The sequence below is a fragment of the Solimonas fluminis genome (assembly GCF_002930645.1).
Taxonomy (GTDB): domain Bacteria; phylum Pseudomonadota; class Gammaproteobacteria; order Nevskiales; family Nevskiaceae; genus Solimonas_A; species Solimonas_A fluminis.
The window spans coordinates 1-230,686 of the sequence record NZ_PSNW01000009.1 but is presented as its reverse complement, the minus strand read 5'-3'; the positions used below and the strand labels follow the sequence as shown (position 1 = coordinate 230,686).

General features: G+C 68.7%; 194 protein-coding genes, 2 tRNA genes, 1 other RNA gene and 2 pseudogenes (1 of these 199 cut by a window edge). 128 read left to right on the top strand and 71 right to left on the bottom strand.

Annotation, left to right across the window (positions count from 1 at the left end):
- A protein-coding gene (gene thiL, locus C3942_RS16430; RefSeq protein WP_104231444.1) for a thiamine-phosphate kinase crosses the window boundary here: on the top strand, positions 1-361 show its end. 575 nt of this gene lie to the left of the window's left edge; 361 of the gene's 936 nt are visible here — the last part of the coding sequence; its start codon lies beyond the left edge, outside the window; the stop codon is at positions 359-361.
- Between the two features lie 97 nt (positions 362-458).
- On the opposite strand, the gene C3942_RS16425 is transcribed toward thiL, so the two are convergent.
- From C3942_RS16425 to C3942_RS16410, 4 genes are all read right to left on the bottom strand, one after another.
- The gene (locus C3942_RS16425; protein ID WP_104231443.1) at positions 459-923 is read right to left on the bottom strand and encodes a C40 family peptidase; all 465 of its coding nucleotides are present in this window, start codon (positions 921-923) and stop codon (positions 459-461) included.
- Complete coding sequence (locus C3942_RS16420) at positions 923-1,531, bottom strand: glutathione S-transferase family protein (protein WP_104231442.1); 609 nt, start codon at positions 1,529-1,531, stop codon at positions 923-925. The genes C3942_RS16425 and C3942_RS16420 overlap by 1 nt, the downstream gene beginning before the upstream one ends.
- A gap of 97 nt (positions 1,532-1,628) precedes the next feature.
- On the bottom strand, positions 1,629-2,582 hold the full coding sequence (gene trxB, locus C3942_RS16415) for a thioredoxin-disulfide reductase (protein ID WP_104231441.1): 954 nt from the start codon (positions 2,580-2,582) through the stop codon (positions 1,629-1,631).
- Positions 2,583-2,665: 83 nt separating this feature from the next.
- Positions 2,666-3,262 carry a peroxiredoxin gene (locus C3942_RS16410; RefSeq protein WP_104231440.1) on the bottom strand — a complete coding sequence of 199 codons (597 nt, stop codon included), beginning with the start codon at positions 3,260-3,262 and terminating at the stop codon, positions 2,666-2,668.
- Positions 3,263-3,513: 251 nt separating this feature from the next.
- Between C3942_RS16410 and phoB the strand changes: the two genes are divergently transcribed.
- The 9 genes from phoB (at position 3,514) to phoU (ending at position 14,903) form a co-directional block, all read left to right on the top strand.
- Complete coding sequence (phoB, locus tag C3942_RS16405; protein ID WP_207766118.1) at positions 3,514-4,206, top strand: phosphate regulon transcriptional regulator PhoB; 693 nt, start codon at positions 3,514-3,516, stop codon at positions 4,204-4,206.
- Positions 4,207-5,610, top strand: coding sequence for a phosphate regulon sensor histidine kinase PhoR (gene phoR, locus C3942_RS16400; RefSeq protein ID WP_243393638.1), 1,404 nt, complete (start codon positions 4,207-4,209; stop codon positions 5,608-5,610).
- A 38-nt stretch (positions 5,611-5,648) separates the two neighbouring features.
- Positions 5,649-6,611, top strand: coding sequence for a PstS family phosphate ABC transporter substrate-binding protein (locus C3942_RS16395; protein ID WP_104231438.1), 963 nt, complete (start codon positions 5,649-5,651; stop codon positions 6,609-6,611).
- A gap of 136 nt (positions 6,612-6,747) precedes the next feature.
- Positions 6,748-7,707: a PstS family phosphate ABC transporter substrate-binding protein gene (locus C3942_RS16390; RefSeq protein ID WP_104231437.1), complete on the top strand. Its 960-nt coding sequence runs from the start codon at positions 6,748-6,750 to the stop codon at positions 7,705-7,707.
- 80 nt (positions 7,708-7,787) lie between these two features.
- Positions 7,788-8,966 carry an OprO/OprP family phosphate-selective porin gene (locus C3942_RS16385; RefSeq protein WP_104231436.1) on the top strand — a complete coding sequence of 393 codons (1,179 nt, stop codon included), beginning with the start codon at positions 7,788-7,790 and terminating at the stop codon, positions 8,964-8,966.
- A gap of 166 nt (positions 8,967-9,132) precedes the next feature.
- Positions 9,133-11,400 carry an ABC transporter permease subunit gene (locus C3942_RS16380; RefSeq protein WP_104231435.1) on the top strand — a complete coding sequence of 756 codons (2,268 nt, stop codon included), beginning with the start codon at positions 9,133-9,135 and terminating at the stop codon, positions 11,398-11,400.
- Between the two features lie 16 nt (positions 11,401-11,416).
- Positions 11,417-13,141, top strand: coding sequence for a phosphate ABC transporter permease PstA (gene pstA / locus C3942_RS16375; protein WP_104231434.1), 1,725 nt, complete (start codon positions 11,417-11,419; stop codon positions 13,139-13,141).
- 88 nt (positions 13,142-13,229) lie between these two features.
- Positions 13,230-14,030, top strand: coding sequence for a phosphate ABC transporter ATP-binding protein PstB (gene pstB, locus C3942_RS16370; protein WP_207766122.1), 801 nt, complete (start codon positions 13,230-13,232; stop codon positions 14,028-14,030).
- 153 nt (positions 14,031-14,183) lie between these two features.
- Positions 14,184-14,903, top strand: a complete 720-nt coding sequence (phoU, locus tag C3942_RS16365) for a phosphate signaling complex protein PhoU (RefSeq protein WP_104231433.1) — start codon at positions 14,184-14,186, stop codon at positions 14,901-14,903.
- 63 nt (positions 14,904-14,966) lie between these two features.
- On the opposite strand, the gene C3942_RS16360 is transcribed toward phoU, so the two are convergent.
- From C3942_RS16360 to C3942_RS16350, 3 genes are all read right to left on the bottom strand, one after another.
- The gene (locus C3942_RS16360) at positions 14,967-16,076 is read right to left on the bottom strand and encodes a 3-deoxy-7-phosphoheptulonate synthase (protein ID WP_104231432.1); all 1,110 of its coding nucleotides are present in this window, start codon (positions 16,074-16,076) and stop codon (positions 14,967-14,969) included.
- A 196-nt stretch (positions 16,077-16,272) separates the two neighbouring features.
- Complete coding sequence (locus C3942_RS16355; protein ID WP_104231431.1) at positions 16,273-17,265, bottom strand: inorganic phosphate transporter; 993 nt, start codon at positions 17,263-17,265, stop codon at positions 16,273-16,275.
- A 276-nt stretch (positions 17,266-17,541) separates the two neighbouring features.
- Positions 17,542-18,168: a DUF47 domain-containing protein gene (locus tag C3942_RS16350; RefSeq protein ID WP_104231430.1), complete on the bottom strand. Its 627-nt coding sequence runs from the start codon at positions 18,166-18,168 to the stop codon at positions 17,542-17,544.
- Positions 18,169-18,375: 207 nt separating this feature from the next.
- On the opposite strand from C3942_RS16350, the gene mrcB reads away from it, so the two are divergent.
- From mrcB to C3942_RS16315, 7 genes are all read left to right on the top strand, one after another.
- Positions 18,376-20,667, top strand: coding sequence for a penicillin-binding protein 1B (mrcB, locus tag C3942_RS16345; RefSeq protein ID WP_104231429.1), 2,292 nt, complete (start codon positions 18,376-18,378; stop codon positions 20,665-20,667).
- A 44-nt stretch (positions 20,668-20,711) separates the two neighbouring features.
- Complete coding sequence (locus C3942_RS16340) at positions 20,712-21,329, top strand: tetratricopeptide repeat protein (protein ID WP_104231428.1); 618 nt, start codon at positions 20,712-20,714, stop codon at positions 21,327-21,329.
- A 14-nt stretch (positions 21,330-21,343) separates the two neighbouring features.
- On the top strand, positions 21,344-23,251 hold the full coding sequence (yoaA, locus tag C3942_RS16335; RefSeq protein WP_104231427.1) for a DNA repair helicase YoaA: 1,908 nt from the start codon (positions 21,344-21,346) through the stop codon (positions 23,249-23,251).
- Between the two features lie 76 nt (positions 23,252-23,327).
- Positions 23,328-24,032 carry a tRNA (adenosine(37)-N6)-threonylcarbamoyltransferase complex dimerization subunit type 1 TsaB gene (gene tsaB / locus C3942_RS16330; RefSeq protein ID WP_104231426.1) on the top strand — a complete coding sequence of 235 codons (705 nt, stop codon included), beginning with the start codon at positions 23,328-23,330 and terminating at the stop codon, positions 24,030-24,032.
- Between the two features lie 74 nt (positions 24,033-24,106).
- Positions 24,107-24,203: signal recognition particle sRNA small type (gene ffs, locus C3942_RS16325), an RNA gene on the top strand.
- Between the two features lie 152 nt (positions 24,204-24,355).
- Entirely contained in the window at positions 24,356-25,981 is a 1,626-nt protein-coding gene (gene dnaX / locus C3942_RS16320; RefSeq protein ID WP_104231425.1) for a DNA polymerase III subunit gamma/tau, read from the top strand.
- A 19-nt stretch (positions 25,982-26,000) separates the two neighbouring features.
- Positions 26,001-26,324, top strand: coding sequence for a YbaB/EbfC family nucleoid-associated protein (locus C3942_RS16315; protein ID WP_104231424.1), 324 nt, complete (start codon positions 26,001-26,003; stop codon positions 26,322-26,324).
- Between the two features lie 4 nt (positions 26,325-26,328).
- Here the strand turns inward: C3942_RS16315 and C3942_RS16310 are convergent, their stop codons facing one another.
- From C3942_RS16310 to xseB, 8 genes are all read right to left on the bottom strand, one after another.
- Complete coding sequence (locus C3942_RS16310; RefSeq protein ID WP_243393637.1) at positions 26,329-26,892, bottom strand: DNA-deoxyinosine glycosylase; 564 nt, start codon at positions 26,890-26,892, stop codon at positions 26,329-26,331.
- Positions 26,893-27,103: 211 nt separating this feature from the next.
- Positions 27,104-27,397 carry an encapsulin-associated ferritin-like protein gene (locus C3942_RS16305; protein ID WP_104231423.1) on the bottom strand — a complete coding sequence of 98 codons (294 nt, stop codon included), beginning with the start codon at positions 27,395-27,397 and terminating at the stop codon, positions 27,104-27,106.
- Positions 27,398-27,583: 186 nt separating this feature from the next.
- Positions 27,584-29,470, bottom strand: a complete 1,887-nt coding sequence (gene dxs / locus C3942_RS16300; RefSeq protein ID WP_104231422.1) for a 1-deoxy-D-xylulose-5-phosphate synthase — start codon at positions 29,468-29,470, stop codon at positions 27,584-27,586.
- A gap of 154 nt (positions 29,471-29,624) precedes the next feature.
- A complete protein-coding gene (locus tag C3942_RS16295; RefSeq protein WP_104231421.1) occupies positions 29,625-32,408 on the bottom strand; it encodes an ATP-binding protein in 2,784 nt (927 codons plus the stop codon).
- Positions 32,408-33,064, bottom strand: a complete 657-nt coding sequence (locus C3942_RS16290) for a hypothetical protein (RefSeq protein ID WP_104231420.1) — start codon at positions 33,062-33,064, stop codon at positions 32,408-32,410. Before C3942_RS16290 ends, C3942_RS16295 begins: the two co-directional genes overlap by 1 nt.
- A 15-nt stretch (positions 33,065-33,079) precedes the next feature.
- Positions 33,080-34,357 (bottom strand): hypothetical protein, encoded by a 1,278-nt coding sequence (locus C3942_RS16285; protein ID WP_104231419.1) that lies wholly within the window; start codon positions 34,355-34,357, stop codon positions 33,080-33,082.
- Positions 34,354-35,250, bottom strand: coding sequence for a polyprenyl synthetase family protein (locus C3942_RS16280; RefSeq protein WP_104231418.1), 897 nt, complete (start codon positions 35,248-35,250; stop codon positions 34,354-34,356). Before C3942_RS16280 ends, C3942_RS16285 begins: the two co-directional genes overlap by 4 nt.
- On the bottom strand, positions 35,247-35,495 hold the full coding sequence (gene xseB, locus C3942_RS16275) for an exodeoxyribonuclease VII small subunit (protein ID WP_104231417.1): 249 nt from the start codon (positions 35,493-35,495) through the stop codon (positions 35,247-35,249). The genes C3942_RS16280 and xseB overlap by 4 nt, the downstream gene beginning before the upstream one ends.
- Before the next feature lie 98 nt (positions 35,496-35,593).
- On the opposite strand from xseB, the gene parE reads away from it, so the two are divergent.
- The 4 genes from parE (at position 35,594) to C3942_RS16255 (ending at position 42,052) form a co-directional block, all read left to right on the top strand.
- A complete protein-coding gene (gene parE, locus C3942_RS16270) occupies positions 35,594-37,489 on the top strand; it encodes a DNA topoisomerase IV subunit B (protein ID WP_104231416.1) in 1,896 nt (631 codons plus the stop codon).
- Positions 37,490-37,498: 9 nt separating this feature from the next.
- Positions 37,499-39,718: a DNA topoisomerase IV subunit A gene (gene parC, locus C3942_RS16265; RefSeq protein ID WP_104231415.1), complete on the top strand. Its 2,220-nt coding sequence runs from the start codon at positions 37,499-37,501 to the stop codon at positions 39,716-39,718.
- Positions 39,719-39,831: 113 nt separating this feature from the next.
- Positions 39,832-40,704 (top strand): protease HtpX, encoded by an 873-nt coding sequence (gene htpX, locus C3942_RS16260; RefSeq protein ID WP_104231414.1) that lies wholly within the window; start codon positions 39,832-39,834, stop codon positions 40,702-40,704.
- 100 nt (positions 40,705-40,804) lie between these two features.
- Positions 40,805-42,052, top strand: coding sequence for an MgtC/SapB family protein (locus tag C3942_RS16255; RefSeq protein WP_104231413.1), 1,248 nt, complete (start codon positions 40,805-40,807; stop codon positions 42,050-42,052).
- Here C3942_RS16255 and C3942_RS16250 read toward each other — a convergent pair.
- A complete protein-coding gene (locus C3942_RS16250) occupies positions 42,045-44,138 on the bottom strand; it encodes an EAL domain-containing response regulator (RefSeq protein ID WP_133164328.1) in 2,094 nt (697 codons plus the stop codon). The two genes, C3942_RS16255 and C3942_RS16250, sit on opposite strands and share 8 nt — an antisense overlap.
- Positions 44,132-45,145: an EF-P beta-lysylation protein EpmB gene (gene epmB, locus C3942_RS16245; RefSeq protein WP_104231411.1), complete on the bottom strand. Its 1,014-nt coding sequence runs from the start codon at positions 45,143-45,145 to the stop codon at positions 44,132-44,134. The genes C3942_RS16250 and epmB overlap by 7 nt, the downstream gene beginning before the upstream one ends.
- A gap of 76 nt (positions 45,146-45,221) precedes the next feature.
- On the opposite strand from epmB, the gene efp reads away from it, so the two are divergent.
- Complete coding sequence (gene efp, locus C3942_RS16240; RefSeq protein ID WP_104231410.1) at positions 45,222-45,791, top strand: elongation factor P; 570 nt, start codon at positions 45,222-45,224, stop codon at positions 45,789-45,791.
- A 54-nt stretch (positions 45,792-45,845) separates the two neighbouring features.
- Entirely contained in the window at positions 45,846-46,805 is a 960-nt protein-coding gene (gene epmA, locus C3942_RS16235; protein WP_104231409.1) for an EF-P lysine aminoacylase EpmA, read from the top strand.
- An 89-nt stretch (positions 46,806-46,894) separates the two neighbouring features.
- Here the strand turns inward: epmA and C3942_RS16230 are convergent, their stop codons facing one another.
- Entirely contained in the window at positions 46,895-47,263 is a 369-nt protein-coding gene (locus tag C3942_RS16230; RefSeq protein ID WP_104231408.1) for a rhodanese-like domain-containing protein, read from the bottom strand.
- A gap of 91 nt (positions 47,264-47,354) precedes the next feature.
- Here C3942_RS16230 and C3942_RS16225 point away from each other — a divergent pair, with 91 nt between their 5' ends.
- From C3942_RS16225 to C3942_RS16195, 7 genes are read left to right on the top strand one after another with little or no spacing between them, the layout of a single operon-like run.
- A complete protein-coding gene (locus C3942_RS16225; RefSeq protein WP_104231407.1) occupies positions 47,355-48,152 on the top strand; it encodes an alpha/beta fold hydrolase in 798 nt (265 codons plus the stop codon).
- Positions 48,153-48,184: 32 nt separating this feature from the next.
- A complete protein-coding gene (locus tag C3942_RS16220) occupies positions 48,185-48,940 on the top strand; it encodes a DUF3450 domain-containing protein (protein ID WP_104231406.1) in 756 nt (251 codons plus the stop codon).
- Positions 48,937-50,289: a MotA/TolQ/ExbB proton channel family protein gene (locus tag C3942_RS16215; RefSeq protein ID WP_243393635.1), complete on the top strand. Its 1,353-nt coding sequence runs from the start codon at positions 48,937-48,939 to the stop codon at positions 50,287-50,289. The genes C3942_RS16220 and C3942_RS16215 overlap by 4 nt, the downstream gene beginning before the upstream one ends.
- Positions 50,282-50,818: a MotA/TolQ/ExbB proton channel family protein gene (locus C3942_RS16210; RefSeq protein ID WP_243393634.1), complete on the top strand. Its 537-nt coding sequence runs from the start codon at positions 50,282-50,284 to the stop codon at positions 50,816-50,818. The genes C3942_RS16215 and C3942_RS16210 overlap by 8 nt, the downstream gene beginning before the upstream one ends.
- A gap of 9 nt (positions 50,819-50,827) precedes the next feature.
- Positions 50,828-51,238 (top strand): ExbD/TolR family protein, encoded by a 411-nt coding sequence (locus tag C3942_RS16205; protein ID WP_104231405.1) that lies wholly within the window; start codon positions 50,828-50,830, stop codon positions 51,236-51,238.
- Between the two features lie 6 nt (positions 51,239-51,244).
- Positions 51,245-51,958: an energy transducer TonB gene (locus tag C3942_RS16200; RefSeq protein ID WP_104231404.1), complete on the top strand. Its 714-nt coding sequence runs from the start codon at positions 51,245-51,247 to the stop codon at positions 51,956-51,958.
- Positions 51,955-54,495 carry a DUF1329 domain-containing protein gene (locus tag C3942_RS16195; protein WP_104231403.1) on the top strand — a complete coding sequence of 847 codons (2,541 nt, stop codon included), beginning with the start codon at positions 51,955-51,957 and terminating at the stop codon, positions 54,493-54,495. Before C3942_RS16200 ends, C3942_RS16195 begins: the two co-directional genes overlap by 4 nt.
- A gap of 60 nt (positions 54,496-54,555) precedes the next feature.
- On the opposite strand, the gene C3942_RS16190 is transcribed toward C3942_RS16195, so the two are convergent.
- The gene (locus C3942_RS16190) at positions 54,556-54,990 is read right to left on the bottom strand and encodes a DUF6918 family protein (protein ID WP_133164327.1); all 435 of its coding nucleotides are present in this window, start codon (positions 54,988-54,990) and stop codon (positions 54,556-54,558) included.
- A 22-nt stretch (positions 54,991-55,012) separates the two neighbouring features.
- On the opposite strand from C3942_RS16190, the gene C3942_RS16185 reads away from it, so the two are divergent.
- From C3942_RS16185 to C3942_RS16160, 6 genes are all read left to right on the top strand, one after another.
- Positions 55,013-56,398: an ABC1 kinase family protein gene (locus tag C3942_RS16185; RefSeq protein ID WP_104231401.1), complete on the top strand. Its 1,386-nt coding sequence runs from the start codon at positions 55,013-55,015 to the stop codon at positions 56,396-56,398.
- Positions 56,399-56,486: 88 nt separating this feature from the next.
- On the top strand, positions 56,487-57,839 hold the full coding sequence (locus C3942_RS16180) for a DUF1329 domain-containing protein (RefSeq protein ID WP_104231400.1): 1,353 nt from the start codon (positions 56,487-56,489) through the stop codon (positions 57,837-57,839).
- 194 nt (positions 57,840-58,033) lie between these two features.
- The gene (locus C3942_RS16175; RefSeq protein WP_104231399.1) at positions 58,034-59,386 is read left to right on the top strand and encodes a DUF1329 domain-containing protein; all 1,353 of its coding nucleotides are present in this window, start codon (positions 58,034-58,036) and stop codon (positions 59,384-59,386) included.
- A 112-nt stretch (positions 59,387-59,498) separates the two neighbouring features.
- Complete coding sequence (locus tag C3942_RS16170) at positions 59,499-59,987, top strand: DUF2505 domain-containing protein (RefSeq protein WP_165797487.1); 489 nt, start codon at positions 59,499-59,501, stop codon at positions 59,985-59,987.
- A gap of 1 nt (position 59,988) precedes the next feature.
- A complete protein-coding gene (locus C3942_RS16165) occupies positions 59,989-60,225 on the top strand; it encodes a DUF2970 domain-containing protein (RefSeq protein ID WP_104231397.1) in 237 nt (78 codons plus the stop codon).
- Positions 60,226-60,338: 113 nt separating this feature from the next.
- Positions 60,339-61,196: an SURF1 family cytochrome oxidase biogenesis protein gene (locus C3942_RS16160; RefSeq protein WP_104231396.1), complete on the top strand. Its 858-nt coding sequence runs from the start codon at positions 60,339-60,341 to the stop codon at positions 61,194-61,196.
- A gap of 53 nt (positions 61,197-61,249) precedes the next feature.
- Here the strand turns inward: C3942_RS16160 and mutS are convergent, their stop codons facing one another.
- Together mutS and C3942_RS16150 are read right to left on the bottom strand one after the other, a co-directional pair.
- Complete coding sequence (gene mutS / locus C3942_RS16155; protein WP_104231395.1) at positions 61,250-63,829, bottom strand: DNA mismatch repair protein MutS; 2,580 nt, start codon at positions 63,827-63,829, stop codon at positions 61,250-61,252.
- The gene (locus C3942_RS16150) at positions 63,826-65,586 is read right to left on the bottom strand and encodes a permease (RefSeq protein WP_104231394.1); all 1,761 of its coding nucleotides are present in this window, start codon (positions 65,584-65,586) and stop codon (positions 63,826-63,828) included. The genes mutS and C3942_RS16150 overlap by 4 nt, the downstream gene beginning before the upstream one ends.
- An 84-nt stretch (positions 65,587-65,670) precedes the next feature.
- Between C3942_RS16150 and C3942_RS16145 the strand changes: the two genes are divergently transcribed.
- The 5 genes from C3942_RS16145 to lon all read left to right on the top strand — a co-directional run bounded on the left by C3942_RS16145 (position 65,671) and on the right by lon (position 76,712).
- Positions 65,671-66,174, top strand: coding sequence for a hypothetical protein (locus C3942_RS16145; protein ID WP_104231393.1), 504 nt, complete (start codon positions 65,671-65,673; stop codon positions 66,172-66,174).
- Positions 66,146-71,737 (top strand): alpha-2-macroglobulin family protein, encoded by a 5,592-nt coding sequence (locus C3942_RS16140; RefSeq protein WP_104231392.1) that lies wholly within the window; start codon positions 66,146-66,148, stop codon positions 71,735-71,737. Before C3942_RS16145 ends, C3942_RS16140 begins: the two co-directional genes overlap by 29 nt.
- Positions 71,734-72,084, top strand: a complete 351-nt coding sequence (locus C3942_RS16135; RefSeq protein ID WP_104231391.1) for a ribonuclease E inhibitor RraB — start codon at positions 71,734-71,736, stop codon at positions 72,082-72,084. The genes C3942_RS16140 and C3942_RS16135 overlap by 4 nt, the downstream gene beginning before the upstream one ends.
- Positions 72,084-74,159 (top strand): transglycosylase domain-containing protein, encoded by a 2,076-nt coding sequence (locus C3942_RS22390; protein WP_165797486.1) that lies wholly within the window; start codon positions 72,084-72,086, stop codon positions 74,157-74,159. Before C3942_RS16135 ends, C3942_RS22390 begins: the two co-directional genes overlap by 1 nt.
- Positions 74,160-74,366: 207 nt before the next feature.
- On the top strand, positions 74,367-76,712 hold the full coding sequence (gene lon / locus C3942_RS16115; protein ID WP_366516631.1) for an endopeptidase La: 2,346 nt from the start codon (positions 74,367-74,369) through the stop codon (positions 76,710-76,712).
- 82 nt (positions 76,713-76,794) lie between these two features.
- Here lon and C3942_RS22095 read toward each other — a convergent pair whose 3' ends face one another.
- Positions 76,795-77,061 carry a hypothetical protein gene (locus C3942_RS22095; RefSeq protein ID WP_133164326.1) on the bottom strand — a complete coding sequence of 89 codons (267 nt, stop codon included), beginning with the start codon at positions 77,059-77,061 and terminating at the stop codon, positions 76,795-76,797.
- Positions 77,062-77,532: 471 nt separating this feature from the next.
- On the opposite strand from C3942_RS22095, the gene C3942_RS16110 reads away from it, so the two are divergent.
- Genes C3942_RS16110 through C3942_RS16045 form a run of 14 tightly spaced genes read left to right on the top strand, consistent with a single transcriptional unit; the run spans position 77,533 to position 101,388 of the window.
- On the top strand, positions 77,533-78,414 hold the full coding sequence (locus C3942_RS16110; RefSeq protein WP_104231389.1) for an ABC transporter ATP-binding protein: 882 nt from the start codon (positions 77,533-77,535) through the stop codon (positions 78,412-78,414).
- Positions 78,411-79,421 carry an ABC transporter permease gene (locus tag C3942_RS16105; RefSeq protein ID WP_104231388.1) on the top strand — a complete coding sequence of 337 codons (1,011 nt, stop codon included), beginning with the start codon at positions 78,411-78,413 and terminating at the stop codon, positions 79,419-79,421. The genes C3942_RS16110 and C3942_RS16105 overlap by 4 nt, the downstream gene beginning before the upstream one ends.
- Before the next feature lie 30 nt (positions 79,422-79,451).
- Positions 79,452-86,564: a type I polyketide synthase gene (locus tag C3942_RS16100; protein ID WP_104231387.1), complete on the top strand. Its 7,113-nt coding sequence runs from the start codon at positions 79,452-79,454 to the stop codon at positions 86,562-86,564.
- Complete coding sequence (locus C3942_RS16095; RefSeq protein ID WP_104231386.1) at positions 86,561-90,925, top strand: type I polyketide synthase; 4,365 nt, start codon at positions 86,561-86,563, stop codon at positions 90,923-90,925. The genes C3942_RS16100 and C3942_RS16095 overlap by 4 nt, the downstream gene beginning before the upstream one ends.
- 30 nt (positions 90,926-90,955) lie before the next feature.
- Complete coding sequence (locus tag C3942_RS16090) at positions 90,956-91,246, top strand: acyl carrier protein (protein WP_104231385.1); 291 nt, start codon at positions 90,956-90,958, stop codon at positions 91,244-91,246.
- A gap of 8 nt (positions 91,247-91,254) precedes the next feature.
- Positions 91,255-92,436 carry a glycosyltransferase gene (locus tag C3942_RS16085; RefSeq protein WP_104231384.1) on the top strand — a complete coding sequence of 394 codons (1,182 nt, stop codon included), beginning with the start codon at positions 91,255-91,257 and terminating at the stop codon, positions 92,434-92,436.
- Positions 92,437-92,438: 2 nt separating this feature from the next.
- Positions 92,439-93,227, top strand: a complete 789-nt coding sequence (locus C3942_RS16080) for an alpha/beta fold hydrolase (RefSeq protein WP_104231383.1) — start codon at positions 92,439-92,441, stop codon at positions 93,225-93,227.
- A 28-nt stretch (positions 93,228-93,255) separates the two neighbouring features.
- Positions 93,256-94,473: a non-ribosomal peptide synthetase family protein gene (locus C3942_RS16075; protein WP_104231382.1), complete on the top strand. Its 1,218-nt coding sequence runs from the start codon at positions 93,256-93,258 to the stop codon at positions 94,471-94,473.
- A complete protein-coding gene (locus tag C3942_RS16070) occupies positions 94,470-95,684 on the top strand; it encodes an efflux RND transporter periplasmic adaptor subunit (protein ID WP_104231381.1) in 1,215 nt (404 codons plus the stop codon). The genes C3942_RS16075 and C3942_RS16070 overlap by 4 nt, the downstream gene beginning before the upstream one ends.
- 3 nt (positions 95,685-95,687) lie before the next feature.
- Positions 95,688-96,380 (top strand): ABC transporter ATP-binding protein, encoded by a 693-nt coding sequence (locus C3942_RS16065; protein ID WP_104231380.1) that lies wholly within the window; start codon positions 95,688-95,690, stop codon positions 96,378-96,380.
- A gap of 5 nt (positions 96,381-96,385) precedes the next feature.
- Complete coding sequence (locus tag C3942_RS16060) at positions 96,386-97,549, top strand: ABC transporter permease (RefSeq protein WP_104231455.1); 1,164 nt, start codon at positions 96,386-96,388, stop codon at positions 97,547-97,549.
- Positions 97,546-98,718, top strand: a complete 1,173-nt coding sequence (locus C3942_RS16055; protein ID WP_243393633.1) for an ABC transporter permease — start codon at positions 97,546-97,548, stop codon at positions 98,716-98,718. Before C3942_RS16060 ends, C3942_RS16055 begins: the two co-directional genes overlap by 4 nt.
- Positions 98,699-99,943 (top strand): hypothetical protein, encoded by a 1,245-nt coding sequence (locus C3942_RS16050; protein ID WP_104231379.1) that lies wholly within the window; start codon positions 98,699-98,701, stop codon positions 99,941-99,943. Before C3942_RS16055 ends, C3942_RS16050 begins: the two co-directional genes overlap by 20 nt.
- 26 nt (positions 99,944-99,969) lie before the next feature.
- Complete coding sequence (locus tag C3942_RS16045; protein ID WP_104231378.1) at positions 99,970-101,388, top strand: TolC family protein; 1,419 nt, start codon at positions 99,970-99,972, stop codon at positions 101,386-101,388.
- Between the two features lie 54 nt (positions 101,389-101,442).
- On the opposite strand, the gene C3942_RS22385 is transcribed toward C3942_RS16045, so the two are convergent.
- Both C3942_RS22385 and gloB read right to left on the bottom strand, forming a co-directional pair.
- Positions 101,443-101,592: a hypothetical protein gene (locus tag C3942_RS22385; protein WP_165797485.1), complete on the bottom strand. Its 150-nt coding sequence runs from the start codon at positions 101,590-101,592 to the stop codon at positions 101,443-101,445.
- A 479-nt stretch (positions 101,593-102,071) separates the two neighbouring features.
- Positions 102,072-102,863 carry a hydroxyacylglutathione hydrolase gene (gene gloB / locus C3942_RS16040; RefSeq protein WP_104231377.1) on the bottom strand — a complete coding sequence of 264 codons (792 nt, stop codon included), beginning with the start codon at positions 102,861-102,863 and terminating at the stop codon, positions 102,072-102,074.
- Between the two features lie 40 nt (positions 102,864-102,903).
- On the opposite strand from gloB, the gene C3942_RS16035 reads away from it, so the two are divergent.
- From C3942_RS16035 to dnaQ, 3 genes are read left to right on the top strand one after another with little or no spacing between them, the layout of a single operon-like run.
- The gene (locus tag C3942_RS16035; protein WP_104231376.1) at positions 102,904-103,674 is read left to right on the top strand and encodes a class I SAM-dependent methyltransferase; all 771 of its coding nucleotides are present in this window, start codon (positions 102,904-102,906) and stop codon (positions 103,672-103,674) included.
- The gene (rnhA, locus tag C3942_RS16030) at positions 103,671-104,129 is read left to right on the top strand and encodes a ribonuclease HI (protein WP_104231375.1); all 459 of its coding nucleotides are present in this window, start codon (positions 103,671-103,673) and stop codon (positions 104,127-104,129) included. The genes C3942_RS16035 and rnhA overlap by 4 nt, the downstream gene beginning before the upstream one ends.
- Complete coding sequence (gene dnaQ, locus C3942_RS16025) at positions 104,126-104,851, top strand: DNA polymerase III subunit epsilon (RefSeq protein WP_243393632.1); 726 nt, start codon at positions 104,126-104,128, stop codon at positions 104,849-104,851. The genes rnhA and dnaQ overlap by 4 nt, the downstream gene beginning before the upstream one ends.
- Before the next feature lie 4 nt (positions 104,852-104,855).
- Here dnaQ and C3942_RS16020 read toward each other — a convergent pair whose 3' ends face one another.
- Positions 104,856-106,136: a hypothetical protein gene (locus C3942_RS16020; RefSeq protein WP_104231374.1), complete on the bottom strand. Its 1,281-nt coding sequence runs from the start codon at positions 106,134-106,136 to the stop codon at positions 104,856-104,858.
- A gap of 102 nt (positions 106,137-106,238) precedes the next feature.
- On the opposite strand from C3942_RS16020, the gene C3942_RS16015 reads away from it, so the two are divergent.
- A complete protein-coding gene (locus tag C3942_RS16015) occupies positions 106,239-107,495 on the top strand; it encodes a DUF445 domain-containing protein (protein ID WP_104231373.1) in 1,257 nt (418 codons plus the stop codon).
- 28 nt (positions 107,496-107,523) lie between these two features.
- On the opposite strand, the gene C3942_RS16010 is transcribed toward C3942_RS16015, so the two are convergent.
- The 3 genes from C3942_RS16010 to C3942_RS22380 form a co-directional block, all read right to left on the bottom strand.
- Positions 107,524-108,363, bottom strand: coding sequence for an Abi-alpha family protein (locus C3942_RS16010; RefSeq protein WP_104231372.1), 840 nt, complete (start codon positions 108,361-108,363; stop codon positions 107,524-107,526).
- Between the two features lie 136 nt (positions 108,364-108,499).
- Positions 108,500-109,429, bottom strand: a complete 930-nt coding sequence (locus C3942_RS16005) for an ArsR family transcriptional regulator (RefSeq protein WP_104231371.1) — start codon at positions 109,427-109,429, stop codon at positions 108,500-108,502.
- An 81-nt stretch (positions 109,430-109,510) separates the two neighbouring features.
- Positions 109,511-110,230, bottom strand: coding sequence for a histone (locus C3942_RS22380; RefSeq protein ID WP_104231370.1), 720 nt, complete (start codon positions 110,228-110,230; stop codon positions 109,511-109,513).
- Positions 110,231-110,792: 562 nt separating this feature from the next.
- On the opposite strand from C3942_RS22380, the gene fadB reads away from it, so the two are divergent.
- Both fadB and fadA read left to right on the top strand, forming a co-directional pair.
- Positions 110,793-112,943, top strand: a complete 2,151-nt coding sequence (fadB, locus tag C3942_RS15995; RefSeq protein ID WP_104231369.1) for a fatty acid oxidation complex subunit alpha FadB — start codon at positions 110,793-110,795, stop codon at positions 112,941-112,943.
- 34 nt (positions 112,944-112,977) lie between these two features.
- A complete protein-coding gene (gene fadA, locus C3942_RS15990) occupies positions 112,978-114,138 on the top strand; it encodes an acetyl-CoA C-acyltransferase FadA (RefSeq protein WP_104231368.1) in 1,161 nt (386 codons plus the stop codon).
- A 67-nt stretch (positions 114,139-114,205) separates the two neighbouring features.
- On the opposite strand, the gene C3942_RS15985 is transcribed toward fadA, so the two are convergent.
- Positions 114,206-115,237 (bottom strand): isocitrate/isopropylmalate family dehydrogenase, encoded by a 1,032-nt coding sequence (locus C3942_RS15985; RefSeq protein ID WP_104231367.1) that lies wholly within the window; start codon positions 115,235-115,237, stop codon positions 114,206-114,208.
- Positions 115,238-115,373: 136 nt separating this feature from the next.
- Here C3942_RS15985 and C3942_RS15980 point away from each other — a divergent pair, with 136 nt between their 5' ends.
- Entirely contained in the window at positions 115,374-116,684 is a 1,311-nt protein-coding gene (locus C3942_RS15980) for a PQQ-dependent sugar dehydrogenase (protein WP_104231366.1), read from the top strand.
- 11 nt (positions 116,685-116,695) lie between these two features.
- The gene (locus C3942_RS15975) at positions 116,696-117,121 is read left to right on the top strand and encodes an MAPEG family protein (protein ID WP_207766115.1); all 426 of its coding nucleotides are present in this window, start codon (positions 116,696-116,698) and stop codon (positions 117,119-117,121) included.
- A gap of 62 nt (positions 117,122-117,183) precedes the next feature.
- Here the strand turns inward: C3942_RS15975 and C3942_RS15970 are convergent, their stop codons facing one another.
- The 3 genes from C3942_RS15970 to C3942_RS15960 form a co-directional block, all read right to left on the bottom strand.
- Positions 117,184-117,843, bottom strand: coding sequence for a TetR/AcrR family transcriptional regulator (locus C3942_RS15970; protein WP_104231364.1), 660 nt, complete (start codon positions 117,841-117,843; stop codon positions 117,184-117,186).
- Between the two features lie 92 nt (positions 117,844-117,935).
- Positions 117,936-118,709 (bottom strand): enoyl-CoA hydratase, encoded by a 774-nt coding sequence (locus C3942_RS15965; protein ID WP_104231363.1) that lies wholly within the window; start codon positions 118,707-118,709, stop codon positions 117,936-117,938.
- Positions 118,710-118,936: 227 nt separating this feature from the next.
- The gene (locus tag C3942_RS15960; protein WP_104231362.1) at positions 118,937-119,278 is read right to left on the bottom strand and encodes a histidine triad nucleotide-binding protein; all 342 of its coding nucleotides are present in this window, start codon (positions 119,276-119,278) and stop codon (positions 118,937-118,939) included.
- 77 nt (positions 119,279-119,355) lie between these two features.
- On the opposite strand from C3942_RS15960, the gene msbA reads away from it, so the two are divergent.
- The 4 genes from msbA (at position 119,356) to kdsB (ending at position 123,262) form a co-directional block, all read left to right on the top strand.
- On the top strand, positions 119,356-121,152 hold the full coding sequence (msbA, locus tag C3942_RS15955) for a lipid A export permease/ATP-binding protein MsbA (RefSeq protein ID WP_243393631.1): 1,797 nt from the start codon (positions 119,356-119,358) through the stop codon (positions 121,150-121,152).
- The gene (gene lpxK / locus C3942_RS15950; RefSeq protein WP_104231361.1) at positions 121,149-122,138 is read left to right on the top strand and encodes a tetraacyldisaccharide 4'-kinase; all 990 of its coding nucleotides are present in this window, start codon (positions 121,149-121,151) and stop codon (positions 122,136-122,138) included. The genes msbA and lpxK overlap by 4 nt, the downstream gene beginning before the upstream one ends.
- Positions 122,139-122,318: 180 nt before the next feature.
- The gene (locus C3942_RS15945; protein ID WP_104231360.1) at positions 122,319-122,501 is read left to right on the top strand and encodes a Trm112 family protein; all 183 of its coding nucleotides are present in this window, start codon (positions 122,319-122,321) and stop codon (positions 122,499-122,501) included.
- Positions 122,498-123,262: a 3-deoxy-manno-octulosonate cytidylyltransferase gene (gene kdsB, locus C3942_RS15940; protein WP_104231359.1), complete on the top strand. Its 765-nt coding sequence runs from the start codon at positions 122,498-122,500 to the stop codon at positions 123,260-123,262. Before C3942_RS15945 ends, kdsB begins: the two co-directional genes overlap by 4 nt.
- A 58-nt stretch (positions 123,263-123,320) precedes the next feature.
- On the opposite strand, the gene C3942_RS15935 is transcribed toward kdsB, so the two are convergent.
- Both C3942_RS15935 and C3942_RS15930 read right to left on the bottom strand, forming a co-directional pair.
- Positions 123,321-124,655 (bottom strand): UDP-glucose dehydrogenase family protein, encoded by a 1,335-nt coding sequence (locus C3942_RS15935; RefSeq protein ID WP_104231358.1) that lies wholly within the window; start codon positions 124,653-124,655, stop codon positions 123,321-123,323.
- A 12-nt stretch (positions 124,656-124,667) separates the two neighbouring features.
- Positions 124,668-127,550, bottom strand: coding sequence for an Rne/Rng family ribonuclease (locus C3942_RS15930; RefSeq protein WP_104231357.1), 2,883 nt, complete (start codon positions 127,548-127,550; stop codon positions 124,668-124,670).
- 210 nt (positions 127,551-127,760) lie between these two features.
- Here C3942_RS15930 and C3942_RS15925 point away from each other — a divergent pair, with 210 nt between their 5' ends.
- Together C3942_RS15925 and C3942_RS15920 are read left to right on the top strand one after the other, a co-directional pair.
- Positions 127,761-128,741: an RluA family pseudouridine synthase gene (locus C3942_RS15925; protein WP_104231356.1), complete on the top strand. Its 981-nt coding sequence runs from the start codon at positions 127,761-127,763 to the stop codon at positions 128,739-128,741.
- Between the two features lie 9 nt (positions 128,742-128,750).
- Positions 128,751-129,407 carry an HAD family hydrolase gene (locus C3942_RS15920; RefSeq protein WP_104231355.1) on the top strand — a complete coding sequence of 219 codons (657 nt, stop codon included), beginning with the start codon at positions 128,751-128,753 and terminating at the stop codon, positions 129,405-129,407.
- 124 nt (positions 129,408-129,531) lie between these two features.
- On the opposite strand, the gene C3942_RS15915 is transcribed toward C3942_RS15920, so the two are convergent.
- Complete coding sequence (locus C3942_RS15915) at positions 129,532-130,122, bottom strand: Maf family protein (protein WP_104231354.1); 591 nt, start codon at positions 130,120-130,122, stop codon at positions 129,532-129,534.
- Between the two features lie 96 nt (positions 130,123-130,218).
- Between C3942_RS15915 and C3942_RS15910 the strand changes: the two genes are divergently transcribed.
- Genes C3942_RS15910 through plsX form a run of 3 tightly spaced genes read left to right on the top strand, consistent with a single transcriptional unit; the run spans position 130,219 to position 132,045 of the window.
- On the top strand, positions 130,219-130,728 hold the full coding sequence (locus C3942_RS15910; RefSeq protein WP_104231353.1) for a YceD family protein: 510 nt from the start codon (positions 130,219-130,221) through the stop codon (positions 130,726-130,728).
- Between the two features lie 38 nt (positions 130,729-130,766).
- Positions 130,767-130,973: a 50S ribosomal protein L32 gene (gene rpmF, locus C3942_RS15905; protein ID WP_104231352.1), complete on the top strand. Its 207-nt coding sequence runs from the start codon at positions 130,767-130,769 to the stop codon at positions 130,971-130,973.
- A 22-nt stretch (positions 130,974-130,995) separates the two neighbouring features.
- Positions 130,996-132,045, top strand: a complete 1,050-nt coding sequence (gene plsX, locus C3942_RS15900) for a phosphate acyltransferase PlsX (RefSeq protein WP_104231351.1) — start codon at positions 130,996-130,998, stop codon at positions 132,043-132,045.
- A gap of 31 nt (positions 132,046-132,076) precedes the next feature.
- Here the strand turns inward: plsX and C3942_RS15895 are convergent, their stop codons facing one another.
- The 5 genes from C3942_RS15895 to gspC all read right to left on the bottom strand — a co-directional run bounded on the left by C3942_RS15895 (position 132,077) and on the right by gspC (position 138,605).
- Positions 132,077-132,838, bottom strand: a complete 762-nt coding sequence (locus C3942_RS15895; protein ID WP_104231350.1) for a sulfite exporter TauE/SafE family protein — start codon at positions 132,836-132,838, stop codon at positions 132,077-132,079.
- A gap of 79 nt (positions 132,839-132,917) precedes the next feature.
- Positions 132,918-134,132: a type II secretion system inner membrane protein GspF gene (gene gspF / locus C3942_RS15890; RefSeq protein WP_104231349.1), complete on the bottom strand. Its 1,215-nt coding sequence runs from the start codon at positions 134,130-134,132 to the stop codon at positions 132,918-132,920.
- 18 nt (positions 134,133-134,150) lie between these two features.
- On the bottom strand, positions 134,151-135,635 hold the full coding sequence (gene gspE / locus C3942_RS15885) for a type II secretion system ATPase GspE (RefSeq protein ID WP_104231348.1): 1,485 nt from the start codon (positions 135,633-135,635) through the stop codon (positions 134,151-134,153).
- A gap of 13 nt (positions 135,636-135,648) precedes the next feature.
- Positions 135,649-137,715, bottom strand: coding sequence for a type II secretion system secretin GspD (gspD, locus tag C3942_RS15880; RefSeq protein WP_104231347.1), 2,067 nt, complete (start codon positions 137,713-137,715; stop codon positions 135,649-135,651).
- A gap of 8 nt (positions 137,716-137,723) precedes the next feature.
- Positions 137,724-138,605 carry a type II secretion system protein GspC gene (gspC, locus tag C3942_RS15875; protein WP_104231346.1) on the bottom strand — a complete coding sequence of 294 codons (882 nt, stop codon included), beginning with the start codon at positions 138,603-138,605 and terminating at the stop codon, positions 137,724-137,726.
- 99 nt (positions 138,606-138,704) lie between these two features.
- Here gspC and C3942_RS15870 point away from each other — a divergent pair, with 99 nt between their 5' ends.
- The 3 genes from C3942_RS15870 (at position 138,705) to clpA (ending at position 143,812) form a co-directional block, all read left to right on the top strand.
- On the top strand, positions 138,705-140,930 hold the full coding sequence (locus tag C3942_RS15870; protein WP_104231345.1) for a CHASE2 domain-containing protein: 2,226 nt from the start codon (positions 138,705-138,707) through the stop codon (positions 140,928-140,930).
- 249 nt (positions 140,931-141,179) lie between these two features.
- Positions 141,180-141,500: an ATP-dependent Clp protease adapter ClpS gene (gene clpS, locus C3942_RS15865; protein WP_104231344.1), complete on the top strand. Its 321-nt coding sequence runs from the start codon at positions 141,180-141,182 to the stop codon at positions 141,498-141,500.
- 35 nt (positions 141,501-141,535) lie between these two features.
- Positions 141,536-143,812, top strand: a complete 2,277-nt coding sequence (clpA, locus tag C3942_RS15860; RefSeq protein WP_104231343.1) for an ATP-dependent Clp protease ATP-binding subunit ClpA — start codon at positions 141,536-141,538, stop codon at positions 143,810-143,812.
- Positions 143,813-144,114: 302 nt separating this feature from the next.
- Here the strand turns inward: clpA and infA are convergent, their stop codons facing one another.
- From infA to C3942_RS15835, 5 genes are all read right to left on the bottom strand, one after another.
- The gene (infA, locus tag C3942_RS15855) at positions 144,115-144,333 is read right to left on the bottom strand and encodes a translation initiation factor IF-1 (RefSeq protein WP_104231342.1); all 219 of its coding nucleotides are present in this window, start codon (positions 144,331-144,333) and stop codon (positions 144,115-144,117) included.
- A 92-nt stretch (positions 144,334-144,425) separates the two neighbouring features.
- Positions 144,426-145,142 (bottom strand): arginyltransferase, encoded by a 717-nt coding sequence (locus tag C3942_RS15850; RefSeq protein ID WP_104231341.1) that lies wholly within the window; start codon positions 145,140-145,142, stop codon positions 144,426-144,428.
- A 178-nt stretch (positions 145,143-145,320) separates the two neighbouring features.
- Positions 145,321-146,076, bottom strand: coding sequence for a leucyl/phenylalanyl-tRNA--protein transferase (gene aat, locus C3942_RS15845; RefSeq protein ID WP_104231340.1), 756 nt, complete (start codon positions 146,074-146,076; stop codon positions 145,321-145,323).
- A 2-nt stretch (positions 146,077-146,078) separates the two neighbouring features.
- The gene (locus tag C3942_RS15840) at positions 146,079-147,206 is read right to left on the bottom strand and encodes a GNAT family N-acetyltransferase (RefSeq protein ID WP_104231339.1); all 1,128 of its coding nucleotides are present in this window, start codon (positions 147,204-147,206) and stop codon (positions 146,079-146,081) included.
- A gap of 12 nt (positions 147,207-147,218) precedes the next feature.
- The gene (locus C3942_RS15835; RefSeq protein WP_104231338.1) at positions 147,219-147,551 is read right to left on the bottom strand and encodes a hypothetical protein; all 333 of its coding nucleotides are present in this window, start codon (positions 147,549-147,551) and stop codon (positions 147,219-147,221) included.
- A gap of 151 nt (positions 147,552-147,702) precedes the next feature.
- Here C3942_RS15835 and C3942_RS15830 point away from each other — a divergent pair, with 151 nt between their 5' ends.
- From C3942_RS15830 to serS, 5 genes are all read left to right on the top strand, one after another.
- The gene (locus C3942_RS15830) at positions 147,703-150,126 is read left to right on the top strand and encodes a DNA translocase FtsK (RefSeq protein WP_104231337.1); all 2,424 of its coding nucleotides are present in this window, start codon (positions 147,703-147,705) and stop codon (positions 150,124-150,126) included.
- Positions 150,127-150,679: 553 nt separating this feature from the next.
- Positions 150,680-151,303 (top strand): outer membrane lipoprotein periplasmic chaperone LolA, encoded by a 624-nt coding sequence (lolA, locus tag C3942_RS15825; protein ID WP_104231451.1) that lies wholly within the window; start codon positions 150,680-150,682, stop codon positions 151,301-151,303.
- A 74-nt stretch (positions 151,304-151,377) separates the two neighbouring features.
- Complete coding sequence (locus C3942_RS15820) at positions 151,378-152,718, top strand: replication-associated recombination protein A (protein WP_104231336.1); 1,341 nt, start codon at positions 151,378-151,380, stop codon at positions 152,716-152,718.
- Positions 152,715-153,092: a fluoride efflux transporter CrcB gene (crcB, locus tag C3942_RS15815; RefSeq protein WP_104231335.1), complete on the top strand. Its 378-nt coding sequence runs from the start codon at positions 152,715-152,717 to the stop codon at positions 153,090-153,092. Before C3942_RS15820 ends, crcB begins: the two co-directional genes overlap by 4 nt.
- Before the next feature lie 70 nt (positions 153,093-153,162).
- Positions 153,163-154,434: a serine--tRNA ligase gene (serS, locus tag C3942_RS15810; RefSeq protein WP_104231334.1), complete on the top strand. Its 1,272-nt coding sequence runs from the start codon at positions 153,163-153,165 to the stop codon at positions 154,432-154,434.
- Between the two features lie 179 nt (positions 154,435-154,613).
- On the opposite strand, the gene C3942_RS15805 is transcribed toward serS, so the two are convergent.
- The 5 genes from C3942_RS15805 to cysB form a co-directional block, all read right to left on the bottom strand.
- The gene (locus C3942_RS15805) at positions 154,614-154,829 is read right to left on the bottom strand and encodes a hypothetical protein (RefSeq protein WP_104231333.1); all 216 of its coding nucleotides are present in this window, start codon (positions 154,827-154,829) and stop codon (positions 154,614-154,616) included.
- Positions 154,830-154,855: 26 nt separating this feature from the next.
- A complete protein-coding gene (locus tag C3942_RS15800; protein ID WP_243393630.1) occupies positions 154,856-155,614 on the bottom strand; it encodes a hypothetical protein in 759 nt (252 codons plus the stop codon).
- A 243-nt stretch (positions 155,615-155,857) separates the two neighbouring features.
- On the bottom strand, positions 155,858-156,358 hold the full coding sequence (locus C3942_RS15795) for a DUF934 domain-containing protein (RefSeq protein WP_104231332.1): 501 nt from the start codon (positions 156,356-156,358) through the stop codon (positions 155,858-155,860).
- Positions 156,355-158,025: a nitrite/sulfite reductase gene (locus C3942_RS15790; protein WP_104231331.1), complete on the bottom strand. Its 1,671-nt coding sequence runs from the start codon at positions 158,023-158,025 to the stop codon at positions 156,355-156,357. The genes C3942_RS15795 and C3942_RS15790 overlap by 4 nt, the downstream gene beginning before the upstream one ends.
- Positions 158,026-158,111: 86 nt before the next feature.
- Positions 158,112-159,098 (bottom strand): HTH-type transcriptional regulator CysB, encoded by a 987-nt coding sequence (gene cysB, locus C3942_RS15785; RefSeq protein WP_104231330.1) that lies wholly within the window; start codon positions 159,096-159,098, stop codon positions 158,112-158,114.
- Between the two features lie 101 nt (positions 159,099-159,199).
- Here cysB and C3942_RS15780 point away from each other — a divergent pair, with 101 nt between their 5' ends.
- Both C3942_RS15780 and cysG read left to right on the top strand, forming a co-directional pair.
- Positions 159,200-159,997 carry a sulfite exporter TauE/SafE family protein gene (locus C3942_RS15780; RefSeq protein WP_104231329.1) on the top strand — a complete coding sequence of 266 codons (798 nt, stop codon included), beginning with the start codon at positions 159,200-159,202 and terminating at the stop codon, positions 159,995-159,997.
- A 9-nt stretch (positions 159,998-160,006) separates the two neighbouring features.
- On the top strand, positions 160,007-161,383 hold the full coding sequence (gene cysG, locus C3942_RS15775) for a siroheme synthase CysG (RefSeq protein WP_104231328.1): 1,377 nt from the start codon (positions 160,007-160,009) through the stop codon (positions 161,381-161,383).
- Here cysG and C3942_RS15770 read toward each other — a convergent pair.
- A complete protein-coding gene (locus C3942_RS15770; protein ID WP_104231327.1) occupies positions 161,367-162,404 on the bottom strand; it encodes an AraC family transcriptional regulator in 1,038 nt (345 codons plus the stop codon). The two genes, cysG and C3942_RS15770, sit on opposite strands and share 17 nt — an antisense overlap.
- Positions 162,405-162,582: 178 nt before the next feature.
- Between C3942_RS15770 and C3942_RS21915 the strand changes: the two genes are divergently transcribed.
- The 7 genes from C3942_RS21915 to C3942_RS15740 all read left to right on the top strand — a co-directional run bounded on the left by C3942_RS21915 (position 162,583) and on the right by C3942_RS15740 (position 169,681).
- Positions 162,583-163,047: a DUF4282 domain-containing protein gene (locus C3942_RS21915; RefSeq protein ID WP_165797483.1), complete on the top strand. Its 465-nt coding sequence runs from the start codon at positions 162,583-162,585 to the stop codon at positions 163,045-163,047.
- Entirely contained in the window at positions 163,044-165,230 is a 2,187-nt protein-coding gene (locus C3942_RS15765) for a DUF1302 domain-containing protein (RefSeq protein WP_165797482.1), read from the top strand. The genes C3942_RS21915 and C3942_RS15765 overlap by 4 nt, the downstream gene beginning before the upstream one ends.
- Before the next feature lie 10 nt (positions 165,231-165,240).
- A complete protein-coding gene (locus tag C3942_RS15760; RefSeq protein WP_104231325.1) occupies positions 165,241-165,981 on the top strand; it encodes a hypothetical protein in 741 nt (246 codons plus the stop codon).
- Entirely contained in the window at positions 165,978-166,718 is a 741-nt protein-coding gene (locus C3942_RS22375) for a hypothetical protein (RefSeq protein WP_165797481.1), read from the top strand. Before C3942_RS15760 ends, C3942_RS22375 begins: the two co-directional genes overlap by 4 nt.
- Positions 166,715-167,446, top strand: coding sequence for an Abi-alpha family protein (locus C3942_RS22370; RefSeq protein WP_165797480.1), 732 nt, complete (start codon positions 166,715-166,717; stop codon positions 167,444-167,446). Before C3942_RS22375 ends, C3942_RS22370 begins: the two co-directional genes overlap by 4 nt.
- A gap of 47 nt (positions 167,447-167,493) precedes the next feature.
- Positions 167,494-168,747, top strand: coding sequence for a DUF445 domain-containing protein (locus C3942_RS15745; protein WP_104231322.1), 1,254 nt, complete (start codon positions 167,494-167,496; stop codon positions 168,745-168,747).
- 145 nt (positions 168,748-168,892) lie between these two features.
- Positions 168,893-169,681, top strand: a complete 789-nt coding sequence (locus C3942_RS15740; protein ID WP_104231321.1) for an outer membrane lipoprotein-sorting protein — start codon at positions 168,893-168,895, stop codon at positions 169,679-169,681.
- 73 nt (positions 169,682-169,754) lie between these two features.
- Here C3942_RS15740 and C3942_RS15735 read toward each other — a convergent pair whose 3' ends face one another.
- Together C3942_RS15735 and C3942_RS22365 are read right to left on the bottom strand one after the other, a co-directional pair.
- Positions 169,755-170,165: a nuclear transport factor 2 family protein gene (locus C3942_RS15735; RefSeq protein ID WP_165797479.1), complete on the bottom strand. Its 411-nt coding sequence runs from the start codon at positions 170,163-170,165 to the stop codon at positions 169,755-169,757.
- The gene (locus C3942_RS22365) at positions 170,162-170,578 is read right to left on the bottom strand and encodes a hypothetical protein (protein WP_165797478.1); all 417 of its coding nucleotides are present in this window, start codon (positions 170,576-170,578) and stop codon (positions 170,162-170,164) included. The genes C3942_RS15735 and C3942_RS22365 overlap by 4 nt, the downstream gene beginning before the upstream one ends.
- A gap of 128 nt (positions 170,579-170,706) precedes the next feature.
- On the opposite strand from C3942_RS22365, the gene C3942_RS15730 reads away from it, so the two are divergent.
- Both C3942_RS15730 and C3942_RS15725 read left to right on the top strand, forming a co-directional pair.
- Positions 170,707-171,078 (top strand): DUF4345 family protein, encoded by a 372-nt coding sequence (locus tag C3942_RS15730; protein WP_165797477.1) that lies wholly within the window; start codon positions 170,707-170,709, stop codon positions 171,076-171,078.
- Positions 171,079-171,088: 10 nt separating this feature from the next.
- Positions 171,089-171,295 carry a hypothetical protein gene (locus C3942_RS15725; RefSeq protein ID WP_104231318.1) on the top strand — a complete coding sequence of 69 codons (207 nt, stop codon included), beginning with the start codon at positions 171,089-171,091 and terminating at the stop codon, positions 171,293-171,295.
- Here the strand turns inward: C3942_RS15725 and C3942_RS15720 are convergent.
- Positions 171,292-171,615 carry a hypothetical protein gene (locus C3942_RS15720; RefSeq protein WP_104231317.1) on the bottom strand — a complete coding sequence of 108 codons (324 nt, stop codon included), beginning with the start codon at positions 171,613-171,615 and terminating at the stop codon, positions 171,292-171,294. The genes C3942_RS15725 and C3942_RS15720 overlap by 4 nt on opposite strands.
- A 10-nt stretch (positions 171,616-171,625) precedes the next feature.
- Positions 171,626-172,276, bottom strand: a complete 651-nt coding sequence (crp, locus tag C3942_RS15715) for a cAMP-activated global transcriptional regulator CRP (RefSeq protein ID WP_104231316.1) — start codon at positions 172,274-172,276, stop codon at positions 171,626-171,628.
- 259 nt (positions 172,277-172,535) lie between these two features.
- Between crp and C3942_RS15710 the strand changes: the two genes are divergently transcribed.
- A complete protein-coding gene (locus tag C3942_RS15710; RefSeq protein ID WP_165797476.1) occupies positions 172,536-174,293 on the top strand; it encodes an ATP-binding response regulator in 1,758 nt (585 codons plus the stop codon).
- Positions 174,290-180,040 (top strand): alkaline phosphatase D family protein, encoded by a 5,751-nt coding sequence (locus C3942_RS15705; protein ID WP_104231314.1) that lies wholly within the window; start codon positions 174,290-174,292, stop codon positions 180,038-180,040. Before C3942_RS15710 ends, C3942_RS15705 begins: the two co-directional genes overlap by 4 nt.
- Here C3942_RS15705 and C3942_RS15700 read toward each other — a convergent pair.
- Positions 180,029-180,664, bottom strand: a complete 636-nt coding sequence (locus C3942_RS15700; protein WP_104231313.1) for a response regulator — start codon at positions 180,662-180,664, stop codon at positions 180,029-180,031. The genes C3942_RS15705 and C3942_RS15700 overlap by 12 nt on opposite strands.
- Positions 180,665-180,749: 85 nt before the next feature.
- Positions 180,750-182,381, bottom strand: coding sequence for an alpha-D-glucose phosphate-specific phosphoglucomutase (locus C3942_RS15695; protein WP_104231312.1), 1,632 nt, complete (start codon positions 182,379-182,381; stop codon positions 180,750-180,752).
- Positions 182,382-182,437: 56 nt separating this feature from the next.
- On the opposite strand from C3942_RS15695, the gene C3942_RS15690 reads away from it, so the two are divergent.
- The gene (locus C3942_RS15690) at positions 182,438-182,932 is read left to right on the top strand and encodes a DUF1249 domain-containing protein (protein ID WP_104231311.1); all 495 of its coding nucleotides are present in this window, start codon (positions 182,438-182,440) and stop codon (positions 182,930-182,932) included.
- A gap of 4 nt (positions 182,933-182,936) precedes the next feature.
- Here C3942_RS15690 and C3942_RS15685 read toward each other — a convergent pair whose 3' ends face one another.
- Positions 182,937-183,584 (bottom strand): arylesterase, encoded by a 648-nt coding sequence (locus C3942_RS15685; RefSeq protein WP_207766114.1) that lies wholly within the window; start codon positions 183,582-183,584, stop codon positions 182,937-182,939.
- On the opposite strand from C3942_RS15685, the gene C3942_RS15680 reads away from it, so the two are divergent.
- The gene (locus C3942_RS15680; RefSeq protein WP_104231309.1) at positions 183,583-184,110 is read left to right on the top strand and encodes a gamma carbonic anhydrase family protein; all 528 of its coding nucleotides are present in this window, start codon (positions 183,583-183,585) and stop codon (positions 184,108-184,110) included. The two genes, C3942_RS15685 and C3942_RS15680, sit on opposite strands and share 2 nt — an antisense overlap.
- Here C3942_RS15680 and C3942_RS15675 read toward each other — a convergent pair.
- The 7 genes from C3942_RS15675 to C3942_RS15645 all read right to left on the bottom strand — a co-directional run bounded on the left by C3942_RS15675 (position 184,107) and on the right by C3942_RS15645 (position 187,265).
- A complete protein-coding gene (locus tag C3942_RS15675) occupies positions 184,107-184,613 on the bottom strand; it encodes a SixA phosphatase family protein (protein ID WP_104231308.1) in 507 nt (168 codons plus the stop codon). The genes C3942_RS15680 and C3942_RS15675 overlap by 4 nt on opposite strands.
- The gene (locus C3942_RS15670) at positions 184,613-184,975 is read right to left on the bottom strand and encodes a VOC family protein (protein WP_104231307.1); all 363 of its coding nucleotides are present in this window, start codon (positions 184,973-184,975) and stop codon (positions 184,613-184,615) included. Before C3942_RS15670 ends, C3942_RS15675 begins: the two co-directional genes overlap by 1 nt.
- Positions 184,972-185,691 carry a class I SAM-dependent methyltransferase gene (locus C3942_RS15665; protein WP_104231306.1) on the bottom strand — a complete coding sequence of 240 codons (720 nt, stop codon included), beginning with the start codon at positions 185,689-185,691 and terminating at the stop codon, positions 184,972-184,974. The genes C3942_RS15670 and C3942_RS15665 overlap by 4 nt, the downstream gene beginning before the upstream one ends.
- Positions 185,675-185,989: an SCP2 sterol-binding domain-containing protein gene (locus C3942_RS15660; protein WP_104231305.1), complete on the bottom strand. Its 315-nt coding sequence runs from the start codon at positions 185,987-185,989 to the stop codon at positions 185,675-185,677. Before C3942_RS15660 ends, C3942_RS15665 begins: the two co-directional genes overlap by 17 nt.
- A gap of 96 nt (positions 185,990-186,085) precedes the next feature.
- Positions 186,086-186,346 (bottom strand): hypothetical protein, encoded by a 261-nt coding sequence (locus C3942_RS15655; protein WP_104231304.1) that lies wholly within the window; start codon positions 186,344-186,346, stop codon positions 186,086-186,088.
- On the bottom strand, positions 186,343-186,813 hold the full coding sequence (locus C3942_RS15650; protein WP_104231303.1) for a PaaI family thioesterase: 471 nt from the start codon (positions 186,811-186,813) through the stop codon (positions 186,343-186,345). Before C3942_RS15650 ends, C3942_RS15655 begins: the two co-directional genes overlap by 4 nt.
- Positions 186,810-187,265, bottom strand: a complete 456-nt coding sequence (locus tag C3942_RS15645; RefSeq protein WP_104231302.1) for a PaaI family thioesterase — start codon at positions 187,263-187,265, stop codon at positions 186,810-186,812. Before C3942_RS15645 ends, C3942_RS15650 begins: the two co-directional genes overlap by 4 nt.
- Positions 187,266-187,373: 108 nt before the next feature.
- Here C3942_RS15645 and C3942_RS15640 point away from each other — a divergent pair, with 108 nt between their 5' ends.
- From C3942_RS15640 to pnp, 23 genes are all read left to right on the top strand, one after another.
- Positions 187,374-188,009: a CoA pyrophosphatase gene (locus tag C3942_RS15640; protein WP_165797475.1), complete on the top strand. Its 636-nt coding sequence runs from the start codon at positions 187,374-187,376 to the stop codon at positions 188,007-188,009.
- Positions 188,006-188,383 (top strand): MazG nucleotide pyrophosphohydrolase domain-containing protein, encoded by a 378-nt coding sequence (locus C3942_RS15635; RefSeq protein ID WP_104231300.1) that lies wholly within the window; start codon positions 188,006-188,008, stop codon positions 188,381-188,383. Before C3942_RS15640 ends, C3942_RS15635 begins: the two co-directional genes overlap by 4 nt.
- 35 nt (positions 188,384-188,418) lie before the next feature.
- Complete coding sequence (gene dapB, locus C3942_RS15630; protein WP_104231299.1) at positions 188,419-189,231, top strand: 4-hydroxy-tetrahydrodipicolinate reductase; 813 nt, start codon at positions 188,419-188,421, stop codon at positions 189,229-189,231.
- Positions 189,232-189,349: 118 nt separating this feature from the next.
- Complete coding sequence (locus C3942_RS15625; protein ID WP_104231298.1) at positions 189,350-189,775, top strand: globin family protein; 426 nt, start codon at positions 189,350-189,352, stop codon at positions 189,773-189,775.
- 38 nt (positions 189,776-189,813) lie between these two features.
- Positions 189,814-190,908, top strand: a complete 1,095-nt coding sequence (locus tag C3942_RS15620) for a PA0069 family radical SAM protein (protein ID WP_104231297.1) — start codon at positions 189,814-189,816, stop codon at positions 190,906-190,908.
- A 164-nt stretch (positions 190,909-191,072) separates the two neighbouring features.
- Positions 191,073-192,203, top strand: a complete 1,131-nt coding sequence (gene carA / locus C3942_RS15615; RefSeq protein WP_104231296.1) for a glutamine-hydrolyzing carbamoyl-phosphate synthase small subunit — start codon at positions 191,073-191,075, stop codon at positions 192,201-192,203.
- A 17-nt stretch (positions 192,204-192,220) separates the two neighbouring features.
- Positions 192,221-195,436 carry a carbamoyl-phosphate synthase large subunit gene (gene carB, locus C3942_RS15610; protein WP_104231295.1) on the top strand — a complete coding sequence of 1,072 codons (3,216 nt, stop codon included), beginning with the start codon at positions 192,221-192,223 and terminating at the stop codon, positions 195,434-195,436.
- A 134-nt stretch (positions 195,437-195,570) separates the two neighbouring features.
- Positions 195,571-196,047, top strand: coding sequence for a transcription elongation factor GreA (greA, locus tag C3942_RS15605; protein WP_104231294.1), 477 nt, complete (start codon positions 195,571-195,573; stop codon positions 196,045-196,047).
- 41 nt (positions 196,048-196,088) lie between these two features.
- Positions 196,089-196,715 carry a 23S rRNA (uridine(2552)-2'-O)-methyltransferase RlmE gene (rlmE, locus tag C3942_RS15600; protein ID WP_104231293.1) on the top strand — a complete coding sequence of 209 codons (627 nt, stop codon included), beginning with the start codon at positions 196,089-196,091 and terminating at the stop codon, positions 196,713-196,715.
- A 51-nt stretch (positions 196,716-196,766) separates the two neighbouring features.
- Positions 196,767-198,689, top strand: a complete 1,923-nt coding sequence (gene ftsH / locus C3942_RS15595; protein WP_104231292.1) for an ATP-dependent zinc metalloprotease FtsH — start codon at positions 196,767-196,769, stop codon at positions 198,687-198,689.
- A gap of 45 nt (positions 198,690-198,734) precedes the next feature.
- The gene (folP, locus tag C3942_RS15590) at positions 198,735-199,604 is read left to right on the top strand and encodes a dihydropteroate synthase (RefSeq protein ID WP_207766113.1); all 870 of its coding nucleotides are present in this window, start codon (positions 198,735-198,737) and stop codon (positions 199,602-199,604) included.
- Complete coding sequence (gene glmM, locus C3942_RS15585) at positions 199,601-200,956, top strand: phosphoglucosamine mutase (protein WP_104231290.1); 1,356 nt, start codon at positions 199,601-199,603, stop codon at positions 200,954-200,956. The genes folP and glmM overlap by 4 nt, the downstream gene beginning before the upstream one ends.
- 84 nt (positions 200,957-201,040) lie before the next feature.
- Complete coding sequence (tpiA, locus tag C3942_RS15580) at positions 201,041-201,808, top strand: triose-phosphate isomerase (protein ID WP_104231289.1); 768 nt, start codon at positions 201,041-201,043, stop codon at positions 201,806-201,808.
- A gap of 19 nt (positions 201,809-201,827) precedes the next feature.
- Positions 201,828-202,184 carry a preprotein translocase subunit SecG gene (gene secG, locus C3942_RS22900; protein ID WP_104231288.1) on the top strand — a complete coding sequence of 119 codons (357 nt, stop codon included), beginning with the start codon at positions 201,828-201,830 and terminating at the stop codon, positions 202,182-202,184.
- Positions 202,185-202,284: 100 nt separating this feature from the next.
- Positions 202,285-202,369: transfer RNA gene (locus tag C3942_RS15570), tRNA-Leu, on the top strand.
- Between the two features lie 122 nt (positions 202,370-202,491).
- Positions 202,492-202,568: transfer RNA gene (locus C3942_RS15565), tRNA-Met, on the top strand.
- Between the two features lie 63 nt (positions 202,569-202,631).
- The gene (gene rimP, locus C3942_RS15560) at positions 202,632-203,096 is read left to right on the top strand and encodes a ribosome maturation factor RimP (protein WP_104231287.1); all 465 of its coding nucleotides are present in this window, start codon (positions 202,632-202,634) and stop codon (positions 203,094-203,096) included.
- Between the two features lie 6 nt (positions 203,097-203,102).
- Positions 203,103-204,593 (top strand): transcription termination factor NusA, encoded by a 1,491-nt coding sequence (gene nusA, locus C3942_RS15555; RefSeq protein ID WP_104231286.1) that lies wholly within the window; start codon positions 203,103-203,105, stop codon positions 204,591-204,593.
- Positions 204,594-204,622: 29 nt separating this feature from the next.
- A complete protein-coding gene (infB, locus tag C3942_RS15550) occupies positions 204,623-207,346 on the top strand; it encodes a translation initiation factor IF-2 (RefSeq protein WP_104231285.1) in 2,724 nt (907 codons plus the stop codon).
- Positions 207,347-207,366: 20 nt separating this feature from the next.
- Entirely contained in the window at positions 207,367-207,771 is a 405-nt protein-coding gene (gene rbfA / locus C3942_RS15545) for a 30S ribosome-binding factor RbfA (RefSeq protein ID WP_104231284.1), read from the top strand.
- A gap of 16 nt (positions 207,772-207,787) precedes the next feature.
- Positions 207,788-208,711, top strand: coding sequence for a tRNA pseudouridine(55) synthase TruB (gene truB, locus C3942_RS15540; protein WP_104231283.1), 924 nt, complete (start codon positions 207,788-207,790; stop codon positions 208,709-208,711).
- 122 nt (positions 208,712-208,833) lie between these two features.
- Complete coding sequence (rpsO, locus tag C3942_RS15535) at positions 208,834-209,103, top strand: 30S ribosomal protein S15 (protein ID WP_104231282.1); 270 nt, start codon at positions 208,834-208,836, stop codon at positions 209,101-209,103.
- A gap of 117 nt (positions 209,104-209,220) precedes the next feature.
- Positions 209,221-211,329, top strand: a complete 2,109-nt coding sequence (pnp, locus tag C3942_RS15530; protein ID WP_104231281.1) for a polyribonucleotide nucleotidyltransferase — start codon at positions 209,221-209,223, stop codon at positions 211,327-211,329.
- A 453-nt stretch (positions 211,330-211,782) separates the two neighbouring features.
- Here pnp and phaR read toward each other — a convergent pair whose 3' ends face one another.
- Both phaR and gluQRS read right to left on the bottom strand, forming a co-directional pair.
- Positions 211,783-212,304, bottom strand: coding sequence for a polyhydroxyalkanoate synthesis repressor PhaR (phaR, locus tag C3942_RS15525; RefSeq protein WP_104231280.1), 522 nt, complete (start codon positions 212,302-212,304; stop codon positions 211,783-211,785).
- Positions 212,305-212,360: 56 nt separating this feature from the next.
- Complete coding sequence (gene gluQRS / locus C3942_RS15520) at positions 212,361-213,308, bottom strand: tRNA glutamyl-Q(34) synthetase GluQRS (protein ID WP_104231279.1); 948 nt, start codon at positions 213,306-213,308, stop codon at positions 212,361-212,363.
- Positions 213,309-213,489: 181 nt separating this feature from the next.
- Between gluQRS and C3942_RS15515 the strand changes: the two genes are divergently transcribed.
- The 5 genes from C3942_RS15515 (at position 213,490) to C3942_RS15495 (ending at position 219,541) form a co-directional block, all read left to right on the top strand.
- Complete coding sequence (locus C3942_RS15515) at positions 213,490-214,317, top strand: HAD-IA family hydrolase (RefSeq protein WP_104231278.1); 828 nt, start codon at positions 213,490-213,492, stop codon at positions 214,315-214,317.
- A gap of 221 nt (positions 214,318-214,538) precedes the next feature.
- Positions 214,539-216,131, top strand: a complete 1,593-nt coding sequence (locus C3942_RS15510) for an FAD-binding oxidoreductase (RefSeq protein ID WP_104231277.1) — start codon at positions 214,539-214,541, stop codon at positions 216,129-216,131.
- Positions 216,128-216,484: a putative quinol monooxygenase gene (locus C3942_RS15505; protein ID WP_104231276.1), complete on the top strand. Its 357-nt coding sequence runs from the start codon at positions 216,128-216,130 to the stop codon at positions 216,482-216,484. The genes C3942_RS15510 and C3942_RS15505 overlap by 4 nt, the downstream gene beginning before the upstream one ends.
- Complete coding sequence (locus C3942_RS15500; RefSeq protein WP_104231275.1) at positions 216,468-217,985, top strand: glycerol-3-phosphate dehydrogenase/oxidase; 1,518 nt, start codon at positions 216,468-216,470, stop codon at positions 217,983-217,985. Before C3942_RS15505 ends, C3942_RS15500 begins: the two co-directional genes overlap by 17 nt.
- Positions 217,982-219,541 carry an FGGY-family carbohydrate kinase gene (locus C3942_RS15495; RefSeq protein ID WP_104231274.1) on the top strand — a complete coding sequence of 520 codons (1,560 nt, stop codon included), beginning with the start codon at positions 217,982-217,984 and terminating at the stop codon, positions 219,539-219,541. The genes C3942_RS15500 and C3942_RS15495 overlap by 4 nt, the downstream gene beginning before the upstream one ends.
- Positions 219,542-219,567: 26 nt before the next feature.
- Here C3942_RS15495 and C3942_RS15490 read toward each other — a convergent pair whose 3' ends face one another.
- From C3942_RS15490 to queF, 4 genes and pseudogenes are all read right to left on the bottom strand, one after another.
- Positions 219,568-219,819, bottom strand: coding sequence for a GlsB/YeaQ/YmgE family stress response membrane protein (locus C3942_RS15490; protein ID WP_104231273.1), 252 nt, complete (start codon positions 219,817-219,819; stop codon positions 219,568-219,570).
- 73 nt (positions 219,820-219,892) lie between these two features.
- Complete coding sequence (locus tag C3942_RS22715) at positions 219,893-220,138, bottom strand: hypothetical protein (protein ID WP_243393628.1); 246 nt, start codon at positions 220,136-220,138, stop codon at positions 219,893-219,895.
- 18 nt (positions 220,139-220,156) lie between these two features.
- A pseudogene (locus C3942_RS22990) lies at positions 220,157-220,306 on the bottom strand (DUF4124 domain-containing protein); the annotation flags it as partial.
- A 2-nt stretch (positions 220,307-220,308) separates the two neighbouring features.
- A complete protein-coding gene (gene queF / locus C3942_RS15480) occupies positions 220,309-220,731 on the bottom strand; it encodes a preQ(1) synthase (RefSeq protein WP_104231271.1) in 423 nt (140 codons plus the stop codon).
- Between the two features lie 153 nt (positions 220,732-220,884).
- Here queF and smc point away from each other — a divergent pair, with 153 nt between their 5' ends.
- The 5 genes and pseudogenes from smc to C3942_RS15455 form a co-directional block, all read left to right on the top strand.
- Positions 220,885-224,406 carry a chromosome segregation protein SMC gene (gene smc / locus C3942_RS15475; protein ID WP_104231270.1) on the top strand — a complete coding sequence of 1,174 codons (3,522 nt, stop codon included), beginning with the start codon at positions 220,885-220,887 and terminating at the stop codon, positions 224,404-224,406.
- Positions 224,403-225,125: a cell division protein ZipA gene (locus C3942_RS15470; protein WP_104231269.1), complete on the top strand. Its 723-nt coding sequence runs from the start codon at positions 224,403-224,405 to the stop codon at positions 225,123-225,125. Before smc ends, C3942_RS15470 begins: the two co-directional genes overlap by 4 nt.
- Positions 225,126-225,132: 7 nt before the next feature.
- Positions 225,133-227,421, top strand: coding sequence for an NAD-dependent DNA ligase LigA (gene ligA, locus C3942_RS15465; RefSeq protein WP_104231268.1), 2,289 nt, complete (start codon positions 225,133-225,135; stop codon positions 227,419-227,421).
- Positions 227,421-228,566 carry a mechanosensitive ion channel family protein gene (locus tag C3942_RS15460; protein WP_104231267.1) on the top strand — a complete coding sequence of 382 codons (1,146 nt, stop codon included), beginning with the start codon at positions 227,421-227,423 and terminating at the stop codon, positions 228,564-228,566. Before ligA ends, C3942_RS15460 begins: the two co-directional genes overlap by 1 nt.
- A gap of 256 nt (positions 228,567-228,822) precedes the next feature.
- Positions 228,823-230,686: pseudogene (locus tag C3942_RS15455) on the top strand (hypothetical protein); the annotation flags it as partial.

The following is a 230,686-nucleotide window of genomic DNA, read 5'->3' as shown; positions in this document are numbered from 1 at the left end:
CCTGGCGCTGCGCGGCCTGGCGACTGCGGCCCTGGACCTCTCCGACGGACTGGCGGGTGACCTGGGCCATATCCTGGCCGCCAGCGGGGTAGGGGCGGAGATCGACCTGCGCGCCTTGCCGGCGTCCTCCCATTTCAATGGCCTGGCGCCCGCGGCGGACCGGACGGAACTGATGCTGCGGGGCGGAGACGACTACGAACTCTGCGTCTGCCTGCCGCCGGAGGCGCTGGAGGAGGCGCAGCAGCGCCTGGACGTGCCGCTGACGCAGATCGGGCGCATCACGGCGCAACCGGGGCTGCGCAGCGTCGACGTCTCCGGCAGCACGCAACCGCAGGATGCCTGCGGCTATCGGCACTTCTGAGATCGCCGACTTGTGGGGAGCGGCCAAGGCCGCCCCCACGGGCTAGGGCCTGTTAACACCGCGGCCGTCGCTGCGACGGCCGTGGTGTTAACAGGCCCTAGTTCAGCACGTCCCGGGCCTCGACGAACTTCTGCATCCAGTACTTCTGCGCCACGGGAGCCACGATGATCTGGCGCCCGCTGGCCGGGGCGTGCACGGCCTGCCCATCGCCCAGGTAGACCGCGACATGGTCGATCCTTCCGCCGGTGAAGCTGTAGAACAGCAGGTCGCCCGGTTCGGCATCGTCCAGGTCGATCTCCTTGCCGATCTCGCTCTGCTCGCGCGAGCTGCGCGGCAGCTTCACGCCGGACTGGGCAAAGACATACTGCACCAGTCCGCTGCAGTCGAAGCCGTCGGGATTGTTGCCGCCGTAGCGGTAGGGGCGGCCGATCTGGCCGAGTGCGTCGACCACGATCGTCTGCCGCAGGCGCTCGACCTCCTCGCGGGAGCGGCCGCTGCCGCCGCCGAAGGACAGGCAGCCGGACAGCAGCAGTGCCAGGCCGAGGGCGAGCAGGGTACGCATCAGGCCGGCGGTTGCGTCTTGACCATCGACGGGCGGCGCGCGAACTCGCTGAACCAGCGGTCCAGCGCCTCGAACTCCTTGCGCCATTCCAGGTAGGGCATGCGGAAGTCCAGGTAGGCCAGTCCGACGCCGGTGGTGATTTCCACCACGCTGGGCTTCTCGTCCTGCAGCAGCGCATGGGCCTCGAGGTTGAGCAGTTCCAGGCTGCGCCGGATGGCTGCGGCCTGGCGGTCGAGGAAACTGTGGTAGACGATGCTTTCCGGGCGCCGCTTCTCCTGCACGGTGGCGGCGGCGGCGTCGATCACGCCCTGGGCGATCTTCTGGCGCCGTCGCGCGGTCCAGCGCTTGGTGCCGCGCGGCAGCGGGGCCAGGCCGTGGTACTTGGCGTCCAGGTACTCGATGATCAGGTCGGAGTCGGGCAGGGCCTCGCCCTTGTCGGTGATCAGCGTGGGAATGCGCGACAGCGGGTTGGCGGCCAGCAGTTCCGGCGGCGGGCTGTAAGGATCGGTTTCGACTTCCTCGACCTGGTCCGACAGGCGCAGCTCCTCGATGGCGACGCGCACCTTGCGCGAGTAGGGCGAGGTCCTGGAGCAGTACAGCTTCATCATCGTTGTTTTCCTGTGCTGCGTGTCCGGCGCTTCGGAATGCAAAACGGCCGCAGGGATTGTATCCCTGCGGCCGCGCCCGCGTGTCCCGTGTCCGGGGTCAGCCGTTCAGCTTGTCCAGGTAGCGCTCCGCGTCCAGCGCTGCCTGGCAGCCGGTGCCGGCGGAGGTGACGGCCTGGCGGTAGACGTGATCCATCACGTCGCCCGCGGCGAACACGCCCGGCACGCTGGTGGCGGTGGCATTGCCCTGGCTGCCGGACTGCACCTTGATGTAGCCGTCGCTCATCTCCAGCTGGCCCTCGAAGATCGAGGTGTTCGGCTGGTGGCCGATGGCGATGAACACGCCCTTGGCCGCGATTTCCCGCGTGCTGCCGTCCTTGACGTTGCGGATGCGTGCGCCGGTGACGCCGCTGGCATCGCCCAGCACCTCGTCCAGCGTCGAGTCCCAGACGATGGTGACCTTGCCCTCGTCACGCCGCTTGAACAGCTTGTCGTGCAGGATCTTCTCGCCCTTGAACTTGTCGCGGCGGTGCACGATGGTGACGTGGTTGGCGATGTTCGCCAGGTACAGGGCCTCCTCGACCGCGGTGTTGCCGCCGCCGATCACGATCACGTCCTGGCCCTTGTAGAAGAAGCCGTCGCAGGTGGCGCAGGCGGACACGCCCTTGCCGCGGAACGCGGTTTCGCTGTCCAGGCCCAGGTACTTGGCGCTGGCGCCGGTGGCGATGATCAGCGCGTCGCAGCTGTACTCGCCCTGGTCGCCGGTCAGGCGGAAAGGCTTGCTCTTGAAGTCCACGGCGTGGATGTGGTCGTAGACCATCTTGGTGTCGAAGCGCTCGGCATGCTGCTGCAGTCGCGCCATCAGGTCCGGGCCCATCAGGCCGTGGACGTCGCCGGGCCAGTTGTCGACCTCGGTGGTGGTCATCAGCTGGCCGCCCACTTCGAGCCCGGTGATCATCGTCGGCTTCAGGTTGGCGCGCGCGGCGTAGACCGCGGCGGTGTAGCCGGCGGGCCCGGAGCCGAGGATGATCAGGGGGAGGTGCTGGACAGTCATGGTGGTTCTCTAAAAGGATGTAGGCAAGACGACTGGGGCCGGTTGCCCGGCCCCAGGTGACAACGCAGAGGGCCGATTGTCCCTCAGAGTTCCTTGGCGTGCTGGGCCAGGTAGGACGCCACGCCAGCGGCGGTGGGCTTCATGCCCGCGTCGCCTTTCTTCCAGCCGGCGGGACAGACTTCGCCGTACTGCTCGGTGAACTGCAGGGCATCGACCAGGCGCAGGATTTCGTCCACCTCGCGGCCCAGCGGCAGGTTGTTGACCTGCTGGTGCTGCACCACGCCGTCCTTGTCGATCAGGAAGGTGGCGCGGAATGCCACGCCGTCCTGGTGCTCGACGCCGTAGGCGCGGACGATCTCGTGGCGCACGTCGGCCACCATCGGGAAGCCGACCGGCCCGATGCCGCCCTTGTTGACCGGGGTGTCGCGCCAGGCGAAATGCGTGAACTGGCTGTCGATCGACACGCCGACCAGCTGCACGCCGCGCTCTTCGAAGGCCTTGCGGCGATTCTCGTGGGCGATGATCTCGGAGGGACAGACAAAGGTGAAGTCCAGCGGCCAGAAGAACAGGACCACGTACTTGCCCCGGTAGTCGGACAGCTTGATCTCGGCGATGCTGCCGTCGCCCAGGACGGCCTGGGCCTTGAAGTCGGGGGCGGGGCGGTTGACGAGTACGCTCATGGTGGAATCCTCGGCTTGGGGACCTTGGGCCCGGGACTCCGGGTCGAGCGGCGATGCTAAGCATCGGGGCCCCATAGGTCAAAACATTCGTTCCAATGCCGGCGATAGCCAATCGGTATGGCTTTGCGGTCACCGGCACTTCATGTCATTTTCATGAAATATGGCGAAATCGGTGAATATCAAGGGGTTTGTTAACCTGTCTGTAACATGTTGCCAATAGATTACGGGTGACGTGTAATCGAGTCATGGCAATGCAAGGCAAGCTCATCCTGGTAGTAGAAGACGAGGCCGCCATCCGCGAAATGATCCGTTTCGCGCTGAGCCGGGCCGAATTCCGCGTGGCGGAGGCCGGCAGTGCCCAGGAGGCACGCCTGCGCATCGCCGACGAACGCCCCGACCTGATCCTGATGGACTGGATGATGCCGGGTGTGACCGGCGTCGAGCTGACCCGGGAGCTCAAGGCCCAGCCCACCTCCAAGGACATCCCGGTGATCATGGTCACCGCCCGGGCCGAGGAAGAGGACAAGATCCGCGGCCTCAACGTGGGCTGCGACGACTACGTCTCCAAGCCCTTTTCCTTCCCCGAGCTGATCGCGCGCATCCAGGCGGTGCTGCGCCGTTCCACGCCGGGCGGCGAGGAGGAGCGCCTGGCGGTCAATGGCCTGGAGGTCGATGCCGCCAGCCAGCGCGTCACCGCCAAGGGCCAGCCGGTGCGCCTGGGGCCCACCGAGTACAGGCTGCTGCACTTCTTCGTCAGCCACCCGGAGCGCGTCTACACCCGCGAGCAGGTCCTGGACCGTGTCTGGGGGCAGAACGTCTACGTCGAGGAGCGCACGGTCGACGTGCATATCCGCCGGCTGCGCAAGGCACTGGAGCCCTTCGGCTTCGCCGACATGATCCAGACGGTGCGCGGTACCGGCTACCGCTTCTCCGAGAAGTTTTAAGTGTCTGTCCGGCCGGAGGCGCCGAAACCGGCCGCCAGGCCGACCGCCAACCCCACGCTGCGGCAGGCGCGCCTGGCCGAGACCTGGCGCCATGAGCTGCTGAAGCTGGGGGTCCTGGCGCTGGTCGGTGCCGCGCTGGGCTGGCTGTTCGACCACGCGTTGATCGCGGTGCTGTTCGTGCTCGCGGGCTTCCTGGCCTCGCATCTGCGGCACCTGGCGATCCTGCGCGGCTGGCTGATGTCGCCCAAGACCGTGGAGCTGCCGGACAGCGGCGGCATCTGGGGCGAAATCTACGACCTGCTGCTGGACCTGCAGCGCAAGAACCGCAAGAAGAAGCGCCGCCTGACCGCGATGCTGGCGGAGTTCCAGGCTTCCACCGCCGCACTGCCGGACGGTGCGGTGGTGCTGGGCAGCCGGGGCGAGATCGCCTGGTTCAACCAGGCGGCGCAGACGCTGCTGGGCCTGCGCTCGCCGCAGGACGTGGGCCTGCGCATCCCCAACCTGATCCGCCACCCGGCCTTCACCGACTACTTCGGCAGCGGCGAGTTCTCCGGCGAGGTGGAGGCCCCGTCGCCGGTCAACCGTGCCAAGACCCTGTCGCTGCGCATCATTCCCTACGGCAACAACCAGCGCCTGCTGATCGTGCGCGACGTCTCGGAACTGAGGCGCCTGGAGACGGCGCGGCGCGATTTCGTCGCCAATGCCTCGCACGAGCTGCGCACGCCGCTGACCGTGCTGCGCGGCTACCTGGAGATGATGGAGCCGGAGGCCCAGGGCAAGAATGGCCTGGCAGCCTGGCGCGGCCCCCTGCTGGAGATGCGCAACCAGGCGGTGCGCATGGAGGCCCTGGTCAACGACATGCTCAAGCTGGCGCGCCTGGAAGCCGACAGCTCCCACATGAAGGACGATCATCTCGACGTGCCGACCCTGCTGCAGCGCACCCTGGACGAGGTGCGGGCGCTGTCGCGGGGCAATCATCGCTTCGAGGCCCAGATCCAGGCCGATATCGGGCTGGTGGGCGGCGAGGCCGAGCTGCAGAGCATCCTCACCAACCTGCTGTCCAATGCCGTGCGCTATACGCCGGCCGGCGGCGTGATCCGCGTGCGCTGGGAGGCGGCACCCGAAGGCGCACGCTTTTCGGTGGCCGATACCGGCATCGGCATCAGCGAGAAGGACCTTCCGCGCCTGACCGAGCGCTTCTACCGCGTGGACGTGGGCCGTTCCCGGGCCAGCGGCGGCACCGGCCTGGGCCTGTCGATCGTCAAGCATGCCCTGGAGCGCTACGACGCCAGGCTGGAGATCGAGAGCGAGCTGGGCGTGGGAAGCAGCTTCATCTGCCATTTCCCGGTGCACCGGGTAGAGCGGCTGCCGGCCCGGCTGGAGCAGGGGGTCAGCGCCGCCTAGCGGCAGCGGGGCCGGGCGCATGACTTATCATGCGTCCCATGAACCACCTGTCCCGCATCGGCCTGGCCCTGTCCGCCGTCCTGCTGTCGTTCTCCGCGGCCGCGAACCTCGATCCGGCTCTGCCGCCCTACCAGCCCGCCAAGGGACTGTCCGGCAACTTCAGCAGCATCGGCTCCGACACGCTCAACAACCTGATGACGCTCTGGGCCGAGGAGTTCAAGCGCCACCATCCCAGCGTCAACATCCAGGTGCAGGGCGCCGGTTCGTCCACCGCCCCGCCGGCGCTCACCGAGGGCACCGCCAACTTCGGACCGATGTCGCGGGCCATGAAGAGCCAGGAGATCCAGGCCTTCGAGCAGAAGCACGGTTATCCCCCCACGGCGGTGGGCGTGGCGATCGACGCTCTGGCGCTGTTCGTCAACCAGGACAACCCCCTGCAGAGCCTGGACATGACCCAGGTCGATGCCATCTTCTCCCCCAACCTGCGCTGCGGGGCCCGCCACGCCGCCCTGCGCTGGGGAGACCTGGGGCTGGGGGGCGACTGGGGTGCCCGGACCGTGCAGCTCTATGGCCGCAACTCGGTGTCCGGCACCTATGGCTATTTCAAGGAGAAGGCGCTTTGCAAGGGCGACTTCAAGGATCGCGTCAACGAGCAGCCGGGCTCGGCCTCGGTGGTGCAGTCCGTCTCCACCAGCCCCACGGCCCTGGGCTACTCCGGCATCGGCTACCGCACCGCCGGGGTGCGCATGCTGAAGCTGGCGAAGAAGCCGGGCGGGCCGGCCTACGAGCCCGGCGCCGAGAACGCCCTGTCCGGGCGCTACCCGCTGTCCCGGACGCTCTATGTCTATGTCAACAAGCCGCCCAACCGCCCGCTGCCGGCCCTGGAGGCGGAGTTCATGCGCCTGGTGCTGTCACGAGAGGGACAACAGGTGGTGCTTAAGGACGGCTACGTGCCCCTGCCGGCCGCCCTGGCCGCCCGGGAACTGGCCAAACTGCGCTGAACTGGCCTTCAAACCCTCGCATCCGGCCTGTAATGGGGGTGTTGTAACAATACTGTCATCTTTCGTTCATAAGCCTTTCATCGGTGACGCCCACACTCGCGGCGTTTTTGAAGCATCCCTTCAACCGAGGAAAGAGATGAAACTGAAAGCCATTGCCGCCGCCCTGGGTCTTGCCGCGGGTCTTGCGACGACCGCCGCCTCCGCGGTGGATGCCGGCCTGCCGGACTACAAGTCCACGTCGGGCGTCACGGGCAACTTCTCCAGCGTGGGTTCCGACACGCTGAACAACCTGATGACCCTCTGGGCCGAGGACTTCAAGCGCCTCTACCCGAGCGTCAACATCCAGATCCAGGGTGCCGGCTCCTCCACGGCGCCGCCGGCGCTGACCGAGGGCACCGCCAACTTCGGCCCCATGTCGCGCACCATGAAGGACCAGGAAATCCAGGCCTTCGAGCAGAAGTACGGCTACAAGCCCACCGCCATCGGCGTGGCCATCGACGCGCTGGCCGTGTTCGTCAACAAGGACAACCCGATCAAGGGCCTGTCGATCTCGCAGGTCGACGGCATCTTCTCCGCCACCCGCAAGTGCGGCGGCAAGGACGTCAAGCGCTGGGGCGACCTCGGCCTGACCGGCGACTGGACCTCCAAGCCGGTGCAGCTCTATGGCCGCAACTCGGTGTCGGGCACCTACGGCTACTTCAAGGAGCACGCCCTGTGCAAGGGTGACTTCAAGAACAACGTCAACGAGCAGCCGGGTTCCGCCTCGGTGGTGCAGTCGGTGGCCACCGGCCTGAATGCCATCGGCTACTCGGGCATTGGCTACAAGACCTCCGGCGTGCGCGCGGTTCCGCTGTCGACCAAGGACGGCGGCGAGCTCGAGGAAGCCACCGAGGAGAACGCCGTCTCCGGCAAGTACCCGCTGGCCCGCGTGCTCTACGTGTACGTCAACAAGGCGCCGAACAAGCCGCTGTCTCCGCTGGAGCTGGAGTTCATCAAGATGGTCCTCTCCAAGAAGGGCCAGCAGGTCGTCGAGAAGGACGGCTACATCCCCCTGCCTGCGAAGCTGGCCGAGAAGGAACTGGCCAAGCTGAAGTAAGTGCCTGAACCCGGGGTCTGCGGGGCGCGACCCCGGGTTCCATTCAAGTTACCAAGCGACAAACTCAACGGGAGAATTACGTGAGCAACCTGAAGTATGCGGCCCTTGCCGCTTTCATTGGCGCTGTCGCCACGCCGGCGATGGCCGACAAGGCCGAGACCAAGGGTGGCCTGGTCGTCAAGACCGACGATGGCCGCTTCGAGATGAAGATCGGTGGCCGCATCCAGTTCGACGGCTACCTGGCCACGGATGACGATGACCTGGGCTCGCCCGGCCTCATCAGCACCACCGGTTTCCGCCGCGCCCGTCTGACGATGGAAGGCAAGGCCTACGGCTGGAGCTACAAGTTCGAAAACGACTTCACCGGCGCTGCTGCTGGCGGCGGCTTCCGCGAAATGTGGATCGGCACCAAGGTGTTCGACCAGAATCTGCGCATCGGCCAGGCCAAGCCCTACCGTGGCATGGAAGAGCTGACCAGCTCCAACGAAATCGACTTCATGGAGCGTCCGTTCGCCACCGCTTCCGGCGTGTTCACCGGCAACCAGTTCGCCCAGGGCCTGTTCCTGGACGGCGGCGGTGCCAACTGGACCTACGGCATCTCGGCCTACAGCCTGCGCAACGAAGACGCGGCGGCCACCGAAGGCGTCGGCGGCGCTGCCCGCGTGACCTTCGCTCCGATCCTGAGCGACGAGACCGTGCTGCACCTGGGCCTCAGCGCCAGCAGCGACCACCCGAGCGACAACGGCACCGGTGCCGTGACCCGTACCGCCAGCGGCCGCCAGTTCGGTCGCATCGCGGGCGCTACGGCCATCGCCACCACCCCGGAAGAGCGTACGGCGTTCGGCCTGGAACTCGCCGGCAAGGCCGGCCCGATCTACGGTCAGGCCGAGTACGTGATGGCCGACTACAAGAACGAGGCCACCGAGGACGAGGACGTCGACACCTGGTACGTGCAGGCCAGCTACATGCTGACCGGCGAGTCCAAGCCCTACGACGCCAAGAAGGCCGTCTTCAAGTCGCCGAAGCCGAACGGCGCGATGGGCGCCTGGGAACTCAAGGCCCGCTATGACGTGATGGAAGGCTCCGAAGGCACCGGTCCGGCTGCGGAAGAGATTTCCTACTGGATCGTCGGCGCCAACTGGTTCGTCAACCCGAACGTCCGCTTCATGTTCGAGTACCTCCAGGGCAACGTCTCGCCGTTCGCCGGCGCCGATGTCGAGGCCAGCGTGTTCCAGGTCCGTACCCAGTTCGGCTTCTAAGCCGGGCAGGGGTTCGCTTCAAGGTCCCGGCGCGGGGTTCCCCGCGCCGGGCACTTTCCCAGAGGGCTGCTAGAATCCGGCAGCTTTCTGGAAAAGTGACGATCTCACCGTTTTTCGACCGCGGGCCCGCCGGGCCGGCCGGTCACCACCAGGCCTCGCCGATCACATGAGCGAAACCCGCGTCTCTCCGGTTGCAGCGACCCTCGAGCACTCCATCGTCGGCGGCAAGGCGGCGGGCATGCAGGGCCGGTACCTCAAGGACAACCTGGCCAAGTGGGTGGTCTGGATCGGCGGCCTCGGCGTCATCGTGGCGCTGATGCTGATCTTCATCTACCTGCTGTCCGAGGTGGCCCCCCTGTTCCGCGGTGCCGAACTCAAGCAGCGCCAGGAATTCGCGCTGCCGGGCGGCCAGGGCAAGACCCTGTATTTCGCGGCGGAAGAGCAGGGCGAGGTCGGCATGCGCCTGATGGACTCCGGCGCGGTGGCCTTCTTCGATCTCTACGATGGCAAGGAGCGCGGCCAGGTGCAGCTGCCGGTAGGCGGCCAGGGCATCGTCTCGGCGCGCGAGCTGTCGGCCGAGGCCGGTTCGATCGGTGCCCAGCTGGCCGACGGCTCCGTGCTGGTGTTCCGCCACAAGTACCTGGTCAGCTACCCCAACGACAAGCGCGTCATCACGCCGGACGTCGAGTATCCCTTCGGCGAGACGCCGCTGGCCTTCATGAGCGAAGGCGGCCATAGCCTGGCGCTGCGCGAGGAACGCGGCACCCTGCTGATGGCGGCGGCCGATGCGGCCGGCTCCGTGCATCTGCGGGCCTACGAGAAGCAGGAGTCGCTGATGGGCGACGTCAGCTTCGACGTCGGCTCCGAGAGCGTCTTCGCTCCCGCGGTCGCGCCCGACCTGCTGCTGATCGAGCCGCTGCTGAGCTGGATGTACGTGATCGACCGCGAGGCCGGCAAGATCGCCTTCTACAAGCTCGACGGCGCCAATGCGCCGAAGCTGGTGCACATCTACGAGGCCGGTGCCGCCATCGAGGATGCGCGCTACCTGGCCGGCGGCATCTCCATCGTCGTGGCCCAGGCCAATGGCGTCGTGTCGCAGTGGTTCCCGGCCCGTGACAAGGACGGCAACACCTACCTGGCCCGGGTGCGCGAGTTCGACCTGCCGGGCAGCAAGCCGGTGACCGCCATCGGTCCCGAGATGCGCCGCCGCGGCTTCGCCGTGGGCGACAGCGAGGGCCATGTCGCCCTGTTCTATGCCACCGCCGAGCGCATGATCGAGGAGCGCAAGGTCCTCGACGGGCCGGTGCAATTCCTCAGCTTCAACCCGCGCGCCCAGTACCTGGCCGTGCTCGGCGCCGACGGCAAGCTGGCCGGCTTCGACGTGCACAACGAGCACCCCGAGGTTTCGCTCAAGGCGCTGTGGGGCAAGATCTGGTACGAGAGCTACGACGAGCCCAAGTGGCTGTGGCAGTCGTCCTCGGCCTCGTCCGACTTCGAGCCCAAGTTCAGCATGACGCCGCTGTCGATCGGCACGGTCAAGGGCGCGTTCTACGCCATGATCTTCGCCATCCCGCTGGCGGTGCTGGGAGCGATCTTCACCGCCAACTTCATGTCGCCCGAGATGCGCCAGGTGGTGAAGCCCTCGGTCGAGGTGCTGGCGGCACTGCCTTCGGTGATCCTGGGCTTCCTCGCCGGCCTGTGGCTGGCACCCTTCGTGGAAACCAACCTGCCGGGCGTTTTCCTGACGCTGCTGCTGCTGCCGCTGTCGATCCCGCTGTTCGGCTACGTCTGGACGCGCATGCCGCGCTCCATCCGCCTGCGCACGCCGGCGGGCTGGGAAGCCGCGATGCTGATCCCGGTGATCGCCTTCGTGGTGTGGTTCTGCTTCGCCATCGCCAAGCCCCTGGAGGCCGTGGCCTTCGGCGGCAACATGCAGGGCTGGATGGACCATACCCTGGGCATCGGCTACGACCAGCGCAACGCGCTGGTGGTGGGCATCGCCATGGGCATCGCCGTGATCCCGGTGATCTTCTCCATCGCCGAGGACGCCATCTTCTCGGTGCCCAAGCAGCTGTCGCTGGGCTCGCTGGCCCTGGGTGCCACGCCGTGGCAGACCCTGGTGGGGGTGGTGCTGCCCACTGCCTCGCCGGGCATCTTCTCGGCCATCATGATCGGCCTGGGCCGCGCCGTGGGCGAGACCATGATCGTGCTGATGGCCACCGGCAATACCCCGGTCACCGACTTCAGCCTGTTCCAGGGCATGCGTACCTTCGCGGCCAACATCGCCGTGGAAATGCCGGAGTCCGAGGTCGGCAGCACGCACTTCCGGCTGCTGTTCTTCGCAGGCCTGGTGCTGTTCCTGTTCACCTTCGTGCTGAACACGCTGGCAGAAGTCGTGCGTCAGCGCCTGCGCAAGCGTTACAGCAACCTCTGATCTGAGCTGACAGAACATGGAAAAGCCAGCCGAACTGCAGGCCGCCAACTACGACCTGGTCGCACGGGACACCAAGAGCGTCGGCGCCTACGTCAAGTCGGGCGCCCCCTACGTGTGGGTCACGGCCGCGGCGATCTCGGTCGCCTTCATCATCACCGTGGCGCTGCTGCTGCTGACCGCTGCGCGCGGCCTGCCGCACTTCTGGCCGGCCGACCTGGTGCAGGCCACCTACAAGGAGCCGGGCAAGGAGCAGCAACACCTGCTGGCCGAGATCCGCAGCTCCGAGGAAGTGACCACGGCGCGCCTGCTCAATGCCGGCCTGCCGGTGGACGAGAAGCAGCCGCTCTACGACCGCCTGCTGCTGAAGATCGCCAACCGCGACCTGGGCGGCGTGGACTTCCGCTACGTGCTGTCCGACTGGCTGGTGGAGCGCTCGCAGCCGAAGGACGCCACCGTGCTGGAGCGCATGGAATGGGGCAACTTCCACGGCTTCGTGGTGGCCCTCAAGGAGGGCGACAAGGTCGTCGCCAGCGGCGAGGAAGCCTGGAAGGGCTACCAGGAGCGCCAGGATCGCGTGAACGACCTGCGCGGGAAGGTCCGCGACATCGAGAAGGGCAAGATCGGCGCGGTCAACTATGACCTGGAGCGCCTGCGCCTGCAGCAGCGCCGCCTGGAACTGGACGGAAAGACGCCGGAGCGCAACGCCGCCGATTTCGCCGCCATCGAGGCCAAGCGCAAGTCCGAGAACGAGAAGTACGAGGTCCTGCGCACGGAACTGGACCAGCTCAACGCCGAGATGGGCCGTGACGCGCTGGTGATGAAGACCGTGGACGGGCAGGAGGTGACGCTGCCGCTGTCCAAGCTGATCCAGGGCTACCGTCCCAACGACATGGGCCTGTTCCCGAAGATCGGCTTCTTCCTCGGCGCCATCTGGCATTTCGTCTCGGAGGAGCCGCGCGAGGCCAACACCGAGGGCGGCATCTTCCCGGCCATCTTCGGCACCGTGATGATGGTGATGATCATGTCGGTGATCGTCACGCCCTTCGGCATCCTGGCCGCCCTGTACCTGCGCGAGTACGCCAAGCAGGGGCCGCTGACCCAGGCGATCCGCATCGCCGTGAACAACCTGGCGGGCGTGCCGTCCATCGTGTTCGGCATGTTCGGCCTGGGCTTCTTCGTCTACTTCGTCGGCGCCAACATCGACAAGGCGCTGTACCAGGAAGGCCTGCCTTCGCCGACCTTCGGCACCCCGGGCATCCTCTGGGCCTCGCTGACCCTGGCGCTGCTGACCCTGCCGGTGGTGATCGTGGCCACGGAGGAAGGCCTGGCCCGCATCCCGCGCTCCATTCGCGAGGCCTCCCTGGCGCTGGGCGCCACCAAGGCCGAAACCCTGTGGAAGGTGGTGCTGCCGATGGCCTCGCCGGCGATGATGACCGGCCTGATCCTGGCCATCGCCCGCGCGGCGGGCGAGGTGGCCCCCCTGATGCTGGTGGGCGTGGTCAAGCTGGCTCCCAGCCTGCCGCTGGACGGCAACGTGCCCTTTGTGCATTTCGAGCGCAAGTTCATGCACCTGGGCTTCCACATCTACGACGTGGGCTTCCAGTCCCCCAACGTCGAGGCGGCGCGGCCGCTGGTCTACGCCACGGCCTTCCTGCTGGTCCTGGTGATCCTGCTGCTGAACCTTTCGGCCATCCGCATCCGCAACAAGTTGCGCGAACGCTACAAGGCGCTGGAACATTGAGCCCAGGCCCCTGACGCGCGAAACCCCAATGGAAAACAAAGCCATGACCGGTGTTCAAGAAAAGACCTCGCTGACCCACGGCCTCGACATGGACGCCATCGCCCGCGAGCACGCGCCGATGCGCCTCGAGGACGAGACGATTGCGCTCGAGGTGGACAACCTCAACCTCTACTACGGCGAGAAGCGGGCGCTCCACGGCGTCAGCATGAAGATCCCGAAGAAGAAGGTGACCGCCTTCATCGGGCCGTCGGGCTGCGGCAAGTCGACGCTGCTGCGCTGCTTCAACCGCATGAACGACCTGATCGACGGCTGCCGCATCGAAGGCCAGATCCGCCTCGACGGCAAGAACATCTTCGACCGCGACGTGGACATCGCCATGCTGCGCCGCCGCGTCGGCATGGTGTTCCAGAAGCCGAACCCGTTCCCCAAGAGCATCTACGAGAACGTGGCCTACGGCCTGCGCCTGGCCGGCATCAACAAGAAGCGCACGCTGGACGAGACCGTGGAATGGGCGCTCAAGGGCGCCGCACTGTGGGAGGAGGTGAAGAACCGCCTCGACGATTCCGCCCTGGGCCTCTCCGGCGGCCAGCAGCAGCGCCTGGTGATCGCACGCGCCATCGCCATCCAGCCGGACGTGATCCTGCTCGACGAGCCTTGCTCGGCGCTGGACCCGATCTCCACCCTGAAGGTGGAGGAACTGATCACCGAGCTGAAGAACAACTACACGATCGTGATCGTGACGCACAACATGCAGCAGGCCGCCCGCGTGTCGGACTACACGGCCTTCATGTACGTGGGCGACCTGATCGAGTACGGCAACACCGACCAGCTCTTCACCAAGCCGGCGAAGAAGCAGACCGAGGACTACATCACGGGGCGGTATGGCTGAGGACGCGCTTTGCGAAGTCCGGTGGACTTCGCCGCGCGGTCGAAGGCCCGGCCATGGAGGGCCGGGCGGGGGACAGATCTCCCTGAGAGGTCTCGCCATGGACGGCAACAACAGACACATCGCTTTAATCTTTGAAGCGCAGAGGGTAATAACATGAACACCCCCGGTTACAAGACCCACATCTCGAGCCAGTTCAATGCCGAGCTGGAAGACGTCCGCCAGCGCGTCCTCGCCATGGGCGGCCTGGTCGAGCAGCAGATCATCGACGCGACCCGCGCGCTGATGGATGCCGACCATGCCCTGGGCCAGGAAGTGATGCGCGCCGATGCCAAGGTCAACCAGCTCGAGGTCTACATCGACGAGGAGTGCTCGCGCATCCTCGCCCGGCGCCAGCCCACGGCCAGCGACCTGCGCCTGGTCTACGCGGTGATCAAGACCATCACCGACCTGGAGCGCATCGGCGACGAGTCCAACAAGATCGCCCGCATGGCCTCGGACCTGTCGCACCAGGAGCGCTTCTCCGACGGCATGGTCGAGGTGCAGCACCTGTCGCGCCATGTCTCGCAGATGGTGCACGACGCCCTGGATGCCTTTGCCCGCATGGATGCCGAGACGGCCTTGGCCGTGGCCCGCGAGGACCAGCAGATCGATCGCGAGTACGAGGCCCTGCTGCGCCAGTGCATCACCTTCATGATGGAGGACCCCCGCACCATCCGCCGCGTGATGGACATCATCTGGAGCGTGCGCGCGCTGGAACGCATCGGCGACCACGCCAAGAACATCGCCGAGTATGTGATCTACTTCGTCAAGGGCAAGGACGTGCGCCACCTGCCGCTCGAGGACGTGGAGCGCCAGGTCAAGGAAAGCAGCTGATCCGCCGCGGCTTGGCCGCGGGAAGGAAGAGGGCGCCGGAATCCGGCGCCCTTTTTGTTGGGCTCAGCCGCGGCGGCGCCGCACGGCCTCCGACAGCGTCTCCAGCACGCCGGCCGAGTCGTCCCAGCCGATGCAGGCGTCGGTGATGCTCTTGCCGTATTCCAGCCCGGCCACCGGGTCCTTGCCCGGCGTGAATTTCTGGGCGCCGGCCTGCAGGTGGCTTTCCACCATCACCGCGAAGATGCGCCGCGAACCGCCGGCCAGCTGGCCGGCGATGTCGCGCGCCACGTCGATCTGCCGCTGGTGCTGCTTGGCGCTGTTGGCGTGGCTGCAGTCCACCATCAGCGTGCCCGGCAGGCCGGAGGCCTCCAGGGACTTGCAGGCGGCTTCCACGCTGGCGGCGTCGTAGTTGGGCGCGCTGCCGCCGCGCAGGATCAGGTGGCAGTCGCGGTTGCCCTGGGTGCGCACGATGGCGACATGGCCGTTCTTGTGCACCGACAGGAAATGGTGGCCGCGCGAGGCCGCCTGGATCGCGTCGGTGGCGATGCGGATGTTGCCGTCGGTGCCGTTCTTGAAGCCGATGGGGGCCGAAAGGCCGGAGGCCAGTTCGCGGTGCACCTGGCTTTCCGTGGTGCGCGCGCCGATGGCACCCCAGGAGATCAGGTCGCCGATGTACTGCGGCGAGATCACGTCCAGGAATTCGCTGCCGGCGGGCAGGCCCAGGCGGTTGATGTCGATCAGCAGCTGGCGCGCGATGCGCAGCCCCTCGTCGATGCGGCAGCTCTCGTCGAGGTAGGGGTCGTTGATCAGGCCCTTCCAGCCGACCGTGGTGCGCGGTTTCTCGAAGTACACGCGCATCACGATCTCCAGGGTGCCGGCGTACTTCTCGCGCTCGGCACGCAGGCGCCGCGCGTACTCCAGCGCCGAGGCGGGATCGTGGATGGAGCAGGGCCCCATGACCACCAGCAGGCGGTCGTCGCGGCCGGCCATGATGTCCTGGATGCGGCTGCGGGTGTCCTTGACCAGCGTCTCCACCGCGGTGCCGCGGATGGGAAAGAACCGGATCAGGTGTTCGGGCGGGGGCAACACGTTGATGTCCTTGATGCGTTCGTCGTCGGTGCCGCTGGTCTTTTCCACGCTGGGCTGCCAGTCGCTGGGATCGGTGGGGTTCATGTGGGGCTCTCTGTCGGGGTCGGGGCCATAAAACAAAAAACCGCCGGGGCTTTCGCGCCGGCGGTTGTCTGGGAAGCGTTGTCGGTTCTGTTACGCGCGCGCCCTTCGTCCGCCGGAAGCCGGAGACCAGAAGTAGCCAAAGTAATAGGCGCGCGAGATCGACATGGCCCCGACTATAGCACGCTCGCCGCCGGTCCTAGAAATAGTGGTGGCCGATGCCCCAGGCCACCGCCGAGATGAAGGCGGAAGCGGGGATGGTCAGCACCCAGGCCCAGACGATGCTGCCGGCCACGCCCCAGCGCACGGCCGAGACCTTGCGCGAGGAGCCGACGCCGACGATGGCGCCGGTGATCGTGTGGGTCGTGGACACCGGGATGCCCAGGGCCGTGGCGAAGAACAGCGTCATGGCGCCGCCGGTTTCGGCGCAGAAGCCGCCCACCGGCTTGAGCTTGGTGATCTTCTGGCCCATGGTCTTGACGATGCGCCAGCCGCCGAACATGGTCCCCAGGGCGATGGTGATGTAGCAGGAGAACACCACCCAGGTCGGGACCGGATCGGCCGCGCTGGTCATGCCGGCGGCGATCAGCAGCATCCAGATGATGCCGGCGGTCTTCTGCGCGTCGTTGCCGCCGTGGCCCAGGCTGTAGAGCGCGGCCGAGAACAGCTGCAGGCGCCGGAAGCGCCGGTCCACCCGCCGCGGGTTGCTGCGGAAGCACAGCCAGGATACCGCCAGCATCAGCAGCGAGCCCAGCAGGAAGCCCAGCAGCGGCGCCACCACGATGAAGGCCACGATCTTGAACAGGCCGGCCTTGATCAGCGCGCCGGTCCCCACCTTGGCCACGCCGGCGCCGACCAGGCCGCCGACCAGGGCGTGCGAGGACGAGGAGGGCAGGCCGTACCACCAGGTGATCAGGTTCCAGGCGATGGCGCCGGTGAGGGCGCCGAAGATGACGTAGTGGTCGATGATCGAGGGATCGATCGTGCCCTTGCCGATGGTGGCGGCGACCTTCAGCGGGAAGATGAAGTAGGCGATGAAGTTGAAGCTGGCGGCCCACAGCACGGCCCACTGCGGCTTGAGCACGCCGGTGGAGACGACCGTGGCGATGGAGTTGGCCGCGTCATGGAAGCCGTTCATGAAGTCGAACAGCAGGGCCATGATGACCAGCAGGATGACGATTTCGAGGGTCATCGTAGAGCCTGTCCGTGAGTAAAACACGCACGCGACGGCGTGCCGTTTTCGTGTCCCGCTAACCCTATCGACCCGCGTGTACTTGACGTACATAAGGGGCGATAGGGGCCGCGGGGCGCGAAAACGGCCCCGTCCCTCCGGGTTGCGCCGGAAATCGCGCCATGCGGCGCCGGCCGCCGCTTATTGGGTCCACCCAACCGCGCGTCGCCCGGCTGGGCCTGGCGCGATTTCTGGCAGCAACGCGTGTGTGTTTTACTCACGGATAGGCTCTTGCCCTCAGTTGTTTTCCAGCACGATGCCTTCGATGATGTTGGCGACGTCCTGGCAGCGGTCCGTCACCGATTCCAGCAACTGGTAGATTTCCTTCATCTTGAACAGTTGGCGGGTGTCGGCTTCCTCGCGGAACAGCTTGGCCATGGCCGAGCGCATGACGTGGTCGGCATCGCTTTCCAGGCGGTCGATGACCTTGCACTGGTCCAGCATGGTCTGGGCGTTCTTCATGTCCGGCAGCAGCTTGACCGTCTCGCGCACACGCTCGGTGCTTTCCAGGCAGATCGCGGCGAGATGGCCGGCCTCCTCGGTGACATGGTCGATGTCGTACAGGAACATGCACTGGGAGACGTCTTCCATCAGGTCGAGGATGTCGTCCATCCGCGTGATCAGCTGGTGGATCTCGTCGCGGTCCAGCGGGGTGATGAAGGTCTGGTGCAGCAGGTGCATGGTTTCATGCGTGATCTTGTCCGCCGCGTGCTCGATGGTCTCGATGTTGCGCTTGCGGATGCTCAGCTCGCCGACGTTGGCCATCAGCGCCTTGAGTTCCGTGGCGCCGAGGACCAACTGTTCGGCATGTTCGACGAAGAACTCGAAGAAGCGCCCTTCTTTGGGCATCAGGCGTCCGAACATTTGCTGCTCCTGTGTTTCCAGAATAAGGGGCCGGCCTTCCCAGCCCCCGCGAAGGGCGCGAAGGATAGGGGAGGCGGCCTCCCATTGTCACATTTTTGTCATCTTGGCGGCTCGATTCAGCCTTCGTTCAGGCCCCTTGGCCGACTTCTTGCCTTTTAATATCAAGTTCTTGGCCTGATCAGGGCGGATCAGTACACTGCGCCGCCTATGGCCCCCCGCAAGCTCAAAGCCTTCATCCTGTCCTCGCTGCTGCTGATCCTGAGCGTCGGCCTGGTCGCCTTTTCCGCCTACCTGCTGACCCTGGACAAGCGCGTCCGGGACCTGTTCGCCGGCTCCCGCTGGCAGCTGCCGGCGCAGGTCTATGCCGCGCCGGCCGAGCTCTACCCCGGCCTGAACCTGGAAAGGGAGCCGCTGCGCCACGAACTGGCCCGCCTGGGCTACCGCGAGGCCTCGGAGCTGCAGGGGCCGGGCACCTATGCCGCCGGCAAGGCCGGCCTGCAGGTGCAGACCCGCGCCTTCGACTTCTGGGATGGCCCGCAGCCGAGCCTGCAGCTGGGCATCCAGTGGGGCGAGGACGGCAACGTCTCCCAGGTCTACGACCTGGAGGCCGGCGCGCCGCGCGACATCGTGCGCCTGGACCCGATGCTGATCGGCAGCATCTACCCCAAGCAGGGCGAGGATCGCGTGCTGGTCAAGCTGTCGGAAGTGCCGGAGCTGATGTCCAAGGGCCTGCTGGCGGTCGAGGACCAGGGTTTCCGCCATCACTTCGGCGTCAGCCCCAAGGGCATCCTGCGCGCCAGCATCGCCAACATGCGTGCCGGGCGGGTGGTGCAGGGCGGCAGCACGCTGACCCAGCAGCTGGTCAAGAACTTCTTCTTCGGCAGCGAGCAGACCTGGCAGCGCAAGATCAACGAGGCCTTCATGGCCGTGCTGCTGGAGGTCCACTACAGCAAGGACGAGATCCTCGAGGGCTACCTCAACGAGGTGCACCTGGGCCAGGACGGCAACCGCGCCGTGCACGGCTTCGGCCTGGGCGCGCACTTCTATTTCAACAAGCCGCTGGGCGAGCTGCAGCCGCACGAGGTGGCGCTGCTGGTGGGGCTGGTCAAGGGGCCGTCCTACTACAACCCCCGGCGCAACCCGAAGCGCGCGCTGGAACGCCGCAACCTGGTGCTCGATGTGTTCCGCGAAGAGGGCCTGATCACCGAGCCGGAATACGAGGCGGCGGTGAAGCTGCCGCTGGGCCTGGCCGGCGGCCGCAGCGGCGTCGAGCGCTACCCCGCCTTCGTCGAGCTGGTGAAGCGCCAGCTCGAGCTGCAGTACCGCAAGGAGGACCTCGTCAGCGAGGGCCTGCGCATCTTCACCACGCTGGAGCCCCGTGCGCAGGAATCGCTGGAGCGGCGCATCTCCGCGGCGATGCCCCAGCTGGAGAAGAACCGCAAGATGAAGGCGGACACGCTGGAGGCGGCCGGCGTGGTCACCAGCGTCGACGGCGGCGAGGTGCTGGCCCTGGTGGGCGGCCGCGACACCCGCTATGCGGGCTTCAACCGCGCCCTGGATTCGCGCCGTTCCATCGGCTCGCTGGCCAAGCCCTTCGTCTACCTGACGGCGCTGATGCACCCGGACCGCTTCAACGTCTACAGCATCCTGCCCGACGAGCCGATCACGCTGGAACGCGCCGGCTCCAAGCCCTGGTCGCCGATGAACTACGACCGCCAGCTGCACGGCCCGCAGCCGCTGGTCAACGCGCTGGCGCAGTCCTACAACCTGCCGACGGTCTACCTGGGCCTGCAGTTCGGCGCCAAGGCGATGCGCGACACCCTGGTCGCGGCCGGCTACAGCGGCGACGCCGCGCCGGTACCCTCGATGTTCCTCGGCGCGGTGGAGATCTCGCCGCTGGAAGTCGCGCAGATGTACGGCACGCTGGCCGCCAGCGGCTACCAGGCCTCCCTGTCCTCGATCCGCCAGGTGCAGACCCTGGACCGCAAGCCGCTGTCGCAGTCGCAGATCAAGCTGAAGCAGACGCTGCCGGAGGGGCCGGTCTACCTGCTGAACTGGTCCTTGCAGGCCGTGCTGACGCAGGGCACCGCGCGCTCGGCCTACAGCGTGCTGCCGGGCGACCGCGCCTTTGCCGGCAAGACCGGCACCACCGACGACTATCGCGACAGCTGGTTCGCCGGCTTCGGCGCCGACCGCGTCGCCGTGATCTGGGTGGGGCGCGACGACAACAAGCCCACCGGCCTGTCCGGCGCCAACGGTGCGCTGCCGATCTGGACGCAGGTCATGAAGGACCTCAATGCCCGCGGCCTGGACCCGGTGCCGCCGCCGGACGTCGAGGAGCAGCTGGTGGACCCGGCCAGCGGCCTGAAGGCCGACGAGGGCTGCCCGGGTGCGCGCAGCGTGCCCTACATCCGGGGATACGCCCCCGAGCAGTTCGCGCCCTGCGCCAACGCCGCGCAATCGGCGCCGATGCAGTGGCTGCGCGATATTTTTGAGTAGACCGGCGCGCTAGAATGAGGCGGATCGCCCCCGCCGAGAGTCCCATGCCGCTGCGCGTCCTGCTGTTGAGCCTCACCGCCCTGGTGCTGAGCGCCTGCGCCACGCCGCCGGCCAAGCGCGAGCGGTCCTGGCCCTATCCGGAGCAGCCCGGCAGCAAGCCGGCCCCGACCGTGCCGCAGCGCCCCAGCCTGCCCTCCGAGCCGGTGCCGGGCATGCCTTCGCCGCTGCCGCCGCAGGTGCCGGAAATGGTGCCGCAGGAGCCCATCGTGGTGACGCCGCCGCCGCCCAGCGCGCCGCGCTCGGCGGAAGCCGTCAGCGGCCAGGCCGTGACCGCCCTGGTGCGCCAGGCGCGCAGCCAGCGCGCCGCCGGCCAGCCGCAGCAGGCGCAGGCCTCGCTGGAACGTGCACTGCGCATCGAGCCGCGCAACTACTTCGTCTGGTCCGCCATGGCCCAGGCCTACCTGGACCAGAAGAACTACGACCAGGCCGAGAGCGTCGCCAACAAGTCCAACAGCCTCGCGCGCGGCAACGTCTACGCCGAGCTGGAGAACTGGAAGACCATCCGCGCTGCGCGTGCCGCGCGCGGCGATACCGTCGGCGCCCAACTGGCCCAGGACCGCGTGGCGGCCCTGCAGGCCGCGGTCTCGGGCGCGGCGCCATAGGCTCCGCGAACGCGATGGACGATTCCTCCGCCGCGCTGCTGGGCGCGGACGGACCGCTGGCGGCCAGCCTCCCGCAGTTCACGCCGCGCCTGCCGCAGCAGGAGATGGCGGAGGCGGTGGAGCAGGCCCTGCGGCACGACCACACGCTGATCGTCGAGGCCGGCACCGGCACCGGCAAGACCTATGCCTATCTCGTGCCGGCGCTGATGTCCGGCCGCCGCGTGGCCATCTCCACCGGCACCAAGACCCTGCAGGACCAGCTCTACCACCGCGACCTGCCGCGCGTGCGCGATGCCCTGGGCATCCCCGTGCGCGTGGCCCTGCTGAAGGGGCGCGGCAACTACCTCTGCCTCTACCGCATGAAGCGCGCCCGCCTGGTGCCGGCGCTGAAGTTCCTCTACCTGCGCCTGCGCGAGGTGGAGGACTGGGCGCGCCGCACCCAGACCGGCGAGATCTCCGAGCTGGGCAGCCTGGAGGGCGAGGAAGTGCTGGTGCGCCAGATCACCTCGACCGCCGACAACTGCCTGGGCAGCCGCTGCCCGGACTTCGACCAGTGCCATGTGGCGCGGGCGCGGCGCAACGCGCAGGCGGCCGACGTGGTGGTGATCAACCACCACCTGCTGTTCGCCGACTTCGTGCTGAAGGAGGAGGGCTTCGGCCAGATCCTGGCCGGCACCGACGCCGTGGTGGTGGACGAGGCGCACCAGCTGCCGGAACTGGCGGCGCAGTTCTTCGGCCAGCGCCTGTCGACACGGCAGCTGCAGGAACTGGCCAAGGACAGCCAGACCGAGGCCGACAACCTCGGCGACATGCCGCAGCTGCGCGAAGCCGCGGAGGCGCTGACGGCGGCCACGGCCCGCTTCGAGAATGCCTTCGCCGGTCCTCAGGGGCGGGTGACGCTGCAGGAGTTCCTGTCGCGGCCGATGACGCGCGAGCTTTGCGCCGAGGCCGGCGATGCCCTGCAGGCGCTGTTCGAGGCGGTGAAGCCCTTCGAGGAGCGCAATGCCGAGCTGGCCGGCTGCGTGCAGCGTGCCGACGACCTGCTGCGCCGCTACGGCCACATCATTTCCGGTGTCGATCCGGAGCAGGTGCGCTGGGCCGAGCCGGCGCTGCGCGGCGGCAGCCTGCACGCCACCCCGATCCTGGTGGCCGAGGGTTTCCGCCGCATGCTGGAGACCTATCCCGGCGCCTGGGTGCTGACCTCCGCCACGCTGGCCACCAGCGACGGTTTCGGCCATTTCACCCGGGAACTCGGGCTGGAGCAGGCGCACACGCTGCAGCTGGAAAGCCCTTTCGACTTCGAGAGCCAGGCGCGCCTGTACCTGCCGCGCGACCTGCCGGAGCCCAACCATCCCGAGTATCCCGAGGCGGTGGTCCACGCGGTGCTGCCGGTGATCGATGCCAGCCGTGGCGGCGTCTTCGTGCTCTGCACCAGCCACCGCGCGCTCAAGCGCATCGCCGCCGGCCTGCGCGCGCGGCTGCAGTTGCCGATCTTCGTCCAGGGCGAGGACAGCCGCTCGGCCCTGCTGGAGGCCTTCACGCAGGACGGCAATGCCGTGCTGGTGGGTACCAGCAGCTTCTGGGAGGGCGTGGACGTCAAGGGCCAGGCCCTGCGCGTGGTGGTCATCGACAAGCTGCCGTTCACCGCGCCGGGCGACCCGGTCTACGAGGCCAAGCTCGACGCCATCCGCCGCGGCGGCGGCAAGCCCTTCTTCGACCTGCAGCTGCCCGAGGCCATCGTCATGCTGCGCCAGGGTGCCGGGCGCCTGATCCGCGACGCGGAAGACCGGGGCCTGCTGATGCTCTGCGACCCGCGCCTGCGCAGCAAGGGCTACGGCCGGCAGGTGCTGGACAGCTTGCCGCGCATGCCGGTGCTGACCGACCTGGGCGAGGTGCGGGACTGGATGGACGCCATTTCGTAGAGCGGTCATCGGCCGCGAACCCGGCGCATCCCGACAACCATCGCTCGCGGCCGACGGCCGCTCCTACAATATCGCCATGAAGATCCTTGCCCTCGATACCGCCACCGAAGCCTGCTCCGTCGCCCTGTCCGTGGACGGGCGCATCCAGGAGCGCTTCGAGACTGCCGGCCGCAGCCACACCGAGCGCCTGATGCCGATGGTGCAGGAGCTGGTGGCGGGTGCGGGGCTGGCGTTCTCCCAGCTCGACGGCATCGCCTGCGGCGTCGGCCCCGGCAGCTTCGCCGGCGTGCGCATCGGCGTTGGCTACACCAAGGGTCTGGCGCTGGCGCTGGACCGGCCCGTGGTCGGCGTGTCCTCGCTGCCGGCGATGGCGCTGCGCGCGATCCGCGGCGGAGCATCGCGGGTGCTGGCGGCGATCGATGCGCGGATGAACGAGGTCTACTGGGGCGCCTATCGCGCCACGGCGGACGGGCTGCCGCAGCCGCTGCTCGAAGAACGGGTCTGCACCCCCGTGGAAGTGCCCCGGACCGCGGGGGGGGAATGGACGGCGGTTGGCACCGGCTGGGGCAGCTACGGCGACGCGCTGCGGGCCGCGGCGGCGGTGGAGCCGCGGCAAGTGGTGGCGGACGCGCTGCCGCATGCCGAGGACATCCTGCGGCTGGCACTGCCGCAATTCCAGGGGGGGCAGGCGATCTCCGGCGACGCGCTGCTGCCGCTGTACCTGCGCAACAAGGTGGCGCTGACCCTGCTGGAGCAGGCGGCGCTGCGCGCCAGCCGGTAGCCGCAGGGCGCCGATTCAGGCAGAATTCGCCTCCCTCGCGCCGGACCCCGGCGCGAAACTGTCAATGGTGGCCCGTGCCGGCCCTCCGCGACGGCAAGCCGTGAACCCCGCCAGGCCCGGAAGGGAGCAACGGCAGCGGTGTCGCTGGGTGCCGGAGTCAGCTGGTACGGGCCGCCGCCTTATTGAGCTTCCGCCAGGCCGCGGCGTCTTGCCGGACCTGCGGCCGGGGCGGCTCAAGTCCTTCTGGATGTAGTGAACTCCCAGACTGGCCTGACCCGTCCCAATCCGCGACAATCGCGGCTCACCCATTCTTCCCGCCACCCATGAGCTATCTCGCGCTGGCCCGCAAGTACCGTCCGCGGAAATTCGAGGACGTGATGGGGCAGGGGCACGTCGTCAAGGCGCTGTCGCATGCGCTGGACGGCGACAAGCTGCATCCGGCGATCCTGCTGACCGGCACGCGCGGCGTCGGCAAGACCACGCTGGCGCGCATCATCGCCAAGTGCCTGAACTGCGAGACCGGCGTCAGCGCCAATCCCTGCGGCGTCTGCTCGGCCTGCAAGGAAGTGGACGAAGGCCGCTGCGTGGACCTGCTGGAGATCGACGCGGCCTCCAATACCGGCGTCGACGACGTGCGCCAGGTGATCGAGAACGCGCAGTACGCGCCGGCCCGCGGCCGCTACAAGGTCTACCTGATCGACGAAGTCCACATGCTGTCCAAGAGCGCCTTCAACGCGCTGTTGAAGACGCTGGAGGAGCCGCCGCCGCACGTGAAGTTCATCCTGGCGACCACCGACCCGCAGAAGCTGCTGGTGACGGTGCTGTCGCGCTGCCTGCAGTTCAACCTCAAGCGCCTGCCGGTGTCGGTGATCCGCGACCAGCTGGCCAAGGTGCTGGACGACGAGGCGGTGGCCTACGAGATCGGCGCGCTGACCGAGATCGCGCGTTCCGCCGACGGCTCGATGCGCGACGGCCTGTCGCTGGTGGACCAGGCCATCGCCTTCTCCGGCGGACAGGGCCTGAAGCGCGAGGGCGTGGAGGAGATGCTCGGCACCACCGGGCGGCAGACCCTGTTCGAGATCCTGGCCGCGCTGGCCGGCGGCGATGCCGATGCCCTGCTGGCCTGCATCCAGCGCCTGGAAGAGCAGGCGCCGGACTACGGTGCCCTGCTCAACGACCTGGCCGGGCACCTGCAGCGCATCGCGGTGCTGCAGCTGCTGCCCAATGCCCGCGCCGAGGACGACGACGCGGCGCTGGTGGAGCTGAAGGACCGCCTGGGCCGCGAGGACGTGCAGCTCTACTACCAGATCGCGGTGCTGGGCCGCCGCGACATGCCCTGGGCACCGGATCCGCGCATGGGCTTCGAGATGACCCTGCTGCGCATGCTGGCCTTCCGCCCGGGCCCGGCCCCGGCGCAGAACGCCGGCAGCACGCCCCAGGCGCGGACGGCGCCGGCGGGCGCGCGCCCCGCCTCCGCGGCGCCCGCCGCCGCCCCGGCGGCCGCCATGGCCAGGGCCGCCGCCCCCGCGGTGCGGCCGGTGCCGCCGCCGATCCTGCTGCGTCCCGATGCCGCCTGGGACGAGCGTGTCGAGGCCCTGGGCCTGGACGGCTTCACCAAGCCTCTGGCGCGCAACTGCGCCTGGGTCGGCCGCGACGGCAGCCGCGTGAGCCTGACGCTGGACTCGCGCCTGAAGCACCTGCTGCAGGAGAGCCGCCGCATGGCCATCGAGCAGGCGCTGTCGGCGCAGCTCGGCGAGGCCATCCAGTTGCATATCGAGATCGCCACCGCGCCGGTGGCGGATACACCGGTGGAGCTGGACAAGCAGCGCGCCACCGACCGGCAGCGTGCCGCCGAGGCGGCGATCGACGCCGACCCGGTGGTGCGTGCGTTCAGGGACATGTTCGGCGCCCAGGTGCGCCCAGGCTCCGTACAGCCGCTGGATTCATAAGAGATTTAGGAGAGACCCCATGAAAGGCAACATCGGCCAGATGATGCGCCAGGCGCAGCAGATGCAGGAGAACCTCAAGCGCGCCCAGGACGAGATCGCGAAGATGGAGGTGACCGGCGAGTCCGGCGCCGGCATGGTCAAGATCACGCTGACCGGCAAGTATCAGGCGCGCAAGGTAGAGATCAATCCGGCCGCGCTGCAGGAGGACAAGGAATTCCTGGAAGACCTGATCGCCGCCGCGGTCAACGACGCATCGCAGAAGGTGGAGGAGGCCAGCCGCCAGAGGATGGCGAAGGTCACCGCCGGCATGCAGCTGCCGCCGGGGATGAACCTGGGCTTCTGAACCCCTACCTGCCGACGATCGAGCGCCAGGCCTCGAGCTTGTCGGCCGCCGGCCGGCTCGCATGCGCCGGGCTGGTGGACGGCAGGCGCTGGTACTCGATGTGGGCGTCGGCACCGGCCAGCAGCGGCTGCACGTAGCGCTGGTAGCTGCTCTGGGCCTTGCTGCCGTTGAAGAACACCCGCCAGATGCGCGGGTGGCGGCGGTAGAACAGCGAGAAGTCGTTGGCCACGATGGATTCCTCGACGATGTCGGCGTCCAGGCTTCCCGGGCGCTCGCAGCGCGCCAGCACGTCCCACAGCGCAATGCCGTTCTCGCGCAGCACGGCCATGCGCCGTTCATAGGGCAGGTCGGCGCCGGCGCCGACCAGTTCGCCCATCAGCCACCAGAACTGGTTGCGCGGGTGGGCGTAGTACTGCTCGGCCCGCAGCGAGGCGGCGCCCGGCATCGACCCCAGGATCAGGACCGTGGACCGTTCGTCGGACATCGGCTTGAAGCTCTGCACGCTGGTCATGGCGATCATCGGATAGGCGCGCGGCGCGGCCGGGTTCTCGAGGTTCTGGAGCAGCATTTCTCGGGTGCCCCCATCGGGACGGTTTCGACGGTTTGCTTATAGCAGCCGCCCCTGGCCGTGCTCCGCCCCGGGGGGACGAGAGCCCGGGTCCAGCCGCTCCAGCGGTCACGCACCGGCCGGGATGCCCCCATCCTGCCCCGGAGCCGCCGGGGCAGGAAATGGGAAATTTGACGGGTGTCAGGACAGGCCGCGAGCCGCGCGGCCGCCTTCAGTCCCCGGGATGCGCGATGGGGCCTTCCCTGAACAGGCGCTCCCGGAGCTCGGCGGCGAACTTCGGATCGCGGCGCCGCAGCCATTCCAGCACCATGGCGGCGTGCTCCTTCTCCTCGTCGCGGTTGTGGACCAGGATCTTCTTCAGCTCGACATCCTGGCAGGCATCGATGCGCTGGTTGTACCAGTCCACCGCCTCCAGTTCCTCCATCAGGGAAACGATGGCACGGTGATAGTCACGGGTGGCCGCGGTCAGTTCGCCGACCGGCTCGTGGTAACCCTCGTTCGACATGGCTCAAGCCCTCCTTGGCTTGCGCACAGGGGGCCCGGCCCGCGGCCAGGGCTCATCCTGCTCGCTTGAGACAGGCAAAGGGCAGGGAAATTCGCCGGGGCTGGCGGGGATGGAGCGGAGGCTCGCCCAGGGTGGAACGCCGCCCGTTCGCCCAGGGCCCGCCCGGCCATCCGCGGCAGCCCCGATTCAGCCCTGGCTGCGCTTGGCCAGCGGCTCGTCCAGGTCCTTGCTGCGCAGGCGCTTCTGGATCGTGCGCAGGATGCCCGGGCCGTCCAGCCCGATCTGCGCCATCAGTTCCTCGCGGGTCCCATGCTCGATGAAGTGGTCGGGCAGGCCGAGGTTCAGCACCGGCACCAGCTGGTGGTGCTGGGCCAGCAGCTCGTTGACCGCGCTGCCGGCGCCGCCGACGCGGCTGTTGTCCTCCAGCGTCACCAGCAGGTCGTTCTCCTGGGCCAGCTGCAGGACCAGTTCGGCATCCAGGGGCTTGACGAAGCGCATGTCGGCGACCACCGCATCGAGGATGTCGGCGGCTTCCAGGGCCGGCTGCACCATCGCGCCGAAGGCCAGGATGGCCACGCGCGGGCGGCGGCGGCCGATGGCCTCGCGCAGGATGCGGCCCTTGCCCAGGGTCAGCGGGCGCGGGTCCTCGTCCATCTCCACGCCCAGGCCGTTGCCGCGCGGGTAGCGGACGGCCGAGGGCTGGCTCAGCGACAGGCCGGTGGCGAGCATGCGGCGGCACTCGTTCTCGTCCGAGGGTGCCATCACCACCATGTTGGGGATGCAGCGCAGGAAGGACAGGTCGAAGGCCCCGTGATGCGTGGCGCCGTCGGCGCCGACCAGGCCGCCGCGGTCGATGGCGAACACCACCGGCAGGTTCTGGATCGCCACGTCGTGGATCAGCTGGTCGTAGCCGCGCTGCAGGAAGGTGGAGTAGATCGCGCAGACCGGCTTCAGGCCTTCGCAGGCCAGGCCGGCGGCCAGCGTCACGGCGTGCTGCTCGGCGATGCCGGCGTCGAAATAGCGCTCCGGGAAGCGCTTGGAGAACTCCACCAGGCCGGAGCCCTCGCGCATCGCCGGCGTGATGCCGACCACCTTGGGGTCGCGATCGGCGGCCTGGCACAGCCAGTCGCCGAACACCTGGGTGTAGGCCGGCTTGCCGCCGGGCTTCTTGGCCGGGAAGGCGCCGGTCACGGGGTCGAACTGGGTGACGCCGTGGTACTTGATGGGGTCGGCCTCGGCCGGGTCGAAGCCCTTGCCCTTGACCGTGAGCACGTGCAGCAGCTGCGGTCCCTTGGCGTCCTTGAGGCGCTCGAAGGCGGCCAGCAGGGCGTCGAGGTCATGGCCGTCCACCGGCCCGTGGTAGCTGAAGCCCAGGGTCTCGAACAGCGCGCCCGGGTTCTCCAGGTGGGCCTCGTTGTGCTCCTCGTCGTCCTGCAGCGCGCGGTTGCCGTGCGGGGCGCCGAGGCCGAGCTTCTTCACCAGGCGGGCCGAGTGGTTGCGCAGTGCGCCGACGTTCTCGGAGATCGACATGTCGTTGTCGTTGTAGACCACGAGCATGTCCAGGCCGATGTGGCCGGCGTGGTTCATCGCCTCGAAGGCCATGCCGCCGGTCATGCCGCCGTCGCCGATGATGGCCACCGCACGGCGCTTCTCGCCCTTGATGCGCGCCGCGGCGGCCATGCCGGCGGCGGCGGAGATCGAGGTGGAGGAATGGCCCACCCCGAAGGTGTCGTACTCGCTTTCGCCGCGGTGGCAGAACGGCATCAGGCCATTGAGCCGGCGGATGGTCTCCAGGCGGGCGCGGCGGCCGGTGAGCATCTTGTGGGGGTAGGCCTGGTGGCCCACGTCCCAGACCAGGCGGTCGCGCGGCGTGTCGAAGGCGTAGTGCAGCGCCAGGCTCAACTCCACCGTACCCAGGTTGGCGGCGAAATGCCCGCCGATCCGCCCAAGGGTTTCAATGAGATAGCGCCGCATCTCGACGGCCAGGTGCGGCAGTTCGGAGAGCGGCAGGCGACGCAGCTCGGCCGGCGTGTTGACGCGGCCCAGCAAGGTGTACCCGGGAATTTCGACCATGTCGGAATTATGAACCCTGTGTGCGCCGCATTGGTGCAAATGCGGTGCAATTATGCGTTCTATGTTGCATTGCAGCAAATATGCCGATTTCAGGCTAGCGCCTGTGCCGGGTCCTGTGATTGGCCGGACGGCCCGGGGGCGCCCGGCGGTGCCGTCATGCCGGGGCCTGCCGGGTCAGCACGGCCACCGGCGGCGCCCAGCGCTCGCCCGGCTTGCGCTTCTGCGTCACCAGGGTCAGCCCCGAGGGCTTGAACACGTTGACGTTGTGCGACACCGGCGCGGTCAGGATGTACTGCGCGCGGGTGGAGGCCAGGAAGGCGCCGACCTTGTCGATGTTGAAGATGTCCAGGTGGGCGAAGGGCTCGTCGATGAACACGAAGCCCCCGGCGCTGCTCTCGTCCATCATCAGGCCCACCAGCAGGATCATCGACTTCATCACCTGCTGGCCGCCGGAGGCCTCGCCGTCGTTGAGGCCGATCAGGCCCTTCTGGTCGAAGTTGAAGCGCACTTCCAGCCCGGCCTGTGCCAGCGACAGGTCGTCGTTGCGGATGTCCGGGTGCTGTACCTCGACGCCGATGCCGGCGACGCCGCCCAGCTGCTGCACGTTCTGGGCGTAGCGCCGCAGCGTGGCGCGCAGCTTGTTGATGTAGGCGCCGCGGGCGTCGTCGGTGAGGCGGCGGGCGCGGTCCAGGTGTACGCCGCGGTCCTGGATCGTGCGCTCCAGCTGCGTATGGTCGGTGAGCAGCTTGTCGCGCACCGCCACCACCTGCGGGTCGCGCTCGAAGGTGCCCTCCGCCAGCTGGCGGTGCAGGCGCTCGACCTCGCGCTCGGCTTCGCCGACCGAGCCGAACCTGGCGCGGGCCTCGGCGCGCGCGGTGCTGCTGCGCCACTGCGGGCGGCGGCGCCAGTCCTGGCGCAGGCCGGCGATGCGGCGGGCCTGTTCCTCGCGGTCCTCGTGCAGGCGCTGCGCCAGCTGCGGCACCTGCTGGCGCAACTGGCGCAGCCGGGCGTCGGCGGCCCGACTGTCGGCGTGCAGCTGGGCCAGCTGCTCGGCCAGTCCCTGTTCCTCCTCGCGCAGGGCATTGAAGCGCTCCTGCTGCGCGCCCACGGCCTGGCGCTGTTCCTCGAGGCGCCCTTCGGCGGCGGCGAACTCCGCGGCACGGTCGGCCAGGTCCTGAGTGGCGCGGGAGCCCGACAGCAGGGCCTGGATCGTGCTGATGCGCGCGGTCAGCTCGGCCTCGCGCTCGGCGATGCGGTTGAGGCGGCGCTGCTGCTGTTCCAGCTGCTCGCGGGCCTGGTCCAGGGCGCGGGCGCCGAAATGGAAGTCGCCGACGCCGATGTCGCGGGCGCCGCGGCGTTCGCCGTGGTAGCCGGCCGGCGTGATCCAGGACTGGTTGCGGGCCAGGTCGGCGCCCTCGCGGGCGTCGGCCACGCGGCGGATGTCGTTGAGCAGCTGTCCGAGCCAGCCGGGAATCGGCGCCAGGAAGCGCACGCACTCGGCCAGGGTGCCGGCACGCGGCGCGGGGGCGGGGGCGCGCTCCGGCACCACGAAGTGGCGGTAGCGCAGCTTTTCGCCCAGCGACCAGGCGCGGGAGGCATCGCCGGCCTGCGTCAGCAGGATGACGTGGCGGTACGGTTTGAGCACGGCCTCCACCGCGGCATGCCAGGCCTCGTCGCGGATCTGCACGATCTCGCCCAGGGTCTGGTGGCCGATGCCCGCCTCGTCCAGCGCGCGGCGGAAGCGGGTGACGTCGTCCGGCGTAGGGGCGCGGCCGGACTGCAGGGCCGTGATGCGCGATTCCAGCTCCGGCAGCGCCGCGCGCAGTTCGCTGCGCTCCAGCTTCAGGCGGCTGTGCTCCTCGCGCAGGCTTTCCTGCTCCTGGCTCAGCGCGGCGGCGTCGAAGCCCTCGCTCTGTTGCGCGGCGCGCTGTTCCAGGCGGCTGCGCTCGCCCAGCAAGGCTTCGGTGCCGGCCAGCGCGCGGTTGGCGCGCTGCAAGGCCTGGCCGGCCTCGGTCATCTGCGCCTGCAGCGCGGACTTGCGCTGCGCGGCGGCCTCGTCGCGCTGCTGCAGTTCGCGCAGGCGGCCCTCGCCGGAGGCGAGTTCGCGCGACTGCTGGGCGTGTTCCTGGCGCAGGCCGGCGAGCTGGCTGCGGCTGCCCTTGATGGCGGCGTAGTTCTCGGCGATGCGCACGCGCGGCAGCCATTCGGCCTGCACGGCCTCGGCCTCGCGGGTCAGCGACATCCACTGGCGGAAGGAATTGACCTTGGCCTCGTGTTCCTGCAGGTGCAGGCCCAGGTCGGCGCGGCGCATCTCGGTTTCGTCGAGCTCCTTCTGCGCCAGGCGCTGGTCGTCCTGCGCGCGGGCGTAGTTGTCCAGCACTTCCTGGTCTCCGAAGACGTTGAACACCAGCGACAGCAGCTGGCGCGGGCTGTATTCGCAGAGCTTGTCGGTGTCGCCCTGTTCCAGCGCCAGCACCCGGCGGATGGCGCGCGTCAGGCCGGCGTGCTCCAGGTCGGATTCGTACTGGCGCAGGCCGACCCAGCGCACGTCCGGATGCTGCTCGGCCTGCTCGATGCTCACGTCGCCGGCCGCGATGCCGTACTGGCGCTCCCAGTCGCCGCCCTTCTTGCGGATGCGGCAGAGCAGGGTGACCAGGGGATCCTTGATCGGGAAGAAGGCCTGCTGGCCGGAGGGCCGGCGCGGGTTCTGCACCACGGCGCGCAGCCAGGCGTAGGGCTGGTCGGCGCGGCGCACGTAGCGCTTGTAGTCGCGGCCGCTGGCGCATTCGATGGCCAGCAGGGTGCGGAAGGCGTCGAGCAGCGTGGTCTTGCCGGAGCCGTTGGGCCCCACCACGGTGACGATCGCGCTCTCCAGCGGCAGGCTGAAGCGGCGCCAGTAGTCCCAGTGGAGGACCTCGATTTTTTCGAAGCGGAACATCAGGGGGCTTCCGGTGCGGGCGGGCTGGCCTGGGCCAGCAGGTCGGTCAGCGCGCCATCGAGGATGCGGCCGGCCATGCGGTTGTAGTCGAGCACCACGTCGAGCAGGGGGCCTTCGATCAGTTCGCCCTTGCGCGTCTCCTCGACGAAGCCCAGGCGCTTGAGCGTGCCGAGGTTGGCCTGCAGCTTGGTGCGGCCGCCGAGGCGGTCGGCGAAGTCCGAATAGAGCGCGGCGGTGGCGACGCTGACCCCGACCGAGGCGGCATCGGGCACCGGCTTCTCCTGGGCGAACATCTCGCCCTGGTCGGCCGGCTGCTCCTTCTGCTTGCGCTCGATCTGGCGCTGGCGCTTAGGCAGGATCAGCAGCGCCCACAGCACCACCAGCAGGGCGATGGCGTCGCGCGGCAGTCCGAGGTTGTTGGAAAGCCAGGTGCTCTCGCCGCCCATCACCGGCGCCTCGAACTCGCGCTTCAGGCGCAGGGCGACATGGTCGGCGTAAGGGTTGTCATGGAATTCCAGGCCGCATTCGGCTAGCCGGGCCTGCAGCTGCTCGTGGAAGGAGGCGTCGGTGATGGCGCGGCGCACCAGCGCGTCGCTGCGCGGCAGGACCTGCCGGGCCGACAGGCGCGCGATCAGGATGGCGATGTCCTTGTCCATGGTGTTCAACAGGTCCTAAGTGGGTTCGACGCGGCCGGCGCTGATGCGGCCGACGCCGGCACGGTTGACCGTGGTCAGGCGGTCTTCCTCGATCAGCCAGCGCCGGGGCAGGCGCGCGAGGTCGGCGGTGGGGCCGGTCAGCGTAGCCGACTCGGGGTCGCCCAGCAGCGACAGCAGGGAATAGCGGTAGGAGGAGTGCTCGAAGTCGCGGTGCGGCACGCACTGCTCCACCTCCATCACCTGCGCCAGATCGCCCAGCTCGGACAACCACTCCAGCAACTGCGGCGCCTGCTCCTCGCCGGGCATCTCGGGCGCCTGCGCGTTCTCCACCGCCGGCGGCAGCGGGGTGTCGAGGCGCTCGGGGCGGACCTTGTCGATCAGTTCGTGCTCGGCCACGTCCAGCAGCAGGTCGCCGAGCAGGAAGGCATGGCGCGGCAGCACGCTGACGGCGTCATCGCTCAGGCGCTCCAGTTCGGCGGTGCTGCGGCTGCGCAGCCAGGCGCCGAGGTCGGCGCTGGACAGGCCGCTGTTGCCCAGGTGCACGCGCTGGCTTTCCAGCTTGTTGAGCTCGCGCTGGAACACGCTGCTCATCGACAGCAGGGTGCTTTGCACGCGGGCGATGCGGTAGGCCACGTCCTGCACTTCGGGGTCGTCGAGGTATTCCTTGACGCTGTCGATGACGCCGATGCTCTTCTCGACCCACTCCCAGACGCGCTCCAGCCGGCTTTCGGCGGCGCGGATGCGGCGCTCGGAGCGCGACAGCACGGCCTGCTCCAGCTCGCCGTGCAGCTCGTTGAGGCGCGACAGCAGGTGCTGCAGCACCTCGGCATCGACCTTGCCCACCGCGCTGCCGGCGGCGATCTGGCCGGCGATGTAGCCCAGTTCCTCGCCCTGGTCGTCGAACTTGAGCAGGGTGGAGAGTGCCGTCACCACCATGCGGCCCAGCGGGCTGAGCTGGTAGACGGCGGTCTCGCTGTCCCATTGCAGCAGCGTGTTCTCGCGCAGGCGCTGCAGCACGTTCTCCAGCTTGGCCGGGTCCAGGTAGGCGAAGCGCTCGCGCAGCTCGCTGGGTTGCCAGTTGGGCTGGTCGCCGCGGGCGGCGACCTCGCGCAGGATCAGCAGGCGGATCACCACGGCGCTTTCGGTGCCGTGGAACACGGTCATCAGCGCGGCCAGCGCCTCGCGCGACTGCAGCAGCGGCTGCAGGGCCGCCACGTCCGCCGCCTCGTAGCCGGGGCGGAAGAAGTCCTGCAGGCGGGTGTCGGCGGTGCTATCCGCAGACGGGCCGCTCAACGGTTGCGCCCCTGGATGTGGTTGGCCAGCCAGACCAGCGGCTCGGCCTCGGCGCCGAAGACGTTGACCGCGGCGCGGGCCACGTCGAACAGTTCCTCGGCACGCTCGCGCGCGGCCGGCAGGCCCATGACGGCCGGGTAGGTGGACTTGTGCGCGGCCTCGTCCTTGCCGGCGGTCTTGCCCAGTGTGGCGGCATTGCCCTCGATGTCCAGGATGTCGTCCTGGATCTGGAAAGCCAGGCCGATGCACTTGCCGTAGCGGTCCAGGGCATCGAGATGGGCGCTGTCCAGCGGCGCCTTGGCGTAGCAGGCCATCAGCAGGCAGGCGCGGATCATGGCGCCGGTCTTGTGGATGTGCAGGGCCTCCAGTTCGGGCAGGCTCAGGCTTTTGCCCTCGGACTCCAGGTCCACCGCCTGGCCGCCGACCATGCCGCGGCTGCCGGCGGCGTCGCCCAGCACCTCGATCATCTTCAGGCGCTGCAGCGGGTCCAGCCCGGAGCCGTGATCGTGCGCCAGCAGGAAGAAGGCCAGGGCCTGCAGGCCGTCGCCGACCAGGATGGCGGTGGCCTCGTCGTAGGCCCTGTGCACCGTGGGGCGGCCGCGGCGCAGGTCGTCGTCGTCCATCGCCGGCAGGTCGTCGTGGACCAGGGAATAGGCGTGGATCAGCTCCACGGCGCAGGCCGGGGCGTCCAGGGCGGTGGGCGGCAGCCCCAGGACCTCGCCGGCGGCATAGACCAGCAGGGGCCGCAGTCGCTTGCCGCCGTCGCTGGCATAGCGCATGGCGGCATGCAGGCGGGCGGGGTATTGCGTCTCCTGCGGCAGCCAGCGGTCCAGGCTGCGCCGCAGGCGCTCCTGGTAGGCCGGGACGCGGCTCGCGAAGGAATCGCCGTTCACGCTTCGGGGTCCAGACTCGGGTCCGGCGCCAGCAGCTTGCGTACGCGCAGCTCGGCGCTGTCCAGCGATCCCCGGCAGGACTTGCTCAGGGCCATGCCGCGCTCGAACAGCTGCAGCGACTCTTCCAGGCGCAGGTCGCCGCGCTCCATGCGCTGCACGATCTCCTCCAGCTCCCGCATCGCGTCCTCGAACTGGCTGACCGGATCGGCGGGGGCCTCGGCTTGCGGGCTGCTTGGCTTGGGCATGGACCTAAATTGTTGAGTTATCAGGCCGGTATTGTAGCGAGGTTGAATCCCCGGCAGGCATCCGTTAGCTTCCGCCGCTTCCCCGATTCCCATAAGACATGGCTGCCAAAGAATACTCCGCAGAAGCCATCGAAGTGCTCGAAGGCCTTGATCCCGTGCGCAAGCGCCCGGGCATGTACACCGACACCACCCGGCCCAATCACCTGGCCCAGGAAGTCATCGACAACGCGGTCGACGAGGCGCTGGCAGGCCATTGCCGCAGCATCGCGGTCACGGTCTACGAGGACGGGTCGCTGGAAGTGGCCGACGACGGCCGCGGCATGCCGGTGGGCATCCACCCGGTGCACAAGGTCACCGGCGTCGAACTGATCCTGACCAAGCTGCACTCGGGCGCCAAGTTCTCCAACCAGCAGTACCAGTTCTCGGGCGGTTTGCACGGCGTCGGTGTCAGCGTGGTCAACGCCCTGTCCAACAAGCTGGAGGTGCGGGTCTGCCAGGGCGGCGCCGAACATGCCATCGAGTTCAAGGACGGCGTGCTCAGCAAGCCCTTGAAGGTCGTGGGCGCCGTGGCCAAGAACCGCACCGGTACCGCCGTGCGCTTCTGGGCCGACCCGAAGTACTTCGACAGTCCCAAGTTCTCGCTGCCGCGCCTCAAGCAGGTGCTGCGCGCCAAGGCCGTGCTGTGCCCGAACCTGAAGGTCACGCTGGACGACCAGATCAACAAGGAGAAGCAGGTCTGGCAGTACGAGAACGGCCTGCCGGACTACCTGAAGGACGCGCTGCAGGGCGCCGAGACGCTGCCCGCCGAGCCCTTCATCGGCCAGTTCAAGGCCGCCCGCGAGGAGGCCGAGTGGGCTCTGGTCTGGCTCAACCAGGAAGGCAGCCGGCTGGAGCCGGTGGCCGAGAGCTACGTCAACCTGATTCCGACCGCCCAGGGCGGCACGCACGTCAACGGCCTGCGCACCGGCCTGACCGAGGCGGTGCGCGAGTTCTGCGAGTTCCGCAACCTGCTGCCGCGCGGCCTCAAGCTGACGCCGGAAGACGTCTGGCAGGGCTGCGCCTACGTGCTCAGCGTGAAGATGCAGGACGCGCAGTTCGCCGGCCAGACCAAGGAGCGCCTGTCCTCGCGCGAGACCGCGGCCTTCGTCTCCGGCGTGGTGCACGACTCCTTCAGCCTGTGGCTGAACCAGCATCCCGAGCAGGGCGAGCAGATCGCCCAGCTGGTCATCGCCAATGCCAACGCCCGCCTGAAGCTGTCCAAGCAGGTGGTGCGCAAGAAGATCACCAGCGGCCCGGCCCTGCCCGGCAAGCTGGCGGACTGCGTGCAGAGCGACATCGGCCGTACCGAGCTGTTCCTGGTGGAAGGCGATTCCGCCGGCGGCTCCGCCAAGCAGGCGCGTGACCGCGACTTCCAGGCCATCATGCCGCTGCGCGGCAAGATCCTGAACACCTGGGAAGTGGACGCCAACGAAGCCCTGGGCTCCGACGAGATCCACAACATCAGCGTCGCCATCGGCGTCGACCCGGGCGCCACCGACATCAGCGGCCTGCGCTACGGCAAGGTCTGCGTGCTGGCCGACGCCGACTCCGACGGCCTGCACATCGCCACGCTGCTCTGCGCGCTGTTCCTCAAGCACTACCGTCCGCTGGTGGAAGCCGGCCACATCTTCATCGCCATGCCGCCGCTGTTCCGCATCGACGCCGGCAAGCAGGTGTTCTATGCGCTGGACGAGGCCGAGAAGCAGGGCATCCTCGACCGCCTCAGCGCCGAGGGCAACCGGTCGAAGCTCCAGGTGACCCGCTTCAAGGGCCTGGGCGAAATGAACCCCCTGCAGCTGCGCGAGACCACGATGTCGCCCGACACGCGCCGCCTGGTGCAGCTGACGCTGGACGAAACCCCCGCCGACCAGATCCTCGACATGCTTCTGGCCAAGAAGCGCGCCGGCGACCGCAAGGACTGGCTGGAGCGCGAAGGCAACCGCGCCGAGGTCTAAGAAGAAGACATGACGAACATTATCGACACCGAACGCCTGCCGCTGCGCGTCTTCGCGGAGAAGGCCTACCTCGACTACTCGATGTACGTGGTGCTGGACCGCGCGCTGCCGAACATCGCCGATGGCCTGAAGCCGGTGCAGCGCCGCATCATCTACGCGATGAGCGAGCTGGGCCTCTCGGCCGGCCAGAAGCACAAGAAATCCGCCCGCACGGTGGGCGACGTCATCGGCAAGTTCCATCCTCACGGCGACTCCGCCTGCTACGAGGCGATGGTGACGATGGCGCAGCCCTTCAACTACCGCTACCCGCTGGTGGACGGACAGGGCAACTGGGGCTCGCCGGACGACCCGAAGTCCTTCGCCGCGATGCGCTACACCGAGTCGCGCCTGACCCCCTATGCCGCCACGCTGCTGGGCGAACTGGAGCAGGGCACGGTGGACTGGGTGCCGAACTTCGACGGCACCCTGGAGGAGCCGCGCCTGCTGCCGGCGCGCCTGCCCAACATCCTGGTCAACGGCACCACCGGCATCGCGGTGGGCATGGCCACCGACATCCCGCCGCACAATATCCGCGAGCTGGTGAAGGCCTGCCTGCACCTGCTCAAGCATCCCAACGCGCATATCGAGAAGCTCTGCGAGTTCGTGCCGGGCCCGGATTTCCCGACCTCCTGCGAGATCGTCTCCGAGCCGCACGACCTGATGAAGGTCTACCAGACCGGCAACGGCCAGATCCGTGCCCGCGGCCGCTGGGAGCGCGACGAGGACGGCAACATCATCGTCACGCACCTGCCGTACCAGGTGTCTCCGGCCAAGGTGCTGGAGCAGATCGCCGACCAGATGCGCGCCAAGAAGCTGCCGCTGGTGGAGGACCTGCGCGACGAATCGGACCACGAGAACCCGACGCGCCTGGTGATCGTGCCGCGCTCCAACCGCGTGGATGCCGAGCAGCTGATGGCGCACCTGTTCGCGACCACGGACCTGGAGCGCAGCTACCGCGTCAACCTCAACATGATCGGCCTGGACGGTCGCCCCAAGGTCAAGAACCTCAAGGACATCCTGACCGAGTGGCTGGAGTACCGCTTCGCCACGGTCACCAAGCGCCTGAATCACCGCCTCAACAAGGTCAACGAGCGCCTGCACCTGCTCGAAGGCTTGCTGATCGCCTACCTCAACATCGACGAGGTGATCCACATCATCCGCACCGCGGACGATCCCAAGGCCAAGCTGATGCTGGCCTTCGGCCTGTCCGAGATCCAGGCGGACTACATCCTCGACCTGAAGCTGCGCCACCTGCAGAAGATCGAGGAGATCGCGATCCAGGGCGAGCAAAAGGAACTGGCCGCCGAGCGTGCGCGCCTGGAAGAGCTGCTGGGCGACGACGAGAAGCTCCGCAGCCTGATCGGCGAGGAACTCAAGGAAGACGCCAAGAAGTACGGCGACGAGCGCCGCTGCCCAATCAACGCCAAGCCGCCGGCCTCCGCGCTGGAAGCCGCCGAGATCATCCCGGCCGAGCCGATCACCGTGGTGCTGTCCAAGGCCGGCTGGATCCGCGCGGGCAAGGGCCACGAGATCGATCCGGCCTCGCTCAGCTACAAGGCCGGCGACGAATTCGGCCTGGCGGTGCAGGGCAAGACCAACCAGCTGCTGGTGCTGCTGGACCACAAGGGCCGCAGCTACACGCTGAACCCGCGCGAACTGCCGTCGGCCCGCTCGCAGGGCGAGCCGGTGACCACGCGCCTGGACCTGCAGGACGGCGGCCGCATCCTCGGCCTGCTGATGGGCGACGGCAGCGAGAAGCTGGTGCTGGGCAGCGACGAGGGCTACGGCTTCATCGCCAGGCTGGGCGACCTGGAGTCGCGCCTCAAGGCCGGCAAGGCGGTGGTCAACGTCGGCGAGAAGGCCACGCTGATGCCGCCCAGCCGCACGGCCGATCCGGCCAAGGACCGCTTCGCGCTGGCCACGGCCGAGGGGCGCCTGCTGGTGTTCCCGCTGTCGGAGCTGCCGGAACTGGCCAAGGGCAAGGGCAACAAGCTGGTGGCGCTCAAGGGCGAGGACCGCATCCTGGCCAGCTGCGTGCTGCCGGCGGGCTCCCCGCTGACCCTGGTCTGCGGCAAGCGCACGCTGACACTCAAGCCTTCCGACCTGGAGAACTACGCCGGCGCACGCGCCAGCCGCGGCGGTCATCTGCCGCGCGGATTCCAGCGGGTGGATTCGATGCAGGCCGGGTGAGGACATGGTTGGCTGCCCCGGTCCTGTCGCCGGAAGGCAACAGAACCGGGGCTTGAATTCGTGGTCCAAGCCCTCACAAAACCTTAGCCACACTTAACTGAAGCACGGGGAATATGAAACGCATCGGCTTGTTTTTGTTGACTAATATTGCGGTCATGGTAGTGCTGTCCATTACCGCCAGCCTGCTCGGCGTCAACAAGTACCTGACGGCCAACGGCCTCAATCTGGGCGCACTGCTGGTGTTCTGCGCCCTGTTCGGGTTCGGCGGCTCCTTCATCTCGCTGGCCATGTCCAAGTGGATGGCCAAGCGTTCCACCGGCGCCCAGGTCATCACCCAGCCGCGCAACTCGGCCGAGATGTGGCTGCTGCAGACCGTGGAGCGCCAGGCGCGCGCCGCCGGCATCGGCATGCCCGAGGTGGCGGTCTACGAGGCCCCGGAGCCCAATGCCTTTGCCACCGGCATGAACCGCGACAATGCCCTGGTTGCCGTCTCCACCGGCCTGCTGCGCAGCATGCAGCAGGACGAGGTCGAGGCCGTGCTGGGCCACGAGGTCAGCCATATCGCCAACGGCGACATGGTGACGCTGACCCTCATCCAGGGCGTGGTGAACACCTTCGTGATGTTCATGGCGCGTGTCATCGGCTATGCCATCGACCGCGCCCTCAGCGGCAACCGCGACAGCAGCGCCCCGGGCTTCGGCTACATGATCACGGTGATGGTGCTGGAGATCGTGTTCGGCTTCCTGGCGACGATCATCGTCTGCTGGTTCAGCCGCCAGCGCGAGTTCCGCGCCGACGCCGGCGGTGCGCACCTGGCCGGCAAGCGCAAGATGGTCGCGGCGCTGCAGCGACTGGGCGGCGCGCAGGGCCATTCCACGCTGCCGGAGCAGGTCACGGCCTTCGGCATCGTCGGCGGCGCCAAGAAGCTGTTCATGACGCATCCTCCGATCGAGGAGCGCATCGCCGCCCTGCAGGCGGCCGCGTAAGCGGAGCGATCCACCGGAAAGGGCGGCCATCGGCCGCCCTTTCTTTTTGCCTGCCGTCCGCGGCTTGACGCCGACGACTCCGGGCGGACAGTCTCCGGCCATGGAACTCTCCGTACAGGAACTGCAGGCCGCGCCGGTCTTCCTGATCAGCCTCGGTATCGGCCTGCTGATGGGGCTGGAGCGGGAGCGCAAGCCCGACGCGCGGGCCGGGCTGCGCACTTTCGGCCTCACCGGGCTGGCGGGCGCGCTGTCGGGCCTGCTCACGCAGGCCAGCGGATCGGCCTGGCTGATCCCGGCAATGGTGCTGGGGCTGGTGCTGACGATGGTGTTCTCGCCGCACGAGAAGGGCGACGAGAACGATCCGGCGACCACCACCACCGTGGCGCTGCTGCTGTGCTTCGGCCTGGGCGTGCTGGCCTGGTACGGCTATCCGCAGCTGGCCGTGGCCCTGGCGCTGGCGGCCACCTCGCTGCTGTACTTCAAGACCGAACTGCACGGCGTCATCAACCGGCTGACGCCCCGGGACCTGCGCTCCTTCCTGCAGTTCGCCATCGTCGCCTTCATCGTGCTGCCGGTGCTGCCGGACCGGGACTACGGTCCCTACGGCGCGCTGAACCCCTATCGCATCTGGCTGATGGTGGTACTGATCTCGGGCCTGGGCTTGGTGTCCTATGCCGTGCTGCGGGTCGTCGGGCAGGAGAAGGGCACGCCGCTGCTCGGCATCCTCGGCGGCCTGGTGTCCAGCACGGCCACCACGCTGGCCTTCTCGCGCCACATGAAGTCCCAGCCGGCCCTGCAGCCGGTGGCGCTGTTCGTGATCCTGCTGGCCAACCTGGTGGTGCTGCTGCGCCTGGCGATCATCGCCGTGGCGGTCACTCCGAAGATCCTGCCGGCTCTTCTGCCGGTGCTGGGACTCGGTGCCGCGGCGGGCCTGGTACTGGCCTGGCGCAGCTGGCGCGCCCTGGGCGCGGACCAGGCGCCGGAGCTGGAGATGAAGAACCCCAGCGAGATGCGTACCGCGCTGGCTTTCGCCGCCTTCTATGCCGCGGTGCTGCTGGCGGTGGCCTGGCTCAACGACATCGCCGGGACCGGCGGCGTCTACCTGGCGGCGGCGCTGTCGGGCCTGACCGACGTGGATGCGATCAGCCTGTCCACGCTGAACCTGTTCGAACACGGCGGCATCGAGGCGGCGGCCGTGGTGCGGGTGATCGCGCTGGCCTACGTCGTGAACCTGGCGTTCAAGTTCAGCCTGGTCTGGAGCATCGCCGGCCGCGGGCAGGCGGTGAAACTGGCGCCGTCCTTCGGCGCCGTGCTCGTCGGACTGGTGCTCGGGCTGGCGCTTACCTGACGTCCGCCGACAGGAGCACGACTTCCGGCTCCTGCACGTGGAAACCCTGGATGTAGTTGACGCCCATCTGCCAGAGGCGCGCCATGACGTTGGCATCCTCCACGTGGGACACGATGGTCTTCACGCCGGACTGGCGCGCCGTCTCCATCAGGGTCGTCATCTTCTTGTGCTGTTCCTTGTCGTGGAACTGGTGCGTGAAGGACGGGTGGAACTTCACGAACTGCGGCGGCACGTGCTCCAGCAGCTGGGCGGAGTTGCTGCCGACGCCGAAATGCTCGATGGCGATGTAGCCGCCGAGATCGCGCAGCGCCTTGTGCAGCGTCTTGGCCTTGCGGATGTGGTTCTGCAGCGTCAGTTCCTGGAACTCGAACACCAGTTCCTCGGGCTTCAGCGGGCGCTGCTTGAGCTGCTCCTGCAGCCAGGCGACGTAGCCGTCCGCCTCCTTGAGCGTTTCCTCGGAAATCTTCACGAACAGGCTCGAGGCCTCGGCGGAGCTTTCACGCTTGGCCAGCACCTTGAGCGCGCGCGCCACGACCCAGCGGTCGATGGAGCGCATCAGACCGAACTTCTCGGCCACGCCGATGAACTCGGCGGCATGCAGCTCCTTGCCGCCGTCGTCGATCATGCGCACCAGCACGTCGAAGTGCTGGCGCGTGTCGCCTTCCAGGCTGGCGATCGACTGGTAGGCCAGCTTGAGACGGTTTTCCTCGATGGCGCGCTTGACCTGCGAAGCCTTGCGGGCTTCCTCGCGCTCGCCCTGGGCGTTCTTGGCCGTGGGACCGAGGTTGACGAACTGGCGCCCGCCGCCGCGCACGGCGAGCTTGCGCGCCTCGCGCACGATGTCTCCGGCCACGACCGGCACCTGCTCGCCGCCGGACAGCGGATAGGCGGCGATGCTCAACGTCAGGTGCGCTTCATGGCCGGTGGTGTTGAACACCTGCTTGACCACTTCCTTGACCAGCATGTCGCCGAACTGCTCGAACTCGGCGGCGGTGGGCCGGTGGACGATCGCGGCCAGCTCTCCGGAGGAGAAGCGGAATACCTGGTCCTGCGGCGACAGGCGGGCATGCACCCACTCGTCGAGCATCAGCACGGCTTCCTCGGCATCGTGCAGGCCGATGCGCTCCTCCAGGCCGGGGAAGTCGTCCACGGCGATCAGCAGCGCGGCGCGCGGCATCTTCTGCTGGCTGACGCCGTTGATGGCGGCGGTCAGCGCGTCGAAGAAGGCCAGGCGGCCGGAGGGCGCCTCGCCCGCGGCTGCCGCCGGCTGGGCGGCGGCCTCCGCACGGATCAGCATCTCGACGAAGTTCTCGCCGTCGACATTGCCGCGCGTCAGCTGCGCGGTGATGTGGACCTGGCCGCCATCCTGGCGCAGCAGGCAGCACTCCAGGGGCTTGCCGTCGGCCTTGCCCTTGTTCAGGAGCTTCATGTGCTCCTTGACCTTGAGCTGCTGGTCCGGGCAGACCAGGTCCATCAGCGGCAGCTCCAGCAGCTCTTCCGGGTGGTTGTAGCCGAGCAGGGTGGCGAAGGCCGGGTTGGTGTGCGAAACGATGCCTTCCTGGATATGGACCACGGCATCGTTGGTGCCCGCCAGCAACTGCTTGTGGCGGGATTCGAAATCGTCGAGGCGGGAGCGCACGGTGCGCAGCGCCCGCAGATGGCGGTGGCTGGCGAATTCGCGCTGCAGCACGAACTCCAGGTGACGCAGGTCGCGCAGGTCCTCGTAGGCGACCATGTCGCGGGCGCCGGCGGCGTGGGCGGCGAGCACTTCGTCGGCGCCGAAGCGCTGGCCCAGCAGCAGCACCGGCAGGTCCGGGCAGAGGCGGGCGGAGATGTCGACCACCTCCTTCAGCGGGGCGCGGGCCAGGCCCTCGGCGCAGAGCAGTATCTCGGGGGCGCCGCGGCGCAGCACGTCCTCGAGCTCCTCCAGGTCGGCGACCCAGGCGCAGCGGACCGGGTGGCCGGCGTTGCGCAAATGGCTCTCGATGCGCTTGGCGACGTTCTCGGACTCGCTCACGACCAGGACGACGGCGCTCTCCGCAGCCGTCAGCTGGGCGGTTTTCTGGCTTGGCGGGTTCGCTACCATGCGATCCATGTCTTTGAGGCCGCGCCGGCGTCTTCTCGCGCCAGTCGTGGCATTAGGTAACCGGGCACGAGTGCGACCAGTTCGCTGGCCAGCCGCCGTGCCGCCTCCACATCCACCTCGAAATGTGCCGCGCCATGGACGCGGTCCACCACGTGCAGATAGTAGGGCAGTATCCCGCAGGCAAACAACTTTTCAGACAGGTTTCGAAGAGTCTCGGCTGAATCGTTGATTCCACGCAGCAAAACCGACTGGTTGAGCAGCGGAATCTGCAGCGCCCGCAAGGGCTGCAGCGCGCGCTCGACGCTGGCGTCCAGCTCCTGCGGATGGTTCACGTGCAGCACCATCACCTTCTGCAGGCGTCCGCGGCCCAGCCATTGCAACAGGCGTTCATCCACGCGCTCCGGCAGCACGATGGGCTGGCGGGTGTGGATGCGCAGCCGGCGCAGGTGGGGGATGTCCTCCAGGGACTGCGCCAGGGCGGCGAGCTTGTCGTCCGACAGCGACAGCGGGTCGCCGCCGGAGAGGATCACCTCCTCGATGCTGGGGTCGCCGGCCAGCGTCTCCAGCGCCCCCCGCCACTGCTCGCGGGCGGCCAGCTGCTCGGAGTAGGGGAAGTGGCGGCGGAAGCAATAGCGGCAGTTCACCGCGCAGGCCCCCGTGGCGATCAGCAGGGCGCGGCCCCGGTACTTGTGGATCACCCCGCCGTCGCGGGCCTTGTTCAGGTCGCCCACCGCGTCCAGGGCGAAGCCCGGTACCACCAGGCCTTCCGCCGGACGGGGCCAGACCTGCAGGAACAAGGGGTCCGCCGGGTCGCCCGGGCGCATCCGGGCGGCAAAGCCGCGCGGTACCCGCAGGGGGAAGTCCCGCAGCCGTTCCAGGTCCAGGGCGGGCAGGGCAGGATCGATCTGCAGGTAGTCGAGCAGGTCCGCCGGGCGGGTGAAGGCCTCGCGCAGGGCATGCTGCCAAAGCGGCGCCTGCTGGCGGCTGTCGGGGCGGGGAGTTATCATTCGCCGCCATTTTCACCGCCCCGCTGCGGGGCGGCAACATAAATCCCATTTATCTTCCTGGACCAGAGTCGATCTCATGGCGACTGTCAGCACCAACGAAATGAAGGCCGGTACCAAGCTCCTCATCGACGGGGACCCGTACTCGGTCATCGACAACGAATACCGCAAGCCGGGCAAGGGCCAGGCGACCAACACCCTCAAGATCCGCAACCTCAAGACCGGCCGCGTGCTCGAAAAGACGCTGAAGTCCGGCGACACCATCGAGGTGGCGGACGTCGAGGACAAGGACATGCAGTACCTGTACAACGACGGCGAGTTCTGGACCTTCATGGATCCGAAGAGCTTCGAGCAGATCCAGGCCGGCAAGGCCGCGATGGCCGATTCCGCCCAGTGGCTCAAGGGCGAAGAAACCGTCCGCGTGACCCTGTGGAACGAAGTGCCGCTGATCGTCTACGCGCCGAACACGGTGGAACTGGCCGTGACCGAGACCGATCCGGGCCTGCGCGGCGACACCGCCACCGGCGGCACCAAGCCGGCCAAGCTGGAGACCGGCGCCATCGTCAAGGTGCCCCTCTTCATCACCGAGGGCGAGAAGATCAAGGTCGACACCCGCACCGGCGAGTACCTGAACCGCGCCGGCAAGTAAGCGCGCGCCGTTCCCATGAAGCCGCCTTCGGGCGGCTTTATGCTTTCTGACGCCATGACCGACTGGACTCCCTCCGCCGACCTGCCGACCCTGCGCGCCCGCGCGGCGCTGCTGGCCGCCCTGCGCGGCTTCTTTGCCGCGCGCGGGGTGCTGGAGGTGGAAACCCCCCTGCTGTCGTCGCACGCGACGGTGGACCGGCACATCGACAGCTTCCGCACCGCCGACGGCCGCTGGCTGCAGACCTCGCCGGAGTTCGCGATGAAGCGCCTGCTCTGCGCCGGCAGCGGGCCGATCTGGCAGGTCTGCCGCGTGTTCCGGCGGGAGGAGTCGGGGCGGCACCACAATCCCGAGTTCACCATGCTGGAGTGGTATCGGCCGGGCTTCGACCATCAGGCGCTGATGGGCGAGGTGGCCGAACTGGTGGTGGCGCTGGCCGCGGCGCTGGGCCGGCCCCTGGGGGATGGGATGGAGCGGCTGAGCTACCGCGAGGCCTTCAGGCGGCATCTGGGCCTGGACCCCTTCAGCGCCGGCATTCCGCAAATCCGGGCGGCGCTGGCGGCCACCGGGCATGACGCCGGCGATCTCGGCGGCGACGACCGCGACATCTGGCTGGACGTGGCCATGTCCCTGGCTGTCGGCCCGCGGCTGGGCCTGGAGGCCCCCTGCTTCCTCTACGATTTCCCGGCCTCGCAGGCGGCCCTGGCGCGCATCCGCCGCGACGATCCGCCGGTGGCGGAGCGCTTCGAACTGTTCTGGCGGGGAACCGAACTGGCCAACGGCTTCCACGAGCTGGGCGATGCCGCCGAGCAGCGCCGGCGCTTCGAGGCGGAGCAGGCCTGGCGCCGGGAGCAGGGGCGGGAGGTGCCGCCCTACGACCGCAACCTGGTGGCGGCACTGGCGGCGGGACTGCCGGACTGCGCCGGCGTGGCGCTGGGGCTGGACCGGCTGCTGATGCTGCTGCTGGGCAAGGATTCGCTGGCCGAGGTCCTGGCCTTCGACAGCGGCCGGGCCTGAGCCGCCGCGACCCTCGCGGCTTGCAGGGCCCGGCGCCGCCGTCGGCGGCTGAACGCCCGCTGGACTCTCGGCGGCTCCGCCGCCCCCGTTCAGCTCTCGATCGGGAACAGGTCCTTGAGGTCGCGCCAGCCGCCATCGACCGAGAATACCTGGCCGTAGCCCATCTTCTGCAGGTTGTCGGCCGCGATCACCGAGCGGAACCCGCTGCCGCAGTACAGGTACAGCGGCTCGTTGCGGTCCGGGTGCTTGACCTCGATGTCGCGCTCGATCACGCCCTTGCCGAGCCATTCCGCGCCTTCGACATGCCCCGCGGCGAACTCACTCTCTTCGCGCACGTCTATGAGGCGGGCCGCCGGCTGCTCGGAAAGGATGCGCGGCATGTCCCGGGCATTCACTTCGCGCACGCGCGTGCGGGCGTCCTGGATCAGGGCGAGAAAGGCGGGGGAGTGTCCGGCCATGGGCGAATCCTCATGAATTTCTGACGAATTTTGCATGGTAGATTACGCCCCTGAAGTGCCTGGAGGAAGGCATCTTGTGGAATAACGACAGATGAGCACCCCCGTCGTGCTGATCCACGGCATGTGGTGCACCGGAGGAGACTGGAAGAGGGTGCGGGACCTGCTGGAGCCGCGCGGCTACCGCTGCCACGCGCCGACGCTGCCGGCCCACGAGCCGACCGCGGACCAGCCCCTGCGCGTGGGTGATCGCAGCCTGCGCGAGTACCGGGATTTCCTGGAGCAGTACATCCGCGAGCAGGATTTCCGGACTCCGCCGATCCTGGTCGGCCACTCCATGGGGGCCTTGCTGGCGCAGCAGCTGGCCGCGCGCATCCCGGTCTTCGCCGCGGTGCTGCTGACCCCCGCGGCGCCCTGGGGCATCAATGCGGCCGGGCTCGCCAACCTGGCGCCCTTCGCCCGCGTCCTGGGCCGCTGGGGATTCTGGAACCGCCCCTACAAGTTCAGCCGCGAGGCCGCGGCGGCCTATGTCTACAACGGCCTGTCGCCGGAGCGGCAGAAGGCCTGCTACGAACGGATGGTGCACGAGTCCGGAAGGGTCGCGTATGAAATCGGCCTGTGGTGGGCCGACTGGGGAAAAACAACCTCGGTCGATGCGGATGCGGTTCGTTGTCCTGTATATGTGGTGAGTTGCGGCGCCGACCGCCTGACCCCAGCCTTCGCGGTGCGCAGGGTGGCGGGCCTGTATCCCCAGGCGACGCACCGTCATTACCCGGATCGAGGGCACTGGGTGATCGACGACGAAGAGACCGAGGAGATGATCCACGGCATCTGTGGCTGGCTGCGTCCGCTGGAACAGCGGGCCGCACGCGGCCAGCAAGCCCCGCGTTGAGTCGTATTTCCTCATCAAGGAAACGTAAGGTAATGAAGAAGATTCTCTTGGCGGCGAGCGCCGCGCTGCTCGCGGCGACGGCCGCTGCGCAGACCGATCCGGTATCGCGGGCGATCGACGCCACCGTCCAGGCCGGCAAGGCCAGCGCGGCCTCGCAGGAGCGCGTCAACCAGTCCGACGACCAGACCCGGGCGATGCTGGAGCGCTACCGCGCCGCCACCTGGCAGGCGCAGCAGCTGCGCGTCTATGCCAACCAGATCGAGCCGCTGCTGGCGGCGCAGGAAGCCGAGAAGCAAAGCCTGCAGCGCCAGCTGGCGGACCTGGACCGTGCCGGCGGCGACATGATGCCGCTGATGCTGCGCATGCTCGATTCGCTGGAGAAATTCATCGCCCTGGACCTGCCGTTTCTGCAGGACGAGCGCAAGGAGCGCGTGGCCAACCTGCGCCGCATGATGACCGAGAGCGAGACCGCCACGGCGGAGAAGTTCCGCCGCGTGCTGGAGGCCTACCAGATCGAGGCCGACTACGGCCGCGGCCTGGGCGCCGAGCGCGGGCAGGTGGAGGAGCGCATGGTGGACATCCTGCGCGTGGGCCGCAGCGCCCTGTTCGCGGTGGCGCTGGACGGCGCCGACGCCTGGGGCTGGGATGCCGCCTCGCGCAAGTGGGAGCCCATCTCCCGCAAGTACGTCAAGGAATTGCGCCTGGCGATGAAGATCGCGCGCGAGACCGCCGCCCCTGACCTGTTGACGCTGCCGATGCCGGTGGCCGCCGCCGGAGCCGCCCCGTGAACGCCCGCCAACTGCTGCTCGTCCTGGCCCTGCTGCCGGGCATCGCCATGGCGCAGACCCAGGCCAAGGGCATGGACGACCTGCTCAAGCGCATCCAGCAGGACAGCGCCGCCAGCGCCAAGCTCAACCAGGAGCGCGAGGCGCGCTTCCTGCGCGACCGCAACGCCCAGGCCGAGATGCTGCAGAAGGCCGAGGCCGAGCATGCCGCGGTGAAGGCGAAGTCCGACGCGATCCGCGCACGCTACGAAGCCAACCAGAAGCAGATCGCCGAGCTCAAGGAGCAGTTCAAGACCCGTGCCGGCGACTACACCCAGGTGGCGGCCGCCGTGCGCCAGGCCGCTGCGGATTTCCGCGCCCATGCCGGCGACTCGCCGATCAGCGCGCAGTTCCCGGAACGCCTGGCCTTCCTCGATACGCTGACCGCCGACAACGCCATGCCGGTGCAGGCCGACATCGAGAAGCTGTGGTTCACGCTGCAGCAGGAGATGACCGAGAACGGCCGCGTGGCCAGCTTCCCGGCCGAGGTGGTCGATCCGGCGGGTGCCGCCAGCAAGCAGCAGGTGACGCGCGTCGGCGCTTTCACCAGCTTCCATGACGGGCGCTACCTGGTGCCGCAGCCGGGCGGCAGCGAGCTGCTGGAGCTGGCGCGCCAGCCCGAGCGCAAGTTCCGCTCCATGGCCAAGGACTTCGGCGAGGCCGAGGGCCGCGCGCCGATCCTGGTGGATCCCACCGGCGGCACCCTGCTGGCCCAGGAGGCGCTGCGCCCCTCGCTGATGGAGCGCATCGACATGGGCGGCGAGGTGGGCTACATCATCATCGTCATCGGCCTGGTCGGCGCGGTGCTGGCGATCTGGCAGCTGGCCTGGCTGCTGCGCACCGACCGGGCCGTGCGCCGCCAGCTCGCCAACGTCGCGCAGCCCTCCGACGACAACCCGCTGGGCCGCGTGCTGGCCACCTTCAAGGGCAACCCGGCCACCGCTGCCGAGGACGCCGAGGTGATCGAACTGCGCCTGTCCGAGGCCGTGCTGCGGGAGGTGCCCAAGCTGGAGCGCTTCCAGGCCTTCCTGCGGCTGGCGGTCGCCGCCGGCCCGCTGCTGGGCCTGATCGGCACCGTCGTCGGCATGATCATCACCTTCCAGGTCATCACCGAGCAGGGCGCCGGCGATCCGCGCCTGATGGCCGAGGGCATCTCGCAGGCCATGGTGGCCACGGTGCTGGGCCTGGGCATCGCGGTGCCGCTGCTGTTCATCAACAGCCTCCTGGCGGCCCGCTCGCGCGCCATCACCCAGATCCTCGACGAGCAGGCCACCGGCCTGCTGGCCGAGCGTCTGGAGCAGACGCGTGCTTGAGAGCCTGCTCCACGGCCTGCTCGGGCCGTTCGAGTCCGTCGACGCCTTCGTCGAAGCGGGGGGCTGGGTTTTGCCCTGGATCTTCCTGTCGGGCCTGGTGATGTGGACGCTGATCGTGGAGCGCTGGTGGTACTTCCGCTTCGGCTTCCGCCGCGAGCGCGAGGCCATGGCCCATGCCTGGGCGCGGCGCACGGATCACAAGTCCTGGCATGCCCGGCAGATCCGCCGCATGCTGATCTCGCGCGCCAACGCGCGGCTGGTGGGCAGCCAGCCCCTGATCCGCGTGATCGTGCCGCTGGCGCCGCTGCTGGGCCTGCTCGGCACCGTCACCGGCATGCTCGAGGTCTTCGACGCCATGTCGGCGCTGGGCTATGCCGATGCCCGCACGATGTCCGACGGCGTCTCCCACGCCATGATCGCGACGCTGGCCGGCCTGGCCGTCAGCCTCAGCGGCATTTTCTTCGTCGGGCGCTTCCAGACGATCAGCCGGGTCGAGACCGAGCTGTTCGCCGACGCCCTGAAATACTGAGGGGACGACATGCGCTTCAGCCGTCACAGCACTCCCACCGAAGAGCACACCGGCATCGACCTGGCGCCGATGCTGGACTTCGTCCTGAACCTGCTGATCTTCTTCATCATCACCAACACCTTCGTCACCGAGGCCGGCATCCACATCAACCGGCCCACGGCGCAGACCGCGGTGCGCGAGGAGCGCAACAACATCATCGTGGCGATCTCCCCGCGCGGCGAGATCTGGATCGACAAGCAGCGCGTGGACATCCGCGCGCTGCGCGCCGTGATCGGCCGCATGCGCGCCGCCAACCCGCAGGCCGGCGTCATCATCCAGGCCGACAAGGACGCGCGCGCCGGGCTGATGGTGGAGGCGATGGACCAGGCGCGCCTGGCCGGCGTGAAGGATGTTTCCGTCGCCGCCCAGCCGATGCGGTAGCCGCTGATGCGAGCGTACGTCTCCCTTCCGCTGGGCCTGGTCATCGTGTTCGGCCTGTTCTGGCTGATGCAGTGGATGATCCGTCCCTCCGATCGCCACGCGGTGGATGCCGCGACCGTGGTCGAGGCGGTGGAGATGGTCGAGGTCAAGCCGGACGACGCCTCGCCGGAGGAAATGGAGGCGGCCGCCGACGAACCGCCGCCGCCGCCCGCCGCGCCGCCCTCGCTGGCGCGCCCGGACCTGCCGACGATGAGCTTCCCCGCCTCGGCGCCGGTGGATGCGGGGCCGATCAAGATTCCCGCGATCAACACCTCCAGCCTGGGCCTGGGAGGCTCCAGCCTCAACGGCACCGGCCTGTTCGGCGGTTTTGCCGGGCGCGGCAGCGGCTCGGGTTCCGGCAGCGGCAGCGGCGGAGGCTTCGGCAAGGGCGAGGGTTTCCAGGGCAAGACCCTGATCCCGTTGTCCACGGCGCGTCCGCAGATGCCGGAGTGGGCTTGCAAGCAGGGCATCCGCGGCTGGGTGGAAGTGGTGTTCACGGTGATGCCCAATGGCCGCGTCAGCGAGGTCAAGCTGATCGACGCCGATCCGCGCGGCGTGTTCGAGGCGGCCGCCATCGAAAGCGTCGGCAACTGGATCTACCAGTCCACGGGCAAGGCGCGCATGGTCAAGCAGCGCGTCCAGATGGACCCTGAAGACTGCATCTACAACTGGCAGCAATGATCCGATCCCGCCTCCTTCTCGTCCTCGCGGGCCTGCTGGCCATGGGCGTCGCGCGCGCCGACCAGTACCGCAGCGAGGTCAAGGAACTCGACAGCGTGCCGCAGCAGGCGCCCCAGAAGAGTGCCCAGCAGCAGCTGCAGACCACCACCGATCCCTACGCCAAGGCCCTGCTGCTGCGCGAGCTGGCGGCGCAGGCCGTGGCGAAGAAGGACTACGCCCAGGCCTCCAGGTACCTGGAACAGGCCCTGGCCTCCAAGGCGCTGTCCGGCATCGCCGCGGAGCAGATGCGCCGCGACCTGTCGCAGCTCTACCTGGCCGGCGGCGACTTCAAGCGCGTGCTGCCGCAGCTGGAGGCGCAGGTGAAGGCCGGCAACGCGGCGCCGGAAACCCTGGTGGCGCTGGGCGCGGCCTACGTCGAGCAGAAGCGTTTCCGCGAGGCCGTGCCGCTGCTGCAGAAGGGCCTGGCCGCTGTGAAGAGCCCGGATGCCAGCTGGCAGCGCGCGCTGGTGGCGGCGCTGTTCGGCGCCGGGCAGGAGAAGGAAGCCCTGCCGGTGCTGGAGACGCTGCTCAAGCGCGACCCCAGCCAGCGCGACGACTGGATGCGGCTGGCGGCCGCCACGATCCGCTACGGCAGCAAGGAGCGCGCGCAGGCGGTGATGGAGCTGGCCAACCGCATGGGCTTCCTCGACAAGCCCGAGGACCGCCTGCGGCTGGTCCAGCTCACGGCCCAGATCGGTGCTCCTTTCGAGGCCGGCTCGCTGCTGCAGGCCTGGATGCAGAAGGGCGTGCTCAAGGCCGATGCCGCCAACTGGAAGCTGCTGGCCGGCCTGTGGATCGCCGCCCGCGAGGCGGTCCCGGCCACCGCGGCCCTGGAGCAGGCGCTGAAGCTGCAGCCGGACGCGGCGCTCTACCGCCAGCTCGGCCAGCTGCGACTGGACCGCGAGGAATACGCGGCGGCGGCCGATGCGCTGCACAAGGCCGTGCAGCGCGGCGGCAAGGACGGCAACACCCTGCTGGCGCTGGGCATGGCCCGCTACCAGCAGGCGGACGTGGAGGGTGCCTTGCTGGCCTTCCGCGAGGCGGCGCAGTTCGCCCCGGCCAGGAAGCTGGCGGCGGAGTGGGTGCGCTATCTCGAATCCGGCCAGGCGCGCGAGCAGGCGCTGGCCGCGGCGGCGCAGCGGCGCCAGCGCGGCGACGGCGGCTTCCAGCTCAGTGGCCGCATGAGCGGCGAGAGCTTCGCGCTGTCCTCCGGGCAGCAGGCCAGCGTGACGCTGGGCGAGTCCGGCGGCGATCCCTACACGCCGATCGGCGCCGACCGCCCCGGCAGCGCCGACGGTACGATCCCGGCCTGGACCGGCGGCCTGGCCAAGGGCGGCAGCCCCGGGGCGCGGCTGGCCAACCCCTATGCGGGCGACAAGCCGCTGTTCACGATCACCGCCGCCAATGCCGCGCAGTACCGCGGCCGCCTGACGCCGAGCCACCAGGCCCTGCTGGCGCGCTACCCCGGCTACCAGATGCCGGTCTATCCGACGCGCCGCAGCGTGGCCTATCCGCAGGCGATCTACGATGCCACCAAGGCCAATGTCGGCAAGGCGAGGCTGCTGGGCTCCGACGCTCTGGAGGGGGCGAAGCTGGGCGTGCCGTTCCCGCGGCCGCAGTCCGGCGTCGAGGTCATGTGGAACCACCGCACCCGCTACCGGGGGGATTCCGTGGACGCGCAATCCACGCAGGCCGTGGTCCAGGCCAGCGGCCGGCTGCAGACGCTCAAGCAGATCGAGCGGGTGGCCTTCCGCTACGGCAACCTGCGCGCACCGGCAGACCTGTCCAAGTCCAACATCCTGCTGTACTACCTGACCTGGTTCGGCCGTTCGCGCAACGACACGGATTTCCTCGTGCTGGTGCACGAGACCGCCAATTCCGAGGAGAACCCGCGGGACATCTGGGTGCTGCCGCCCAAGATCAACAAGATGTTCCGCATCCCGCCGGTGGGCTATGACCAGCCGTTCCCGGGCGCCGACGGGCTGATGTTCGTCGACATGATCGACATGTACAACGGCGCCTTCGACCGCTACGTCTGGAAGCTCACCGGCAAGCGCGAGATCTACATTCCCTACAACGGCTATCGCCTGCTCGACGGCAGCGTCAAGGCGCCGGACCTGCTGCGGCCGGGCCACCCGCGGCAGGACGTGATGCGCTACGAGCTGCACCGCGTGTGGGTGATCGAGGCGCTGGAGCGCGAGGGCAAGCGCCACAGCTTCGGCAAGCGCGTGTTCTATGTCGACGAGGACAGCTGGAACGTGGTGCTGGTGGAGAACTACGACCGGCAGGGGCAGCCCTGGCGCTTCCAGGAAGGCCACCTGCTGGCCTTCTACGACGCGCAGTTCGCCAACACCGCGCCGGTCTTCACCTACGACCTCAAGGACGGGCGCTACTTCGCCAACCGGCTCAATGACCGCGACCCGCCGCCGAAGTACGGCGAAGCGATGAAGGACTCGGAGTTCCTGCCGGCGACGGTCAAGGCCCGCTACGGCCGCTGATCCTCCGTCCGGGCGTCCGTTGCCGCGGCGGGCAAGAGCTCCTGCCGGGAAAAGCCCGGATCAGGCCAGGTACTTCTGGACCAGCCGGCCGACCTCCGGCACCATCGCCGCGATGTCCTTGTCGGCGCCGCCGCGGAATTTCGCATAGAGCGACTTGGCGGTGGCGTTCTGGCTGGTGGACATCAGCTGGTCGATGGTGCGGGCCAGGACAGTGGCCGTCTCGCCGGAGTTCTTCTTCAGGAAGCCGGTGAAATCGGAGCCGCCTTCCTTCTGGAAGCGCTCGAACAGCGGCTGCAGCTGGGCGGCGAACTCCGGCAGCATGCGGGCGGCGCCGCGCTCCAGGACGTCCGGGCGGCCGGATTTGAGCATGGCCAGGCCGGTCTTGAGCGCCATGCCGGTCAGGCCGCCACGGTTGGCCAGGGCGCCTTCCAGCAACCGGGCAAGATCGGCAATGGCCGCGTCTTTCTTCTCCGGGGCCAATAGAATATCGCTCAAGGACTTCATCCGTGGACTCTCGATGACTGAAGACAGGAAAGGCGGCAAGGGTAGCATTTCCTCGCTGAAAACCCGCCCGCTGGAGCGCAACATCGCGATGACGATGCTGGGCCTGGGGGCCGGCGGCAAGATCGCGGCGCACTCCATCGCCAACCTGTTCCGCGACGAGTCCACCCGCGAGCGCGCGGACCGGGACTTCTACAAGCGCCAGGCCGAGATCCTGGCCGACGAGCTGGGCAAGCTGAAGGGCTCGGTGATGAAGGCCGGGCAGATGATGTCGCTCTACGGCCAGTACTTCCTGCCGGAAGAGGCCGTGGACGTGCTCTCCAGCCTGCAGGACGACACGCCGCCGGTGGCCTGGCACGTGGTGCTGCCGGTGCTGGAGCGCGGCATCGGCCGCGACCGGTTGCGCGAGCTGGACGTGGACGAGAAACCGCTGGCGGCCGCATCGCTGGGGCAGGCCCATCGCGCCCGGCGCCGGCGCGACGGCCAGGAACTGGTGATCAAGATCCAGTACCCGGGCGTGGCCGACGCCATCGAGAGCGACATCCGCACGCTGTCGCGCCTGCTGATGATGACGCGCCTGGCGCCCAAGGGCCTGGACCTGGAGCCGGTGTTCAACGAGGTGCGCGAGATGCTCCACCGTGAGGTGGACTACGAAACCGAGCGCCATTTCACCCAGACCTTCGCCGAGAAGCTGCGCGACGACCCGCGCTTCGTGGTGCCGCGCGTGTTCGGCGAGTACTGCAGCGACCGTGTGCTGACCACCAGCTTCGAGCATGGCAACCATGTGCGCGACGATGCCGTGCAGCGCCTGCCGCAGGCGCGACGCAATGCCCTGTCCGCCGCCTTCGTCGAAGTGTTCCTGAAGGAGTTCTTCCGCTGGCACATGGTGCAGTCGGACCCGCATTTCGGGAACTACCGCATCCGCCCCGATGCGGACGGCCAGGACCGCATCGTACTGCTGGATTTCGGGGCCACCCGCGTCTTCGGCCGCGGCTTCGTGGAGAGCTATGCCGACATCGTCCGCGGCGCCATCGAGCGCGACCGCGAGGCGATCCTGCGCGGCGGCATCGACATCGGCCTGATGAAGGCCGGCTTCCCCAAGTCGGTGCTGGACACCTTCGTGCAGCTCTGCGAGACCATCGTGGAGCCCTTCGGCGACGCCGCCCACATGCCGGAGCGGCTCAGGAACGACAAGGGCGAGTACCTGTGGGGTGCCAGCGACCTGCCGATGCGGGCCGGCCGCATGGCGGCCTCCAACGCCCTGTCGGTGCATTTCAAGGTGCCGCCGCGGGAGATCGTCTTCCTGCACCGCCGCCTGGCCGGCGTCTTCATCATGCTGGCGACGCTGCACGGCGAGCTGAACGCCCGGGACATGCTGCTGAAGTACCTGAAGGAGGAGTAGGGCGCGGGCGATGGCGCGGGCCGCCGCGCTGGGCTAGCATCCCCGCCTTGTTCGAGCGGCAGCCCCCCGCGCCGCAGCTGGATTCACCATGAAGCCGATCCTCGCCCCCCTGGCGGCCCTTGCCCTGCTGCTCTCCGCCGTTCCCGCGGCCGCCCGCGTCACCGACAAGGAAGCCGCGCAGCTGGGGGGTACCCTGACCCCGGTGGGGGCCGAGAAGGCCGGCAACAAGGACGGCAGCATCCCGCCCTGGACGCCCGGCAAGCAGCGCGGTTCCCTGTCCGGGGAGTTCTATACCGATCCGGCGGTGGAAGCGGACAAGCCGCTGCTGACCATCACCCGGGCCAACATGGCGCAGTACGCACCGCGCCTGTCGGAAGGCCACCTGAAGCTGCTGGCGACCCATGACAGCTACAAGCTGCTGGTCTACCCCTCGCACCGCCATTCCGCCTGGCCGGAGCCGATCTATGCCGCCACCCGGGAGAACGCCGTCCGCTGCGAACTGCGCGGCACCGACGAACTCTACGGCTGCCGCCTGGGCTTTCCGTTCCCGATCCCCAAGTCCGGTGCCGAGGCGATCTGGAACCACAAGCTGAAATGGCGCGGCGAGTCGGTCACCCGCTACAACAACCAGATGATCGTGCAGCCCAACGGCCAGTTCCAGCTGACCAAGATCATCGAGGACGTGCGCTTCGTCTATGCCTCCATCAGGAACCCGGTGACGCTGGAGGGCGGGCAGAGCGATTACCTGCACTACATGGCGCGCACCACCGCCCCGCCGCGGCTGTCCGGCACCACGATCCTGGTGCACGACAAGGTCGGCACCGGCAGCGAGGGCCGCGCCGCCTGGCTCTACACGCCCACGCTCAAGCGCGTCCGCCGTGCGCCGACGGTGTGCTGCGACAACCCCGCGGAAGGCACCGACGGCAACCAGTTCTACGACCAGGTGGACATGTACAACGGGGTCCTGGAGCGCTACAACTGGAAGCTGGTCGGCAAGCGCGAGATGATCCTGCCCTACGACCCCTTCCGCCTGATCAGCCCCAAGACCCGTTTCGCCGACCTGGCGCGGCCGAAGCACCTGAACCAGGACCTGGCGCGCTACGAGCTGCACCGGGTCTGGGTGGTGGAGGCCGAGCTGCGTGCCGGCGAGACCCACGCCTTCAAGAAGCGCCGCTTCTACCTGGACGAGGATGGCTGGGCCATCGCGATGATCGACAACTACGACAACCGCGGCCAGCTGGTGCAGTTCCAGGAAGGGCACATCGGCTTCGGCTACAACATCCTGGCCACCTCGGCGGCGCCGGAAGTGATCTATCACTTCGGGTCCGGCCGCTATTTCGTGACCACCCTGTTCAACGAAGACAAGCCCTACGACTTCACCCAGGATTACCGGCCGGACTACTTCAGTGCCGCCACGGTGCAGAAGCGGGCAACCCGGTAAGCCCTGGAGACGGCCCCCCATTCAGGGGGCATTCAGCCCCTGTTGCAGTGCGATGAACTTTCCGGCCTAAGCCCCTGAAATTTGTTGGCGCACCTGGGGTTTTGCGCTAGCATCCGCTGCACTCGGTGCCATGGGCTGAATTTCTCCGACTGCCCGGCAGCCATCCGAAATAACCAGACGAGGAGATGTTCCCGATGAAGAAAACCCTGGCTTCACTCCTTGGCGTCGCTGCCCTGTGCCTCACGGCCCAGGCCGGTGCCAAGGTTCCTGCCGCAGAGGCAGCCAAGCTTGGCGCCGAGCTGACGCCGGTCGGCGCCGAAAAGGCCGGCAATGCCGACAAGACCATCCCGGAGTGGACCCCGCGTCCGCGCACCGGCGCCCTGAAGGGCGAGTGGCCGAACGACCCGGACGTGGACGCGCAGAAGCCGCTGTTCACCATCACCAAGGCCAACATGGCGCAGTACAGCGCCAAGCTGACCGAAGGCCACAAGAAGCTGCTGTCGAGCTACGACAGCTACAAGCTGAACGTCTACCCGTCGGTCCGCAAGATCGACTGGCCCAAGGAAATCCAGGACGCGACCAAGGCCAACGCCACCACCTGCGAACTGGTCAATACCGAGATCCTGAACAACTGCAAGCTCGGCTTCCCGTTCCCGATCCCGAAGTCCGGCGCCGAGCCGATCTGGAACCACAAGCTGAAGTGGCGCGGTGAGTCGGTCACCCGCTACAACAACCAGATGATCGTGCAGCCGAACGGCCAGTTCCAGCTGACCAAGATCGTCGAGGACGTGACCTTCGGCTACGCCTCGCTGAAGAACCCGACCGAGCTCAAGCCCGGCCAGGGCGAGTTCCTGAAGTACCTGTCCAAGACCGTGGCCCCGCCGCGCCTGGCAGGCACCTTCATCCTGGTGCACGAGAAGATGGGCACCGGCGCCGAAGGCCGCGCCGCCTGGCTGTACTCGCCGGGCCTCAAGCGCATCCGCCGCGCCCCGACGGTCTGCTGCGACAACCCGTACGAAGGCACCGACGGCCACCAGTTCTACGACCAGGTGGACATGTTCAACGGCGCCCTGGAACGCTACAACTGGAAGCTGGTCGGCAAGAAGGAGATGTACATCCCGTACAACTCCAACAAGATCGCCGGCAAGGGCACCAAGTACAAGGACCTGGCCAAGCCGAAGCACCTGAACCAGGACCTGCCGCGCTACGAGCTGCACCGCGTCTGGGTGGTCGAGGCCGACATCAAGCCGGGCACCAGCCACACCTTCAAGAAGCGCCGCTTCTACGTGGATGAGGACGGCTGGACGATCGCTGCCGTGGACGACTACGACAACCGCGACCAGCTCTACCAGTTCCAGGAAGGCCACATCATCAATGCGTCCAACCTGCTGGCGGCGACCACGGTTCCGGAAGTGATCTATCACTTCACCTCGGGCCGCTACTTCATCACCGCCGCTTGGAACGAGGACAAGCCGATCGACGCCACGGCCAGCTTCAACGCCGACTACTTCAGCGCGGCCTCCGTGCAGAAGATGACGACGAAGTAAGCTGCAAGCGGAAAAAGAGGCAAGGGAAGGCCGCCGGGGATACCCGGCGGCCTTTCTCGGTTCAGCACCACGATAAGCGAGCTGCACAAAGCGGCCGGGGATGGGAAGGGACATGAAGTACGACGAAAGGCTCGACTACGACAAGCCGGTCGAAACCGTGCTGCGGATGTACACCGACCGCAGCTACTTCGAGCGCAAGTACCGGGACTCCGGCGCCTGGGACGTGGAAGTGCTGGAGCATGAGCAGAACGGCAAGCGCTTCCGCATCAAGTGCCGCTTCAGCATGAAGTCCGATGCGCCGCTGCCGGACTTCGCCAAGAAGTTCATCGGTGAATCGGTCTCGGTGGTGCAGCAGGATGCCTGGGACCTGGAGAAGCTGACCGGCCGGATCGACACCGAGATCAAGGGCGCCCCGGTGAAGGTCTTCACCGAGATGCAGCTCAAGCCCTCCGGGCAGGGTTGCGCCAACCACCTGGTCTGGAACGTTTCCTGCGGCATCCCGCTGATCGGCGGCAAGCTGGAGAAGGTGCTGGCCGAGGACCTGCAGGCCAAGTCCCGCACGGACTACCAGGTCAGTCTCAAGATCCTGCGCGACTACTGACATGCAGACCGCTTCCGGACCGGACGGGCAGCCGGGCGGCAAGCCGCCCAGCCTCTGGCAGACCATCGCCAGCGTCGCCGCCTCCTTCTTCGGCGTGCAGAGCTCGAAGAACCGGCAGCGCGACTTCACCAAGGGCAAACCGCTGCATTTCATCGCGGTAGGCCTGGGCATGACCCTGGCCTTCATCCTGGTGGTCTGGATCGCCGTGCGCCTGGCCCTGCGCAGCGCCGGACTCTAGGGCGTGCCGAATCGCTGTTCCGCCCGCGGGTATTGCTCCGTCCCCGGGTTCAGGGCATAAAGGCAGCCAGCGCGCCGCACGAGCGCGCAGGCATATTCGGGAGGAGACGAGACATGGCAGTCGGTCACGGCTTGCGCGTGCTGGCCCTGGGCGTGGTCGCCCTGGGCGCGGCGGCGGGTTCATCTTGGTACGGCCTGCAGCAGCAGAAGCAGGCCGCGGTCGCCGCGGGCGACCTGGCCCTGTACGAGGCGGCCCAGGGCCGCACCCCCCTGGTCCTGACCAGCAACACCTCGGCGCTGGAAGGCGAGGTCGAGCTGGGCAGCGTGTCCGGGTCGCTGGTGGCGGACCGGCAGCTGCGGGTGCCGCGGCAGCTGGCGGACGGCCGAAAGGGCTACGACCTGTGGCTGGCCCTTTCCTATACCCCGGGCGAAGGCGACGCCAGCGAGGCGGGCGAGTTCGTCATCGTCAACCGCGGCTGGATCAGCGAGGCCGCCAGCGCCGATCCGGCGAAGCTGGCCATCACCGCGTCGGAAACCCAGCTGGCCGGCTACTGGGTCCCCTTGCCCCTGGCGAGCGAGCAGGAGGTCAGCCGCGAGTTCTGCCTGGAAACGACCTGGCCCAAGACCCTGGCCAATCCGCTCCCCAGCTTCGGTGACATGAAGTGCCTGTTCAATTCCCAGCAGATCGCGCAGGGCCTGCTGATGCTGAACACCGACCTGGGCGATGGCCTGGACCGCGACTGGCTCGGCCAGCGCCGCGCCGTGGTGAAGGGCTACCAGACCGGGAGCTATGCCGGCTTTGGCGGTGCCGCGCTGGCGCTGCTGCTGTGGCTCGGCTTTGCGATCTTCGGCCGGCCCAGGGCGGCACCGGCCGCCGCCGCATCCGCGACGGCGGCGACCCCGGCGGGCGATGCCGCGGCACCGTCCAAGGGCCATCATCCCCACGCGCCGCTGGGCAAGATCCAGCGCTAGCGTGCTCCGCGGGAGCGGCTTCAGCCGCTCCCTCCGAGGGGACTGGGCCTGGCCTACTTCCTTCCGCGCAGCGCCTTGAGCCGGTAGAGCTGCTCCAGCGCCTCGCGCGGCGTCAGCGCATCGGGATCCAGCTCGTCCAGCAGGCGATCGCTGTCCGAGTCGGTGGGGCCGAACAGCGACATCTGCGGCGCCGATGCCGCGGCCGCCCTGGCCGAGGGCGGCGGTTCGCGGCCTTCCAGCTCCAGCAGGTGCGCGCGCGCGCTGCGGATCACCGGTGCCGGCACGCCGGCCAGCTGCGCCACCTGCAGGCCGTAGCTGCGGTTGGCCGGGCCTTCCTTGACCTGGTGCAGGAACACCAGGCGTTCCCCGGTTTCGGAGGCGTACTCCGCGGCGTCGAGGTGCGCATTGGCCACGCCCGGCAGTTCGTCCGCCAGCGCCGTCAACTCGAAGTAGTGGGTGGCGAACAGCGTGAAGGAGCGCAGCTTGGCCGCCAGGTGCTCGGCCACCGCGCGGGCCAATGACAGGCCGTCATAGGTGGAGGTGCCGCGGCCGATCTCGTCCATCAGCACCAGGCTCTGCTCGCTGGCGTTGTGCAGGATGTTGGCGGTCTCGCTCATCTCCACCATGAAGGTCGACTGGCCGGAGGCCAGGTCGTCGGCGGCGCCGATGCGGGTGAAGATGCGGTCGATCGGACCGAGGCGCGCCGACTCCGCCGGCACGTAGCAGCCGGCATGCGCCAGCAGCACGATCAGCGCCGTCTGGCGCATGTAGGTGGACTTGCCGCCCATGTTCGGGCCCGTGATCACCAGCAGGCGGCGTTCGTCGTCCAGCGCCAGGTCGTTGGGCACGAAGGGCTCGCGCAGCGTCTGCTCCACCACCGGATGGCGTCCGGCGCGGATGTCGAGGCAGGGCGTAGCCTGCAGCTGCGGCCGGCTCAGGTTCAGGGCCCGCGAGCGCTCGGCGTAGCAGGCCAGCACGTCGAGTTCCGCCAGGGCCTGGGCCGCCTGCTGCAGCGGACGCAGCCGCTGCGCCAGTTGCTCCAGCAGCGCGTCGTACAGCTCCTTCTCGCGCGCCAGGGCGCGGTCGCGCGCCGACAGCACTTGGTCCTCGAACTTCTTGAGCTCGTCGGTGATGTAGCGCTCGTAGTTGGTCAGCGTCTGGCGGCGCGTGTAGTCGGCCGGGATCTTCGCCGCGTGGGTCTTGCCGACCTCGATGTAGTAGCCGTGCACGCGGTTGTATCCGACCTTCAGCGCGTCGATGCCGGTGCGGGCGCGCTCGCGCTGCTCCAGGTCCACCAGGAAGCCGTCGGCGTTCTCGGACAGTTGCCGCAGGTGGTCCAGGGTCTGGTCGTATCCGGTGCGGAACACGCCGCCGTCGCGTGCCAGCAGGGGCGGGGTGTCGGACAGCGCGGCGGCCAGCAGGGCGGCGCTGTCGCCGTGATCGCCCAGCTCGCGGCGCAGCGCGGCCAGCAGCGGCGCCTCGAGCGCCTGCACCGTGGCGGCCACGGCGGGCAGGGCCTGCAGGCTGTTGGACAGTCCCAGCAGGTCACGCGGCCGCGCCGAGCGCAGCGCGATGCGCGCCAGGATGCGTTCGATGTCGACGATGTCGCGCAGGGCCTCGCGCAGGCTGCGGTCGGCGGACTCGTGCAGCAGGCTGGCCACCGCTTCGTAGCGGGCGTTGAGTTGCGCATGGTCGCGCAGCGGGCGTGTCAGCCAGCGGTGCAGCGCACGCGCGCCCATCGGCGTGACGCAGCTATCGAGCACGCTCAGCAGGGTGTAGTCGTGCTGCCCGGAGAGCGAGCGGTCGATCTCCAGGTTGCGCCGCGAGGTGGTGTCGAGGATCAGGGCCTCGCCGGCGGTTTCGGTGCGCAGCCCGGTGACATGGGGCAGGGCGGCCTTTTGCGTCTCCTGCACGTACTGCAGCAGGGCGCCGGCCGCGGCGATGGCGGCGGGCAGTTCCTCGCAGCCGTAGCCGCGCAGGTCGCGCGTGGAGAACTGCGCGGTCAGCAGGCGATAGGCCGAGGCGGGGTCGAAGTGCCAGACCGGACGCAGGCGTGCCGGGAATCCGCCCCAGTCCGCGCCGCCGCCGTCGGCGGCCAGCAGTTCGCTGGGGCGCAGGCGCTGCAGTTCGGACAGCAGGTCCGCGCGCCGCGTTGCCTGCAGCACCGAGAAGCGGCCGGTGGACAGTTCCAGCCAGGCCAGGCCGAAGCCGTCCTTCGTCTCGGCGACCGCAGCCAGCAGGGTCTGGGTGCGGGCGTCGAGCAAGGCCTCGTCGGTGGCGGTGCCGGGGGTGACGATGCGCACGACCTCGCGCCTGACGGGACCCTTCTCCACGCCGACCTCGCCGACCTGCTCGGCGATCACCGCCGACTCGCCGGCCTTGATCAGGCGTGCCAGGTACTGCTCGACGGAATGGTGCGGCATGCCGGCCATCACCACCGGCTGCCCGCCGGACTCGCCGCGCTGCGTCAGCGTGATGTTGAGCAGCCTTGCCGCCTTGCGGGCATCGTCGTAGAACAGCTCGTAGAAATCGCCCATGCGGAACAGCACGAGCGTGTCCGGGTATTGCGCCTTGATGCCGAAGAACTGCTGCATCAGGGGCGTGTGTTCGCTGTAGGGCGTGGCGGCGGTCATGTGCGCGAGGGTTCGAACAAATCGGCCATCCAGCCGCGGCCGCCGCGGCGCAGCAGCGAGGCACCGTAGAGCAGGGCCAGCAGGGCCAGGCTGGCCTGCTGCAGCAGGCTGCCGCCGTGGTCGCGGAGGGCGGGGATGGTGGCCTGCATCGGCGGCGCCAGCAGGTTCACCGCCAGGCCGATCGCCACCGCTCCGGCCGCGGTGATCGCGGCGAAGGCCAGGGCGTGGCGGCGATCATGGATCTTCGCCAGCACGCCGAAGGTGGCGACGTTGGTGGCCGGGCCGGTCAGCAGGAAGGCGATGGCGGCGCCGGGCGAGACGCCGGCGGCGATCAGTACCGCCACCAGCGGCGTCGCGGCGGCGGAGCAGACGTACATCGGCATGCCCAGCAGGGCGAACACCAGGACCTCGATGCCGTCCGGCAGGTCCGACCACAGCACGGTTTCGGCGTAGGGCATGGCGAAGGCCGCCAGTGCGATGCCGGCGACGATCCAGGCGGCGGTGTCGTCCACCAGGTCCACCAGGCCGCTGCGCAGCGCGCGCTTCAGCCGGGGTTCGGCGGGTGCCGGGGCCGCGGGAGCCGCCTTGCCGCAGCCGCAGCAGGCAGGCGCAGGCGCCGCCGCGGCAGGGCCGCGCAGCACGCGCGCCAGCATATAGCCGATGAAGACCGCCAGCAGCGCGGCGCAGGCCACGCGCAGCAGCGTGGCTTCCCAGCCCAGCAGGGGCAGGGAGACGAACAGCGCGGTCAGGCCCACTTCCGGTGTCGCGATCAGGAAGGCCGTGGCCGCGGCCAGCGGCACGCCGCGCTGGATCAGCGACTGGTACAGCGGCAGCACGCCGCAGGAGCAGATCGGCAGCGGCAGCCCCAGGGCCGTGCCGCGCAGAGCCTGGGCCCCGGGGCCGCCTCGCGAGAGCCAGCGCAGCCAGCTCTGCGGCAGTTCGCCGGAGATGAAGCCGCCGATCAGGTAGGCCAGCAGCAGGGCCGGCGCCGACTGCAGGGCCAGGGACAGGAAGCGTTCGTCGAAGCCCGAGGCCCCGGCCTCGTGCGCATGGGCGTGGGCGCCGCCGATCAGCAGCAGCGCGCCGACGGCGGCGAGGTTGCCCAGGCCCTCGTAGGGCGGCCGGCTGGCCTGCTCGGCGGCGTGGTCATCCAGGTGCGGCCGGCCGAAGACCACGTGCAGGATCGAGCCGGCGACCAGGGCCTGGAACCAGGCGCCGGCCTGCAGGCCCAGCACGGCGTTCAGCTCGATGCCCCAGCGGTAGCCGGCGACCGTGCCCAGGCACATCGCGCCGATGGCCAGCGAGGGCAGCAGGGCGCCGAAGACCGGCGCCATCAGCCACCAGACCACCAGGCCGACGGGGATGCTGTGGATCGCCACGGCCAGGGCCAGGGCATCGTGGCGGTGCAGGCTTTCCTCGCCCAGCGGCGACAGCGCGGCGCCGTCGGCCATGCTGTGCAGCACCAGTCCCAGGATCGCCAGCGCCAGCGCGGCGATGTGCGCGCCGCGGCGGGCACGGCTCAACAGGTGCTCGAACAGCGTGGGGCCCAGCAGGCCCAGCAGCAGGAAGGCGGCGCTCCAGGGGCCGCCGTCGACGAAGGCGCCCGGCACCACCTCCAGCAGCACCAGCCCGGCGATGCTGACCAGCACGAAGCCGTCAAGGAAGGCGAGCAGCGCCGGGCGCCGGTGGGCCACCGCATAGATCAGCGGGCCGGACAGCAGCGCGGCGAGCGTGGCGAGGAGCAGCGCGAGGTGCATGAAAAAGTGACGGGGGCCACGTATGGGGTTAACCGAAGACAGGCATTATCCCATAGCATTCGCGGGAGCAAAGGAGGGCGCCTGATGAACAAGGCAGCGTGGGGTCTGCTGGGAGTGGTCGCCGTGGCCGGCGCCGGTTTTGGCGTCTGGCAGTGGCAGAAGGACGACTACGACTACGAGGCCGCCTTCGAGACCCCCGAAGAGCAGCAGCTGCCGCAGGCGCCGGGGGTGATCCTGCGCGTGCCGGAGCTGGCCGGCCGCAGCCCGGACGAGGTGGCGCAGAAGCTCGGTCGCCCGCAGGATTGCGAGGACTCCCTCTACAGCCGCCGCTGCCGCTACCCCGACGCCCGCGCCGCCGTGCTCTACATCGACGGGAAGGCCAGCTGGTTCACCGCGGATTTCGGGGATTCCGGCTACCCCCTGCAGGCCGAGACCCTGGCCGCCCTGGGCCTGCCCGAGGGCAAGCCGCAGCAGGCGAGCAAGCGCGAACTGGTCTGGACCGGGCTGCCCGGCTACCAGGAGATCCACCTCTACGGCGACAGCCAGGGAATCGTGACCCATGCGCTCATCAAAGTGGCTGCTCGCTAGCCTTCTGGCTGCGGCGAGCCTCGCCGCGCAGGCCGAACCCCTGGGCATCCTGCGCGTCACGCCGGCGGGCGACGATGTCAAGGACACGCGCCAGGTCGTGATTGCCTTCGACCGTGCCGTGGTCCCGCTGGGGCGCATGGAGCGCGAGGCTTCCGAGGTGCCGGTGACGATCAGCCCGGCGATCCGCTGCGACTGGCGCTGGCTGGACCCCGCGACCCTGGCCTGCAACATCCCTTCCGAGGAAAACCTGCGGCTGGCGTCGCGCTACGAGATCGACATCCGGCCCGAGTTCGTCAGCGAGCAGGGCGAGAAGCTGGAGCACGGCCTGACGGTGCGATTCACCACCGAGCGCCCGATCCTGCGCTACAGCCGCGTATCCGACTGGGATGGCCCCGGCCAGCCGGTGATCTATGCGCGCTTCAGCCAGCCGGTCACCGCCGCCTCCATCGCGGCGGCCTTCCGCCTGGGCGGCACGGCGCTGCAGGCCCGGGCCGATCCGGACGACCGCGACATGCCGTTCTGGACACCGCAGGGCGAGGCGCGCGAGCAGTGGCTGCTGCGGCCGGCGCGGCCGCTGCCGCTGGACAGCAGCCAGCGCCTGTGGCTCTCGCCCGGTCTGGAGTCGGCCTTCGGCACCGCCACCGGCATCGAGGATCGCGAGATCGACACGGTCCAGACCTTCCCGGAGCTGCGCCTGCTGGGCGTCAGCTGCCTGCGCAACGCCGCGCCGGGCGTGGAGCCGGAGTGGGGCCTGGTCGGCAAGGGCCAGAGCTGCGACCCCCTGGGCGGCGCGGTGCTGTCCTTCAGCGCGCCGGTACGCACGGCCGAGATGAAGGGCCGCCTGGTCCTGGAGCCCGATCCGCGCAAGGCCTTCAAGAAGGACTACGATCCCTGGGCGAATTCCGGCGACGAGGGCGGCAGCATCGGCGGCCATTCCCGCGGCGCCAGCTATGCCATCCCGCTGCCCTTCAACTTCATCGGCGGCACCCGCTACAGCGGCAGCCTGTCGGCCGGCCTGCGCGATGTCTTCGGCCGCGAGCTGAAGGTCAGCGCCTTCGCCTTCGATACCGGCGACCGCACCCCGCGCCTGGTGTTCGAGCACGAACGCGCGGTGATCGAGTCCGGCCTGGATTCCGAGGTGCCGGCCATCGTCACCAACCTGTCCGCCATCGACACGCGCTTCGACCGTCTCACCGCGGCGGGCCTGCAGAAGGACCAGTCTCACCGGGTGCCGGTGGCGGCGGTGCGCAACATCGCCTTCGCGATGCCGCTGGACGTGCGCGGCATGGTCGGCGGGGCTTCCGGCGCCGTCAGCGGCAGCCTGACCACCCAGCCGTCTACCTCCAGCCAGCCGCAGCGCTTCTTCGCCGAGGTGACGCCCTGGCAGGTGCACGCCAAGCTGGGGCATTCGAACCTGCTGGTCTGGGTCACCGAGATGGCCACCGGCAAGCCGGTGGCCAAGGCCAGGGTCAGCGTGCTGCTGGGCTTCGGCGGCGAGAGCAAGGCCGAGGCCGTGACCGACAGCGACGGCATGGCCGAACTGCCGGGCTCGGCGGAGCTCGATCCGAAACTGGAGCATGCCGGCTGGCGGCCGGAGAAACCCCTGATGGTACGCGTGGCCCGGGACCGGGATCTGGCCCTGCTGCCGCTGGAGTACGAGTTCCAGGTGGACGTCTACCGCGCGTCGCGCAACCAGTTCTCCGAATGGCGGCGGCCCAAGCACGGCCACCTGCGCTCCTGGGGCACCACGGCGCAGGGCGTCTACCGCGCCGGCGAGACCGTGCAGTACAAGGTCTACGTGCGCGACGAAGCCGGGCGCTCGCTGGCGCCGGCACCCAAGTCCGCCTACACGCTGAAGGTCTACGATCCCGCCGGCAATGCCGTGCTGGAGCGCGCCGACCAGGCGCTGTCGGAGTTCGGCGCACTGTCCGGCGAGCTGAAGCTGGCGGAGCGCGCCGCGGTTGGCTGGTACCGCTTCGAGCTGACGCCGTCCTTCGCCAAGGACTCGCCGCTGGAGCCGCTGCGCGTGCTGGTCAGCGACTTCACGCCGGCACCGTTCCGGGTGAGCGCGGAACTGCGCGCCCACGAGGCCAGGCCGGGCGACGAGGTGGAAGCCGTGCTGGGTGCGCGCCTGCATGGCGGCGGTGCCTTCACCGGCGCGCCGGCGCGCCTGGTCGTGCGCGTGGACGCTGCGTCCTTCGGTTCCACCGATCCCGCGGCGGCGGACTTCCAGTTCAGCAGCTACGAGGCGCGCGCCGCCGAGCCGCTGCTGGACACCGAAACCCGGCTCGACGGGCAGGGCCAGTTCGCGCAGAAGCTGAAGCTGCCGCAGATCGAAACGCCCTACGGGCGCCTGCTGTTCGACGCCACCGTGCAGGACGATCGCGGCAAGGGCATCGGCGCCCAGGCCTCGGTTCCGTACTACGGCCGCGACCGCTATGCCGGCGTGCGCTGGTCCGGCTGGATGCTGACGCAGGGCAAGCCGGCCAGCGTGGATGCCATGGTGGTGGATACCGCCGGCCAGCCGGTCAGGGGGCAGCCCTACTACGTCAAGATCGACCGGCAGGAAACGCATGCCGCGCGCGTCAAGGGCGCCGGCAATGCCTACATCACGCGCTACGTGCAGAAGTGGAAGCGCGTCTCCACCTGCAAGGGACGTTCCTCGGCCGCAGGCATGGCCTGCGAGTTCACGCCGGACGCCAGCGGCGAGTTCCGCGTCACGGTCATGACCCGCGACACGCAGAACCGCCTCCACGAGTCCTCCACCTGGATCTACGCCCAGGGTGCCGACGAGGTCTTGTGGGAGGACACGCCGGACTACAGCCTGGAATTGCGCGCCGACCGCCATGAATACAAGGACGGCGAGACGGCGAAGCTGATGGTGAAGAACCCGTTTCCCGGCGCCCGGGCGCTGGTGACGGTGGAGCGCTACGGCGTGCTGGACCGCTGGGTGCAGAAGCTGTCGGGCTCGACGCCCGAGATCCGCATCCCGGTCAAGCCCGAGTACTTCCCGGGCGCCTACGTCTCGGTGGTGGTGATGTCGCCGCGCGTCGAGCAGCCGGTCAAGGACGGCGTGGACCTGGGCAAGCCCAGCTTCCGCATGGGCTACCTGGCGCTGCGCGTCAACGACCCCACGCGCGAGATGGCGGTCAAGGTGACTCCGCAGCACGAGGAACTGCGCCCGCGCGAGAGCGTGAAGATCGAGTTGGAGGCCAAGCCGCGCCACAGGAAGCCGGGCGACCGCATCGAGTACGCGGTGGCGGTGCTGGACGAGGCGGTGTTCGACCTGATCCGCGACGGCAAGGACTACTTCGACCCGCTCAAGGGCTTCACCCGGCTCGATGACCTGGACGTGGGCAACTACGGCCTGCTGACGCGGCTGGTCGGACGCCAGAAGTTCGAGAAGAAGGGGGCCAACCCGGGCGGCGACGGCGGCAGCGACCTGTCGATGCGCAGCATCGACAAGTACGTGGCCTACTGGAATCCCTCGCTGCCGGCGGATGCCAGCGGCCGCGCGCGCTTCGAGTTCCAGGCGCCGGACAATCTCACCGGCTGGCGCGTACTGGCGCTGGCGGTGACGCCGGACGACCGCATGGGCCTGGGCCAGGCCGTGGTCAGGGTCAACAAGAACGCCGAACTGCGGCCGGCGCTGCCCAACCAGGTGATTGCCGGCGACCGCTTCGACGCCGGCTTCACGCTGCTGAACCGCGGCAAGGGCGAGCGCCGCTTCACGCTGGCGATCAAGGCCGAGGGCGCGGCGCAGGGCATGAAGAGCGAGACCTTCACGCTCAAGCCCTTCGAGCGGCGCACGGTCTACCTGCCGCTGCAGGCCGCCGCGGCCGGCGACATCCGCCTCAGCGCCACGGCGGGCGAGGGCAAGGACGCCGACGCGCTGGCGCAGACGCTCAAGGTGCTGGCGCGCAAGCCCAACATCACGGTGGCGGACTACGGCCACTTCGAGGGCGAGGCCGAGGTCCGCATCCCGCTGAAGCTGCCGGAGACGCTGGAGCGCGGCGAGCTGAAGTTCACGTTCGCGCCCACGGTGCTGGGCGATCTCGACGGTGCCTTCGGCTATGTCCGCAACTACCCCTATGCCTGCTGGGAGCAGCGCCTGACCAAGGCGGTGATGGCGGCGCACTACCTCAAGCTGCGCCCGCGCCTGAAGACCGTGGGCGACTGGCCGGAGGCCCAGCAGCTGGCCAGCGCCACGCTGGAGCAGGCGGCCAGCTTCCAGGCGGAGGAGGGCGGCATGGGCTTCTGGACGCCGGACAGCCAGCGCCAGAGTCCCTATCTCTCCGCCTATACCGCGCTGGCCTTCGGCTGGATGAAGGACCTGGGCTACGAGCCGCCGAAGCTGGTCTGGGACAAGCTCGACGGCTACCTCGAAAAGCTGCTCAAGGAGGATATCCAGGCCGAGGGCTACGACGCACCGGAGACGCGTGCCCAGGTGCGCGCGGTGGCGCTGGCGGCGCTGGCGCAGCGCGGCAAGCTGAAGAAGGAAGACCTGGACCGCTACGCCAGCTGGCTGCCGCGCATGGGCCTGTTCGGCCAGGCGCTGTTCCTGCAGGCGGCGAGCCGCGTCGACGGCACGGAGCCGCTGATGAAGCAGGCCCGCGACCTGATCCTGTCGCGCGGCCAGGAGTCCGCCGGCAGCCTGATGCTGCGCGAGGACGGCGACTCCAGCTGGCATTGGTGGCTGCTCGGCTCCGAGCTGCGCTCCAACTGCGCGGCGCTGTCGGCCTTCACCGGCCGCTACGGCTGGGACGCGGCGATGCAGGAGCTGCCGATGAAGCTGACGCGCGCCATCACCCAGGGCCGCGGCAACCGCTTCCACTGGAGCAACACGCAGGAGAACCTGTTCTGCACGCGCGCCTTCATCGAGTACGCCGACCGCTTCGAGTCGGTGACGCCCGACATCCTGGCGCAGGTGCTGCTGGGCGAGGCGAAGCTCGGCGAGGTGCGCGTGACGCGCGAGGCCGGCGGCCAGCTGCAGAAGCCGGTGACGCCGGAGCAGGCCGGCGCCGCGCCGCCGATCCTGATCCGCTCGCAGGGCCAGGGACGCGGCTACTACACCGCGGCGCTGAGCTATGTCGAGAAGGAATCCGCCGCCAAGGCGATCAACGCCGGCCTGGAGACGCGCCGCAGCTACGCCGTGCTGCGCGACAAGACCTGGGTGCCGATGGAGCCGCCGCTGAAGCTCAGGCGCGGCGACAAGGTCCGCGTCGAGCTGCTGCTGAACGCGCCGTCCTGGGCCACCTATGTGGCGGTGGAGGACCCGGTGCCGGGCGGCCTGGAGCCGATCAACCCGGACCTGGCGGGCGTGCCCGGCGACGACGCGGCGCTGGACAGCGGCGGCTCCTACGCCTTCTACCACCGCGAGCTGCGCCATGACTCCGTGCGCTTCTTCGCCGACTCCATCGGTCCCGGCGAGTACCGCATGGCCTGGATCGGCGTGGCGGTGGCGACCGGCGAATTCGCCGCGCCGGAGACGCATGCCGAACTGATGTACAGCCCCGAGGTGTTCGGCAACGGCCTGCCGGCACGGCTGACGGTGACCGAATGAGCGAGGAAGCCACCCTGGAAGGCGAGCACCGCGAGCGCGAGCAGAACCGGCTGGCGGTGGAGGCGCTGGAGGACAATGGCGACGATCTCGCCACCCCGCGCGAGATCGACCATTTCATCTACTTCGACGACCTGGACGGCCTGACGCGTTTCGAGCAGCAGGTGCAGGGTCTCGGGTTCCGCCTGCGGCATCATGTCGAGACGGAACAGGGCAGGCCGGGGCTGCAGGTCTACCGCATCGACATCCCCTCGCTCGAGCGGATCGATGAGGTGACGCTGCCGCTGTACCGGGCGGCGCTGGCATGCGGCGGCCAGTACGACGGCTGGGAGTCGCAGGTCGTGGAGTGATGCGGCGCCTCGCCAGGGCCGTCGCGGGCCTGTTCGCGCTGCTGCTGCTGGCGACCCTGCTGGCGCAGCGGCCGTTGCCGCGCACGCTGGAGCCGCAGCCCGGCGCCACCGCGCGGGCGCAGGCCCTGGTGCTGGACCGCGAAGGCCGGCCGCTGAACCTGCGCTACGACGGCGGCTGGAACCTGCAGGAGCGCGTGCCGCTGGAACAGGTGCCGCCGCTGCTGCGGCGGGCCTTCGTCGAGGCCGAGGACCGGCGCTTCTGGACGCACCATGGCGTGGACTGGCGGGCGCGCCTGTCCGCTGCCTGGACCAACCTGCGCGCCGGACGCTCGCTGCGCGGCGCCAGCACCATCACCGAGCAGGCCCTGCGCGTGATCAACCCGCGCCCGCGCACGCTGTGGTCGCGCTGGGTGGAGGGCTTAGAGGCGCTGCGCCTGGACGCGCGCTTCGCCAAGCCCGACCTGCTGGAGTTCTATCTCAACCAGGTGCCCTACGGCGCCAACCGCCGCGGTGTGGCGCCGGCGGCGCGCTACTACTTCGGACGCAGCCTCGAAACCCTGTCGGAGCGCGAGATGCTGGCCCTGGCGGTGCTGGTGCGTGCGCCCTCGCGCCTGCTGCGCCAGCCCGAAGCGCTGGACGCCGGCATTGCGCGCCTGGCCCGGCGGCTGGCGGAGGAGGGTGCCCTGCCGCCGGGGCGCATGGCGGCACTGCAGGCGCAGAAGCTGGCCTGGGCCCGGCAGCCGCCGGAACTGCAGGCCGCGCACTTCGCGCTGGAACTGCAGCGCCGGCACCCTTCCGCGGCGCCGCAGCGCAGCAGCCTGGATACCGCGCTGCAGGCCAGCGCCGAGGGCTTCCTGCGGCAGCGGCTGCAGGGCCTGCGCTCGCAGGGCGTGCGCCAGGGAGCGCTGCTGGCGGTGGATCTGCAGGACAACCGAGTGCGTGCCTATGCCACGGTGGACGACGAGCATCCGGAGGTGATCGGCGTGGACGCGGTGCAGGCGCTGCGCCAGCCAGGTTCCACGCTCAAGCCGCTGCTCTACGCCATGGCGATCGAGAAGGGCTGGACCGCCGATACCGTGCTGGACGACAGCCGCCTGACCGAGCGCGTCAATGCCGGACTGCACGAATACCGCAACTACAGCCGCATGCACTACGGCCGGGTGACGCTGCGCGAGGCGCTGGGCAATTCGCTCAACATCCCGGCGCTGAAGACCCTGCAGTTCGTCGGTGGCGAGCCCTTCCTGCAGCGCTTGCGGGCGCTGGGCATGGAGGGCCTGTCGCGCCATCCGGATTTCTACGGCGACGGCATCGCCCTGGGCAACGGCGAGGTGTCGCTGTTCCAGCTGGTGCAGGCCTATGCCGCGCTGGCGCGGAGCGGGCGCTGGCAGCCGCTGAGCCTGCTGGAGAACGATCCGGCGCCGCGGCCGCTGCGGCCGCTGATCCAGCCGGCGGCGGCGCGCGCGATCAGCGAGATCATTTCCGACCCGCAGGCGCGGCTGCTGGAGTTCGGCGACGGCGGCCTGCTGCGCTTTCCGGCGGAGACGGCGGTGAAGACCGGCACCTCCAGCGATTACCGCGACGCCTGGACCGTGGCCTACAACGGCCGCTGGCTGGTCGGGGCCTGGATGGGCAACCTCTCCGGCCGCGAGACCGACGGCATCACCGGCGCCCAGGGGCCGGCCCTGCTGACCCGCTCCCTGCTGGCGCGGCTGCCGCCGGACCGGCCGCTGGATCGGGCCTTGCGCAGCGGCCATCTGCGGCCGGAGCAGCCGGCGGAGCCGGTGGTGACGGAACTCCGCCCGGCCGAGCCGAGGCTCAGCCAGCCCTTCGAGGGCCTGATGCTGGCCATGGATCCCCGCATCCCGGACCGGCTGGAGGCCTTCGAGTTCGTGGCCGAATGGGACCGCCCGCTGCGCCGCAGCACCTGGCACGTGAACGGGGCGGCGCCGGTGACGGTCGAAGGAGACCGCTACCTCTGGCCGCTGGCCCGGGGCCGGCAGCGGGTCTGGGCCGAGCTGGAGTCCGAGGACGGCCGGCGCGGCCGCACGCCCGAGGCTACGTTCCTGGTGAAGTGAAATTTCCTTCCTGATCAGGGCACAGGACTTGCTTCTTCAGAAAGCACTCGACTACCGCAGCGCAGCACTCTTGATTCTCCATGAGGTGGCCGCATTTCAGCAGGGTTGCGGCATAATGCGGCAACCCCAACAGGAAGATCCGTGGAAACTCTGACCGACCGTTCCGCACCCGTACTCCCGCTTCGCGACGTGGTGGTCTTCCCCCACATGGCGATTCCGCTGTTCGTGGGCCGCGAGAAATCCATCAAGGCGCTGTCGGCCGCCATGCAGCATGACAAGCGCATCCTGCTGCTTGCCCAGCGCACCGCCGACACCGACGACCCGGCCGAAAAGGACCTGTACGAGGTCGGCACCCTGGCCAGCATCCTGCAGATGCTCAAGCTGCCCGACGGCACCGTGAAGGTGCTGGTGGAGGGCGTGCGCCGTGCCCGCGTGACCCGCCTGGATTTTGGCGGCGAATACCTCGTGGCCGACTGCCAGCCCCTGCCGGAAGACCCGAACACGGTCACCGACGACAAGGAGATCGACGCGATGACGCGCTCGATCCTGGCCCAGTTCGAGCAGTACTCCAAGCTCAACAAGAAGATTCCGGCCGAGCTGCTGCCCTCGCTGGCCAGCATGGACTCGCCCGGCCGCCTGGCCGACACCATCGCCGCGCACCTGAACCTCAAGCTGGAGGACAAGCAGCAGGTCCTGGAGATCCAGGAGCCCAAGCCGCGCCTCGAGCACGTGGCCTCGCAGCTGGAAGGCGAGATCGACGTGCTGCAGATCGAGAAGAAGATCCGCTCGCGCGTGAAGCAGCAGATGGAGAAGAACCAGCGCGAGTACTACCTCAACGAGCAGATGAAGGCCATCCAGAAGGAACTGGGTGACAACGAGGACGGCCCCAGCGAGCTGGAGGAGCTGACCCAGAAGGTCGAGCGCTCCGGCATGCACAAGGAGGCCAAGACCAAGGCCCGCGCCGAGCTCAACAAGCTGAAGATGATGCCGGCGATGTCCGCCGAAGCCACGGTGGTGCGCAACTACCTCGACTGGCTGACGCAGATGCCGTGGAAGCGTCGCAGCAAGACCGTCATCGACCTCAAGGCCTGCCAGGACAAGCTGGACGCCGACCACTATGGCCTGGAGAAGGTCAAGGAACGCATCGTCGAGTATCTGGCGGTGCAGTCGCGCGTCAAGAAGATCAAGGGCCCGATCCTCTGCCTGGTCGGTCCCCCTGGCGTGGGCAAGACCTCGCTCGGCCGCAGCATCGCCGAGTCGGTCAACCGCAAGTTCGTGCGCATGTCGCTGGGCGGCGTGCGCGACGAGGCGGAGATCCGTGGCCATCGCCGCACCTACATCGGCTCCATGCCGGGCAAGATCGTCCAGAACCTGTCCAAGGTGGGCGTGAAGAACCCGCTGTTCCTGCTCGACGAGATCGACAAGATGAGCATGGACTTCCGCGGCGACCCGTCGTCGGCGCTGCTGGAGGTGCTGGACCCGGAGCAGAACGCGACCTTCCAGGATCACTACCTGGAGGTGGACTTCGACCTGTCCGACGTCATGTTCATCGCCACGGCCAACACGCTGAACATCCCCGGTCCGCTGCTGGACCGCATGGAAGTCATCCGCCTGCCGGGCTACACCGAGGACGAGAAGGTCAGCATCGCCAAGCAGTACCTCGTGCCCAAGCAGATGAAGCAGAACGGCCTGAAGGAAGGCGAGCTGGAGATCACCGACGCGGCCCTGCGCGCCGTCGTGCGTACCTACACGCGCGAGGCCGGCGTACGCAAGCTGGAGCAGCACGTCAGCAAGATCGCCCGCAAGACCGTCAAGCAGCTGCTGCTGAAGCCGGCGGACAAGAAGGTCAAGGTCACCGAGAAGAACCTCGACAAGTTCCTCGGCATCCCGCAGTACCGCTACGGCCGCGCCGAGGAGAAGAACCAGATCGGCCAGGTCACCGGCCTGGCCTGGACCGAGGTCGGCGGCGAACTGCTGACGATCGAGGCGGCGCTGACGCCGGGCAAGGGCAAGATGACCCAGACCGGCTCGCTCGGCAACGTCATGCAGGAGTCCATCCAGGCGGCCCTGACCGTGGTGCGTTCGCGCGCCAAGGCCCTGGGCATCGACCCGGAGTTCTACGCCAAGAACGACCTGCACGTGCACGTGCCCGAGGGCGCCACACCCAAGGACGGCCCCTCGGCCGGCATCGCGATGTGCACGGCGCTGGTATCGGCGCTCACCGGCATCCCGGTGCGGGCCGACGTGGCCATGACCGGCGAGATCACGCTGCGCGGCGAGGTGCTGCCCATCGGCGGACTCAAGGAAAAGATGCTCGCGGCCCAGCGCGGCGGCATCCAGACCGTGGTGATCCCGCAGGAGAACGTGAAGGACCTGGCCGACATCCCGGACAACGTCAAGAGCAAGCTCAACATCGAACCGGTCCGCTGGATCGAGGACGTGCTGAAGCTGGCGCTGGAACGCCTGCCGGAGCCCAAGCCGGAAACCGAGGCCACGCCGGCGGCGCCGGCCAACCCGGCCGAAGGCTCGGGCGAGGGTGCCAGGGCGCACTGAAGCCCGGGGAGCAATGAGAAAAAGGGCGCGGAATCCGCGCCCTTTTTCTTTGGCTGGCCCCTGCAGGCCCTGAATGCAGATGTCACCCGGATGACAGGATCGCGGCTTTCGCATCCTCCCGCAGCGACACCGCGTCGCAGCCGCGGCTGATGGCGGTCGCCGTCATCGTGCTGCCGCCGCGGTGTCCGTGACGCTTGCGCGGTTTCTCCTTATATAAGGACAGCAGGCGGGCGATGCGATCCGCAGCGGCATGGGAGGGACGCACTCCATCCGGCGGCTGACAAATTTCGACAGTGCTGCGCGCATTCCGTCGCATCCCGCGGCGCGGGCCTGCGCCGGGCTCCTCCATGCCCCTCGCCGCCGGGAAAATCCCGCGCCGCCGCACTGTTTGGGACGCCTCCACTCATCGTCTTCCGCATGCCGTACATCGCCGTGCTCCAAAAACCTACAGCGCGAATGAATCTCACACGCGAAAATTGGCGCGAGGAATGCTTGTCGTAAAGAGGCTGACAAGTGTTCGCTGCAAAGTGGTTGGGAATGAGGGTGCGACCAGGAGAGGTCCGGGGAACATCGCGGCATCAGATCGCGGGTTCTCGATTGCTGTTTTGATGTGCTTGCTGATTTTGCTCCGACTCTTATGGATGAGTTCCGCCGTTGCGGGAACAGGGTACCGAAGGGATTGCCGTGCGCGGATGCATCTTCTGCCGGCCGACCTTATTCCAGGATCGTCATTGCTTATTCCTGGCGCCAGCCCAGGCTTCATGAATCCTCCGCGGTCGCGCGCCTAGGCGCGGGCCGCCTCGGTGCCGGGAGATAGCCGGTGCCCGCGATCCTCTCCGCGCGCGAGCTGCGCAAGCACTATCCCGGCGTCAAGGCGGTCGACGGCGTCAGCCTCGACGTCGAGCAGGGCCAGTGCCTGGGCCTGCTGGGGCCCAACGGTGCCGGCAAGAGCACCACGGTGGAAATGCTGGAGGGACTGGTGCGTCCGAGCTCGGGCGAGGTCCTGTTTCGCGGCAAGCCGATCGACGCCGGCTACCGCGAGCGCATCGGCATCCAGTTCCAGTACACCGCTCTGCAGGATTTCCTGACGGTGCGCGAGAACCTGCGTTTCTTCGCTTCGCTGTACCGGAAAACGCTCCCGCTGCCGCAGCTGATCGAGGCCTGCAGCCTCGAGGAATACCTGGACCGCGATCACCGCAAGCTGTCCGGCGGCCAGCGCCAGCGCATGCTGCTGGCCATTGCCCTGGTCAACGATCCGGACATCGTCTTCCTCGACGAGCCCACCACCGGCCTCGATCCTCAGGCACGCCGCAATTTCTGGGAACTGGTGCAGGCGATCAAGGCCCGCGGCAAGACCGTGGTGCTGACGACGCACTACATGGAGGAGGCCTACCTCCTCTGTGACGACATCGCGATCATGGACCACGGCCACGTCATCGCCCGCGGCTCGCCGCAGCAGCTGCTGGCCGAGAACTTCAGCGACAGCGTGCTGGAGCTGCCGATCGCCGAGGTGGACGGGCGGGACCTGGGCGAGCTGTCGCTGGTGCGCCGCTCCGACCGCGTCGAGATCATGAGCGCGGACGTCAACGACACCGTGCGGCGGCTGCTGTCCGCCGGCCTGTCGCTGGCGCAGCTCAAGATCCGCCCCCGCACCCTGGAAGACCTCTTCCTCCAGCTCACCGGCACGGAGCTGCGCGCATGAAGCGTCTATGGGCCATGGTCCAGGCACGCCTGCTCGAAGTGGTCCGCGACCGCTCCGCGCTGGCCTGGAACCTGCTGTTCGCGCCGCTGCTGGTGGTGGGCATGGCGGTGGTGTTCTCCGGTGCGCCGCCGCCGCTGTTCAAGGTCGGCGTGCTCGGCGACGCGCCCGACACGCCGCAGACGCATCCGTTCTTCGCCACCGAAGGCACCCGGTTCCACCGCGAGGCGAGCCTGGATGAGGCCATGGTGAAGCTGCAGCGCCAGCGCATCGACCTGCTGCTGGATCCGTCCTCGCAGCCGCTGCGCTACTGGATCAACACGGATTCCGAGAAGGGCCGCCTGCTGCAGTCGCTGCTGCGCAACAGCGATGCGGACGCGGAGGCGCAGCCGGTCAGCGGTGCCTCGATCCGCTATTCCGACTGGCTGGTGCCGGGCCTGCTGGGCCTCAACATCATGTTCTCCTCGCTGTTCGCGATCGGCCACGTGATCGTGCGCTATCGCAAGTCGGGCTATCTCAAGCGCCTCAACGGCACGCCGCTGCGCGCGGTGGAATTCATCAGCGCGCAGATGATCGCCTGCCTGCTGCTGATCGTCGGCATCGCCGCCGGCATGTACGCGGCCACCGACCTGTTCCTGCACCTGCGCATGGAAGGCAGCTATCTCAACCTGCTGCTGGTGGCGGTGCTGGGCTCCATGTCGATGATCGCCATGAGCCTGCTGGTGTCGGCGCGCATCTCCAGCGAGGAACTGTCCGGCGGACTGCTCAACCTGCTGTCCTGGCCGATGGTGGTGCTGTCCGGCGTGTTCTTCTCGCTGGACGGCGCGCCGGCCGTGGTACAGGCCGCGGCCCAGGCCTTCCCCCTGACGCACATGCTGGAAGCGGCCCGCGCGGTGATGCTCGACGGTGCCGGCCTGGCCGATATCGCGCAGTCCCTGGCCGCGCTGGCGGCCATGACGGCGGTGTTCCTGGCAATCGGCGCCGGCTTCTTCCGCTGGTCGCAGGACTGAGGCAGCAAACGCATTCCGGGATCGATCGACATGTCCAACAACCAGAACGAAGCCTCAGCCACTTCCGCTTTGCAGCGGCCGTCCTTCGACCCGCAGCGCTTCGGCATCCTGGCGATCACGCCGCTGGAGCGGGCCGACCTGCCGCTGGCACGCGCGCTGTCGCGCCAGCAGGTGGCGGTGGCCATCGACCTCGGGCGCGATCCCGCCGGGTGGGGTCCGGTGCTGGCGGCCCTGTCCCGCGAACGCAGTGCCGGCCTGGGCCTGCGCCTGCCGGACGGCGTTGCCGCCGGTTCCCAGGAGCTGCCGGCCGCGGCGGACTTCGTGGTGGCGGACGCCACTGCCGAACTGCCGGCCTCCTGGCGCCGGCTCCCCGTCATCGTGCAGGTCTGCTCGGTGGCCGAGGCGGAGCAGGCCCTGGCGGCCGGTGCCGCCGGCCTGATCGCCAAGGGGCAGGAGAGCGGTGGCCGCATCGGTGAGGAAAGCAGCTTCGTGCTGCTGCAGCGCCTGGTGCCGCTGGCCCGGGCGGCCGGCGTGCCGGTCTGGTGCCAGGGCGGCATCGCCCTGCATACCGCGGCCGGTGCCGTGGCCGGCGGTGCCTTCGGCGTGGTGCTCGATTCCGTCCTCGGTGCCTTCCCCGAATCCTCGCTGCCGGCGGAGCTCAAATCGCAGCTGCTGGCGATGGACGGCAGCGAGGTGCGCGCCGCCGCCGGATACCAGGTCCATGCGCGCAGCCCGCGCGAGATCGCCGCGCTCGATGCCATGGACGCCGGCGCGCTGCGCGCCGCACTGGCTTCCGGCACGCTGCTGCCGCTGGGCCAGGATGCCTCGCTGTCGCGCCTGCTCCTGAACGACTGCCCGAACCTGGAAGCCCTGTTGCAGACGCTGCGCCAGCGCATCGCCGGCCAGTTGCGCCAGGCGCAGGCGCTGCGCGTGCTCGACGAGGGCAATGCCTGGGCGCGGTCCCATGGCACGCGTTACCCCGTGGCGCAGGGTCCGATGACCCGCGTCAGCGATACCGCCGCATTCTCGGCGGCGGTGGCGGAGCAGGGCGGCCTGCCGTTCCTGGCCCTGTCGCTGATGAAGGAGCAGCCCTCGCGCGAGCTGCTGGAAGCCACCCGGGCCCAGGTCGGCGACCGTCCCTGGGGCGTCGGCTTGCTGGGCTTCGCCGCGCCCGAGATCCTCGATCCGCAGCTGGAGCTGGTGAAGCAGATCAAGCCGCCGGTGCTGCTGCTGGCCGGCGGCCGTCCGGCGCAGGCCCGGCCCTTCGTCGAGATGGGCATCGCCACCTACCTGCACGTGCCCTCGCCAGGCCTGCTGGACATCTTCCTGAAGGATGGCGCCACGCATTTCGTGTTCGAGGGCCGCGAGTGCGGCGGCCATGTCGGACCGCGCTACAGCTTCGTGCTCTGGGAGCAGGCGCTGGCGCTGCTGGCCCAGGTCGAACAGCCCGAGAAGCTGCACATCCTGTTCGCCGGCGGCATCCATGACGAGCGCTCCAGCGCCATGGTCGCGGCCATCGCCGCGCCGCTGGCGGCGCGCGGCGCCAGGATCGGCGTGCTGATGGGCACCGCCTACATCGCCACCGCCGAGGCGGTGACGCATGGGGCCGTGCTGGAAGGCTTCCAGCGCAAGGCCCTGGAGGGCGGCGAGACCGCCCTGGTCGAAACCGCGCCGGGCCATGCCATCCGCTGCCTGCCATCGGGCTTCATGGACCTGTTCGCGCGCGAGAAGGCTCGCCTGCAGGCCGAGGGCGTCGACACCAAGGAAGCCTGGAAGGCGCTGGAGGCGCTGACCGTGGGCCGCCTGCGCATCGCCACCAAGGGCGTGGACTACATCGACGGCCGCCTGGCGCCGGTGGATGCCGCGGCGCAGGAAGCCGAGGGCATGTACATGATCGGCCAGGTGATCGCCATGAAGCAGGCGGTCACCACCATCGCGGACCTGCATGCGCAGGTCACGCGCGGCGCCGTGCAGTACCTGGACTCGGTGCGGCCGCCGGCGCTGCCGCGCGCAGCGCAGGCCGAGCCCGTCGCCATCGTCGGCATGGCCTGCCTCTATCCGGGCTCGCCGGACCTGGAATCCTACTGGGGCAACATCCTCGAAGGCCGCGACCTGATCGGCGAGGTGCCGGCGGACCGCTGGAGCGTCGCGCAGTACTACCGCGGCGCCGACGCGCCGGCGGACAAGAGCGTCAGCAAGTGGGGCGGCTTCATCGCCGACACGCCGTTCGATCCGCTGCAGTACGGCATCCCGCCGGCCTCGCTGGCGGCGATCGAGCCGGTGCAGCTGCTGTCGCTGGAAGTGACGCGCCAGGCGCTGAAGGACGCCGGCTACGACAGCCGCTGGTTCGACCGCGAGAAGACCTCGGTGATCTTCGGTGCCGAGGCCGGCATGGACCTGGGCAACCAGTACACCTTCCGCAACCTGTTCCCGCAGTACTGCGGCGAGCTGCCGCCGGCCCTGGCCGCGGCGCTGCCCTCGCTGACCGAGGATTCCTTCCCGGGCATGCTGGTCAACGTCATCTCCGGCCGCATCGCCAACCGCCTGGGCCTGGGCGGCGTGAACTACGCCGTGACCTCCGCCTGCGCCAGCTCGCTGACCGCGATCGAACTGGGCGTGAAGGAACTGCGCGCCGGCAGCAGCGAGGTGGTGCTGGCCGGCGGCGCCGACTTCCACAACGGCATCGCCGATTTCCTGATGTTCTCCTCGGTGGGCGCACTGTCGGCCAAGGGCCGCTGCCGCTCCTTCGACAACGAGGCCGACGGCATCGCCCTGGGCGAGGGCGTGGGCGTGGTGGTGCTCAAGCGCCTGGCCGACGCCGAGCGCGACGGCGACCGCATCTACGCCGTGATCGACGGCATCGCCGGATCCAGCGACGGCAAGGGCCTGGGCCTGACCGCGCCGCGCAAGGAAGGCCAGAAGCGCGCCCTGGAACGTGCCTACTGGCAGGCCGGCCTGCTGCCGGCCGAGGTCGGCCTGGTGGAAGCCCACGGCACCGGCACGGTGGTGGGCGACCGCACCGAGCTGAAGACCCTGACCGAGGTCTACCTGGCCGGCGGCGCGCTGCCGGGCCAGGCGGCGCTGGGTTCGGTGAAGAGCCAGATCGGCCACACCAAGTGTGCCGCCGGCATCGCCGGCCTGATCAAGGTGGCCAAGGCGCTGCACCATCGGGTGCTGCCGCCCACCGGGCAGGTGACCCGGCCGAACGCCGCCTGGCGCCCGGACAGCAGTCCCTTCCAGCTCAACCGCCAGCCGGCGCCCTGGCTGCCGCAGGCGCCGACGGCTCGCGGCGCGGTCAGCGCCTTCGGCTTCGGCGGCACCAACTTCCATGCGGTGCTGTCGGCCTATCCGGCGCACCAGAGCGCCATCGGTGCCGCCGCCTGGCCGGCGGAGCTGTTCGTGCTGCGCGGCGCCGGCCGCGCCGAGGCGGAGGCCACGCTGAAGCGCCTGGCCGGATTCCTCGCTGCCTCCGATGCGCCGTTGTCGCTGCGCGACCTGGCGCGCAGCGCCTGGGAAGCGGGCGAGGGCGCGGTGCAGTTCGCCTTCGTGGCCGCCGACACCGGCGAGCTGTCGCAGCGCATCGCCGCGCTGCTGGCCGGCGGCAAGGCCGGCGCGCGGGCCGATGACGCCGCTCCCGGCAAGCTGGCCCTGCTGTTCTCCGGCCAGGGCAGCCAGTACCCCGGCATGCTGCGCGAGCTGCTGGTCTACTTCCCGCCGGCCGCGGAGCTGCTCGCCGCGGCGCGCCAGGAGCTGCCGTACATCTACCCCACGACGGCCTACGACGACGACGCGCGCCGCCGCCAGCAGCAGGCGCTGACCGACACCCGCCGCGCGCAGCCGGCCCTGGGCCTGGTGGAATTCGCCGCCTTCGAATGGTTGCGCGGCCTCGGCCTGAAGCCGGACATGGCGGCGGGGCACAGCTACGGCGAACTGGCCGCGCTGGCCACCGCCGGCGCCTTCGACGCCGCCACGCTGCTGGCGCTGTCGCGCGCCCGAGCGGAAGCGATCGTCTCCGCCGTCGGCGGCGGAGACAATGGCGCGATGGCCGCGGTGCGCCTGGACACGACGGCGCTGGCGCCGCTGCTGGAGGGCTTCCCCGGCGTGGTGATGGCCAACCAGAACTCGCCGGTGCAGACCGTGATCTCCGGTCCCAGCGCCGCGATCGAGGCGGCCTGCGCCTTCCTGTCGCAGCAGAACATCGGCTGCAAGCGCATCGAAACCGACTGCGCCTTCCATTCGCCGCTGATGGCCGCCGCCGAGGCGCGCTACGCCGAGGCCCTGCGCGGGCAGGCGGTGGGCGCCCTGCAGTGGCCGGTGTACTCCAACCGCAGCGCCGAGCCGCACCGCGATGACGCAGAGGCGATTCGCCGCGAACTGGCCAGCCATATCGTCAGCCCGGTGCGCTTCGTCGCCGAGATCGAGCGCATGCACGAGGACGGCGCGCGCCTGTTCCTGGAGATCGGCCCGCGCAAGGTGCTGACCGGCCTGGTCGGACGCATCCTCAGGGATCGTCCGCACGGCACCCTCGCACTCGATCCGGAGGAACGCGGCCTCGCCGGGCTGCTGGAGACTCTGGCGCAACTGGCACTGCGGTTGCCGGGCTTCGACGCCACGGCCCTGTTCGCCGGACGCGCGCAGGTCCTGGACCTGTCGCAGCCGCGCAAGCTGGCGGCCACCACCTGGCTGGTCAACGGCGGCCATGCGCGCCCGCTGCGGGGTGCGGCCCCGGCCCATGGCGCGGCCCTGATCACCGCTCCGGTGGTGGAGTTCGGCGCCGCCGCCGGCACCGTCGTGATGCCGGCGCTGGCCGCCACCAGCAGTGTCGGCGAGCAGGCCCTGATCGGCTACCTCGGCAACATGCGCGAACTGGTCAACGCCCAGCGGGACGTGCTGCTCGGCTTCTTCGGCGCGCCCGCTCCGGCACGCCTCGGCGAACGCCCGCTCCCGGCGCTCCCGGCCGTGACCGTCGCCGCCACGCCGGCCGTCACCGTCACGGTCAGCACGCCGGCCGCCCCGGCGGCGCCGGACAGCCAGCCGGCGCTGCTGGCCATCGTCAGCGAGCGCACCGGCTACCCGGCCGACATGCTCGACCTGGACCTGGATCTCGAGGCGGACCTGTCGATCGACTCGATCAAGCGCCTGGAGATCGTCGGCGAGCTGGCGCAGCGCCTGTCGCTGCGCAGCGCGCTCGGTGCCGATGCCGACAAGCTGCTGGACCAGCTTGCGGCGCAGAAGACGCTGCGCGCCGTGCTCGGCTGGCTGTCCGACAGGCTGCCGGCGGCGGCACCCGCCACGACCACGGTCTCCATCGGCCAGGGCAGCGGCAAGGTCGAGGTCGCGGTGGCGGTGCCCGCCGCCGCGCCGCCGGTCTCGCAGCTGCTGCTGGACATCGTCAGCCAGGGCACCGGCTATCCGCCGGAAGCGCTGGACCTGGACCTGGACCTGGAAGCCGACCTGTCGATCGACTCGATCAAGCGCCTGGAGGTGGTCGGCCAGCTCGGCACGCGCCTGGGCGTCGCCAGTGGCAGCGACCGCGATGCGATGCAGGAGCAGCTCTCCCGGCTCAAGACGCTGCGCGCGATGATCGCCTGGCTGGAGCAGCGCCATCCCGCTGCCGCGGCACAGGCCGCCGCGGCGCCGGAGTCCGCCGCAGCGCCCGGCATCCCGCTGGAACGCTACGTGCTGCGCCGCCAGGACGCGCCGCCGACGGTGCCGGCGCAGATCAGCCTCACCGGCAAGCACTTCCTGCTCAGCGACGACCGCCTGGGCCTGGCGGAGCGTGTCGCCGCGCTGCTGATCGCCCGGGGCGCCGCGGTGGAGATCGTGGACTTCCCCAGCGCCAAGGTGCTGCCCACCGACCTGGACCGGATCGACGGCCTGATCCACCTGTGGAGCCTCAATCCCGCCAGCCGCCTGCGCGACGTCAAGCGCTTCTTCGCGGTGGCGCGAGAGGCGCTGCAGAAGAACGGGCGGCACCTGCTGGTGGCCAGCGCCCTGGGCGGCGACTTCGGCGCCTCCGGTGCCAACTTCCGCCGCGGCGCCGGTTTCGCCGGCCTGGTCAAGTCGGTGGTCAAGGAATTCCCCGAGCTGCGCGCGCACTGGGTGGACTTCGACCTCTCCGAGTCGCTGGATGCCATCGCGCGCCATATCGAGGCCGAACTGCTGGCGGCCAACCCGCTGCCGGAGGTCGCCTACCAGGGCGGTCGCCGCCATGTGCGCGAGATCGTGCCCACCGAGCTGACCCGCGGCTCGCTGGACGGCCTGCCGCTGACGCCGGAGAGCACCGTGCTGATCACCGGCGGCGCGCGCGGCATCACGGCGCTGATCGCCATCGAGCTGGCCAAGCGCTACCGCTGCCACCTGGAGGTCGTCGGCCGTTCGCCGATGCCCACCGGCGAGGAGAGCGCCCAGACCCGCGGCATCGACGATCCGCGCAAGCTGCGCCAGGCCCTGCTGGCGGCCGATCCCCGGCAGAAGCCGGCCGAGATCGAGCAGCAGGCGCGCCGCATCCTGGCGGACCGCGCCGCGCGCGAGACCTACGCCCAGGTGATCGCCGCCGGCGGCAGCCTCAACTTCACGCGCCTGGACGTGCGCGACGGCAAGGCCTTCCTGGCCTTCATCGACGGCGTCTACGAGCGCCGCGGCCGCATCGACGGCGTGATCCACGGTGCCGGCGTGGTCGAGGACAAGCTGGTCCGCGACAAGACCGACGAGAGCTTCGGCCGCGTGTTCGACACCAAGGTCGGCGGTGCGCTGGCGCTGCGCAAGCGCATCCGCGACGACGTCAAGTTCGTGGTGTTCTTCTCCAGCGTCGCCAGCGCCTTCGGCAACCGCGGCCAGGTGGACTATGCCTCCGCCAACGACGTCCTCGACAAGCTGGCCTATAGCTGGCAGCAGCGCATCTCCGGGCGCGTGCTGTCGGTGAACTGGGGCCCCTGGGCCGACACCGGCATGGTTTCCGAGTCGCTCAAGAACGAGTACCAGCGCAAGGGCATCGGCCTGATTCCGCAGCAAGAGGGCGTCGCCGCCCTGCTGCGCGAGCTGGCCCAGGCGCAGGGTGATTCGCAGGTGGTGCTGATGTGCGGCAAGCCGGAGAGCTTCGACGGCCGCGCCGCGCCCGGCACGCGGGAGGTCGGCGCTTGACCCAGCGCATCGCCATCGTCGGTCTCGCCTGCCTGTTCCCTGGCGCGCCCGACCTTGGGCGCTTCTGGCGCAACATCGTCGACGGCGTCGACGCCATCGGCGAGGTGCCGGCCGGACGCTGGGATGCGCAGTTCTACGATCCGGACTCGAAGGAGATCGACCGCTTCTACTGCAAGCGCGGCGGCTTCGTCGACGAGCATGCCGACTTCGATCCGCTGCCGTTCGGCGTGATGCCCCGCGCCACCGACTCGGTGGAGCCCGACCAGCTGCTGACGCTCAAGATCGGCTACGAGGCGCTGCGCGATGCCGGCTACGAGCACCGGCCCTTCCCGCGGGCGCGCACCGGCGTGATCGTCGGCCGCGGCAACTATGTCGGTGCGGGCGTGCTGCGCCTGGAGCAGCACGTGCGCCTGCTGCCGCAGATCCTGCAGACCCTGGGCGACCTGTTCCCGGACCTGTCCGCCGAAGCCCTGGCGGCGGTGCGCAACCGCCTGCAGCGGCAGTTCGCCTACTACGGCCCGGACGTGGCCGTGGGCATGATTCCCAACCTGCTGGCCTCGCGCCTGGCCAACCGCCTGGACCTGCATGGCCCGGCGTACACCGTCGATGCGGCCTGCGCCAGCTCGCTGATCGCGGTGGAGCAGGCCTGCGCGGCGCTGCGGCGCGGCGAGACCGACATGATGCTGGTGGGCGGCGCCCACCTGACGCATGACCTGACGTTCTGGGCGACCTTCTGCCAGCTCGGTGCGCTGTCGCGGCGCGGCGTGGTCAGCCCGCTGTCGGCGGACGCCGACGGCATCCTGGCGGGCGAGGGCGTGGGCATGGCCGTGCTCAAGCGCCTGGACGACGCGCTGGCGGACGGCGACCGCATCTACGCCGTGATCGAGGGCGTCGGTTCCTCCAGCGACGGCCGCGCCGCGAGCCTGGTGGCGCCCTCGGCCACCGGCCAGCGCATCGCGCTGGACAAGGCCTGGGCAGGGCTGCCCTTCGGCCGCGAGACCATCGGCCTGGTCGAGGCCCACGGCACCGGCACGCCCACCGGCGATGCCGTGGAGTTGGAGACCCTCGGCGAATTCTTCGGCCCGCACGAGGGCGAGGGTGTCCGCCCGGTGATCGGCTCGGTGAAGTCGATGATCGGGCACGCCATGCCGGCCTCGGGCATGGCCAGCCTGATCAAGACCGCGCTGTCGGTCTACCACGGCGTGCTGCCGCCGACGCTGCACTGCGAGAATCCGCATCCGAAGCTCGCCCAGACGCGCTTCCGCACGATCGGCGCCGGCGAGCCCTGGTCCACCCCGCGCGAGGAACGCGTGGCGGCGCTCAATGCCTTCGGCTTCGGCGGCATCAACGCCCACGTCGTGCTGCGCGGCCTGCCGCAGCTTCCGGCGCAACCGGCCGCCGGGCTGTCGCCGGTACTGATGCTGTCGGCCGACACGCCGCAGCAGCTGCTGGCGCGTCTGGATGCCGGCGAGCGCGACGCCGAGCCGCAGCCTGGCCGCTGCCGCCTGCTGGTACTGTCGCCGGATGCGAAGAAGCTGGCCACCGCGCGCAAGGCCGTGGCCAGCGGCAAGCCCTGGCCGGGCCGCCAGCAGATCTGGTTCTCGCCGGCCGGCCTGCTCGGCGAGGGCGGCGGCAAGCTGGCCTTCGTGTTCCCCGGCGTGGACAGCACGTTCCAGCCGCAGGCGGCGGACCTCGCCGGGTACTTCGGCAAGCCGCTGCCGCCGCACTGCGAGGCGCAGGACCCCAGCGTCTCGCTGAGCCGCATGGTGGTGGGGCTGCTCGGCTTCAACCGCTACCTGTTCGACCGGCTGGGCGAGCTGGGCATCCAGGCCGACGCCTACGCCGGGCACAGCGTGGGCGAGTGGAGCGCCATGCTCTGCTCCGGGATGATGGACCAGGCCCTCTCCGACCGCACCAACGCCGGCCTGGACTTCGACTCCGTGAAGTTCCCGGATCTGCAGTTCCTCGCCGCTTCCTGCGACGAGGCGCGCCTGCGCGCGGCCATGCAGGGCCTGGAGCGTATCGCGATCTCGCACGACAACTGCCCGCACCAGGTCATCGCCTGCGGCTCGCGCGAGTCCATCGCCGTGGTGGCGGCTCGCCTGCGCGAGTCGGCCATCTTCGCCAACGTGCTGCCCTTCGTTTCCGGCTTCCACTCGCCGCTGTTCGCCGGCCACATGGACTGGTACCGCGAGTTCTTCGGCGCCGCCGAGCTGGTGGAGCCGGCCGTGCCGGTATGGTCGGCGACCAGCACGGCGCCGTTCCCGCCGGATCTCGAAGGCAAGCGCCAGCTGGCCCTGGATCACCTGCTGCAGCCGGTGCGCTTCCGCGAACTGACCGGAAAGCTGCACGACGAGGGCTTCCGCGTGTTCGTCGAGGTGGGCACCGGTTCGCTGACCGGCTTCATCGACGACACACTGTCCGGCCGCCCGCACCTGGCGCTGCGCGCCAACCACGAGGCACGCAGCGGCATGGCGCAGCTGCAGCAGCTCTGCGCCGCGCTGTGGGTGGAGGGCGCCCAGTTCGATACCCGCCTGCTGGTGGCCGCGCCGCCGCTGCCGGCCGCCGTGCCGGAACCGGTGCGCAGCGCGGGCAGCCGTCGCCTGTCGCTGGGCGTGCCGCTGGTGCGCCTGCCGCAGCCGCTGGAGCCGGAGTTGCTGCCGGCGCGCCTGTCGCCGTCCGCCGCATCCGGCCTGCCGCCGGTGGCCGCCAACGATCCCGTGGGCCGCCTGGTGCGCGACACGCTGGCCGACATCGAGCGCGCCGGCCGAGAGGTGCTGGCAGCCTGGCAGCAGCATCGCGGGCAGGGCGCCGCCGCTGCCGCACCTCCCGCCGGCCGGCCGGCGCTGCCGGGCCGCGTGCAGCGCCTGCTCGACATCGGCCGGACCATTCCCTACGTCTGCGACCACGAGCTCTACCCGCAGCGTCCGGGCTGGCCGATCGTCGCCGACCGCCACCCGGTAGTGCCGATGACCATGGAGGTCATGCTGGTGCGCGAGGCGGTGGAGGAGGCCCTGCCTGCGCTGAAGGTGGTGGAGGTCGCCCGCATCCAGGCCTACAGCTGGCTGGCGGTGTCGCGCCAGCTCAATGTCGACATCACGCTGAAATGGATCGCGGACGACCGCATCGAGACCGAGATCGTCGGCTACTTCAAGGCCGAGGTCCGCGTCGCGGCGGAGTATCCGCCGGCCGAGCTGGGCGCAGCGGCGCCGCTGCAGTCGCCGCGCGCCACGGCGGTGGACGCCGCCGACCTGTACCGCGAAGGCTGGATGTTCCATGGGCCGGCCTACCAGGGCGTGGCCGCCTTCCGGGGCATCGGCGACAACGGCATCGACGGCCGCCTGCGCGTGCCGGAAGGCAAGGGCGCCCTGCTCGACAACATGGGGCAGCTCGCCGGCTACTGGGTCATGGAACAGCCGCAGGATTGCCTGGCGATGCCGATCGGCGTCGATTCCATCCGCTTCTTCGCCCCGGACCCGGCTCCCGGCGAAGAACTGGAAGCCCAGGTCCGCATCGCGGAGCTGGACGAGCTGAACTGCGTCACCGACCACCAGCTGCGCGATGCCCAGGGTCGCCTGCGCATCGCCATCGGCGGCTGGCGCACGCGCCGCTACCAGATGGACAAGGCTTTCTGGGTGGCCAGCCGCAAGCTGTCGCAGCTGCAGGCCTCGCAGTTCGTGCCGCCCAACGTCGCCCTGTTCGAGGACCGCTACGACACCGCGATCCTGCGCGACTACATCAGCCGCCGCTATCTCAGTGCCGGCGAGCGCGCCGCCTACGACACGCTGTCGCCGCGCCGCCGCCGCCAGTGGCTGGCCGGGCGCGTCGCCGCCAAGGACGCCGTGCGCGCCTGGCTGCGGCGCGAACGCGGCATCGACGCCGTGTGGCCGCAGGAATTCACCGTGATCAACGACGAGGCCGGTGCGCCGCGCCTGCGGGCCAACGTCACCTCCACCCTGCCGGAGGGCCTGCAGGTCTCGCTGGCGCACAAGGGCAAGCTCGCGGTGGCCATCGTCGGCGAGCAGCCGGTGGGCATCGACATCGAGCGCATCGAGCCGCGCGAGCCCGGTTTCCTGGAGATGGCCTTCACGCCGGCGGAACTGGCGTTGCTGGCCGGCGCCGACCCTGACGCCGAGTACACCCGCGGCTGGGTCGCCAAGGAAGTGGTGGCCAAGGCCGCCGGGACCGGGCTGCAGGGACGGCCGCGCGACTACGTGATCGAGGCCCGCGACGGCGACTGCCTTTGCGTCAACGGCCGCTGGGTGGTCACCCATCCGCTGCGCGACTGCATCGTCGGCTGGAGCCTGCCGGCGGCACCGCAGGAACGGGCCGAGGCCATCGCCGAGGCGGCGCAGGGCTGACTCCGGGAAGATTTCAGGAAAACAAGAAAGATGAGCAAGCACTACGACGACATCCTCTCCCTGGTGATCGGCAAGATCCGCAGCACCATCAACGAGGACTGGATCCAGGACTTCGAGATCGAAGGCGAGACCCGCTTCAATACCGACCTGGAGATCGAGAGCATCGAGTTCGTGAAGATCGCCGACGCGATCCAGGCGCATTACGGCACGCAGCTCGATATCGTCGGCTGGCTGTCCGGCAAGAGCATCCACGAGCTGATCGGCCTGTCGGTGGGCGAGCTGGCTTCCTTCATCGCCGGCGCGGTGCCGGAACAGGGCTGAGTCCGCACATGGCGCGCATCCTCTTCACCGTTCCGCCGCTGACCGGGCACCTGAACCCGGCACTGGCCGTGGCCGATGCGCTGTCCCGCCAGGGACACGAGCTGGCCTGGGCGGTGCATGCGGCGCAGATCGGCGACAAGCTGCCGGAGGGCGCGCGCGTCTATGCCCTGGACCATGGCGACGGCGCCGATCCCGGCATCGCCGCGCCGCAGGTTCGCGGCCTGGAGAGCGTGCGGCTGTTCTTCGAGGACTATGCGCTGCCGCTGGCCGAGCGCGTGCTGGCGCCGATGGAAGCGGCCGTGCGCGACTTCTCGCCGGACGCCATGGTGGTGGACCACCAGATGCTGGGCGGCGCCCTGGTTGCGCGCAAGCTGGGCGTCCCCTGGGTCAGCCAGGTCACCACCTCGGCCTCGATCCTGAAGATGTCGCCGGTGCTGGATGCCTGGGTGGCCGAGCAGTACCTGGCGCTGCAGCGCCGCTACCTGCCGGAGGACCTGATCGTCGAGCGGCCGGACTTCTCGCCGCACCGGGTCATCGTGTTCTCCATCGAGACCCTCCCCGGTGACCGCCATGCGCGGGTGGATGCGCCCTACGCCTTCGTCGGCCCGGTGCGCGGCGAGGGGCGCCGCCAGATCGAGTTCCCCTGGGAGTGGCTGCGCCAGGACCGCCGCAAGCTGCTGGTGTCCCTGGGCACGGTCAGCCGCGACCGCGATACCCGCTTCTTCGAGGTGGTGATGGAAGCCGTCTCCGGCATGCCGGAGGTGCAGGCCGTGCTGGTGGCGCCGGAGTCGCTGGCGGCAAGCGCGCCGGACAACGTGCTGGTGCGCGGCTACGTGCCTCAGACCGAACTGCTGCGCCATGTCGACGGCGTGATCTGCCATGCCGGGCACAACACCGTCTGCGAGGCCCTGTCCTGCGGCCTGCCGATGATCGTCGCGCCGATCCGCGACGACCAGCCGGTGATCGCGCGCCAGGTGATCGACGCCGGTGCCGCGCTGTTCGTGCGCCAGGGCAAGGTCACGGCGGCGGCGATGCGCACGGCCATCGCCAACCTGCTGGGCACGCCCTCGCTGGCCGACAGCGCGCGGCGGCTCTCGCAAGAACTGCTGGCCGCCCCGGGGGCTCCCGGGGCGGCGCGAATCATCCTGGCGCTCGCAGCCGCGGCGCCGGCATCCCTGGAGCTAGCCTAGTCATGCAAATGATCTCCGTGAATGGCGCCGAGCTGTCCTCGATGGACCTCGGCCGCGACAAGGGTTCGGCCGTGGTGATGCTGCACGGCCTGGTCTCGGGCAACATGGCGAGCTGGTACTCGTCGGTGGCGACGCCGTTGTCCGGCGAACGCCGCGTAGTGCTCTACGACCAGCGCGGCCACGGCGGCAGCAGCATCCCGGGCTCCGGCTTCGACCTGGACAGCCAGGCGGCGGACCTGCAGGCGGTGATCGCGCACCACGGCCTCTCCGGCCAGCCGGTGGACCTGGTGGGCCACAGCATGGGGGCGCTGGTGGCCCTGCGCTTCGCGCTGCGCCATCCGCGGCAGCTGCGACGCCTGGTGCTGGTGGACGCGCCGATGCCGGCGCGCGACTACGTGGCGCCCAGCCTGCTCGGCGTGACCTCGCCGGCGGCGCTGGCGGACTACGTCGAGAACCACCTCGTGGGCCTGACCGGCCGCCGCCGCGAGCGCCTGCACCAGCGCCTCTCGGCCCTGTTCTTCGGTTCCACCCTGATGCGCGACGTGCTGGCGATGGCCTCCGAGCCGGACGCCGAGCTGGCGGCGCTGGATCGCCCCGTGCTGCTGGTGTACGGACGCCGCTCGCCCTGCCTGGCTGCCGGTCAGCACCTGCTGCGCACGCTGCCCCGGGCGCAGCTGGAACTGCTGGACTGCGGCCACTACGTCATCGAGGAATCGCCGGCCGCGCTGCGCGCGCTGGTCGACCGCTTCCTGTCGGTGGATGGCGCCCCGGCGCTCGGGATCGCCGCCTGACAACGACAAGAAACACCCTGGAGAAGGCATGAAGTCCCCCCGTTACGTCCGCCGCGTGTCGGCACTGGAGCGCTACTCGCTGGTGCTCAACGAGGTTTATCGCTACCACGTCGACGGCATCATCGAAGGCGCGGGCACGGTGGATCCCGCCGCGCTGCAGCGCGCCGTCGACCAGGCTGCCGAGGCCAACCCGGCCATCCGCGTGCGCCTGCGCGGCTTCCTGGGCTTCTCCAAATGGGTGGACAGCGGCATCGCGCCGCAGGTGCGGGGCCTCCCGCTGGCCGACTGGGACGGCAACAGCGAGCAGGGCGCTCCCTTCCTGCAGCAGCGCCTCGATGCCCTGCGCGGCGGCCCGGTGGCCGACGTGCTGGTGGTGCCCTGCCGCGATGGCCGCACCCGCCTGGTGTTCCGCACGCTGCATGCCGCCATCGACGGCCGCGGTTTCCTGCACTGGGTCAACGAGGTCTGCAAGGCGATGCGCGGAGAGCCGCTGCAGGGCTCCTCGTCGAGCATCACCGATCTCGACGTGCAGGCGCAGCACAAGGACCAGGTGCCCGAGGAACCCAAGACCGCGCCGGTCTCCTGCATCCCGGTGCTGGCGCCGGCCGAGAGCGGCCGCGAGACGCTGAGCTACGTCTGGCGCCGCGCCGTGATCGGCAACAACGTCTCCCAGCTGCTGCCCAAGACGGCGCTGTTCCTGGCCGACTGGGCCCGCCGCCGCGAGCCCGGCGAGGTGGGCTTCACCATTCCGGTGGACTACCGCGGCCTGCGCACCGACGAGATGGGCATCGGCAACCTGACCGGCTACCTGCGCCTGAACGTGCCGGCCGACTCGACGCCGCGGACCCTGGTGCAGCAGCTCAACCAGCGCCTGCGCGCCTTCGCCGACTGCCGCCAGTTCCCCGGCGTCCGCGTCCTGCTGTGGCTGCCGATCTGGTTCATGGTGCGCCAGCTGCGTCCCAAGATCGACACCGTGCTGTACACCGTGAACCCCGGCCTGCCGACCGGCGGCGTGGTGTCGATGGGCAACATGAGGGCCGAGACCTACAGCTTCCCGGGCTTCGAGGCCGCGATGATCTACGGCATACCGGGCGCGGTGGGCAAGCTCAACACCGTGTTTCTGAACTATCCGGACTTCACCGTCATCAGTTTCTCGGCACCGGCCGCCTACAACCACCGCGGCCAACTCGACGAACTGGTGGCCGCCTACCAGCAGCATTTCACCAAAGCAGGACTGACGACTTGAACGACATCGATCTGGGCAAGCTGCGGGTCAACCGCGACGGCAAGGCCGCGCCCAAGGCCTCGGGAAAGTTCCGCCTGCAGCGCCGCCACCTGCTGATCGGTGCCGGCGTCCTGCTGCTGCTCTACATGCTGGTGCCCTCGGCGGCGTCGGTGCAGACCACGCAGGTGGTCACCGCCTGGCCCTCGCAGCAGTACCTGCTGCTGAATTCCACCGGCTACGTCGTGGCGCGGCGCAAGGCCGCGGTCGCCTCCAAGGGCACCGGCCGCGTCGAATGGCTGGGCGTCAGCGAGGGCGATACCGTCAAGGAAGGCACCGTGGTGGCGCGCCTGGAAAGCCGCGACGTGGAGGCGACCTACCATGCGGCGGTGGCCAATACGGCGGTAGCGGCGGCGGCCCTGACCACCGCGCAGAACGAACTGGAGGATGCCCAGCGCAACCTCGAGCGCTTCAACGTGCTGTTCAGGAAGAAGCTCGTATCGCTGCTCAACATGCAGGACGCCAAGTCGCGCCATGCCCGTGCGGTGGCCAGCCAGGCCAGCGCCAAGGCGGCGCTGGATGCCGCCAAGGCCAACGAGGAGTACGCCCGCAGCGGCGTGGAATACACCCAGATCCGCGCCCCCTTCGACGGCGTGGTGATCTCGCGCTCGGCCAATGTCGGCGACATCGTCACGCCGCTGTCGTCGGCGGCGGACGCCAAGGGCGCGGTCGTGGTGATGGCCGACATGAGCACGCTGGAGGTGGACGCCGAGGTATCCGAATCCTCGCTGGCCTCGATCAAGGTCGGCCAGCCCTGCGAGATCGTGCTGGATGCCTTCCCGGACCGCCGCTACCGCGGCGAGGTCAGCGTGGTCGTGCCGGCGGTGAACCGCTCCAGCGCCACCGTGACCACCAAGGTGCGCATCCTCGATGCCGACGCCAGCATCCTGCCGGACATGAGCGCCCGCGTCGGTTTCCTGTCCCGGGCGGTGGACGTGGCCAACCAGAAGCCGGTGCTGGCCGCCAACCCGGAGGCCATCGCGGGCGAGGGTGCCGACAGCCGCGTCTACGTGGTGGACGGCGAGGGCCGGGTGCGTGCGGTGCCGGTGAAGGCGGGCGTGCAGCTGGGCGGCGTGCGGGAGATACAGGGCGAGCTGAAGACCGGCGAGACCCTGGTGCTGAATCCCGGCAAGCTGCGTGACGGCAAGCGCGTGAAGCTGGCCGCGGCCAAGTAGCCGATGAGTGCGCTGATCAGCATCCGCAGCCTCGGCAAGACCTATCGCCGCGGCAACCAGCCGGTACCGGTGCTGCTGGGCATCGACCTGGAGATCGCCGCGGGCGACTATGTGTCCCTGATGGGGCCCTCCGGCTCCGGCAAGAGCACGCTGCTGAACCTCATCGCCGGCATCGACAAGCCCAGCAGCGGCACGCTGCTGATCGACGGCGTGGACATTGCCGCGCTGCCCGAGAACGACCTGGCGGCCTGGCGCGCGGCCAATGTCGGCTTCGTCTTCCAGTTCTACAACCTGATGCCGGTGCTCAATGCCTTCGAGAACGTCGAGCTGCCGCTGCTGCTGACGCCGCTGGGCAAGGCCGAGCGCCGCGACCACGTGGAGACGGCGCTGGCCATGGTCGGCCTGGCCGACCGCATGGACCACTATCCCAACGAGCTGTCCGGCGGCCAGCAGCAGCGCGTGGCCATCGCCCGCGCGCTGATCACCGATCCGACCCTGATCGTGGCCGACGAACCCACCGGCGACCTCGACCGCCAGTCGGCCGACGACGTGCTGAACCTGCTGGACCGGCTCAACGGCGAACTGGGCAAGACCATCGTCATGGTGACCCACGATCCGAAGTGCGCCGCCCGCGCGCGGCGCCTGGTGCACCTGGAGAAGGGCGTGCTGATCGACGGCGGCGGGGAAGGCCACTAGCCATGATGGCCTCCTACGTTGTCCGGCTCGCCAGCAAGAACATGTGGCGGCATCGCCTGCGCACCGGCCTGACCATTGCCGGCATCGCGGTGGCGATCGTCTCCTTCGGCTTGCTGCGCACCGTGGTGGACTCCTGGTACGCCGGTGCCGAGCTCAGTTCCTCCGCCCGCCTGATCACGCGGGCCGAGGCCTCGCTGAGCTTCTCGCTGCCGGTGACCTACGGCGAGCGCATCCGCCGCGTGCCGGGGGTCAAGGATGTGACCTGGGCGATCTGGTTCGGCGGCATCTACATCGACGAGAAGCACTTCTTCCCGCAGTTCGCGGTGGATGCCGAGACCTACTTCGACGTCTACCCGGAGTTCGTCGTGCCGCCCGAGCAGCTGGCGGCCTTCAAGCGCGACCGCCGCGGCGTCATCGTCGGCCGCAAGACCATGCAGAAGAACGGCTGGAAGATCGGCGACCAGGTGCCTCTGAAGGGCACCATCTATCCAGGCACCTGGAGCTTCACGATCCGCGGCGTCTACGAGGGCGCGGACGACAAGGTCGACGAGGGCCAGTTCTTGCTGCACTGGAGCTACGTCAACGAGAAGATCAAGGCCCTGCTGCCGTCCCTGGCCGACCGCGTCGGCGTGTTCGTGATCAACATCAAGGACCCCGGCGAGTCGGCTGCGGTATCGGCAGCCATCGACAGCGGTTTCCGCAACTCGCTGGCCGAGACGCGCACCGAGACGCAGAAGGCCTTCCAGCTCGGCTTCATCGCGATGGTGGACACGATCCTGATCGCGATCCAGACCGTGGCCTATGTCGTGATCCTGATCATCATGGCGGTGATGGCCAACACCATGGCCATGGCCGCCCGCGAACGCATGCGCGAGTACGCCACGCTCAAGGCGCTGGGCTTCCATGACCGCTTCGTCTCGGTGCTGATCCTGGGTGAATCGCTGAGCATGTCCCTGGCCGGCGGGCTGCTGGGCGTGGCGCTGACCTTTCCGCTGGCCGATGCCTTCTTCCGTGCCACGCGCGACCTGTTCCTGGTGTTCACGGTGACGCCCGCCACGGTGGCGCTGCAGGTCGCCTCGTCGCTGCTGATAGGCATCTGCGCCGCGCTGGCGCCGGCCTGGAACAGCAGCCGCGTGCGCATCGTCGACGGCCTGAGGGCGGTCACGTGAAGACCGGCCTGTCGTTCTCCTACGTGGCGCGCAATCTCTATGCGCGCAAGCTGACCACCGTGCTGACCGCGGCAGGCATGGCCCTGGTGGTCTTCGTCTTCGCCACCGTGCTGATGATGGCGGAGGGCCTGCGCCACACGCTCGGCGGCACCGGCTCCGACAGCAACGTGGTGATCATCCGCCAGGGTTCCCAGACCGAGGTGCAGAGCACCATTACCCGCGAGCAGGCCAACATGGTCGAGTCGCTGCCGGGCCTGGCAACCTCGCCCGAGGGCAGGGCACGCATCTCGCGCGAGGTGCTGGTGCTGGTCAACATGCCCCGCAAGGGTTCCGGCGGCCTGGCCAACGTCGTCGTGCGCGGCACCACGGCCAACGGGCTGGAGATGCGTCCGCAGGCCCGCATCGTTTCCGGCCGGCAGTTCCGCCCTGGATCCTCCGAGATCATCGTCGGTTCGGCGATGGCGCGCGGCAACGTCGGCCTGCGCATCGGCGACAGCATCGCCTTCGGCATGCGCAACTGGGACGTGGTGGGCGTCTTCGACGCCGGCAGCAGCGGATTCGACTCGGAGATCTGGGGCGACGGCGAGCAGATGATGCAGGCCTTCCGGCGCCAGGCCTTTTCCTCGCTGGTCGTCGGGCTGCGCGACGAGGGCAGCTACACGGGATTCGTCGAGGCGCTGATGCGCCAGCCGCAGATCAAGGCCGACGTGAAGCGCGAGCGGCAGTTCTATGCCGACCAGTCCGAGAAGCTGGCCAACTTCATCGGCATCCTGGGCAAGACCATCACCATCATCTTCTCGGTGGGCGCCATCATCGGTGCCATGATCACCATGTACGCCAGCGTCGCCAACCGCACGCGCGAGATCGGCACGCTGCGCGCCCTGGGGTTCCGCCGCGGCAACATCGTGATGGCCTTCATCCAGGAGGCGGCCCTGCTGGGGTTCGTCGCTGGCGCCGCCGGGCTGTTCGCGGCGTCCTTCATGCAGATGATCGAGATTTCCACGACCAACGTGCAGACCTTCTCGGAGGTCGTGTTCCGCCTGGTCATGACCCCCGGCATCGCCTTTCAGGTGCTGCTGTTTTCGATGTTCATGGGAATCCTCGGAGGCGTGCTGCCGGCGCTCCAGGCTTCGCGACTGGAGATTGTCGATGCCCTTCGATCGGCCTGAGCTTGCTCCCGCACTGCCGCCGCTGGCGCCGCAGACCCGCATCTCCCGGCCCCTGTCCACGCCGGAGTACTACCACGCCTGCGTCGGCACCAGCCGCTGGACCCTGGAGGGGCCGCGCGACGTCGTGTTCGTGCTGACGGCCGACAGCCGCCTGGCGCCGCAGGACTGGCAGCGCGCGCTGGACCAGGCCACCGCGGTCAACCCGGGCATGCGCCTGCGCCTGGTGGGCAAGCGCAGCAAGGCCCGCTGGGAGAGCGACGGCCTGCCGCCGCGCCTGCGCATCGTCGAGGGCTGCGACTGGGACACGCTGACCAGCCAGGGCTCGGACTTCATCACCGCCGAGCCGCTGTCGCTGGAGCATGGTCCGACGCTGGAACTGCAGCTGGTGAGCTGCACCGACGGGCGCTCCCTGGTGATCCTGCGCACCGTGCATGCCATCGTCGACGGCGGCGGCGCGCTGCACCTGCTGCGCGAGCTGTTCCGCGCCTTGCGCGGCGAGCCGCTGCTGGGCACCAACGCCGCCTTCAGCGATACCGACCTGATGATCAGCACGGGGACCACGCATTCCACCTCGAAGCATTTCAGGACCTCCTGGCTGACCGGCGAACCCAGCGGCGACGCCATGGGCGACGACTGGCGGCGCATCCCGCTGGGACCGCCGCGCAAGGACATGCTGGCGCGCGTCGCCGTGGCCATGGCCGAGTTCGCCCATCAGCGCAGCGACCTGCCGGCGCTGATCGCGGTGCCGGTGGACCTGCGCCGCCATGTGCCGGGCCTGCTGTCCACCACCAACTTCAGCAACATGCTGTTCGTGCGCCTGGACAAGGGCGACGGCATCGCGCACTTCAAGCAGCGCCTGCAGGACATGCTGGCGCAGCGGATGGAGACGGTCTATCCGCGCATCCTCGACATCGTGAAGTGGCTGCCGCTGCGCTGGTTCGATCTGCTGGTGTCGCGCACGCGCTGGAACTACCGCAAGCGCAAGCCGATGGAGACCGCCGTCATCTCCAACCTCGGCCGCATCGACACCGAGGCCCTGAGCTGCCCCGGCTTCACGCTGAAGCACCTGTTCGTCCATCCGCTCGGCGGCAGTGCCTTCTCCGCCATGTTCTGCGTCGACGGCCAGGTGGAACTGATCCTGAACCTGCCGCGCGTGCTGTCGGGCGAGGGGCGCTTCGACGCCTTCGTCGACTACCTGCAGCGGCGCGTCGCCGAAGGCGACTGACCCCCTACCTGGAAGACCCCATCATCATGCCGAACATCCGCCGCCTGCTGTGCCTGCTGCTGCTCGTTCCGGGCCTGGCGCAGGCCAATGACCTGCTGCGCGTCTACAGGCTGGCCCAGGCCAACGACGCCACGCTGGCCAGCGCACGCTATGCCCGCGAGGCCGCGCTGCAGAACAAGCCCCTGGCCCGCGCGATGCTGCTGCCGCAGCTCAGCGGCAGCTACGACTACGTGTTCAACGACACCGAGGTGGAAGTCACCTACGTCGACCCGACCAGCGGCGCGGCGATCCCGCTGTCGCGCAAGAACGACGGCACCGACAAGAGCCTCAGCGTCACCCTGAGCCAGCCGCTGTTCAGCCTCGAGGCCTGGTACCAGTTCAAGCAAGCCAGCGAGCAGGCCGCGCTGGCGCAGCTGAACTACCGCGGCAGCGAGCAGGACCTGCTGCTGCGCGTGGCGGAGCTGTACTTCGGCGTGCTCGGCGCGCGCGACGCGCAGCGCTCGGCGCAGGCCGAGAAGGCGGCGCTGGAGCAGCAGCTGGAGCTGGCCAACCAGCATCTGCAGGTGGGCCTGTCGAGCATCACCGACACCCAGGAGGTGCAGGCGCGCTACGACCTGAGCGTGGCCAGCGAGCTGGAGGCCGGCCAGGCCCTGGCGACCGCCATCGAAGCCCTGGAGGAGATCACCCGCGAGCCGCTGCGCAGCATCGAGGAGGACGAGAATGTGCGCGTGGTGCCGCTGGACCCGGCGGCGCCGCGAAAGCCGGGCTTGGCGGCCCTGCAGGAGGACATCCCGCTGCCGACGCCGGATCCCGTCGGCGTCGAGCCCTGGGTAACCCATGCCCGCCTGGGCAACTTCGACCTGCTGGCGGCGAAACTGAACTTCAGCGTCGCCGATCGCGGCCTGAGCGCCGCCAGGTCCAAGTGGCTGCCCACCGTGGCCGCCACGGCGAGCTACCTGGATTCCACCAGCGAAGCCGGTGCGTTTCCCACCGAACTGTCCGGCACCTCGGTGGGCATCGGGGTGCGCCTGCCGCTGTTCTCCGGTGGCGCCACCCGCGCCGGCATCCGCCAGGCCGAGGCCGTCCGCGGCCAGCGGCTGGCGGAATACGACGGCGCTCGCCGCGTGGTGGAGCGCAATACCCGCAATGCCTTCCAGGCCGTGACCACCGGCGCGGCGCGCGTCCATGCCCTGAAGCAGGCCATGGCCTCCAGCGCGACCGCCCTGGAAGCCAGCGAAGTGGGCCTGGAGATCGGCACGCGTTCGGCGATCGACGTGCTCAACGCACGGCAGCAGCGCTACGCCGCGCAGCGCAACTACGAAAGCTCGCGCTACGAGTACCTGCTGTCGGTGTTGCGGCTCAAGGCCGTGGCCGGCCAGCTGGTGCTGCAGGACCTGGTGCAGCTGGACGGTCTGCTGGTGCGGGACCCGGTGATGGGGGACTGAAAAATATGGCCCTGCGCACCGGGTGCGCAGGGCCTGGAGCAAAGGCTTGACGGCTCAGCGGCTGCCGGGTGCCGGCAGCGTCGGGCCGCGCAGGGGGATGGCTACGCTGCTGCCCGTGGGAAGCTGCGGCGCCTGCCGCTGGCCCTGGAGAGACGTCGGACGGACTTCGCCCAGCGAGGGCATCTGGCGCTGCGTGAGGCTCATCGGCATCTCCGTGGGATGGGGGGTGACGGCCCCAATGTGCTCCCTTGCACACAGGCTGTCTGTAGATAAAGTCTCACGTTGCTGGCACGGGATTTTCGGCCGCCGACGAGCGGCGGCGAATCAGGGGATGAAATGCGGGGAGCGGCCCGGCGGCGCAGCTGCCGAGGGCCTGTTAACCCTACGGCCGTCGCTGCGACGGAGACCGTTTTGGCGCAGGGCTCAGTCCCGGCACGCGCCGTGTACTGGACGTACATCAGCGGGGCGGGACAACGCCCTGCGCCAAAACGGTCCCGCCCTCCGGGTGCCACCAGATTTGCCGCCATGCGGGCCATCGGGCTTACTGCGGAGCGACATTGAGTCGCTCCGCAGCCTGGGCCAATGGCCTCGTCGGTTATTGGGGCCCACCCAACGCCCTCCTCGCGTCGTGCCTGGCGGCAAATCTGGTGGCATCGCACCGGCGGCCGTAGTGTTAACAGGCCCTAGACCGTCCCGATCTCCGCCGGCGCCTTGAACTGGTCCTTCCAGCTGCGCAGCGCGGTGAATACCGCCACGCTGTCCGGCAGCCGGCCACCGGACCATTGGCGCGCCGACTGCACCACCGCCGGCATTTCGGTGCGCAGGAAGGGGTTGATCTGCTTCTCCAGCGCCAGCGTGGTCGGCAGGCTGGGCTCGCGGTTGCCGCGCAGCGCGCGGACCCGCATCAGCTGGTTGGCGATGGCGCCGTTGTCCGGCTCCACGGCACGCGCGAAGGCCAGGTTGCTCAGGGTGTACTCGTGGGTGCAGTACACCAGGGTTTCCGGCGGCAGGGCCGCCAGGCGCGACAGCGAGGAATGCATCTGCGAGGGCGTGCCCTCGAACAGGCGGCCGCAGCCGGCGGAGAACAGGGTGTCGCCGCAGAGCAGGATGCCGGGGCTGTAGTAGACGATGTGACCCAGCGTATGGCCCGGCACCGCGATCACCTGGAAGGGCAGGTCCAGCAGCGTGACGCGGTCGCCCTCCTTCAGCAGCTGGGTCAGGCCGGGGATGCGCTTCTCCTCGGCCGCCGGGCCGTAGACCGGTATGCCCTTGAATTGGCGGCAGAGTTCGGCGATGCCGCCGATATGGTCGGGGTGCCAGTGGGTGACCGCGATGGCCTCCAGGCCGAGGCCGCGGGCCTGCAGCTCCTGCAGCACCGGGGCGGCGTCGCCCGGATCGACCACGACGGCGCGTGAACCCTCGACCAGGGTCCAGAGGTAATTGTCCTGAAAAGCCGGGATCGGGATGATCTGCATGGCGTATGATCTTGGTGCCTGATTCCGGTCCGGTCAAACCATGCCCTCGACGCGAGCCCATCTTTCCGGATTGCCGCTGACCCGCCATACGCTGGACCTGTGGCTGCATTCGCCGCGCGGGCGCCGCCTGCTGGCGCTGGAGGAGGGCGAGGTGCGCCGCGTGCTGCCGGAGGTGTTCGGCCGCCACGTGCTGCAGATCGGCAGCTGGGGTCTGGACAACCAGTTGATCAGCTGCGCCGAGACGCTGCACAAGGCGGTGCTCGGCACCGTCGGCGGCGAGCCCTCCTCGGCGCTGATCGACCCGGAGCAGCTGCCGCTGATGAGCAAGAGCGTGGACGCTGTGCTGCTGCCGCATACCCTGGAGTTCAGCCGCTCGCCGCACAACGTGCTGCGCGAGGTCAACCGGGTGCTCAACGACCGAGGCCGCCTGTTCGTGCTCGGCTTCAGTCCCTGGAGCGGCTGGGCGATGCGCGGCCTGGTCGGGCTGCGCTACCGCGCCTTCCCCGCGGGCGCCCGCTTCCACGGGGTCGGCCGCATCTGCGACTGGCTGGAACTGCTGGACTTCGAGGTCACCGAGATCCGCCGCTTCGGCGTCGGCTTTCCCTGGCTGGAACCGCGCACCGCGGGCGGCCCCTGGAGCGTCGGCGCGCTGCTGGCGCCGCTGTCCGAGGCCTACATGCTGGTGGCGCGCAAGCGCGTGATCCCGGTCAACTTCATCGGCCGCGCGCAGCGGGCCCAGGTCAAGCCGCTGGTCGGCGTGACCGCTCCCGCGGCACAATCGCAGGCCTCATTGGAAAAACACCCGACGTGAAGCAGATCGTGATTCATACCGACGGCGCCTGCAGGGGCAACCCGGGGCCCGGCGGCTGGGGCGCCTTGCTCGAGTACAACGGCACCCGCAAGGACCTCAAGGGCGGCGAAGCCCTGACCACCAACAACCGCATGGAACTGATGGCCGCCATCAGCGCCCTGGAAGCCCTGCGCGAGCCCTGTGTCGTGCAGCTCTACACCGACTCGGTCTACGTGCGCTCCGGCCTGCTGGAATGGCTCCCGGGCTGGAAGAAGCGCGGCTGGAAGACCGCCGACAAGAAGCCGGTCAAGAACCAGGACCTGTGGCAGCGCCTGGATGCCGCGGCCTCGCGTCACCAGGTGGAATGGCACTGGGTGAAGGGCCATGCCGGCCACCCCGGCAACGAGGCGGCGGATCGCCTGGCCAACCAGGGCATCGACGAACTGCTCGCGCAGCAGAAGGGAGCGGCGGCATGAGCGCCGCCATGAAGCGCCAGGTCATCCTCGACACCGAAACCACGGGCCTGGAAGCCAGCCAGGGCCACCGCATCATCGAAGTCGGCTGCATCGAGCTGGTCAACCGCCGCTACACCAGCAACAACTTCTGGCGCTACATCAACCCGGAGCGCGAGATCGACCGCGGCGCCATCGAGGTCCACGGCATCACCAACGAGTTCCTGGCCGACAAGCCGAAGTTCTTCGAGCTGGCCAAGGAACTCTGGGACTACCTGGAAGGCGCGGAGCTGATCATCCACAACGCCGCCTTCGACGTCGGCTTCCTCAATGCCGAGTTCGGGCGCCTGGGCTTCACCCGGCGCATCGAGGACGTCTGCGAGGTGACCGACACGGTGGCCATGGCGCGCAAGATGCACCCCGGCCAGCGCGTCAGCCTCGACGCGCTGTGCAAGCGCTACGAGGTGGACAACTCCGGCCGCGACCTGCACGGCGCCTTGCTCGACGCCCGCCTGCTGGCCGACGTCTACCTGTCGATGACCGGCGGCCAGAACCGCCTGATGCTGGACAGCGAGGAGGGCGGCGGCGCCTCGCGCTCGCGCTTCGTCGAACTGCTCGGCGCCAGCGCCGCGCCGCTGCCGGTGCTGGCGCCCGATGCCGCCGAGCAGGAGGCCCACCTGGCCAAGCTCAAGAAGCTGGCCGACAAGGGCAAGTGCCTGTGGGCCGGCGAACTTCCCGCCGCCTGAGGCTTTAGAGCCAGCGCGCGTCGACCAGGACGTGGCGCCATTCCCAGCCCGCCGCCGTGATCACCTGCACCAGCGGTGAGCGCATCTCGTCGATGTCGAAGCGCCAGGCATGGGCGATCTCGCCCGTCGGCTTGCCGTCGCGCAACTGCAGGCCCAGCACGCCCTCGACCCGGCGGTCGAAGAAGCTGACGCCCCAGGTGGCGCGGTAGCTCAGGTCCGCGCCGCCTGCGCCCGCGGAGGCGTCGAAGGCGGCCTGGAACTCGCGCACGCGGACCTGCGCCCGATCCTCGTCCAGGCGCAGGCGATAGCGGACCACCCGGTTCACGTGGCGCAGCCGCATCAGGTCCAGCCAGGTGGCTTCGGCATGGCGCCATTCGGCGATCAGTTCCTGCGGCGCATCGCCGGGGCGCACCGTGAAGGGCAGGTCTTGCCGGCCCAGGCGCAGCAGGCGCTGCCGCAGCGCCGTTGCGGTCTGCACAGGCACTCCGGGCATCGCGGCATGGCTCGCGGCCCAGGTGGCCAGGCGCAGGAACACCCAGGCCACGAACAGGCTGTAGAGCACCAGCGCGGCCGCCAGCACGGCCACGGGCGGCTCCGGCGGCGTTGCGGCAGCGGCGGAGGCCGCCGGACCGGGCGGGGGAGCATCCATCCCGCGCAGGCGGTGCTCCAGGATGGCACGGTCCACGGCGGTGATCCGCAGCAGGCGCCGGCCGTCCACGGCGTGGAAGCTGGCGTGGCGCTCCTCCTGCGTCAGCACGCCGCTGTAGCGGCCCAGCGATTCCAGCGGGGGCGGCTGGTTCTGGTACTCCGCCAGGAAGCGCAGGCGCGCTTGCGCCTCCCCATCGTAGATGACCTCGATGACCTGGCTGCCGTCGGCATAGACCGACAGCAGGGCGCGACGCGCGTCCAGCACCCCCGGGGTGAGATCGGTGACCTGCAGCGGCGCGTCGGCGCCGGGAATGCGCTCGGGCGCCGGGGTGCCGGCGGGAGCGGGCAGCGGGTCCTGCCGCAGGAGGCGGTCGGGAAACAGGCCGAAGGCGAGGACCTGCGGCAGCACCACCAGGCCGAAGAAGACGCCGAAGAACACCATGCCGCGCGGGTCGCGCATCATCGACAGCAGGGCCGCCATGACCAGCCCCGCGATCAGCGCCAGCCCGGCGATGGCCAGCGTCGCCGGCTGGTCGATACGGCCGGTCCGCAGCCAGGCCGCCGCCAGCACGCCGGCCCCCGCCAGCAGGTACGCGGCAACGATGCCAACTGCGATCGGGCGGATGCCGGCTTCCATGCTTGACCCCCGTGACGTGCCCCGATTCTATCCGGACCATAGGAAAGCGCGCCGGGTCTGTGGCATAAACGCCGCATAACGACACGAACGGGGGACCTGCGGATGCAGTCCTGGGCTGAAATCCTGGCGGATGTGCAAGCGAACTGGCTGATCTACGCCTCCATGCCCTTCGTGGCGGCGCTGATCGGCTACGTCACCAAGCTGGTGGCGATCCGCATGATGTTCGAGCCCATCGAATTCCTCGGCATCAAGCCCTACCTGGGCTGGCAGGGCATCGTGCCGCGCAAGGCCGCGATCATGGCCAGCATCGCCTGCGACACCATGACCCAGCGCCTGCTCAAGCCGCAGGACATCTTCGGGCGCCTGGACCCGGACCAGATCGCCCGCGAGATCGAGGGGCCGCTGCTGGAGCAGGTGGAGAAGATCACCCACGAGGTGGCCTCGCACTATTCGCCGGGTCTCTGGGAAGCGGCGCCGGATTCCGTGCGCCAGGCCATCATCCGCCGCATCCAGGCCGAGGCCCCCAACATCGTCCGCCAGATGATGGTGGACCTGAAGAACAACATCGACGACATGTTCGACCTGACGGACATGGTCGTGCGGGCGCTGATGCGCGACAAGCGCCTGCTCAACCGCATCTTCCAGGAGGCCGGGCACGAGGAGTTCCGCTTCATCGCCCGCTCCGGCATCTACTTCGGCTTCGTCATCGGCTGCGTGCAGGCGGTGACCTGGGCGCTGACGCACAGCCCCTGGGTCATGCCGCTGTTCGGCGGCTTCACCGGCTGGTTCACCGACTGGCTGGCGCTGAAGATGATCTTCTACCCCAAGAAGCCGACGAAGTACCTGGGCCTGTTCACCTGGCAGGGCCTGTTCCTCAAGCGGCGCAAGGAAGTGGCCGCCGAGTACGGCGCGCTGATCGCTGCCGAGGTGGTCACCCCGCGCAACGTGCTGGAGGCCGTGCTCCGCGGCCCCTTCTCCGACCGCCTGTTCCACATGGTGACCAAGCAGGTGCAGAGATCGATCGACGAGCAGGCCGGCATCGTGCGCCGCGTCGTCATGTTCGCCGTGGGCAGCCGCCAGTACCGCGACATGAAGCAGATGATCGCCGACAAGATCGTGGAGACCCTGCCGGACACGCTGCGCCACATGGAGGGCTACGTCGGCACCGCCATGGACCTGCGCAGCACCCTCACCGTGAAGATGCAGGAGCTGACCGAGGACGAGTTCGAGGCCCTGCTGCGCCCCGCCTTCCAGCAGGACGAATGGATCCTGATCACCGTCGGCGCCGTGCTCGGCTTCCTGGTCGGCGAGATGCAGGTGCAGGTGATGCTGCATCTGGGCAGCATTCCCGCTCACTAGCAGTCAGCCGGCTCCCGCGGGCGAGTGGCTACTTGCCCGGCGCCGCCAGCTTCGGCTGCACGCTGGCCCCGCCGCAGGCACGCCACAGCTGCTGCCCGGTCACGCTTAGGCGCAGGGTCTCGCGCGTGATCCTGGCGCGCTGGCGCGGCTTGGACTCGATGCTGGCGATGGTCTGGCGCATCTCGCTGCTGTTCTCGATCAGCTGGTACTGCACCAGCAGCTGCGGATCCTCGGGGCCGAACTCGATCAGGCCCAGGCGGCGCAGGCGGCCGATATAGTAGTGGCCGGATTCGTGCAGCGAGGCCCCGGCGTTCTTGGCCACCGCGTTGACGTTCTCCATCACCAGGGTGCGCGACTGCGCCGAGCCCAGCAGGGTGCCGCTGTGCAGCTGGATCACCGCGTGGCGGGCGCCGTCGGACAGGAAGGAGATGATGCGCGCCTCGTCCGGCACCAGTTCGCGCAGGATCGCGGCAAAGAGATAGTCGTAGGCCTGGGGCTTGGTCTGGTCCACCGCCTGCTGCAGCAGGTCGGCGAACATGCGCGAGGGCGGCTGCGGCAAGGGCAGCATGTAGGTGCGCTCGACCTTGGGCTTGCGCGTCCGGGTTGCCCCGGCGCTGCTTCCCGCGGCTTGGCCTTCGCCGGCCGGCGGCTCGTCCTCGGCGGCACGCTCCATGCGCTCCTTCAGCGTCGCGAACAGCGCCTTCTCCGCCTTGCGCAACTGTTCCTGCGCGATGTCGGCGCCCGGCAGCCGGCTCAGGAAGCTGGCGGCGAAGCGGCCGGCACGGCGTGCGTTGGCCACGGCGCCGTCATTGACCGCCAGGGCGCGGCCGGCGGTGTTGTCGTCCTGTTTCGGGTCGTTGGCGCTCACTCGGAAGCCTCTGGCATGCGGATGCGTCTAGTGTCCGCTGCAAGCATACGTCAGATGAATGGCCCTGCGGCCGCGCTCGCGGGTCTGCCGACCCACCCGGATCGACGGCGTGCCGATCCGCCGCGGATGCCGGCTCCTAGGGTTTGCGGGCCAGCGCGGTGACGACCTCGAAGTAGGGCGGACGGCTCTCCCGCGAGGTGACGCGGCAGTGCTCCACCGCGAAGCCTGCGGTCTCCAGCAGGCGCTGGAGCCGGGCCGGCTGCAGGCCCAGATTGACGTGGTCGTAGGCCTGCATCGCGGCTTCGTGCCGGTGCGAGTTCAGCGCCGCCACCACCAGCCGTCCCCCGCGGCGCAGCAGCCGGAAAGCCTCGGCCAGAAGCCTGTCGGGGTTGCGGGTATAGGCCAGCGCATGCATCGCGAAGACATGGTCCGCCGCTGCGTCCGGCAGCCGCGTGGCATGCATGTCCGCTTCATGGAAATGCACGTTGCGGAAGGGAGCCAGGCGCTTGCGGGCTGCGGCGATCACGGTCGGGCTGATGTCGACGCAGGCGACGCTGCGGGCCCGCTCGGCGATCAGCTCGGCGAGCACGCCGTCGCCGCTGGCGATGTCGACCACGTCGCCGAGATCCAGCAGGCCGATCAGCGCCCGCGCCGTTGCTTCCCAGGTCCGTCCCGGCGAGTAGTGCAGCTCCATGCGGCCGGCCACCGACTCGGCCCAGGTCTGGCCGGGGCTGCGGCTGCGCAGCACCTCCTCGGCCCGCTCGCGGTCCAGCCGCAGCTGGGCGTCGTCCAGGCGGCCCCGCAGCAGTTCCCAGAGTTCGCCCACCGCCCCGGCGGTGCCGGCGGCGGAATAGAGCGCCGAGCTGCCGCTGCGCTTGTCCTGTACCAGGCCGGCACGCTTCAGGCGGGCCAGGTGGGTGGAGACGCGGCTCTGCGCCAGGCCGGTGATCCCGGTCAGCTCGGCCACGCTCAGTTCGTGCGTCTCCAGCAGCAGCAGCAGGCGAAGGCGGCTGGCGTCGGCCAGCAGGCTGCAGACCTCGGTACTTTGTTCAAGGGACAGTGTCATGCGGATAGGCGGATGGTTCTGCGCCCATTAGACACAAAAAAAACCCGCCGGGGGAACCCGGCGGGTTTTTGTGTCTGCCGCTCAGGGCAGCAGGCTGCCCTGGCTGGGCTGCGGCTGCGGCTCGGCGGCCGGGGCGGCTTCCGCCGCGGCGGGGGTCGCGGCAGGAGCCGCTGCCGGCGCGGTAGCCGCTTCCTTCTTGCCCTGCGAGGTGGCGAGGAAGGCGCGCGACAGCGGCGACGGGGTGATGGCCTGGACCGCGCTCACCACCTTGTCGGTGGCCTCGCTGATCTTGGCCTTGGCCTTGGCCACGGGGCTGGCCTTGGGGGCGGCCGGGGCAGGAGCCGGCTTCGCGGCGGCGGGCTTGGCGGCGGGCTTGGCCACCGGCTTGGGCAGCGGTGCCTTGGCGACGACCTTCTCGACCGCGGCCTTGGCCTTGGCCACGTCCTTCTTGACGACCGCCTTGACCTTGGCGACGTCCTTCTTCACCACGGCCTTGGCCTTGGCGACGTCCTTCTTGACGGCGGTCTTGGCCTTGGCGACCTGCTTCTTGACGGCGGCCTGGGCCTTCTTGGCCTTGGCCACGTCCTTCTTGACGACCGCCTTGACCTTGGCCACCGGCTTCTTCACGGCTTTCTTGGCCTTGGCGACGGTCTTCTTGGCCGTGCTCTGGGCCTTCTTGGCCTGCGCCTTGACCTTGGCGACGGTCTTCTTGGCCGTGCTCTGGGCCTTCTTGGCCTGTGCCTTGACCTTGGAAACGGTCTTCTTCGCGGCCTTGCCGCTGGATTTGCTCGGCTTCTTCATAAGTTCAACAAGCTCCAAACGTGTAGCGGCCACGGTAGGCCAGGGACTCATGGGCGGTCGACGCGACGCGCCGGATCATCATCCTGCAGCGGCCAAGCCGCTGCGAGGCGACATTCTTTTACCTTTGCCTCCCGAAACGGGCGGCACCAAGCGAATCCAGTCTGGAGTGAAAATGTCGATCGCACCAACGGTCGCGCGCGGCAACCGGCCGATCTGAACTTTCCACAGGAGCCAACGGCCTTTCCCGGCCTTCTGAGCCATGATCCGTGCCGGCGGCTTCTTGTGGTGCCGCTCCCCTGGCCGGATTCGCCGCCTTCCTGCAGCTGTCCAACTCCCCTTGACATTTCCCCTGCAAGCTTTTCCGGAGTGTAGGGCGTGTGATGAATCAGTGTCAAAAATTTTTCAGTGGCGCAGGTTTAGGCGCCGCCCCGGGCGGCCGGGCGACCCCGGTTTCGGTTGTCGGAGGGGGGGGCGGTCGTTATGATTGCCGCCTCTTCATTTCGGCTGCGGTCGTCTTTCGCCGCGCAATTTCCACTTTTTTCTTAAATCCCAAGAGGTGACCATGTACCAGGGGCAATCCATCCGGGTGTCCAAGCTCGACGGCGGTCTCGCCGAACTGTGCTTTGACCGCCAGAACGACGCGATCAACAAGTTCGACGCCGCTACCGTCAAGGAACTGGGCGAAGCCGGTGCCGTGCTGGCCAAGGCCGGCGACATCAAGGGCCTGATCGTGACCAGCGCCAAGGACGTCTTCATCGTCGGCGCCGACATCACCGAGTTCGGCAGCAAGTTCCAGGCCTCCGAGGAAGAGATCGCGGGCTGGACCGTCGAATCCAACAAGGTCTTCTCCGCGATCGAGGACCTGCCGTTCCCGACCGTGACCGTCATCAACGGCGTCGCCCTGGGCGGCGGCTTCGAGATGGCGCTGTCGACCGACTACCGAGTGGCCAGCGCCACCGCGCAGGTCGGCCTGCCGGAAGCCAAGCTGGGCCTGTTCCCGGGCTTCGGCGGCACCGTGCGCCTGCCGCGCCTGATCGGCGCCGACAATGCCATCGAGTGGATCGCCGGCGGCGAGCCGGTCAAGCCGGATGCCGCTCTGAAGGTTCATGCCGTCGACGCCGTCGTGGCGCCGGAGAAGCTGCGCGCCGCGGCGCTGAAGCTGCTGGAGCAGGCCATCGCCGGCAAGTACGACTGGAAGGCGCGCCGCGCACAGAAGACCGGCCCGCTCAAGCTCGACATGATGGAATCCATGATGGTCTTCGAGACCGCCAAGGGCTTCATCGCCGGCAAGGCCGGCAAGAACTACCCGGCGCCGCTGGCCGCGGTCACCGCGATCCAGAAGGCCGCCGGCAAGAGCCGTGACGAGGCGCTGAAGATCGAGGGCCAGGCCTTCGCCAAGATCGCCAAGACCACCGCCGCCGACGCGCTGATCGGCCTGTTCCTGAACGACCAGCTGCTGAAGAAGAAGGCCAAGGCCGCCGGCAAGATTGCAAAGCCGGTGAAGCAGGCCGCCGTGCTCGGTGCCGGCATCATGGGCGGTGGCATCGCCTACCAGAGCGCCTCCAAGGGCACGCCGATCATCATGAAGGACATCGCCGACAAGGCGCTGGACCTGGGCATGAGCGAGGCCAACAAGCTGGTCTCCAAGCAGGTCGGCAAGAAGCTGACCCCGGAGAAGGCCGGCAAGATCCTGGCGGCGATCCGCCCGACGCTGAACTACGGCGACTTCCAGACCGTGGACATCGTGGTCGAGGCCGTGGTCGAGAACCCGAAGATCAAGAAGTCGGTGCTGGCCGAGGTCGAGTCCCAGGTCAAGCCGGGCACGATCATCGCCTCCAACACCTCCTCGATCTCCATCGACGAGCTGGCCACCGCCGTGAAGGCGCCCGAGAACTTCCTCGGCATGCACTTCTTCAATCCGGTGCACCGCATGCCGCTGGTCGAGGTGATCTACGGCGAGAAGACCTCCAAGGAGGCCATCGCCACCACGGTCGCCTACGCCACCGCCATGGGCAAGAACGCCATCGTGGTGAAGAACTGCCCGGGCTTCCTGGTCAACCGCATCCTGTTCCCGTACTTCGGCGGCTGGTCGGCCCTGCTGCGTGACGGCGGCGACTACCTGCAGATCGACAAGGTCATGGAAGGCTTCGGCTGGCCCATGGGCCCGTCGTACCTGCAGGACGTGGTCGGCATCGACACCTCGCACCACGTCGGCGACGTGCTGGCCGAGGGCTACCCGGACCGCATGTCCAACAAGGAATTCAAGTCCGCGCTGGACGTGATGTACGAGAACAAGCGCTTTGGCCAGAAGAACGGCATCGGCTTCTTCAAGTACGAGACCGATCCCAAGGGCAAGCCGGTCAAGAAGATCGACCCGGAGACCGAGCAGCTGATCGCCTCGGTGGCCAAGGCGCCGAAGAAGGAATTCACGGAAGCGGAGATCATCGACCGCCTGATGCTGCCGATGATCATCGAAACCGTGCGCTGCCTGGACGAGGGCATCGTCGAGACCCCGACCGAGGCCGACATGGGCCTGATCCTGGGCATCGGCTTCCCGCCGTTCCGCGGCGGCGCCCTCAAGTACGCCGACACCATCGGCATGAAGACCATCCTCGAGAAGGCGGCCCAGTACGCCCACCTCGGCAAGCTCTACGAGCCGACCGAGTCGATGAAGAAGATGGCCGCCGAAGGCAAGACCTACTTCCCCAAGTAAGTCTCGCGCACGAAAGAATTCCGGAGATTTTGAGATGACGACTGAAGTTGTGATTGTCGACGCGATCCGCACCCCGATGGGTCGTTCGCGCAATGGCGTGTTCCGCAACGTGCGCGCCGAGAAGCTGTCCGCAGACCTGATGCAGGCGATCCTCGCCCGCAACCCGGCGGTGAACCCCAAGGAAGTGGAAGACGTGATCTGGGGCTGCGTGATCCAGACCCTGGAGCAGGGCTTCAACATCGCCCGCAACGCGCTGCTGCTGGCCGGCCTGCCCAAGGAAGTCTCGGGCCAGACCGTGAACCGCCTCTGCGGCTCCTCGATGACCGCCATCCACACCGCCGTGGGCAACATCCTGTCCGGCATGGGTGACACCTACATCTGCGGCGGCGTCGAGCACATGGGCCACGTGCCGATGACGCACGGCTTCGACGGCGACCCGGAACTGACGCTCAACACCGCCAAGGCTTCGGCGATGATGGGCCTGACCGCGGAAATGCTGACGCAGACCCACCAGATCAACCGCCAGCAGCAGGACGAGTTCGCGCTGGCCTCGCACCAGAAGGCCTATGCGGCCTTCAAGAACGGCGAGTACAAGAACCAGATCGTCGCGGTGGAAGGCCACGATGCCGACGGCGCGCCGCTGCTGGTGGACTACGACGAAGTGGTCCGCACCGATGCCAACCTCGCCGACCTCGGCAAGCTCAAGCCCGCCTTCAACCCGAAGGGCAGCGTCACCGCCGGCAACAGCTCCGCGATCTCCGACGGTGCTTCCTGCGTGCTGATCATGTCCGCCGAGAAGGCCAAGGCCCTGGGCCTGAAGCCGCTGGCGAAGATCCGCGGCATGGCCTCGGCCGGCTGCAACGCGGCGATCATGGGTATCGGCCCGGTGCCGGCGACGCAGAAGGCGCTGAAGCGCGCCGGCCTGTCGATTTCCGACATCGACTACTTCGAGCTCAACGAGGCCTTCGCCGCGCAGTCGCTGGCGGTGATGAAGGACCTCAAGATCACGGACAAGGCCGACCGCATCAACATCAAGGGCGGCGCCATCGCCCTGGGCCACCCGCTGGGCTGCTCCGGTGCACGCATCACCGGCGCCCTGGCGCACGTGCTGCAGGAGAAGAACGCGCAGTTCGGCGTCGCCACGATGTGCATCGGCATGGGCCAGGGCGTGGCCACCGTGCTGGAGCGCGTGTGAGCCGTCGCGGCATGCCGTAGTGAAGAAGGCCGGGGAGACCCGGCCTTTTTCTTTGCCCGCGATCCGCTCAACCGTTGCGGATGCGCGCCACCAGCGCCTGGGTGAAGGCCTTTGTATCCGCCATGCCGCCCAGGTCGCCGGTACGGACCTTGTCGACGTTGAAGGTGTCGTTGATGGCGCGGCGCAGCCTCGCCGCCGCCTCGCCGAGCTTGACATGGTCCAGCATCATCGCCGCCGCCAGCATCAGCGCCACCGGGTTGGCGATGCCCTTGCCGGCGATGTCCGGCGCCGAGCCGTGCACCGCCTCGAAGATCGCCGCGTCGGCGCCGATGTTGGCGCCCGGCGCCATGCCCAGTCCGCCGACCAGGCCGGCAACGAGGTCGGACAGGATGTCGCCGAACAGGTTGGTGGTGACCAGCGCGTCGAACTGCCAGGGATTCAGCACCAGCTTCATCGCGCAGGCGTCGATGATCACCTCCTGCATCTCGATGCGGCCCTGGTACTTCTGCTTGTGGAGCTTGCGCGCCTCGTCGAGGAAGATGCCGGTCAGCGCCTTCATGATGTTGGCCTTGTGCACCACGGCGATCTTCCTGCGGCCCAGCGCGATGGCATGCTCGAAGGCGTATTCCAGCAGGCGGTGCGAGCCCTGGCGCGTATTGACGCCGGTGGCGATCGCCACGGCCTCGGGGTCTCCGTCCATCGCGATGTAGTGCTCGTAGCCCATGTACAGGCCCTCGAGATTCTCGCGGTAGACCATCAGGTCGATGTTGTCGTAGCGCCCCCCGGGAATCAGCGTGCGCGCCGGGCGGACGTTGGCGTAGAGCTTGAAGGCCTCGCGCAGGCGCACGTTGCTGGAGCGGTAGCCGCTGCCCGAGGGCGTTTCCAGCGGACCCTTCAGGGCCAGGCGCGTGCGGCGGATGCTGTCGAGCACCGCGTCGGGCAGCGGGTCGCCGGCACTCTTGATCCCGGCCAGGCCCGCCTGCTGGATGTCCCAGTCGAAGGGCACTCCCAGTGCGTCGAGGGCGGCCAGGGTGGCTTCGACGATCTCGGGGCCGATGCCGTCGCCGGGGATCAGGGTGGCTGCGATGCGGCTGCTCATGCGCGGTTCTCGCTGTTTTCGGGGGGTGTCGCCACTCTAGCGGCTGCCGCGGCATCCGGCAGGACGGGGCGCGGCGCGCGCGTCTTTCGTTTCCTCACGTAACATGGCCGCCTCGAATCCAGCCCGGGGATGCCCCATGTTCCTGCAACGTTCCGCCGTTTCCGCCTTGCTGCTGCTGGGCCTGGCCGCCTGCGGCGGCAGCGCCCAGCTGCCGCTGTCCGAGGGTACCGGTCCCAGCCCGAAGCTGCCTGCGCCGGACCGCAGGCTGCTGCCGGTGGTGAACATCGCGCCGGCGCAGGGCTGGCCGGCCGGCGGCCGGCCGCAGGCGGCGGCCGGCCTGCAGGTGCAGGCCTTCGCCGACGGCCTGGACCATCCGCGCTGGCTGCAGGTCCTGCCCAACGGCGACGTGCTGGTGGCGGAAAGCAACGCGCCGGCCAATCCGCCGCGCGGCATCGTCGGCCGCGTGGAGAGGGCGGTGATGAAGAAGGCCGGCGCCGGCGTGCCCAGCGCCAACCGCATCACGCTGCTGCGCGATACCGACGGCGATGGCGTGGCCGACCAGCGCTCGGTCTTCCTCAAGGACCTGAACTCGCCCTTCGGCATGGCATTGGTCGGGCAGCACTTCTACGTCGCCAACACCAACGCGGTGCTGCGCTATGACTACCGGGCGGGCGCCACGTCGATCTCCGGTTCCGGCACGAAGCTGGCGGACCTGCCCGCCGGCGAGATCAACCGGCACTGGACCAAGAGCCTGATCGCCAGCCCCGACGGCGCGCGGCTCTACGTGGGCGTGGGCGCCAACAGCAATATCGGCGAGGCCGGCCTGGACGTGGAGGAGGGCAGGGCCCTGATCTGGGAGATCGACGCGGCGACCGGCGACAAGCGCATCTATGCCTACGGCCTGCGCAATCCGGTCGGGATGGCCTGGGAGCCGGTCACCGGCGCGCTGTGGGTGGCGGTGAACGAGCGCGATGAACTGGGCAGCGACCTGGTGCCCGACTACATGACCTCGGTCCGCGAGGGAGGCTTCTACGGCTGGCCCTGGAGCTACTGGGGCCAGCACGTGGACGAGCGGGTGAAGCCGCAGCAGCCGGAACTCGTGGCCAAGGCCATCGCCCCCGACTACGCGCTGGGCCCGCACACCGCCTCGCTGGGCCTGGCTCACTCCAGGGGGAACTCGCTGCCGACTGCCTATGCGGAGGGCATGTTCGTGGGGCAGCACGGTTCCTGGAACCGCAAGCCGCACAGCGGCTACAAGGTGGTCTTCGTGCCCTTCGAGGGCGGCCAGCCCAAGGGCCAGCCGTTGGACGTGCTGACCGGCTTCCTGAGTGCCGAGGGCAAGGCCCTGGGCCGGCCGGTGGGTGTTGCGCTGGACGGCGGCGGTGCGTTGCTGGTGGCCGACGATGTCGGCAACATCGTCTGGCGCGTCAGCGCGGCGAAGCCCTGAGGAGCATGCCGATGGAATCATCGCCCCTGCACTGGTACGCCCTCAGCGCCGTGCTGCTGTTCCTGAAGATGTTCGCGATCTCGCTCTACCAGGGCTGGCATCGCATCAGCCGGCAGCAGTTCAAGACGCCGGAGGATGCGGCCTTCGTCGGCAGGCCGGCGGCCGCCGAGGAACTGCCGCAGGTGCAGCGCGCCGCGCGTGCCTGGGCCAACGACCTGGAGAACATCCCCGTCTTCCTCGCGCTGGGCATCGCCTACGTGCAGCTGGGGCTGTCGGCCGCGGCGGCGCCCTGGCTGTTCGGCGTGTTCGTGGCGGCCCGGGTGGCCCATACGCTGTGCTATCTGGCGGGGCTGCAGCCCTGGCGGACCCTTTCCTATGCGGTCGGGATCGGAGCGACGCTGGGGATGGGAGCCATGATCCTCGGCGCCCTGTTCTGAGGCGGCCCTAGGGCCTGTTAACACTACGGCCGTCGCAGCGACGGCTGCAGTGTTAACAGGCCCTAGCGGGCGGCGCCCTTGAGCAGCAGGGAGCCGCGGCGGATCAGCTCGCTGGCCGCGGGTTCCGGCTGCAGGTTCGCCAAGCCGTTGATGAACAGGCGCGCCACGAAATTCGCGGCCTCCCGGGGATCGGGATTCTTGCGGTCCACCAGCGTGCGGCTCAGTTCATAGGCGCTGCCGAAGATCGTCGCGGTCAGGAAATCCACGTTGATGTCGGCCAGCAGCCCGCGCGCCACCGCGTCGGCGAGGTCGATCTTCAGCATGCGCATGGTGTGGCCGAAGACGTTGTCGGTGAAGAAGGCGCGGATCACCGGCTCGTTGCGGAACATCATGCGGTAGAAGTCCGGGTGGGCACAGATTTCCTCGAACGTGGTGAGGAAGGCGCCCTGCATGAACTGCTCGAGGGTGTCGGCCGTGCGCCGGACCTGGGTCAGGCGGTCGGTCAGTTCGCCGAGGCGCTCCTCCACCAGCGAGCGCAACAACGATTCCTTGTCCGGAAAGTAGTTGTAGAAGGTGCCGGAGGCCAGCGGCGTGGCGCGGATGACATCGCGGATCGTCACCGCGTCGTAGCCCTGCTCGGCAAACAGGCGCCGCGCGCTGTCGAGGATCGAAGCGCGGTTGGCCAGCTTGTTCTGCTCACGCTTGCCGCTGGACGTCTGCATTGACGGGGCCGGTCGGGGGCTGGGTGACGGATGTGTCACATTCCACCCCCCGGCCACCCCTGTCAAGGGTGGCCGGGGAAGTGAAGCTCGCCTCAGCTGAACCTGGAGAAGTCCGGCTTGCGCTTCTGCATGAAGGCGCCCATGGCCTCGCGGGCCTCGGGCATGCCGAGCATCGGGATGAACTTGTCCGCCTCGATGCGGATCGCGTCCACCACCAGATCCTCGCGCCAGCGCTTGAGCAGGGCCTTGCTGGTGCGCAGGGCATTGGGCGGCTGGGCGGCCAGCTTCAGCGCCGACTCGCGGGCCTTGGCCTCGACCTGCTCGTTGGGCAGCACGGCATTGACCAGGCCGGCCTCCAGGGCCGTCGCCGCGTCGAAGGGCTCGGCCAGCAGGCACAGTTCCGCAGCCTTCTGGTGGCCCATCAGGCGCGGCAGGATGTAGGTGGAGGCAAACTCCGGGCAGATGCCGATGTTGACGAAGGGCAGATGGAAGCGGGTCTTGTCGCCGGCGTAGACCAGGTCGCAGTGCAGCAGCAGGGTGGTGCCCACCCCCACGGCGAAGCCGCCGACCGCCGCCACCACCGGCTTCTTGGCCGTGGCCAGGGTGCGCATGAAGCGCGCCACGGCGCTGTCCTCGCCCTTGGGCGGGTTCTGCAGGAAGTCGGCAAGGTCATTGCCGCTGGTGAAGCAGTCGGCGGAGCCGGCCAGCAGGATCACGCGCACCTCGGGATCGGCCTCGGCCTTGAGCAGGGCGGCGGTGATGCCTTCGTACATCGCCGTGGTCAGGGCGTTCTTCTTGTCCAGGCGATTCATGCGGATCGTGAAGACCCGGTCCTGCAGTTCGGTCAGGACGTGTTCGTTGGTCATGTGGGACTCCAAGGGGAAAGAGAAGGGATGGCCGCCATTTTACGGCACTGGTGACGGAGGCTGCGGGGTTGGGGTTGCCATCCATGGCGCGACTTCAGCTCATCCAGCCCCGGCCCATGTCTGGCTTACTTCGGCATGACATTGAGTCATGCCTCAGCCGGGCCAAACATTCCACGGCCGGGCGTTCGACGGGGTGGATGTCCGTTGGACATCCACCGGCTTCCGTCTCACCCCGGCGGCCACTTCAGCGGGCGGCCGCCGATCAGGTGCAGGTGCAGGTGGAACACGGACTGGCCGGCCTCGGCGCCGTTGTTCACCACCAGGCGGAAGGCCTCGCCGTAGCCGTGGGCGGCGGCGATCTTGCCGGCTGCCAGCATCAGGTGGCCCAGCAGGGCCTGGTCTTCCGGGCCGGCGTCGCAGAGGCGGGGAATGGGCTTGCGCGGGATCAGCAGCAGGTGCATGGGCGCACCCGGGTTGATGTCCTGGATCGCCACGCACGATTCATCCTCGTGGACGATCGTGGCGGGGATCTCCCGGTCGATGATCTTCTCGAACAGCGTCTTCGCCATGGGGGGCTCCTGGACCAAAGACCGCCAGTGTAAGCCATGGGCGGCGGCCGGCCCGCCGTTTGTTACCATTCCCGCCCATGACTGAACCTTTCCCGACCGTGGCCGGCGATTTCCGGCCGATGGCCGTCTACCGCCGCCTGCTCGGCTACACGCGGCCGTACTGGCCGGTGTTCCTGCTGGCTTCGCTGGGCATGGTCCTGGCCGCCGCCACCCAGGTGGGCTTCATGTCCCTGGTCAAGCCGCTGCTCGATGGCACCTTCATCGACCGCGACCCGGCCGTGATCCGCTGGGTGCCCTGGGCCATCGTCGGCCTGTTCCTGATGCGCGGCATCTCGGAGTTCATTTCCTCGTTCGGCATGTCCTGGATCGGGCGCAGGGTCATCAAGGCGCTGCGCGGCGAGCTGTTCGACCATCTGCTGAAGCTGCCGGCGAGCTTCTACGACCGCATGAGCAGCGGCCAGCTGATCGCACGCCTGACCTACCATGTCGAGCAGGTCGCCGAGGCGGTGACCACCGCTTTCACCTCCATCATCAAGGATGGCCTGACGGTGGTCGGGTTGATTGTCTGGATGCTGTGGCTGAACTGGGAACTGACGCTGTTCTGCCTGGGCGTGGCGCCCCTGATCGCCGGCGTCATCTCCTACGTGAGCCGCCGCTTCCGCAAGGTATCGGCCCGCATCCAGCGGAACATCGGCATCGTCACCCAGGCGTCCGAGGAGGCCATCGGCGGCCAGCGTGTCATCAAGATCTACAACGGACAGCAGCAGGAGCGGCGCCGTTTCGAGGGGGTCAACGAGCAGCAGCGCTGGCTGTCGATGAAGCTGGTGGCGACCAAGGCCGGCAGCGATGCGCTGATCCAGTTCATCGCCGCCTGGGCGGTGGCGTTCATCATCTATTTCGCGACGCAGCCGCAGATGCTGCAGGCAATCACGCCGGGCACCTTCGTCTCCTTCCTGGGCGCCATGCTGTCGCTGATGAATCCGATACGCAGCCTTTCCAACGTCAACGAACGCCTGCAGCGCGGCATCGCCGCAGCCACCGACGTGTTCAAGCTGATGTCGGAGAGCGGGGAGCCCGGCGGCGGCGACCGGCCGCTGGAGCGCGCCCAGGGGCTGGTCGAGTTCCAGGACGTGCGTTTCCGCTATGCCACGCAGACCACCGATGCGCTGCGCGGCGTGAGCGTGACGGTCAAGCCCGGGCAGACCGTGGCCTTCGTCGGCGCGTCGGGCAGCGGCAAGTCCACGCTGCTGGCGCTGTTGCCGCGCTTCTACGACGTGGAGTCCGGCGCGGTGAAGGTGGACGGCCACGACGTGCGCGACTATCCGTTGCAGCGCCTGCGCGCGCAGATCGCGCTGGTGGACCAGCAGGTGCGCCTGTTCGACGCCACCGTCGCCGAGAACATCGCCTATGGCCTGGACCCGGCGCCCGACGAGTCCGTTCTCATCGAGGCGGCCAAGGCGGCCTACGCCTGGGAGTTCATCAGCCGGTTGCCGCAGGGAATGCATACGCCGATCGGCCAGAACGGCAGCAAGCTCTCCGGCGGCCAGCGACAGCGCCTGGCGATCGCGCGCGCGCTGGCCAAGAACGCGCCGATCCTGATCCTGGACGAAGCCACGTCGGCGCTGGACACCGAATCCGAGCGCTACATCCAGAGCGCGCTGGAGCAGCTGGTGAAGGGACGCACCACCCTGGTGATCGCGCATCGCCTGTCCACCATCCAGAATGCCGACCTGATCGTCGTCATGCGTGACGGGCAGGTGGTGGAGCAGGGGACCCATGCCGAACTGCTGGCCCTGCAGGGCACCTATTCGGCGCTGCACAGCCTGCAGTTCCGCGAGGACGCCGCCGACAGCGGCGAGACGTCCGCCGGATGAAGCGCTGGCTGGAGCGGGTCTGGTACCGGTCCGCGCCGCCGCCGTTCTGGCTGCGCCCCCTGTCCCGGCTCTACGGCGCCGCCGCGGCACGGCTGGCCGCTTCGAGGAAGCAGCAGGCGCAGCGCCTGCCCGTGCCGGTGATCGTGGTGGGCAACGTGGCCGTGGGCGGCACCGGCAAGACGCCCAGCGTGCTGTGGCTGGTCGAGGCCTTGCGCCAGGCCGGGCGCCAGCCCGGCATCCTCAGCCGAGGGTATGGCGGACGCGGCCCGTTTCCGATGCTGGTGACACCGCAAACCGATCCGGCGCTTTGCGGCGATGAGCCGGCGCTGATGGCGCAGCGCAGCGGCGTGCCGCTGGCGGTGGCGCCGGACCGCGTCGCCGCAGGCCGGCTGCTGCTGCAGCGGCATCCCGGGACCGACGTGCTGGTCTGCGACGACGGCCTGCAGCACTACCGCCTGGCGCGTGACCTGGAGCTCTGCGTCGTGGATGCCGCACGAGGCTACGGCAACGGCTGGCTGCTGCCGGCCGGCCCCTTGCGCGAATCGCCGTCACGGGCCCGGGCGGCGGCGCGGATCCTCGTCAACGGCGGCGATCCCGGACCCTTCGGACCCTCCGCGATCGGCTTCAGGCTCGAGATCGCGACGGCGGTCAACCTGCTCAGCGGCGAGCGGCGTCCGCTGCGGGCCTTTTCCGGCACGGAGGTTCACGCCGTGGCGGGCATCGGCAATCCCGCGCGGTTCTTCGATGGCCTGCGCGCACAGGGCCTGCCACTGCGGGAGCACGCCTTCGGCGACCATCATGCGTACCTGCCGGGCGACCTGGCGTTCGGCGATGCGCTGCCGCTGCTGATGACCGAGAAGGATGCGGTGAAGTGCCGCGCCTTTGCCCAGCGGCACTGGTGGATGGTGCCGGCCGACCTGCACTTCATCGACGGAGCGGCCGCTTCGCTGCTCGCCGAACTGCAGGAAGTCCTGCGCGGGAACTGACGTCCGCCCGGCGCAGGCGCGGCATGGCGTGCCGGCCTGCCTCCCGGGCTGCCGGCGAGCCTTCCGGCGGGTCTACGGCAGGCTGCGGCGCGAAGGGCCGCCGGGGCGCCAGTGCTGGCGCCGACGGGGTGAAAGCATGCAACAATGACTCCCCCCAATCGTCACGCCCCGCCAGGAAACATGGACAAGCGTCTGCTCGACATACTCGTCTGCCCCGTCAGCCAGGGGCCGCTGGAATGGCACCCGGAACGGCAGGAGCTCTGGAGCCGCAGCTCACGCCTGGCCTATCCGGTGCGCGACGGCATCCCGGTGATGCTCGAAGAGGAGGCCCGCGAGCTGGCGTCCGAAGAGCTGGACGCATGAAGGGCTTCAAGGTCGTCATCCCGGCGCGGCTGGGGTCCACCCGCCTGCCGAACAAGGTGCTCCGCGATGTCCACGGCAAGCCCGTGCTGCGGCACGTCTGGGAGGCGGCCCGCAAGAGCGGCGCAGAGGACATCATCGTCGCCACCGACTCCGAGCAGGTGCTGGAAGCCTGCCGCGGCTTCGGTGCCGACGCGCGCCTGACCGCCGCCAGCCATAATTCCGGCACCGACCGCATCAACGAGATCGCCCGCAAGGCGGGTTGGGCGGCCGACACCATCGTCGTGAACCTGCAGGGCGACGAGCCGCTGATGCCGGCGGACCTGGTGCGCCAGGCCGCGCAACTGCTCGCCGAAGACAGCGAGGCCCATATCGCCTCGCTGTGCCATCCGCTGCATGCGATCGAGGAATGGCTCAATCCGAACGTCGTCAAGCTGGTCATGGATCGCCGTGGCTATGCGCTGTACTTCTCGCGGGCACCGATCCCCTGGAAGCGCGACGGCTCCACCCGCGAGCAGCCGCGCATGCCCGAGGGGCTGGCCTATCGGCATATCGGCCTCTACGCGTATCGCGTCGCCGCGCTGGCCGAGTTCAGCCAGCTGCCGGCGGCGCCGCTGGAGGACTGCGAGGCGCTGGAGCAGTTGCGCGCGCTGACGCATGGCTTCCGCATCCGCATGGGCATCACCCACAATCCGCCGCCGCGCGGCGTGGATACCGAGGAAGACCTGCAGGCGGTGATTGCGCTGATGAAGCCGGCGCGCTGACACGCCGGCGAAACGAAGAAGGCTCCTTGCGGAGCCTTCTTCGTTTCAGGGGATGAGTTCAGACGCCGACCGGCGCGCGGCCGATGCTGTAGTAGGCGAAGCCCTGGCGCCTGAGCAGCTGCGGATCGTAGAGGTTGCGGCCATCGAAGATCGTCGGCTGCTTCAGCAGCTTCTTCAGGCGCTCGAAATTCGGGCTGCGGAACTGCTTCCACTCGGTCACGATGGCCAGCACGTCGGCGCCTTCGCAGGCCGCCTCGGCATTGTCGCAGAGCGCCAGGTCGGCACGCTCGCCGTAGATCTTGCGGGTTTCGTGCATCGCCACCGGGTCGAAGGCGCGCACGCTTGCGCCGGACTCCCACAGGGCTTCCATCAGCACGCGGCTGGAGGCCTCGCGCATGTCGTCGGTGTTGGGCTTGAAGGCCAGGCCCCAGAGCGCCACCGTGCGGCCCTTCAGGTCTCCGCCGAAGTGCTTGCGGATGTTCTCGAACAGCACGCGCTTCTGCCGCTGGTTGACGTCTTCCACCGCCGCCAGCAGCGCCGCGGCATGGCCGGATTCGCTGGCCGTATGGACCAATGCCTTGACGTCCTTGGGGAAGCAGGAGCCGCCGTAGCCGCAGCCCGGATAGATGAAGTGGTAGCCGATGCGCGGATCCGAGCCGATGCCGATACGCACTTTCTCGATGTCGGCGCCCACTTTCTCCGCGACGTTGGCCAGCTCGTTCATGAAGCTGATCCGGGTCGCCAGCATGGCGTTGGCGGCGTACTTGGTCAGTTCCGAGGAGCGCACGTCCATCACCACGATGCGGTCGTGGTTGTGGTTGAACGGGGCGTACAGCGCGCGCATCAGCTCCGCGGTGCGCGGATTGTCGGTGCCGATGACGATGCGGTCGGGCTTGGTGAAGTCCGAGATCGCCGCGCCTTCCTTCAGGAATTCCGGGTTGGACACCACGTCGATCTCGACGCTCTCGCCGCGGCGCTGCAATGCCGCGAGCAGGGCTTCGCGAACCTTGTCTGCCGTGCCGACCGGGACGGTCGACTTGGTGACCACGACGCGATAGTCGGTGACCAAGCTGCCGATGGTATCGGCCACCTGCAGCACGTACTTCAGGTCGGCCGAGCCGTCCTCGCCGGGGGGCGTGCCGACGGCGATGAACTGGAACAGGCCATGGCTGACCCCTTCCGCCGCATCGGTGGTGAAGCGCAGGCGCCCCTGCTGGAAGTTGGCCCGGACCATCTGGTCCAGGCCTGGCTCGTAGAAGGGCACTTCACCCCGCGACAAGGTCTCCACGCGCCGCGCATCGACATCCACGCAGACCACCGTGTTGCCGGCGTCGGCGAAGCAGGCGGCCGTTACCAGGCCTACATAGCCGGAGCCGAAGACGGTGATGTCCATGGAGGAGGGGGCTTAGCCGTGGGTGGTGTCTTGCTTCTGTCCGGCGGCCGTTTCGGTTTCAGGAGCCGCCGGTTCTTCGAACAGCTTGAAGTAGTCCGAGGCCGGGGCGCTGCTGCGGAACTTCTGCGACGCCTCCTGAACCTCGGCGATATCTTCGGCGCTGTCCATTGCAATGGCATGAACGTCCTCTTCCGGTTCCGCTTCGGCCGCAACAGCCGCGATCACCGCGGTATCGGCGGCCGCTGCGGGCGCTGCTTCGTGGGCGGGGGCCTGCTCCGCGACCTCGGCGGCCGTTTCCGGCTGGGCAGGGGCCGGCTGTTCCGCCGCGACCGGCTCGGCGCTTTCAATGGCGGCCGCCGGCGATTCGGGCGCCTGCGCTTCCGCGGCGGCAACCACGGCGGGAGTGGCGTCGGCACCCGCCCCAACGGCCTCGGCGGCCTCGGCGGATTCGCTCGGCGCCGCCAGGTTCACGGCGTCCGGGGCCTCGGAGGAGGGGATGTTGCCGGCCAGCGCGTCCTCGGCGGTCAAGGCCACCACGCCGCCCGCGGCGGCCGGCAGTGCGTTCTGGCCTTGGCCCTCGCCACGGTCGCCTCCGCGGCCGCGGTTGCGGCGATTGCGGCGGCCACGCAGGCTGCGGCCGCCCGGCGCATGACCCTCGGCGCCTTCCGGCACAGGCAGGCCGGCGGCCTCGGCGGCTTCCGCCGCGAGTTCGGCGGCGGCCCCCTCGGCGGTCAGCGGCAGCTGTTCCTGTGCCGGCTGCGGCGGGCGCTCGGGGCGGCCGTCGCGACGCGGCTGGTTCTGCTGCTGGCCATCGCGGCGCTGCTGGTTCTGCTGGCCGTCGCGGTTCTTCTGCGGGTTCTGCTGCTGGCCCTCGCCGCGGCCCTGCTGCGGCGGCTGGCCGTCGCGACGCGGCTGGTTCTGCTGCTGGCCGTCACGACGCTGCTGGTTCTGCTGGCCGTCGCGGTTCTTCTGCGGGTTCTGCTGATGGCCCTGCTGCTGGCCGTCGCGATTCTTCTGCTGGTTCTGCTGCTGGCCGTCGCGGCGCGGCTGGTTCTGCTGGCCGCCGCGATTCTGGTCGCGGCCCTGCTCACGGCGCTGGTTGTTGCCACGGCCATCGCGGCGCTCGTCGCGGCGGCGCGGGTCGGGCAGGGCCTTGGCCGGTGCCGCTTCCACCGCCGGCTTGGCGCCGAAGCCCAGCCAGCGCAGCAGGCGGCTCCACACCGACTCGGCGGGGACGGCCACCATCGGTGCTGCGGGTGCCGCGACCACTTCCTGCTTGATGATGATCGGCGCCGGCGTGGCCGGCACGATCTGCTTCACCGCCGGTTCCTGCAGCGCGCGCTGCGGGGCTTGCGGCTTGGCCTGTTCCTCCTGGGCCGCGGCGTCGAAATTCTGCGCCAGGACGTAGGAAATGCCGTTGTTGTTGTCCTGCTGCAGGTGATCGGCGCGGACGCGCTTGATCTCGAAGTTCGGCGTGTGCAGCGTCGGGTTGGGCACGATCGCGATGTGCACGCGGCAGCGGGCCTCGATCTCGCGCACGTTCAGGCGCTTCTCGTTGAGCAGGAAGGTGCCCACGTCCACCGGCACCTGCGCGATGACGCGGCCGGTGCGCTCCTTCATGGCCTCCTCCTCGATCAGGCGGAGGACCGACAGGGCCAGCGATTCGACGCTGCGGATGTGGCCGCGGCCGCTGCAGCGCGGGCAGGCCACCTGGGTGTGCTCGGCCAGGGTCGGGCGCAGGCGCTGGCGCGACAGCTCCAGCAGGCCGAAGCGCGAGATGCGCCCCAGCTGGATGCGCGCGCGGTCCATCTCGACCGCCCGCTCCAGGCGCTTCTCGACTTCCTTCTGGTTCTTGGAGCTGGACATGTCGATGAAGTCGACGACGATCAGGCCGCCGAGGTCGCGCAGTCGCAGCTGGCGGGCGATTTCCTCGGCCGCTTCCAGGTTGGTGTTGAACGCGGTTTCCTCGATGTCGCGGCCGCCGGTCGCCTTGGCGGAGTTGATGTCGATCGCGGTCAGGGCCTCGGTGTGGTCGATGACGATCGAGCCGCCGGAGGGCAGGCGCACGTTGCGCTCATGCGCCAGCTCGATCTGGCTCTCCACCTGGAAACGCTGGAACAGCGGCGTTTCATCGGTGTACTGCTTGAGCTTGGGCAGGTCCTGCGGCGTGGAGTACTGCAGCTGCTCGCGCGCTTCCTCGTAGATCTCGGCATTGTCGACGATCACCTCGCCGATGTCCGAGCGCAGGTAGTCGCGCAGCGCGCGCATGACGATGTTGTTCTCCTGGTAGATCAGGAACGGGCCGGGGCGCTTGGCGGCTTCGGCGGTGATCGCATTCCAGGTGCTGACGCGGTGGTCGAGGTCCCACTGCAACTCCTCCACCGTGCGTCCGACGCCGTTGGAGCGGATGATCAGGCCCATGCCGTCCGGCAGGTTGAGCTGGTTCAGCGCTTCCTTGGCCTCCTCGCGCTCGTCGCCCTCGGCGCGGCGCGAAATGCCTCCGGCGCGCGGGTTGTTGGGCATCAGCACCAGGTAGCGGCCGGCCAGCGAGATGAACGTGGTCAGGGCAGCGCCCTTGTTGCCGCGCTCTTCCTTCTCGACCTGGACGATGATCTCCTGGCCCTCGTCGAGCTGGTCGCGCAGGTTCTTGCCGTCGCCCTTGAAATAGGAGCGGACGATTTCCTTCACCGGCAGGAAGCCGTGGCGTTCTCCGCCGTAGTCGACGAAGCAGGCTTCGAGGCTGGGTTCTACGCGGGTGATGCGGCCCTTGTAGATGTTGCCCTTTTTCTGCTCGCGGGAGGCATGCTCGATGTCAAGGTCATGGAGCTTCTGCCCGTCCACGATCGCCACGCGCAGCTCTTCGCGCTGCGTGGCATTGATCAGAATGCGTTTCATGTTGGTCTCGTCTGATGACGCTCGACCGCGGGGCAGGGGAGATTTCAGTGACAGGCATGGGTGCGTTGTCTTTCTAGGTCGCCCGCCCTTTGCAGGAGCGCTGGGTTTGTAGATGCCTGCGGCGCAAATGCGCCCCAGACGCAAACTTGGGGCCTGCGGCGCTGCTAAGATGCGCGCTGCAACGTCCCCGAATCGATTCCGTAACCGCCGATGCGGCAACGGAATTTTCCGCTTATTCAAACGGAATGTCGTATTTTGACACAAACCCGCCAAGAAGTGCGCAAGGTAACCGTCTCCGCTAACGAGGACGGGCAGCGCATCGATAATTTCCTTTTAAAACAACTTCCTGGCGTGCCGAAGTCGCACGTCTACCGGCTCCTGCGCTCCGGGCAGGTGCGGGTGGACGGCGGGCGCGCCAAACCAGAGCGCAAGCTGGCCAAGGGCGAGGAGGTGCGCATTCCCCCGGTGCGCCTGGCGGAAAAGGGCGAGGCCGTGCGCCCGCCGGATGCGGTGCTGAACAAGCTGCGTTCGGCGGTGATCCATGAAGATGACAACTATTTGGCGCTCAACAAGCCCGCCGGCCTGTCCGCGCACGGCGGCAGCGGCGTACTTTACGGGGTGATCGAGACCATTCGCGCCTGGAACAAGTACGAATTCATCGAATTGGCGCATCGCCTGGATCGAGACACCAGCGGCATCCTGCTACTGGCCAAGAACCGGCCGGCCCTGCTGCGGGCCCAGCGCGCCTTCAAGAACAGCACGGCGGACAAGCGCTACTTCGCCCTGCTGGTGGGCCGCTGGCGCGGCGAGGACCGCGACGTGGATGCCGCCCTGGTCCGCAACAACCTGCGCGTGGAGATCGACGAAGAAGACGGAAAGCCGTCCAAGTCGCGCTTTTCTCCCAAGGCGCGCTATCGCGATACCACGCTGATGGAGGTGCAGATCTTCTCGGGCCGCACCCACCAGATCCGCGTGCACTCCCTGGCGCTGGGCCATCCGGTCTGCGGCGATACCAAGTACGGCGAGCGCGAGGTCAACAAGAAGTACCGCGAGAAGGGCCTGAAGCGCATGTTCCTGCACTCCCACTTCCTGAAATTGCCGGAAGAAGGCGAGTTTTCGAAACTGATCCTGAACGCGCCGATGACCGACGAACTGCGGGATTTCCTCAACAGGCTAGGAACCGCGAACTGAGGTTCATCGGTGGCCAAGGCTCCGCAGCTTCTGATCTTCGATTGGGATGGCACGCTGGCCGATTCGGCCGCCGCCATCGTCGATACCATGCAGGTGGCGATCCGGGACCTGGGCCTGCCGCCGCGCGACGACCAGACCATCCGCGAGCTGATCGGGCTGGGCATGAACGACGTGCTGGTCCGGTTGTTCCCGGAGCTGGAGCTGAATGCCCTGCGGGCCCTGCTGGAGCGCTATCGCGCCCAGTGGGTCACCGAGACCCGCGAGGCGCCGCTGTTTCCGGGAGCGCTGGACGCCCTGGAGGCCCTGCACGAACAGGGCTATCGCCTGGCCGTGGCCACCGGCAAGTCGCGCCGGGGCCTGGACCGCTCCCTGCGGCACCACACCGAGCTGCGGCGCCTGCTGGTGGGATCGCGAACGGCCGACGAAACGGCCTCCAAGCCCGATCCGCTGATGCTGCGGGAGCTGCTGGAGGCGGAGGACATCGCCGCCGGCGAGGCGCTGATGATCGGCGATACCGAATACGACATGGCCATGGCCGCCGCCATCGGCATGCCCGGCGCCGCCGTGCTTTGCGGCGTGCATGACGAAGTCCGCCTGCGCTCGTCGGGGCCGGCCGTGCTGCTGGAAGACGTCGCCGGGCTGCCGGGCTGGCTGAGTCGGGAATAAGCGGATGTCCGGTGGACATCCGCTCCGACGAAGGCCCGACCATGGAGGGCTGGGTGGGGGTTGGATGGGGTAGCTGCCGCCTCGCCATGGAGGGGCCACGGAAGCTCCTCCTTGCCGCCTGGGTTCAGGGAATCCTGAAGCCCGCTTCCCGGAGCAGCGCGGCCGTGCGGATCAGCGGCAGGCCGACCAGGCCGGTAGGGTCGGTGCTGCGCATCTCCTCGAACAGGCTGATGCCCAGGCCCTCGCATTTGAAGCTGCCGGCGCAGTCCAGGGCCGGCTCGGCCGCCAGATAGCGGTCGATCGTCGCCGCATCCAGGCGCCGGAAACGCACGGTGGTCACATCCAGCCCCTGCAGCAACCGTGTTCCCTGCACCAGTGCCACGGCCGTCAGGAACTCCACGGTCTGCCCGGACAGCAGCTGCAGCTGCTCCCTGGCCCGGTCCAGGGTGCCCGGCTTGCCGAGCAGGCGTCCCTGGGCGGCGGCGGACTGGTCGGAGCCGAGTATCCAGGCCTGCGGGTGTTCCTGCGCCAGGGCCCGGGCCTTGGCGATGGCCAGGCGCTGGGTCAGCTCGCGCGGGTTCTCCCCGGGTTGGGGGGTCTCGTCCACCTGCGAGGGCAGGGGACGGAAGGGGAGTTGCAGCCGCCCCAGCAGTTCCGCCCGGTAGCGGGAGCCCGAGGCCAGGATCAGCGCAGGGTTGGCCGCGGGGTTAGCCATTGAATTTCTTGGAATATGCGGCCATGGCGCCTTTGACTTTTGAGGGGCGGATCACTATGATGCGCGCCCTTTGAAGGGTAGCTCGGGACGCTTGCCTTGGGTATCCCCGCCAGAATCCGTGTTTCCAGTGCCGCCGCGCAGGCGGAGCGCTACGACGGCGACCTGCCGTTGAAGTCGCTGCCGCGCCTGGTCGAGCTGCTGGCCGATGCCGGCGGGGCGCTCCGGGTGTCGCTGCAGGCGCAATCCCGCGAGGGCCATGTGGCCCTGCAGGGATCGCTGGGCGGCGCCTTGCCGCTGGCCTGCAAGCGCTGCGGCAAGTCCTACGACTGGCCGCTGCAGGCGGAAGTCGACTGGCGGCTGGTGGCGGACGAAGCCAGCGAGCGGGCCCTGATGCAGGATTTCGAGCCGCTGCTGGTCGAGGACGACGAGCTGCAGCTGCGCGAGGCGATCGAGGACGAGGTGCTGTTGTGCCTGCCGATGCTGCCGCGCTGCGAATCGTGCGAAAATATTGTTGCGGCGCAGCCCGTGGCTGCGGCGCCGGTGGAAGAAGAGCCTCGTCGGGAAAACCCTTTCGCGGCATTGAAGAAGCAGTTGAAGTCAGATTGAAGTGGTAAGCAGGGCCTTGTGCCCGACGGAGCAAGACAATGGCAGTTTCCCAGGACAAGAAGTCCCGCGCGATGCGCGGCCACCGCCACGCCCACTGGAAGAACAAGGTCAAGCCGGCTGCGCTGTCGGTCGACTCCACTTCCGGTGAGACGCACCAGCGCCACCACGTGACCGCCGACGGCTACTACCGCGGCAAGAAGGTCATCGACACGGCCGCTCCGGCCGCCGACAGCACCGAAGAGTAAGGCCGGATCCGGGCGCAACCGCATGGCTGCCCCCGTCATCCTCGCCATCGACGCCATGAGCGGCGATCACGGCTACCCGGTAGCCGTGGACGCCGCTCTGTCGTCGTTGCGGGAGCACCCGCAGCTGCAGCTGATCCTGGTCGGCGACGAGGGCCGGCTGCGCGCCGCATTGGCGGAACGCAACCATGCCGGCGATCCGCGCCTGGTGCTGCAGCACGCCAGCGAAGTGGTGGAGATGGACGAGCCTCCCTCCAAGGCGCTGCGCAACAAGAAGGATTCCTCGATGCGCGTGGCCATCAACCTGGTCAAGGAAGGCCGCGCCAGGGCCGCCGTCTCCGCCGGCAATACCGGCGCGCTGATGGCCACCGCCAAGTTCGTGCTCAAGACCCTGCCGGGCATCGACCGGCCGGCGATCATCTCGGCGATCCCCTCGGTCAACGGCCACGTCCACATGCTGGACCTGGGCGCCAATGCCGAGTGCAGCGCCGACCAGCTGGTGCAGTTCGCCGTCATGGGCTCGGCCCTGGTGACCGCGGCCTACGGCATCCAGCGGCCCAAGGTTGCCCTGCTGAACATCGGCGAGGAAGAGATCAAGGGCAACGACACGATCAAGCTGGCGGCGTCCCTGCTGCAGCAGTCCAGCCTCAACTACATCGGCTTCGTCGAGGGTGACGGCATCTTCCTGCGCGATGTCGATGTGGTGGTCTGCGACGGCTTCGTCGGCAACGTCGCGCTGAAGACCGGCGAGGGCGTGGCCAAGCTGGTCCATCAGTTCATGAAGGAAGAGTTCACCCGCAACGTCTTCACCAAGGCGGCGGCGGTAGCGGCCATGCCCGCGCTCAAGGCGCTGGGCCGCCGCATGGATCCGCGCAACTACAACGGCGCCAGCTTCGCCGGCCTCACCGGCATCGTCATCAAGTCGCACGGCAGCGCCGATGCGCTGGCCTTCGCCCATGCCATCGGCGTGGCGATCAAGGCCGTGGAGCAGGACATCCCGGCGCGCATCAGCAGCCTGCTCGGCCGCGTGGTGAAGCCTGCCGACGATGCGGCGCCGGGCGCCGAAGCCGCCTGATCCCGCGAGGACCAGGGGGGGGCGCCCAGCGTCAGCCCAGCAAGCCCTGCGCGACCAGGCTGGCACCCATCAGCAGCGTCAGGAATTCGTAGGCGCGCTTGATGAAGCGATTTCCCTTCAGCAATCCCAGGTGCGAGCCCAGGTAGCCGCCGAGCAGGCCGCCGATCACCAGGGCCGGAATCCAGGCCCACATCACCGGCCCCGCGACGGCCGCGGTCAACGCGCCCGCTGCATTCCAGAACAGGCCCACCATGATCATGGTCTGGGCCACGGCCTGGCGGTAGTCGAAGCCGAACCACAGCAGGAACAGCAGGGTGGAGAACACGCCGGGTCCCGAGGGCACCAGCCCCGTCAGCCAGCCGACGACGAACACCCAGAGGCAGCCCCAGCGCAGACCCCGGCCCTCGCGGTTGCGCGGCGCCGGGTGCAGGCCCAGGGCAGGGCGCCAGATCGAGTACAGGCCCATGCCGATGTTGACGCAGCCGAACACGACGTTGCCGACGTGATCGGGAATCCCGAAGGCCAGGCGCGTGCCGAAAACCACGCCCGGCAGGCCCAGCAGCGTGCAGAGCCCCAGGAAACGCCAGTCGATGCCGCCCTCGCGCAGGTGCCTCGCGGTGGAGCCTACGCCGAGCGCCACCACCGCCACCTTGTGCGTGGCCACCGCGGCGGCGAAGGACAGGCCCAGCAGCACCAGCGCGGGAAACTGCAGCAGGCCTGCGCCGCCCCCGGCCAGGGCCGAGAAGAAGCTGGCGGCGAAGCCGGTGAGGAGGAGGGTGAGGGTTTCGAGCACGGGGGGAATGGGGAGAGATGCGGCGACTCGCGACGCGAGGATCCCCACTACGTGGGGCCCCTCCACGCTGCTCGCGCCTTCACTTGACCAGGTTGTTCAGGTCGAAGATCGGCAGCAGGATCGCGAGCACGATCAGCAGCACCACGCCGCCCATCGCCAGGATCAGCACCGGTTCGAAGATGCCCATCATCGCGGCCACCAGGGTCTCGACCTCGCGCTCCTGGTTCTCGGCGGAGCGGTCCAGCATCTCGTCGAGCTTGCCGGAGGTCTCGCCGCTGGCGATCAGGTGGATCGTGATCGGCGGGAACAGCTTGCTGGCATTGAGCGAGCGCGACAGCGTGGCACCCTCGCGCACCTTGATCGCGGCTTCCTCGATGGCTTCCTTCATCGGCAGGTTGCTCACCACCTGGGTGCCGATGCGCATGGCATCCAGGATCGGCACGCCGCTGCCGAACAGGATGCCCAGCGTGCGGGTGAAGCGCCCGGTATTGGCGCCGCGGGTCAGGCGTCCGACCAGGGGCAGGCGAAGGACGAAACGGTGCACTTTCCGCCGGAAGGCGTCGGCGCGCATCATGCGCGCGAACATCACGGCACCGGCGGCGATCAGGGCGATCAGGTAGATGCCGTACTCGCGCAGGAAGCCGGAGGTGGCGATCAGGCCGCGGGTCAGCGGCGGCAGTTCGGTGTCGATGCTGTCGAACACCGCCACGACCTGCGGTACGACGTAGGTCAGCAGCACCAGCACCACGCCGATGGCGACCATGGTCAGGATCGCGGGGTAGAAGGCTGCCAGCATGATCTTGCTGCGCATGGCCTGGCGCTTTTCCACGTACTCGGCCAGGCGCTCCAGGATGTAATCCAGCTTGCCGGACTGCTCGCCGGCCTCGATGGTGGCGCGGAACAGCGGCGGGAAGGCATTGGGGAACTGGTTGAGCGACATCGCCAGCGTGTTGCCCTCCACGACGCCGGACCGCACGCCCAGCGCGATGCGCTGCACGCGCTTGCTCTCGCTTTGCTCCGAGACGGCCGTCAGCGCCTCGTCCAGCGGCAGGCCGGAGCGGACCAGGATCGCCAGCTGGCGGGTGAACAGCGACAGTTCGGTATGGCTGATGCCGCCGCCGCGCTGGAACGGCATGCCGCCGGAGGAGCGGCGCTCCGCGACCTCGATGACGTCCAGCGGCGACAGGCCGCGGTCGCGCAGCATCTGCCGCGCCTGGCGGGCGGTATCGCCCTCGATCAGACCCTTGACCTGCCGGCCGCGGGCGTCGAGCGCGCTGTATTCAAATGCCGACATGGCGCGTCAAGGCATCCATCAGTCTTCGATCGTCACACGCAGCACTTCGCGCAGCGTGGTCTGGCCGTTCAGCACCTTGTTGCGGCCAGACTGGACGATGCCGGGGCCGCGCGTGCGGGCGTAGGTCTCCATGGCCTGCTCGGAGGCTTCGTCGTGGATCATCGTCTCCAGCTGGCGGTCGATCTCGATGATCTCGTGGATGCCGCTGCGTCCGAGGAAGCCGGTATGCCGGCAGGCCGGGCAGCCGACCGGCTTGTACAGCGTCAGCGGCGGCGCCAGCTCCACGCCCAGCTGTTCCTTTTCCGTGACGCTGGCCTCGTAGGGCTCCTTGCAATGCCGGCACAGGGAGCGCACCAGGCGCTGCGCCATCAGGCCGATCAGCGAGGAGGAGAGCTGGTAGGGCTCCACGCCCATGTCGCGCAGGCGCGTGACGGCGCCCACGGCGGTGTTGGTGTGCAGGGTGGACAGCACGAGGTGGCCGGTCTGCGAAGCCTGCACGGCGATCTGCGCCGTTTCCAGGTCGCGGATTTCGCCCACCATCACCACGTCCGGGTCCTGGCGCAGGATGGCGCGCAGTCCGCGCGCGAAGGTCATCTCGACCTTGGTGTTGACCTGCGTCTGGCCGATGCCGTCGATGTAGTACTCGATCGGATCCTCGACCGTCATGATGTTGCGGCTGCGGTCATTGAGCACCGACAGGCCGGAGTACAGCGTGGTGGTCTTGCCCGAGCCGGTGGGGCCGGTGACCAGCATGATGCCGTAGGGGCGGAACAGGATCCGGCGCAGCACGGCGATCTGCTCCTCGTCCAGGCCCAGCTGCTCCAGGTCCAGGCGCTCGGCTTGCTTGTCGAGGATACGCAGCACCACGCGTTCGTTGTGCGCGCCGGTGGGGATCGTGGAGACGCGCAGGTCGACCTTGCGGCCGCCGAAGGCGCGCGAGATGCGGCCGTCCTGCGGCAGGCGCTTCTCGGCGATGTCGAGCTTGGCCATGACCTTGATGCGCGATACCAGGCGCGGTGCCAGCTGCTTGGGAGGGGACATGACCTCGCGCAGCACGCCGTCGACCCGGAAGCGGATCTGCAGGCGGCTCTCGAAGCTCTCGATGTGGATGTCGGAGGCATTTTCCTTGATCGCCTCCACCAGCAGGCCGTTGATGAACTTGATCACCGGCGCGTCGTCGCTGGATTCCAGCAGGTCCTGGTTCTCGCTCAGGGCCTGGGCGAGGGAACCGAGGTCGGCCTCTTCCTCGCCGAGCCCGTCCATCAGGCTGCTGGTGGCGGAGGTCTGGCCTTCGTAGGTCTTCTGCAGCAGTGCGTCGAACTCCTGCGCGCTGACGTTCTGCAGGCGCAGCGGCCGGCCGACGAAGCGGCGGGTTTCCTGGATCGCATCCACCCCGGCGCCGGGGCGCGCGGCGACCAGCACATGCTCGCCCTGGTCCTCGGTGACGATCAGGCCGTGGCGCTTGGCAAAGGCGAACGGCGGGCGCCGCAGTGCGGATTCCATCGGCGACCGCCCCTCAGTTGGTCGGCGGGGCGGGCGGCTGCGGACGGGCCTGGCCGGCCACGGCGGGCGGCGGCGGCGTCTGCTCCGCGACCGGCGGTGCCGGCGGCACGTCGCCCATCAGCTTGTCGAAGGGCAGCAGCACCGGCTGCTGGCGGCGGTTGGTCTGGGTGATGCGTGCCGCCTCGAGCTGGGCCTGGCGCAGGGAGTCGTACTTCTTGCGCGTGTAGTAGTCCGCATCCTCCTGCTTGCGCAGGATCGTGGGCCGGATGAAGACCATCAGGTTGCTCTTTTCCTTGCTGGTCGCGCGGGCCTTGAACAGGTTGCCCAGCAGCGGGATGTCGCCCAGGAAGGGCACCTGGTTCTTGGAGTCCGTCAGCTTGTCGTCGGTCAGGCCGCCGATCACCAGGATCTGCCCGGTATCGACCACCACGGTGTTGGTCAGCGTGCGCTTGTTGGTGGTCTGCTGCAGCGTGCTGCTGGAGCTGGCGGTGAGGCTCGACGACTCCATGTCGATCTTGAGCTTCACCACGTTGCCCTCGTTGATCTGGGGCGTCACGCCCAGGGTCAGGCCCACGTCCTTGCGCTCGATCGTCTGGAAGGGGTTGACCGATCCGCTGGTCGAGCCCGTATTGCTGAAGCTGCCGGTGAGGAAGGGCACTTCCTGGCCCACCGAGAACTTGGCCTCCTCGTTGTCCATGGTCAGCAGCGTCGGCGTGGACAGGATGTTGGTGTTGCCGTCGCCCTTCAGGGCCTTGAGCAGCAGCGCGAAGCTGGTGCCGTTCTCGTTGATGATGCCGCCGGCCGCGGTGGCGCCCAGGCCCAGCAGCGACAGGGCCGCGGTGGTGGAGTTGCTGCTGGAACTGCTGCCGGACAGCGCCGTGGCGGCGTTGGTCAGGGCCTGCGAGGTGCTGGGATTGAGGATGCCCGCGGCGGCGATGCGCTCCTTGTTGAACACGGCCCAATCGACGCCGAGCTGGCTGCTGGTGGTGGCGCTGACCTCGGCGATGATCGCTTCCACCAGCACCTGCGAGCGCTGGATGTCGAGCTGGGCGATGACGTCGCGGATCTGCCGCATCGCCTTGGGCGGCGCGGTGATGATCAGGGCATTGGTGTCCTTGTCCGACAGCACGCGGATGCCGTCGCGGCCGCCGCCGGCGCTGCCCGAGGATGCGGGTGCCGAGGCGGGTGCGCTGCCGCCGGTGCTGCTCTTGCCGTCGGTGCTCTGCACCTGCTGGGCATAGCCTTCCAGGATCGGCGCGAGGTTCTCCGCGGTAGCGAAGCGCAGGTAGACCACCTGCGTCGAGCCGCCGTCGGTAACGGGCTGGTCGAGCTGGCGGATGATCTCGCGGTACTTCTGGCGCTCGGCCCGGTCGCCGCCGATCAGCACCGAGTTGCTGCGCTCGTCGGCGATGATCGAGGTCTGGCGCATGCTTGGGTCGGCCTGCTTGTCCTGCTGCGTCAGCGTGGTGAGGATGCGCACCACCTCGGAGGCCGAGGCATTCTCCAGGCGGAAGCTCTCGATCTCGCGGTCGCCGACCTGGTCCATCTGGCGGATCAGCTGCTCCAGGCGGCGCACGTTGGCGGCGCGGTCGGAGATGATCAGGATGTTGGAGGGCTGGTAGGCGCCCAGGTGACCCCACTGCGGGATCATCGGACGCAGGATCGGCACCAGCTGCGTGGCGGAGACGTTCTGCACCGGAAAGACCTTGGTGACGACCTCGTCCTTGGCCAGGCCGCCGGCCTCGCCGCTGTAGGCCGAGCCTTCCCAGCGGGCATTGGTTTCCGGGATGATCTTGATCGTGTCGCCGTTGGGCACGGCGGCGAAGCCGTTGACCGCCAGCACCGCCAGGAAGGTCTCGTAGAGGCCGTCCGCCGACATCGGCGAGGACGAGATGACCGTGACCTTGCCCTTGACGCGGCTGTCGACGATGAAGTTCTTGCCGGTGACCTCGCTGACCGTGGCGATCAGCGTGCTGATCTCCGCGTCCTTCAGGTTCAGGGTCACGTCGGCGCGCACCGGCAGCGCAGCCAGGGCAAGGCCCAGCAGGGCGGCGCGCGTCGCAAGTTTGAGCAGGGTCATTGAGATGGCTAGTTCAGCGTGACGTTGACGGTTTGCGCCTGGCCGCCGCGGTCGACGGTCAGGGCGAAATTGCTGGCCCGGCTCAGGTCGTTGAGCATCTGCAGGGCCTTCTGGGCGTTGTCCAATTCTATGCCATTGACCGCGGTGACCACGTCACCGGGCCGCAGGCCGACATCGTTGAACAGGCCGCGCTCGCGGCCCGGGTAGACGCGGTAGCCGCGCAGCTGGCCGTTGACGCTGGCGGGCTGCACGCGGATGTACTCGGAGGCCCGCGAGGGGTCCTGCAGGATCTGGTCGCGGGCCGCGGCCAGGGTGGCGGCCGTGCCGCTGTCCATGCTGGCCGGTCCGGCCGGCGCGGTCGCGGCGACCGAACTGCCCGGCTGGTCCTTGTTCAGGCGCAGGGTTTCGGCCTTGCCGTTGCGCATCAGGATCACGCGGTCGGGGAAGATGGCTTCCAGGGTCACGCCACGGGCGATATCGTCGCCCACGGCATAGGGCTTCTCCTCGCCGGAGCCGTCCGAGATGAGGGCCCGCGATGCCTGCTCGCCGCGGTCGGCCAGGATGCCGAGCAGGGTCAGGTTCAGGCGGGTCTCCGGGGCGTTGTTCAGGTCGGCGGAACCGGGGACGGCCTGGTAGCTGCCGAACAGGCTGGCGCCGACCAGCCGCTCGACGTTGAAGGGCCCTGGGGCGGCCTGCGCGGCCGGCTGCACCGGCGCGGTCGGGGCCGGGCGCCAGCGGCCTTCCTCCGGAACCGGCAGGAGGGTCCAGGCCAGGCGGGCCAGGGTGGCCGCGATCAGCGCCAGCAGCAGCAGGTTGGCCAGCGGCGGCAGGCGCCGGCCATAGCGCTCGTAGGCAGCGGTCAGCTTATGCAGTGGGAGTGCAGCGGTCATGCCGCATCATAACCCGGGGATGTGACACCGGACACGCCCGGAATTGCCGCAATCCGTCAGTTTCAGTAACTTGCCCGAAAGACTTGGGGGAGTCTCGCAATGTCGCGCACGGTCATCCGGTTTGCCATCAGCGGCTTCGTGCTCCTGCTGTTCCTGGTGCATACCTCCGGCTGGGTGAATCTGCGCCTGCTGGAGCAGATCGAGCATTTCACCTACGACAGCCGCGTCCAGGCCACGCTGCCGGGGACCCTCGACAGCACGGTGGTGATCGTCGACATCGACGAGAAGAGCCTGGCGGTGGAGGGGCAGTGGCCCTGGTCGCGCGACAAGCTGGCGACCCTGGTCGACAACCTGTTCGGGACCTACCAGATCCGGGCGCTGGGCTTCGATATCGCCTTTCCGGAGGCCGACCGCAGCTCCGGCCTGCAGCTGCTGGACCGCCTGCAGCAGGGGGAACTGGCCGACCTGCCGGGCTTCGCCGAGAGGGCGATGGCCCTGCGGGAATCCATGGACAATGACCGCGCCCTGGCCGAGGCGGTGCGGGGCAAGCCGGTGGTCTGGGGTTACTATTTCAGCCAGCACCTGCAGTCGCAGCAGCAGGATGCGGTAGGGGCCATCTGCCCCCCGGCGATGGACTCCATGGCCGCCAAGCTCTACGACCTCGACTGGATCCGGCCCGAGGGCTACACCGGCAACCTTCCGGTGCTGCAGGCCACCGGGGCGGCCTGCGGCTTCTTCGACAATCCCACCCTGGACAACGACGGCGTCTATCGCCGGGTGCCCCTGGTGCAGATTTACCAGGGGGCGGTCTACGAATCGCTGGCCCTGGCGGTGGCGCGCCTGGCGGCCGGGCGGCCGGGGATCGAATTCGAGTTCGAGCCGCCCGACGTCCGCACCTCCCTGCACCTGGAGCGCCTGCGCGCCGGACCGCTGCTGGCCCCGGTGGACGAGCGGATCGCGGTGATGGTGCCCTACCGCGGGCCGGAGGGCAGCTTCCCCTACGTGCCGGCGGCGGACGTCATCGCCGGCAAGGCCGATGCCGCGGTGCTCAAGGGCAAGATCGTCCTGGTGGGGACCAGCGCGCCGGGCCTGCGCGACCTGCGCGTGACGCCGGTGGCCAAGGCCTATTCGGGCGTGGAGGTGCATGCCAACATCATCTCCGGCCTGGTCAACGGCGGCATCAAGCAGAAGGCGCCGTACTACAGCGGCATCGAGACCGTGCTGCTGCTGGCGATCGGCGTCCTCATCGCCTGGGCCTTCGCCGCGCTGTCGCCCCTGGCCGCCGGCGCGCTCGGCGCCGGGGTGCTGGCCCTGATCAGCTTCCTGGCCTTCGGCCTGTGGAGCTGGGGTCACTTCGTGATGCCCTTCGGCGTGCCGGTGGCCTTCACCCTGATGCTGTACCTGGCGCAGCTGCTGTACGGCTACTTCATCGAGTCGCGCGGCAAGCGCGAGATTTCCAAGCTGTTCGGCCAGTACGTGCCGCCGGAACTGGTCGAGGAGATGGCGGCGCACCCTGAGCAGATTTCCATGGAGGGCGAGAGCCGCGAGATGACCGTGCTGTTCTCCGACGTGCGCAACTTCACCAGCATCTCCGAGAAGCTCGATGCCAAGGAGCTGTCGGCGATGATCAATGCCTTCCTGACCAAGCAGACGGGCGTGGTGCAGAAGCATCGCGGCACGATCGACAAGTACATCGGCGACCTGATCATGGCGTTCTGGGGAGCGCCGCTGACGGACAAGGACCACGCGCTCAACGGCGTGCTCACCGGCATGGAGATGCAGCGCGCGATCCGCGAGCTGGACCCGGAATTCGAGAAGCGCGGCTGGCCCAAGCTCCATATCGGCGTCGGCATCAACAGCGGCAGGATGAATGTCGGCAACATGGGCTCGGAGTTCCGCATGGCCTACACCGTGATGGGCGACTCCGTGAACCTCGGCTCGCGCCTGGAAGGGCTGACCAAGGAATACGGCGTCGGCATCCTGATCAGCGAGGATACCCGCAACCTGCTGCCGTCCGACTGGGCCTTCCGGGAGGTGGACCTGGTCCGCGTCAAGGGGCGCAGCGAGCCGGTGGCGATCTACGAGCCGATGGGCCCCAAGGATGAACTGGACCCCGCCTTGCGGCAGGACCTGGCCCGCCACCGCGGCGCCATGAAGCTGTACCGGGCGCAGCAGTGGGACCAGGCCGAGCAGGAGTTCTTCAACCTGATCCAGTCCGGGCGGCCGCATCCGATCTACGAGCTGTTCGTCTCCCGCATCATGGAGCTGCGGGAGAATCCGCCGGGCAAGAACTGGGACGGCGCCCATAATTTCAGCCACAAGTAGGCCGGGGCCCATCGAATCCGGGACTTGCGCCGCATTTTGCAGGCAGGCCCCGGCCCGCAGCCGGAACCTTGGCGCCCCTCCGGCTGACGGCGCCCGCCGGACCTGCGCCGTCCGTCGCCGGCATCCCCGCGGCCGTCGTTTCCCCGCGGCGGCCGAACGCTCCGCCGCCGCCGCGGTCTGACCGGCGGCACCCCTTTTGTGACGGCCGAGCGGCCCCATATGGGGTGTCGCAGCGCTACACTTTGACCCATGAGCAACGAGCCTGATCGACATTCCGACCAGGGCCTGGCGGTACAGGAAGCCAAGCCCAAGACGCAGCAGCCGCCCATGTACAAGGTGGTGATGCTGAACGACGACTACACGCCCATGGAGTTTGTGGTCCAGGTTTTGCAACAGTTCTTCCGTCACTCCCGGGAGTCGGCGGTACAGATCATGCTGCATGTACATACGCAGGGTCGCGGTGTGGCGGGGGTTTTCCCCGCCGAGATCGCCGAGACCAAGACGGCGCAGGTGAACGCGTACGCGCGCGAGCACCAGCACCCCCTGTTGACGGTGATGGAAAAGGCCTGATAGCGGCCGCGCGAGCGGCAGAGGCGGAGCAAGAAATGTTATCCGAAGAACTTCAGAAGGCACTGGACGCAGCATTCGTCGCCGCCCGCATGGAAGGCCACGAACTGCTGACGGTCGAGCACCTGTTGCTGGCGCTGCTGTCCGACGCCAATGTCTCCGAGGCGCTGATCGCGGCCGGGGGCGACATGGACCGGCTCGAGCAATCGCTGCGCGACTACCTGAAGACGCACGTGCAGGCCGTCAAGGACAGCGACAAGCAGGAGGTGCAGCCGACGCTGTCCTTCCAGCGCGTGCTGCAGCGCGCCATCTACCATGTGCAGGCGGCCGGCAAGAAGCAGGTCAGCACCCTCAACGTGCTGGTGGCGATCTTCGCCGAAAAGGATACCCAGGCCGTGTTCCTGCTCAACGAGCAGGGCGTGACGCGCCTGGACGTGGTCAACTTCATCTCCCACGGCATCAGCAAGAACGGCAACATGCCGGAGAAGTCGCAGCAGGAATCCGAGGAGCGCGAGGACGCGCCGGAGAAGCCCGGCGGCAAGTCGGCGCTGGAGCAGTACGCCACCAACCTCAACGAGCGTGCCGCCCGCGGCCAGATCGACCCCCTGATCGGCCGCGAGCATGAGATCGAGCGGGTCATGCAGACCCTGTGCCGCCGCCGCAAGAACAACCCGCTGCTGGTGGGCGAGGCCGGCGTCGGCAAGACCGCGATCGCCGAGGGCCTGGCCTGGCTGGTGGTCGAGGGCAGGGTGCCGGACCTGCTGAAGAATGCGGTGATCTACAGCCTCGACATGGGCTCCCTGATCGCCGGCACCAAGTACCGCGGCGACTTCGAGAAGCGCTTCAAGGCGGTGATGCAGGAACTGCAGCAACGGCCGGGCGCGATCGTCTTCATCGACGAGATCCACATGATCATCGGTGCCGGCGCGGCCAGCGGCGGCGTCATGGACGCCTCCAACCTGCTCAAGCCGCTGCTGGCCTCCGGCGACTTGCGCTGCATCGGCTCCACCACCTACCAGGAGTACCGCGGCATCTTCGAGAAGGACCGTGCGCTGGCCCGCCGCTTCCAGAAGGTCGACGTGACCGAGCCGACCGTGGAGGACAGCGTCAAGATCCTCGAGGGCCTGCGCAGCCGCTTCGAGGAGCATCACAGCGTGCAGTTCACCCGCGGTGCCATCCGCTCCGCGGTGGAGCTGTCGGCCCGCCACATCACCGACCGCCACCTGCCGGACAAGGCCATCGACGTCATCGACGAGGCGGCGGCGCGCCTGCGCCTGCTGCCGGACTCCCGCCGCCGCAAGACCGTGCAGGTCCGCGACATCGAGGAGACCGTGGCCAAGATCGCCCGCATCCCGCCCAAGAGCGTCTCGGCCAATGACCGCGACAAGCTCGCCACGCTGGAGCGAGACCTCAAGCTGGTGATCTTCGGCCAGGATGCCGCCATCGAGCAGCTCTCGGCCTCGATCAAGCTGGCCCGCTCGGGCCTGGGCAACCCGGACAAGCCGATCGGCAACTTCCTGCTGGCCGGACCCACCGGCGTCGGCAAGACCGAGGTCACCAAGCAGCTGGCGCAGTTGCTGGGCGTGGAGTTGATCCGCTTCGACATGTCCGAGTACATGGAGCGGCATACCGTGTCGCGACTGATCGGCGCCCCCCCGGGCTACGTCGGCTTCGACCAGGGCGGCCTGCTCACCGAGGCGGTGATCAAGCACCCGCATGCGGTGGTGCTGCTCGACGAGATCGAGAAGGCGCATCCGGACGTGTTCAACCTGCTGCTGCAGGTCATGGACCACGGTTCGCTGACCGACAACAACGGCCGCAAGGCGGACTTCCGCAACATCATCCTGGTGATGACCACCAACGCCGGCGCCGAGGAGTCCTCGCGCCGCTCGATGGGCCTGATCGAGCAGAGCCACGTCACCGATGCGCTGGAGGTGATCCGCAAGATGTTCACGCCGGAGTTCCGCAACCGCCTCGACGCGATCGTGGCCTTCGCCCCGCTGGGCAAGGCGCAGATCGTGCGCGTGGTGGACAAGTTCCTGATGCAGCTCGAGGAGCAGCTCTCCGCCAAGGGCGTGCACCTGGACGTGGACGAGGACGCCAAGCAGTGGATCGCCGAGCGGGGTTACGACGTCAAGATGGGCGCCCGCCCGATGGCGCGCGTGATCCAGGAAAACCTCAAGCGTCCGCTGGCGGAGGAGCTGCTGTTCGGCAAGCTCGCCAATGGCGGCAGCGTGCACGTCTCGGTCCGGGATGGGCAGCTGGCCTTCGAGCTGGAGGCCAGGGAACGGCCGGCGGCGCTGGAGCCGGTGTGAGGCGGATCGGGTAGAAAACAAAAAGCCCGCGAAAGCGGGCTTTTTTGATGGGGCAACGAAAGAAGGCGCGAGGGAATGACCTTCACGCTGTTCTTTGGTTTCTTCACCTACCGGGGAGGGGTGGGGCCGGTCAACTGTGGCCGCTCACGCACTACGCTAGGATCCCAGCTTGGTGGGGGCCTGCGCGCTGATCTTTGGTTTCTTGACCGGCCGGGGAGGTGCAGAGCCAGTCAACTCCGGCCGCCCACTCTCGACGCTAGCATCCCACGCTTCGCGTGGGGCCCTGCACGCTGCTCGGGGCTTTACTTATCCCGGAACGTGATACGACCCTTGGTCAGGTCGTACGGCGTCAGCTGCACGGTGACCTTGTCGCCGGTCAGGATGCGGATGTAGTGCTTGCGCATGCGGCCGGAGATGTGGGCCGTGACGACGTGGCCGTTCTCGAGCTTTACGCGGAAGGTGGTGTTCGGCAGGGTGTCGACCACCGTGCCAACCATTTCGATGTGATCTTCTTTGGACATGAGCGCCAGCTTTTGGGAGGCGCATTATCGGGAAGTCGCTGGCCGGCATCAACTTTCCGGCCTTCCGGGCCGGTTTCCGGGGGACGGGCGGCTCAGCCATCGTCCTCGGGCAGGGGCTTCCAGCCGCCGTGCATCAGCACTTCCAGGGGGCGGAAATGGCGCTTGTAGTCCATTTTCTGGCTGCCCGGCACCCAGTAGCCCAGGTAGACATGGGGCAGGTCGCGCTGGCGGGCATCCTCCACCTGCCGGAGCACGGCATAGGTTCCCAGGCTGCGGCGGGTCTCGTCCGGGTCGAAGAAGGTGTAGACCGCGGAAATGCCGCGGGGAGTCTCGTCCACCACGGCCAGGGCCTGCAGGCGCCGCCCGGCACGGAACTCCCAGAAGCGCACCTCGCCCCAGGAGCATTCCAGGAAGGTATGGAAGGCTTCGCGGTTGTGGGCGTCCATGCCGCCGCCGGCGTGGCGGGACAGCAGGTAGTCGCGGTACAGCGCGTAGTGCTCCTCGTTGAGCCGGTGGACCACCTTCAGGCTCAGGTCGGCGTTGCGCGACAGGCAGCGGCGCTGCGTGCGGTTGGCCTGGAAGCCGGCGGCGGGAATGCGCGCCGGGATGCAGGACATGCAGTGCTGGCAATAGGGCCGGTAGACATGCACGCCGCTGCGGCGGAAACCCTGCTCCAGCAGCCAGCCGTAGCGGGCCGGAGTCAGGGGGAATTCCGGGTCGATGAAGGCATTGCGCGAGGCGCGGCCGGGCAGGTAGCCACAGACGTGCTCGACACTGAGGAACAGGCGGATGCGTTCGAGTTCGCTCATGACACCGCGAGCAGCGTGGGCGAGGCAACACGTCTCGGGCGATGCCCAAATGGCATCGCCCGTGTTGCCGAACGCCCGGCCATGGATGACCGGGCCGGGCTTGGATCGGCGAGCAGAAGTCCCGCCATGGATGGCGCTCCGGCAGCTTCTCGATGGTCCAAGGATGCGCCGGCCCGCCTCACGCCGCAGCCCCCCGACTGAGGTGTGCGGTCTCGGCCGGCACATCGATGTCGAAGCGCCAGCGCCCGATGCGCCCGGGTTGCTCGGCGGCGGGGCGCTGCAGGCGCAGGAACTCCTCGCGCGGCATTTCCACGGCCCCCAGGCTCAGCAGGTGCGGCGAACTGACTTGGCAGTCGATCAGGGCGAAATGCCAGGCCTGGAGCTGGCGGCAGAGCCAGTAGAGGGCGATCTTGGAGCCGTTGTCGGCGCGGGAGAACATCGATTCGCCGAAGAAGGAGCGGCCCAGCGCGACGCCGTAGAGCCCGCCGATGAGTTCGCCGCTGCGCCAGACCTCCACCGAGTGGCAGTGTCCGCCGCGATGCAGTTCCAGGTAGGCGCGCTTCATGTCGCTTCCCAGCCAGGTCCCGCGCGACTTGTCGCGCAGGCCGGCGCAGGCCTCCATCACCTCGGGGAAGGCCAGGTCCAGTGTCACGGCGTAGTCGGCCCGCTCCACCGCCTTGCGGAAGGAGCGGGATACCTTCAGGCCATCGGGCAGCAGGACGCTGCGCGGGTCCGGGCACCACCAGAGGATGGGTTCGTCGGGGTTGTACCAGGGGAAGATGCCCTGGGCATAGGCGCGCAGCAGCCGCACCGGCGACAGGTCGCCGCCGATCGCCAGCAGGCCATTGGGGTCGCGCATGGCCAGGTGCACCGGCGGGAAATGCTGATGCGGGTTGCGCGGGTCCAGCCAGTGCAGGCGGATGGGATTATCCATCTTTAGCTTGCGCCCTCCTTCTTGTAAGGAACATGCCGCATCAGCTCGGCATGGCGCAATTCTACAAAAGCCGTTTCGCGTTGCAGATGGGCTGCAACCGCCTTGTGGAGCCGCTCGTCGGCGAGGATGTGCGCCGAACGGGTCCGGACCGGGACGAAGCCCCGCGCCAGCTTGTGCTCGCCCTGGGTGCCGGCGTCGTAGCGGCGCAGGCCCTGGCCAATGCTGTACTCGATGCCCTGGTAGTAGCAGGTCTCGAAGTGCAGGGCGTGGTAGCGGTCCGAGCTGCCCCAGTGGCGGCCGTAGAGCGTGTCGCCGCCCTGCAGGGTCATGGCCATGGCCACCAGCCGGGAGCCGTCGTAGGCCATTGCAAAACGCAATGGGGTGTCCGGGGCGCTGCCGAAATCCTGCAGGAACGGCAGGCTCAGGTACGGCGCCTGGCCGCGTTCTTCATAGGTATTGGCATAGAGGGCGAAGACTTCCACCCATTCGGAGTCCCGCAGTTCGTGCCCGGCGCGCCATTCGAAGCGGATTCCGGCTTCGGCCACCCGCCGCCGCTCCTGGCGGATCTTCTTGCGCTTTTCGCCGGCCAGGCCGGCCAGGAAGTCCTCGAAGCGGGGGTAGCCCCGGTTGAACCAGTGGAACTGGATGTCCTGGCGTTCCAGCATGCCGGCCTCCCGCAGAGGGGCCTGGTCGGCCTCCGGGACGAACAGCGCGTGCAGGGACGTGGTGTCCCGGCCCATCGCGGTCAGCTGTGCCGCCAGTGCCGTCCGCGCCCCGGCATCCCGGGCTCCCAGGCGCGGACCGGTCGCAGGCGTGAAGGGAATGGCGCAGAGCAGCTTCGGGTAGTAGCGGCGGCCGATCCGGTGGCTGGCCTCGGCCCAGCCGAAATCGAATACGAATTCGCCATAGGAGTGCTGCTTGAGGTACAGCGGCGCGGCGCCGGCCAGGCTGCCGTCGTCCGCCTCGGCCAGCAGGTGGCAGGGTTCCCAGCCGCTGTCGCCGCCGACGCAGCGGTGCCGTTCAAGGGCGGAAAGGAAGGCGTGCCGGGTGAAGGGGTAGTCCGGCGGGAACAACGCGTCCCAGGCGGGCGCCGGGACCTCCGCGATGCGGCCAACCTGTCTCAGCCGCATCGCTGTGGGGGGCTAGTGGAACGTCGGGGCGACCGTGGGAATGTTCTTCAGGGCCCACTGCACGACCGTGTCGTGCTCGAAGCGGGAAATCTGCTCGGCGTCCGAGGGTGGGCCGGCCTCGCGCAGACGGCCATCGCCGTCGAACACGATGCTGGCGCCCGCGGTCTGGACCTTGAGTTCGCCGCTGTCGGCGCTATCGTCCAGGGTCAGCTGGAGGTAGCGCACGCGCAGGTCGGCGAGCTCCGGCACGCTGCGCGTGCCGGCCGCGATCAGCGCGGCCTGCTCGGTCGAGAATTCGCGAATCCCGCCTTCCGGGGTCAACACGAAATGCCTGGTCGTCGTCATGGTGCTTTCACCTGTCTTTCGCTACGCCTGTAGGTTGGACCTCGTTGCAATATGAAGGTTTGATCCCGGTTTTCAAGGGTGCCGGCGACCCGACGGAAGGACGGATGGCAGGCTATCATTCACCGATGGCCCGTACCGACCGACTGTCCTGATGTTCCGAAGCAAATCCCAAGCCACCGACGAAGCCGCCGGGCCCAGCTGGCTGGAGCGCCTGCCGCGCGAGGCGGCGATGCTGGCCTGCCTGGGGCTGTCGCTGTTCCTGCTGGTTACCCTGGTGTCCTACAGTCCCAATGACCCGGGCTGGTCGTCCTCCGGCACCCTGGAGCCGATCCGCAATCTGGCGGGCAGTGTCGGCGCCTGGCTGGCGGACGTGCTGCTCTCGCTGTTCGGCTACGTCGCTTTCCTGCTGCCTTGGGCGGTGCTGCTGGTGGGTATCCGCATTTTCCAGGCCCAGACGGAGGACGAGGCGGCGATCCCGCGCGGCATCCGCGTGGCGGCCTGGATCCTGATGCTGATCAGCCTCGCCGGTCTCAGCGCCCTGCACGTGGGAGCCTCGCCCAATTGGGCGCCCCAGGGTGCCGGCGGCATCGGTGGCCAGGCCCTGGCGCAGCTGCTGGTGGGGGCGCTGAAGGCTTTCGGTGCGACGCTGCTGCTGTTGACCCTGTTCCTGGCCAGCGCGCCGTTCGCGCTGGCTTTTTCCTGGCTGTCGCTGCTGGACCGGGTCGGTGCCTGGTCGCTGCGCACGCTGCAGCGGCTGCGCGAGGGCCGGGTGCCGCCGCCGCCCACCGACGAGCCGGCACCGGAGCCCGCGGAAGAGGGGTTCCGGGCGCCCGAACAGCGGCCGCTGGACGACTTCCTGGTGCCGGACGAACCGCCGGCGCGCGAGAAGCGCAAGCGCAAGGCGCCGGTGCTGTCGGTGCTCGGGACCGAGGAGGAGCAGTTCGACCTGATCCCGGCGCCGCCGCCGGAGCCGATCGAACTGGAGCCGATGGAGGCCCCGGCGCCGCGTCCGGCGCCCAAGCCGGTGGCCAGCAAGCCGAAGAAGGTCGAAAAGGCCGAGGTCCCGGCCTTCGAGGGCAATCCGCTGCCGCCGCTGTCGATGCTGGATCCGCCCCGGCCGAGCGGCCGCCAGTACACCCCGGACGAACTGGAGCGCCTGTCGCGTGACGTGGAGCGTCACCTGGCGTCATTCGGCGTCAAGGTCCAGGTGGTCAACGCCACTCCGGGCCCGGTGATCACCCGCTTCGAGATGCAGCCGGCACCGGGCGTGAAGGGCTCGCAGATCACCAACCTCTCGCGCGACCTGGCGCGCTCGCTGTCGGTTTCCAGCGTGCGCGTGATCGAGGTCATCGAGGGCAAGTCGGTGATCGGCCTGGAGTTGCCCAACCAGAAGCGCGAGATGGTGGTGCTGCGGGAGATCCTCGATTCGTCCAGCTACCGCAATATCGCCTCGCCCCTGACGATCTGCCTGGGCAAGGACATCGCCGGCCACCCGGTATCGGTGGACCTGGCCAAGATGCCGCACCTGCTGGTGGCAGGCACCACGGGCTCGGGCAAGTCGGTGGCGATCAACGCCATGATCCTGTCGATGCTGTTCAAGGCGACCAAGGAGCAGGTGCGCTTCATCTTCATCGACCCGAAGATGCTTGAGCTTTCGGTCTACGAGGCGATCCCGCACCTGCTGACGCCCGTGGTCACCGACATGAAGGATGCGTCCAACGCGCTGCGCTGGTGCGTGGGCGAGATGGAGCGGCGCTACCGGTTGATGTCGGCGCTGGGGGTGCGCAACCTGGCCGGCCTCAACAAGAAGATCCAGGAGGCCAACGACGCCGGCGAGCCGATCCGCGATCCGCTGTCGCGTGCGCCCGAGCTGTTCGACGAGGAGTTGCCGCCCTTCGAGCCGAAGGTGCTGGAGGAGATGCCGCACATCGTCATCATCATCGACGAGCTGGCGGACATGATGATGGTGGTAGGCAAGAAGGTGGAAGAGCTGATCGCCCGCCTGGCGCAAAAGGCGCGTGCCGCCGGCATCCACCTGATCGTGGCCACCCAGCGCCCCAGCGTGGATGTGATCACCGGCCTGATCAAGGCCAATATCCCTTCGCGCCTGGCCTTCCAGGTGGCTTCGCGCATCGACTCGCGCACGATCCTGGACGAGATGGGAGCGGAGACCCTGCTGGGCCATGGCGACGGCCTGTTCCGGCCGATCGGCTCCAGCCGCCTGGATCGCGTGCACGGGGCCTTCGTGGACGACCACGAGGTACACAAGGTGGTGGCCTACCTCAAGCAGGTGGCGCCGCCGCAGTACATCGAGGACATCTGCGCCGACGAGCCGCCGGCGCCGGGCGAGGGCGGGGGCGGCGGCGACGATGCCGAGGCCGATCCGCTGTACGACCAGGCGGTGGCGCTGGTGCTGGAGACGCGCAAGGCGAGTGTGAGCTGGGTGCAACGCCGCTTGAAGATCGGCTACAACCGCGCGGCACGGATGGTGGAGCAGATGGAGGCGGCGGGGATCGTGGGGCCGTCGGGGCCGGGCGGTAACAGGGACATTCTCACTCCTGGCGGACGTGAGTAGCCAGAGTAGCCGTCGCTTTTCCCTGCGATCTAGCCAGACCGTTCACCCCGAGTGCCGCGTAGCGGTGTATCGAGGGGCGCGCAACAGTTCGCAGAAAAACGGAATTCCGTTAGGTGTTTACCCCACCTCGCGATAAAATATTCGCCAGAGGGATCGCGTCCGCAATCGACTCCTTCTCCCCTTGTGGGAGAGGGGCTGGGAGAGGGGTGGCGGCCCTGAGGCCGCTCAGGTGCAGTGAGACTCTGAGGGTTGGTTTCGCCTGGGGGCGAGTAACCAAAGAAAGCACACCCAGGTGCGAGCGGCCCCGCTGAAGCGGGGCAACCTGCGCGATGCTCAGGCGCGACGGGTCGGACACACAGGCCATCCATGGCCTGCGTGTCCTCGGCCGGGCATCCATGCCCGGCTCGACCCTGCGCCCGCCCCCCGCGCAGGCACTCGCACAATGGGACCCGACATCAAAAGCATTCGCTACGCTCACCAAGACCCGAGGTTCAGAACCGATTCAGCCCCTCCTCGCATACTGGAGATGTCATTTTTGAACGGATTCACCACCATGAAGCTTCGCCTCTTCGCCGCCCTCCTGGGCCTGGCCTCTATCCTGCCTGCCCACGCGGAAGACCCCCAGACCACGCTGCGCAAGTTCGTGGATGGCGTGCAGACGCTGACGGCGGACTTCAGCCAGGTGCAGTCGGATGAAGCCGGCAAGGTCACGGGCACGAGTTCGGGCAAGATCGCTCTGTCGCGGCCTGGCAAGTTCCGCTGGACCTATGAGAAGCCGTACGCGCAGCTGATGGTCTGCGACGGCAAGAAGATCTACCTCTATGACCCGGACCTGGCGCAGGTGACGGTGCGGTCGGCGGAGCAGGCGCTCAGCGGCACGCCGGCGGCTCTGCTGTCGCAGAAGGCGCTGTTGGGTGATGCGTACACGCTGCAGGACGGCGGCAGCGAGAACGGCGCCAGCATCGTGCGCCTGTTGCCCAAGAGCCAGGATGGCGATTTCAAGTCGATCGAGCTGTGGCTCAGCAATGGCGTGCCACAGCGTATGCGCTTCCATGACCAACTGGGCGGCAAGACCGATATCCGCTTCACGGCGATCAAGACCAATCCGAAGATCGACGCGGCACAGTTCAGCTTCACCCCGCCCAAGGGCGCGGAAGTGGTGGACGGGGGCGGATGAGCGGGCCAGAAGAGCAGGGTGGCCGTCCATGGCGCGACAGCGGCGCGTCTGAGCCCCCCCCTGCCCAGCCATCCATGGCTGGGCGTTCGTCGGGGCCGACGTCCACTGGGCGTCGGCCTCATCCGACTCACCCGCTGGCGGAGCGCATGCGTCCACGGACGCTGGACGAGGTCTTCGGCCAGGATCACCTGCTGGGGCCCGGGGCGCCGCTGCGCGTGCTGCTGGAGGCGGGCAGTATTCCCTCCATGGTGTTCTGGGGGCCGCCGGGCGTCGGCAAGACCACGCTGGCGCGGTTGATCGCCCAGCACAGCGACGCGCAGTTCCTGACGCTGTCGGCGGTGCTGGCGGGCGTCAAGGACATCCGCGAGGCGATGGCCGCGGCGCAGGCGGAGCTGCGCGGACTGACGCCGCGGCGCACCCTGCTGTTCATCGACGAGATCCATCGTTTCAACAAGGGGCAGCAGGACGCGCTGCTGCCCTTCGTGGAGGACGGCACGGTCGTGCTGGTCGGCGCCACCACGGAGAACCCTTCCTTCGAACTCAATGCGGCGCTGCTGTCGCGGCTGCGCGTCTTCGTGCTGCGCGCGCTGGACGAACCGGCGATCCTGGATCTGCTGCGCCGTGCCCTGGCGGATGCAGAGCGCGGCCTGGGCACAGGCCAGGAGGCGATCCCGGAAAGCTGGCTGCGGCGCATCGCCGAAGCCGCCGACGGCGACGCACGGCGCTCGCTGATCCTGCTGGAGACGGCGGTGGAACTGTCGCGCGCCGAGGCTTCCCGCGATGACGCGCTGCTGGAGCGGCTGATCGGCAGGGGCTTCCGCCGCTTCGACAAGCAGGGCGAGAATTTCTACGACCAGATCTCGGCCCTGCACAAGTCCGTACGCGGCAGCGATCCGGACGGTGCCCTGTACTGGCTGGCGCGCATGCTCGATGGCGGCGCCGATCCCGGCTACCTGATGCGGCGGGTGACGCGCATGGCGGTGGAGGACGTAGGGCTCGCCGACCTGCGGGCCCAGGGCCTTTGCCTGGAAGCCTGGGATACCTATGAGCGGCTGGGCAGCCCGGAAGGGGAACTCGCGATCGCGCAGGCCGTGGTCTACCTGGCGGTGGCCCCCAAGAGCAACGCCGTCTACACCGCCTACAACGCGGCGCGCGCGGTAGTGGAGCAGACAGGATCGCTGGAGGTGCCCCTGCACATCCGCAACGCGCCCACCAGGATGATGAAGGATCTTGGCTACGGCGAGGGCTATCGCTACGACCATGACGAAGCGGGCGGCCATGCGGCAGGCCAGCAGTACCTGCCGGACCGCTTGCGCGGCACCGAGTTCTACCAGCCGGTGCGACGTGGCTTCGAGATCAAGATTGCCGAGAAGCTGGAGCAGCTGCGGGCGGCGAAGAAGGGCTCCGGATCATGAGCACCTGGCTCGCAGTGGCACTCGGCGGCGGACTCGGCTCGGTCTGCCGTCTTGCGGTGGTGCGCTGGGCGGCGGCGCTGGGCGCCGCGAGTTTTCCCTGGGGGACCCTGGCGGTCAACGTCTGCGGCTCGCTGCTGGCGGGGATCGCCTATGCCTTGCTGGTGGAGCGCTTCGACGCGGCGGCCGGGTGGCGCGCGCTGTTCATGACCGGCTTCCTCGGCGGATTCACCACCTTCTCGGCCTTCTCGCTGGAAACCGTGCGCCTGGCGGAAGAGGGGCAGGTATTGGCGGCATTCTCCAACGCGGCCTTGAACCTGGTGCTGTGCCTGGCGGCCTGCGTCCTGGGCCTGCTGCTGGTGCGGCGCTACGCCTGAGACTCCGGCCTGTCGCCCGGACAGGCCCCGGCGCCTACAATACGCGCCACAAGAATCACGGACTTCTCCCATGCTCGACCCCAAGCTTCTCCGCAGCCAGACGGAGCAGGTCGCCGCGCAACTCGCGCGCCGCGGCTTCGTCTTCGACCTTGAACGCTTCAACGGCCTGGAAGCCCGCCGCAAGCAACTCCAGACCGAGACCGAGCGCCTGCAGTCCGAGCGCAATGCCGGCTCCAAGCGCATCGGCCAGGCCAAGGCCAAGGGCGAAGACGTGACGCCGATCCTGGAGAGCATGGACGCGCTCAAGCGCCAGCTGGCCGACAACGAGCAGGCCCTGGCGGCCCTGCAGGTCGAGTTCGAGGATTTCGCGCTGCGCCTGCCGAACCTGCCGCATGCCTCGGTACCGGACGGACAGGATGAGGGCGGCAATGTCGAGGTCCGCCGCTGGGGTACGCCGCGGGACATCGCGAACCCCAAGGATCATGCCGACCTGGGCGAGGCACTGGGGCAGATGGACTTCGCCGCGGGCGCCAAGCTGACCGGCGCGCGCTTCACCGTGCTGCGCGGCGGCCTGGCGCGCCTGCATCGCGCCCTGGTGCAGTTCATGCTCGACGTGCACACGCGGGAGCATGGCTACGAGGAGCTCTACGTTCCCTACATCGTCAACAGTGCCTCGCTGCGTGGTACCGGCCAACTGCCGAAGTTCGGCGAAGACCTGTTCGCGCTCAAGGGCGAGCAGGAATGGATGCTGATCCCGACGGCGGAGGTGCCGGTCACCAACCTGCTGCGCGACGAGATCGTCTCGGCGGAGACGCTGCCGCGGCGCTGGGTGGCGCACACGCCCTGCTTCCGCTCGGAGGCCGGCTCGGCGGGCCGCGACACCAAGGGCATGATCCGGCAGCACCAGTTCGAAAAGGTGGAGCTGGTGCACGCCGTCGAGCCCTCGCAGTCCTACGAGGCGCTGGAGCAGCTCACCGGCCATGCGGAGAAGATCCTGCAGAAGCTGGAGCTGCCTTACCGCGTGATGGCGCTCTGCACCGGCGACATGGGCTTCGGTGCGGCCAAGACCTACGACATCGAGGTCTGGCTGCCTTCGCAGCAGCGTTACCGCGAGATCAGCTCCTGCTCCAACTGCGAGGACTTCCAGGCGCGCCGCATGCTGGCCCGCTACCGCGGTGCCAACGGCAAGCCTGAACTGCTGCACACCCTCAACGGTTCCGGCCTTGCGGTGGGTCGCACGCTGGTGGCGATCCTGGAGAACTATCAGCAGCCGGATGGTTCCATCGAGGTGCCGGCCGCGCTGCGCCCGTACGCCGGCGGTATCGAATCCGTGCAGGCCTGAGCGGGCGCCGGAGCGCGATCGGACCGTGGCGGGGCCGGGCGTGGGCCTCTGCCGCCCTGCCGCAGGTTCTGCCGGGTGCGGGCCGCCGTAACGGTCATCCGAAAAACAGAAAAGCCCCCGATTCCGGGGGCTTTTCGTTGCTGGCCAAGGCCAGCGGGCTGCTGACTATGCGCCAGAGCTTAGTTCGACTTGTTGCTGCCCCACTTGATCAGGGCCACGACCGGGCCCAGGTTCTGGGTGGTGATGTAGGGGTTGGCGGTCACCGAGACGGTGATGCCCGCCAGGTCGATGCCCAAGCCAGCGCTGCCGCTGGTGCCGCTGGTGCCGCTCTGGGCGAAGCCCGGAGCGGAAAAGCCCATCGCCGCCAGTGCAACAACCGTGATCATCTTACGCATGAGAGTGACTCCTGGGCCTTGCGGCCTTACTTGAAGTTGATACCGTAACCGACGGCAACGGCGACTTCGGCGTCGGCGCCGTAGCGCTCGCCGAGGTTGGTGCCGCCGACCGTGACCGTGAGCGGGAAGGCCTTGAAGGGAGCGAACGACACGCCGGCATTGGTGAAGCGGCCGGTGTGCTCGGCGATCAGCGCGATCTGCGGGGTGAAGTACACGCCGACCGAGCCGAACAGGTTGGCGCCGGTGTCGCCCGGCTCGTTGAAGATGCCGTCGCCGATGCCGATGTTCACGATCGAGGCCACCGGGCCCAGGTCGAAGAACTTGGCCGCGGCAGCGTAGACGCTGGAGCGGTTCGGGTTGTTGTCGCCCCAGCGGCCGGTGCCGGTCACGCCGACGGCGAAGGAGGCATCGCCCGGCAGGTTGGTGTGCAGCTTCAGGCCGAAGGCGCCGACTTCGCCGAAGCTGTCGCCGCTGCCCTTGTCGCCGAACAGCGAGGACGAGGCGGCAGCCACTTCAAGGCCGACGTACTTGTCCGCGTCACCCAGGCCGACCGCAACGCCGAAGGAGCCGTCCGCGTCGTCGTTGTTGCAATCGCAGGTCTGGCCGTAGACGCCGAAGCCCACGCCGCCCCAGCTGGCGCCGAACGCCGTCGGGACCTGCAGGGAGGGGGAGGCAACGCCCTTGAACGCGGCAGCGGCGCTGGCCGATTCGACCTGAGCGAGGGCGGGCGTGCTGGCGGCCATCAGTGCGCTGGCTGCGAAGAAAAACTTTTTATTGAAATTCATAAGCATAAATCCCCGTGATAATGGCTCGAGGCTACGATTGCAGCCGGTTTTGTGCACCGCGACAGCGCAACTCTAGAGGCTTATCCCACTGATTACAAGCCCTAAATTGGCTGTTTTGAATGCTTGCTCGCTGAGCTCCTCGCAGGCTCAACAGCGAAGACCGCCAAGCCGGTGAGGAATGTAGATCGACTGACGGGTCCGCCGCTGTGCGGCAGCTCACGTTTTGAGACGGGTTCCGGAAGGCTACCGCCGGCCGCGCAGGCGCAGGACCGGCGTCACGTGGTCCGCGGCCGGCTGGTAGGCCAGGCCGAAGTCCTCGAAGGCGCCGAGGCAGACCTGCGGGTCCTGGTCCGGGCGCAGCTCGAAGGCGTTGATGCCGCAGCGGGCCATGCCGTGCAGCTGGTCGCGCACCACGGCACCGCCGCTGGCGCGGATTTCGCCGCGGTAACCGTAGCGGTCGCGCAGCACGCGGGCCTGCGAGTAGGCGCGGCCGTCGGCGAAGCCGGGGAACTCCAGGTTGATCATGGGGCGGTCGGAGACCTCGGCCCAGACATCCGCCACGTCCACCGTGTTGGGGATGCGCACCCCGACTGCCAGGCCCGGGGCCCGCAGGGCCTCGCCGTCCTGGCGCCAGCGCGCCAGCGTCACGGTGAGCGTGCCGGAGGCGGGCAGGGCGGCGTCGTCCGCCAGCAGGGGGTAGTCGTGCGCGACCAGCTGGCGGTCGCGGATCAGGTTGAGGCTCATGCCGCCACCGCTTCGTCGGCGTACAGGCGGGCCTTGAACGGCGCCATGCCGATACGGCGATAGGTCTTCAGGAAGGTTTCATCCTCGCTGCTGCGCTGCTCGAGGTAGACCTCGATGATGCGTTCCACCGCCTGCACGATGTGCGCGCGGTCGAAGGAGGGGCCGGTGCGGTCGCCGAGCGTGGCGTCGTTCTCGGCGGAGCCGCCGAGCGTCACCTGGTACCACTCCTCGCCCTTCTTGTCGACGCCGAGGATGCCGATATGGCCGACGGTGTGGTGGCCGCAGCCGTTCATGCAGCCCGACATCTTGATCTTCATCTCGCCGATGTCGTAGAGGTCGTCCATCGACTCGAAGGCATCGGTGATCTCGTCGGACACGCCGATGGAACCGGCGTTGGCCAGCGAGCAAAAATCCAGGCCCGGGCAGCAGATCAGGTCGGTCAGCAGGCCGATGTTCGGCGTGGCGAGGTTGTGCGCCTTGAGCGCCTTCCACACCGCGTAGACGTCCTGCTGGCGCACCTCGGCCAGCACCAGGTTCTGGTCGTGCGTGGAGCGGATCTCGCTGAAGCTGTAGTCGTCGGCCAGCTGCGCCACCAACTCCATCTGCTCGGCGGTGATGTCGCCCGGGGCGACGCCGGGCGCCTTCAGCGACACGAACACGACCTTGTAGCCGGGCACCCGGTGGGCCTTGACGTTGCGCTTCACGAAGGCGGCGAAGGCGGAGTCGGCCGCCACCGCGGCATCGAAGCTGGCATCGGCGTCGGCGTCGGCCGCATACGGATGCTCGTCGAAGTGCTGGCGGATCCGGTCGAAGTCGGCGGCGGTGAGCTTGAGCTCGCCGTCGCGGATCTTGGCCCACTCCGCCTCCACCAGTTCGGTGAACTTCGCCGGCCCGGTTTCCTTGACCAGGATCTTGATGCGCGCCTTGTACATGTTGTCGCGCCGGCCCAGGCGGTTGTACACGCGCAGGATCGCCTCGAGGTAGGACAGCAGGTCCAGTTCGGGCAGGAAGTCGCGGATCTTCGGCGCCACGATCGGCGTGCGGCCGAGGCCGCCGCCGGCGTAGATCGCGTAGCCCAGTTCGCCTTGGGCATTGCGCACGATGAACACGCCGATGTCGTGCAGGCGCGTGGCGGCGCGGTCGGTCTCGGTGGCGCAGAAGGCGATCTTGAACTTGCGCGGCAGCCAGTTGAACTCGGGGTGGAACGTGGCCCACTGGCGGGTGATCTCGCAGTACGGGCGCGGGTCCACCAGCTCGTCGGCGGCGGCGCCGGCCAGGTGATCCGTGGTGATGTTGCGGATGCAGTTGCCGGAGGTCTGGATCGCGTGCATCTGCACGCTGGCCAGGTCCGCCAGGATGTCGGGCACCTGTTCCAGCTTCGGCCAGTTGTACTGGATGTTCTGGCGGGTGGTGAAGTGGCCGTAGTTCTTGTCGTACTTGCGGGCGATGTGGCCCAGCATGCGCATCTGCTTCGACGAGATCAGGCCATAGGGAATGCTGACCCGCAGCATCGGCGCAAAGCGCTGGATGTACAGTCCATTGCGCAGGCGCAGGCTGCGGAACTCGTCCTCGGGGAGCTGGCCGGCGAGGAAACGCTGGGTCTGGCCGCGGAACTGCGCGACGCGGTCATCCACCAGCTGCTGGTCGAAAGAATCGTAACGGTACATGCCTGCCTCAGAAAGCGCGGTAGCGAGCCCAAAATTATAACAGGCCCGGCGTTATAACCGGACATGGCGGGCATCGCCGCCGGCGCTCAGGATTCGGGCAGGGCGGCCGGGTCGATCAACTGCTGGGTGCGCTGCATGCGCGCCTCGTGGTCGGCGATGCCGGTCAGTTCATCGACCAGCTCATGTGTCAGGTGTTCGGCAAAAACAGACATGAAATCATACATGTAGCGGCGCAGGAACATGCCGCGCCGGAAGCCGATATGGGTCACGCTGGGCTCGAACAGGTGGTTCGCCGAAAGCCGCTTCAGATCCTTGTCTGCCCGCTCGTCGTAGGCCATGTTGGCGATGATGCCCACGCCCATGTCGAGGCGCACGTAGGTCTTGATGACGTCGGCGTCCACCGCGGTCAGGACCACGTCCGGCTTCAGCCCGCGCGCGGCGAAGGCCTGGTCCAGCTTGGAGCGGCCGGTGAAGCCGAAGGTGTAGGTGACGATGGGGTACTGCGCCACGTCCTTGAGGGTCAGTTTGCGGATCGCGGCCAGCGGGTGGTTGGGCTTGACCAAGACGCAGCGGTTCCACTGGTAGCAGGGCAGCATCACCAGGCTGTCGAAATGGTGCATCGCCTCGGTGGCGATGGCGAAGTCCGCCTGGCCCTCGGCCGCCATCTTGGCGATCTGCGGCGGCGAGCCCTGATGCAGGTGCAGGGTGACCTTGGGATACAGCTTGCGGAAGCGCTGGATCACCTGGGGCAGGGCGTACCGCGCCTGCGTATGCGTGGTGGCAATGGACAGGTCGCCGCGATCGGTGTCGCGGAACTCCTCGGCCACGTTCTTGATGTTCTCCGCCTCCGCCAGCAGGCGGGCGGTATAGTCGAGGATGCGCTTGCCGGCCGGTGTCACCTCCGACAGGTGCTTGCCGTTGCGGACGAAGACATCGACCCCCAGTTCTTCCTCCAGCAGCTTGATCTGCTTGCTGACCCCCGGCTGGGAGGTGAAGAGGGCCTCGGCTGCGGCGGTCACGTTGAGGCCGCGGCGGGCGACTTCATGGATGTAGTGGAGCTGGCGGAGCTTCATCGGCGCACCCATATTCAATTGGGAAATAACACTATATCCAATAATTCTTTCGCGGGCTAAGAGGCCGCTGTTAGCTTGCCGCTCCTTTTGGTGGCGATAGCATGCAGGATTGGGCCTTTTCCCTGGCGGGACTCGTGGTGGGCACGGCGGTCGGCGCGACCGGCGTCGGCGGCGGTTCGCTGATGACGCCGATCCTAATCCTGTTCTACGGCATCAGCCCGGCGGTCGCGGTCGGCACCGACCTGCTCTATGCCAGCATCAGCAAGGCCTTCGGCGTGGTCCTGCACGGCCGCAACGGCTCGCTGGACTGGAAGATCGTCGGCTGGCTCTCGGCCGGCAGCGTGCCGGCGGCGCTGCTGACCCTGCTGTTCCTGCACGGCCACGGAGCCGACAGGGAGCTGGACCAGCTGATCAAGCTGGTGCTGGCCATCGCGGTGCTGGTCACGGCCACGGTCTCGCTGTTCCAGGACCGGCTGTGGCGGTCCCTGCAAGGCCGCCATGGCGGCTTCGTGGACTGGCTGCACGGCGACGGCCAGCGAGCCATGACCGTGGTCTGCGGCGTCCTGATCGGCGCGCTGGTGACGATCTCCTCGGTCGGCGCCGGCGTGATCGGCATGATGCTGCTGCTGATCCTGTATCCGCGGCACGCGCCGATCAGCCTGGTCGGCAGCGACCTGGCGCATGCGGTGCTGATCACCGGCATCGCCGGCATCGGCCATGCCGGCATCGGCACGGTCAACTACAGCATGCTCGGCTTCCTGCTGATCGGCGCCATCCCCGGCATCTGGATCGGCAGCCGCATCGGCTTCAGGCTGTCCGACAAGGCACTCAAGAAGACCATTGCCGGCCTGCTGATTTTCATCGCGCTGACCATGCTCTGGAAGCTGTTCGCGCATTAAACTGGGTGGATGGAACATTTCCCGATATTCCTGCGCCTGAAAGAGGCACGGGTGCTGGTCGTCGGCGGCGGCGAAGTCGCCGCCCGCAAGATCCGCCTGCTGCGCAAGGCCGGCGCCCGCATCGAGGTCGCCGCGCGCGAGCTCAATCCCGAGCTGGCCGCCATGGCGGCGGAGGGTGAACTGACCCACGGTGCCCGGCAATTCGACCCTGCCGGCATCGCCGGCTGCCGGCTGGTGGTGGCGGCCACCGACGACCTGGCGCTCAACGCCCGCGTTGCCGCCGCGGCAATGGCTGCCAATGTCCCGGTCAACGTGGTCGACAACCCGGAGCTGTCCACGTACATCACGCCGTCGATCGTCGAGCGCGCACCGGTGACGGTGGCCATCGGTACCGGCGGCGCGGCCCCGGTGCTGGCGCGGCGCCTGCGCGAGCGCATCGAGACGCTGCTGCCGGTGGCCTATGGCCGGCTCGGCGAGTTCATGGGCCGCCAGCGTCCAAAGGTCAAGGCGCTGCCGCCGGAGGCGCGGCGCAAGCTCTGGGAGGATTTCCTCGACGGCCCCGGCCCGGAACGCCTGTTCGTCGGTGACGAGAGCGCCGCGGCGATCGAGCTGGAGAGCCTGCTGCGGGGCGAGCCGCCGCGCGGCGAGGTCTACCTGGTAGGCGCCGGTCCCGGCGACCCGGACCTGCTGACCTTCCGTGCCCTGCGCCTGATGCAGCAGGCCGACGTGGTGCTCTACGACCGCCTGGTGTCGCCGGCGATCCTGGAGCTGGTGCGCCGCGACGCGGAGCGCCTGTTCGTCGGCAAGAAGCGCAACCTGCATACCGTGCCGCAGGACGAGATCAACGCCGAACTGGTGCGGTTGGCGGAGCAGGGCAAGCGCGTGCTGCGCCTCAAGGGCGGCGACCCCTTCATCTTCGGCCGCGGCGGCGAGGAGATCGACCAGATCGCGGCGCGCGGCATTCCGTTCCAGGTCGTGCCGGGCGTCACCGCCGCCAGTGGCTGTGCCGCCTACGCCGGCATTCCGCTGACGCACCGCGACTACGCCCAGTCCTGCATCTTCGTCACCGGCCATGCCCGCGCCGACGGTACGCTGAACCTGCACTGGGACCAGCTCGCGCGGCGTGGCCAGACCGTGGTGATCTACATGGGTCTGGCGACGCTGCCGGAACTCTGCCGCCAGTTCGTCGCGCACGGCCTGCCGCCGGACTGGCCGGCGGCGATCGTGGAAGACGGCACCTCCCGCCAGCAGCGCGTGCTGGCGGCCACGCTGGCCGATCTGCCCGGGCTGGTGGCGCGTTCCGACGTCAAGGGCGCCACGCTGGTGATCGTCGGCGAGGTGGTGCGGCTGCGCGAGCGCCTGCAGTGGTTCAGGGCGGGGCGTTGAGGTCGGGCGACGCGGTCTTGCGATAGCGCTGCGGCGACACCGCCTTCCAGCGCTTGAAGGCGCGGATGAAGGTGGAGGGCTCCGAGTAGCCCAGGCGTTCCGCCACCTCCGAGATCGCCAGGTTGGTGCCGCGCAGCAGTTCTTCCGCCAGCGCGCTGCGGGTTTCGTCCACCAGGTTCTCGAAGCGCGTGCCGGCCGCCTCCAGGCGGCGGCGCAGCGTGCGGGCGGTTTCCTTGAACTCCGCCGCCACCATGTCCATCGTCGGCATGCGGTGGGGGTCGCGCAGGAGCCGTTCGCGCACGCGCCCGGCGATGCCTGCCAGGGCCTGGTGGCGCGCCAGCAGGCGCTCGCACTCCGCCTCGAACATGCGGCGCATCGGCAGGTCGGCCTGCGGCAGCTTCCAGTCCAGCATCGAGCGGTGGATGCCCACGCGGTTCTGCGGCTGTCCGTAGGCGACGGGGCGGCCGAACAGCGCCTCCGCGCGCTTGTGGTAGGCCGGCATCGGCAGGCGGGTATCGACGCGCGTCAGCGTGAACCGCGAGGGCAGGATGTCCCGGGCGAGGTTCATCAGCGTCCCCCCGTCGCGTTCCAGCAGGAAGTCGCGCACGTCCGCCGGCAGCTGCGAATCGTCGGCGATGATCTGCAGTTCGTCGCCGGCCTGCGACAGGCGGATGCGGCAGTAGAACGAGGTCAGGCGCAGGTAGCGCAGCCCGACGTCCACCGCGTGCTGCAGCGTGGAACTGGACAGGATCATGAAGCCCCAGACGCCGAAGGTCGTGGGGTGGTAGCGCAGTCCGGCATCGAGGCCCAGCGGCAGCGCGGTGCCCAGCCGCGCCTGCAGGTTGCGGATCACCTGCAGCTCGTCGTGGGCCGAGACCATGGCGGAATGATCGTGCAGGGCCGCCGCGTCCACGCGCGTGCCCTGCAGGCAGTCGGCGACGGTCATGCCATGCTCCGCCGCCACCTCGGTAAGCACGCGCACGCTGCAGCTGTTCCGCGGGTAGTCCCAGTAGGCCGACATCGTTGTCCCCAAATGCCTATTTCTGGCTCATTGTGCCATTATCCGCTGGAAGAATTGTCGCTAAGTTTGGTGGCCATGGCGCCGCCGCCTCAGGCCGGCGCCTGAAGGAATCTTCAGTTCCTTTCTCAAGGACCTGAAAAATAAATAAAAAAACTAGGGTGCTGGCGGAGACATGGGGTTGGACAGACAGACCGAAGACGAGTCTGGCCGGGGCGACTCCGGCTGGCAGGCGGCCCGCCTCGGGCTCGCCGATATCCTGCGTGGGTTGGCCGACTGGCAGCTGCGGCAGATCATCACCACCGCCATGGCGCCTGCGATCTACGTCGTCTGCGTCGGCGCCGTGCTGGCGCTCAACCTGTTCGTGGCGCTCCAGGCCTTCCAGCAGTCGCTCGCGGCCGGCCTGGTCTGGCTGCTGCTGATCATGCCGATCACCTCCATCGCCGGCATCGTCATCGTGCGCGTGGTGCTGGAATCCCTGCTGTCGCTGTTCCGCATCGTCGTGCACATGGAGTCGCTGATGGAGCAGCTCCACACCCTGCGCGGCCAGACGGAATCGATCGCCGACCGGGTCGAGGACCTGCCGCTGCCGCGCATCCAGTTCTGGCGCAGCCGCCGGCGCGACTCCGAGGAGAAGAAGCCGTGAGCCCGATCGAACGCTGCCTGCTGCTGGCGCTGCTGATCCCGGGCCTCGCGGCCGCCGAGGACTGGGAATCGCAGTGGAGCAACCGCTTGACGCTCGGTGCCGCCGTGCGCACCGAGGCGCGCGACCCGGGCCTGGTCGGCAAGTCCAACCTGGACCCGCAGCTCTGCGCCAGTGACGACTGCCTCTCCGCGAGCCCCAACAACACCGCGCCCAACGAGCGCTACATGGCGGCCCCCGGCGCCTTCAACTCGGTCTACGACGAGGGCAATCTCAACTACGACCGCGGCGACCTGATCTCCGCGCCGGTGAAGTGGGCCTCGCGCTATCAATTGCGCCGCGGCGACCTGCTGATGGAGGTCGGGGGGCTGGCGTTCTACGACCCGGTCAATGCCGATCTCAGGGAGCGTCACCCGAACCAGATCGTCACGCCGGGCCCGCAGCCCGGCCAGTCCGTGCGCAGCCGGCGCCCCAGCGAGACCCGCGAGGAGATCGGCTACGGCTTCCAGCTGCTGGACACCTATGTCCAGGATACCTTCGACATCCTGGGCCAGCCGGTGGACATCGGCATCGGCCGCCAGCGCATCGTCTGGGGCGAGTCGAGCTTCGTCACGCAGGGCAGCCTCAATGTCATCAACCCGCCGGACGTGAACAACCTGACGCGGCCCGGCCAGGAGCTCGACGAGGTCTACCGGCCGGTGGGCATGCTGCTGGTGCGCGGGCCGGTCAACGATGAACTGAGCCTGGAGGGTTTCTACCAGTTCGAATGGCGCCCCGCCGGCATTCCGCCGCGCGGTTCGTACTTCTCGTTCTTCAACGCCGGCAACGAGCTGACGGAGAACGAGGGCATCATCGCGCCCTTCGGCAAGGCGCCCTACGATCCGCAGCAGATCGGCACGCCGGCCAATGACGTCTTCGCCCTGGTGACGCAGACCAGCTACACGCTGCGCCGCGCGCCCAACCGCGAGCCCGACGACCTCGGCCAGTACGGGCTGGCGGTGTACTTCCACCCGGAATGGCTGGGCGGTTCGGAGCTGGGCCTCTACTTCGCCAACTACCATTCGCGCATTCCGGCGGCCAGCGCCTATGCCGCAGAGTCCAGCTGCACGCGCCGCGAGGGCAATCCCTCGGGCATCGACGCGGTGGACCTGACCAGCTTCATGGCCGCCTGCGGCGTGCCCGGCACCCACCTGCGCGAGGCGGTGCCGCTGGACACGGCGCGCTACTTCCTGGACTACCCCGAGGACATCCAGCTGTTCGGCCTGAGCTTCAGCAGCCTGGTCGGTGGTGTCGCGGTGCGTGGCGAGCTGGCCTACCGTCCCAACCAGCCGGTGCAGGTGGACCTGGAGGACGTGCTGTTCGCGGCGCTGCAGCCGGCGCTGCCGCGCCAGGACATCCCGCTGTTCGGCACCGCCGATACCCTGCCGGGCCTGCTGGCGGCGATCCAGGATCCGGGCAACGTCCTCAACGTGGCGGCCGGTGCCACCGGCAACCTGCCGGGCGTCATCAGCGCGCTGCAGGGCCTGCTGACCGCGCCGAACCTGCTGGGCACCACGGTGCCCGGCTCGCGCACGGCGATCCCCGATTTCGTGACGGCCTACCGCGGCGGCACGCCGGGAGAGATCGGGGCGGGCCAGTACATCCGGGGCTATGAGCGCCTGCAGGTGATGCAGGGCTCGCTGGGACTGACCAGCATCTTCGGCAACAGCGCCTTCCTGGGCACCACGGATGCGCTGCTGCTGGCCGAGTTCACCGCCATCGGCGTGCTGGACCTGCCGTCGCGCTCGAAGCTGCAATTCGAGGGGCCGGGTACCGACACTCACGCGGGCCCGGGCGCCGCCGACACCGGCAACGCGCTGCACATCAACCCGGTGCGCAACACCGGCGGCTACGTCGACGATTTCTCCTGGGGCTACCGCCTGGGCACGATGCTGCACTACAGCGATGTCGGCATCCGCGGCTTCGACGTCAGGCCCTTCCTGGTCTTCACCCACGACGTGTCCGGCGTCTCGCCGGGCCTCGGCGAGAATTTCCTGGAAGGGCGCAAGCTGGCCGTGCTCGACGTGCGCCTGAGCTACGGCGACTTCGACGCCAGCCTGGCCCAGGCCTTCATGTTCGGCGGCGGCAAGCGCAACACGCTGCACGACCGCGACTTCTTCTCCGCCAGCATCGGCATGCGCTTCTAGGAATCGACCAGTGAGCAAAACCACGATCTTCTTCCTCGCGATCCTGCTGGGCGCCGTTGCCGGCGGTGCCGTCGCCGGCTGGTGGGTGTTCCGCAACGTCGATGCCCGACTGGTACTGAAGGACCAGCCGGCCACCGTGCTGCTGCCCGAACCGCTGAACATCAGTGCCGACGTGCTCAACGACCTGTCGATCGAGATCGACACCGCCATCACCACCACCGTGCCGGTGGACCAGCGCGTCAGGATTCCGGTGGAGGAGACGCTGCGCGTCAATGCCAGCTTCGACAGCGAGATTCCGATCAAGATGAACGTCCCGGTCAAGGACTACATCGTGATCGACCAGCTGCTGGACGTGAACACCGTGGTCAAGGCCGACCTGCTCGGCGACACGCACGACCTGCCGCTGCGCGGCAAGATTCCGGTCAAGGCCAAGGTTCCGGTCAACCTCAACATCCCGGTCGACCAGATGGTGCACCTCAAGTTCACCGCGCCGGTGGAGGCCAAGCTCAAACAGGCGCTGGACGTGCCGCTGAAGGCCGACATCGCCGCCACCATTCCCATCCGCAGCAAGATGGACGTGCCGGTGAAGTCGGCGCTGCAGGCCAGCATCATCGTGCCCGATCCGGCGCCGGTGGTGATCACCGAGGCCGACCTGCGCCTGCCGCTGCGCACGCTGCGCCTGAACACGGCCGATGGCCCGGCCGCCGCCCCGGCCGCCCCGGCCGCGGCGGCGAAGGAACCGGCGCCGTGATGCGCCTGCTGGCAAAACTGGGGCTGGGCCTGCTGTTGGCGGTAGGCGGCGCCGCGCTCGGCTTCTGGCTCTACCTGCACCTGGTCGTGCGCCTGACGCTGACCGACCAGCCAGGCCATGTCCTGCTGCCGCCGCAGGCCCGTGCCATCGCGGAGGCTACCAACAAGATCACCATCAAGCTCGACGGCTACATCGACGCGACGGTGCCGTTCAAGCAGACCCTGGACTTGCCGCTGCAGGGCAACTACGACGCCGACGTCAAGCTGGACACCTCGGTACCCATCCGCATGGTGATCCGCTACCGCGGCGTGGTGCCGGTGGATACCTACGCCGACATCGAGGGCACCACCGATTTCACCTACCAGAAGCTCAAGCGGCTGCGCAACGTGAAGTTCAAGGCGCGCATCCCGCTGCGCTTCGAGCAGCCGGTATCGTTCACGGTGCCGGTGGATACCAGCATCCGCCTCAACTACCGCGGCCCGCTGAAGCTGGCGCTCAACCAGCGCATCCGCGCGCCGGTGGATACCGTGCTCAAAACGCGCCTGAAGGCGGTGCGCGAGATCACCACGCCGATCCTGGCGCGCTTCGGCATGAACGTGCGCTTCCCGCAGGAGCCGGTGCCGGTGATCGTCAAGCACGCGGACCTGGGCCTGCGCATCAAGGGGCTGCGCCTGGAGCGCATGCCGCAGGCAGAAGGCGAGGCGCCGGCCACGCAAGCAAAGGGGGAAGAATCGTGAAGGCATTGGGTGACAACGGCGCGGGCCGCAAGGTCGCGGGCCTGCTGCGGCGCCTGCCGGGCGCGGACTTCGCCAGCGAGCGCCTGCAGGCGGTGGAGCGCGGCCTGCTGCAGCAACTCAAGCGGCGCATGGACCGGCTCGAGCCCCCCAGCTCGGTGTCGGTGCTGGCGGTAGCGATGCGCTCGGTGGCCGACCGCTCGGCGGCCGGGCCGGGCGGCGGCATCAGCCTGCAGGACCTCCTGCACCGGTCCTCCGAGCAGGGCCATGACGAGGCCAAGGCCGAATACTTCGGCTGGGTGACCTCCCAGCTGCTGCCGGACCAGGCGCGCATCCTCTCGGCCATGTCGGACGGTTCCACCTATCCGCTGATCCACGTCCTGGCCGGTTCGCGCATCGGCCTCACCGCCGAGCCGGTGGTGGAATGGATCAGCAGCATCGGCCGCAATGCCGGCGTGCAGTGGAACGATGTCACGCCGGTCTATCTGGGCCAGCTGCGGGCGCTGGGCCTGGTGGAGACCGGCCCCGAGGATCTCTCGCGGCGCGTCCAGTACGAAATGCTGGAAACCGAACAGGTCGTACGCGACGGCATCGCCCGGCTTCACAAGGGCGGGCTCAAGGGCCACATCGTGCGGCGGGTGCTGATGCTGTCGGCGCTTGGCCGTGCATTCTGGGAAGACGGACGCGTCAGCGAGGACGTATCCGAATCGTTCGCCGGCCTGGTGGGCTGAAGAGCGCAGGCAGGCAATAGAAACAGCGACAGGCAGGGGAGAGAAACATGCAAAGCTGGGCAGAAATCGTCGTCGACGTACAGAAGAACTGGTTCCTGTATGCGTCGATGCCGTTCGTGGCGGCCATCATCGGCTACGTCACCAAGATCGTCGCGATCCGTATGATGTTCGAGCCGATCGAGTTCATCGGCATCAAGCCGCCGTATCTCGGCTGGCAGGGCATCGTGCCGCGCAAGGCCGCGATCATGGCCAGCATCGCCTGCGACACCATGACCCAGAAGCTGATCAAGCCCGAGGATGTCTTCGACAAGCTCGACCCGGACCGCATCGCCCAGGAGATCGAGAAGCCGCTGCTGGAGGCGGTGGAAGACATCACCCGCAGCGTCGCCGAACAGTACGCCCCCGGGCTCTGGGAGGCGGCGCCGGAAACCGTCAAGCGGATGATCATCAGCCGCATCCAGGAAGAGGCGCCCGAGATCGTCCGCCAGATCATGACGGACATCAAATCCAACATCAATTCGGTGTTCGACCTCAAGGACATGGTGGTCAGCAACCTGCTGCGCGACAAGCCGCTGCTGAACCGCATCTTCCTCGAGGCCGGACACGGCGAGTTCCGCTTCATCCGCAATTCCGGACTGTTCTTCGGCTTCGCCATCGGCTGCGTCCAGGCCGTGGTCTGGGCGGTGACGCAGAACGTCTGGGTCATGCCGCTGTTCGGCGGCTTCACCGGCTGGTTCACCGACTGGCTGGCGCTGAAGATGATCTTCAATCCCAAGCAGCCGACCAAGTACCTCGGTGGCCTGTTCACCTGGCAGGGCCTGTTCCTGAAGCGCCGCCTCGAGGTGTCGGCCGAGTACGGCCGCCTGATCGCCGCCGAGATCGTCACGCCGCACAACATCATCGACGCCGTGCTGCGCGGTCCGCTGTCGGACCGCCTGTTCGGCATGATCCAGAAGCAGGTGCAGCGCGTGGTCGATGCCCAGTCGGGCGTCGCCAAGCCCTTCGTGGTGATGGCGGTCGGCAGCTCCAAGTACCAGGAGATGAAGCGCCTGGTCTCGCAGGAGATCATGAAGCGCCTGCCGGCGACGATGCAGCACATCGAGAAGTATGCCCATGACGCCATGGATCTCGAGCGGACGCTGGCGACCAAGATGCAGGACCTGACGGTGGAGGAGTTCGAGAACCTGCTCCATCCGGCCTTCGAGCAGGACGAGTGGATCCTGATCGCGGTCGGCGCGGTCCTCGGCTTCCTGGTCGGCGAACTGCAGGTGCACGTCATGCTGCATTTCGCGGCTCACTGAACAGACAGCGGCAGACGCGCGTGAGGCGAGCCTGACGGGTCAAACCTTCCGCCATTGCCCGGTGGTCCCCAAGGCGCCGGGCTTCTTTATTCTGCAAACGGCACGCCAGAGCGCGTGCCGTTCCTTGAAACGGGAGTCGCGAACCATGGCCAAGCTGCTGCATTCCGCCTGGGTGCTGGGCTCGCTGCTCGCCGCGGGCCTGCCGGGCCCGGCCGCGGCCGCGCGAGACGAGACCGCCCTGCGCGCCTGCCTGGCCGCCAATCTCCCGCAGAAGTCCCTGGCCCAGGACATCACCCTGCGCCAGACCGATGCCGGCGGCACCGTGCGCGAGCTGGTCGGAAGCTGGTACTGGCAGCGCGAGGCCGACGGGCACCAGGCCACGCTGCGGCTGACCGCGCCGGCCGACCTGGCCGGAGCCGCCTACCTGTTCCTGACGCGCCAGGGCAGGGAGGACTACTACGTCTACCTGCCGGCGGTGCGCAAGGTGCGGCAGGTGACCGGTGCCACGGTGGCGCAAAGCCTGTTCGGCAGCGGCCTGTCGGCCTTTGACCTGAAATTCCTGTTCAGCGGCCTGCACGGCGGGCGCCTGACGCGCATCGGCAGCGGCTACAGCGGCGGGCGGGCGGTGGAGCAGTGGCGCTTCCTGCCGGCCGGCAACGACCCGAACATCCTCTATGACCGGCTGGACCTGACCATCGACAACACCTGGTGCCTGCCCCTGAAGGCCGATCTCTACGGCGGCGTGCCCTGGAAGCGGCTGGAGGTCGACCCGGCCTCGGTGCGGCAGGTCAACGGCCGCTGGGCCATCGGCCGCGCGCTGCTGACCGATCTGCGCGAGCGCAACACCACCGAGATCCGGCTGCGCAACGACCGCATGGACCAGCCGCTGGCGCCGGAACTGTTCCGGCCCAACCGCTTCTACAAGGCACGCTAGGCGAAGCGGAACTGGATGGACGCCCGGTGGACCTCCGTCCCGCCGAACGTCCGGCCATGGACGGTGGACCGGCTCAGATGGCGAAACGGTACTTCAGGTATCCCGGCCAGAGCGGGGGATGGGAAAGCACGGCCGCCACCAGCCGCATCGGGTCGAAGTAGACCACGCGTTCCGCCCCCAGGCCGTCGCGCAGCAGGAAGCGGTCCACCGCCGGGATCGTGATCGTCCGGCGGCCCAGGGGCAGCCGCATCCGCCACTCGATGAACACGGTATCGCCGCTCTGGCTCCAGCGTGTCACCTCGCCGTGAAGAGCCGGCAGCCAGGCCAGCAGTCGGCGGAATTCCTCCAGGGCGGCCTCGCGGCCTTGTATCGGCGGCTGGTGCGGCTGCAGCAGCCGCGCGTCGGGCTGCAGCAGCGCCACCAGGCCCGCCGGGGTGGGCCGTGCCCAGGCCTGTGCGAACTGCTCGGCAAAGGGCCGGCTCAAGCGGCACCCGCCTCGGCCCGACGCAGCGCCAGCGCCAGCCAGGCCAGGATCGCCACCGGCCCCCAGATGCCGAAGAGCTCGATCAGCACGCTGCGGGTCGGCATGCCGAAGCCCAGGTATTCGCCGACATGGTGTACGACGTGCAGCGCCGAGAACAGCAGCGCCGTCACCACCAGCGGCAGGGCCCGGGACGGGCTCAGCGCGGCCCACAGCAGCGCGGCACCGACGGTCAGGTAGGCCGTCCCCACGTCGGTGACGAAGTGGGCGCTGTACAGCGCCGCGCGCAGCGGATTGGCGATGCAGAGGTACCATTGTTCCGTGAACGCCACCATCACCACGCCGTTGGCCAGCGAGGTGGCGGCCATGAACATCAGCAGGAAGTAGCGCAGGGGCGGGTGCGGATCGGTGCTCATGCGGGGGCTCGGCGGGGCGGGTGAGCCAAGACTAAGCCATCCCTGCGCCGCGGCGATTACCTGCCCGGTAATTGCCGGCCCCCGGGCAGGGGATGAGCATGATTCCACCCTTACCGGAGGAGTCCGCCATGATCCCGATGTCCATCGTCGCCGCCCTGTTCCTGCTGATGGGTCTGGCGGCCTTCGCCGTGCCCAGGCGCTTCCTGGGCAGTTTCGACCTGCCGGCCGAGACCCCCACGGCGCGCAATGAGATCCAGGCGGTCTACGGCGGTTTCGGGGTGGCGATGGCCCTGGCACTGCTGCTGCCGCTGTGGCTGCCGCAGCTGCGCGACGGCATCGCCCTGACGGTGGCCCTGGCCCTGGGCGGCATGGCCCTGGGCCGCGTCATCGGCGCCCTGCGCGAACGGCCGGGGCCCTGGCCGGTGGTCTTCTTCTTCGTGGAGGCCGCCGGTGCCGTCGTGCTGCTCGGAGTGCTGCCGGCCGGCAGCCTGTCGGCCTGAGGAGACCGCCGTGATCACGTTCGCGACGCTGGCCGCGCTGCTGCGCCGCCTGCTGGACCTGGGCGCCGAGACGTCGGTGATGGAAGAAGGGCTGCAGGCGGCCTGTGGTGGCTTCGGCCTGGCCAGCTATGGCATTCCGGTGGCACCGGTGTGGCTGCCGGAGCCGGTGCTGCGCCGAGGCTTGGCGGCACAGCCCGAGCAGGGGTCGCAAACCTAGAGCTGCAGGCCGGCGGCGCCCAGGGCCTCGACGATGGAGCCGCGCGGCGGCCAGTACTGCAGGTGCCCCGGCACGGTGACGCCGATGGCGCCGTAGAGATCGGGCCGCTCGCGGACCAGGCACAGCGCCAGGCGGTCGTCCTCGCCATAGACCAGCACGGCCGGGGTGTCGCCGGGCATGCAGGTCCAGCGGTGCCAGTAAGGCCGGAACAGCCGCGGCAGGCGGGCCTTGATCCGTTCGAAGCTGGAGGCGAATTCCGCCAGCTCTTCGGCACTGAAGCGGCTGGACGGCGGCGGCATCATCGGCTCGTGCATGCCCATGGCAGCGGGCTCAGGCCGCCGCGTGCATCATGCTGCTGCCGTTCTGGCCATTGCGGTAGATCAGGATGTTGCGGCCCTGCGAGTGCACGAAGCCGTCGTTCTTCAGCTTCTTCAGCACGCGCCCGGCCATCTCGCGCGAGCAGCCCACGTGGCGCGCCAGTTCCTGACGGCTGATGCGCACCACGATGCCGCTGGGGTGGGGCACCGCGTCCGGCTTCTTGCTCAGCTCCAGCAGGGCGTGGGTCAGGCGGCCCGCCACGTCCATGAAGGCCAGGTTGGCGACGCGCTGGTTGAGGTCGCGCAGGCGGCAGGCCATCTGGCCCGACAGTTCGAACATGATGTCCGGGTAGTCGCGGACGAAGCGGCGGAAGTTGTGGTAGCTGAACTCGGCCACCAGGGCCTGCGTGCGGGTGCGCACCACGGCGCTGCGCAGGTTGTGTTCCGGGAACAGGCCCATTTCGCCGAAGAACTCGCCCGGGTTGAGGTAGGCCAGCACCACCTCGCGGCCCTCGTGGTCCTCCAGCACGACGCTGATCGAGCCTTCCAGGATCAGGTACAGCGAATGCGGTTCGTCACCCGCGTGGATGACCGTGTGCTTGGCCGCGAAGCTCTTCTTGTGGGCCTGGCAGATAAACGCCTGAACCGCCGGTTTGTGCAGCATCGCTCGCTCTCCTTAGATCCCTGAAGGAGGAATCTCCTCGCTGGGGAGATTCCGCTGAACCCGCGCCTGGAACCCCGAGGCATCCGAACCTGCCCAGAACGCCAGGTCATCCTGATCCCCGGCCGGGTGCGGCACAATTGGCCTGACGGTGAATTCAGGTTGAGGGGGGATTAGCCAAATGGCTAATGGTCGCGAGGAGCCGGGAGCGGTAGCGTTGAAAGACGCCAATTCATCCAGCCGGAGCGCCACGGACTTGGGCATGTCGCACCTACCTGTCGAACTGCGGGAACGGGATGCCGAGCTGCGCTCCCTGCAGGGCGAACTGGTGCTGCTGATGGCCCAGCAGGCGCGGCGCATCCCGCTGCAGCGCTATCTCACCAGCGTGCTGATGGCTGCCCTGCTGTCCTACTACGTCTCGCCGGTCCTGCCGCTGCTGTGGCTGGCGGTGGTGATCGCGGCGGTGGCCCTGCGGACGCACGTGCTGCTCGGCCTGCCCGAGGATCGCAGCCGCTCCGACGAGGCCAAGCTGGGTCTGGCCTCGGCACTGTTCCTGGGAACCGGCGCGGTGCAGGCGCTGGTCGTGCTGTTCTTTCCGCTGATGCCGGTCCTGATCGGCGCCATCGTGACGATCTACGTGGTCGGCGTCTGCTCCGCCACGATCCAGTCCACCGCCGGCTACCAGCGCGTCTGCCTGCCCTATGTCCTGGTGATGATGGTGCCGGTCGGCGTGGTCTGGACGCTGACGCCGGTGGCCGACGTCGCGGTGTTCGAGCGGCTGCTGTTCGCCGGGCTGATCCTGGTCTACATCACCACCATGCTGAGCCACGCCCGAGGGGTCTACGGAGTGTTTATGGAGTCCTACAACATCCGACAGCAGCGCGTGGAACTCAACCGCAAGCTGCGCTCCGCCCTCGGCAATGCCGAGACGGCCAACCGCGCCAAGACGCGATTCCTGGCCTCGGCCAGCCACGACCTGCGCCAGCCGATCCACGCGCTGTCGCTGTTCAGTGGCTCGCTGCTGCTGCGGCCGATGGATGCCCGCACCGCCGCCATCGCCGAGCAGATCGACAAGGCCGTCAAGTCTCTGGCCTCGCAGCTCGACGCGCTGCTCGACATCTCGCGCCTGGATGCCGGCGTGATCGAGCGCTCCATCTCCAGCGTCGATCTGCCAGCCCTGCTGTCGCAACTGGTGGACGAATTCCAGCCGCAGGCCGATCGCAAGGGCTTGCGCCTGACCCTGCAGGGCCTGTCCGGCAGCGTGGTGCGTACCGATCCCATGCTGCTGCAGCGGATCCTGCGCAACCTGCTGTCCAATGCCATCAAGTACACCGAGCAGGGGAGCGTCGACCTGTCGGTGGAGCCGCTCGACGACAAGCTGCGTATCAGCGTCTCGGACACCGGTCCGGGGATTCCCGAATCCGAGCAGGAGCGGGTGTTCGAGGAGTTCTACCAGCTCAACAATCCGGAGCGCGATCGCAGCAAGGGCCTGGGCCTGGGCCTGGCGATCGTGCGCCGCCTGACCGAACTGCTCGACATCGACCTCAAGCTGGCCTCCGTGCCCGGCCGGGGCAGCCGTTTCTCCGTGGATATCCCGGTGACGCGCAGCCCGGGGCTGCCCGCAGCGGAAGCCACCATGCCGGCCGGGCCGCTGTGGCGCCACGTGCAGGTGCTGGTGATCGACGACGAGGAAGCCATCCGCCTGGGCATGCAGACCCTGCTGGAGGAAATGGGCTTCACCGTCGAGACCGCCGCGTCCACGGCGGCGGCGGTGGAGAAGGCGCGCGACTTCACGCCCTCCATCGTCCTGGCCGATTTCCGCCTGCGCGGGGAGGACAACGGCATCCGCACGATCCGCGCGCTGCGCGAGACCTGGCCCGAGCTGCCGGCCCTGCTGATCAGCGGCGACACCGCTCCGGACCGGCTTCGCGAGGCGCGCGATGCCGGCGTCGAGCTGCTGCACAAGCCGGTCAATGCCATGACCCTGCGCGAATCCATCCTCAAGGCCGTCAACGAATGACGCGGCCACGGCCGGCGCCGGGGGGGGCGTCCAGCCGGTGGCTTTCGCGTGAATTCGCCGAGCTGCTTGCCGACCCGGACAAATGCCGCCGCGAGCCGGCGCCGCAGCCGGCCTACGACGTCGTCATCGTCGGCAGCGGCTACGGCGGGGCGATCGCCGCGGCCGAACTGGCTGGCTGCACCGAGAACGGCCGTCCGCTGAAGGTCTGCGTGCTGGAGCGCGGCCGCGAGTACCTGCCCGGAGCCTTCCCCTCGCAACTGGCCGACCTGCCGACCCAGCTGCGCGGCAGTTTCGCCGGCCGGACCAAGGGCGGCGAGGGGCTGTTCGACATCCGTGCCGGCCGCGACCTCGGCGTGCTGGTGGCCAACGGCCTCGGCGGCGGCTCCCTGATCAATGCCGGCGTCATGGAAATTCCGCGGCGCCAGGTGTTCGACGCGCGCTGGCCCGAAGCCCTGCGCGGCCGCAGGGAACTGGACGCCAGCTACGCCGAGGCCAAGGAAATGCTCGGCGCCGCCCATGGCGGCGCCGACAACCGCATCGGCCTGCATGCGGAGCTGAAGGAGCGGCCGCTGGCCAAGACGCGCGTGCTTGGCGTCATGGGCCGCGGTGCCCTGCGCGAGGCGGCCGTGACGGTGGCCATGCGCGATGGCGTCAATGCGGAGGGCGTGCAGCTCTCCGCCTGCAAGCTTTGCGGCGACTGCGCCACCGGCTGCAACTACGGGGCCAAGGAATCGCTCGACACCAACCTGCTGGTGCGGGCCGCCCGGCGGCAGGCCGAAATCTGGTGCGGCGCCACGGTGCTGCGGCTGCAGCGGCCGGCCGCGGATTCCGCCTGCTGGAGCCTGGAACTGGCGCACACCGACGAGAAGCTGCGCCTGCAGGACGCCGGGCCGCGCTGGCTGACGGCGCGGCGGGTGATCCTGGCGGCGGGAGCGCTGGGCTCCAGCGAAATCCTGTTGCGCACGCAGCAGCGCAGCGCGCGCGCCCTGTTCTCGCCGCTGCTCGGGCAGCGCTTCTCCGGCAATGGCGATCTCATCGCCTTCGGCTACGGCTATGGCCCCCAGGCCGAGGCCAACGCCGTGGCCGACGAGGACCAGCCGCCGGCACAGCGCCGTGTCGGCCCCACCATCACCGCGGTGGTCGATGCCGAGATCGAGGCGCGGCCCGGGCTGGCGGCGCAGCCCATCGTGATCGAGGAACTGGCCGTGCCCGGTTCCCTGCGCCGCGCCGCGGAAGAATCCATCACCACCGCCAATACCCTGCATGATCTCGGGCGGTTCGACGACAGCCGGCACCGCGAGGGTCATCCGGCCGGCGATCCCTTCGCGGTGCACCGCGAGCGCATCCGGCACATGTCGGTGTTTGCCGCCATGGGCGACGACGGTGCGGATGGCAGCCTGGAGCTCGAAGGCGACGCAGCCTCGCAGACGGGCGACGGCCACGTCGCGGTGGTGTGGCCGGGCCTGCCGCAGCGGCCCCTGTTCGACGCGCAGATGCAGCGTATCGACGCCTTGCGAGCCGCGGCCGGTTTCGGCGGCCGCACCATGCCCAACCCGCTGTGGCGCTTCCTGCCGGATTCCATGGGTTTCCTGGTGCAGGACGCGCGGGGTCCGCTGGTCAGCGTGCACCCGCTCGGCGGCTGTGCGATGGCCGATGACGTCCATCGCGGCGTGGTGGACGACTGCGGGCGCGTGTTCGATCCCGCGCGCAGCGGCCGGGAGCGACCCTGGCACGAGGGCCTGGCCGTGCTGGACGGTGCCATCCTCTGCTCGGCCCTGGGCACCAATCCGGGCCTGACGATCGCCGCCGTCGCGCTGCGTGCCGTGCGGGAATTGCGCCGCGACTGGAACTGCCTGCCGCCGCAGGCGCCGCCGGTCGCGCCGCCGGTCGTCCGTCCGCAGTTCGCGAACGTGGAGCGGGCCATCATCGAGCGCGCGGCGCTGCCGCGCGCCGGCACGCGGGTCGGGGTCTGCGAACGGCTCGCCGGGCCGGTCGGCCTGCGCGACGTCCATGGCCTGGATCGTGATTGCTGGGTGGAGCTGACCCTGGGCTACCGGCCGCTGCGCCTGGACCAGCTGTTTCGTCCGGACCGCGAGGGGCGTCTGAGCCAGGCCCGCCTCGAGGTCGGCGGCGAAGGCCCGGCACAGCTGCGCATCTTCGCGCTGGGCGATTGGCAGCGCCTGCAGGCGCAGGCCCTGTCCCCGGAGGAGCGCCTGCGTCAGGAGCAGCGCCTGGCCCGCGTCTACCGCGTCAAGGGCAGCCTGACCGTGATGGAGCGCGAGGACAGCGGTTTCCTGCGGCGTACCGCGCGCGGTGCCTGGGCCTGGTGGCGCAACCGCGGGCTGCGCGATACCGCGCTGAGCCTGGCCGCCTGGGCGCAGAACGCCGCCGCCGGCGAGCGCAGCAGCGGCCCCGGCGTGCTGGACCGCATCCGGGGCATGTTCAAGCTCGCCAGCCGTGCCGGCGAATGCCGCCGCTTCGACTATCGCCTGGAGATCGTCGAGGACCTGACGCCGCCGGACGTGGCGGGAGGCTTCCAGCCCGGCGCTCTGGTGGGCGGCCATGTCCTCGGACACAAGCACATCACCTATGCGCGGCCCAGCAATCCCTGGCGCCAGTTGCAGGAGCTTTCCCTGACGCAACTCGGCGCGCCGCTCGAAGGGCCGCGGCGGCTGACCCTGGATCCGCAGTACCTGGCATCGCGCGGCCGCCCGCTGATGCGCATCGAGGCGCAGGACTGCCATGTCGAGGCGCTGGCCGACTTCGTCTCGCTGGCCGGCTATTTCACGCGCCTGATGCTCGGCATCCATATCTGGAACCTGCGCAAGCCGGATACGCCGCGGCATCGTCCGGTGCAGCGCCTGCCGGGCAAGCTGCCGGGCCTGCCGGCACCGGAAATCCACTGGCTCGACCTGGGCGAGGCCGCCGGCACCCCGCTGCGGCTGCGCCTGGCGCGCTATCGCCGTGACCCCGGGGCGGGCGTCGGCGCCGCCGCGCCGCCGCCGGTGCTGCTGGTCCACGGCTACAGCGCCAGCGGCACCAGCTATGCCCACCCGGTGCTGAAGCCCGGCCTGGCGGCCTTCCTGGCCGACAGTGGCCGCGACGTCTGGGTGGCCGACCTGCGCAGCAGCGCCGGCCTGCCCACGGCCTGCCTGCCCTGGACCTTCGAGCAGGTGGCGCTCAACGACATTCCCGCGGCGGTGGACTACATCTGGTGGCGCAGCGGACAGCGTCCGCTGGACGTGATCGCGCACTGCATGGGAGCGGCGATGCTGAGCCAGGCGATCCTGTCCGCCGGCAAGACGGCGGCCGAGGTCGAGCGACTGCTGCGCCCGCGCGGCCCGTCCACCGACAGCGGCGCCGACCGACATGCCGCCGCGCGCCGCGTCATGCCGCAGCGCCTGCGCCGCGTCGTGCTGTCGCAGAACGGCCCTGTGATGGTGATGAGCCAGCAGAACATCTTCCGCGGCTACGTCATGTCCTACCTGGAGCAGATGTTCGGCCCGCTGCGCTACGACTTCCGCCCCGATCCCGAGCAGGGCCTGGGCATGGAACTGCTGGACCGCTTCCTCGGCAGCCTGCCGTATCCCGACGAAGAACTGCTGCAGGAGAATTCCTGCCTGCCGCGGCGCAGCGAGTACATCGCCTCGCGCCACCGCATGGACGCGATCTACGGCCGCACCTTCTCCCTGGGAGCCTTGAGCGACGAGGTGCTCGACCATATCGACGACCTGTTCGGCCCGCTCAACCTCGACACCGTGGCGCAGGTCATCCATTTCACGCAGCACCAGACCATCACCGACCGCGGCGGCCGCAACCGCTTCGTCTCGCGCGATGCGCTGCAGGCGCACTGGCGCTTCCGGACCCTGGTGCTGCACGGCCAGGACAACGGCCTGGCCGACGTCGCCACGGCGCATCGCGCGGAGGCGGTGCTGCGCGACGCCGGCTGCGAGGTGGAAAAGCGCATCCTCCCGGGCATGGGACACCAGGACAGCCTGATCGGCCGCCGCGCCCGGGAGACCTGCGCCCATATCCTGGACTTCCTCGAGGCCCCGGAGCGGGCGCGTCCGCCGCAGCCTCCGGCGCAGCGTCCCTATGTCGCCGAGGCGCCCTGGCTGGGGCCGATGCTGAACCGCCAGCCGGATGACTCGCTGCGGCTCGGCCTCGGCGCCAGCCCTCAGCTGGGCCGGCCCGAGGCCCTGTGCCTGCTGCCGGTGGAGCGCGACGCCGACGGACGCTGGCGCTATGGGGAACTGATGCAGCGCCTCGGCCTGGGACCGGGCGACGTCCTGTTCCGGCTGGAGGGTGAACACGACACCGACTGGTTCGCGCGCGATCTGCCCTGGTGGGCGAAGGGGGAGGTGCGTCAGCTGCTGGTGCTGCCGGTCTATCCGCAACCACCCTGCATGAACCAGAAGGCCTTCGACCCGGGCGACAGCAACGCGGCACAGAAGCTGTGGCAGGAACGGGCTCCCGCGCCCGAGGACCTGGCGCCGACGGCGATGGCCGACGCGATCGAGAAGGCCGTGGAGCAGATCAACCAGTCGGCGCCGCCCAGTCCGCCGGGCCTGGTGCAGTTGCCCGCGCCGACGGCGGCGGCCGGCCTGCGGCTGGCGCTGGGCAGCTGCGGCTATCCTCCGGGCATCCTCAACGAGCGCTGCCCCGTGCAGCCCTGGGACCGTCTCAACGATCGCCTCGACGGCGAGGCGCCGCCGCAGTTGCTGGTGCTGACCGGTGACCAGATCTACGCCGACGCCACCGCCGGCCTGTTCGATCCGACCCTGGCCGACGACCGTTACCGCAAGCCCTACGAGGCCTGGCTGCGCAACCGTGGCGTGCGCCGCGCGCTGGGGCGCGTGCCGGTGGTCTGCCTGCCGGACGATCACGAGATCGACGACAACTGGGAGCCGATGGCTCCCGAGGCGCCGGAGGCGTCGCAGCAGCGCAGCCGCGAGATGCTCGACCGCGGTCTGCGCTATTTCCTGCGCTACCAGCGCCTGCTCCGGACGAACAGCACCGAGGAGACGCTGGCTCAGCCGCTGTGGCGCGCCTTCGAGGCCGAGGGCATCCCGGTGTTCCTGCTCGATACCCGCAGCCGTCGCCAGGGGAGGCATGGCGATATCGGCTTCGGCGCCGCGGGGCTGCTGGGTGACGAGCAGTGGCAGGCCCTGCGCCATTGGCTGCTGCAGGGGCCGCGCGACCGTCCGCGGGTGATCGTCTCGCCGGCGGTGCTGCTGCCCCGGCACCGCTATGCCATGCCTGCACGTCTGGCCTTCGGCCAGCAGGATGCCGGGTTGCGAGCCTGCCGTCGTTCCGACGGCTGGGACGGCTACCCGGAAACCCTGCTGTCGCTGCTCGAACTGATCGGCGAGCACCGGCTGCGCGGCCTGGTGTTCCTGTCCGGCGACGAACACCTGGGCCTGTTCACGACGGCGCGGCTGCGCCGCCCGGGGGGATCGGAGACGATCGTCCTGCATTCGATCCATACGGCCGGGCTCAACACGCCCTACCGCTTCGCCAACGCCGAGGCGGCGGAGCTGGCGCAGGCCGAGACGCTGCATTTCGAGGGCGTGAATGGACCCTGGGAATGCGACATCGACAGCCGGGTCTACAGCGGCAGCGGATTCACGCAGCTGTCGCTGCAGCCGCAGCCGTCCGGGCGCTGGCAGCTGCACTGCGAGTTCAGCACCGACGAGCCGCGCGCGCAGCCGCCGGACCGCGTGGTCCGGGAAACGCTAGATCTTTAGCCCGAGCCGCGCCGCCGAGAAGACCGCCTCGGTGCGGTTGCGCACGCCCAGGGCGCGGAACGACGCGGACAGGTGCGCCTTGACCGTCGCCTCGGAGACATCCATCTCGCGGGCGATCACCTTGTTCGACTTGCCCTGCATCGCCAGTCTCAGCGTCTCCAGCTGGCGCGGCGTCAGTTCCGCCAGCAGGTCGCCCTGGGGCTGGGCGACGGCGGCGGCCGGCGAGGCCGAGCCGAGCAAGGCATGCGGGGGCAGGTAGGTGCCGCCGGCCAGCACCAGGCGCAGCGCGGCCATCATCACCGCGTGGCTGGAGGTCTTGGGGATGAAGCCCGCCGCGCCTTCATCGATGGCCTGCACGATCAGGGCCGGGTTCTCCTCCGCCGACAGCACCACGATGGCCGGCTGCTCGAAGTGCTCGCGCAGCGCCCGCAGGGCCTCGAAGCCATGCATGCCCGGCAGGTGGAAGTCCAGCAGGATCACATCCAGCGGCGAAGCGCCCGGATGGGCCAGCGCGGCGGTGCAGCTGGACGCCTCGGCGAAGACGACGTCCTCCGCCAGGTTGGCCAGCAGCAGCTTGATGCCTTCGCGGAACAGCTCGTGATCGTCGACCAGCAGGATATTCAACGTCGGCCTCCGTGGACGGCGCCCATTGTCCGGGGGTGGCGTGCAATTTGCCAGTTTTCCCCGGCCGGCTTCGCGGCGGCGGAATTCAGGTGATCACGCTCGGTGCCTTGCGGCCGGTCAGTTCACCGATGCGCATGATGCGGTCCGCGAGGTTCACCAGCGGCGCCAGCGCATCGCGGGCTTCCCAGTTGAGCGCGCTCTCGCGGGTTTCGTAGCGCTCCAGGTAGAGGCGCAGCGTCGAGCCCTTGGTGCCGGTGCCCGAAAGCCGCAGGATCAGGCGCGCGTCGTCGCCGAAGATCACGCGCAGTCCCTGGTTCACGGCGATGCTGTTGTCCACCGGGTCGCGATAGCTGAACTCGTCGGCCTCGCTGACCGTGTAGTCACCGAGTCGGCGTCCCGGCAGTTCCGCCAGCTGGTTGGCCAGGGCTTGCATCACGCTGTCCGCGGCGGGGCCGGGCAGTTCGTCGTAGTCGTGACGCGCGTAGTAGTGGCGGCCGAAACGCTTCCAGTGCCGCTGGGCGATCTCCTTCACCGGCAGTCCGGTCACGGCGAGCACGTTGAGCCAGGCCAGCACCGCCCAGACGCCGTCCTTCTCGCGCGCATGGTCGCTGCTGGTGCCGAAGCTTTCCTCGCCGCAGAGCGTCAGCTTGCCGGCATCCAGCAGGTTGGCGAAGAACTTCCAGCCGGTCGGCGTTTCATACAGGGGAATGGCCAGCGCCTTGGCAACCTTGTCGGCGGCGCGGCAGGTGGGCATGGAGCGCGCCAGGCCGGCCAGGCCACGGCGGTAGCCCGGCAACTCGTGCAGGTGGGCCGCCAGCATCGCCAGCGAATCGCCCGGCGAGATGAAGATGTCCTTGCCCAGGATCATGTTGCGGTCGCCGTCGCCGTCGCTGGCGGCGGCCAGGTCCGGGCCATTGGGGCCGAAGGCCAGGTCCACCAGCGGCTTGGCGTAGATCAGGTTGGGGTCCGGGTGGCCGCCGCCGAAATCCTCCAGGGGGCTGGCGTTCTGGACGCTCAGCAGCGGCGCCCCGAGTTGCTCGACGAAGATGCGCTCGGCATAGGGGCCGGTCACCGCATGCATCGCGTCGAAGCGCAGCGTGTGTCCCCGGCGGAACCAGTCGCGGATGCGGTCGAAGTCGAACAGCTGCTGCATCAGCTGCGAGTAGTCATCGACGCAGTCGATCACCTCGACCTCCATACCGCCCAGCGTCTGCAGTCCGCGGCGATCCAGGTCCACCTGGCCGCCCTCGTGCACGCGGTAGCGCGCCAGCTGCTTGCTGGCTTCGTAGATGCGGTTGGTCAGGCCTTCGCTTGCCTGTCCGCCGCCGGCGACGTTGAACTTGATGCCGAAGTCGCCGTCCGGTCCGGCGGGGTTGTGGCTGGCGGTGAACAGCAGGCCACCCTGGGCGCCGCGCTTGCGGATCAGGTGCGACGCGGCGGGTGTCGACAGCAGCCCGCCCTGGCCGATGACGATGCGCGCCACCCCGTTGCCGGCGGCGATCGAGCAGGCGGTCTGGATCGCCGTACGGTTGTAATAGCGGCCGTCGCCCCCAATGACCAGGGTGGCGCCGCGCAGTTCGGGTACGCAGTCGAAGATCGACTGCAGGAAGTTCTCGAGGTAGTGCGGCTGCTGGAAGACGGCGACTTTCTTGCGCAGTCCCGCGGTGCCGGATTTCTGGTCGAGGTAGGGTTTGGTGGAGATTTCTCGGATCGCCATGATGCTCTCCTTTGTTCTGTTTGTCCCAGTCGTGAGCCCTATCTTATAGTCCGCCCATGCAAGCCTCCACTGGCCAAGCTTACGTCTGTCCCTGCTGCGGCAAGCCGCGGCGGCTGGCGCACCTGCTCGATCTCTACGAACGCAACTACCACCTGCTGGAGCGGCTGATCCCGGAACTGGACCTGCCCTTCGACGAGGCGGTTTCGCGCAGCCAGAGCGACCTGCCACTGCACCTGCGCGTGACCGATCGCGACCGCTACACGGTCAGCTTCAAGCTGTCCTACGAGTTCGTCGACCAGGACGGCGTTCGTCGCCAGCCGGACCTCTGGGTTCGCGTCTACCGCGACGCCGCGGTGGCCGAGGCGCTGGCCTGCAGCCAGCGTCCTCCCTGGGACGCGACGGAAGAGGGAGACCCCAAGGCCGGGCAATTCCTCAGCGCGCAGTGGCAGCGCAATCTCATGCTCGGCAAGTGGCTGGAGTACTTGCTGGAGCACGGCCATGGATTCAGCCTGGCTGCGCGCCCGCGCATCCTTCCGGCGGCCGCGCTCTGAGCGTCTAGACCGCGCCGGCCCGCTTCAGCAGCTCCGCGATCTTCTCCGCCATCTGGCGATAGCCCCTGGCATTGGGATGGATGGGGTCCGACTTCAGGTCGCGGTCGCCCAGCACCTCGGCGATGACCCGGGCTTCCAGCGGCAGGCCGTACTCCTGTGCCAGGGCCGCGTAGCTGGGTTCGGCGCTCAGCGACAGCAGCTTGGGCTCGGGCACTCCCAGCAGGACCAGGGGAATGCCGCGCCCGCGCACTTCCTCGATCATGGCGCTGAGGTTGGCGCGCATCTGCGCGCGATCCTGCTGGCGCAGCATGTCGTTGCCGCCCAGGCAGAGGATCACCAGGCCCGGCTCGGTTTCGTCCAGCAGCTCCGGCAGGCGTTCGCGTCCCTCGGCGCTGGTTTCTCCCGGAACACCGGCATTCACCACCTTGCGGCCGATCAACTCCGCCAGCAACGCGGGGTAGCTCTGGCGCGGGCCGGCGCCGGTGCCGTAGGTCAGGCTGTCGCCGAAGGCCAGTACCACCGCATCCGGCGGCAGCGCCGCGAGCTTCGGCGTCTTGTCGCCGCAGGCCGCCAGCAACAGCAGGGCTTGCAGCAGCAGCAAGCCGCCCGCCAGACTGCGGAAATCAACCATCCCCTTACGGAAGCCGCGCATGATCTACGCCCTCGATGGACGGGAACCCCAGTTTAAGGGGGATTGCTGGGTCGCACCCAACGCCACCCTGATCGGCGCGGTCACGCTGGAGCACAATGCCAGCGTCTGGTTCAACGCCGTGCTGCGCGGCGATTGCGACGAGATCGTGGTGGGGGAGAACAGCAATGTCCAGGACGGCTCGGTCCTGCATACCGACCCGGGCATCCGCCTGAGCATCGGCCGCGACTGCACGATCGGGCACCTGGTCATGCTTCACGGCTGCGAGATCGGCGACAACTCGCTGATCGGCATCGGTTCGGTGATCCTCAACCGCGTGAAGATCGGCCGCAACAGCATCGTCGGCGCCAAGTCGCTGATCCCCGAAGGCAAGAGCTTCCCGGACAACTCCCTGATCATGGGGGCGCCGGCCAAGGTCGTGCGCGAGCTGGGGGAGCAGGAGGCGGCATTCCTGAAGCTGCAGGCGCAGCACTACGTGCAGAACGCGCAGCGCTACCGGGCGAAGCTGCAGGCCGTCGCGAAGGCCTAGGAGGCCTGGTCGGCACCGTCCTTGGGAAACAGGTAGTGGCGCAGCTTGCCCAGGCCCGGGCCGGCGTCGCGCCACTGGTCGATCTCCAGGGCCAGCTGCACCACCGCGCAGGTCGGCACCTCGTCGAAGGGACAGGGCGCCAGCAACCCGGCCAGCTGGCTGAAGCCCGGATTGTGGCCGAACAGCATCGCGTGGCGGTCGGCATCGTCGAGCTGGCGCAGGATCTGCACCAGCGTGGCGGGCGTCGCCTCGTAGATGCGCGGCTGCAGCTGGATTTCCTCGCGTCCCAGGCCAAAGGCATCGGCGAAGGCATGCGCGGTGGTGATCGCGCGCAGCGCCGGGCTGGAGACCAGCCGGTCCGGGCATCCCAGCAGACGGAGGCTGCGCTGCGCCATCAGCGGCGCGTCGCGCCGGCCGCGCTCGTTCAGGGGGCGCTCGAAATCGCTCAGCTCTTCGTAGTCCCAGGAGGACTTGGCGTGGCGTACCAGGCTCAGCAGGCGCATCAGTCCCTCTCGTGGCAGACCGCCTCGATGTTGCGGTCGTCGGCGTCCAGCACGAAGGCGCCGTAGTAATGGGCATGGTAATGGGTCCGCAGGCCCGGCGGGCCGTTGTCGCGGGCGCCGCCCTGCAGGGCGATCCGGTGGAAGCGGTCGACGTCGCCGCGGCTGCGGGCGCGGAAGGCCAGGTGCAGTCCGCGGCTGGGCTTGCCCTGGCGGATCCAGAACTCCGGTTTGCCGTCGCGGCCGAAGCCGACCCAGCCCTCGTACTCGGATACCACTTGATACCCCAGCGCGCCCAGCACCGCGGTATAGAAGTTCTTGGCTTCCCAGTAATCGCTGACCTCGATGGCGACGTGGTCGATCACGGTGCGCTGCTCCCGGTGATGTACACGTCGAATCTAGCCTGTGTGCCGCGGAATTCCACCCCCGGTTTGCGACCGGCCAGCCAGGGCGCCTTCAGCGGCCGCTTCACCGCCACGCGCAGGCGTGCCGCCTGCAGGGCCGGCTGCAGCAGTCCGTCGGCGTCCTCGTCGGCTCCGGCCAGGTCGCGGAAGATCTGCATCTCCTTCTGCGGCAGGGCGGTCTTGTGGCCGGCATGCGGGTACATCGGGTCCAGGTAGACGCTGTCCCAGCGCCCTTCCGGCAGCACGGCGGCGGCCTGGCCGCGGCGCAGCTCGATGCGCGCCGCCACCGGCGCCAGCGCCGGGTCGGCCAGGGCGCGGCGGTGGGCGTCCGCCAGCAATTCGGCGATCTGCGGCTGCCGCTCCAGCAGCGTCACGCGGGCGCCCAAGGCGGCCAGCGTGAAGGCATCCCGCCCCAGTCCGCCGGTGGCGTCCAGGATTTCCAGGTCCGGCCGCTTGGCCATGCCCAGGGCGCGCGCCAGCAGCTGCTTGCGTCCGCCGGCGATGCGCCGGCGCAACTCGGCGCTGCCCCAGTCGATCCAGATCGCGCCGTAGTCCGGCCGGTGCAAGGCGCGCAGTTCCAGCCGCCCCTGGTTTTCCTGCAGCGCAAACGAAAAACCCCGGGCATCGCTGCCCAGGGTCTGTTCGGCACCGATCGCGGGATCAGAGCTTGGAGGCATCGAAGAAGCTGGCCATGCGCTGGGCCAGCATCAGGTCGCCGTCGACCTGCAGCTTGCCGGTCATGAACGCGGTCATGCCGTTGAGCTCGCCCTTCATCAGCGCGATCAGGTCGTCGTCTTCCATGGTGATGGTCAGGTCGGCGCCGCCGGCGGTGCCGTCGTTGACGGAGCAGGCGCCGTTGTTGATCACGACGTTGACCGGCTTGGAGCAGACGAAGTTGATCGTGCAGTTGGTGCCCGAGGCTTCGGCGGCGTTGAACGCGGACGGCAGCTTCTTGAGGAAGTCGGCGGCGGACATGGTGTTCTCCAGATAGTGGTAATTGTGAAGGCCCGGATCGTAAACCCGGCGCGCCGGTCTGGCAATTTCAGGGCGGACGGCGGCGGACAAGATGCATTACTGCCCCGGCTCCAGGCTGCCGGACAAGTGTTTCAGGAGTCTTTCGGCCAGGGCATCGTCCACCAGGACGATGTTGACGCTGTTGCGGTAAACCCGGTCCTGCGCACGCAGTTCGGCGATGCCCGCATCGTCGCGGCCCGGCCGCAGCAGCAGGAAATCCCGCCCTTCGCTCAGCCCAGGCTCCAGGTGCTTGAAGGCGCGGAAGGCACTGCCCTTGGGCCGGTCCGCGGCCTCGTCCAGCTCGCGGAAGGATTTCACTCCGGCGTCATCAGCAGGAAATGCGCGCGTGCCACCGCGACCGGACGGTCCTGGGATTTCTGCCAGCAGCGGATCGTGGCCTGCGCCACGCGGCTGCCCATGCGGCCGATCTCGCAGTCGGCGTACAGCTCCTCGGTGCGGGCGGGCAGCAGGTAGTCGATCGAGAAGTCGATGCTCTTGGGCACGCGGGTGGTCTCGAGCTGGTAGAGCAGGTGCAGCATCGCGGCGTTCTCCATGAACGCGGCGGTGATGCCGCCATGCAGCGCCGGCAGGCGCGGATTGCCCACCAGTTCCTGCCGGAACGGCAGCATCGCGCGTGGCCGGCCCTCGTGCAGGGACAACTGCACGCCGAGATAGCGGGCGTAGGGCACGGTGGCGACCAGCACCGAGAAGTCGCCGCTCTCGCGGGCCAGGCGGCGGGCTTCGCGGAAAGGATCGGCCAGGGAATCCGTCACGGCGTCGCTCATGCGCGGGCTTCCGGCTTCCAGGGCTTGCCGGTCGATGAGCGCATGAAGGCCGACTGGCTGATCGCCACGGGCTGTTCCCGGTCGTCCTGCCAGACCGTGGCGCGCACGAAGGCGATCTGCGAGGTCAGCCGGAAGCACTCGGCCCGGCAGTGGAGGTCCTTGTCGCGCAGCGCCGGGCGCAGGTAATCCATGCGCAGGTCCAGGGTCGCGATGGTTTCCGGCACGGGGGTCGCGGCCAGCACGGCGAAGCCGCTGGCGCTGTCCACCAGCACCGTGATCGGCCCGGTATGCAGCACGCCGCGGATGGGATCGCCGACCCAGTCCTCGCGAAAGGGCATGCGCAGTTCCACGCCTTCCGGCGAGCCCCGGACCAGGCTCAGCCCGCACTCGCGCATATGCGGGATGTAGCCCAGGAAGGCTGCCGCGATGGTTTCCAGGTTCTGGGTGCTCATGCCGCGATTGTAGGGCCTGTTGGCAAAACCGCGCCCGCTGCGGCACGGCTTTGCCAACAGGCTCCGGGGAAGGGGGTAAACTCGCGAACAGAAATCGACACTCCGGTAATGACGATGACCGACTGGGAGTCGCGCCTGCGACGGGCGCTGACCGGCACCTCCGAGCAGCCGCCGCGGCCGATGTCGCGCCTGGAACTGCCGCTGAACATGGACAAGCTGCTGTTGACGCCGGCGCTGCTGAAGTCGCTGCGCCCGGCGGCGGTGCTGGCGCCGGTGATCCGGCGCGGCGACGGCCTGACCATGATGTTCACGGTGCGGTCCGACCGCCTGCGCTCGCACAAGGGCCAGATCAGCTTTCCCGGCGGGCGTCGCGACGACGACGACGCCAGCGCCGCGGCCAATGCCCTGCGCGAGGCCGAGGAGGAGGTGGGCCTGCCGCCGGCCAGCGTCGAGGTCCTGGGCTACCTGGACGACTACCCGACCATGACCCGCTACCTGGTCACGCCGGTGGTCGGCATCATCAGCGGCGAGCCGGAGATCCGGCCCTGCGAGGACGAGGTGGCGGAGGTCTTCGAGGCACCGCTGGAATTCGTGCTGGACCTGCGCAACTTCGAGCACAAGATGCTTTCGCGCGAGGGGCTCAACCTGCCGTTCTTCGAACTCAACTTCGGCCGTCATCGCATCTGGGGCGCCACCGCCGGCATGCTGTGGAACCTGGCCAACAAGGTGGCGGAGACCGCATGACCTCCAATCCCTTGCGCGAAGCCCTGCGTCTGCAGCTCGAAGCCGCCGAGCTGGAATTCGACTGGCGCCATCTCGACGAGCTCTGGGACAAGCTGGCCGAGGAAGTCGGTGAGCTGAGGGAAGCGGCGGGCGAGGGCCGTGACCGCAGCGAGGACGAACTCGGCGACCTGCTGTTCATGGCCGTGAACCTGGCGCGCCACCTGGGCGTGGATGCCGAGCGTGCGCTGGCCCGCGCCAACGCCAAGTTCGAGCGCCGCTTCGGCCATGTGCTCAAGCACCTGCCGGAGCTGCCGCCGCCGGGCGATCCGCGCCGGCTGGAGGCAATGGAAGAATACTGGCAGCAGGCCAAGCAGGCGGAGCGGGCAAAAGGCTAAAATAACGCCCCGCTTTTGAACCTGCCGCCGTCGCCATGTCCCAGTCTCCCGTTCGCATTGCCGTCCTCGGCGCCAGTGGCCGCATGGGCCGCGCCGTGATCCAGGCCGCTGCCGCCTCGTCGCGCGCCCGGCTCGGTGCCGCGCTGGAGCGCGAGGGCTGCCCCGAGGCCGGGCAGGATGCCGGCCAGATGGCCGGCCTGGCGGCCAATGGCGTCAAGGTCCTGACCCAGCCGGCCCAGGCGGCCGCCGACTTCGACGTGCTGATCGACTTCACCCGCCCCGAGGCCACCGTGGCGCTGTTGCCCTTCTGCATCGAGCATGGCAAGGCCGTGGTGATCGGCACCACCGGCTTCACCGAGGCCCAGCAGGCAGCGGTGGAAGAGGCGGCCCGGCGCATTCCCGTCCTCAAGGCCGGCAACTTCAGCATTGGCGTCAACCTCTGCCTGAAGCTGCTGGAGGACGCCGCGCGCGTGCTGGCCGAGGACTTCGACATCGAGGTGGTGGAAGCGCATCACCGCCACAAGGTGGACGCGCCCAGCGGCACCGCCCTGATGATGGGCGAGGCCGCCGCCCGCGGCGCCGGGCGCGACCTCAAGGACTGCGCGGTCTACGAGCGCTATGGCCACACCGGCGCGCGCGAGCGCCGGACCATCGGCTTCTCCACCGTGCGCGGCGGCGACGTGGTGGGCGACCATACGGTGATGTTCCTGGGCGAGGGCGAGCGCGTGGAGATCACGCACAAGGCCAGCTCGAGGACGATCTTCGCCAAGGGGGCGGTGCACGCGGCCGGCTGGCTGGCCGGCCGCCCCGCCGGGCTGTACTCGATGCGGGATGCCCTGGGCGGCTAGGCTGTCCTGCAGCCCGGATGGACGGCGGGTCTTCCGCGGGGCTTCAGTCCGGCCGGCGCAGGCCGATAAGGCGGGATAGAGCCGCGGCATCCCGCCGCGCCGCCCCTCGCCGACCGACATGACCCCCGGACAGATCCAGCAGGTCCAGCACAGTTTCGAGCAGGTTGCCCCCATCGCGGAGCAAGCGGCGGCGCTGTTCTACGAGCGCCTGTTCACCCTCGACCCCGGCCTGCGCTCCCTGTTCAAGGGCGACATCGCCGGGCAGGGCCGCATGCTGATGCAGACGCTGGGCCTGGTGGTGCGCAGCCTGGACCAGCCCGAGCGCATCGTCCCGGCGGTGCAGGCCCTGGGCGCCCGGCATGCCGGCTACGGCGTGCGCGAGGCGGACTACGACACCGTGGGCGCCGCCCTGCTATGGACCCTGGAGCAGGGACTCGGCGCCGCATTCACCGCGTCGGTGCGCGAAGCCTGGGCGGCGGCCTACGGCCTGCTGGCGGGCATCATGGTCCAGGCCGGCGCCGCGGCATCCGTGCGCGCGGCCTGAGCCGCGAACGGGCCCGCGCATGGGATAATGCGCGGGTCATGCCAGAGCCCATTCCCGAAGCGATCAAGACGCGCGGCGCGGCCTCCAACCCGGAGGGCCGCTTCGAGACCCGTACGCGCGAGGATTTCGATGACGGCTGGCTGCTGGACGAGCCCGACCGGCCGCGGCCGGACACCACCGTCACGCCGGAGGCCTCGCGGACCATCATCACCCGCAACCAGTCGCCGGACATCGGCTTCGAGCAGTCGATCAATCCCTACCGCGGCTGCGAGCACGGCTGCATCTACTGCTATGCCCGCCCGGCGCACGCCTACCTGAACCTGTCGCCGGGCCTGGATTTCGAGACCCGGCTGTTCTACAAGCCGGACGCCGCCCGTCTCCTGGAAGAGGAGTTGCGCAAGCCCGGCTACCGCTGCTCGCCGATCGCCCTGGGCTCCAATACCGATCCCTACCAGCCGGTGGAACGGGAGTACGGGGTGATGCGCTCGATCCTGGAGGTGCTGCAGCGCTGCCGGCACCCCCTGACCATCGTCACCAAGGGCGCCGCCCTGATCGAGCGAGACATCCCGCTGCTGGCGGACATGGCCCGCGACAACCTGGTGGAGGTGGCGATCTCCATCACCAGCCTGCAGCCGGAGCTGAAGCGGGCCCTGGAACCCCGGACGGCCGGTCCCCAGGCGCGGCTGCGGATCGTCCGCCGGCTGGCCGAGGCGGGCATCCCGGTGATGGTTCTGGTGGCCCCGGTGATCCCGTTCGTCAACGACGCCGAGATCGAGCAGATCCTGCAGGCGGCCCACGAGGCCGGGGCGAGGGAGTCTTCCTACATCATGCTGCGCCTGCCGCACGAGGTGAAAGGCCTGTTCCGGGAATGGCTGCAGGTGCATCACCCCCAGCGGGCCGAGCACGTCATGAGCCTGGTCCAGCAGATGCGCGGGGGGAAGGACAACGATCCGCGCTTCGGCAAGCGCATGACCGGGGAGGGGGAGTACGCCCAGGTCATCGCCCAGCGTTTCCGGGTCGCCGCCGCCCGGCTGGGGCTGGGCCGGGGGCGCCGGCTGAAGCTCGATACGGCGCTTTTCCGGCCGCCGCCGCCTCCGCCGCCGGACAAGGGGCAGATGGGCTTCGGGTTCTGAAGGTCCGCCCGTGGCCGCTGCTCGGGCAGAACCAAAAAATATTTCACGAAAAAGCGCCAAAACCATGGACGTTGTGCACTGCACACACTAGAATGCGCGCCTAATCCACGACGGGGGCCAAAAGCCCCCGTTTTAGTGTCCGCCCCAAGGATTAGGCCAGCTCTATGACCTCTGCCAAACCGGCTCTGCTCGCACTCGCCGACGGATCTGTTTTTCACGGTATCTCCATCGGCGTTGACGGTCAGACCGTTGGCGAAGTGGTTTTCAATACGGCAATGACGGGATATCAGGAAATCCTGACCGATCCCTCATATCGCGAGCAGATCGTCACCCTGACGTATCCCCATATCGGCAACGTCGGCACCAACGACGAGGACGCCGAGTCGGAGAAGGTGCAGCTCGCCGGCCTGGTGCTGCGCGAAGTGCCGCGCCGCCACAGCAATTTCCGCTCGACCCAGGACTTCAGCGAGTACCTGAAGGCGCAGAAGGTCGTGGCCATCGCCGGCCTCGATACCCGCCGCCTGACCCGCCTGCTGCGCGACAAGGGCGCCCAGAACGGCTGCATCCTGGCCGGCAAGAAGATTTCCGAGAAGACGGCCCTCAAGCTGGCCCGCGAATTCCCGGGGCTGAAGGGCATGGACCTGGCCAAGGTCGTGTCGGTGACCAAGTCCTATCCCTGGACCACCGGCTCCTGGGAGCTGGCGACCAACCGCGAAACCACGCTCAAGGACGAGAAGTTCCATGTCGTGGTCTACGACTTCGGCATCAAGCGCAACATCCTGCGCATGCTGGTGGATCGCGGCTGCCGCATCACCGTGGTGCCGGCCCAGACCAAGGCCTCCGAGGTGCTCAAGCTCAAGCCCGACGGCGTGATGCTGTCCAACGGCCCCGGCGACCCCGAGCCCTGCGACTACGCCATCGCCGCCGCGCGCGAGTTCATCGCCAGGAAGCTGCCGCTGTTCGGCATCTGCCTGGGACACCAGATCCTGGGCCTGGCGGCCGGCGCGAAGACCCTGAAGATGAAGTTCGGCCATCACGGTGCCAACCACCCGGTGCAGGACCTGGAGAACGGCACGGTGATGATCACCAGCCAGAACCACGGCTTCGCGGTGGACGAGGCCACGTTGCCCGCCAACGTCGTGGTGACCCATCGCTCGCTGTTCGATGGTTCCAACCAGGGCATCCGCCTGACCGACGCGCCGGCCTTCAGCTTCCAGGGTCACCCCGAAGCGAGCCCCGGTCCGCATGACGTCGGCGTCCTGTTCGACCGTTTCATCAAGATGATGGCCGCCTGAGCCCGCCCGAAGAAGCCATGCCAAAACGCACTGACATCAAGAGCATCCTGATCATCGGCGCCGGTCCCATCGTGATCGGCCAGGCCTGCGAGTTCGACTACTCCGGCGCCCAGGCCTGCAAGGCGCTGCGCCAGGAGGGCTACAAGGTCATCCTGGTCAACTCCAATCCGGCCACGATCATGACCGACCCGGAGATGGCCGATGCCACCTACATCGAGCCGATCCGCTGGGAAACCGTCGCCCGCATCATCGAGAAGGAGCGCCCGGACGCGGTGCTGCCGACCATGGGCGGCCAGACCGCGCTGAACTGCGCCCTGGACCTGGCCAAGCACGGCGTGCTGGAGAAGTTCGGCGTGCAGATGATCGGCGCCTCGCCGGCCGCCATCGACCTGGCCGAGGACCGCCAGAAGTTCCGCGACGCCATGACCGAGATCGGCCTGGGATCGGCCCGCTCGGGCGTGGCCCACACCTGGGACGAGGCCAGGAAGATCCAGGCCGACATCGGCTTCCCGGTGATCATCCGCCCGAGCTTCACGCTGGGCGGAACCGGCGGCGGCATCGCCTACAACCAGGAAGAGTTCGAGGAGATCGTCACTCGCGGCCTCGACCTGTCGCCGACCACCGAGGTGCTGATCGAGGAATCGCTGCTCGGCTGGAAAGAGTACGAGATGGAAGTCGTCCGCGACCGCAAGGACAACTGCATCATCGTCTGCTCGATCGAGAACTTCGATCCGATGGGCGTGCACACCGGCGACTCGATCACCGTCGCGCCGGCGCAGACGCTCACCGACAAGGAATACCAGATCATGCGCAACGCCTCGCTGGCGGTGCTGCGCAAGATCGGCGTGGAGACGGGCGGCTCCAACGTGCAGTTCGCGATCAACCCGAAGGACGGGCGCATGATCGTGATCGAGATGAATCCGCGCGTGTCGCGCTCGTCGGCGCTGGCGTCCAAGGCCACGGGCTTCCCGATCGCCAAGGTCGCCGCCAAGCTGGCGGTGGGCTATACCCTGGACGAGCTGCGCAACGAGATCACCGGCGGCGTGACCCCGGCTTCGTTCGAGCCGAGCATCGACTACGTCGTCACCAAGATCCCGCGCTTCACCTTCGAGAAGTTCCCGCAGGCCGACTCGCGTCTCACCACGCAGATGAAGTCGGTGGGCGAGGTCATGGCCATCGGCCGTAATTTCCAGGAGTCCATGCACAAGGCCATGCGCGGCCTGGAGGTGGGCAGCGACGGTTTCGAACCGCAGGTGGCGGACTACGAGGCCGCCAGCCTCAGCCGCATCCGCGACGAGCTGGCCACGCCGCGCGCCAAGCGCCTGTGGTTCGTCGGTGACGCCTTCCGCGCCGGCATGAGCGTGGAGGACGTGTTCAAGCTGTCCAAGATCGACCCCTGGTTCCTCGAGCAGATCGAGGAGATCATCCAGGCGGAAGGCCAGATCGCCGAGCAGAAGATCAGCACCATCGAGGAAGCCGACCTGCGCCGCTACAAGCGCCTGGGCTTCTCCGACCGCCGCATCGCCAGGCTGATCGGCGTCAAGGAAGACTCCGTGCGCAAGCGCCGCCACAAGCTCGGCGTGCGTCCGGTGTACAAGCGCGTCGATACCTGCGCGGCCGAGTTCCCCTCGTCCACCGCCTACCTGTACTCCAGCTACGACGAGGAATGCGAGGCGCAGACCTCCAGCCGCGAGAAGATCGTGGTGCTCGGCGGCGGTCCCAACCGCATCGGCCAGGGCATCGAATTCGACTACTGCTGCGTGCATGCGTCCCTGGCCCTCCGCGAGGACGGCTACGAGACCATCATGATCAACTGCAACCCGGAGACCGTGTCGACCGACTACGACACCTCCGACCGACTCTACTTCGAGCCGCTGACCTTCGAGGACGTGATGGAGATCATCGACCTCGAGAAGCCCAAGGGCGTGATCGTGCAGTTCGGCGGCCAGACGCCGCTGAAGCTGGCGCGCCAGCTCGAGGCCGCCGGCGCGCCGATCATCGGCACCACGCCGGACGCCATCGACCTTGCCGAGGACCGCGAGCGCTTCCAGAAGCTGGTCGAGAAGCTCAAGCTGCTGCAGCCGCCCAACGGCACCGCCACCTCCGAGAAGCAGGCGCTGGCCGTGGCCAACAAGGTCGGCTACCCGCTGGTGGTGCGCCCGTCCTACGTGCTGGGCGGCCGCGCGATGGAGATCGTGCATGACGATGCCGACCTCAAGCGCTACATGACCGAGGCCGTGCAGGTTTCCAACGATTCGCCGGTGCTGCTGGACCGCTTCCTCAACGACGCCATCGAGGTGGATGTCGACGCGCTGTCCGACGGCAAGGACGTGGTGATCGGCGGCGTCATGGAACACGTCGAGGAGGCCGGCGTGCATTCCGGCGACTCCGCCTGCTCGCTGCCGCCGTATTCGCTGCCGAAGAAGATCGTCGACGAGATCCGCAGCCAGATCTTCAAGCTGGCCAAGGCGCTCAACGTCGTCGGCCTGATGAACGCGCAGTTCGCGGTGCAGGACGGCAAGGTCTACCTGCTGGAAGTGAACCCGCGCGCCTCGCGCACCAGCCCCTTCGTGTCCAAGGCCACCGGCCGTCCGCTGGCCAAGATCGCCGCGCGCTGCATGGCCGGACAGACGCTGAAGTCGCAGGGCGTCACCGAGGAACTGATCCCGAAGTACTACTCCGTCAAGGAGTCGGTCTTCCCGTTCAACAAGTTCCCCTCGGTGGACCCGCTGCTGGGCCCGGAGATGCGCTCCACTGGCGAGGTGATGGGCGTCGGCGCCTCCTTCGGAGAGGCCTTCAACAAGTCGCTGCTGGCGGCCGGGCAGGTGGTGCCTTCCAAGGGCACGGCCTTCATCTCGGTGCGCGACCGCGACAAGAAGAAGGCGGTGGAACTGGCACGCATCCTGACCGGGCACGGTTTCAAGGTGGTGGCCACCCACGGCACGGCAGCGCTGGTGCAGAAGGCCGGCATCGCCTGCGAGGGCGTCAACAAGGTCAAGGAAGGCCGTCCGCACTGCGTGGACATGATCAAGAACGGCGAGATCCAGTTCATCGCCAATACCACCGAAGGCAAGATCTCGATCGAGGAGTCGCGTTCCATCCGCGGCGCGGCGATCCAGCACAAGGTCTGCTACTTCACCACGATCGCCGGTGCCCTGGCGGCGGCGGTGGCGATGGAACATCTCAACGAACTGGAGGTCAACAGGCTGCAGGCGCTGCACGCGACCCTGTAGGCTCGTTAGGCTGAACCTGTAAACCGGTACCCGGATCGGGTATCTTTTGGTCAACCCGGACAGAACCTGCCGCCCCGAGGAGGGGCGGTGGGTCCGCTTTTGCTTTTGGCAACGTCAGAAAACGAGATTCGGATATGAGCAAGACCCCGATGACGGCGCGCGGCGCCGAGAAGCTGCAGGAAGAACTCCGCTATCGCAAGAGCGAGCTGAGGCCCAAGATCATTGAGTCCATCGACGAGGCCCGCAAGCAGGGCGACCTGCGCGAGAACGCCGAGTTCCACGCCGCCCGCGAGCAGCACGGTTTCAACGAGGGCCGCATCCAGGAGATCGAGGGCAAGCTGTCGATGGCCCAGATCATCGACGTCACCAAGCTGCCGGCCACCGGCAAGGTCATCTTCGGGGTCACCATCGACCTGTCCGACGTCGACAGCGGCGAGGAGCTCAAGTACCAGATCGTCGGCGAGGACGAGGCCGACGCCAAGGCGGGCCTGATCTCGCTGAACTCCCCGATCGCCAAGGCCCTGATTGGCAAGAAGGAAGGCGACATGGTGGCGGTGGCCACTCCCGCCGGCACCCGCGAGTTCGAAATCATCGCGGTGCACTACATTTGAGCCGCCGGGCCTTCCGGCCCCGGCTCCGCTAAGCTCCTGCCATGAGCCAGAAACGCCGCCCGAGTTCCGCCCGCTGGCTCGCCGAGCACGAGTCGGACCCCTACGTGCAGGAGGCCCGGCGCCTGGGCTACCGCTCGCGGGCGGTCTTCAAGCTCAAGGAGATCCAGGACAAGGACCGTCTCCTGAAGCCCGGCCAGGTGGTGGTGGACCTCGGCTCGGCCCCCGGCGGCTGGAGCCAGCTGGCCCGGCCGCTGCTGGGGCCCAAGGGGCGCCTGCTGGCCCTGGACATCCTGCCCATGGATCCGCTGCCCGACGTGGAGTTCATCCTCGGCGACTTCCGCGAGGAGAGCGTCCTGAAGCAGCTGGAGGAAGCGGTGGGCAGCCAGGCCGTGGACCTTGTTTTGTCCGACATGGCCCCCAACTTGAGCGGAGTGGACGCCGCCGACCAGGCCGGGAGCATCTATCTCTGCGAGCTGGCGCTGGAGTTCGCCCGGGCCCACCTGAAGCCGAAGGGGGGGCTGCTGGTCAAGATTTTCCAGGGGGAAGGCTTCGAGGCCTACCTCAAGGCTGTGCGCGAAGCCTTTGAATCGGTGACGATTCGCAAGCCCAAGGCCTCGCGTGCCCGCAGTAGTGAGGTTTATCTGCTGGCGCGGGGGTACAGGGCGTAGTAACGTGCGGCTGCGGCATCAGTTGTGACATCGGGAATCAAGGATAGAGCTTTGAACGATCTGGCCAAAAATCTGTTGCTCTGGGTGGTGATCCTCATCGTGCTGATGACGGTCTTCCAGAGCTTCTCCTCCCGCAGCCGGGCCCAGCCCGAGCTGCAGTACTCGGAGTTCATCAACCAGGTCAAGGAAGGCAACGTCGCCGACGTGGTCATCGACGGCCAGATCATCCGCGGCGAGCTCAAGGGCGGCTCGCGCTTCACCACGGTCAGTCCGGAGACCGACAACAAGGCCATGGTCGGCCAGCTGCTGGACAGCAACGTCAAGTTCACCGGCACCCTGCCCAAGGAAACCCCGCTGCTGCTGACGCTGCTGATCAACGCCTTCCCGATCCTGCTGCTGATCGCGGTCTGGGTGTACTTCATGCGCCAGATGCAGGGCGGCGGCGGCGGTCGCGGCGCCATGTCCTTCGGCAAGTCGCGCGCCCGCATGCTCAACGCCGACCAGGTCAAGATCACCTTCGCCGACGTCGCCGGCGTCGAGGAAGCCAAGCAGGAAGTGGCCGAGCTGGTCGATTTCCTGCGCGATCCGGCCAAGTTCCAGAAGCTGGGCGGCAAGATTCCGCGCGGCGTGCTGATGGTGGGTTCGCCGGGCACCGGCAAGACGCTGCTGGCCAAGGCCATCGCCGGCGAGGCCGGCGTGCCGTTCTTCACGATTTCCGGCTCCGACTTCGTCGAGATGTTCGTCGGCGTCGGCGCCAGCCGCGTGCGCGACATGTTCGAGCAGGCCAAGAAGCACGCGCCCTGCATCATCTTCATCGACGAAATCGACGCCGTGGGCCGTCACCGCGGCGCCGGCCTGGGCGGCGGCCATGACGAGCGCGAGCAGACCCTGAACCAGCTGCTGGTGGAGATGGACGGCTTCGAGGGCAACGAGGGCGTGATCGTCATCGCGGCCACCAACCGTCCGGACGTGCTGGACCCGGCGCTGCTGCGCCCGGGCCGCTTCGACCGCCAGGTGGTCGTGCCGCTGCCGGACGTGCGCGGCCGCGAGCAGATCCTCAAGGTCCACATGCGCGCCGTGCCGCTGGCCGACAACGTCAAGCCGGAGATCATCGCGCGCGCCACGCCGGGCTTCTCGGGCGCCGACCTGGCCAACCTCGTCAACGAAGCCGCGCTGTTCGCCGCCCGCGCCAACAAGCGCCTGGTCGACCATATCGACTTCGAGAAGGCCAAGGACAAGATCATGATGGGCGCAGAGCGCCGCAGCATGGTGATGTCCGAGGAAGAGAAGAAGCTCACCGCCTACCACGAGGCGGGCCACGCCATCGTCGGCCTGTCGGTGCCGGACCACGACCCGGTGTACAAGGTCACGATCATCCCGCGCGGCCGTGCACTGGGCGTGACCATGTTCCTGCCGGAAGAGGACCGCTACAGCTACAGCAAGCAGCGCCTCAACTCCTCGATCTGCTCCCTGTTCGGCGGCCGCATCGCCGAGGAAGTGATCTTCGGGGCCGACAAGGTCACTACCGGTGCCTCCAACGACATCGAGCGCGCCACCGACATCGCCCGCAACATGGTCACCAAGTGGGGACTGTCCGAGCGCCTCGGGCCGCTGTCCTACAGCGAGGACAACGGCGAGGTGTTCCTGGGCAAGAGCGTGACGCAGACCAAGCATGTTTCCGACGACACGGCCTTCGTGATCGACCAGGAAATCCGCGAGGTCATCGACCGCAACTACAAGCTCGCCAAGGGCATCATCGAGGGCAACCTCGACAAGCTGCATGCCATGGCCGAGGCCCTGATCAAGTACGAGACCATCGACTCTGCGCAGCTGGCCCGCATCATGGCCGGCCAGGATGCCGGCGAACCGGAGAGCTGGACCGACGGCAGCGGGCGTCCGCCCGATGCGCCGCGCTCTCCCCCGGAGCGTCCGGCCAAGCCGGGCCCGGCGGGCAAGCCGGCCAGCATCGGCTGAGGTCACGACGGGGCGCGGCGACGCGCCCCGTCTTTTTGCGTCCGCATGTTCCTCCAGTTACCCCGGCGGCGACTGGCGCTGGATGCGCCGGTCGTCATGGGCATCCTCAACGTCACCCCGGATTCCTTCTCCGACGGCGGGCGCCACGCCTCGCTGGAGCAGGCGCTGGCGCGTGCCCGGCAGATGGCGGGCGAGGGGGCCGCCATCATCGACGTCGGCGGCGAGTCGACCCGCCCCGGCGCCGCGCCGGTCGGCGAGGCCGAGGAACTGGACCGTGTGGTGCCGGTGATCGAACGCCTGTCGCGCGAGCTCGACATCGTCATCTCGGTGGACACCACCAAGCCTGCGGTGATCCGCGAGGCCTGCACCGCCGGCGCTGAAATAATCAATGATATCAATGCGCTGAGGGCTGAATCCGCCCTGCAGGCCGCGGCCGCCAGCGGCGCTGCCGTATGCCTGATGCACATGCAGGGCGAGCCCCGGACCATGCAGCAGGCCCCGTCCTACGAGGATGTCCTGTCCGAAGTCCACGGTTTCCTGCGCCAGCGTGTCGGGGCCTGCCTGGCCGCCGGCATCGCCCCGGAGCGCCTGGCCATCGACCCGGGCTTCGGGTTCGGCAAGCGGCTGGAGCACAACCTGGCCCTGCTCGGGCGCCTGGATGCCTTCGCCGATCTCGGCTTGCCCCTGCTGGTGGGGCTGTCGCGCAAGTCCATGTTCGGGCAGTTGCTGGGCCGGCCCGTCGAGGACCGGCTGGCGGGCAGCCTGGCCGCCGCGGTCCTGGCGGTGGTGCAGGGTGCCGCCATCCTGCGTGTCCACGACGTGGCGCCTACCGTAGACGCACTGAAGGTCGCACAATCGGTCAAACAGGCTGGCCGGACCGGCCGCAATCCTCCGCCCGGGAGACAGACCCCATGAGCCGCAAGTATTTTGGAACCGATGGTATCCGCGGGCGCGTCGGCGAGAAGCCGCTGACCCCCGAATTCGCGCTGAAGCTCGGCTGGGCCGCCGGCCGTGTGCTGGGCGGCGAACCGGGGCGGCAGGTGCTGATCGGCAAGGATACCCGCCGTTCGGGCTATCTGTTCGAGTCCGCGCTGGAAGCGGGCTTCTCCGCGGCGGGCATGGACGTGGGCCTGCTGGGGCCGCTGCCGACGCCGGGCGTCTCGGTGCTGACCAAGGCCCTGAAGGCCTGTGCCGGCGTGGTGATCTCCGCCTCGCACAATCCGCACTACGACAACGGCGTCAAGTTCTTCGGTGCCGACGGCGGCAAGCTCAACGACGCCGTGGAACTCGAGATCGAGGCCCTGCTGGAGCAGGAACTGAGCTGCGTCGAGCCGGAAAAGGTCGGCGCGGCGCGGCGCATCGGCAACGCCGTCGAGCTCTACGTGAGCCACTGCCTGATCGCCTACCGCGGGCCGCGCCTGGACGGCATGAGGATCGTGGTCGACTGCGCCAATGGCGCGGCCTACCAGGTGGCTCCGGAAACCCTGCGGCGCCTCGGCGCGAAGGTCGTGGCGATCCACAATCAGCCCGACGGCTTCAACATCAACGACCATTGCGGCTCCACCCACCTGGACTCCCTGTCCCGGGCGGTGGTCGAGCATGGCGCCGAACTGGGCATCGCCCTGGACGGCGATGCCGACCGCTGCCTGATGGTGGACCACCAGGGTCGGGAGGTGGACGGGGACGAGATCCTCTATATCCTCGCCAGCGACCGCCTGCGCCGGCAGCTGCTGCAGGGGCCGGTGGTCGGCACCCTGATGAGCAACCTGGGCCTGCAGAACGCGCTGCAGGACCGGGGCGTGGCCTTCCGCCGCGCCAAGGTCGGCGACCGCTACGTGCTGGAGATGCTGCGCGCCGAGGGCGGCCTGCTCGGCGGCGAAACCTCCGGCCATACGCTGTGCCTGGACCGCAGCGCCACCGGCGACGGCATGGTCACGGCGCTGCAGGTGCTGGAGGTGCTCGCCGAGACCGGCCGCACGCTGCGCGAACTGGCTTCGGGCATGCAGAAGTATCCGCAGGTGCTGATCAACGTGCCGGTCGCCGGCAAGGCCGCGCCGGTGCTGGAGGCCGCCTCGGTCAAGGCCTCGGTCAAGGAAGCGGAATCCGGCCTGGGGCAGCGCGGCCGCGTGCTGCTGCGTGCCTCGGGTACCGAGCCGCTGGTGCGGGTCATGGTGGAGGCCGATGCCCGGGAACTGGCCGAGAGCAGCGCCCGCATGATTGCCGACCGCGTGCGGGAAGCCGCCAACAGCATCGCCGCAGCCGCTTAAAATAGCGGGCTGACGATCCGGCCGCCGCAGCCTGCGGCGGCCGTTCTTCATTCAACGAACGAACTACCGATACAGGGGAATGCAATGAGCCGCCGTTACATGGTTGCCGGCAACTGGAAGATGAATGGCAACCGCGCCGAGAACGCGGTGCTGCTGGACGGCCTGCTGGCCGGTGCCGGCGCCAACGCCAAGGTGGAAATCCTGGTCTGCCCGCCGTTTCCGTACCTGGATTCGGTCGGTGCCCGCCTGCAGGGTTCCGCCGTGCTGCTCGGCGCCCAGAACCTGAGCGAGCAGGACAAGGCCGGCGCCTTCACCGGCGAGGTGCTCGGGGCGATGCTGCGCGACACCGGCTGCGGCCATGTCATCGTCGGCCATTCCGAGCGCCGTGCGCTCTACGGCGAGACCGACGAGCTGGTGGCCAGGAAGTACCAGGCCGCCCAGAAGGCCGGCCTGGTGCCGGTGCTCTGCGTCGGCGAGACCCTGGCCGAGCGCGAAGGCGGGCAGACCGAGGCGGTGCTGGCGCGCCAGCTGGCCGCGGTGCTGGACCTCTGCGGGGCCGACAGCTTCGCTGGCGCGGTCATCGCCTACGAACCGGTCTGGGCCATCGGCACCGGCAAGACCGCCACGCCGCAGCAGGCCCAGGACGCGCATGCCTTCATCCGTGGTCAACTGCGCGGTCGTAGTGCTAAGATTGCTGATTCCACGCGGATTCTTTACGGCGGTAGCGTCAAGGCCGACAACGCCCAGGCGCTTTTCGCCAATCCGGATGTCGATGGCGGCCTGATCGGTGGCGCCTCGCTGAAGGCCGCGGATTTCCTGGCGATCTGCGCTGCGGCGCAGTCCCTGAGCTGAGCAAAGGATTTTCGAGTACATGCATACGTTTCTGGTCATCCTGCAGGTGCTGGTCGGCATCGGCCTGGTCGGTCTGATCCTGCTGCAGCACGGCAAGGGCGCCGACGCCGGCGCCGCTTTCGGCAGCGGCGCCTCGGGCACGGTGTTCGGTTCGCGCGGTTCGGCCAACTTCCTGTCCCGGGCCACGGCCTGGCTGGCGACGGTGTTCTTCGCCACCAGCCTGGCGCTGGCCTACCTGGTTCACGGCACCAAGGAAGCGACCTCGGTGGTGGACACGGTCAAGACCGAGGCCCCGGCGGTCCCGGCCCCGGATGTGCCTCCGGCCGCCCCGGCGCCCGCGCCCGCCGCCCCGGCGGCGCCGGTCGTGCCGGAATAAGCGAAAAAGCTAGAGACAAAGCGCAAAGCGGGCGCTACAATCCGCGCCCCTCGACGGACCATCGCAACATCGTGATCCGCCGGCGGTTTTGGTAAGCAGTGCCCACGTGGTGGAATTGGTAGACACACTACCTTGAGGTGGTAACGGCGAGAGCCATGGGAGTTCGAGTCTCTCCGTGGGCACCACTCCAGAAAACCCCGTAAGGGGGCGTCCTGCAAGACGTTTTCCGGCATCGGAAATGTGCTTCGAAGTGACGCAAAGTGGTTGATTCAGCAGTAGTACCGGTCTACAATAGTCGTCTGTCTGGTGCGGGGTGGAGCAGTCTGGCAGCTCGTCGGGCTCATAACCCGAAGGTCGTAGGTTCAAATCCTGCCCCCGCTACCAATTTAAGATTTATGTAGGCTCCGACAAGGCCCCTTGAGGGCCTTTTTCTTTTCCGGAAGCAAGATGACCGTGCTGCGTGAAAGGCTGGTACAAATGCTGGAACCCGTCGTCGAATCGATGGGTTACGAGCTCGTGCTGCTCGAGTACAGCCCCAACAGCCACAACGCCCTGCTGCGCCTGTACATCGACAGCGCCGGCGGCATCGGCCTGGAAGACTGCGAGAAGGTCAGCCGCGAAGTGGCGGCCCAGCTCGACGTCGAGGATCCCATCAGCACGCAGTATTCGCTGGAAGTTTCCTCGCCCGGCCTGGATCGCCCGCTGGTCAAGCCGTCGCATTTCGAGCGCTTCCTCAATGAGCAGGCCAAGGTGCAGCTGCTGGCGCCCAAGAACGGCCGCCGCCGCTTCATCGGCTGGATTCGCGCTGCGGGCGACAGGAGCGTGACCCTTGAAACCGACCAGGGCCGCGTCGATATCGAATATTCCGAGATGGAGCGGGCTCGTCTCGTTCCTGACTATGACCGGGAGTAGCAGAGCGTGAACAAGAACATTCTCTTGATGGTGGACGTCGTCTCCAACGAGAAGGGCGTCGAGAAGGAAATGATTTTCCAGGCCCTCGAGGCCGCGCTCGCTTCCGCCGGCAAGGAAAAGTACGGTGACGAATCCGAACTGCGCGTCGCCATCGACCGCAACACCGGCGACTACGACACCTACCGCCGCTGGACCGTCCTGGAGGACGACAGCGAGGACTTCGAATACCCCGAGCGCCAGATCAAGCTGACCTATGCGCTGAAGGAAAAGGAAGACGCCCAGGCCGGCGACGTCATCGAGCGCAAGGTCGAGTCGGTGGATTTCGGCCGCATCGGCGCGCAGAAGGCCAAGCAGGTCATCGTGCAGAAGGTGCGCGAGGCCGAGCGTTCGCAGATCGTCGCGGCTTACAAGGGCCGTGTCGGCGAACTGATCACCGGCCTGGTCAAGCGCATCGAGCGCGGCAACGTCATCCTGGACCTGGGCGGCAACGCCGAGGCCATCGTGCTGCGCGACCAGCTGATCCCGCGCGAGCCGGTGCGCCCGGGCGACCGCATGCGCGGCTACCTCTACGAGGTCAGCCCCCAGGTCCGTGGCCCGCAGCTGTTCCTGTCGCGCACCTCGCCGCAGTACCTGATGGAGCTGTTCAAGCTCGAGGTGCCGGAAATCGCGCAGGGCCTGATCGAACTCAAGGGCGCCGCCCGCGATGCCGGCCTGCGCGCCAAGATCGCGGTGCAGGCCAAGGACAAGCGCATCGACCCGGTCGGCGCCTGCGTCGGCATGCGCGGCTCGCGTGTGCAGAGCGTGTCCAACGAACTGGCCGGCGAGCGCGTGGACATCGTGCCCTGGGACGACAACATCGCCCAGTTCGTCATCAACGCCATGGCTCCGGCCGAGGTCGAGACCATCGTCGTCGACGAAGAGTCCCATGCGATGACCATCGGCGTGTCCGAGGACAAGCTGGCGCAGGCCATCGGCCGCGGCGGCCAGAACGTGCGCCTGGCGTCCGAGCTGACCGGCTGGACGCTCAATGTCATGACCGCGGCCGAGGCCGAGGCCAAGAAGGAGCAGGAGAACCTCGGTGTCCTGCAGGTCTTCATGGACAGCCTCGACGTCGACGCCGAAGTGGCCGGCGTGCTGGTGCAGGAGGGCTTCACCTCGCTGGAGGAGATCGCCTACGTGCCGGCCGAGGAACTGCTGCAGATCGAGGAATTCGACGAGGCCATCGTCGAGGAACTGCGCAACCGGGCACGGGACGTGCTGCTGACCAAGGCGATCGCCAAGGCCGAGCGCGCCGCCGGTGCGACTCCCGCCGAAGACCTGCTGGCCCTGGATGGCATCGACGAGGATACCGCCTACGCGCTGGCCGAGGCTGGCGTCGCGAACTGCGAGAACCTCGCGGACCTCGCCACGGATGAGCTGGTGGAAATGCTGCCCGACCTGGGCGAAGAGCGTGCGTCGGCGCTGATCATGGCCGCCCGCACCAAGGCCTACGCCTGAGGCCCTGCGGAGAGGCGATAGGAAACGATATGTCGACCAATGTCACGGTTCAGGATTTTGCCAATGAGCTGAAGCGGCCCGTCGCCGAGCTGCTGTCGCAGTTCAGCGAGGCTGGCGTGTCGGTCACCGACGCGCAGTCCGCGATCACGCCCGAGAACAAGGTGGCCCTGCTGGCCTACCTGCGCCAGAAGGCGCCGGGTGGTGGCGGCGGCACGCTGGGCACGCGCGGCAGCAGCATCACCTTGAAGCGCAAGGAAACCACCGAGCTCAAGCTCGGCGGCGGCCGTGGCGCGCCGACCAAGACGGTCAGCATCGAGGTGCGCAAGAAGCGCACCTACGTCAAGGAAGACCTGCTGGAGGGCGGCGCCGAGGCCGGTGCTGCTCCCGCCGCCGTCGCGCCGGTGCCGGCGCCGCAGGATGAAGAAGCCATCCGCGCCGCCGAGGAAGCCGCCCAGCGTGCGGCGGCCGACCGCGAAGCCGCTGCCGCCAAGGCCGCCGAACTGGCCGCCAAGCGCGCCCAGGAAGACCTGGAGCGCCAGCAGGCGCAGGCCGAAGAGGAGCGCAAGCGCGCCGAGGCCGAGGCCAGCGCGCGCGAGGCCCGCGAGGCACACGAGCGCAAGCTCAAGGAAGATCCGCTGTACCGCGCGAAGTGGGAGGCCGAGCAGGCCCGTTCGCGTGCCGCCGAGAACGTGCGCCGTGCCGCCGAGGCGGCGCGCCTGGCCGCCGCGGCTCCGCCGCCGGCACCCGTGGCGCCGCGCCGTCCGGCCGAGCGTCCGGCGGCTTCCGCCGCCGCTCCGGCCGCCGCTCCTGCGGCACCGGGCGCCGACCGCGGCGGCCGCCGTGACGACCGCCATCACCGCACCGAACTGCACCTGTCGGAAGGCAAGGGCGGCAAGCGCGACAACAAGAAGAGCAAGAAGCCCACCGGCAGGATCCGCGTCGACAACGTCCATGGCTTCGAGAAGCCGGTGGCGCCGATCGTGCGCGAGGTCGAGGTGCCGGAGGCGATCACCGTCGGCGAGCTGGCCAACCGCATGGCGGTCAAGGCCACCGAGCTGATCAAGGTCATGATGAAGAACGGCATCATGGCCACCATCAACCAGACGCTCGACCAGGACACCGCGGTGCTGATGGTCGAGGAAATGGGCCACACGGTCCGCACGGTCAAGGCCAGCGACTTCGAGGAAAGCCTCGAGCAGGCCGTCACCGGCGGCGACCAGGAGACCGAGGGCATCACGCGTCCGCCGGTGGTCACCATCATGGGCCACGTCGACCACGGCAAGACCTCGCTGCTGGATCACATCCGCAAGACCCGCGTCGCCGCGGGCGAGGCGGGCGGCATCACGCAGCACATCGGTGCCTACCACGTGACGACGCCCAAGGGCATCATCACCTTCCTCGACACGCCGGGCCACGCCGCGTTCACCAAGATGCGCGCCCGCGGCGCCCAGGTGACCGACATCGTCATCCTGGTGGTGGCGGCGGACGACGGCGTCATGCCGCAGACCAAGGAAGCGATCCAGCACGCCAAGTCGGCCAAGGCGCCGATGATCGTGGCCGTGACCAAGATCGACAAGCCCGAGGCGGACCTCGATCGCGTCAAGAACGAGCTGACCAAGTACGAGGTCGTCGCGGAAGAGTGGGGCGGCGACACCCAGATCGTGGGTGTGTCCGCCTTCACCGGCGCCGGCATCGACGACCTGCTCGACGCCATCCTGGTGCAGGCCGAAATCCTCGAGCTGACCGCGCCGGTGGAAGCCGCCGCGCGCGGCAACATCCTCGAATCCTCGGTGGAGAAGGGCCGCGGCCCGGTCGCCACCGTGCTGGTGCGCGCCGGTACCCTGAAGCAGGGCGACGTGATCCTCAGCGGCCCGCATTTCGGCCGCGTGCGCGCGATGTTCGACGAGGCCGGGCGCCCGGTGAAGGAAGCCGGCCCTTCGATCCCCGTGCAGGTGCTCGGCTTGTCGGGCGCCCCCGATGCCGGCGACGACGTGGTCGTGGTGGCCGACGAGCGCAAGGCCCGCGAGCTGGCGATCGTGCGCGAGCAGAAGCAGCGCGACCAGCGCTTGGCGCAGTCGCAGGCCGTGCGCATGGACCAGGTCTTTGCCCGCATGGGCGAGGGCGAGCAGAAGCAGCTCAACCTCATGGTCAAGGCCGACGTGCAGGGTTCGGCGGAAGCCATCGCCGAAGCGCTGCGCAAGATCCCGAGCGAAGAGGTCAAGGTCAACGTCCTGTCGACCACCATCGGCGGCATCAACGAGTCCGACGTCGATCTTGCGCTGGCGTCCAAGGCCATCATCATCGGCTTCAACGTCCGTGCCGATGCCGGCGCGCGCAAGCACATCCAGGACACGGGTGTGGACGTACGCTACTACTCGATCATCTACGAGATCATGGACGACGTCTCCGACGCCATCTCGGGCCTGCTCGGCACCGAGACGCGCGAGCAGATCGTCGGCATCGCGCAGGTGCGCGATGTGTTCCGCAGCTCCAAGTTCGGCGCCATCGCCGGCTGCCTGGTCATCGACGGCCAGGTGCAGAAGAGCCTGCCGATCCGCGTGCTGCGCAACCAGACCGTCATCTACGAGGGCACGCTGGAGTCGCTGCGCCGCTTCAAGGACGACGTTTCCAAGGTCGAGGCCGGCACCGAGTGCGGTATCGGCGTGAAGGACTACAACGACGTCAAGGTCGGCGACCAGATCGAGTGCTTCCAGCGCATCGAAGTGCGCCGCAAGGTCCAGGCTGCGGCCTGATCAGGTAGTCCGGAGACGACGTGCCGAAGGAGTACGCGCGCAAGCTGCGCATCAACACCCAGATCCAGGCGGAGCTGGCGCAGCTGATTCGCACCGAGCTGTCGGACAAGCGCGTGGCCGGCGTCACGGTGACCGGCGTCGACGTGGCGCCGGACCTGCGCCAGGCGCGGGTCACGGTCAGCCTGCTCGGCTCCGACGAGCAGCTCAAGACGGCGGTGGAGGGTCTCAACCACGCCGCCGGCAAGCTGCGCCACGGCCTCGGCGACCGCCTGAAGCTGCGCACCGTGCCCAACCTGCGCTTCGTGCCGGACCTGGCCCTGCGCGAGGGTGACCGCGTCAGCGGCATGATCCGCAGCGCCGTGCAGGCCGACCGGCAGCATGCGCAGGAACGCGGCGAGGGCGAGGACGAGAGCAAGGGCGGGTAATTTGCCCGTCTCCCGCATGAAGCCCCGGATTCCCCGGCGCCAGGTCCATGGCATCCTGCTGTTCGACAAGCCGCTGGGCCTGTCGTCCAATGACGCCCTGCAGCGCGTCAAGCGCCTGTTCCGCGCCGAGAAGGCCGGCCACACCGGCAGCCTCGATCCCCTGGCCAGCGGCATGCTGCCGATCTGCTTCGGCCAGGCCACCAAGCTCTGCGGGCAGCTGCTCGAATCCGACAAGCGCTACACCGCGCGCCTGCGCCTGGGCGAGAAGACCGTCACCGGCGATGCCGAGGGCGAGATCGTCGCCCGCAGCGATACCGCCGGCCTGACGCGCGAGGCCCTGGAGGCGGCGATCCCGGCCTTCACCGGGCCCATCACGCAGGTGCCGCCGATGTACTCGGCGCTCAAGCACCAGGGCCAGCGCCTCTACGAACTGGCCCGCGAGGGCGTCGAGGTCGAGCGCCAGCCCCGGACGATCATCATCCACGAGCTGCGCCTGACCGCCTTCGGCGGCGGCGAGTGCGAAATCGACGTGCGCTGTTCCAAGGGCACCTACATCCGCACCCTGGCCGAGGACCTGGCGGCCGCCGTGGGCCAGTGCGCCCACCTGGTCGGCCTGCGCCGCTCTGCGGTCGACCCTTTCGAGGGCGAGCCCCTGTCCTGGGAGGCGCTGGAGGCGCTGGCCGGGCAGGGCGAGGCGGCGCTGGACGCCTGCCTTTTGGACGCCGCGACCGCCGTGCGCGGCTGGCCGCAGGTCCGCGTCGAGGCGGCCCGAGCCCACTACCTGGGGCGCGGCCAGGCGGTGCGGGTGGCCGGTGCGCCCCCGCAGGGGCGGGTGGCGGTGCTCGACGAAGCGGGCCGCCTGCTGTGCCTGGCCGAGGTCGACGCCGACGGCCTGGTGGCGCCGCGCCGCTGGCTGGCCGTGCCGGGCGCCGGGCAGTAAACCGCCCCGCCGCCTGTCGGACGGGCGAAAAATCCCGCAGGAATCGCTTGTTAGGGCGGGGGCGTGGCCCTATAATCGCGCGCTTTACGACAGACGACAGATCAGAGTTGGAGTAAGAGTCAATGACGTTGACCGTTGAACAGAAGGCCGAAGTGGTGAAGAAGTTCGCCCGCGGCAAGGGTGACACCGGCTCGCCGGAAGTTCAGGTTGCCCTCCTCACCGAGCGCATCAACAGCCTCGCCCCGCATTTCGAGCAGAACAAGAAGGACAACCACTCCCGTCGTGGCCTGCTCAAGATGGTCAACCAGCGTCGCCAGATGCTGGACTATCTCAAGAGCAAGGACGAGCCCCGTTACAGCAAGCTCATCTCCGAGCTGGGCCTGCGCCGCTAATAGCGGCGCTTTTGCTTTGTGGAGCGGTCGCGCACGGCGCTTCCCCTCCTGCGGATTGGATACCACGCGGCCCGCTCGAAGCTTCGGCGGGCCGCCTAGTTAACGAGGACAAGACCTATGGCGATCTCCGCCTATCCCGTTGCGCCCGTCAAGAAGACGTTCCGTTTCGGCAACCAGAACGTCACCATCGAAACCGGCCACATGGCCCGCCAGGCCACCGGCGCCGTTCTGGTCAGCGTCGACGAAACCGTCGTGATGGTGACCGTCGTCGCCAAGAAGGAAGCCAAGCCCGAGCAGGATTTCTTCCCGCTCACCGTCGACTACATGGAGAAGTTCTACGCCGGCGGCCGCATCCCCGGTGGCTTCTTCAAGCGTGAAGGCCGTCCCACCGAGAAGGAGACGCTGACCTCCCGCCTGATCGACCGCCCGATCCGCCCGCTGTTCCCGGAGGGCTACTACAACGAGATCCAGCTGATCGCGCAGGTCGTGTCGCTGAATCCGGAAGTGGATGGCGACATCCCCGCGATGATCGGCGCCTCCGCCGCCCTGGCCCTGTCCGGCGTGCCCTTCCAGGGTCCGATCGGCGCCGCCCGCGTCGGCTACAAGAACGGCAACTACATCCTCAATCCGACCGTGTCGGAGCTGGTGGATTCCGAGCTCGACCTCGTCGTCGCCGGCACCAAGGACGCCGTGCTGATGGTGGAGTCCGAGGCCCAGATGCTGTCCGAGCAGGTCATGCTCGGCGCCGTGCTGTTCGGCCACGAGCAGATGCAGGCCGCGATCCAGGCCATCAACGAATTCGTTGCCGAAGCCGGCAAGCCGAAGTGGGACTGGAAGGCCGGCGACCGTTCCGCCGTCAAGGCCTTCGTTGCGCCGTTCGAGGCCCAGATCGCCGAAGCCTACGGCTTCACCGACAAGCAGGTCCGCTACGGCAAGCTGGATGAAGTGGCCAAGGCGGCCAAGGCGGCCCTCGCCGCCGACGCCGGCTTCACCGTCAACCAGGTGAAGTACGAGCTCGACGAGCTCAAGGCCAAGATCGTGCGCAACCGCATCCTGGACGGCCAGCCGCGCATCGACGGCCGCGACAAGGTCACCGTGCGTCCGCTGTCGATCAACGTCGGCACGCTGCCGCGCACCCACGGTTCGGCCGTGTTCACCCGTGGCGAGACCCAGGCCCTGGCCGTGGTCACGCTGGGCACCGGCAAGGACTACCAGATCATCGACGCGATCAGCGGCGAGTGGCATGAGAACTTCATGTTCCACTACAACTTCCCTCCGTTCTCGGTGGGCGAGACCGGCCGCCTGAACGCGCCGAAGCGCCGCGAGATCGGCCACGGCCGCCTGGCCAAGCGCGGCGTCGCCGCCGTGATGCCGGACCTGAACAAGGAGTTCCCGTACATCGTGCGCGTGGTCTCCGAGATCACCGAGTCCAACGGCTCGTCCTCGATGGCCTCCGTCTGCGGCTCCAGCCTCGCGCTGATGGACGCCGGCGTGCCGATCAAGGCGCCGGTGGCCGGCGTGGCCATGGGCCTGATCCTGGAGGAGGGCCGCTGGGCCGTGCTCACCGACATCCTCGGTGACGAAGATCACCTCGGCGACATGGACTTCAAGGTTGCCGGCACGGTCGATGGCATCACCGCGCTGCAAATGGACATCAAGGTCGCCGGCATCACCGGCGAGATCATGGCCCAGGCGCTGAAGCAGGCGAAGGACGCCCGCCTCTCGATCCTGAGCCAGATGAACGAAGTGATCTCCAAGCCGCGCACCGAGCTGTCGCTGCACGCGCCGCGCATCACCACGATCAAGATCCACCCGGACAAGATCCGCGAGGTCATCGGCAAGGGCGGCGCCACCATCCAGGCGATCACCCGCGAGACCGGCACCACCATCGACATCGACGATGACGGCACCGTCAAGGTCGCCGCCACCGACGGCAAGGCCGCCGAGGCCGCGATCGCGCGCATCAACGCGCTGACCCGTGACGTCGAAGTCGGCGCGATCTACGAAGGCAAGGTCGCCAAGATCATGGATTTCGGCGCTTTCGTGACGATCACCCCGGGCAAGGACGGCCTGGTCCACATTTCCCAGCTCGCCGACAAGCGCGTCGAAAAGGTGGAAGACGTCGTCAAGGAAGGCCAGATCGTCAAGGTCAAGGTCCTCGAGGTCAGCAAGGACGGCAAGATCCGCTTGTCCATGAAGGCCTTGGATGTCGAGGCCCAGGCCTGATCGGCTTGATTTGTGCGCTGCGATGAACGCACAATAATTGTAGTGGCAGCTTGTGGCGCACCGCGAGGTGCGCCACAAGTCTTTCTGGAGAGGGGGAAAAGCGCCGATTACAACCATAACGGCGGCGCAAAATATAAAAACTGAGTGGCTTGAGTCGCTTTCGAAAAAGCGCGGTCCATAAAAAAACCCCCGGGGGGACCGGGGGCAAGGTGCGAGAAAGGCGCTAGGCCTTTCTGGAGGAGACCGTTAAGACCCGGCAGCGCAACCCGTTGCCGGGTTTTTTGTTGCCTGCCGCTCTATGTTGCAGTGCAGTATAGGGATGGTTAGCTAGCTTGTCAATCAATTTAACGAAAATTTAATAACAAGCCAATCAGTCACTTGCATCAAAAATACGACTGTATTTTTGTGCACTGCAGCGTAAGGTGGCCGCCACCCGGGGAGCCCGGGCGGGGTTCACTCGGAGGGCGGGGGGACTTCTTCGCCGTTTTCGTCCAGGCCGGCGCGGCGCTTGATCAGCTTGGCCTTGGTCGAGAGGTTCTTGAGGAATTCGCGGCGCACCGAGCGCCAGATCGGCACCTGCTTGTCCGCCATTTCCTTGAGCACGTGCAGCGGCTGCTGGGCCTGGCCGAGCATGGTGCGCAGCTGTTCGGTGAACTGCTGCTGCTGGTCCTGGAACAGCTGGGCGGACAGCTCCAGGTAGCGGCTGATGCTGTTCTGCATCGGGTCGCCGTAGTAGCGGATGATCGACTCGAGCAACTCGTTGGTGAAGATCGGATTGCCGCCTTCTTCCTGCTCGGCGATCACCTGCAGCAGGATGCTGCGGGTGATGTCCTCGTGCGTGCGCTTGTCCTCCACCCGGAACTTGGCGCCCTGCAGCACCAGCAGCCGGATTTCTTCCAGCGTGATGTAGCGGCTGATGTGCGTGTCGTAGAGACGACGGTTCGGATACTTCTTGATGATGCGGATGTCGGACATGTCGCTCTGGCTATTTTGCTGCACTGCGTTTGCTGCATAGCATCATGCCAGAACGGTCAGGGAGTCTCCACCTTGGGATGCTGCGCCGCCGCAAGGGCAGCGGGACGCCAGTGGGCCAAGCCCCAGGCCAGGATTTCCGCCGGCGGTGCTTCCCGCAGCGCCGGCGGCGGATCCTGCCGCAGGGTCTGCAGGCAGTGCCAGAGGCTGGGGCCGGCCTGCTGTGCCTGCAGGGCCGCGGCATGGTTCTGCTTGCTGAGCTTCAGGCCATCGCTGCCCAGCAGCAGCGGGCCATGGGCATAGGCCGGCGCGCTCCGGCCCAGGCGCTGCATCAGGGCCAGCTGGCGGAAGGTCGAGCCCAGCAGGTCGGCTCCGCGCACCACCTCGGTGATGCCCTGCTGCTGTTCGTCCACGGCGCAGGCCAGCTGGTAGCCGGTCATGCCGTCGCTGCGCCGCAGCACGAAATCCCCGACATCGGTCTCCAGGCGTCGCTGCTGTCCGCCCTGCCACAGGTCGGCGAAGCGCAGCCACCCGGTGCCGACGCGGAAGCGCAGGGCCTGCGGCTTGCCGGGTTCCGGCGGCTGCCGGCGGCAGCGGCCGTCGTAGACCGGCCCGTCCGGGCCGGGCAGGGAGGTCTCCTGCAGCCGCGCCCGGGTGCAGGAGCAGGGATAGGCCAGATCATCTGCCAGCAAGTGTTCCATCGCGGCGTCGTACTCGGCCTGGCAGCGGGTCTGGTAGCGTGGCAGCCCGTCCCAATGCAGCCCGTGATCCTCCAATTGCTGCAGGATGACGGCGTCCATGCCCGGCGGGCAGCGCGGCCGGTCGAGGTCGTCGATGCGCAGCAACCAGCGCCCGCCGCGGGCCCGTGCCTGCAGCCAGCTGGCCGTCGCCGTCAGCAGCGAGCCGAGATGCAGGGGGCCGCTCGGCGTCGGTGCAAAACGCCCGACGTAGGGCTTGTCGGGGTTTCCATCGGCCGTGGAGGCCCTGTCGTCGGTGAAATGCTGCATCCGGGAAGCCTGGCTCTACAGTAGGTACGGGTGTGATGTGCGTAACGGAAAGTGTGATGAAAGTGCGGAGAATCACACAAAATGTTCGAAATCATGCTACAGTAATCCCAGTGTCACCGTTGCAGGACACCATGGAATCAGAGCCTTGCCATAGTCGTTGCCGTGACGTCGGAGCAGTCTCGTGACGTTACGGGCCGTACTGTTTGATGTGGACGGCACCCTCGCCGACACCGAGGCCCTGGGCCATCGCCCCGCCTACAACCGCGCCTTCCGCGACCTGGGCCTGCAGTTCCGCTGGGGGCCCAAGCTCTATCGCCGTCTCCTGAAGCAGCCCGGCGGCCGCGAGCGGCTCAAGTACTACTTCGAATCCGAGCGTCCCCCCCTGGGCGAGCACCAGGCCGAGGCCGACGCCAACATGGATGCCTGGGTGTCCCGCGTCCATGAACTGAAGTCGCGCCATTTCAAGCGCTACATGCGTCATGGCCGCGTGCCGTTGCGCGCGGGCATCGCCCGCATCATGCGCGAGGCGCGCGAGGCCGGCGTGCAGCTGGCGATCGTCACCAACGCCAGCCGCAAGACGCTGCAGCCGGTCCTGCGCTACAGCATGGGGCCGGAGCTCGCGGCCGAGATCGCGGTGATCGCCAGCGGCGAGGAAGTGCGCCACAAGAAGCCGGCGCCGGACCTCTACCGGCTGGCCATGCAGCGCCTCGGCGTGTCGCCGGAGGAGTGCGTGGTGCTCGAGGACTCGGAGATGGGTCTCGAGGCCGCCTATGCTGCCGGCCTGCCGGCCGTGGTCACCGTCAACTCCGACACCGTGGCGCAGGATTTCTCCGAAGCCGCCCTGGTGGTCAGCAGCCTCGGCGAGCCGGGCGCGCCCACGCGCGTGCTCCGCGGCGAGCTGGGCGAGTATCCCTGGGTCACGCTGGATACGCTGCGCCGCATCTGCGACGCGCGCCTCGCCATCCCGGCCCCCGCGTCCCTGATGATGACGCACGCGCAGGCCGCCTAGAGACCGCCGTCATACCGGCGAAAGCCGGTTCTGGTCCCGCGAGCTTGCCATTCCTCCACGACTGGATGCCGGCTTTCGCCGGCATGACGGAATTGATGTCGTGAACGGAGTGCCTGGTAAAAGTCCGCCCGCGCTTTGACAGGACCCGGCGCCGCACAGCTACTCCATATTGGTCCGGCCGCGCCCTATACTCCCTCGAAAATACGAGGGAGCCTGGATCCGTGCGACGCTGGAATGGCTGGGGTGACGACGCCGAGCACAACCCCCTGGGCGAAGATGCCCTGGCGTTCCTGAAGGAACGCGTGGGCGAGACCCGGCCCAACCGCGATGCCAGCCTGGAGCAGGCGCTGGCGCAGGTGCCGGCCAGCCGCCTGCCGCAGTCCACCGTGTTCGGCACCGACGCGCGCCTGCGCATGCTGCACGCCCGCGGCCAGAGCTTCCCGGACTGGATCGCGATGAAGAGCGGCCGCTTCGGTCCCGTGGCCGATGGCGTGGCGTTGCCCTCCAGCCACGACGAAGCGGCCGAGGCCCTGGCCGAGGCCCAGAGGCTGGGCGCGCTGGTGATTCCCTACGGCGGCGGCACCAGCGTGGCGGGGCACCTCGACGTGCCGGCCGGCGACCGTCCCGTGGTCAACATCTCGCTGGAGCGCATGAACCGGCTGGTGGACGTGGATGCCGAATGCCAGCTCGCGCGCATCGGCGCCGGCACGCCGGGGCCGATGGTGGAAGCGCAGCTCGCGCGCTACGGCTTCCTGCTCGGGCATTTCCCGCAGTCCTACGAATACTCCACGGTCGGCGGCTGGGTGGTGACCCGCTCCTCCGGCCAGCAGTCCTACCGCTACGGCCGCATCGAGCAGATGTTCGCCGCCGGCCGCCTGGCGACGCCGCGCGGCGAGCTGCGCGTCGGCGGCCACCCGGCATCCTCCGCCGGCCCGGACCTGCGCGAGGCCGTGCTGGGATCGGAAGGCCGCTTCGGCCTGCTGACCGACGTCACCGTCCGGGTGCGGCCGCTGCCGCAGCAGGAGAGCTTCCATTCGGTGTTCTTCCCGAGCTGGGACGCGGGCCTGCAGGCGGTGCGCGCCATCGTCCAGGCCGACGTGCCGCTGTCGATGCTGCGCATGTCCAACGAGGTGGAGACCGAGACGCAGCTGCGCCTGGCCGGCCACCCCGAGATGATCAAGTGGCTGCAGCGCTACCTCGGCGTGCGTGGCATCGGGCCAGGGCAGTGCATGCTGGTGTTCGGCGTCACCGGCACCCTGGCCGAGGCGCGGCGCATGCGTCGCGACGCGCTGGCCATCGCCAAGCGTCACCGCGGCGTGCATGTCGGCAAGACCATCGGCAAGGGCTGGGCCAAGAACCGCTTCCGCGGTCCCTACCTGCGCAATTCCCTGTGGGAGGCCGGCTATTCGGCCGACACGGTCGAGACCGCGATCAACTGGAACCGCGCCACGCCGATGATGCGGGCGATCGAGCAGGCGGCGCACGACGTGCTCGGGGCGCAGGGCGAGCGCGTCCACGCCTTCACCCACCTGTCGCATGTCTACCGCCAGGGCTGCAGCATCTACTCCACCCTGGTGTTCCGTTCCACCGGCACGCCGGAGGCGGACTACGAGCGTTGGCAGAAGCTCAAGACCCGGCTGTCGGAAACCATCGTCGCCCAGGGCGGTACCATCAGCCACCAGCACGGCGTGGGCCGTGACCACGCACCGTACCTGCCGGCGGAGAAGGGCGAACTGGGCATGGACCTGATCCGCGCGATGGCGCGCGAGTTCGATCCCGCCGGCATCATGAACCCTGGGAAGCTGTTCGCATGAAGCTGTCGCGCACCGGTTTTGCCGTGGTCTACCAGTGGCGCATCAAGGCCGGCATGGAGCCGCAGTTCCGTTCCGCCTGGGAGGACCTTACCGCCTGGATGCAGGAAAAGCGCGGCGCCCTGGGCTCCCGCCTGCACCGTACCGACAACGGCACCGTGGTCGCCTACGCGCAGTGGCCCGACCAGCAGACCTGGGAGAAGTCCTGCGCCCTGCACGAGCAGGACAGCGAGTTCTCGCAGCGCCTGCTCGACGCGGTGGAGGAGACCTGGTCGCCGATGTTCCTGACCACGGTATCCGACCGCCTGGTGCCGGAGCAGACGCAACTGGACCTGCCGCGTGACGCGAAGCATTGAGTCGTTGCCGCCGTCCTGCGATCTGGCGATCGTCGGCGGCGGCATCACCGGTGCCGGCATCTTCACCGAGGCCCTGCGCACGGGCGCCCGGGTGCTGCTGGTGGAGCAGGCCGACTTCGCCTCCGGCACCTCGGCCTGGTCCTCCAAGCTGGTGCACGGCGGACTGCGCTACCTCAAGGAAGGCCAATGGCGGCTGACGCTGGAATCCGTGCGCGAGCGCCAGCGCCTGCTGCAGGATGCGCCGGGCCTGGTCGAGGCGCAGCCCTTCCTGATGCCGGTCTACCGCGGCGCCCGGCCCGGGCGCGGCGTCCTGCGCGCCGGCCTTGCGGTCTATGACCTGATGGCGGGCCGGCTGGCCTCGCGCTGGGTGCCGCGCGACGAACTGCTGCGGATGGAGCCCGGCCTGCGCCGCGAGAACCTGCTCGGCGCCATGGCCTACGAGGACGCGCGCACCGACGACACGCGGCTGGTGCTGCGCCAGATCTTCGACGGCGTCGCCGCCGGCGGCATCGCGCTGAACTACACCCGTGCCGAACTGCGGCACGAGGGCGGCCGCGTGCGCGGCCTGCGCCTGCGTGACGTGGAGAGCGGTGACGTCCGCGACATCGACGCCGGCATGGTGATCAACGCCGCCGGCTGCTGGGCCGCGGGCCTGCCCGGTGCGCCTGCGGGGGCCCCGGCCCTGCGCCCGCTACGCGGCAGCCATTTCGTGTTCCCGGCGGCCAGGCTGCCGATCGGACGGGCCGTATCCTGGCTGCATCCGCGCGATCGCCGCCCGGTCTTTGCCTATCCCTGGGAGGGCGCGGTGCTGTTCGGTACCACCGACCTCGATCACGACGGCACGCTGGAATGGCCCGGCATGAGCCACGCCGAGTCCGCCTACCTGATCGAGGCGCTGCAGGCGCAGTTCCCGTCCCTGGGGCTGAGGGCCCGTGACGCCCTTTCGGTCTACGCGGGAGTGCGTCCGGTCGTCGCGGCCGGCGAGGGCGATCCTTCCGCGGCCTCGCGCGAGTCGGCGCTGTGGAGCGGCCCGGGGCTGGTCGGCGTCACCGGCGGCAAGCTCACCACCTTCCGCGTCACCGCCCGCCAGGTGCTGGCGGAGGCGGCGAAGCAGCAGCCGCGGCTGCGGCCCGCGCAAGAGGCGCCGGTGTTCTCCGCACCCGCGGGCGGCGGCAGCCGGCGCCTGCAGGGGCGGTTGGGCGCCGCCGCGGTGGCGCACATCGCCCGTGAATTCCCGCGCGAGGCGATGCAGGCCATCGCAGGCACGCCCTTCACCTGGGCCGAGTTGCGCTGGGCCCTGCGGCAGGAGCGCGTGCGGCACCTGGGCGACCTGCTGCTGCGCCGCACCCGGCTGGGACTGCTGCTGCCGCGCGGCGCCGAGGCCGAGCTGGAGCGCATCGGCATGCTGTGCCGCCAGGAACTGGGCTGGGATGCTGCGCGCTGGCAGGCCGAGCGCGCCGGCTGGATCGACCTGTGGCAGCTCCGGCACGCCCCGCGATGAAGCAAGCCCGCCTGCTTTCGATCGATGTCGGCACCCAGAGCGCGCGTGCCATCGTGTTCGACGCGCAAGGCCGCCTGCTGGCCAAGGCGCAGCAGGTGTTCGAGCCGACCTACGTCTCGCCGCAGCCCGGCTGGGCCGAGCAGGATCCCGAGGTCTACTGGCAAGGCGTTGCCGCCTGCTGCCGCCGGCTGTGGGGGCAGGGCGATGTCCGGCCGGAGGAGATCAGCGGCATCGCCCTGACCACGCAGCGCGCCACCGTGGTCTGCGTGGATGCCGCCGGCAAGGTGCTGCGCCCGGCGATCCTGTGGCTGGATCAGCGCCGCTGCGAGCGGCCGCCGCCGATGGGGCCGCTGTGGAACACGCTGTTCGGCCTGGCCGGCGCCACCGACCTGATCGGGCACCTGCAGGGACAGGCCGAGGCCAACTGGCTGGCGCAGCACGAGCCGGCGCTCTGGCGCGAGACCGCGAAGTTCCTGCTGCTGTCAGGCTGGCTCGGCTACCGCCTGACCGGCGAGTACGTCGATTCCGTGGGCTCGCAGGTCGGCTTCATTCCCTTCGACTACCAGCGGCTGGCCTGGGCCGGTCCGGGCGACTTCAAATGGAAGGCCCTGGCGGTGCGGCCGGAGCAGTTGCCGCGGCTCGTGGCGCCGGGCAAGCCGATGGGCGTGCTCGCCGCCCCAGCAGCGGCGGAGCTGGGCCTGCCGGCCGGCCTGCCGGTGATCGCCGCCGCCGCCGACAAGGCCTGCGAGGTGCTGGGCTGCGGCGTGCTGGAGCCGGACATCGGCCAGCTGTCCTTCGGCACCACCGCCACCATCAACACCACGCAGCGCCGCTACGTCGAGGTGCAGCGCATGCTGCCGCCGTATCCGGCCGGCCTGCCGCAGGCCTACAACACCGAGATCCAGATCTTCCGCGGCTTCTGGATGGTGAGCTGGTTCCGCCGCGAGTTCGCGCACCGCGAGGAAGCCCTGGCGGCGCAGCGCGGCGTGGCGGTGGAAGCCCTGTTCGACGAACTGGTGAAGACCGTGCCGCCGGGCTCCATGGGCCTGATGCTGCAGCCCTACTGGACCCCCGGCGTCCGCGAGCCCGGCCCCGAGGCCAAGGGCGCGATCATCGGCTTCGGTGACGTGCACACCCGCGCGCACGTCTACCGCGCGATCCTCGAAGGGCTGGTCTACGGGCTGCGGGCGGGCAGGGAGCAGATCGAGAAGCGCATCGGGCGGCGCCTGCGCCTGCTGCGCGTGGCCGGCGGCGGCTCGCAGTCCGACGAGGCCCTGCAGATCACGGCGGACGTCTTCAACCTGCCGGCCGAGCGGCCGGAGCACTACGAGACCTCGGCCCTGGGCGCGGCGATCAGCTGCGCCGTGGGGCTGGGACTGCACCCGGACTACCCGGGCGCGGTGGCCGCCATGGCCCGCATCGGCCGCCGCTTCGAGCCGCGGCCGGAGGTGGTGCAGACCTACGACGCCCTGTACCGCGAGATCTACCGCGGCATGTACCCGCGGCTGCGGCCGCTATACCGGAAAATCCGCAGGATCACGGGCTATCCGGTCTGAGGGTCGCAGGCCGCTCCTATGAAGCGTCAGGCCTTGCGCAGCAGCCGGTAGATCACCAGCAGCAGCACCGCGCCCGCGGTGGCCACGACGATGCCTTGCATGGTGAAGCCGTTGAAGCTGGCGATCCCCAGCTGGGTCCCGACCCAGCCGCCGACGAAGGCGCCGCCGACGCCGAGCAGGATGGTGATGATGAAGCCGCCCGGGTCCTTGCCCGGCAGCAGCCACTTGGCCAGCACGCCCGCGATCAGGCCCAGCACGATCCAGGACAGGATGCCCATCGTTCACTCCGTTGAAGATTGGTCTGGCCCGATTGTGGGCATGCAAAATGAACGGCGGCTGTCTGGCGCGACCCTAGTCGCAGTGTTCCCGGATGCCTGCCTGCGCTTCGGCCCGCTTCCGGTCGATCTGCTCCGGGCTCAGGTATTGCCGCTGGCCCTCCGGGCCGCTGGAGTAGTACAGGCCGGTCCCCTGGAACTGGGCACTCTGGCGCCGGGCCTGTTCGCAGCCCCGCTGCCGCTCGCGTTCCGCGGCCGCCGCCTTTTGCCGTTCCTGAGCCCGCTGTTGCAGGTCCGGCGCGGCAGGTTCCAGGGCTTCCAAGTGAGGGCTGGCGCCCGGCGAGGGCGGGGGTGGGGCCACCCGGCCGTACGCCCCTTGAGGCGGCGGGGTCTGGCTGTAGTGGACGCGGCCCTGCTCATCGACCCAGCGGTAGGCCTGGGCCCCGGCCAGGGCCGGCACCAGGAGCAGCAGGGCGGCGGCCCGGCGCATGCTCAGGGGGTCTGGCCGGCGCCGGTGGGGTCCACGTGCCAGGCCGGCGGCGGCAGGCTGCCGTTCCAGCCCTTCTTGCGGTGCTCGGCGGTGACGTGGGTGTAGATGCCGCCACGGACGTTGAACACCGCGGTCAGGCGCATGTAGCGGGGCTTGGTGGCTTTCACCAGGTCATCGAGGATCTGGTTGGTGACCGCCTCGTGGAAGCAGCCCTCGTCGCGGAAGCTCCAGATGTACATCTTCAGGGCCTTGAGCTCGACGCAGGCCTTGTCCGCCACGTACTCCAGGTACAGGGTGCCGAAGTCCGGCTGGCCGGTCTTGGGACAGAGGCAGGTGAACTCCGGGATGCGCATGCGGATGGTGAAATCGCGCTGCGGAGCCGGGTTGGGGAAGGTTTCGAGGGTCTTGCTGGGCAGGCTGGGCATGATTCAGGGGTTCCGCGGGCCGTTGTGGCCCTGTTCCGGCCAAAACCGGGAAAATGACGCTTTCCAGGGCTGCACCCCGGCCGCAATAATTTACACTACGGACTTCACTTCATAACCCACTAGAAGGCCCTCCAGGGCCGGCCCGACCATTCCATGCGACTTTCTGGCATCAAACTCGCCGGGTTCAAATCCTTTGTCGACCCGTCGAGCCTGCCCCTGCCGACGAACCTGACGGGTGTCGTCGGCCCCAACGGCTGCGGCAAGTCCAACATCATCGACGCGGTGCGCTGGGTGCTGGGCGAGACCAGCATGAAGAACCTGCGCGGCGCCGACTCCGAGGACGTGATCTTCAACGGCTCCAAGTCGCGCAAGCCCGTGGGCCGCGCCATGGTGGAGCTGATCTTCGACAACTCCGACGGCACCATCGCCGGTCCCTACGCCGCCTACGCCGAGATCTCGGTACGCCGCGAACTGACCCGCGACGGCAGCTCGCAGTACTTCCTCAACGGCCGCAAGTGCCTCAAGCGCGACGTCACGGATCTGTTCCTCGGCACGGGCCTGGGCGGCAAGAACCAGTACGCCATCATCGAGCAGGGCATGGTCTCGACGATGATCACGGCCAAGCCCGAGGAACTGCGCCAGTGGCTGGAGGAAGCCGCCGGCATCTCCAAGTACAAGGACCGCCGCAAGGAAACCGAGTCGCGCATCCGCGGCACGCGCGAGAACCTGGCGCGCCTGAACGATCTGCGCTCGGAGATCCAGCAGCGCCTGGAAGTGCTGGGCAAGCAGGCGGCCAACGCCGAGAAGTACAAGGAATTCAAGGCCGGCGAGCGCCAGCTGCGCGCCGAGATTCTGGCCCTGCGCATCCGCACGCTGCAGCAGCAGAGCGCCGGGCACGAAGCCGCCATCGCCGAGCTGGAACAGGCCCTGGAAGCTGCCCGCCTGCGCGTCAGCGAACTGTCCGACGCCCGCATCGCCGCCGAGATCGAGCAGCGCGTGCTGGCGCAGAAGCTCAATGACGAGCAAAGCCAGGTCTACGAGGCCGAGGCCGGCCTGGCGCGCCAGGAGCAGAGCCTCAACCATGCGCGCCAGCTGCAGCAGATGAAGATGCGCGAGCTGGAGCAGCTGGCCCGCCAGGTGGCGGAGCTGGAGCAGCGCCAGCAGCGCGAGCAGCAGCGCCTGCAGGATTCCGCCCGCCAGACCGCCGAGCTGGAAGACCAGGCCCAGCAGGCCGCCACGCAGGAAGAGCAGGCCCAGTCCGGCCTGATCGAGGCCGACGACGACGCCAACGCCGAGCAGAAGCGCTGGGACAGCTTTGCGCAGGACGCCGAAACGCCGCTGATGCAGACCGAGGCGGAGCGCGTGCGCGTGCAGCAGCTGGAGCGCGCGCGCTTCCAGGCCGACGAGCGCTACAAGCGCCTGGAGGCCGAGCACGGTGCCATCAACCTGGGCCCGATCCAGGCCAGCCTCGCCGATGCCGACAATGAGCTGCGCCTGCTGGGCGAGGAGATCGAGGTGGCGCAGGAGCGCCTGCAGACCCTCGACACCGACCTGCAGACGCTGCGCGAGGACCGCACCCAGACCGAGAACGCCCTGCATGAATCGCGGCAGATCCTGCAGAGCGCGCGCGGCCGCGTGGCCTCGCTGGAGACCCTGCAGCAGGCCGCGCTGCGCCAGGACGATGCCGAGCTGAACCAATGGCTGCGCCAGCACCAGCTCGCCGAGGCGCCGCGCCTGGCCAGCGCCCTGCAGGTGGAGGGAGGCTGGGAAACCGCCGTGGAGCAGGTGCTGGAAGGCCTGCTGCAGGCGCCGCTGCTGCCGGACTTCGCCGCGCGCCTGCGCGGCATCGGCGAATCGCCCAAGGCCGGCGTCGCCCTGCTGAACCAGGCCGGCGGCAGCGCCAGCGTGGGGCTGGGCGCCAAGGTCAGCGGCCCGCAGGCGGTGCTGGACCTGCTGTCGACGGTGCAGGTCGCCCACAACCCGGGCGAGGCCGAGGCCATGGCCCAGACCCTGGGGCCGGCCGAGTCGGTGATCACGCCGGACGGCGTCTGGCGCGGCCGCAACTGGATCCGCTATCCCAAGCGCGGCGAGGGCAACAGCGGTGTCATCGCCCGCGGCCAGCTGCTCAAGCAGCTCAAGGCCCAGGTCGAGGAACAGACCGCCGCCGTGCAGGAGCACGAGGCCCGCCTCGGCGAGCTGCACCAGCGCATCCGCACCCTGGAAACCGAGCGCCGCGAGCTGTCCGGCAAGTTCGACCAGTCGCGCAACCGCCAGGCCCAGAAGCTGGCCTTCCGCCAGGCCCAGGCCGTGCGCCTGGAGCAGGCGCAGGGCCGCCAGTCGGCGCTGGCGCAGGAACTCGAAACCCTGCGCGAGCAGCGCGAGCTGCAGAACAGCGAACTGGAGGAATCCCGCACCCGGCTGGTGTCGCTGGAGGACGTGGCGCAGCAGTTGCGCAACCAGCGTGCCGAGATGCAGCAGACCCTGGCGCGCAAGCGCGACCTGGTGCAGCGTGCCCGCGTGGTGCTGCAGCAGACCCAGGCGGCGCGCAACCAGCTGCAGGTGCGCATCGCCAGCCAGGCCTCCTCGGTCGCCGCCCTGGAGCAGAGCATCCAGGACCTGGCCGCCAACCGCGAGCGCCTGATCGAGCGCAAGGCCGAGGAAGAGGCCCGCGCCGGCGAGCTGGACGCCCCGCTGGCCGAGCAGGTGGAGGGCGTGGAAGCCGCCCGCGCCGCCGTGGACGCGGCGCGCGAGAAGCTGCGCGAGGCGCGGCTGCAGGTCGAGCAGATGGACAAGTCGCTGACCGAGACCATCCAGACCTCGCGCAACGCCGAGTCCGCCAAGGACGAGGCGGTGGAGAGGCTGCAGCAGGCCAAGCTGGAGTTCGAGAACCTGCGCGCCCACCGCGAGAGCCTGGACGAGCAGTTCGTCGAGACCGGCTTCAACCGCGAGGAGCTGTTCGCCGGCCTGGCCGAGGACGCCGAGCTGCAGGGCTGGGAGGAGAAGCTGGCCTCGATCCTGCGCCGCATCGACCGCCTGGGCGCGATCAACCTGGCCGCCATCCAGGAACTGGAAGAGGCGCAGCAGCGTTCACAGTACCTGGCCGACCAGCACGCCGACCTGCATGGCGCCCTGGAAACCCTGGAGGAGGCGATCCGCAAGATGGACGCCGAGACCAAGGAGCTGTTCAAGCAGACCTTCGATCGCGTGGATTCGGTGTTCCGCGACCGCTTCCCCAAGCTGTTCGGCGGGGGCGAGGCCTACCTGGAGCTGACCGGCGACGACCTGCTCGACGCCGGCGTGCGCGTCATGGCCCGCCCGCCGGGCAAGCGCAACAGCTCGATCCAGCTGCTGTCGGGCGGCGAGAAGGCGATGACCGCGGTGGCGCTGCTGCTGGCCCTGTTCCAGCTCAACCCCGCGCCGTTCTGCCTGATGGACGAGGTCGATGCCCCGCTGGACGACGCCAACGTCGGCCGCTTCTGCGAGATCGTCCGTGAGATGTCGCAAGGCGTTCAATTCATTATCATTACCCATAACAAGATCACCATGGAGCTGGCCAAGCAGCTGCACGGCGTGACCATGCAGGAGCCGGGCGTCTCGCGCCTGGTGAGCGTGGACATCGACCAGGCAGTGGAAATGACGGCCAGCAACCCAGCCGAGACCGAGAAAGCCGAATGAGCGTGTTGCAGTGGGCACTGCTGATCGTGGGAGCGGCCGCCGTCATCGCGGTCTACGTCATCAGCCGGCGCAGCAATCGCCTGCCCAAGGACTGGGAGCCGCCGTCCGCACGGGGTAACGTGCCGCGCGGCGTCCCCGGCCTGCCGGGCAAGCCGGGCTCCGACCAGATGGACATGTTCGCCCAGGGGTCCAGGGGCGGCGAGTTCGACGAATTCGGCGTGGGCAAGCCGCGCAAGCGCGCCGAGCCGGGGCTGTTCGGCGAGGCCGAGGAACCGGCCGCCGCGCCGGCCGCCCCCAAGGTGGAGGAGAAGATCGTCACGCTGCTGATCGCCGAGCGCGAGGGCACCGCCATCTTCGGGCCCAAGATCCACCTGGCGCTGCAGGCCCAGGGCCTGGCCTTCGGCGAGCACCGCATCTACCACCGCCAGCAGGGCGGCAAGACCGTGTTCTCGGTGGCCAGCCTGGTCAAGCCGGGCTTGCTGGACCCGGCCGAGCAGCAGGGCTTCTCCACGCCGGGCCTGACCGTGTTCATGCTGCTGCCGGGGCCGGCCAAGCCGGGCGCCGCGCTGCAGGACATGATCTCCACGGCGCAGTCCTTGGCCAATGCGCTCAATGCCGAGGTCTTCGACGCCAGCCGCCAGCCGCTGACGCCGGACAACGCGCGCACGCTGAAGGCGGACGTCGGCGCCTGGGCGCAGCGCAACGGCATCGCGCTCTGACATTCCCGTGAGCGAAGGACCGCTCCAGCGCGCCGCCGAACTGCGGCGGCTGCTGCAGGAACACAACTACCGCTACTACGTCCTCGACCAGCCGAGCATTCCGGACAGCGAGTACGACGGCCTGTTCCGCGAACTGCAGGCCCTGGAGGCGGCGAACCCGGAGTTGCGCACGCCCGACTCGCCGACGCAGCGCGTGGGCGGCGTGGCCAGCAGCGCCTTCGCGCAGGTGCGCCACCGCGTGCCGATGCTGTCGCTCAACAACTGCTTCAGCGAAGAGGAACTGGGCGACTTCGACCGCCGCGTGCGCGAGGGCCTGGGCCGCAGCCGGGTTGCCTATGCGGCCGAGCCGAAGCTCGACGGCCTCGCGGTGAGCCTGGTCTACGAGGACGGCGTGTTCGCCCGCGGCGCCACCCGCGGCGACGGCGAGACCGGCGAGGACATCAGCGACAACCTGCGCACCATCAAGCGCATCCCGCTGCGCCTGCGCGGCGACAGCCGCGGCACCGTGGAAGTGCGCGGCGAGGTCTACCTGCCGCATGAAGGCTTCCGCCGCATGAACGAGGAAGCCGCGGCGCAGGGCGAGAAGCTCTACGTCAACCCGCGCAACGCCGCCGCCGGCAGCCTGCGCCAACTCGACTCCACGATCACCGCGAAACGCCCGCTGGCGTTCTATGCCTACAGCATCGCCCAGGGCCAGCCGCCTTCGGTGCGCAGCCACATGGACATGCTGCAGCAGCTGCGCGACTGGGGTTTCCCGGTGTCCGACCTGGTGCGCCTTGTCGAAGGTGTCGAGGGCTGCATGGCGTACTACCTCGAGATCGGCGGCAGGCGGGCCTCGCTGCCTTTCGACATCGACGGCGTGGTCTACAAGCTCGATGATCTCGCCGGCCGCGAGGAACTGGGCTTCGTCTCGCGTGCGCCGCGCTGGGCGGTGGCGCACAAGTACCCGGCCGAAGAAGCGCAGACCCTGCTGGAGAACGTCGACTTCCAGGTCGGCCGCACCGGCGTGCTGACGCCCACCGCGCGCCTGCGCACGGTCTTCGTCGGTGGCGCCAACGTCTCCAACGCGACCCTGCACAACATGGACGAGGTGGCGCGCAAGGACGTGCGCATCGGCGACACGGTGATCGTGCGTCGCGCCGGCGACGTGATTCCCGAGGTCAAGGAAGTGGTGCTGTCCCTGCGCCCGGCGGATGCGCGTCCCGTCCGGATGCCCGACACGTGCCCGGTCTGCGGCTCGGAGGTACGGCGCGATCCCGAGGGCGTGGCCTACCGCTGCATCGGCCGCCTGGTCTGCAAGGCGCAGCTCAAGCAGGCGCTGCAGCACTTCGTCTCGCGCAAGGCGGCGGACATCGACGGCATCGGCGAGGCGCTGATCTCCGAGCTGGTGGACCGCGAGCGCCTGCGCACGCCGGCCGACCTGTTCACGCTGCAGGTCGCGGATATCGCGGTGCTGTACAAGTCCGCCGAGGTGGCGCCGGCCAAGATGATCGAGGCCATCGCGGCGCGCCGCGAGCTGGCCCTGCCGCGCCTGGTCTATGCGCTCGGCATTCCGTCCGTCGGCGAGACCACGGCCAAGGACCTGGCCAGGCACCTGGGCAGCTTCGCGCGCATCCGCGAGGCGCTGCCGGAGGTGCTGACCCTGGTGGACGGCGTGGGCGCCGCCGCCGCCGAGGAGATCCGCTCCTTCTTCGCCGACGCGCACAACGCCGGGGCGGTGGACGCGCTGCTGGCACAGCTGACGATCACCGGCGAGCACCCCGTCTCGGCCGAGATCGCGGACCGCTGCTCGCTGGGCCTGCTGCTGGCGCAGCAGCAGGTCAAGGGCCTGGGCCCGGTGAAGGCGGAGAAGCTCACCGCCGGACTGGACAGCGTGGCCGGGCTGCTGGCCCGCATCGACGACGGTCCGGCGCTGGCGAAGCTGCTGGACGAAAGGACCGCCGCCGCCGTGCAGGCGCACTTCGCCGACTCCGAGAGGCGTCAGGAGCTGCTGAAGCTGGAAGCGCAGTTCCTGGGGTTCGGCCTGATCGGCGCCGGGGCACCACGCGCGGCTGCTGCCGGCGGGCCCTTGTCGGGCAAGACCTTCGTCATCACCGGCACGCTGCCGGTGGGGCGCGACGAGGCGGCCGCGCAGATCGAAGCGGCCGGCGGCAAGGTCAGCGGCTCGGTTTCCGCCAAGACCGACTTCCTGCTGGCCGGCGAGGCCGCCGGCTCCAAGCTGGCCAAGGCCGAGAAGCTGGGGGTCACCGTACTGGACTATGCGGCCCTGCAACGCATGATCAATGGAGAGGGCTGATGGACCTTGACTCGAACCGCCTGCTGCACGCCCTGGCGGAACGTCCCTGGGTATCGACGATCGGCATCCTGGCCGGCGCGGCGCTGCTGGTGGTGGTGATGCACGTGCTGGCGCGCGGCCTCAACGATGGCCGCCATCCCTGGCAGCAGCGGCTGCGCGCGCGCCTCGGTATCCCGGCCGACAAGAAGTTCCACGAGATCAAGTGGCTGCTGCTGACGGCGCACTTCTTCCTGTGGCAGTGGGTGGCCTACCTGCTGATGCACGCCTGGGGCTGGCACGACGAGAGCGAGGAACTGCTGCGGACGCTGTTCTCCAAGGGCTTCATGGTCGGCGGCGTGCGCATCGTGATCGGCAAGCTGCTGGCCGGCATGCTGATGTTCCTGGCGCTGTTCACCTTCACCCGCTGGCTGCGCCGCAAGCTGGAGCGCGACTGGCTGGTGCGCGCCGGCGTGGAGCCGAGCACGCGCGACACCGTGGCGACGCTGTTCGGCTACATCACCTTCATCATCGCCGTGCTAGTGGGCCTGTCCTACGCCGGCCTGGACCTGAGCAAGCTGGCGATCGTGGCCGGCGCCTTGTCGGTGGGCATCGGCTTCGGCCTGCAGAACATCGTCAGCAACTTCGTCTCCGGCCTGATCCTGCTGTTCGAGCGCCCGATCCGTACCGGCGACTTCATCAATGTCAGCGGCAGCGAGGGCATCGTGCGCAAGATGCGCATCCGCGCCACCGAGATCGAGACCGGCGACCGCGAGACGATCATCGTGCCGAACTCCAACCTGCTGTCGAATCCGGTGCGCAACCGCAGCCTGCGCACGCGCATGGGCCGTGTGGTGCTCAACGTCGGCGTCGCCTACGGCAGCGATCCGGAACTGGTCCGCAAGCTCCTGAAGGAAGTGGCCGCGAAGCACCCGGCGGTGCGCGGGGAAGGGGCCGTGCTGTTCACCAACTTCGGCGCCAGCTCGCTGGATTTCGAGCTGTCCGCACCGATCATCGACAGCGATGCCAAGGGCAGCGTGGCCAGCGACCTGCGTTTTGCCATCGTCTCGGCCTTCAAGCAGGCCAACGTCGAGATGCCGTTCCCGCAGCAGGATGTCTACATCCGCTCGCTGCCCGACGGCGCGCTGGCACCAAGGCAGGCCGACTGACGGGGCTATCGGACAGGGAATCCACGAGCATGCCTGTGTTGGGCACTTGCTGGATTCTTCCACGGCAACGAAAAGCCCGGCATATGCCGGGCTTTTGCGTTGGCCCCGCAGCCTGAAACGCATCATCGGTTCGTGCAGGTGCTACCCGACTTCCAAGGTGTGTCGAGCTGTATCGGCAACCCGACTCATTCGTCACGTTGCGACTACGGCGAGACTAGGCTTAACTCGGCGGACGCTTCCATAAACGGACCGGACCATGCGCAAGGGACTGCCGCAGCGCCTGCAGGGCATCGTAGGCTTTTTCTTCCTGGCATTGCTCGCATTTGGCGGCTTGGCATATGCCCCTTCGGCGGAGGCGACCTGCAGCGCGCCCACGTTTGTTCCCCTGCCAGCCAACCCCACCAAGTTCCGCGTCTACGCCCAGTGCGACAACCAGGCGGATGCGCTCGCTGGCTGCGTTGCGTTCTTCAACGGTATTGGTCAGCAAAACCCCAATTGCAGGAAGCTCTCGAATAGCGAGTACGCGTACTACGAGGCGGGCTGGTATAGCGACCTGAACACGAACATCGAGTCGTACCTGCTGACATATCAGTACTGTCCCTCTGCCACCACGGCGAACTGGCGATACGAACAAGACAAGCTCATCGTCTATCGCACCGCCAGCATCACGTCCGCGACTTGCCCGGCACCGCCGCCCGACCTGACGGTGGCCCAGAACAGCAGCGGCTGCGAAGCACCGAAGCCCGCCGGCTGGGTCTCGGAGCAGCAAGCCAATCCGGTCAACTGCACCAACGGCCTCAAGGATCAGCAGGAAACCGACTACCGGAGCGCGGATTTCAGCTTCAGCCGCAGCTACTTCGGCAAGCCGGCAGGCTGGGATGATCTTCCGGACCTGGCTTGGCGCGCCTCTCGTCCCACGCTGTCCATTAGCCATGTCCTGAGTTACCAGGTTGCTGTCTTCAGCTATGGTCAGATGCGGCGAGTGTTCATCCGTAGCCTGGGCGGCACCACTTGGCAGCGCAACCGCTACGATGACGGCGCCCTGCTTCATGTCAGCGGACTGCCGGTCTACAAGCTGCCTTCCGGCGTGCAGTTCGAGTTTGATGCACAAAGCCGCTTGAGCGCCCGGGTCGAGGCCGATGGGCGCCGCACCACCATCGCCTACAGCAGTGGCAATGCCTATGGCGGAACTACCGAAACACACACCACCGCCAACGGTCGCAGCTATACCGCCGACTTCGACATTGCCAACCAGTTGCGCCGCTTCACCGACGCCGCTGGACAGCACACCGACTATGCCTGGGATGCGCAGGGACGCCTGGTATCCACGACCTATCCGGATGACACGCCCGCGGATTCCACCGATGACCCGGTCCGGCAGTACCTGTATGAAGACCCGGTCCTTCCCAATGCCCTCACCGGCATCGTCGATGAGAACGGCGACCGCTACGCCACCTACGCCTATGACGGCCAGGGTCGCGCGGTGCTGAGCGAGCATGCCGGCGGCGCGCGGCGCCACACCTTTGAATACCTGAGCGGCAACACTACGCGGGTTCGCCAGTACCAGGATGCCACGCGTTACACCGAGAGCCTGGTCACCTATGTCACTCCCTCCAACAAGCGCCGCCAGATCAGCTCGGTCGCCTACAGCGCCTGCCCCGACTGCAGCCTGACCAACAACACGGAGAGCTACGGATACGACAGCAATGGTTGGCCGGCCAGTCGCATCGACCGACGAGGCGTGCTGACGGAGTACGTCTACAACAACAGCATCGGCCGCGAAACTAGCCGCATCGAAGCCAAGGGCTCGGCCCAGGAACGCAGCATCACCACCAACTGGAACGCCAGTTGGACGCTGCCGTCTTCCATCGTCGAGCCTGGCAAGACGCGCAGCTACAGCTACAACAGCAAGGGCCAGACCACTTCGGCCAGCGTCAACACCAGCGATGGCAATCGCACCACGAACTACACCTGGACCGGCGTCAACCTGACGTACGTCAACGGTCCTCGCACCGACGTCGGCGACATCAGCAGCTTCGCCTATGACGGCCAGAACAACCTGAGTCAGGTGACCAACGCCCTGGGGCAGGTCACGCAGATCACCGACCACGACGCGCACG

Coding starts and splice junctions, on each gene's coding strand:
- mutS (WP_104231395.1), bottom strand. CDS start 63,829: ATGACCGCCGCCACGCCCTACAGCGAACACACGCCCCTGATGCAGCAG.
- C3942_RS15695 (WP_104231312.1), bottom strand. CDS start 182,381: ATGGCGATCCGAGAAATCTCCACCAAACCCTACCTCGACCAGAAATCC.
- C3942_RS16105 (WP_104231388.1), top strand. CDS start 78,411: ATGAAGCGTCTATGGGCCATGGTCCAGGCACGCCTGCTCGAAGTGGTC.
- C3942_RS15970 (WP_104231364.1), bottom strand. CDS start 117,843: ATGCAGACGTCCAGCGGCAAGCGTGAGCAGAACAAGCTGGCCAACCGC.
- queF (WP_104231271.1), bottom strand. CDS start 220,731: ATGCCCAGCCTGCCCAGCAAGACCCTCGAAACCTTCCCCAACCCGGCT.
- C3942_RS15650 (WP_104231303.1), bottom strand. CDS start 186,813: ATGAGCGACGCCGTGACGGATTCCCTGGCCGATCCTTTCCGCGAAGCC.
- C3942_RS16340 (WP_104231428.1), top strand. CDS start 20,712: ATGCCGCTGCGCGTCCTGCTGTTGAGCCTCACCGCCCTGGTGCTGAGC.
- C3942_RS15675 (WP_104231308.1), bottom strand. CDS start 184,613: ATGCGCCTGCTGAGCCTGGTACGCCACGCCAAGTCCTCCTGGGACTAC.
- C3942_RS16140 (WP_104231392.1), top strand. CDS start 66,146: ATGCGCTCATCAAAGTGGCTGCTCGCTAGCCTTCTGGCTGCGGCGAGC.
- htpX (WP_104231414.1), top strand. CDS start 39,832: ATGAAACGCATCGGCTTGTTTTTGTTGACTAATATTGCGGTCATGGTA.
- C3942_RS15800 (WP_243393630.1), bottom strand. CDS start 155,614: ATGAATTTCAATAAAAAGTTTTTCTTCGCAGCCAGCGCACTGATGGCC.
- fadA (WP_104231368.1), top strand. CDS start 112,978: ATGACGACTGAAGTTGTGATTGTCGACGCGATCCGCACCCCGATGGGT.
- C3942_RS22365 (WP_165797478.1), bottom strand. CDS start 170,578: ATGAGCACCGATCCGCACCCGCCCCTGCGCTACTTCCTGCTGATGTTC.
- lon (WP_366516631.1), top strand. CDS start 74,367: ATGGCGATTCCGCTGTTCGTGGGCCGCGAGAAATCCATCAAGGCGCTG.
- tsaB (WP_104231426.1), top strand. CDS start 23,328: ATGAAGATCCTTGCCCTCGATACCGCCACCGAAGCCTGCTCCGTCGCC.
- C3942_RS16100 (WP_104231387.1), top strand. CDS start 79,452: ATGTCCAACAACCAGAACGAAGCCTCAGCCACTTCCGCTTTGCAGCGG.
- C3942_RS15850 (WP_104231341.1), bottom strand. CDS start 145,142: ATGAGCGAACTCGAACGCATCCGCCTGTTCCTCAGTGTCGAGCACGTC.
- glmM (WP_104231290.1), top strand. CDS start 199,601: ATGAGCCGCAAGTATTTTGGAACCGATGGTATCCGCGGGCGCGTCGGC.
- gluQRS (WP_104231279.1), bottom strand. CDS start 213,308: ATGCAGCATTTCACCGACGACAGGGCCTCCACGGCCGATGGAAACCCC.
- C3942_RS15680 (WP_104231309.1), top strand. CDS start 183,583: ATGATCTACGCCCTCGATGGACGGGAACCCCAGTTTAAGGGGGATTGC.
- carA (WP_104231296.1), top strand. CDS start 191,073: ATGACCTCTGCCAAACCGGCTCTGCTCGCACTCGCCGACGGATCTGTT.
- C3942_RS15705 (WP_104231314.1), top strand. CDS start 174,290: ATGACGCGGCCACGGCCGGCGCCGGGGGGGGCGTCCAGCCGGTGGCTT.
- C3942_RS16175 (WP_104231399.1), top strand. CDS start 58,034: ATGAAGAAAACCCTGGCTTCACTCCTTGGCGTCGCTGCCCTGTGCCTC.
- C3942_RS15730 (WP_165797477.1), top strand. CDS start 170,707: ATGATCCCGATGTCCATCGTCGCCGCCCTGTTCCTGCTGATGGGTCTG.
- C3942_RS15710 (WP_165797476.1), top strand. CDS start 172,536: ATGTCGCACCTACCTGTCGAACTGCGGGAACGGGATGCCGAGCTGCGC.
- infB (WP_104231285.1), top strand. CDS start 204,623: ATGTCGACCAATGTCACGGTTCAGGATTTTGCCAATGAGCTGAAGCGG.
- C3942_RS16170 (WP_165797487.1), top strand. CDS start 59,499: ATGAAGTACGACGAAAGGCTCGACTACGACAAGCCGGTCGAAACCGTG.
- epmA (WP_104231409.1), top strand. CDS start 45,846: ATGACCGACTGGACTCCCTCCGCCGACCTGCCGACCCTGCGCGCCCGC.
- rimP (WP_104231287.1), top strand. CDS start 202,632: ATGACCGTGCTGCGTGAAAGGCTGGTACAAATGCTGGAACCCGTCGTC.
- C3942_RS15720 (WP_104231317.1), bottom strand. CDS start 171,615: ATGGGCATGCACGAGCCGATGATGCCGCCGCCGTCCAGCCGCTTCAGT.
- C3942_RS22380 (WP_104231370.1), bottom strand. CDS start 110,230: ATGAAGAAGCCGAGCAAATCCAGCGGCAAGGCCGCGAAGAAGACCGTT.
- C3942_RS16360 (WP_104231432.1), bottom strand. CDS start 16,076: ATGAACCCCACCGATCCCAGCGACTGGCAGCCCAGCGTGGAAAAGACC.
- C3942_RS16350 (WP_104231430.1), bottom strand. CDS start 18,168: ATGTTCGGACGCCTGATGCCCAAAGAAGGGCGCTTCTTCGAGTTCTTC.
- pstA (WP_104231434.1), top strand. CDS start 11,417: ATGGAAAAGCCAGCCGAACTGCAGGCCGCCAACTACGACCTGGTCGCA.
- C3942_RS16080 (WP_104231383.1), top strand. CDS start 92,439: ATGCAAATGATCTCCGTGAATGGCGCCGAGCTGTCCTCGATGGACCTC.
- C3942_RS15490 (WP_104231273.1), bottom strand. CDS start 219,819: ATGGGCATCCTGTCCTGGATCGTGCTGGGCCTGATCGCGGGCGTGCTG.
- C3942_RS16305 (WP_104231423.1), bottom strand. CDS start 27,397: ATGTCGAACGAGGGTTACCACGAGCCGGTCGGCGAACTGACCGCGGCC.
- C3942_RS16150 (WP_104231394.1), bottom strand. CDS start 65,586: ATGCACCTCGCGCTGCTCCTCGCCACGCTCGCCGCGCTGCTGTCCGGC.
- dxs (WP_104231422.1), bottom strand. CDS start 29,470: ATGGTCGAAATTCCCGGGTACACCTTGCTGGGCCGCGTCAACACGCCG.
- C3942_RS15830 (WP_104231337.1), top strand. CDS start 147,703: ATGTTCCGAAGCAAATCCCAAGCCACCGACGAAGCCGCCGGGCCCAGC.
- C3942_RS16160 (WP_104231396.1), top strand. CDS start 60,339: ATGGCAGTCGGTCACGGCTTGCGCGTGCTGGCCCTGGGCGTGGTCGCC.
- C3942_RS16355 (WP_104231431.1), bottom strand. CDS start 17,265: ATGACCCTCGAAATCGTCATCCTGCTGGTCATCATGGCCCTGCTGTTC.
- C3942_RS16230 (WP_104231408.1), bottom strand. CDS start 47,263: ATGGCCGGACACTCCCCCGCCTTTCTCGCCCTGATCCAGGACGCCCGC.
- C3942_RS15965 (WP_104231363.1), bottom strand. CDS start 118,709: ATGACCAACGAACACGTCCTGACCGAACTGCAGGACCGGGTCTTCACG.
- dnaQ (WP_243393632.1), top strand. CDS start 104,126: ATGAGCGCCGCCATGAAGCGCCAGGTCATCCTCGACACCGAAACCACG.
- cysB (WP_104231330.1), bottom strand. CDS start 159,098: ATGAAGCTCCGCCAGCTCCACTACATCCATGAAGTCGCCCGCCGCGGC.
- C3942_RS16050 (WP_104231379.1), top strand. CDS start 98,699: ATGCCCTTCGATCGGCCTGAGCTTGCTCCCGCACTGCCGCCGCTGGCG.
- C3942_RS15980 (WP_104231366.1), top strand. CDS start 115,374: ATGTTCCTGCAACGTTCCGCCGTTTCCGCCTTGCTGCTGCTGGGCCTG.
- gspC (WP_104231346.1), bottom strand. CDS start 138,605: ATGACCGCTGCACTCCCACTGCATAAGCTGACCGCTGCCTACGAGCGC.
- clpA (WP_104231343.1), top strand. CDS start 141,536: ATGTTATCCGAAGAACTTCAGAAGGCACTGGACGCAGCATTCGTCGCC.
- rpsO (WP_104231282.1), top strand. CDS start 208,834: ATGACGTTGACCGTTGAACAGAAGGCCGAAGTGGTGAAGAAGTTCGCC.
- C3942_RS15925 (WP_104231356.1), top strand. CDS start 127,761: ATGCGGCAACGGAATTTTCCGCTTATTCAAACGGAATGTCGTATTTTG.
- gspF (WP_104231349.1), bottom strand. CDS start 134,132: ATGTCGGCATTTGAATACAGCGCGCTCGACGCCCGCGGCCGGCAGGTC.
- C3942_RS15870 (WP_104231345.1), top strand. CDS start 138,705: ATGTCGCGCACGGTCATCCGGTTTGCCATCAGCGGCTTCGTGCTCCTG.
- C3942_RS15770 (WP_104231327.1), bottom strand. CDS start 162,404: ATGTCGGCCTACTGGGACTACCCGCGGAACAGCTGCAGCGTGCGCGTG.
- C3942_RS15620 (WP_104231297.1), top strand. CDS start 189,814: ATGCCAGAGCCCATTCCCGAAGCGATCAAGACGCGCGGCGCGGCCTCC.
- crcB (WP_104231335.1), top strand. CDS start 152,715: ATGAGCACCTGGCTCGCAGTGGCACTCGGCGGCGGACTCGGCTCGGTC.
- C3942_RS15460 (WP_104231267.1), top strand. CDS start 227,421: ATGGACCTTGACTCGAACCGCCTGCTGCACGCCCTGGCGGAACGTCCC.
- C3942_RS16250 (WP_133164328.1), bottom strand. CDS start 44,138: ATGGTAGCGAACCCGCCAAGCCAGAAAACCGCCCAGCTGACGGCTGCG.
- phaR (WP_104231280.1), bottom strand. CDS start 212,304: ATGTCCGACATCCGCATCATCAAGAAGTATCCGAACCGTCGTCTCTAC.
- pnp (WP_104231281.1), top strand. CDS start 209,221: ATGGCGATCTCCGCCTATCCCGTTGCGCCCGTCAAGAAGACGTTCCGT.
- C3942_RS15930 (WP_104231357.1), bottom strand. CDS start 127,550: ATGAAACGCATTCTGATCAATGCCACGCAGCGCGAAGAGCTGCGCGTG.
- phoU (WP_104231433.1), top strand. CDS start 14,184: ATGAACACCCCCGGTTACAAGACCCACATCTCGAGCCAGTTCAATGCC.
- C3942_RS16085 (WP_104231384.1), top strand. CDS start 91,255: ATGGCGCGCATCCTCTTCACCGTTCCGCCGCTGACCGGGCACCTGAAC.
- smc (WP_104231270.1), top strand. CDS start 220,885: ATGCGACTTTCTGGCATCAAACTCGCCGGGTTCAAATCCTTTGTCGAC.
- C3942_RS15685 (WP_207766114.1), bottom strand. CDS start 183,584: ATGCGCGGCTTCCGTAAGGGGATGGTTGATTTCCGCAGTCTGGCGGGC.
- C3942_RS16020 (WP_104231374.1), bottom strand. CDS start 106,136: ATGGAAGCCGGCATCCGCCCGATCGCAGTTGGCATCGTTGCCGCGTAC.
- C3942_RS16185 (WP_104231401.1), top strand. CDS start 55,013: ATGACTGAAGACAGGAAAGGCGGCAAGGGTAGCATTTCCTCGCTGAAA.
- msbA (WP_243393631.1), top strand. CDS start 119,356: ATGACTGAACCTTTCCCGACCGTGGCCGGCGATTTCCGGCCGATGGCC.
- fadB (WP_104231369.1), top strand. CDS start 110,793: ATGTACCAGGGGCAATCCATCCGGGTGTCCAAGCTCGACGGCGGTCTC.
- epmB (WP_104231411.1), bottom strand. CDS start 45,145: ATGATAACTCCCCGCCCCGACAGCCGCCAGCAGGCGCCGCTTTGGCAG.
- gspD (WP_104231347.1), bottom strand. CDS start 137,715: ATGACCCTGCTCAAACTTGCGACGCGCGCCGCCCTGCTGGGCCTTGCC.
- C3942_RS16065 (WP_104231380.1), top strand. CDS start 95,688: ATGAGTGCGCTGATCAGCATCCGCAGCCTCGGCAAGACCTATCGCCGC.
- xseB (WP_104231417.1), bottom strand. CDS start 35,495: ATGCCCAAGCCAAGCAGCCCGCAAGCCGAGGCCCCCGCCGATCCGGTC.
- dapB (WP_104231299.1), top strand. CDS start 188,419: ATGTCCCAGTCTCCCGTTCGCATTGCCGTCCTCGGCGCCAGTGGCCGC.
- C3942_RS15960 (WP_104231362.1), bottom strand. CDS start 119,278: ATGGCGAAGACGCTGTTCGAGAAGATCATCGACCGGGAGATCCCCGCC.
- phoB (WP_207766118.1), top strand. CDS start 3,514: ATGCAAGGCAAGCTCATCCTGGTAGTAGAAGACGAGGCCGCCATCCGC.
- C3942_RS16255 (WP_104231413.1), top strand. CDS start 40,805: ATGGAACTCTCCGTACAGGAACTGCAGGCCGCGCCGGTCTTCCTGATC.
- C3942_RS15660 (WP_104231305.1), bottom strand. CDS start 185,989: ATGTCCGCCGCCGACTTCCTCAAGAAGCTGCCGTCCGCGTTCAACGCC.
- C3942_RS15625 (WP_104231298.1), top strand. CDS start 189,350: ATGACCCCCGGACAGATCCAGCAGGTCCAGCACAGTTTCGAGCAGGTT.
- C3942_RS15790 (WP_104231331.1), bottom strand. CDS start 158,025: ATGTACCGTTACGATTCTTTCGACCAGCAGCTGGTGGATGACCGCGTC.
- C3942_RS16395 (WP_104231438.1), top strand. CDS start 5,649: ATGAACCACCTGTCCCGCATCGGCCTGGCCCTGTCCGCCGTCCTGCTG.
- truB (WP_104231283.1), top strand. CDS start 207,788: ATGAAGCCCCGGATTCCCCGGCGCCAGGTCCATGGCATCCTGCTGTTC.
- C3942_RS16310 (WP_243393637.1), bottom strand. CDS start 26,892: ATGCTGCTCCAGAACCTCGAGAACCCGGCCGCGCCGCGCGCCTATCCG.
- C3942_RS15645 (WP_104231302.1), bottom strand. CDS start 187,265: ATGAGCACCCAGAACCTGGAAACCATCGCGGCAGCCTTCCTGGGCTAC.
- parE (WP_104231416.1), top strand. CDS start 35,594: ATGGCTGCCAAAGAATACTCCGCAGAAGCCATCGAAGTGCTCGAAGGC.
- C3942_RS16045 (WP_104231378.1), top strand. CDS start 99,970: ATGCCGAACATCCGCCGCCTGCTGTGCCTGCTGCTGCTCGTTCCGGGC.
- serS (WP_104231334.1), top strand. CDS start 153,163: ATGCTCGACCCCAAGCTTCTCCGCAGCCAGACGGAGCAGGTCGCCGCG.
- C3942_RS15835 (WP_104231338.1), bottom strand. CDS start 147,551: ATGACGACGACCAGGCATTTCGTGTTGACCCCGGAAGGCGGGATTCGC.
- C3942_RS15840 (WP_104231339.1), bottom strand. CDS start 147,206: ATGCGGCTGAGACAGGTTGGCCGCATCGCGGAGGTCCCGGCGCCCGCC.
- C3942_RS15740 (WP_104231321.1), top strand. CDS start 168,893: ATGGCCAAGCTGCTGCATTCCGCCTGGGTGCTGGGCTCGCTGCTCGCC.
- C3942_RS15635 (WP_104231300.1), top strand. CDS start 188,006: ATGACCTCCAATCCCTTGCGCGAAGCCCTGCGTCTGCAGCTCGAAGCC.
- C3942_RS15690 (WP_104231311.1), top strand. CDS start 182,438: ATGCAAGCCTCCACTGGCCAAGCTTACGTCTGTCCCTGCTGCGGCAAG.
- yoaA (WP_104231427.1), top strand. CDS start 21,344: ATGGACGATTCCTCCGCCGCGCTGCTGGGCGCGGACGGACCGCTGGCG.
- C3942_RS15505 (WP_104231276.1), top strand. CDS start 216,128: ATGAAGCTGTCGCGCACCGGTTTTGCCGTGGTCTACCAGTGGCGCATC.
- greA (WP_104231294.1), top strand. CDS start 195,571: ATGAGCAAGACCCCGATGACGGCGCGCGGCGCCGAGAAGCTGCAGGAA.
- C3942_RS16035 (WP_104231376.1), top strand. CDS start 102,904: ATGCCCTCGACGCGAGCCCATCTTTCCGGATTGCCGCTGACCCGCCAT.
- C3942_RS15915 (WP_104231354.1), bottom strand. CDS start 130,122: ATGGCTAACCCCGCGGCCAACCCTGCGCTGATCCTGGCCTCGGGCTCC.
- rpmF (WP_104231352.1), top strand. CDS start 130,767: ATGGCAGTTTCCCAGGACAAGAAGTCCCGCGCGATGCGCGGCCACCGC.
- C3942_RS22390 (WP_165797486.1), top strand. CDS start 72,084: ATGCGGCGCCTCGCCAGGGCCGTCGCGGGCCTGTTCGCGCTGCTGCTG.
- folP (WP_207766113.1), top strand. CDS start 198,735: ATGTTCCTCCAGTTACCCCGGCGGCGACTGGCGCTGGATGCGCCGGTC.
- C3942_RS16290 (WP_104231420.1), bottom strand. CDS start 33,064: ATGGACAAGGACATCGCCATCCTGATCGCGCGCCTGTCGGCCCGGCAG.
- C3942_RS16015 (WP_104231373.1), top strand. CDS start 106,239: ATGCAGTCCTGGGCTGAAATCCTGGCGGATGTGCAAGCGAACTGGCTG.
- gspE (WP_104231348.1), bottom strand. CDS start 135,635: ATGGAATCCGCACTGCGGCGCCCGCCGTTCGCCTTTGCCAAGCGCCAC.
- C3942_RS16420 (WP_104231442.1), bottom strand. CDS start 1,531: ATGATGAAGCTGTACTGCTCCAGGACCTCGCCCTACTCGCGCAAGGTG.
- C3942_RS16390 (WP_104231437.1), top strand. CDS start 6,748: ATGAAACTGAAAGCCATTGCCGCCGCCCTGGGTCTTGCCGCGGGTCTT.
- C3942_RS15805 (WP_104231333.1), bottom strand. CDS start 154,829: ATGCGTAAGATGATCACGGTTGTTGCACTGGCGGCGATGGGCTTTTCC.
- pstB (WP_207766122.1), top strand. CDS start 13,230: ATGGACGCCATCGCCCGCGAGCACGCGCCGATGCGCCTCGAGGACGAG.
- carB (WP_104231295.1), top strand. CDS start 192,221: ATGCCAAAACGCACTGACATCAAGAGCATCCTGATCATCGGCGCCGGT.
- C3942_RS15745 (WP_104231322.1), top strand. CDS start 167,494: ATGCAAAGCTGGGCAGAAATCGTCGTCGACGTACAGAAGAACTGGTTC.
- parC (WP_104231415.1), top strand. CDS start 37,499: ATGACGAACATTATCGACACCGAACGCCTGCCGCTGCGCGTCTTCGCG.
- C3942_RS16135 (WP_104231391.1), top strand. CDS start 71,734: ATGAGCGAGGAAGCCACCCTGGAAGGCGAGCACCGCGAGCGCGAGCAG.
- C3942_RS15470 (WP_104231269.1), top strand. CDS start 224,403: ATGAGCGTGTTGCAGTGGGCACTGCTGATCGTGGGAGCGGCCGCCGTC.
- rlmE (WP_104231293.1), top strand. CDS start 196,089: ATGAGCCAGAAACGCCGCCCGAGTTCCGCCCGCTGGCTCGCCGAGCAC.
- tpiA (WP_104231289.1), top strand. CDS start 201,041: ATGAGCCGCCGTTACATGGTTGCCGGCAACTGGAAGATGAATGGCAAC.
- C3942_RS16220 (WP_104231406.1), top strand. CDS start 48,185: ATGAAGAAGATTCTCTTGGCGGCGAGCGCCGCGCTGCTCGCGGCGACG.
- C3942_RS15945 (WP_104231360.1), top strand. CDS start 122,319: ATGGACAAGCGTCTGCTCGACATACTCGTCTGCCCCGTCAGCCAGGGG.
- C3942_RS15495 (WP_104231274.1), top strand. CDS start 217,982: ATGAAGCAAGCCCGCCTGCTTTCGATCGATGTCGGCACCCAGAGCGCG.
- C3942_RS15665 (WP_104231306.1), bottom strand. CDS start 185,691: ATGCCTCCAAGCTCTGATCCCGCGATCGGTGCCGAACAGACCCTGGGC.
- crp (WP_104231316.1), bottom strand. CDS start 172,276: ATGCTGCACAAACCGGCGGTTCAGGCGTTTATCTGCCAGGCCCACAAG.
- C3942_RS15935 (WP_104231358.1), bottom strand. CDS start 124,655: ATGGACATCACCGTCTTCGGCTCCGGCTATGTAGGCCTGGTAACGGCC.
- C3942_RS16180 (WP_104231400.1), top strand. CDS start 56,487: ATGAAGCCGATCCTCGCCCCCCTGGCGGCCCTTGCCCTGCTGCTCTCC.
- C3942_RS16315 (WP_104231424.1), top strand. CDS start 26,001: ATGAAAGGCAACATCGGCCAGATGATGCGCCAGGCGCAGCAGATGCAG.
- gloB (WP_104231377.1), bottom strand. CDS start 102,863: ATGCAGATCATCCCGATCCCGGCTTTTCAGGACAATTACCTCTGGACC.
- clpS (WP_104231344.1), top strand. CDS start 141,180: ATGAGCAACGAGCCTGATCGACATTCCGACCAGGGCCTGGCGGTACAG.
- trxB (WP_104231441.1), bottom strand. CDS start 2,582: ATGACTGTCCAGCACCTCCCCCTGATCATCCTCGGCTCCGGGCCCGCC.
- C3942_RS22385 (WP_165797485.1), bottom strand. CDS start 101,592: ATGAGCCTCACGCAGCGCCAGATGCCCTCGCTGGGCGAAGTCCGTCCG.
- C3942_RS16410 (WP_104231440.1), bottom strand. CDS start 3,262: ATGAGCGTACTCGTCAACCGCCCCGCCCCCGACTTCAAGGCCCAGGCC.
- lpxK (WP_104231361.1), top strand. CDS start 121,149: ATGAAGCGCTGGCTGGAGCGGGTCTGGTACCGGTCCGCGCCGCCGCCG.
- C3942_RS16165 (WP_104231397.1), top strand. CDS start 59,989: ATGCAGACCGCTTCCGGACCGGACGGGCAGCCGGGCGGCAAGCCGCCC.
- secG (WP_104231288.1), top strand. CDS start 201,828: ATGCATACGTTTCTGGTCATCCTGCAGGTGCTGGTCGGCATCGGCCTG.
- C3942_RS16090 (WP_104231385.1), top strand. CDS start 90,956: ATGAGCAAGCACTACGACGACATCCTCTCCCTGGTGATCGGCAAGATC.
- C3942_RS16200 (WP_104231404.1), top strand. CDS start 51,245: ATGCGAGCGTACGTCTCCCTTCCGCTGGGCCTGGTCATCGTGTTCGGC.
- mrcB (WP_104231429.1), top strand. CDS start 18,376: ATGGCCCCCCGCAAGCTCAAAGCCTTCATCCTGTCCTCGCTGCTGCTG.
- aat (WP_104231340.1), bottom strand. CDS start 146,076: ATGGATAATCCCATCCGCCTGCACTGGCTGGACCCGCGCAACCCGCAT.
- cysG (WP_104231328.1), top strand. CDS start 160,007: ATGGAACATTTCCCGATATTCCTGCGCCTGAAAGAGGCACGGGTGCTG.
- C3942_RS16295 (WP_104231421.1), bottom strand. CDS start 32,408: ATGTTCCGCTTCGAAAAAATCGAGGTCCTCCACTGGGACTACTGGCGC.
- C3942_RS16205 (WP_104231405.1), top strand. CDS start 50,828: ATGCGCTTCAGCCGTCACAGCACTCCCACCGAAGAGCACACCGGCATC.
- infA (WP_104231342.1), bottom strand. CDS start 144,333: ATGTCCAAAGAAGATCACATCGAAATGGTTGGCACGGTGGTCGACACC.
- efp (WP_104231410.1), top strand. CDS start 45,222: ATGGCGACTGTCAGCACCAACGAAATGAAGGCCGGTACCAAGCTCCTC.
- C3942_RS15795 (WP_104231332.1), bottom strand. CDS start 156,358: ATGAGCCTCAACCTGATCCGCGACCGCCAGCTGGTCGCGCACGACTAC.
- C3942_RS16075 (WP_104231382.1), top strand. CDS start 93,256: ATGAAGTCCCCCCGTTACGTCCGCCGCGTGTCGGCACTGGAGCGCTAC.
- C3942_RS16425 (WP_104231443.1), bottom strand. CDS start 923: ATGCGTACCCTGCTCGCCCTCGGCCTGGCACTGCTGCTGTCCGGCTGC.
- C3942_RS15820 (WP_104231336.1), top strand. CDS start 151,378: ATGGCTGGGCGTTCGTCGGGGCCGACGTCCACTGGGCGTCGGCCTCAT.
- kdsB (WP_104231359.1), top strand. CDS start 122,498: ATGAAGGGCTTCAAGGTCGTCATCCCGGCGCGGCTGGGGTCCACCCGC.
- lolA (WP_104231451.1), top strand. CDS start 150,680: ATGAAGCTTCGCCTCTTCGCCGCCCTCCTGGGCCTGGCCTCTATCCTG.
- C3942_RS16195 (WP_104231403.1), top strand. CDS start 51,955: ATGATCCGATCCCGCCTCCTTCTCGTCCTCGCGGGCCTGCTGGCCATG.
- C3942_RS16145 (WP_104231393.1), top strand. CDS start 65,671: ATGAACAAGGCAGCGTGGGGTCTGCTGGGAGTGGTCGCCGTGGCCGGC.
- plsX (WP_104231351.1), top strand. CDS start 130,996: ATGGCTGCCCCCGTCATCCTCGCCATCGACGCCATGAGCGGCGATCAC.
- C3942_RS16380 (WP_104231435.1), top strand. CDS start 9,133: ATGAGCGAAACCCGCGTCTCTCCGGTTGCAGCGACCCTCGAGCACTCC.
- C3942_RS15640 (WP_165797475.1), top strand. CDS start 187,374: ATGACGATGACCGACTGGGAGTCGCGCCTGCGACGGGCGCTGACCGGC.
- C3942_RS16060 (WP_104231455.1), top strand. CDS start 96,386: ATGGCCTCCTACGTTGTCCGGCTCGCCAGCAAGAACATGTGGCGGCAT.
- C3942_RS16005 (WP_104231371.1), bottom strand. CDS start 109,429: ATGACACTGTCCCTTGAACAAAGTACCGAGGTCTGCAGCCTGCTGGCC.
- C3942_RS22095 (WP_133164326.1), bottom strand. CDS start 77,061: ATGGAGGAGCCCGGCGCAGGCCCGCGCCGCGGGATGCGACGGAATGCG.
- C3942_RS15780 (WP_104231329.1), top strand. CDS start 159,200: ATGCAGGATTGGGCCTTTTCCCTGGCGGGACTCGTGGTGGGCACGGCG.
- C3942_RS15975 (WP_207766115.1), top strand. CDS start 116,696: ATGGAATCATCGCCCCTGCACTGGTACGCCCTCAGCGCCGTGCTGCTG.
- dnaX (WP_104231425.1), top strand. CDS start 24,356: ATGAGCTATCTCGCGCTGGCCCGCAAGTACCGTCCGCGGAAATTCGAG.
- C3942_RS16225 (WP_104231407.1), top strand. CDS start 47,355: ATGAGCACCCCCGTCGTGCTGATCCACGGCATGTGGTGCACCGGAGGA.
- C3942_RS15985 (WP_104231367.1), bottom strand. CDS start 115,237: ATGAGCAGCCGCATCGCAGCCACCCTGATCCCCGGCGACGGCATCGGC.